The following is a 230,686-nucleotide window of genomic DNA, read 5'->3' as shown; positions in this document are numbered from 1 at the left end:
GCCGTGCTGAGCATGATCGCCATCGTCCTGGTCACCATCGCCGGCTAGCCGCTACACGATCCGCCAGCCCCGGCTGGCGCGGAACCGCATGTCCCACAGGTAAAGCCGATAACCCAAAATCCACGCATTGCGAGGAATCAGGCGGTCGGCCAACCGCAAAGCGGCCAGCAACCAGCCGAAACGTCGCTGCTGGGATTCTGACCACCCCAACCGCATCATCGAGCGGAATTCCGGGGGCAGAAAGCCCGTCGTCGCGAACAGGTTGAACGGCCCCGCCAGCGCGTGCAGTGGTCTGGGCAGGAACTTCATTGCCGCGACTCCGTGCAGGTGGTCGCGCACCGCAGGGTCAATCCGCAGGCCGTCCAGCGACCGTTTCCAGTAATCGTCGAAGGCGACCCGGTCCGTCGGCCACATCGCTTCCCGCACTTGGAGCGTGGTACCCAGCCGTTTCGCGTCCTGATATACCGCGTCCGCGGACTCCTCGTCGAGAGGGCCGTACAGGAACTCATGCTGGTCGACGAAATAGCGGTACAAGCAGGCGGCCACCCAGAGCTGCAGCGCAGGGTCGAACGCGTTGTAGGACACCGGACTCGACGACGTCGAGCGCACTTGCCGGTGCGCGGTGTCGACGGCGGCGCGGATGAGCTCACGGTCGGATTCGGTACCGATGGTCGCGACGGCCAGATAGGTGCCGGTGGTACGCGCCCGCTTGAACGGATGCTTGTAGACGTTGCCGCTGTCGACCGGGCTTTCCAGCACTCCGTAGCCGACGCCGGGCAGCGATAACTGCATGATCACATTCGCGGCGGGCAACAGCACGGCAGCGGGATTCAGCAGGTCAGCGACTCGGGTGACACGTCGCGTCATCAGCCGAGTACATCACGTGTGAGACGCTGCCGGAGTGTTTGACGCCACGCGGCTCAGCGGTGTGCTGATCGGCTACCTGGCCGACCTGGTGCTGGCCGACCCGCGGGCAGCTCACCCGGTGGCGGGATTCGGGACTGTGGCAACGACAGCCGAGCGGCTGAGCTATCGCGACAGCCGGGTCGCCGGCGCGCTGCACGTGGCCGTGTTGGTCGGCGCCGTGACTCTGGCCGGTGTCACGCTGGAGCGGGGCGCACGGCGGCGCGGCCCGGCTTGGTCGATCGCCGCGACCGCGGCCGCCACCTGGGTCGTGCTGGGCGGAACCTCGCTGGCGCGCACCGGGTCGGCGATGAGCGATCGGCTGCGTGGTGACGACCTCGAGGGTGCCCGAGACCTGTTGCCGTCGCTGTGCGGGCGGGACCCGGCGCATCTCGACGCAGCAGGATTGACCCGCGCGGCGGCCGAATCGGTCGCCGAGAACACCTCCGACGCGCAGGTGGCGCCGCTGTTGTGGGCATGCGTTGGCGGGGTGCCCGGCGCACTCGGGTACCGCGCGATCAACACGCTGGACGCGATGGTCGGTCACCGTTCGCCGCGCTACGCCCGATTCGGTTGGGCCGCAGCCCGGTTGGACGACGCGGCCAATTACCTTCCCGCGCGGCTGACCGCGGTGCTGACCGCGGTGTGTGCGCCGGTGGTCGGCGGATCACCGGCGGACGCGATCGCGGCCTGGCGGCGGGATGCTCGACGTCATCCCAGCCCGAACGCCGGCGTGGTAGAGGCCGCGTTCGCCGGGGCGCTGGGCGTGCGGTTGGGCGGACCGACCCAGTATCACCACGAATTGCAGATCCGGCCGGTGCTCGGCGACGGAGCAATCCCAACAGTGACGGATCTGCTTCGCGCGGTGCGGCTCTCGCGGGCCGTGCAGGCGGCGGCGGTCTTGCTCTGCGTCAGCGCCGGCGTCCGTACCGGTCGGTGAGCTTGTCCTCGACGGTCGCCGGCTTGTCGACGGGCGGCGCCGACTGGGCCTGCTCGGCCCGGCGGGCCTTTACCTCGGAATACACGAAGTAACCCAGCAGGATCGGGGCGACGACGCCGAAAGTGATCCACTGAATGCCGTAGGACAGAAACGGCCCGGCGTCCAGATGGGGCAGAGCGATCACGCCCAGCCCACCCGGCTGATCGTCGACCAACTGCAGATACGATCCGGTCAACGGCACACCGGTCAGCTGCGCGATGCGCTGCACGTCGATCGAATACACCTGTCGCACACCGTCACTGACGAACGACTCCTTGTCCGTCACCGGGGCCTCGGAATCACGCAGACGGGCCGTGATCCTCACCGGCCCCCGAGGCGGCGGGGGCAGCGGCGGTACCCGCGATCCCGGCAGCGGCCGCACATAGCCGCGATCGACAAGGACGGTCGGGCCGCCGTCGACGGCGAAGGGAATCAGCACCTCCATCGCCTGCTCCCCATCGGCGACGCGCAGCCGGACCACCAGTTGTTTGTCCGGTAGGTAGTGCCCGGTCGCCGTCACCCGTCGCCACTGTGCATCGCGGGCCGACGAATCCTGCTGCGGCAACAGCGTTGTGAGCGGGACCGGCGCGGTGGTCAGCGATTGCTGGATCTGGTCGTTCTCCCGCGACGTCTTGGTGTTCTTGCCCAGTTGCCACGGTGCCAGCACGGTGAAGCACAGGTAGGTGAAGGCGACCACCACCACGGCCAGTGCGATCCAGCCCGGCCGCAGCAGGAAGGCCAGGCGGCGCATCAGCCCGAGCCGTTCTGGGCCAGTCGCTCGTCGACCCACTTGTGCAGTCCCGGCAGCGATGCCTCGATGGCGGCGAAGGCGACCTCGAAGTCATGCTGGCTGCCGTAGTAGGGGTCGTCGACGTCGCGAACGAACGCGCCCGAGCGTGGGTCGAAGGATCGCAGCATCCGGATCCGGTCGGCGTCGACGCCCAACTGCTCGATGAGCGGTACGTGGTTGCGGGCCAGCGCGATCACCAGGTCGGCGTTGAGGTGGTCGACCGCGAGCATCGCCGCGCAGTGGTCGGTGGGGTAGCCGTGCTTGCGCAGCACCCGGTTGGTCCGCTCGTCGGCGCCTTTGCCGATGTGCCAGCCAGCGGTGCCCGCACTGCTCACCCGCACCGCGTCGTCCAGACCGCGCTCGCTGATCTGGTGGGCGAACATCTTCTCGGCCATCGGGGACCGGCAGATGTTGCCGGTGCATACGAACGTGATGTGCAGTCTGTCGGCCGTCGGGCTATCGAATTCAGACACCTAAAGCCTTCCGCAGATCGGCGACCGTCGCGACGTGTGACACCGTCTCGGTGTCGGCGAAATCCGCACGGCCATAGCCCCAGCCGACGACGACCGCGTCGATGCCGTGGGCCGCGGCGCCTTCGACATCGTGGCGGCGATCGCCCACCATGAGCACCCGTTCGGGCACCGGCCGCAGTTGGGACAGCGCATGTGCCAGGACATCGGCCTTGCTGGCGCGGGTGCCGTCGACACTGGCGCCGGCGACAACCTCGAAGTGCGCGTCGAGACCGAAGTGGGCCAGGATGCGTCGGGCGGTCGGCTCCGCTTTGGAGGTGGCCACCGCGAGGCGCACACCGGCCGCCCGCAGGTCGGCCAGCAGCGGCCCGATCCCGTCGAACAGGCTGTTGATGGCCCACCCCCGGGTCGTGTAGTCCGCGCGGTAGGCGGCGATGGCCGCGTCGGTGTGCTCACCCAGCCCCATCGCCGCCAGCGTGTGATGCATCGGCGGCCCGACGATCCGGCCGGCCAGATCGCCGTCCGGGACGGCGGCGCCGATCTCGGCCAGGGCGTGCCGGAAGCTGGACACGATGCCGTCCGCGGAGTCGGTGAGGGTGCCGTCGAGATCGAAGATCACCAGTTGGGGCATGGTCATAGCATCTCTATTGTCCTCGATGCCGCGACTGTGTCCGGTTCGCGGGGCCGTTACTGTCTCAGATGTGGCGAGTCGGCAATCGAACGTGCGTTATCACGGGGATCAGGCCGCCGAACCGGGCATGCTCGACTTCGCCGTCAACGTCCGTCATCCGCGGCCACCGGCCTGGTTGACCGAACTGCTCGCGGCACGCCTGACCGACCTGGCGCGCTACCCGGGCCGCGACGACGAGCGCGCAGCGATCCAGGCGGTCGCTACCCGGCACGGCCGGGCAACCGACGAGGTTTCGTTGCTGGCCGGAACCGCCGAGGGATTCGCATTGCTGCCCAACCTGCGACCGACGCTGGCGGCGCTCATCGCGCCGTCGTTCACCGAACCCGACGTCGCGCTGACAGCCGCCGGGGTGCCGGTGTATCACGAGGTGCTCGCTCCGCCGTTCGGCCTGGCCGGGGTGCGGGTGCCCGATGCCGCGGACCTCGTGGTCGTCGGCAACCCCACGAATCCGACGTCGGTGTTGCACACCCGCGAGCAGATCCTGGCGTTGCGCCGGCCCGGCCGCATTGTCGTGGTCGACGAGGCGTTCGCCGATTCGGTTCCCGGCGAACCGGAATCGCTGGCCGGCGAGTCGCTGCCCGACGTGCTGGTGCTGCGCAGCCTGACCAAGACGTGGTCGCTGGCCGGACTGCGGGTGGGCTACGCGTTGGGCGCCCCGGATGTGTTGGCGCGGCTGACCGCAACGCGTCCGCACTGGCCGCTGGGCACGCTGCAGCTTGCCGCTGTCGCCGCCTGTTGCGCGCCGGGGGCGGTGGCCGACGCCGCGGCGGATGCCCGTCGGCTGGCGGTGTTGCGTACGGCGATGTTGTCCGGTTTGTGGGCGGCGGGAGCCGAGCCGGTCGACGGCTGTGCTCCGTTCGTGCTGTTCGCCGTCGGTGATGCGGAGCTGACCCGAAAGAAATTGCACGTCAATGGAATTGCAGTACGACGATGCGACACGTTCGTCGGGTTGAACGGACACTATCTGCGTGCCGCGGTGCGGCCGGAGTGGCCGGTTCTGGTCGAGGCGATCGGGGCGCTGCGATGACGGTTCGGTTGGCGACGGTCATCGAGGCGCTCGACGAGGCGTACCCGCCCGGGCTTGCGCAGTCGTGGGATTCCGTCGGCTTGGTCTGCGGCGACCCCGACGACGAGCTCAGCTCGGTGACCATTGCGGTCGATGCGACCGCGGCGGTGGTCGCCGAGGTTCCCGACGGCGGTCTGCTGCTCGCGCATCACCCGTTGCTGCTGCGCGGGGTCGACACGGTGGCCGCCAGTACCGCCAAGGGTGCGCTGGTGCATCGCCTGATCCGTTCCGGCCGTTCGTTGTTCACCGCGCACACCAACGCCGACTCGGCGTCGCCGGGTGTGTCGGACGCGTTGGCCCACGCGCTCGGTCTGACCGTGGAGGCGGTGCTGGAACCGTCTTCCGGTCGTGATCTGGACAAGTGGGTGATCTTCGTGCCGCCGGAGAACGCCGACGCGGTGCGGGCGGCGATCTTTGCGGCCGGGGCCGGTCACATCGGCGACTACTCCCAGTGCAGTTGGAGTGTCACCGGCACCGGCCAGTTCCTGCCGGAGGCCGGGGCGGCGCCGGCGATAGGCAGCGTCGGCGCGGTGGAACGCGTGGTCGAAGACCGCATCGAGGTGATCGCGCCCGCGGGTGCGCGGCGACAGGTGCTGTCGGCGATGCGCGACGCGCACCCCTACGAGGAGCCGGCATTCGACATCATCGCGCTGGCGCCACCGCCCGGCGACGTCGGGCTGGGACGGATCGGCACGCTGCCACGGCCAGAGCCGTTGAGCGCGTTCGTGTCCCGGGTCGAGTCCGGGCTGCCGGCCACGTCGTGGGGCGTGCGTGCGGCGGGCAACCCGGAGATGGCGGTATCGCGGGTGGCGGTGTGCGGGGGAGCTGGCGACTCGTTGCTCCGCACCGTCGCCGCAGCCGGCGTCGATGCCTACGTCACGGCGGATCTGCGTCACCATCCCGCTGACGAGCACCTGCGCGCGTCCGAGGTGGCGCTGGTAGACGTAGCGCACTGGGCCAGCGAGTACCCGTGGTGCGAGCAGGCCGCCGATGTGCTCCGCGAGGTTTTCGGCGACGCGCTGCCGGTTCGGGTATGCCCCGTCCGGACCGACCCGTGGAACGTCGACAATGGTCACGGGGGTGACAAGAGATGAAAGCCGAAGTCGCACAGCAGCACTCGTTGCTCGAAGTTGCCGAACTGGACGGCGAGCTGGCCAAGCTCGCGCATCGCGCGGCCAACTTGCCCGAGCGGCAGCAGATCGCGCGGATACAGGCCGACCAAACCGCCGTGAACGACAGGTCGGGTGCCCTGCAGATTGCGTTGGAAGACTTGGACACTCAGGTCTCGAGGTTCGAGTCCGAGATCGACGCGGTGCGCCAGCGTGAGGATCGGGACCGTTCGCTGCTGCAGTCGGTCGCCGATTCCAAACAGCTGTCGGAGTTGCAACACGAGTTGGAGACCCTGGAACGTCGCCAGTCCAGCCTAGAGGATTCGCTGCTGGAGGTGATGGAACACCGCGAGCAGTTGCAGTCCCAGCGGGCCGCCGAGCAGTCCGTCATCGAGACGTTGCACGCCGAATTGGCCTCGGCGCAGCGCGCTCTGGACGCCACCCTGGGCGATATCGAACACCTGCGCCGGCTTCACACGTCGCGGCGTGACGAGCTCACCACGGCGTTGAACCCCGAACTGGTCGCGTTGTACGAGCGGCAGCGGGCCGGCGGCGGCCCCGGGGCGGGTCCGTTGCAAGGCCGTCGCTGCGGGGCATGCCGGATCGAGATCGACCGTGGCGAGATGGCCCGGATCTCTGCGGCCCCCGAAGACGAGGTGTTGCGCTGCCCGGAGTGCAACGCAATCCTGTTGCGCGTCAAGGATGTACGACCGTGAAGGTGATCATCGAGGCCGACGGAGGATCGCGCGGCAATCCGGGACCGGCAGGTTACGGGTCGGTGGTGTGGACCGCGGACCGGTCCACCGTGCTGGCCGAGAGCAAGCAGGCGATCGGGATCGCCACCAACAACGTCGCCGAATATCGCGGCCTGATCGCGGGTTTGGCGGAGGCCGCCGAGCTGGGCGCCACCGAGGTCGCGGTGTTGATGGATTCCAAGTTGGTGGTCGAGCAGATGTCGGGGCGCTGGCAGATCAAACACCCCGATCTCAGGGAGCTCAACGCCGAAGCCCGAGCACGGGCGTCACACTTCGATCGGATCAGTTACCGGTGGATCCCGCGCGCGGAGAACTCGCACGCCGACCGGTTGGCCAACGAGGCAATGGACGCCGCGGCCCAGCAGCCGGCGCCGGCCGGTCAGGTGTCGCCGCCGTCCGTCGTACCCGAGACCACCGGACCACCGGGGTGGACCGGCGCGCGCGGCACCGCCACCCGCCTGCTCTTGCTGCGGCACGGTCAGACCGAACTATCGGCGCAGCGGCGCTATTCGGGACGCGGCAACCCGGCCCTGACCGATGTGGGCCGTGGGCAGGCGGACGCGGCCGCCCGCTATCTCGCAGAGCGCGGCGGCATCGCGGCTGTGATCAGCTCACCGCTGCAGCGCTCCTACGACACCGCGACGGCCGCCGGCAAAGCACTGGGTCTGGACGTCGCCGTCGACGACAACCTGATCGAAACCGACTTCGGCGCATGGGAGGGGCTGACATTCGGCGAGGCCGCCGACCGCGATCCCGACCTGCACCGGCGTTGGTTGCGTGACACCAGCGCCGAACCCCCCGGCGGCGAGAGCTTCGACAGCGTCAACGAGCGGGTCTGCCGGGCGCGGGACCGGATCGTCGCCGAATACGACGGCAGCACCGTGCTGCTGGTGTCACACGTGACCCCGATCAAAATGCTGCTGCGGGAGGCTCTCGACGCCGGGCCGGCCATCCTGTATCGGCTGCACCTCGATCTGGCGTCATTGAGCATCGCCGAGTTCTACCCGGACGGCGCGTCGTCGGTCCGACTGGTTAACCAGACTGCGTACCTGAGTTAGAGATCAGGAGTTACCGGGTAGTGAGGCAATCGTGGAGTGGGTAGCCTCGCACGCTTTCGCGATCGGATCGGCGTTGCTCGCCGCGTTCTTTGCTGCGGTAGGCATCGTGGTGCGGCAGCGCGCGATCCAAGCGGAGGCAGGGCACCTGGAGGGCGCTGGCGCAATCGTGACGTCCTGGGTTCGCCAGCCGTCGTGGTGGGCCGGGACGCTCGGCGCGATCGGTGGGTATGTGTTTCAGGCGCTGGCCCTGGCGCACGGTTCGCTGCTGCTGGTGCAGCCCCTGCTGGTGTCCTCGTTGTTGTTTGTGCTGCCGCTCGGCGCGCGGTTCTCCCATCAGCATGTGCGCGGCCGTGATTGGGGTTGGGCGTTGCTGCTGACGGCGGCGCTCACCGTGTTCGTCCTGGTGGGCCAGCCGCGCGAAGGCCACTACCGTCCGCCGGTGCCGGCCTGGACCGTGGCGCTGATCGGATCAGCGCCGGTGGTGATCGTCTGTGTGCTCGCGGCGCGCCGAACGATCGGTCGAACGCGCGCGATGCTGTTGGCCACCGCCGTCGCCGTGCTGCTCGGGATGATCGCGGTCCTGACGAAGGTCAGCACGCACCGCCTGGCCGTGCACGGGTGGCACGGCTTGTTGACGGTGCCGGCGCCGTATCTGCTGGTGGCGCTCGCGGTCGCGGTCACCGTCTTGCAGCAGTCGGCATTTCACGCCGGCGCCTTGCAGGCGTCGGTGCCGATCATGCTCGTCGGTGAGCCCGTGGTGGCGGTGTTGTTGGGTGTGGTGGTCCTCGGCGAGCATCTGGTGGTGCGTGGTCCGGGCGCCGTGATTCTGGTGTTGGCTGTCGCAGCGATGACGGCGGCGACCATTGCGCTGGGACGCGATTCCGCCTCTGCAGCAACGCAGTCCGTCGGTGAGACGGCAGCGGTGGGGTAGCCGACGTTCAGGCGGCGTCGTGGAAGATCAGGCCGAGCGCGAACCGCTCGCCCGACCGCACGACCGACAGCCCATGCCGCACGGCCGCGGCCGACCAGCCGCGAGCCGAACGCACCGGCCGGTCGCGGGTGGTGAACACATAGCCGTGGCCCTGTGGCAATTGTGTTGCGGTGCCGCGTGACTGGGCCCGCGCCCGCTGTTCGACGAGCATGAACTCCCCGCCGGTGAACTCGGTGTCCGGGTCACTGAGGTTGATCACGACCTGCAGCGGAAACACCAAGTCGCCGTAGAGGTCTCGGTGCAGGGCGTTCCAGTCGTCTGTTGCGTACCGCAGCATCAGCGCCGTCGATCTGGTTTGGCCGGCCGCGTGGCACACGTCGAGCCACTCGTCGAGGCTGTCCGGCCACGGCGCATCTCGGCCCAGCCGCGTCCACCAGTCCCGGGCGATCGGCAACAGTCGCGGGTACAGCGCCTGTTTGAGTTGCTCGATCGGCTCGGGATAGGGCGCGCGGAAATAGCGGTACTGCCCTGAACCGTAGCGGCGCGGCCCCATGTCGACGGTGGAGCGGAACAGGTCGTCGTCGGTGAACAGCGTGCGCAGCCGGCGCGCCTCGGTGGGTGTGAGGAGCCGGGGCAGGAGTGCCCCGCCGAAGTCGTCGACGGCGGCAGCGATGGCGCCCCAGTCGGCGGCGTCGACGCGCTTTGTCCACGGTGTCGGCGGCATGGTCTGTAGACGATAGGGATGTCGTCGATGTGAGATCCATTTTTGTCGGACACCTCGGCTACTATCGAATGTATGTTCGAATCACTGGCGATGATCGACCCCGCTGCCGAGGAATCGGTGCTGGTCGAGCGAATCGCCGAGTTGGAACGGGTCAAATGCGCCGCGGCGGCGGGACAGGCCCGGGCGGCGGCAGCGCTAGATGCGGCGCGGCGCGCTGCCGAGGCGGCTGCCGGTATGCCGGCCGCGCGGCGTGGGCGCGGGATCGCCAGCGAGATCGCGCTTGCCAGGCGGGATTCACCTGCGCGCGGCAACCGGCATCTGGGCTTCGCCAAAGCCTTGGTGCACGAGATGCCGCACACGCTGGCCGCGTTGGAGGCCGGGGCATTGAGCGAGTGGCGGGCCACGCTGATCGTGCGCGAGAGCGCATGTCTTGACGTCGAGGACCGGCGGACGCTGGACGCCGAACTGTGTGCCGACTCGCGCAACCTGGACTGCATGGGCGATGCGCGGTTGGCGGCCGCGGCGAAGACGATCGCGTACCGGCTCGACCCGCACGCCGTGGTCGATCGAGCGGCCAAGGCCGAAACCGAGCGCTGTGTCAACATTCGGCCCGCACCCGACACCATGACGTACCTGACCGCGTTGTTGCCGGTGGCACAGGGAGTTTCGGTGTATGCCGCACTTCGACGGGAGGCCGACACCTGCGCGGACGGGCGCTCACGCGGTCAGGTGATGGCCGACGTGCTGGTGGAGCGGGTCACCGGCCACAGCGACGCCGATCGCGGTGAACCTGGTGCTGTCCGACGAGACTTTGCTGGGCGGCTCGAATGCGCCGGCCGACCTGTGCGGTTACGGTCCCGTTCCAGCGGCGATCGCGCGCGAATTGGTGTCGGGCGCTGTCGACGACGAACGGTCGCGGGCCACGATTCGCCGGCTGTATGCGCGTCCGGCCACCGGTGCGTTGGTCGCGATGGAGTCGAGAGCCAGGCTGTTTCCCCGCGGATTGGCGGCATTCATCCGATTGCGGGATCAGCGCTGCCGAACGCCTTACTGCGACGCGCCGATCCGTCATCTCGACCATGCTCGGCCGTGGGTCGCCGGCGGTGCGACCGATGTGGGCAACGGACTCGGACTCTGCGAACGCTGTAATTACGTCAAGGAAGTCACCGGCTGGTCGGTCAGACCTGAGGTCGATGAAAAATGTTCGCACGCAGCGGAATTCACCACGCCGACGGGAATGACGTATCGGTCGGGCGCGCCGCCGATGCCGGGATGGTCAGTGCGGCTGGAAATCAGCGAGATGGAGATCGCCGTCCAGATGGCGTGCTCAGGCTTACACGCCGCGTAGCTGGTCGCTGGCCTGCGGATTCTGCAACGAGTACGGTGTTAGCGCGGACGAGTTGGCTGGGCGGCCGCGGCTCGGGTCCACGTGGCGACGAGTCGAGGAAAGTCCGGACTTCACAGAGCAGGGTGATTGCTAACGGCAATCCGAGGTGACTCGCGGGAAAGTGCCACAGAAAACAGACCGCCACCTTCGCGGTGGTAAGGGTGAAACGGTGCGGTAAGAGCGCACCAGCATTCCGGGTGACCGGAATGGCTAGGCAAACCCCACCCGAAGCAAGGCCAAGAAGACCGCACTTCGGTGCGGTCGCGCAGGTGTTCGAGGGCGGCTCGCCTGAGCCTGCGGGTAGGCCGCTTGAGGCACCCGGTGACGGTGTGTCCAGATGGATGGTCGCCGCCGCGCTACCTGGTAGCGCGGAACAGAATCCGGCTTACACGCCAACTCGCCCGCGCCCCGATCAGCTCGACAGCTTGCGCACGGCCTTGTCGAGCTTGCGCAGCGCCGGCTCGAGTCGCGTGCGGCAGTCCAGAGCCAGGTCGGCTTCCCGTTGGAAAAGCAGTCCGTAGGTGAAGGTGTCTTCGCCTGCTGCGTGCGCGGCCTCGGCCTGCTGCGTCAGATGTTCGCGGCTGACCACGCTGTCCTGGTGATCGCCGAGCAGCGACTGTACTTCTTTGGCCCGCTTGGACACCTTCTTCGCACCGGTCGCCGCAGCTGTGTAACGAAGTCGCTTGGCACGCTTACGGATTCGATGTATCGCACCGTCGCGGTCTGCCGCATTCCGGGCCTCCTCGGCGGCCCTGCGGACCTTCTTACCCGCCGCCGCGACGGTGCCTGTCGCGGTCTTCTCCTGAGTCGACGGGTCCGCCGCGACCAATGCCTCCACGTTGTGGAGCAGACGGAAATAGCGCGGCAATCGCAAGGCGGCCAACGCATGTCGCAGTCCGGCCCGATAACGGCCTGCCGCGCCGTCGACCAGCCGTTCCCGGATGGGTCCGCGGACCAGCTCCGGCGGCAGATCGTCGAGGGCGCTGCGATACCGCTCGGCCAGGACTTCGGCGTCGCGGGCAACCCCGAGCGCATTGCCCAGCTCGCGCAGTTCGTCGATGATCGACGCGTCGCCGGCGAGGCCGAACGAATCCGGCGCGGCCTGTAACAGGCTGCGGATCTTGCGGGCGGTCACCCGCATCTGGTGCACGGCGTCGTCGGCGTCGGCCCGCACGGCCCGGTCCCACACCAGCAGCTGGTCGATCTGTTCGGCCAGCGCGCGATGCAGTTTGTCGCCGGGCCGTTTGGTGGGCGCTACGTCGAGCACCCGCGCCAGCTTGGAGCCATGCCCAGCGGGGCGGGCACCGGCCTCGAGCATGCGGTTGCAGAGCGCGTCCATCAGATCGGCGTCCGCTCCGTCGCCGACGAGTTCGAGCTCCCACTCCCGCCACCGCTGCGCATCGACAGTGCCGTCGGCGCCTTGCCCCGCGGTGACCTGGTCATCGCAGAATTCGGCCAGGGCCGAGTCGTCGGCGCCGTGCAGCAGCTGAATTTTGCGGGTGGTGCTGATCCGTGCCACCGGGTTCAGCGGGCGGTCTCGGACGATGGCCAGCACCACGTCGAGCAGCTCGGCCGGCGGATCGTGCTCAGCGCCCAACGGTGCCCGCACCTCGGTGCGGGCGTCGGGGCCGGTCGGCAGCTTCAGATGCCAGCCGGCGTCACCGCCACCGGTGCGGCGGCGCAACGTGATCCGATGCGCCGCCAGATCCCGGGCCGGGGTGTCGAAGTACACCGCGTCCAGCGATTCCGAGGCGGCGTTCTCCACCCTGACGATCCCGTCGACACCGTCGAATGACGGCGGCGGCGTGGATTCGCCGACGTCGAACTTTCGCTCGACTTCGAGATAGCGGCCAGGCATCACCTCAGCGTGCCACGCCCGAGTAACGGGATCAGAAGCAGTGCTCGTCAGCGGGGAACGCACTCGCGGCGACGTCGTGCGCGTACTGCGTTGCCGCCCGGCGCAATTCGCCGCCGACGTCACCGAAGCGCTTGACGAACTTGGCGGTCTTGCCGCCGGTGAAGCCGGCCATGTCCTGCCAGACGAGCACCTGGGCGTCGCAGTTGGGGCCCGCACCGATCCCCACGGTGGGAATCGTCAGCTTGCCGGTGATCTGGGTGGCCAACTCGGCCGGCACCATTTCCATGACGACCGCGAACGCGCCCGCCTCGGCCACCGCGATCGCGTCGTGGATGGTCTGCTCGGCGGCGTCTCCGCGGCCCTGCACCCGGAAACCGCCGAGGGTGTTGACGCTCTGCGGGGTGAAGCCGATGTGCGCCATCACCGGGATGCCCGCTGCCGTCAGCATGGCGATCTGGTCGGCGACCCGTTCGCCGCCTTCCAATTTGACCGCATGCGCGCCGGCTTCCTTCATGAACCGGATGGCGGCGTCGAGCGCCGCGGCGGGTCCAGCCTCGTAGCTGCCGAACGGCAGGTCGGCGATCACCAGAGCGTGCGGCGCGCCGCGTACGACGCCACGCACCAGCGGGATCAGCTCGTCGATCGACACCGGAACGGTGGTGTCATAGCCGTAGACGACGTTGGCGGCGGAATCGCCGACCAGCAGCACGGGGATGCCGGCGTCGTCAAAGATGCGGGCGGTCGAGTAGTCGTAGGCGGTCAGCATCGCCCACTTGTGGCCTTCGGCCTTCATCTTCTGCAGGTGGTGGACGCGAGTCTTGGTCCGCGGAGCGGCGGAAGAATGGGCACCGTAAACAGTCTGTTCAGACATCATTGTCCCTAGTGGTGGTCGGGTCGATCCTCGTGGCCCTTCGGGGTCCCCGGGTTCGTCTGACCCGACCATTGTGCCACTTGTCGGCGCGCAGGTGGATAGCAGTGGCAATGGGCTTTCTCACACCGTCGCCCATCCGGCCATTCCGGCGCCGCTCCGCAGCAGCGGACATACCATCGGCGCATGCAGCGCCTCAGCGGACTCGACGCCAGTTTCCTCTATCTGGAGACGCCATCGCAGTCGTTGCATGTGTGCTCGATTCTGGACCTCGACACGTCGACGATGCCGGGCGGTTACACCTTCGACCGGCTGCGCGACGAGCTGGCTCTGCGGATCAAGGCGATGCCGGAATTCCGGGAAAAGCTAGCTGACAGTCCGCTGAATCTCGATCATCCGGTTTGGGTGGAAGACAACAACTTCGACGTGAATCGCCACGTTCATCGCATCGGGCTGCCGCCACCGGGCGGGCGATCGGAGTTGGCCGAGATCTGCGGTCACATCGCCGGGTTGCCGCTGGATCGCACCCGGCCGCTGTGGGAGATGTGGGTCATCGAGGGAGTCGCGGGCACCGACGCCCAGCAGGGCGGTCGGCTGGCCGTGATGACCAAGGTGCATCACGCCTGCGTGGACGGTGTCACCGGGGCCAATCTGATGTCCCAGCTGTGTAGCACCGAGGCCGACGCGCCACCGCCGGATCCGGTCGACGGCGTCGGCGGCGCCAACCAGATCGAGATCGCCCTGACTGGCGCCGTGAAGTTCGCCGCCAGGCCACTGCGCCTGGCCAACGCGCTCACCGATACCGCGACATCGGTGGTCAAGACGGTGCTGCGGGCGCGTAGCGGCCAGACCATGGCGCCACCGTTCGCGGCCCCGCGCACCGCGTTCAACGCCACCATCACTTCGCATCGCAACATCTCTTACGCGCAGCTGGACCTCGAGGACATCAAGAAGGTCAAGGACTATTTCGGCGTCAAGGTCAACGACGTGGTGATGGCGCTGGTGTCCGGGGTCCTGCGGCACTTCCTGCTCGACCGGGGTGAATTGCCGGAGTCGTCGCTGGTGGCGATGGTGCCGGTGTCGGTGCACGGGAAGTCGGATCGGCCTGGGCGCAACCAGGTTTCGGGTATGTTCTCCAGTCTGCAGACCCACATCGCCGACCCGGCGGAGCGGATCAGGGCCATCGCCGACGCGAATTCGGTTGCCAAACAACATAGTTCGGCGATCAGCGCCACCCTGCTGCAGGATTGGTCACAGTTCGCCGCGCCCGCCGTCTTCGGCCTCGCGATGCGGGCGTATGCCCGCACCAGCCTCACCAAGAGCATGCCGGTGCACAATCTGGTGGTCTCCAACGTGCCGGGTCCACAGGTTCCGCTGTATTTCCTGGGCAGCGAGGTCAAGGCGATGTATCCGCTGGGCCCGGTGTTCCACGGTTCGGGGCTCAACATCACCGTGATGTCGTTGACCGGCAAACTCGACGTTGGGATCATCGCCTGCCCGGAGCTGGTGCCAGACCTGTGGGACTTGGCCGACGACTTCGCGGTCGGAATGGAAGAACTGCTGGTCGCGACACGTTAGCCGGCCAGCGCCCGGGGCCGGACGCTCACACATGGCAGCATGTGTGGTCATGGGGACCCCTCGCCGCGGCAAGATCGCGCGCACGATGCTGATCTGGACCGTGATGGCGGTAGTCGCGGCGACGGTCGCCAGTTGCACGCACGTCGTCAGGGGCCGGGCGGTGCTCGCCGGACCGAAGGTCGGACAACCGGTGGAGTGGGGACCGTGCCGCGTCTCGGGCGGCGCCACAGCGAAGCTGCCCAGCGGCGCTCAATGCGGCAAGCTGGCGGTGCCCGTGGATTACCGGCACCCCGGCGGCGACGCCACCACGCTGGGGCTCATTCGTTTCCCGGCGACCCGCGACAAGATCGGTTCGCTGGTCATCAATCCCGGTGGGCCGGGCGAGTCGGGTATCGAAGCGGCGCTGGGCGTCGTGCAGGCGATGCCGCCGCAAGTCCGTGAACGGTTCGACCTGGTCGGCTTTGATCCGCGTGGCGTGGCATTGTCCCGGCCGGCCGTCTGGTGCAACTCCGACGCCGACAACGACCGGTTACGCACTGAACCGCAAGCCGATTACAGCCCGGCCGGCGTGGCGCACATCGAACAGGAGACCAAGGAATACGTCGCTCGCTGTGTCGCCAAGATGGGCAAGAAATTTCTGGCGAACGTCGGGACCGACAACGTGGCCCGCGATCTGGACACCATCCGAGAAGCGCTGGGCGACAGCAAGCTGACGTTCCTGGGCTACTCATACGGGACCCGGATCGGCTCCGCGTATGCCGAAGCTTTCCCGAAGAATGTCCGGGCAATGATCCTCGACGGTGCGATCGACCCGAACGCCGATCCCGTCGAGTCAGATCTGCGCCAGGCCAAAGGTTTTCAGGACGCCTTCAATGACTACGCAAAAGACTGCGCCAAGTCGCCCACCTGTCCGCTGGGCACCGACCCGGCCAAAGCCGTTGACGTGTACCACAATTTGGTCGATCCGCTCGTCGACAAGAACAACCCGTTGATCGGCAAGCCGGCGCGAACCAAAGACCCACGAGGGCTGAGCTACAGCGACGCCATCATCGGGACCATTATGGCGCTGTACTCGCCGAACTTTTGGTCCCACCTGACCACCGGGTTCACCGAACTTGCCCACCATCACGGCGACACGCTGCTCGAGCTGGCCGACCTCTACATGCGTCGCGACAAGCAAGGCCACTACTCCAACTCCACCGATGCACGGGTGGCGGTCAACTGCGTGGATCAGCCGGCGGTCAAGGACCGGGCCAAGGTGGTCGACGAGGACCGTCGTTCGCGCCAGGTCGCACCGTTCATGAGCTACGGCAAGTTCACCGGCGACGCACCGCTGGCCACCTGCGCGTTCTGGCCGGTGCCACCGACGAGCAAGCCGCACAACATTTCCGCGCCCGGGCTGACGTCGACGATGGTGGTGTCCACCACCCACGACCCGGCGACGCCCTATCAGGCCGGGGTAGATCTCGCCAAAGAGTTGCACGGGGGACTGCTCACGTTCGACGGCACGCAGCACACGGTCGTCTTTCAGGGCAATAGCTGCGTTGACGATTACGCGACGGCCTACTTGATCAGCGGCACCGTGCCGTCCCAAGGGGCTCGGTGCTGACCCGAATCCTCAATTCGGGCAGTGAATAACGAGACCAAGGTGTGACCAATGGGATCACCGCCTGTGGCCGACGCATGCAACGATTGACCCCCATGTGGCGCATGAGGGGGGTGTTCTCTGCGCTGCTGTCTGTAATCCTGTCGGCGGCAGCTGTTGCGTGGACACCGGTGACGAACGCGGCGCCCGGATACGACACCGGGCCGACACCTAACGCCTCGGCGCGCTTGAACTGGGGGAGTTGCCGGCAGACGCTGCGCAGCCCCGCCGACGTTCCCAGTGCGCAGTGCGGGAGCGTCGCGGTTCCGGTCGACTACAACAATCCGGGCGGCGCGCAGGTTCAGCTCGCGGTGATTCGCATCCCCGCGACCGGACCGCGCATCGGCTCGCTGCTGGTCAACCCGGGAGGACCCGGCGCGTCGGCGGTCGACATGGTCGCCGCGATGGGACCAGGTCTGGCGGGCTCCGAAGTCAGTCGCCGGTTCGATCTGGTCGGCTTCGACCCCCGCGGCGTCGGCCATTCGACCCCGGAGTTGCGCTGCCAGAGCGACGCCGATTTCGACGCCTTCCGGCGCGAGCCGATGGTCGACTACAGCCCGGCGGGCGTGGCCCACATCGAGCAGGTCTACCGGCAGGTGGCCCAGCACTGCCTGGCTCGCAATGGTCAGGCATTCTTGGGAAATATAGGAACCGCGGACGTCGCGCGCGACATGGATCAGGTACGCCAGGCGCTGGGCGACGACCAGATCAACTATCTGGGTTTCAGCTACGGCACCGAGTTGGGCACGGCCTACGTCGAGCGCTTCGGCGACCACGTCCGGGCGATGGTGCTCGACGGCGCGATCGACCCCAGCATCGGCCCGATCGACCAGACCGTCAACCAGGAAGCCGGGTTCCAGACCGCCTTCAACGACTACGCCGCCGACTGCGCCCACTCGACGGACTGCCCGTTGGGCACCGACCCGACGCAGTTCGTCACTCGGTATCACCAACTGATCGACCCGTTGGTGGCCAAACCCGCGGCCACCTCGGACAAGCGTGGTCTCGGGTACTCCGACGCGATCACCGGTACCTTCAACGCGCTGTACACGCCGCAGTTCTGGAAGTTCCTGACCAGTGGTCTGCTCGGGCTGCGGCGCGGCACCGATCCAGGTGACCTGTTGACGCTCGCCGACGAGTACTACGGTCGCGACGCCCACGGGCATTACAACAACTCCCAGGACGCCTTCAACGCGGTGCGCTGCGTCGACGCGCCCCAACCCACCGACCCGGCGGCGTGGGCCGACGCAGACCGGCGCATCCGCCAGGTCGCGCCGTTCACGTCCTACGGGCAGTTCACCGGGCAGGCGCCCCGCGACCTGTGCGCGCTCTGGCCGGTGCCGGCGACGTCGTCGCCGCATCCGGCCGCGCCGGTCGCGCCCGGACAAGTCGTCGTCGTGTCCACCACCCACGACCCCGCCACCCCGTACCAGGCCGGTGTCGACCTGGCCCACCAACTCGGCGCGCAACTGATCACCTTCGAGGGCACCCAGCACACGGTGGTGTTCAACGGAAACGATTGCGTGGACGACGCGGTGGCCAGGTATCTGATCGACGGCGTCGAGCCGGGAAACTTAAGGTGTTAATCCGCGCCGGTAACACAAACTTAATTGTCAATGCATACTGTTCCAGGTATGGATCGACAGAAGGAATTCGTGCTCCGCACGCTGGAGGAACGGGACATCCGATTCGTCCGGCTGTGGTTCACCGATGTGCTCGGCTACCTCAAGTCGGTGGCGATCGCACCGGCGGAGCTTGAGGGCGCGTTCGAAGAAGGAATCGGCTTCGACGGGTCGTCCATCGAGGGCTTTGCCAGGGTGACCGAATCCGACACCGTCGCGCACCCCGACCCGTCGACCTTCCAGGTCCTGCCCTGGGCGACCCAGGGTGGTCACCACCACTCGGCGCGGATGTTCTGCGACATCACCATGCCCGACGGTTCGCCGTCGTGGGCGGACCCGCGGCACGTGCTGCGGCGTCAGCTAGGCAAAGCCAACGACCTGGGCTTCTCGTGCTACGTGCACCCGGAGATCGAATTCTTCTTGCTGGAGCCCGGTCCCGAGGACGGCACGGTGCCCGTCCCGGCCGACAACGCCGGCTACTTCGACCAGGCCGTGCACACCGCGTCCAACTTCCGCCGGCACGCCATCGAGGCCCTGGAATCGATGGGCATCTCGGTGGAGTTCAGCCACCACGAAGGCGCGCCCGGCCAGCAGGAGATCGATCTGCGGTTCGCCGACGCACTGTCGATGGCCGACAACGTGATGACGTTCCGCTACGTCATCAAGGAAGTTGCGCTGGAAGAGGGCATGCGAGCGACCTTCATGCCCAAGCCGTTCGGGAAGCACCCCGGGTCGGCCATGCACACCCACATGAGCCTGTTCGAAGGCGAGGTCAACGCCTTCCACAGCCCGGACGACCCGCTGCAGTTGTCCGACGTCGCCAAGTCGTTCATCGCCGGAATCCTCGAGCACGCCAGCGAGATCAGCGCGGTGACCAACCAATGGGTGAACTCCTACAAGCGGCTGGTGCTCGGCGGCGAGGCCCCCACGGCCGCGTCGTGGGGAGCGGCCAACCGGTCGGCGCTGGTGCGCATTCCGATGTACAGCCCGCACAAGACGTCGTCGCGGCGCATCGAGGTGCGCAGCCCCGATTCCGCGTGCAACCCGTACCTGGCGTTCGCGGTGCTGCTGGCCGCCGGGCTGCGCGGTGTGGAAAAGGGGTACGTGCTGGGGCCGCAGGCCGAGGACAACGTCTGGGATCTCACCCCGGTGGAGCGGCGCGCGATGGGGTACCGCGAGTTGCCGTCCAGCCTCGACGAGGCCCTGCGCGCGATGGAGGGTTCCGAACTTGTCGCGGAAGCGCTGGGAGAGCACGTCTTCGACTTCTTCCTGCGCAACAAGCGCACCGAGTGGGCGAACTACCGCCGCCACGTCACGCCCTATGAGCTGAAGACGTACCTTTCGCTGTAACTCCTGAGGGCTCGGCCAGATCTCCAGCGATCTGCGCTACCGTCGTGGACGTGAACCAACCCGTAACGCAGCGGTCGAAGGTGCCCAGCCTCGGCCGATTGGGGTTGGTCGACGACCGGGCGAACGCCAACCTGGCGAAGCTGGGTTGGAACGTCGAGTCTCGGGTCGACGTGCTGTGGTCGTTGTCGCGTGCGCCGGACGCCGACGCCGCCCTGTGCGCGATAGTCCGGCTGGCCGAAGCGCTCGGCGACGGCTGGGACGAGCTCAATGCGGCGCTCGCGAGCGACCGCGGGCTGCGCGGTCGGCTGTTCGGCGTGCTCGGGTCGTCGCTGGCGCTGGGTGATCACCTGGTCGCCAACCCGCAGGCGTGGCATCTGTTGCAGGGCAGCGTGAGGTTGCCCACCGTCGGGCAGTTGGGCACCGCCTTCGCCGAGTGTGTCGCCGAACCGCCAAGGGCCGCAGGGTCAGTCGTCTGGCGGTTGCGGACGCTGTACCGCAACCGGGTGCTGGTGTTGGCCGCTCTGGATCTGGCGTCGACGGTCGAGAACGAGCCGGTGCTGCCGTTCAGCGCCATCGGTGCGCACCTGGCTGACATCGCCGACGCCGCGTTGGCGGCGGCGCTGTCGGTCGCCGAATCGACCGTCTGCGGCGATGCCACACCACCCCGGCTGGCGGTCATCGCCATGGGCAAATGCGGTGCGCGCGAACTGAACTACGTCAGCGACGTCGACGTGATCTTCGTCGGCGAGTCTGCCGATCCGGTATCCGCCCGGGTCGCCGGCGAGATGATGCGGTTGGCCTCTGACGCCTTCTTCCAAGTGGACGCCGGGCTGCGGCCGGAGGGCCGGCACGGCGAACTGGTCCGCACCCTCGACTCGCACATCACCTACTACCAGCAGTGGGCCAAGACCTGGGAATTCCAGGCGTTGCTGAAGGCCCGACCCGCGGCCGGCGACGCCGAACTGGGCAAGCAGTACATCGCCGCCCTGATGCCGATGGTGTGGACCGCTTGCGAGCGTGACGATTTCGTCAGCGAGGTCCAGGCGATGCGACGTCGGGTGGAGCAGCTGGTGCCCGCCGACGTCCGGACCCGTGAGCTCAAACTCGGCAGCGGCGGGCTGCGCGACGTTGAATTCGCAGTGCAGCTCCTGCAACTCGTGCACGGTCGCACCGACGAGTCCTTACACGTCGCGTCGACGGTGGACGCGCTGGCCGCCCTGGGCGCAGGCGGCTACGTCGGGCGTGACGACACCGCGAATATGACCGCCTCGTACGAGTTCCTGCGCCTGCTCGAACATCGGCTGCAGTTGCAGCGGCTCAAACGCACCCACCTGTTGCCGGCATTCGACGACGACGAGGCGCTGCGCTGGCTGGCGCGCGCGGCCCACATCCGGCCCGACGGAAGTCACGACGCACTCGGGGTGCTGCGAGAAGAGCTGCGACGCCACGCCCTGCGGGTGTCGCGGCTGCACGCCAAGCTGTTCTATCAGCCGCTGCTGGAATCGCTTGCGCCAGAAGGCCTGGAGTTCTCCGAAGGGATGACGCCCGCGGCCGCCGAGCGTCAGCTGGCCGCCCTGGGTTACGAGGCGCCGCAGAGTGCGCTGACCCACCTGGCCGCGCTGATCAACCAGAGCGGCCGCCGGGGCCGGGTGCAATCGGTGCTGCTGCCGCGGCTGCTGGACTGGCTTTCCGACACCCCCGACCCGGATGCCGGCCTGCTGGCCTACCGCCGGATCAGCGAGGCGATGGTTGCGCACCGGTGGTATCTGTCCACGCTGCGGGACAAGCTGGCGGTGGCCAAACGGCTGATGCACGTGCTCGGCACGTCGGCATATGTACCGGACCTGTTGATGCGCGCACCCGAGGTCATCCAGAACTACAGCGACGGCCCGTCCGGGCCCAAGCTGCTTGATGTCGACCCCGAGACGGTGGCCGGCGCGCTGGTGGCGTCGGCGGGCCGGCAGATCGACCCGGTGCGGTCCATCGCGATCGCGCGCTCGCTGCGGCGCCGCGAGCTGGCCCGCATCGCGTCGGCCGACCTGCTCGGCATGCTGGAGGTCACCGACGTCTGCGCGGCGCTCACCTCGGTGTGGGTGGCAGTGTTGCAAGCCGCGCTGAACGCGGTGATCCAGGCGAACCTACCCGACGACGGCAAAGCGCCGGCCGCGATCGCCGTGATCGGCATGGGCAGGCTCGGCGGCCGCGAGTTGGGTTACGGGTCCGACGCCGACGTGCTGTTCGTCTGCGAACCCGCCGAGGGTGCACAGGATTCCGACGCGGTGCGCTGGGCCGGCGCGGTGGCCGAGCAGACCCGCGCGTTGCTCGGAACCGCCAGCTCCGATCCGCCGTTGGAGGTCGACGCCAACCTGCGGCCCGAGGGCCGCAGCGGTCCGCTGGTCCGCACCATCGCGTCCTACGCCGCGTACTACGACCAGTGGGCCCAGCCCTGGGAGGTCCAGGCCCTGCTGCGGGCCGATGCCGTCGCCGGCGACCCCGAGTTGGGCCGGCGGTTCCTGCTGATGATCGACAAGACGCGCTATCCCGCGGATGGGGTGTCGCCCGAGACGGTGCTCGAAATCCGGCGTATGAAAGCACGCGTCGACTCTGAGCGACTCCCGCGCGGCGCCGACCCCAAAACGCATACCAAGCTGGGCCGCGGCGGTCTGGCCGACATCGAGTGGACGGTACAGCTGCTGCAGCTGCGCTACGCCAGCGACGTCGAGGCATTGCACAACACCTCGACGCTGGAGAGCCTCGACGCCGCCGCCGAGGCCGCGCTGATCACCGCCGAGGACGCCGACTTGTTGCGTGAGGCGTGGCTGACCGCCACCAGGGCGCGCAATGCGCTGGTGCTGGTCCGCGGCAAGCCCAGCGACCAGCTGCCCGGGCCGGGACGCCAGCTCAACACCGTCGCCGTCGCGGCCGGCTGGCAGAAGAACGGCGACGGCGGCGAATTCCTGGACAACTATCTGCGAGTCACCCGGCGCGCAAAAGCGGTCGTGCACAAGATCTTTGACGAGTAGCCAAATCTTGAACTTTTCCTACGAGGTCATGAGCGATGACGACCACGCACGTTTGATGGCGCTCTACGGCCCGCTCACCGACGACATGCGCGAGCTGATCGACGCAGCGCTGCGCACCGAAGCGGACCCGGACGCGATCGCCACCGCCCGCGCGGCGGTCCAGGCCGCCACCGACGCGTTGCGCAGCAAGCAACGGGACGACTCGCAGGTGGTGCGCTATTCGGTCGGTGGGCGGCCGCTGGTGTGGAACAACGCGGTGATCGGGCTGCGCAACCCGATCGCGCCGCCGCTGACCATCCAGCACGGCGACGACGGCTGCAGTTGCTGGAGCGAGTTCACCCTGAACGCCGCCTACGAGGGCCCGCCCGGCCTGGTGCACGGGGGAGTGTGTGCGCTGGTGCTCGACCACGTCCTCGGCGAGGCCGCCAGCGAAGGGCTGACCAAGCCGCTGTTCACCGGAACCATCACCATTCGCTACGTGCGGGGCACTCCCTTGGGCCGGCTTCGCGCCGAGGCCGCCGTTGAACGCACCGAAGGCGTCAAATCCTTTGTCTCCGGCCATCTTTCCGATGGCGAAGGGATCACGGCCGAGGCGGAGGGTATTTTCATCAAGCCGGCGTGGGCGCGGGACGCCGAGTGAAGTTCTACGTCAGCAGTGCGTTTCTCGATACCCGGGAGATCATCGACGTCGCCAAGGCCGCCGACGATCTCGGCTACGACGGCATCGCGATTCCCGACCACATCGTCAACCTGGAAACGCTCAACACTCCGTACCCGTACACCAAAGACGGTGAGCGGCGCTGGCAGCCGTTCACCGAATGGCCCGATCCGTGGGTGCTGGTCGGCGCGCTCGCCCAGGTCACCACGCGGCTGCGGTTCGTCACCACGGTCTACATCCCGGCCATGCGCAATCCCTACTCGGCGGCCAAAGCCATTGGCACCGCTGCGTATCTGGCCGACGGACGAGTGGAACTCGGTGTCGGCGTGGGATGGTGCGCCGAGGAATTCGCCCTGATGGAGCAGCGCTTCGCCGGCCGGGGCAGGCGCACCGACGAGATGCTGGAGTTGATGCGTGCGCTGTGGTCGCCGGACTGGACGGAGTTCGACGGTGAGTTCTACCAGACGCCGAGGCTGGAGATGCAGCCGACGCCGCCGCGAATCCCGATCTACGTCGGCGGGCTCAGCGACATCGCGCTGCGCCGCGCGGCCCGCTACGACGGCTGGATCGGCGACCTGATCACCACCGAGCGTGCCATCGCTGCCGCGTCCAGGCTGCGCGAGCTGCGCGCCGAAAACGGTGTGGCAGAGCAGGATTTCACCATCCTGACGCCACTGACCGATGCGTTCACCATCGCCGACTACCAACGCGCCGAGGATGCCGGTATCACCGGCATCCTGACCATGCCGTGGATGTTCTACTCCGGACCCGATGCCACGCTGGCCGACAAGGTCGACGGCATGAAGCGGTTTCGCAAGGACCTCGACCTCGACGGCTGAGCGGATGCCTGCATGATGAAGGCTATGTCGGAAATCAGGCCGTATCGCATCGACGTCCCCACCGCCGTTCTCGACGACCTCGACGAACGGTTGGCGCGGACCCGATGGCCGGAAGCCGAAACCGTCGACGACTGGAGCCAGGGCATCCCGCTGGCCTACACCCGCGAATTGGCCGGCTACTGGGCCAACGGTTACGACTGGCGCGCCCGGGAAGCCGCGCTCAACCGGTTCGATCAGTTCGTCACCGAAATCGACGGTCTGGACCTCCATTTCATCCACCAGCGCTCGCCGCACGACGGCGCGCTGCCGTTGGTGATCACGCACGGCTGGCCGGGCTCGGTGGTGGAGTTTCACAAGGTGATCGAGCCGCTGGTCAACCCGCCGTCCGGCCGCGCGGAAGACGCCTTCCACGTGATCTGCCCGTCGTTGCCGGGTTACGGATTCTCCGGCCGTCCCACTCACACCGGGTGGGGCGTGGAGAAGATCGCCGACGCGTGGGAGACGCTGGTCGGCAGGCTCGGCTACGACCGGTACGGCGCGCAGGGCGGCGACTGGGGTGCGGCGGTGACCACCCAGATCGGCCGCAACAAGGGCCGGTGTGTGGGCATCCACCTGAACATGCCGATCGCCAAGCCTGCCGGTTCGGGCGACTTCACCGAGGACGATCAACAGGCCCTGGCCGCCTATGCGGAACACCGGAAGTGGGGCACCGGCTATTCCAAACAACAATCCACCCGGCCGCAGACGCTCGGTTATGGACTGGTCGACTCGCCGGTGGGGCAGATGGCGTGGGTCATCGAGAAGTTCTGGGCGTGGGCCGACTGCGACGGGCACCCCGAAAACGTGCTCAGCCGTGACGAATTGCTCGACAACGTGATGCTGTACTGGGTCACCGGAAGCGGCGCATCTTCAGCCCGGCTGTACTGGGAGAGCTTCAACAGCTTTATCAGCGACGGCCGAGTGGAGCTGCCCACGGGAGTCGCCGCGTTTCCGAAGGAAATCCTGCGCACACCACGAAGCTGGTGTGACGCCGCGTACAACATCACGCACTGGACGACGATGCCCAAGGGTGGGCATTTCGCCGCCTTCGAGCAGCCGGAGTTGTTCGTCGACGACGTCCGGGTGTTCTTCGCAACGGTGCGGTAAACCTAGTCGCCGCTGAGGAACTCGGCCGGATCGAGTAAGGGAATGGCGTTTTTGGCTTGAAGGGCGGCCCGTAGGGCGCGGACCTCGTCGTCATCGACGTCGCCCTCGGTGGCAGCCAGATATTCGTCGATAAAGCGAGTCAGAGTTGCGGAATCAAGCATGTTGTCTTGCCTCGTCACCGACTCATCTGCCCCCAGCTGCATCAGGAAGAGGTTTCGCACTCGCGATTGCTCCTTGCTGAGGGCTGGCTGAAAGTACGGAATATCAATGATTCTCGCGCCCAATCTCGCGTAGAAGCGCAGCCGCGCTTCGGGGTCACCGTGTTGCTCGTCGATACGGTAGAAACGCGGGTCTTCGACCTCGGCGACGGTCAGGAGCGCGCCAAGACATGACGTCCACGCCGGAAGGACCTCGCGAATCAGCTGTTCGCCGATTCCGTGGCCACGGAAGCCTGGGCGAGCTGCCAGGTATGAGATCAACATGACGCAGGAACCAGTAAACCAATCCCCGACGATCCCGCCGGCGATAGAACCCGTCGCGCCGAATGCAATCGCTCCACGGGTTACCGACTCAGGGTCGGCTAGTGCGTCGAGCAGCTCCGTCCGGTCCTCAAGCTCGGCGGAATCGAATGAGGGCGTGAGTATTTCGTCGTAGAAAGCTTCCAATTGTGCGCGCGCGAGTTCGGTGGAGTTGATGATTCGCAGAGCTTCAGCCACGCGGCCGTCTCCTCCGCGTGCCGAGCTGGGTCTTGCGGGCCCAATAATAAATGACGGCGCCGATGGCCACAGCCAGCAGATACAGCACAACCACGACAACAGCTTCCATCGAGTGAAATTGACCGCCCGGTTCCACCTTCGTATTCGTGCCAGGAAGTTCTGCTCCGTAATACAGCGTCAGGAAGAGCGTAGCAACGCCGGCTATGGAGAAAGTTCCGACTGCGAACAGCAAAATTTGGACGACGTCTTGGTATTTGCGATTGCGGTGATCGTGCAGACGGGCTTCACGCATGTTCATTCTGTCGATCGCTGCGCGACCTCTTTCGAGGTAGCTGTCGATGTCCTCTTTCAATTCGGGGAGTCGTGATTCCCGGTAGAGGCTCTCAAGGAAACCTCCCTCCGCGCGCAGGCTGAGGAGTTGGGACGGGACCAGATAAGTCCGAAGCTTCCGAAGATGCTTCAGGGCCTTGTGAAGGTCTGTTCTTCGCCAGTCCAGCTCCGACTCTTGGACATCGATCCGGTTGTCGTCGTCCTTCTGCATGAAATTGTCCGCGTTGTCGAGCTTTTCCTCGAGACTGCGCCTGGACTGGCGTATGAGAGAGGGCAACGAGGCCGCGAACTCAGCAACCTCTTGGTAACCGCTTTGAGCCCAACGCGGGGTTGACGGCATGTATAGAACGGTGGTGGATCCTGTTCCCATTGCGAAGTCGGATGGAAACCGGGCGTCGCCAAGGAGGTTAGGACGCTGCTGGCTTCCACCCCAGCAGATCCATTCGTCCAAGGCGGTTGTCTCACGGCCCAACAACTGTAAGAGGACCGGCCCATATGCGTTTTCGATGGCTGCTTGCGTCAACTCGCTGGTCAGTCTGCCGTGAAGTAAAGACGCAGCATGGATTGCGACGACGATGCGATAGTCGAAGTCTGGATTGAACCAGCATTTTTCCGTTGCCTCGGCCTCGGCCGCGAACGTCGCTGCGGTATCGCGATGCCGCCGAAGGCACCACACCGTCTCTCGGTTGTGAGGCCGTCCGGATTTCTCACTCTCAATGATCGAGTCGCTGATATCGTTGATTACGGCTTTGGCATAGTCAGTTATAAAATACCAAGGCGGCTCATCAGTTGTGCTCACTCGATTGGGCACTATTTCATGCTCGCCACTGTATACGGTTGAACGACGTAAGGCCTGGTTGATGTTGTTTAGTGTTATGTTATGGCCGTGCGTCCCGTGTTCTTGATCTAATTTTAAGTCGACTCGCAGGTAGTGGTTGCCCGGCTCATTGAATCGAAATTCGACGTCATAGCTGCATGCGGCCTGAGCGTCATCGCGTAGCGTCACGTTCAGCGTAGGCATTCTCATGACGACAGTGCTGTTTATTTCCGCACCACGGCCTCCATGTGTCCACATGTCGGTCAATTCCAATTTGTCAGGCCTTTCCGGCTCCAGACCGGCGAGGGTCGGAATTTCAGCGCCGCGGCCATAGTCCAAAACGATGTCCTGAACCCGGTTTCCTTCGATACCGGGGAACGTGAACGGATAGATATAGGTGATGTTCATCGAGTCCAGACGCACTGACGGGGGTGGCGCGCCGAGCCTTTCATGCCAAGCTTTCAACGCCATGCGGTAAGCCGGCAGCTCGCTGGCATACACATCGTCGCCAAGTCGCTGTTGGGTTTTCTCAAGGTCGTCGCGTGCTTTCTTGAGCGACGACATGGCTTCTCGTGTCACCTGGGCCGACCGGTGCAGATCTGCGGCTTCCGCGAGCTGGAGAGCCGCAGCGACTTTCGCGATACAGCCGTAGTAATCCCGATGTGAGCCGAGAACCTCGCTGAACAGGCCGCAGAACCTGGCATTTTTGACCTCGTCACCTTCGAGGACTTCATTGCAGAGTCCTGCGATCGCCTCCGCGCGCTTCCGCGCCGCTGCTGTGGATCCTCCATAAACCGCCGATTCGACGCCCATGGCATCGAGCAACAAGGTGCCGTGAGTCTCCACTGGCATCTCGCCCGGGTCCTGAGAGCCCTCGAGGTGCGCCGGCATCGTGAAGTGGCTGAATATCAGATGAACGATATTCTGGTCACTGTCGAGAAAATTCGCCAGGCCCTTGAATTGTGTGGTTTTGTCGGGGGCATCGGCGTCGATAATCGCCTGAGCTTTGCGACACGCGCTAACATAGCCGATGCGTGCGTCTGCGACTTTTCGGCGGACGTCGGCATGCTCGGAGGTGAATTCCCACATTTGCATGCCCCATACAAATACGAAGTAAGCGAGTAAGATCCCGCCATCGGTGGTCTGGAATCCTTTCAGCCACACTTCCTCGACCTTCAAAGCTTTATGAATAGAGTCAAGAGAATGGTCGGAGATCAGCTCTAGCCGCCACAACATTTCGCGGATCTTTTTGGTACTGCGTTCGTGCCACTCAGATTTGAGGGCGTTCCAGTCGACCCGATGAGGCTGCGTCATGGTCTTCCTCCTGTTGGGAAGCTCGTGGTAAACGGATGCGCGGTCGGACATGTGGCCCTCAGCGTGTCGTGTAGTCGAGTTGAAGCGGGGCCTCAAGCGTTTACAGGCGATTCTTGTGCCAGAGGCTACGGGACTTGCGGCTCGAGTCGAACCCGATTTTCAAAGCCGTCCCCCTACGGACGGCGAGGCCCGATACTTGGCTCGCAGACGAGATGTGAAGAAGGCACCTTCGATTCAGAGACAGGTCGTCATGGTTGACCGGAGCCCGATGAGTCACCGAACTGACGTCATCGTTGTTGGAGCGGGCTTGTCCGGGCTGTGTTCGGCCCGTGAGCTGGTGCAGCTTGGTAAAGATGTCGTGATCCTCGAGGCTCGCGACCGGGTCGGCGGCCGAATGCTTCGGAAGTCGGTGATCGACGGCGGATGGATCGATCTCGGCGGTCAGTGGATCGGTCCGACCCAGGCCAACATTTTGTCATTGGCAAAGTCGTTGGGTGTCAAGTACTTCGACAGTTACGACGCGGGACGCACGGTCATAAGCTACCGCGGTGCGTTAACGACCATTGATGGCCCTTTTCCGCCAGACGCCGCCATCCCGACGGTTACGACCGATGGGATCGATGAAGCACATCGCGTGTGGGAACGGTTTCGTTCGTTGGCGGCAACGGTGAACGTCGAGCGACCTTGGCTGACAACAGATTCCGCTGATTTCGACGCGCAGACGGTGACGAGTTGGCTCGCTACCGCTACCAATTCTGATTTCGCCCGATTCTGTGTCAGCAACTGGGTGTTGAACCAAGAGGGCGCCGACCCCGGGGCGACATCGATGCTGTTTGCGATCGCCTCGTACGCCGCTGGGCCGGACGAGGACGAACCCGAGCATTCGCTTTTCGACGGCGCCGCCGGTCAGATTCCCGAGCGGATTGCCGAAGAACTGGGCGACCGAATAGTTCTCGGCAAACCCGTTACGCGGATCACCCAGCAGGCGGATGGAGTGACCGTCGCCGCCGGCGATCAGGAATATTGTGCGGAGTTCGTGATCGTCGCCGTTCCTCCCCATTTGGCCGGGGCGATCGATTACTATCCGCCGTTGCCCGCCCCTCGTATGCAATTCACCCAACGAGCACCAATGGGTTCGGTCATCAAATACGCGGCCGTCTACCCGACAGCCTGGTGGCGCGCCAAAGGGCTCAGTGGAGCAAGCATCAGCGATGGGGATGTTCTACTCACCGCCGACAGTTCACCGCCCAGCGGCATACCGGGCATTCTCACGGGCTTTGTCGCCGGGGCCGCCGCCGTCCGGTTGACCTATCAATCCGAGAACGCGCGTAGACACCACGTTGTCTCGGAAATTGTGACGTACTTCGGTGAAGACGCAAGGCATCCAGTCGAATTCATAGAGATGAATTGGCTGGGCGAAAAGTGGACCGGGGGAGCCTACAACGCCGTGCTGGCGCCTAACACGTTGACCACCTACGGTCCGGCCATGACCGAGCCCGTCGGGCGAATTCACTGGGCCGGCACCGAGATGTCCGCGAAGTGGACGGGCTACTTTGAAGGCGCGGTGCTGGCCGGGTACACCGCTGCCCACGCAGTGTTGGGAAGTCCCTAACGCCGCAATCGACTTCGGCGCTTGGGCCACCGGCCGCGATGGTCGTCGAGCGCATAGGCGCCGCCGCCGGCGAAGACCAACAGTAAGAAGGCGAAGCAGAACATCACCGAGTCTTCGCCGTGGTTGTTGATCGGCCAGAAGCCGTGCGGGAAGTGGACGGTGAAGTAGGCGAACGCCATCTCGCCGGAGGCCAGGAACGCAGCGGGCCGGGTGAAGAGCCCGGCGGTGATCAACGCACCGGTGATCAGTTCGATCCAGCCGGCGTAGAAGTCCGGCCACTGTCCCACGGGTGCAACATGACTCGCGGCTGGCCAACCGATCACCGAGGACAGGCCATGGCTGAGGAATAACAACCCGAAAATCACCCGGAACACCGATAAGGCGATCGGCAGGTTTGAATTCAGCCGGGCCTCGAGACTCTGCGCCATGCGCCGACGATATACGCGCCTACAGCTGGATCCAGGCCGACTTGGTCTTCAGGTACATGTCGATGCCTTCCTTGCCGAACTCGTGTCCCCAGCCGGACTGCTTGTGGCCGCCGAACGGCACGTCGTGGTCAAAGACCAACTGGCAGTTGACCTGGACGCTGCCGGCGTGCAGGCGTTTGAGCATCCGGTGGGCCCGCCCGACATCCTGCGTCCAGGCGGTGGCCGCCAGGCCGTAGGTGGTGTCGTTGGCCAGCGCCACGGCTTCGTCCTCATCGTCGAACGGCAGGATCGTCACGACGGGACCGAAGATCTCCTGCTGGTAGAGCCGCATGCTCGTGTCGACGTTGGTGAGCACGGTCGGGTGGACGAAGTAGCCCTTGCGGTCCAGCCGGTAGCCGCCGGTGACGACCTCGACGCCGTCGCTCTTACCCTCGTCGATGAAGCCCATCACTCGGTTCAGCTGCTTCTGGCTGATCAGCGGGCCGCTGACGCAGCCCTCCTCACTGGGGGCGCCGTATTTGAACGTGTTGGCCATCATCGAGATGCCCTCCACCACACGGTCGTACACGCCGCGCTGCGCGAAGATTCGCGATCCGCAGACACACCCCTGACCGGAGTGCACGAAGATGCCCAGCGATGCCATCAGCAGGGCCTTGTCCATATCGGCATCGTCGAAGATCAGCACCGGCGACTTGCCGCCGAGTTCCAGGGTGACCTTTTTCAGGTTGTCGGCTGAGGCCCGCACGATCTCCTTGCCGACTTCGGTCGACCCGGTGAAGGCGACCTTCTGTACATCGGGGTGGGCGGTGATCGCCGCACCCGCGGTGTGGCCGTAGCCGGTCAGCAGGTTGGCCACACCCTCGGGCACACCGGCTTGGTGGATCAGCTGGTCGAGCAGAACGGCTGAAAGCGGTGTCTCCTCAGCGGGTTTGACGAGCACGCTGCAGCCCGCGGCCAGCGCCGGCGCGAGCTTGGCGCTGGCGTTGAAGATCGGCCCGTTCCACGGGAAGATCAGGCCCACCACGCTGTAGGGCTCTTTCAACGTGTAGGCGTGCATGTCGACGTAGGCGTCGCTGGCGATGCCGTCGGTCTTCACGTCATAGGCGACGCCGTTGATCTTCGAACACCAGCCGGCGTAGTAGCGGAAGAACTCCGAACACGTCGACATCTGCAGGGTGGCCTGCAGCAGCGGCATCCCGGTGTTCAGCGAGTCGAGTTGGGCGAACTCCTCGGCGTGCTCGTCGATCAGGTCCGCGATCTTCCACATGATCTTGGCTCGCTCGCGCCCCGGCAGCTGCGACCAGACGCCGGCCTCGAAGGACGACTTCGCCTGCGCAACCGCCTCGTCGACCGCCTCGGGCCCGCAGTCGGTGAACTCGGTGATGGTCTCTTCGGTCGCGGGGTTGATGACCGGGATGACTTCACCCGAGCCGGGTCGCTTGCGGATGTCGTCCAATACGGCCTGCAGCGTCATCTGATCCCTTCCACACCGTCGAATGCTGAGCACCTGCTTAGCACTGTCGGCGCCGCGTGGTCAAGAATGGCGGCTAGTGCCCGCCCAGGGTGCCGTTGAGATACCTGGCACGGCAGGCGCGGCGGGCCAGCTTGCCGCTGGTGGTGCGCGGGATGGCGCCGGCCGGCAGCAAAACCACGTGGGAGACGTCGAGGTGGTGTCGGTGCAGCACCGCCTTGCCGATCGATTCCAGCGCCGGTTGCGGGTCCACCCGGCTGGTGCCCGCAGCCCGTTCGGCGGCGATCACCAGCCGTTGGCCGCCGTCGTCGGCCGGCACGGTGAAAGCCGCCGCGTAACCACGACGCACGACGGGGGAGGCTTCCGCGGCGGTGGCCTCGATGTCCTGTGGATAGTGGTTGCGGCCATCGATGGTCACCAGATCGGCGATTCGGCCAGTGATGTAGAGCTCGCCGTCGAGATAGACACCGAGGTCGCCGGTCCGCAGCCAGCCGCGGTCAACGAAGGAGCCCCCGGCGTGGCTGCCTTCGCCGAGCAGTGATCGAAGTTCGGCGCCGAACGTCGCACGCGTGTCGTCGGGCTGTCTCCAATAGCCGCGACCAATGTTGTTGCCCTGCAACCAGATCTCGCCGATCTCGCCGTCCGGCAGTTCGCTCGCGGTGCTGGGGTTGACTATCACTGCCCACTCACTGCGAGCCACCTGGCCGCACGACACCTGCGCTACGGCGTCGGGGGAATCCGCCGAGACTCGTACCGCGTGACCGGCGCCCAGTTGTTCACGGTCGAAGTACACTGCCGTCGCTTCCGCGCCGGGCGCGATCGTTGCCACGAACAGCGTTCCCTCGGCGATCCCATAGGAGGGTTTGAACGCCGTGCGCGATAACCCGTAGGGCGCAAACGCTTTGGTGAATGTTTTGATCGCGTCGATGCTGACCGGTTCGGAACCGATAATCATCACGACGTTGTGCAGGTCGATGTCATCACCCTGTGCGGGCAGGCCACGCTGCGCGGCCCACTCGTACGCGAAATTCGGTGCAGCAGTGACGACGCGACCTTTCCGCGAGCCGGCGGACAAGGCCTGAATCCAGCACTGTGGCCTTCTGACGAACGCCGCCGGCGACATCAGCGTGGAATGTCCTCCGTACACCGCCGGAAAGCCGATCATCGACAAACCCATGTCGTGGTAGAGCGGTAACCAGCTGACGCCGTGCGTGTTTCGGTCCAACAGGTCGATCGACAGGATCATCTGGACCAGGTTGGTGCCGACCGCTCGGTGGGTGACTTCCACGCCGACCGGCGGCCGCGTCGAGCCCGATGTGTACTGCAAATGGCAAACATCGTCAATACCGAGCTCGGTGGTGACAAAGTCTTCGCTCGCAGCGTCGGGGATCTGATCGATGATGTCGACGTGCGGGCGACGGCGGTCGGGCAAATTGGCCAAGAAGCCCTCGACCGACTCTTTGGCGGCCGTTGTGGTGAGGACGAGCGTGGGCTCCGAATCGCGCAACGCGGTATCGAGACGTTCGGCGTGTCCGGGCAATTCGGGAGCGAACAGCGGCACCGCGATGGTGCCCGCCTTGATGGCCGCGTAGAAACCGGCAACGTAGTCGATGCCCTGCGGCGCAAGGATTGCCACCCGCTCTCCGCGACCCGCCGCTTGTTGCACATGGGCACCGATGGCGTGCAACCTGACCCCGAACCGAGTCCAGGTCACCTCGACGACATTCACATCCGCGGGTCCGCTGTAGTCAAGGTAGCGATAGGCCGTCGCGTCACCGACATTGGCAACGTTGCGGTCGATGAGGGATATCAGCGTGGCATCCGGCGGCAACGCGACGTTGCCGTCGGCGTCCAGGCAGTCTTCGATCTGCAACAGTCCAAGACCAGCCATGACCGAAAGTTTAGGCGCGTCACCTGCCCGCACGGGGCGGCGCCGACGCCGGTGCAGGCGCAGCCACGAACAACGCCGGATCGGCGACGATTACGCTCGGCGCCACATCGCCCGTGCGGGTGGCAACAAACGGCGTCCGGTAGACCGTTCCTTGAGTGCCGCACCCGTCGCTGAGGATCGTGCCGATCTGAAGGCCCTTCAGTGTGCCGTCGGGCTGCGGATCCCATGACCAAAGACGTGTCTCGTCGTCGCGGCCGGGCTTGTCGGTCTTTTCGCAATCCATCGGTGCCTGCAGCGTCGTCGTGCCCTGCCAATGACCGTCGGCAAAATGGACGACACTTGTGGTCCCGGTGCCCTCTTGTTGGTTGGATTCGGCCAGCTCGGACCCTGCGGCCACGCAGCCGGACGGCGTGCACACCGAACGGAAAGCCCACCACTCGTTAACCGCGGCGCCAAGGCCGGTCACGACGCCGTTGATCGTCTGATTCTGCAGATCGAAGTCCAGTCGGTAGGTGCCGTCGAGAACGGGTCCCGCGACGTGGGGGGCTGGCGTCGACGGGGCGATGGTGGCTGTCGCCGGGTCGGCGATGGCGACGCCGGTCGGCACGTCGCTGACGCGCGTCACCACGACCGGGGCCAGGGCCACCTGTCCTTGCACGCCGCATTCGTTGGTCAGCGCGGTGCCAGTCTTGGTGCCTCGAAGCGTGCCGTCGGGCTGTGGCTGCATTGACCAGGTCAGCATGACGGTGTTGGCGCCGGCGACGACCTGACCGTTTGGACCAAGGCAACGCGGCTGGTCAAGTTGGCGCTGCACGGGCGCGGATTGCCATTGGCCGTCGACGAAACGGTAATCGGCTGACTGGGCCGGGGTGTGGGCCACCTGCGGGTTCTTGGCGTCGAGCTGGGTCGCGGTGGCAACGCATCCGGTGGACCCGCACGACGAGTGAAAGGCCCACCAACTGGTGGTGTCGGAGGTGTGCACGGCGTAGGGCGCCCCGTTGATCGTTTGCTTCTCGTAGTCGTAGTCGAAGCGGTACGTGCCGTCGAGCATTGCGGGCGGCCGGGGTGGCGGGTTGGCCGCCGGCGCGGACGCGGTGTTGGCTGCCGGGGCGGAGGCTGTGTTCTTTGCCGGCCGCAGCAGGTAGCCGGCGACGCCGATGACGGCAACCAACGCCGCCGCTGTGCACCCTGCGAGAAGAATGCGGGATCGTGTGCGGCGCTTTCCGGCGAACGGCACCAGGGCCGCGATTTGAGTTCGGGGTTCCGTGATCGGCACGGCGACCGTGGTACGAGCCTCGGTGAGGCGCTCACGGCCCGCGTCTGTCCCGGCACTTTGGGCGAGAGCTGCGGCGAAGTCGCTGCACCGCTCGAACCGCTCGGCGGGGTCCTTCGCGAGAGCCCGCGACAACACCTCATCGAGGCCGGCCAACTCCGGACGCCGATCGCTCAGCTTTGGTGGTGGCGAGGTGAGGTGTCGGGTGATGACGGCCACCGGATTGGAATGCTCGTACGGCGGGGCGCCGGTGAGAAGGTGAAACGCAGTGGCAGCCAACGCGTACTGATCGGCGCGCCCATCGATGTCTTCCCCCATCAACTGTTCAGGCGCGGCGTAGGCAAGAGTGCCCACCGTGAAATTGGTGACTGTAAGCCCACTGACGTCAGCGAGTGGACGTGCAATACCGAAGTCGGCCAACAAGATTCGTCGTTTGCCGCCCTCGGGTTCGGTGACCAATATGTTTGCGGGCTTGACGTCGCGATGCAACAGGCCCCGGCTGTGGGCGTAATCGAGTGCGGCAGCGACAGCGGTGACGATGTCGCAAACATCCGGTATCGGCATCCCCGCCGGATAGCGGTCTTTGACCAGGTGCGCGGCGTCGGTGCCTTCGACGTAGTCCATCGCGATCCAGAGATGACCGTCGAACTCGCCGCGATCGTGAACCGCGACGATGTTCGGGTGCCAAAGCGCGCCGGCCAGGTCGGCTTCGCGCTGGAACCTCTCCCGGAAGTTGGCATCTGCCGTTATTGCCTCGGAGAGGACTTTCAGCGCATCACGGCGTGGCAACCTCGGATGCTGGGCGAGGTACACCTCGGCCATCCCGCCGGCGCCCAGCGGTCGCAGGATGATGTACCCCGCGATAGTCGTCCCAGCCGCCAGTGACATGCGCGGATGGTACCGCTGCACAGCAGCGGGGGAGGACCCTATGGGCGGTGCGCATGCGCCGCTGCCCGGTGCGAAGCGCCCGACTAATCGTCAGGGCGCTTCGCAGGCCGGCTTCGTAGGTTTATACGTCGTAGTACAGGGCGAACTCGTACGGGTGCGGCCGGATCTGCACCGGCAGAATCTCGTTCTCCCGCTTGAAGCTGATCCACGTCTCGATCAGGTCGGGCGTGAAAACGCCTCCCTCGGTGAGATATTCGTGGTCTTCTTCTAGCCGGTCGATCACCGCGGACAGCTGTGTCGGTGCCTGCGGGATGTTGGCGGCCTCTTCCGGAGGAAGTTCGTAGAGGTCCTTGTCGACCGGCGTCTGCGGCTCGATCTTGTTCCGGATACCGTCGAGGCCGGCCATCAGCATGGCTGCGAACGCCAGATACGGGTTACCCGACGAGTCGGGGCAACGGAACTCCAGGCGCTTCGCCTTCGGGTTGGAGCCGGTGATCGGGATACGCACACACGCCGAGCGGTTGCGCTGGCTGTAGACCAGATTGATCGGCGCCTCGAAGCCCGGCACCAGACGCTTGTAGGAGTTCACCGTCGGGTTGGTGAAGGCCAGCAGCGACGGGGCGTGGTGCAGCAGGCCGCCGATGTAGTGCCGCGCGGTGTCGGACAGGCCGGCATACCCGGTCTCGTCGTACATCAACGGGTTGCCGTCTTTCCACAACGACTGGTGGGTGTGCATGCCGGAGCCGTTGTCTCCGAACAGCGGCTTGGGCATGAACGTGACCGTCTTGCCCTCGGCCCACGCGGTGTTCTTGACGATGTACTTGTACAACTGCATGTCGTCGGCCGCGTGCAGCAGCGTGTTGAACTTGTAGTTGATCTCGGCCTGGCCGCCGGTGCCCACCTCGTGGTGGCCCTTCTCCAGCGAGAAGCCCGCGGTGATCAGGTTCTGCAGCATCTTGCTGCGCAGGTCGACGTAGTGGTCGACGGGAGCAACCGGGAAGTAGCCACCCTTGGGGCGCACCTTGTACCCGCGGTTGGGGCTGCCGTCGCGCTCGGTCGGTTCGCCGGTGTTCCACCACCCCGAGATCGCGTCCACCTCGTAGAACGATCCGTTGGTGCGCGAGTCGAAGCTGACCGAGTCGAAGATGTAGAACTCGGCCTCAGCGCCGAAGTAGGCGGTGTCGGCGATGCCGGTGCTCTTCAGATAGTTCTCCGCCTTGCGCGCGACGTTGCGCGGGTCCCGCGAGTACGGCTCGAGGGTGAACGGGTCGTGCACGAAGAAGTTCAGGTTCAGCGTCTTGGCTTGAGTGAACAAGTCGACGTGCGCCGTGTCGGGGTCGGGGAGCAGGAGCATGTCGGACTCGTGGATCGACTGGAAGCCGCGAATCGACGAGCCGTCGAAAGCCAACCCTTCTTCGAACACACTGTGGTCGAAAAAAGAGATCGGAATGGTGAAGTGCTGCATGATGCCGGGCAGGTCGCAGAACCGCACGTCGACGAATTCGACGTGCTCGTCCCTGGCGAGTTTGATGATGTCATCGGCCGTGTTTTCGGACACCGAAGCGCTCTCCTTTGCTGCGAGCTTCGAAACAACTGTGGTTGAGAGAAAAGCGTTCCGTTACGTGGCTGTAACGGATCGCCCGGTCAGACGCTATGGACGCGGTGCCACCTGAGTCAAACCCCGTGTTACATCGACGTTACGTGGTGTCGTGTTCCGCGGTTTTGCCTGGCCAGCACTCACCTTATTGTGGGGTGATGGCCAGTAGTGACGGACCTCAGCTTTCCGATTCAGGCCCGTATCCAGGCCAGGCCTACGGGTTGCCGGAGGATGGGCCCGGTTCGCTGGTCGGGATGGGTCGACGGCTGGCCGCGCTGGTCGTCGACTGGCTGCTCGCCTACGGCCTTGCCGCCCTCGCCATGACATTGGGGCTGATCTCCCAACAGGTGCTGTCGACGGCGATTCTGGTGATTTGGCTGGTGCTGGGCGTGCTGGCGGTCAGGCTGTTCTCCTTCACCCCTGGCCAATACGTGCTGGGCCTGCGGGTCGCCTCGATCGACCAGAGGCTGCATGTCGGGATAGGCCGCGCGGCGGCACGAGGAGTGCTGATTGCGTTGGTGATACCCGCGTTGTTCGTCGACGCCGACGGACGCGGCATTCAGGATCGGGTGACCGCCACCGCCGTCGTCAGAAGGTGACCTAGCGCCGCCGCACCGTCCGCTGCACGCCGCGCATCTTCGCCGTACCCGGCAGCGGACCCTTGGGCATCGCGGCGGTCCCCGCCCGCGAACCCAGCGCGCTCAGCCGCGACTCCAGCGAATCCATCTGTTTGACGGTGATATTCGCCGGCAGCCGGGTGAGGTGGCGCTCCAGCTTGGCCAGCGGCACCTCACCGTCGCCGTTGCCGACGATGACGTCGTAGATCGGCACGTCGCCGACCAGTCGCGCGGTGCGCTTCTTCTCTTGGGCGAGCAGCGGTTTGACCCGGCTCGCCGAGCCCTCGCCGACCAGGATCACGCCGGGCCGGCCGACCACCCGGTGCACGGCGTCGAAATGTCCGGTCGCCGCGACACCGGGGGTGACGCGCCACTTGCCGCGCAGGTTGTCCAACGCCCAGGCGGCGGCCCCGGTCTGACCGTCGGCCTTGTTGTACACCGATCGCTGCGCGCGGCGGCCGAAGATGATGAACGCCACCAGCGCGCCCAGCACGACGCCCAGCGCGGGCAGCGAGATCAGGGCGAATCCACCGGACCACACGCCGACGGCCACGCCGATGCCGACGATCAGCAGGAATGCGCCGAGCATGTAGGGCAGCAGCCGCTTGTCCTCTTGGCGCTGGACGGTGAACGCCTGCCAGAGCTGACTGCGGCGCTCCTTGGCGGCAGCCTTGCGCGCCGCTTTCGCCTCAGCTCTGGCGGCCTTGGATGGTTTCGCGTCGCGAAGTTTGGCCATCAGGTCAGGATACGGTTCGCGCCTGCACGACCTGTTGGTAGAGCCGTCCGGCCCGGTACGACGAGCGCACCAGCGGACCCGCCAGCACGCCCGCGAACCCGAGTTGCTCGGCGAACTCGGAGTGCTCGACGAACTCCTCCGGGGTGACCCAGCGGTCGACCGGGTGGTGTCGCGCCGACGGTCGCAGGTACTGGGTGATGGTGACGATCTCGCACCCGGCGTTGTGCAGATCGGCGAGCGCGGCGCGCACCTCGTCGGGTGTCTCGCCCATGCCAAGGATCAGGTTGCTCTTGGTGACCAATCCGAATTCCCTTGCGGCGGTGAGCACGTCGAGGCTGCGCCGATAAGTGAAGGCGGGGCGGATGCGCTTGAAGATGCGGGGCACCGTCTCGACGTTGTGGGCCAACACTTCCGGCCGCGACTCGAACACCTCACGCAGCTGATCCGGGTCGCCGTTGAAGTCGGGAATCAACAACTCGACGCCGGTGGACGGGTTGAGTTGCTTGATGGCGCGCACGGTTTCGGCGTACAGCCACGCGCCGCCGTCGGGCAGGTCGTCGCGGGCCACCCCGGTGACCGTGGAGTAGCGCAGGCTCATCGCCTGCACGCTCTCGGCCACCCGCCGCGGCTCGTCGCGGTCCAGCGGCGCGGGCTTACCGGTGTCGATCTGGCAGAAGTCGCAGCGACGGCTGCATACCTCGCCGCCGATCAGGAAGGTGGCCTCGCGGTCTTCCCAGCATTCATAGATGTTGGGGCAGCCCGCTTCTTCGCACACGGTGTGCAGACCCTCGCGGCGGACCAGTCGTTTCAGCTCGGTGTACTCCGGCCCCATCCGCAGCCGGGTCTTGATCCACGGGGGCTTCCGCTCGATCGGGACCTGCGCGTTACGCACTTCCAAACGCAGCAGTTTCCGACCTTCGGGTGCAACGGACACGCTGTCGATGCTACGCGGAGGGTGGGCTAGGAAGCCGTAACAGAGTTGAGGGTCACGGCCAGGCGGCCGTCCAACGCATCGCACACCGCATCGGCGACGGCTGACCGCACGTCGTCGACCGAAACCCGGCGGCAGAGCTCGGCCGAGATCGACGTCACCCCGGCGTCGCTGATGCCGCACGGAACGATGGTGCTGAACGCGTCGAGGTCGCAGTCGCAGTTCAGCGCAAACCCGTGCAGCGTGGTCGCCCGCGACACCCGCACCCCGATGGCGGCGACCTTGCGCGCCGGCCGGCCACCGTCGGCAGGCAGCCAGACTCCGGATCGGCCGTCGACGCGGCCGACGTGCAGACCCAGGTCTGTGCAGACCTTGATCAGCGATTCTTCAATCCGCCGAACGTAATTGACCACATCGAGCGGCTCGGCCAGCCCGATGATCGGATAGCCGACGAGCTGTCCGGGGCCGTGCCAGGTGATCTTGCCGCCCCGGTCGGTGTCGACGACCGGGGTGCCGTCGGCGGGCCGCTCGTGCTCCGACGTGCGACGGCCCGCGGTGTACACCGCCGGGTGCTCGAGCAACAGCAGCTTGTCGACACCGTCGACCGCCCGGGCATCGGCCAACTCCTGTTGCAGTTTCCAGGCGACGCGGTACTCGACGGTCCCCAGCTGGCGGATGTCGACAGCAGCGGTGCTCGAGCGGATCGAACTCACTCCGTCGACGCTACAACCTCAACCTGGCCGGCACCTGGTAGCGATCACGCGACGTCGCGCGTCGCGGTGGCGTACCGCAATGCCTCACCGACGGTCTTGTGGTGAAACTCGAAACCGGTCGCCTCCAGCACAGCCGGTATCGCGCGCTGCCCGGTCAACAGCGTCTCGTCGGCGAACTCGCCCAGGGCGGCGCGCACGGCGAACCCCGGCGCCATCAGTCGGGTCGGCCGGTTGACCGCGCGTCCCAGCGCCGCGGTGAACTCGGCGTTGGTGACCGGCGCCGGGCCGCTCACATTTACCGGCCCGGCGAGCTGCTTGTCGAATATCGCGCACTGCAGCGCGCGGACGGTGTCCTCGAGGCTGATCCAGGACATGTACTGACGGCCGGTTCCCAGGCGCGCACCCAGGCCGGCCGAGAACAGCGGTCGCAACCGCCGCATCGCGCCACCTGACGAGGCCAGTACCACCCCGGTGCGGGCCAGCACCACGCGCGCGCCGGCATCCCGGGCGGATACGGTGGCGGCTTCCCAGTCCTGACACAGTCGGGCGAGGAATCCTGCTCCCGCCGAGGCGGTTTCGTCGACGGCGCGGTCCTTGGTGTCGCCGTAGTAACCGACGGCGCTGGCGTTGACGAGCACCCCGACCCCGGCGTCGGCGACCGCCGCGGACAGCACTTCGGTCGGGGCGATCCGGCTGTCGCGCAGGTTCTGCTTGAACGCCCCCGACCAGCGTCGCTGCCCGACGTTGATACCGCACAGATTCACCACGGCGTCGACTCCGTGCAGCGCGCCCGCGTCCAGCTCGCCGCCGTCGGGATCCCAGTGCAGCTCACTGGCATTCGCCGGCGCGCGGCGTACGATGCGCAAGACGGTGTTGTCCGCGGTGCGCAGTGCCGTGACCAGAGCCGAGCCGATCAACCCGGACGAGCCTGCGATCGCGACGGTAGCGGTCACGATTCAAGCCCCCTAAAGGCCGAGATCGGCCTCGAACGCGCCTTCTTCGAGCCGATGTCTGATGGTGGTCAGGAAGCGCCCGGCATCCGCGCCGTCGATCAGCCGGTGGTCGTAGGTCAGCGGTAGGTAGCAGATCGACCGCACCCCGATTGATTCGCTGCCGGTGTCGTCGACGACCACCCGGGGCCGCTTGACGATCGCCCCGGTACCCAACATCGCGGCTTGCGGCGGCACCAGGATGGGTGTGTCGAACAGCGCGCCCTGGCTGCCGATGTTGGTGATGGTGAAGGTTCCACCGGACAACTCATCGGGCTTGAGGTCACCGGACCGCGCGCGGGCGGCGATGTCGGAGATCGCCCGCGCCAACCCGGCCAGCGACAGGTCGCCGGCGTTGTGGATGACAGGGGAGAGCAGGCCCTGTTCGGTGTCCACCGCGAAGCCGAGATGTTCGGCGTCGTAGTAGGTGATCTCTTTGGTGTTTTCGTTGTAGCTGGCGTTGATGTTCGGGTGGGCCTTCAGCGCGTCGATCGCGGCGCGGGCGATGAACGGCAGGAAGGTCAGGTTCACGCCCTCGCGTTCGGCGAACGAGGTCTTGGCCCTGTTCCGCAGAGCAACGATCCGGGTCATGTCGACCTCGTGGGTCTGGGTGAGCTGCGCGGTCGCCTGCAGCGACTCCCGGGTCTTATTGGCCGTGATCTGGCGGATCCGGCTGGCCTTCTGGGTGGTTCCGCGCAGATGGGCCAGCGCGGGTGCTGGGGCGGGCGCGCTCGGCTTCGCCGCCGCCGGTGCCTGCGCGGCGGGCGCGGGCGCAGCCGGTGCCTTCGCTGCTTGGGCCTTCTGCTCGGCGGCCGCCAACACGTCCTGTTTGCGGATACGGCCGCCGACGCCGGTTCCGCTCAGCGTGCTGAGGTCGATGTTGTTGTCGGCGGCCAGCTTTCGGACCAGCGGTGTCACATAGGGAGCGCCGGTCTTGTCGGCGGCCGGGGTGGACTCGGCCTGTGGCTGCGGCGCGGGCTCGGGCGCGGCCTGCGGAGTGGGTACCGGTTCGGGCCTGGCCGCCGGCCGGGGCGCGGGTTGGGGGGCCGGCTCAGGCGGGGCCGGTGGGGCAGCCGGCGGCGTGGGTGCGGGCGCCGGCTCCGGGGCCGCTGTGGTGGCGCCGGTGCCGATCCGGGCCAGCTCACCGCCGACCGACACCGTGACGTCCTCCTCGGCGGTGATGCTGATCAGCGTGCCCGCGACCGGCGAGGGAATCTCGGTGTCGACCTTGTCGGTTGAGACCTCGACCAGCGGCTCGTCAACATCGACCGCGTCGCCGACCTGCTTCAGCCAGCGGGTCACGGTGCCCTCCGTGACGGACTCGCCCAGTTCGGGCATCAGCACCGGCTTCGAATCGCCGCTGGAGCCCGCCGAACTGGCGGCCGGCGGCGGCGCCTCGGCCGTCGGTGGCGCCGCGGGTGCGGGTGCGGCTACCGGCTTCGGTTCTGGTTCCGGCGCTGCCTGTGGGGCAGGTTGCTCACTGGGTTGCTGCTCGTTGCCGCCCTGGCCGCCCTCGGCCGCGTCACCGATGACGGCCAGCTCACCGCCGACCTCGACGGTGTCGTCTTCGTGGGCGACGATCTTGGTCAGCACTCCCGCTGCGGGCGAGGGGATCTCGGTGTCGACCTTGTCGGTGGACACTTCCAGTAGGGGCTCGTCGAGCTCGACGGTGTCGCCTTCTTGCTTGAGCCAGCGAGTTACGGTTCCCTCGGTCACGCTCTCACCGAGTGCCGGCATCTGCACGGAGAAGGCCATCTCAGTCGACTCCTCGATCGGTCGGTCGGTGGGCGCGGGACGACCTCCGGCTTACCACAGCGCGGTGGAGAAGAAGTTGCACCCGGGATTACCGCAACCATCCTGTCATTGCGACCCGGCCCGCACACACCCAGGGCAAGCCGTCGACGGCGCCGTTCTGCGCACCGCGGCGAGCGGCATCCGACCATCCTCGGCTCGCCACAATCGATATCGCGTCCAATTTGTTGGACTTCGAATCCGGCGGTGCGGATATAAACGGTTACTCGGGCCGTTCGCAATAGGCATTTAACGCAATTCGGATTTCACAATGCCGAAAAACTGGATATCTTGTTCCTCGTGTATCCCGATGACAGCGGCAAGGAACTTGCCACCGTGCTCTCCTACCTGGCCGGTCGTTCTCTGAGCAGGGAAGAGATCTGGACAGCGATGGAACTCCCACGATCCACTTATTACGACCAGTTGGACAAGGGAACCCTCATCACCGCGGACAACCTGCGCGTGGCCGCCGCAAACCTCGGTATCAACCGGGCTGAGCTGCTGACCCGCTACCGGTTCATCGAACCGGAAGAGGTCACCGCGCTGGCCGAGGAAATCCGTGGCGCCGGACCGCTGCACGCGGCCGGTGGCAACGGCACCGTCAAGACGCTGCAACCGCCGACGAAGATCGCGGAATGGCGGCCCCGCCAAGACGCGCCCCCGCTGTAAGCCTCTCTCTGCGAGTACTGCTGTGGCACTTACTTTTCTCCTCTTCGTCACCCTGGCATCGGTGTCGTGGAGTCTGTGGATCCGGCGACTCACCTGGCACTGCCGCTGGGAAGTGGCCGCCACGCTCAACATCGCCCTCCAGGGTTTTGCGGTCGCGCTGATGTCGCCGTTGGCCGCCAACACGGTCGGTGTCGCCTTGCACAAACTCACCGGCGAATGGAATCTGCAGAACTACATCGGCCACGACTGCTACATCGTCGCGGCGTCGGCGATCGTCTACAACGCGGTGGGCCGGGTCGCTGACGACCACGCGCTGCAGGCATCGTTCAAGCAGTACGTGGAACGCCCCGCGACACTGTGCATTCCACTCCTGCTGGCGACGTTCACGCTCAGCCGGGGCAGCAAGACCTACACCCGGGACTTCTTCGCGCTGCCCACCGACTTCTGGTTGAGCGTCTACTGGGTGTTGTTGTGCGGAACTCTTGCGTACTTGCTCGTGTTCGGCTCTCGGGCGCTCCTGGTGCTGCGGAAGGATCCGCGCTCGAGCACCATCGCCACCTTCTATCTGGCCGCCTCGGCCAGCGGTGTGCTGGCGTGCGCTGTGCGGATCATCACCGCGCTGGTCCCGGTGTTCCAGGGTTCGCTGACCACCGCGCTGGTGTGGTTCTTCGCCTGCAGCTGTGGGGCCGGCTTCGCCCTGACTTCGGCGCACTCCTGGCAACAAAAAGTCAGGTGGTTCCAGAAGCCGTCGGTCCGCAGCTAGCCGTTGGCGGCAATGTCCTCCAGCACCGCGAACATGGTGCGAACCGGTACGCCGGTGCCGCCCTTCGGGGTGTAGCCCCACGGACCGCCGGTGTTGTACGCCGGTGCCGCGACGTCGATATGCGCCCAGTCGACGCCGTCGGCGACGAACTCGCGCAGAAACACGCCGGCCACCAGCATTCCGGCGAAGCGTTGCCCGCTGACGTTGGCCAGATCGGCGACGGTCGACTTCAAATCGTCCTTCAACTCTTCGGGTAACGGCATGGCCCAACCGTTTTCGCCCACCCGCTGCGAGATCGCCGCGACCCGGTCGCGGAACTCGTCGCTGCCCATCACGCCAGGCGTACGCGCTCCGAGCGCCACGGTCTGCGCGCCGGTCAGCGTCGAGGTCTCGATGAGGTAGTCGGGGTGGTCCTCGCACGCCCGCACGATGGCGTCGGCCAGGATCAGCCGCCCCTCGGCGTCGGTGTTGAGCACCTCCACCGTCGTCCCGCCGTATTGGGTGAGCACGTCGCCCGGTCGCTGGGCGGTCGACGACGGCATGTTCTCGGCCATCGGGACGGTCGCGGTCACATCGATCGGCAGCTCGAGCTGGGCGGCCAGCGCGACGGTCGCGATGACCGCAGCGGCACCGCCCATGTCGGACGTCATGTAGTGCATCGACGCGGCCGGCTTGATCGATATGCCGCCGGTGTCGAAGGTGATGCCCTTGCCGACCAAAGCGACTCGCTTTGCCAGTTTCGGCTTTTTGGCCAGCCGCGAGCCGCGATGGGTCAACCGCACCAGCCGCGGCAGCCGCGACGAACCCTTGCCGACGCCGATCACGCCGCCGTAGCCCTGCTTGTCCAGTGCCTTATCGTCGAGCACCTCGACGTCGAGTCCTACCGACTCACCCAAAGCCTTTGCGCGCCTGGCGAATTCGGCAGGGAACAGGTGGCTGGGCGGAGTGTTGACGAAATCTCGGGCAGTGCCGACGGCCGTCGCGACCGCGGTGGCGTGAGCGGCCTGCGCCTTGGCCGTCTTGGCGGTGGACAAAACGGTGATCGCTTGCAGACCGGCGTCTTTGGGTGCTGTCTTGTCGGTGCGGAACGCGGTGAATCGGTAGCCGCCCAGGATCAGACCCTCGACCGCCGCCTCCACGACGCCGTCGCCGGGTAGCTCGGTCAGCGTGGTGATGACGGCCTCGGCGCCACCCAGCGCGCGCGCTGCCGAACCGGCCGCCCGCCGGATCACGTCGGCCGGCCACTCGGCGCGCGGCTTGCCCAAACCGACCGTGAGAACGCTGGCGACCGGCAGGGACTTCACCACCAGTCGGTGTACTTGCTCCGCAGAACCTGTCGCGTTGAGTGCGCGCAAGCCGTCTTCGATCTCGCCGATGGCATCTTTGGTAAGCAGGGACTCAGCGGCGACGGACGCGCGCGGTTCCGCCTTCTTGTCCTCCGGGCCCGTCGACACCACCGGAACGATCAGCACCGCCGAGCCGCTGCCGCGCCGCGGCAGCGAGGAGGCGACGGAGACGGTGGGGGCCAGGTATCCCGGTTGTGTGCTCACGGGGATCAACACTAACGATCCACTGCGACTATGGCGTTGGATCCCTCGAGTCCGCTTGGGCCGAGGCTGAACGACCGAGTTCGTAGGCGGTCACCGGCGCGTCGAAACCTTTGAGCTGCAACGGTTCCTGAACGACTCCGGGCCAGTCCGGCAGTCGCTGGTAAACCTCCGCGGCCGCGAGGACCTGTCCGGGCACCGCGGCGGCGACCAGCCGGGCGGCGAGATTCACCGCGTTGCCGAAATAGTCTCCGCTGATGGCCAGGATCTCGCCGTAACCGAGGCCGGCGCGGACCTGCAGGCCGGCTTCGCGGGCACGCGGGTGGTGGACGAGGTCCAGCGCCGCCTGCGCCAGCTGTGCCGGATCCGAGTTCACCCACATCACCTCGTCGCCGATGAACTTCACCACCCGCCCGTCGTGGGCGTGCACGACGTCGCTGGTGGTCGCGCCGAACTCGGTGAGCATCGCCGACAGTTCCGCGGGCGTCAGCATTTGGGTGAGCGCGGTGAAGCCGGACAGGTCCGCAAACCCGACGCCGCACAGCAGTCCTTCCGACGGGCCCCGCACCGCGCCCTCGATGAAGGTGCGAGTCGAGACCAGATGGTGGCGGTGGATTGCATCGATCATCTGACCGACGCGCGGAACGAACTCGGCGACGTCGCGATAGGCCTGCGCGGTGGTGAGTTCGTCGCCGGTGTGGCCGAGCCACAGCATCGGCGTACTTGTACGGATCATCGACGAGACGGCTTCGGCCAGCCGGGCGACGGACGCGCCGAGCACCCGCAGGTAACCGTCCGCGGCGTCGGCACCCATGTTCGCGCGCATCGCCGCCCAGGTCGCGAGGGCGTCGACGTCGACCTGACTCAACGTGGGCGTGTCCACGTCGGCGACGGTCAGCCCGAGCATCGCCCAGGCGTACTCGATGGTCTCGACGGGGAGGCCGATCGCAGCCGCGGCGCTGCGCAGGGAGTAGGTCTGCGGACCGGACCACAGCAGGACGTCGCCCGCGAGGCCGAATAGCCGTCCGCGGCGCTCGGCCTCGGCCATCTCGTCCGCGCTGAATCCCAGGCCGGCCAGATATTCGAGGAGGCCGGACCGGGTGCGTGGATCGGCGATACCAGCTGCCTCCATGGCGTCGAAGTCCAGCGAATCGACCACCTGGCCAAGTCTGCCAGCCGTCGCGCGCATTAGGGTGAAATGTCGTGAGCGATCACCTGTTGCAAGGACCCCTGGCGGACCGGCACCGCGAGCTGGGAGCGACGTTCGCCGAGTTCGGCGGCTGGCTCATGCCGGTGTCGTATGCCGGCACCGTCGCCGAGCACACCGCGACTCGCAACACCGTCGGCCTGTTCGACGTCAGCCACCTGGGTAAGGCGCTGGTCAAGGGGCCGGGCGCGGCGGCGTTCGTCAACTCGACGCTGACCAACGACCTCGACCGCATCCAGCCGGGCAAAGCTCAATACACGTTGTGCTGCAACGACTCTGGCGGTGTGATCGACGATCTGATCGCCTACTATGTCGGACCGGACGAGGTCTTCCTGGTGCCCAACGCCGCCAACACCGCGGCGGTGGTCGCGGCTCTGCAGCAGGCCGCGCCGGCGGAGGTGAGCATCACCGACCAGCACCGGTCGTATGCGGTGCTGGCGGTGCAGGGCCCACGGTCCACCGATGTCCTCACCGGTTTGGGGCTGCCCACCGAAATGGACTACATGGGCTATGCCGACGCCACCTTCGAAGGCGTTCCGGTGCGGGTCTGCCGCAGCGGGTACACCGGCGAGCACGGCTACGAGCTGCTGCCGCCGTGGGACGAGGCCGGTGTGGTGTTCGACGCGCTGCTGGACACGGTGACCCGGGCCGACGGACAGCCGGCCGGTCTCGGGGCGCGCGACACCCTGCGCACTGAGATGGGGTATCCGCTGCACGGTCACGAACTGTCCGCCGACATTTCACCGCTGCAGGCGCGGTGCGGCTGGGCGATCGGCTGGAAGAAGGACGCCTTCTTCGGCCGCGACGCGCTGCTGGCCGAAAAGGAGGCCGGTCCACAACGGCTGCTGCGGGGTCTGCGCGCGGTGGGTCGCGGTGTGCTCCGGTCGGACCTCAGCGTGCTCGACGGGGACCGCAAGGTCGGGGTCACCACGTCGGGTACGTTCTCGCCGACCCTGAAAGTCGGTATCGCCCTCGCGCTCATCGACGTCGACGCGGTTATCGAGGATGGTCGGCATGTCACTGTCGACGTACGTGGGCGTGGCGTCGAATGCGAAGTGGTGCGCCCGCCGTTCGTCGATCCAAAAACCCGGTAGCGCCGAGTTATACAATTCTGTGATGCCCTGCGCCGGTGACGATGCAGTCGGGGTGCCTCCAGCCGCGCAGCGGCGAGGGGGACGAAGCGATGAGGAGGAGCGGCGCATATGAAAAGCGACGTCCTCGACTTCACGGTGTCGATCACCGCGAACCCGACCAGTGACGACGCACGGCACGCGATCCTCGCCGACCCCGGCTTCGGCAGGTATCACACCGACCACATGGTGTCGATCGACTACACCGAAGGCCGGGGCTGGCACGATGCACGCGTCACCGGATACGGGCTGATCGAATTGGATCCCTCGGCGATCGTGCTGCACTACGCGCAAGAGATCTTCGAAGGGCTCAAGGCGTATCGCTGGGCCGACGGGTCGATTGTCTCGTTTCGCGCGGAGGCCAACGCCGCTCGCATGCGGGCGTCGGCGCAGCGGATCGCGATTCCGGAGCTACCTGCCGAGCTGTTCCTGGAGTCGCTGCGTCAACTGATCGCGGTCGACAAGACCTGGGTGCCGCCGGCCGGTGGCGAGGAGTCGCTGTATCTGCGCCCGTTCATCTTCGCCACCGAACCGGGGCTGGGGGTCCGCCCCTCGAAGCAATACCGCTACATGGTGATCGCGTCGCCGTCGGGCGCCTATTTCAGGCACGGCATCAAACCGGTAACCGTCTGGGTCTCAACGGATTACGTGCGTGCCAGCCCCGGTGGTACCGGTGCGGCGAAGTTCGGTGGCAATTACGCCGCATCGTTGGTGGCGCAGGCCGAAGCCGCCGAACACGGCTGCGAACAAGTGGTCTGGCTGGACGCCGTGGAACGCCGCTACATCGAAGAGATGGGCGGCATGAACCTGTTCTTCGTCTTCGGCAGCGGTGGTTCGGCCCGCCTGGTGACCCCGGAGCTGTCCGGGTCATTGCTGCCGGGAATCACCCGAGACGCGTTGCTGCAGTTGGCAACTGACGCCGGATTCGCTGTCGAGGAACGCAAGATCGATATTGACGAGTGGCAGAAGAAGGCCGCCGCCGGTGAGATCACCGAGGTGTTCGCCTGCGGCACCGCCGCGGTGATCACGCCGGTCTCGCACGTCAAATACGGCGACAGCGAATTCACGGTCGGCGGCGGCGAACCCGGCGAGGTGACGATGGCACTCCGCGATACGCTCACCGGAATCCAGCGCGGAACGTTCGCCGACACCCACGGCTGGATGTCACAGCTCGGCTGAACGCCACGGTTCGGGCTCGTAAAACAGCCCGACTAGTGCGACGCTGGGGGGATGACGCCGCCGCCGCGATCGTCAGCCGAAGCCTTACAGGCCCCGTTCGGCTAGATGTGGCGATTCACGAGCAACTCCTCGAGGCCGTCGACGGCCGGCGCGGGGTAGAGGCGGCCGACCGCCTGTGCGAGGCCTGCGTGATGCTCTTCGAGATCGACGCCGCGGCGATTTCGCTCGTGTTCGACGGGGCGAGCAGCGGAACCCTGGGATCCAGCGGTGCGCCCGCGCGAGCCTACGACGAACTGCAGTTCACTCTCGGGGAGGGACCGTGCCTGGACTCCGTCACCCGGCGGATGCCGATCCTGGCTGCCGACCTCGCCGGTTCTGATGAAGCCCGGTGGCCCGCGTACGGGCCGGCCATGTTGGCCCACCACGTCAGAGGTGTCTACGCGGTGCCCGTCGTGGTGGCCGGCGAATTCGTCGGCGCCGTCGACTTTTTCGCGGCGCAGCCGGGCCCATTGTCGGGCGGGGACTTGACCGGCGCGGTCGCGGCAGCGGAGCTCGCCGCCATCCCGCTGTTAGACCTGCTGGATGCCGATCTGCAGGCCGCTGTCACCGATCCCACGAGCAATGCCTGGGCCGAACTCAACACGCTGAGTCGCGCTGAGGTCAGCCAGGCCATCGGCATGCTCGTCGCCCAGTTGGAGATGGAGCCGGCCGAGGCCCTGGTGCGGCTGCGGGCTCACGCGTACGCCACCAACCGCAGCGCGACCGACGTCGCGCATGACATCCTCGAGCGCCGACTCAAGCTCGAGGCCAATTGATACGCGTTCGGCTGACTCGAGTCCGGAAAGGATGCCAAGGTGCCTGAGAGTAACCGTGAAACCCGCGTGCTGGATGCCGTCGTCTCGCTCGTCGACAGCCTGTTGGACGACTTCGACGTCGTCGAACTGCTGACCGGGCTGACCGAGCGCTGTGCTGATCTGCTCGACATCGAGGCCGCCGGACTTCTGCTCGCCAATCCACTGCAACAGTTGCAGCTGCTGGCCGCCACGTCGGAAGAAGCCCGTGACCTCGAGCTCTTCCAGCTGCAAGCCGACGAAGGCCCGTGCGTGGACTGCTACACCACCGGCGAACCTGTGACGGTCGCCGACGCCCACGCGATGGCAGACCGGTGGCCGCGGTTCGTGGCCGCCGCGGTCGAGGGCGGCTTCTCCTCGGTGCACGCCGTCCCGCTGCGGGCCGCCGGCACCGTGTTGGGTGCGCTCGGCTTGTTCGGAATCCGGCCCGGTGAGCTCAACGAAGCCGATCTGCTCGTCGGCCAGACCCTGGCACACATCGCGTGCGTCGCGATTCTGCAGGAACTGCCGCCCACCCCCGCCACCGTCATGCCGCAGCTGCGCTCCGCGCTCACCAGTCGCGTCATCGTCGAACAGGCCAAGGGCTTCCTGCGCGCAGTGCTGGATGTGTCCGTGGAGGAGGCGTTCGGCCTGTTGCGGTCCTATGCGCGGGATCGTGGCCAGCATCTGACCGACCTCGCTCACCAGTTGATGACCGATCGGGATTCCCGGGCGATGCTGGTGGCAGAATTCGCCGAATTGCTCACGGCGCCACCGCAATAGCCGTGTCAGCGATGCCGTGCCACGGCCCGCCGCACGGCCTCCTCGACCAGGCGCTGCGCGACGGCATGCAGCTTGACGTTCTCACCTTGGCTGATCTGGGCCAGCCGTTCGAAGGCCTCGTCCGCGGTGCCCCCCGAGCGGCTGCGGATGATGCCGATCGCTTGATCGATCACCGCTCTGCTGTCCAACGCCCGCTGCAATCGGATGGTCCGTTCCTGGGCGCTGGCCAACAGCTGCGCGTTGTATACGGAAATCGCAGCGGGCCGGGCGAATTGCGACCCCAATTGCACGGCGTGGTCGCCGAACGCATCGCGGTTTTTGGCGTAGGCGTTGATCGAACCGATCACCTGGTCGCCCACGATCAAAGGCAGCGCCAGAGCGGAGTGCACACGCATCCGCGCCGCGCGGCCGCCGAAGTGCGGCCAACGGCTGTCGCTGCCCAGCGATCCGCTGACGGTCGGCCGCCGCGACTCCATGCAGGTGATGCATGGACCCTCGTTCAGCTCGTCGTATTGAGCCGTGTCGATCTCGTGGACGAGGATCGCAGTCGCCGCCCACGTCTGGACGGTCGGTTTGTCATGCCACGGGTCGACGAGTGAGACGCCCACACCGTCGGCGCCGGGGATCGCCTGGACGGCGAACTCGGCCACATCTCCGAGCAGGTCGATCACGCCTTGGGCGCCCGCCACGATCCCGGCCACTTTGCGAAGTCCCGCATAGAGCTCGGCCTCATCCGCCTCCCGCTGGGTGGCGGAGAGTTCGGCAACCTCCGACGCGGCGCGTCCGGGCTGGGGGTCGAAGTCGGCCAAAAATTCCTCCTGCAACCTCGATAAACGACCAATCTACTCGCTGTCGGCGCCGGAAAAATCAGTTGACGAGCGCCAGGCTGTGGGCGCGCCGCAGCTTGCCCGACGGGGTCTTGGGAATCATGCCCGGCTTGAGCACCACGACGTTGCGGGGCCGCACGTCGACTTCGGCGACCACCTCGTGGGCAACGCCGTGCTGCATGCGACGAACCTCCGCAGGGTCTTCCCAGTTGTTGGACTCCACGGCGACGGCGAACGTCTCCCGGCGGTGTCCGGCGTTCAGGCGCACGGCCACGGCGCAGCCGGCGCGGACGCCGGACACTCGGGCCGCGGCGCGTTCGATGTCGGTTGGGTAGATGTTGCGGCCGGCCATGATGATCACGTCCTTGACGCGGCCGCAGACGACGATGCGACCGGATTCGGTGAGGTAGCCCAGATCACCCGTGTCGTACCAGCCGTGATCATCTTGTGCCGCAACGAAACCCGCCATCGTCGTGTAGCCGAGTGTCACCGATTCGCCACGCATCTCGATGACGCCGACGCACCGGGCGGGCAGGACGTTGTCGTCTTCGTCGACGATGCGCGCCTCAAGCCCGTCCAGCAGTCGGCCGAGCGTGGCCAGCCGCCGGGTCTTGCCCTTGGTCGCCGGGACAGCCCGGTGCAGCACGGCGAGCATGTCGGCGTCCACCTCGTCGACCACCATGCCTGCGCCGCATTCGGTGAACGAAGCGGCCACGGTCGTCTCGGCCATGCCGTAAGCGGGCAGGATCGCTTCGGGACGCAGCCCGAACGGCTTGCCCGCTTCGCAGAAGTCTTCGACATCGGCGGGTTCGACTTGTTCGGCGCCTGACAGCGCCCACCGCAACGTGGACAGGTCGAACTGACCGGGCCGGGCCAGCTTGCGAAGGCGCTTGGCGAACAGGTTGTAGGCGAAATTCGGTGCCGCGGTCATGGTGGCCCGGTACTTGTCGATGAGCTTGGCCCACAGCAGGGTGTCGCGCAAGAAGTCCATCGGAGTGACCTTGACCAGCTCGACGCCGTAAAACATCGGGACGGTCAGGTAGCCGGTCATGCCCATGTCATGGAACAGTGGTAGCCAGCTCACGATCACGTCGGACTCGATATCGACGCTCGCGCCGAGGAACATCGCCTCAGCGTTGGCCACCACGTTGCGATGGGTGATCTGAACGGCTTTGGGCGCCCCGGTCGACCCGGAGGTCAATTGCAGCAGCGCGATGTCGTCGTCGCTGGTCTGGACCGGACATATCGGACTGCTGCCGAGCAACTCGTCGATCACCAGCACGCCCACGCCGAGTTCGGACAGCAGCGGAGCCGCGGCCATGAACGGATCGGAGATGACGACCGTCGTCGCGCCGATCATCTTGATGACGGCGGTGGTTTCCTCGGCCCAGCGTGCGAGGTCTGTGCGAGGGGTGGGCTGGTGCAGCATGGTGAGGCTGGCGCCACGCATCCACACACCCTGTCCGGTCGGCGCGATTTCGGCTGGGGCACCGGCCAATAACGCAACAGCGTCGTGGTGGCCGACGCCGGCCGCGGCCAACCCACCCGCGATACGACGGGCGCGGTCGTGCACCTCGCCCCAGGTATGTCGCACCGGGCAGTCGGGCTCCCCGGTGACCAAACCCTTAGGGCTGGACCGGGCAGTCTCATACATCGTTTCGGTGAATGTGCTCAAGACCAATCCTTCGGCTGCGCGTGGGGGCGTGGAATCGGGTGTGCGCGTGCGTGAGCGCAGCCAAGGTGTCGGCTTCGAACGGTAAAGCTTTCAGCGAGAATGCGGGTGCGCCAAGCCGCATTCATGCAGCCCATAGGTGCAGCGATCAAACTTTGAGCGCCTGACTCTGTCTGGGGGCAGTCCGGAAAACTCAACCCATTGACCGTCGATGTAATCGAGTGTGCAAAGACGCTTCGGTGGGGACCTCTAACAGATCGCCACCGGACGTCTCCGGGAGGCTGCGGAGTCAACCGAGTCAAACCATACCTCAGTAGGCCTATTCGGAACACGTTGTTGACGCACGAGGTCACCGCATGTCGGCGCCACTGTCGCGGCATGTTGCGAACACTGCGGCGCATTCGACAGCTACCTGAGACGGCTTCTGCTGCGGATCAACGAAATTCGCCGCTATCGACTGATGCGCCTGTCCGACTCCTCCGCGCTGGTTGTCAGCAGGCTGTCGACCGTCAAGGCGTTGCTCGGTCCCGCTGCGGTCATCATGACAGCGTGTGCCTGTTCTGGATCGGCATGCGGCGAAACGACCAGCAGTACCAAGCTATGTCGGTTCAGCCCGAGCACTTCGACGGTGTGCGCCGGTTGGATGCTATAGCCGTCGAGTCGTACCACCCTTTCGCCGATCGACAGCTTTCTCGGTGTCGCAGACCATTCGTCGAACCGATAGACCACCCGGCTGATCGGCCCGAGTCGAACTGACAGAACAGCCAACAGATCTGGCAGTTCCGCGGCGAGGTCGTCGGAATGCGGCCACCATGCCCCATCGACATATCCGCTCTGAGGTGCCTTGGGCTTCAACCTCAGGCGCGGCGTGTGTTCCGGCCCGGATTGTTTGTGACCGGGGTCCACGTGATCGTCTTTCAGCGTCATGACGACGCTCCCGTCTTGACCGCGAGATCGGCCAAAATCACTCGAATCAGCGATGACGCGGCTGTGACTAGTCGCGTGCAAGGTATCGCGGATAACTCGACCTTACTCGCCTTTTCCGGGGGCCAAGGCGGGTTCGAGCAGTCAGCGGATCGATACCAAGTGGTCGATGGAATCCGCGGGCAGGTCGCCGTCGACGACAGCGGTCACCCACAGCCAGGTGAGGTTGATTGCGCCCTTGTGGTTATCGAGAAACGCGGTATCGGCGGCGTCACGACCGGTGGCGATCCGGACCAGAGTTTGCCGCGGCGCCAGCAACGTCGCATCGACCACCCGCCATTCTCCGTCGACAAATGCCTCGGCCACCGCGTGAAAGTCCATCGGGTACAGGCCGGGGGCGTACACCGACACCACTCGGGCCGGCACGTTGACCGCACGCAGCAGCGCCACCACCAGATGCGCGAAGTCGCGGCAGACGCCTTGACCGCTGAGCAGCGTATCGACTGCCCCATCGATCGGATCACTGGATCCTGCAACGTAATTCAGCCTGGTCCCGACCCACGAGCTGACGTTCTCCAACAGCGTCGCGGAATCGCCGTAGGTGCCGAATTCGGTCTCGGCGAAGCCGTAGAACTTATCGGCCTCGGCATAGCGACTCGGCCGCAAATACATCGACAGGTCGTGGTCGGTTATCGGAGCCGGGTCGGTCTGACCCACGATGGTCGCCGCATAGTCGACTCTGAGATTTCCCACCGGTGCCTCGAGCTTATGGATGCGGTTGCCGTGCAGACCGCTGATCTCCAAAGGCTCAACAGGACGTCCGTTCAACACGAAACGCAGCGACTCGTATACCTCAGTCTGCGGATGTGGCGCAACGGCAATCTGAAACTCAAGCGTCGTGGGCATGGTGATTTCGACTTCGAGCTCAGCGCCCACTTCTCGTCTCATAGCGCGATACTGCGCCGCTTTCAGCGGATTCGCCAACCAGCGACGGTGCGGGCCCCTCCTTCGCTGTCGCTTCTATCCTCGTCGCACATGGCATAGGCTGGGCTGCGGCGATGGATTCGAGGTCGAATTGTCGTGCACAAACGCAACGCAATCAGGTGTCGGCGACGGTTATCCGTGGCGCCGATCGGTAAAGGCCCTTGGCACAACGGTTTTGCCGTCAAATGGGCGATGAGGATGGTGCGTTGATGGCCACGCGACTGTCGGGGGCCGATGCGCTGTCGCTGCACACCCAGAGTCAGAAGACACCCGCGCACACCGTTGCGGTGGTCGTCATGGAATCCGCCGACCACCTCAGTCACCAGCGGCTGCATCACGTGGTCGCGGCGTCGCTGCCGCAACTGGCGCTGTTCCGCAGCCGACTGGTGTCCAAGCCGCTGGGCATGGGTCAGCCTGTGTGGGCCGAGATCGAGAACTATGACCCGTTACCACACATTCATTCCGCCACCGTTCGCGCTCCCGGCGGCCAGCGTGAATTAGCCGACTTCGTCGCGCATCTCAGCAGCGGGGGACGGCGCCGCCGCCGACCGCTCTGGGAAGCGTGGAGCATCGACGGTCTCGAGGGAGGCCGGTGGGCATTGGCGGTCACGATGTCGCCGGCGCTGAACGACGGTGCCGCCGGCGCGGCTTCCGTATGGCCGCGGCTGCTGACGGCCAAGCCGAACGACGACCCCGCCAACAACCTCCCGATCGAGCCGAGTGTGGGCTCGCCGCCGTCGGTCGCCGAAATGGCTACCGATGCAGTGACCGAGTTCGTCGAAAATCAGCTCACCGGCATGTGGGTCATCGGTGGGAGCGTGTCGCGGTTGCTGCAGACCGTGACCAAGCGGCTGCTGGGTCCGGCCGCAACGGCCCCGGCGTCGTCGTCGATGAGTGGACCCGTTCCGCGCACAGTGCTCAACGAGCCGCTGACGCAGCGGCGTGCGGTGGCGTTCAGCGCGATCTCGCTGGCGGACGCGAGGACGGTCAGCGGTGCGTTCGGCGGAAGTATCACCAACGTCGTCTTGGCGGCGTGCACCATGTCGTTGCGAGCCTGGCTGAAACGCCACGACAGGGTGCCCGATCATCCGCTGCTGATGTGGATGCCGTTCGAGTTGCCGGCTGCAGGCCTTAAGGGGGTCGGAAAGGCGCTGAGCACCGGTCGGCTTCGCGTCCCGGTGCACCTCGACGACCCGATCCAGATCCTCACCAACCTCCACACCGCCACCGAGAGACTCAACGTCATCCGCAGCGGCGTTGCCGAAAGCTATTCTTCCACAATTGATTCCGCAGTGATCGGATCGTTGATCCCGCCGACCGTCGCGCACCTGGGCATGGGACTCTACAACCGTTCGGGCCTGCGCAATTTGCTGGGGCCGACCTGCCACGGCGCTGTTTCCCACACCGCGGTCGAGCCGGAGCCGGCATATTGTGCCGGCGCCAGGGTGATCAGCATGAATACCGTGGCGCCGCTATCCGACGGCTGCGGATTGAGCATCGGGCTGACGGCTCGCGGTGACGAGTTGGAAGTCAGCGTGTGCGCCTGCCCGGACAATGTGCCCGCAGTCGACGAAATCGCCACCGGAATCGCGATCTCCGTCGATATTCTCGCATCGGCAGCCGCGAAATCTCCTCGCGGACAGGGTCGTTCGGTTGTCACCGAGATGACGACGCACCCCGCGAATCGTCCGCGCGGCAGAGGGTGACCTGCGCGCCTAGATCCGCGCAAACGCCGCCAGCAGGACCGCGGCCGTCGTAGTGGTCAATTCGATTGCGGCGCCGAGTACGTCGCCACTGACTCCGCCGAGCCGACGAAGGCAGTGCCGGACCAGCAGCGCGGCGCACATCAGCGCCGCCAGCACCGCCACCGGGCCCTGCCAGAACTGCCGACCCGCCGCTGAGGAGGCCGCCAGTAGCACGACAACCCAGGCCGCCACCACCGGCAGTGGCTGGGTGCCCGCGACCTGCGCGCCCAACACGCTGCCCGGCGCAGCCGGTATCGAGCGTCGGCAGGCCAGTACCGCCGCAACCCGGCCCGCTGCCACCGCGACCGCGACCCCGGCCGCGCACAGCGTCGACAATGCGAGCCCCTGAAGGACGATCACCAACACCACGGCCGCCACTCCGAACGGTCCGGTCGACCCGTCGCGCATCACTTGCTGTGCCCGCTCCGGCGTTCCGTAGCAGCCCAGCCCGTCGGCCGTGTCGGCCACGCCGTCGATGTGCAGCCCGCGGGTGGCCAGTAACAGTGCGGCGACCGCGAGCATGCCGGTCAGCGGGTGACCCGCGCCGAACGCGAAGCCGCCGGCCCACGTCACCGCGGCGGCCACGCCGCCGAGTGCCGCCCCGACCAGCGGCAGCGCGGTCATCGCGCCGCGGTTGAACGGCCGGTCCGACCGGGCGGGCAGCGGGATGACAGTCTCGAAAGCGAAAGCCGTTGCCACCGAACCGATCACGATGGCATAGGACGGTCGGAGACGTTGGCCTCGGCGAAGGTCGCCATGGATGACAGCGTGGCCACCGCCGCCCGGAGCACCGGTAGCGCCACCGCCGCGCCGCTGCCCTCGCCGAGCCGCATCCGCAGGTCGACGATCGGATCCAGGCCGAGCTGAGCCAGGGCGAGCGCATGCGCGGGTTCGGTCGACAGATGGCCGGCCTGCCACCAGAGCCGGGCGCCCGGCGCGAGTTGCTCGGCGACCAATGCGCCGGCCGTCACCGTGATGCCGTCCAACAGCACCGGAGTCCGCCGCACCGCGGCCTGGGCGAGGAAGCCGGCCAGGGCCGCCAAATCGGCTCCGCCGCAACATTGCAGCGTGGCGACCGGCTCGGCCAGCACGGGTCCGGCACGGAACATCGCGTCGCGCACCGCCGCGGTCTTGCGGGCCCACCCGGCGTCGTCGATGCCGGTACCGTAACCGACCGCCGCGACCGGCTCGACGTTGGTCAGCGCCGCGACCAGAGCGGTTGCCGCGGTGGTGTTTCCGATTCCCAGGTCGCCTGCGATCAGTAGGTCCGCACCGGCATCGACTTCCTGATCGGCGATCTGTCGGCCGGCGTCGATCGCCTGGCGGGTCTGCTGCGCGGTGAGTGCATCCTCCACCGCGATATTGCCGCTGCCGCGGCGCACCTTGTGAGCGCCGATCTGATCCGACCACGGGTCGGCGTCCACGGCCAGGTCGACCACGCGCACCGTCGCACCCGCGATCTCGGCCAGCGCGTTGATCGCCGCTCCGCCCGAGGCGATGTTCGCGACCATCTGGCTGGTGACCTCGGGGGGATAGGCCGACACGCCCGAGTGGGCCACGCCGTGATCTCCGGCGAACACCACGATTCGAGCGCGTGCGAATTGGGTTGGCGGACAGTGCCCTTGGCACGACGATACCCACACCGACAAATCCTCCAAGCGGCCCAACGCGCCGCGAGGCTTGGTGAGGGTGTCTTGGCGCGCGCGAGCTGCCGCCGCGGCGGCCGTGTCGGGAGGCGCGACCGGTGCAAACATCGTCAGGTCCTGGGCAATTTGATCGGCAGGGGATGGCCGGCCACCACCAGCATCACCCGGTCGCAGAGCACCGCCAAGCGCTGGTTGAGCACGCCCAGCTCGTCGGTGAACCGTCTGGCCGACTCGGTGGCCGGGACCACGGTCAAGCCGACCTCGGGGCTGACCAACACCAGCGGTGCACCGAATTCCGCGATCGCGGTCATCAGCTCGTCGACGTCGGGCGACACCGACCCACCTTCCCATGCGTGACGACGATCCATGATGGCGGTCAACCAGCCGCCGATGTCGTCGATGAGCGTCGGCGTGTCCGGCGACCGCCGCAATTGCGTTGCGATGTCGTCGGTTTCCAACGTCGACCAATGTGGCGGCCGGCGGTCGCGATGCTCGGCGACGCGCTGCGACCACGCCGGATCGTCGACACTGAGAAGTCCGGTCGCGAGGTAGTGCACCGGCTGGTCGGCTTGCAGCGACTCGGCGATCGCAGCCTCCGCCCACCGCGACTTGCCTGACCTGATGCCGCCGAGTACCAGGGTTCGCACGGCGGATCAGGCACCCCGTGGCGATCGCAAGCGCGGCGCAGCCGGGCGCAGCGGGTCGCCACGAGAGAACTTCTTCGGACGCTGTTCAGTCGACACTGCTGCCAGGCTTGACTTGAGGTCGTGGGGTGCGCATTCGGCGCATCTGCGAGGCCCGGCTTGCCGCGTAAAAGCCAAGCTTCCAACGGCTTTCGGTGTCCTGCGGAAACTTCTCGTCGACCCGCCGGGCCACCTTGCGGCCCAGAATGAGCCCGTCGAGCATCATCAGGGCCATCAGCAGCAGCATCGCCGGCGAGATATACAGCTGGAGCTGGGGGACGGCGAACATGACGAACAGCAGCGTCAGGGCCGCCGGCATGAACAACCCCAGCACGTTGCGGCGGGAATCCACGACGTCGCGCACGTAGCGGCGGACCGGACCCTGATCGCGCGACAGTAGGTAGCGCTCGTCACCGGCCATCATGCGCTCGCGTCGCTCGGCCATCGCCGCGCGCCGCTCCGAGCTCTGCGCCTTGCGTTCCTCGCGGCTGAGCTTCGGTCCGGACAACGTCTTACGCCGGGCCCGGGCCTCGGCGGCGGTCATCGGAGCCGGCGCGACCGGCCCCTTGCGCCCGGCGTTGCGCCGCGGCGTGGGCCTGCCTTTCGGGGCGGTCGTCCGCGACACCGACGACAGCTCGGCGTCCGGGGCATCTCCGGCCTCGGCCCGGTCGACGATGACGTTGTCGTCCTTCTTACGGCCCAGCAATCTCACGTCCGCCAGGTTACTTCGGTGTCGATCCGTCCGGTACACGGTCCGGGCCGGACCTACTGTTGGGAGATCATGCGGACGCTGATCGCCCCGGACAGCTACGGCGACAGCCTGAGCGCGGTCCAGGCGGCCACGGCGATCGCGGCGGGCTGGAGCCGGGTACGGCCCGCCGACCAGCTGGTCATCGCACCGCAATCCGACGGCGGCCCGGGATTCGTCGATGTCCTGGCCGGCCGGCTGGGTGAACGCCGTCACCTGCAGGTGCGCGGGCCGCTGGACGACGAGGTGCGGGCCGAGTGGGTTTTCGACGCGCCCTCGGCGACGGCGTATCTGGAATGCGCTCAGGCGTGCGGACTAGCCCGGCTGGGCGGCCCACCGACACCCCGGACGGCGCTCGCGGCGCAGAGCAGGGGAGTCGGACGGCTCATCGCGGCGGCGGCGCAGGCGGGCGCGACCCGGATCGTCGTCGGCCTGGGCGGCAGCGCCAGCACCGACGGTGGGCGGGGATTGATCGACGAGCTCGGCGGCCTGGACGGGGCCCGCGGGCGGTTGGCCGGCGTGCAGTTGATCGCCGCCTGCGACGTGGACCACCCGCTGATCGGTCCGCGGGGCGCCGCCCGGGTCTTCGGGCCGCAGAAGGGTGCGGATCCGGCCACTGTGGCGACGCTCGAGCAGCGGCTCGTCGTCTGGGGCGACGAGCTGGATACCGCTGCCGGGTGGGCGGTCAGCGCGGAGCCGGGTGCGGGCGCCGCGGGCGGGATCGGGGCGGCGCTGCTGGCGCTCGGCGGCCGGTGCGAATCCGGCGCGGCGATCATTGCCGAGCACACCGGGCTGTCCGCAGACATCGCCGCCGCCGATCTCGTCCTCACCGGGGAGGGAAAGTTCGATGATCAGTCGCTGCACGGCAAGGTGATCGGCGCCCTGGCCGCGGCGGCGCGATCGTCGCAGGTCCCGGTCATCGTGTTGGCTGGTCAGGTCGATCTCGGCGAGGCCGTGTTGCACGCGGCCGGTGTGACCGCCGCTTTCGCGGTCGCCAATTACGCGGGCTCGGTGCGGTTGGCCCAGGTCGATGCTGCTAACCAGCTGACGGGATTGTCCGCACAGGTTGCGGCGCGACTCGGGAATAGTGGCGCGACAAGGTACCTTTGAGGGGATGGGTTCACTCGCTGAGATGAACCCGTGCGGATGCAAATACTTACAGGGAGACGCAATGACTGTTCAGGACGAGTCAGCCACCGCCACCACCCACGGCGCGACCTTGACCGACGCCGCGGCAGCCAAGGCTAAGGCGCTGCTGGAGCAGGAAGGTCGCGACGACCTGTCGCTGCGTATCGCAGTCCAGCCGGGCGGATGCGCCGGCCTGCGTTACAACCTGTTCTTCGACGATCGCGCCCTCGACGGTGACCTCACCGCCGACTTCGGTGGCGTGACGTTGACCGTCGACCGGATGAGCGCGCCGTACATCCAGGGCGCGTCGATCGACTTCGTCGACACCATCGAGAAGCAGGGCTTCACCATCGACAACCCGAACGCCACCGGCTCGTGCGCCTGCGGCGATTCGTTCAACTGACGCCGCGGCGTTAGTACGTCCCTGCCGTTCGCAGCACATACGAGCACACCAGAACCTGATTGTGCTGGCTCAGTAGCTGGGCGACGCCCTGTACTTCGCTGGTCTCGCTGCCCCCGGGGCGCTGCACGCGCATGCTGAACAACACCTGGGCCTGGTAGTCCGACCAGTAGACGATCTTGTCGATCGTGGTCACCTTTGCCTCGGCGAACTGCTTGCGGAACGCGTCGCTGCTGAGCTTGGCCAGCGCCTGGTCGGTGCGCCGGTCTCGCACCGCATCGTAGATGCCGCACAAGGTGTTGCGGCCGATGGCTTCGAAATCGCGGTGCTCGAGGGCGTCCAGGTAGCCCTGGATCGCCGTCTTCGCGATGGCGTCGGAGAACGGGCCGGACGGGGTCGTCGGACCGCCGTGCGGTCCGCGCAGGATGACCGCGGTCAGCGCCGCCGCCAGCAGCAGTGCCAGCGCCGCCCCGATGACCAAACGCCGACGCCGAGGTTTCGGGTAGGGCAGCGGCGGCGGCCAGGGGTAGGTCGCCGGGGGCGGCCCTGCGGGCCCGAACGCCGGCGGCGGAGCGGGTAGCGGCTCGCTGGGATGGGTGTCGTCGAAAGGTGGTTCGTGCGCACCCAGAGGGCGGTCCGACGAGTACGGACCGGGCATAAGTGGATCTCCTCGGATAGCAAGGCCGGTTTTACGGAGGCTAGCGGGCGTCGGGCCGCGGTGCATGACCGCCCGCAGCCACGGGTACCCTTAGCTAGCCGAACTTAGAGCTTGTGGAGGGTGGATTTTCGTGACGATCGCGGTGACCGGTTCTATTGCCACTGATAATCTGATGCGGTTTCCGGGTCGATTCTCCGAGCACCTGCTGGCCGAACACCTGCAGAAGGTGTCGCTGAGCTTTCTGGTCGATGATCTGGTGATTCACCGCGGCGGGGTGGCCGGCAACATCGCGTTCGCGATCGGGGTGCTCGGTGGTGACGTGGCGCTGGTCGGCGCCGCCGGTGACGATTTCGTCGGTGACTACGGCAAGTGGCTGCAGTCACACGGGGTCAACACCGACCACGTGTTGATCTCGAAATCGGCGCACACTGCGCGTTTTGTCTGCACCACCGATGAGGACATGGCCCAGATCGCGTCGTTCTACCCGGGCGCGATGTCGGAAGCCCGCAACATCAAGCTGGCCGATCTGGTCTCGTCGATCGGCGAGCCGGACCTGGTGATCATCGGCGCCAACGACCCCGACGCGATGGTGGTGCACACCGAGGAGTGCCGCAAGCTCGGCCTGCCGTTCGCCGCTGACCCGTCGCAGCAGCTGCCCCGGTTGTCGGGTGAGGAGATCAGCAAGCTGATCGACGGCGCGGCCTACCTGTTCACCAACGACTACGAGTGGGAGTTGCTGCTCTCCAAGACCGGCTGGTCGGAGGACGACGTGCTGGGCAAGGTCGACCTCCGGGTGACCACGCTGGGCGCCAAGGGCGTCGACATCGTGGACCGCGACGGGTCCACCATCCACGTCGGGGTGGTGCCGGAGAACAGCCAGACCGACCCGACCGGTGTCGGCGACGCGTTCCGGGCCGGCTTCCTCACCGGCCGCAGTAGTGGGCTCAGCCTGGAGCGCTCTGCGCAGCTGGGTTCACTGGTCGCGGTGCTGGTGCTGGAGTCGACCGGCACCCAGGAGTGGACCTGGGACCGCGAGGTCGCCAAGACCCGGCTGGCCGGCGCCTACGGCGACGAGGCCGCGGCCGAGATCGCTGCCGTACTGGGCTGACGCTCAGAGTTCGACGGGATACTGCGGTTCGCTGATCTGCGGCACCACGCTGTGCTCGACGAAGATCGCGTACCACAGCATGAAGATCAGCACGGTCCACAGCCTTCGACTGTGATCGGCTGTGCCGCAACGGTGTTCCTCTAACATGCGCCGGACAGCCGACGCGTCCACGAGGTGGTCGGTCGCCGACGCGTTCACCATCTCGTGCGCCCACTCCAGCAGCGGGCCGGCGCGCAACCAGTGCCGAATGGGCACCGGGAAGCCCAGTTTCGGCCGGTTGAGCACATGCGCGGGAACGATGGGCTCCAGCGCACGGCGCAGTGCGTATTTCGTGGTGGTGCGGGTGATCTTGGCGTTCACCGGCAGTCGCGATGCGACCGCGAACACCTCGGGGTCCAGGAACGGGACCCGCAGTTCCAGCGAATTGGCCATCGTCATCTTGTCGGCCTTGACCAGGATGTCGCCCCGCAGCCAGGTGAACAGGTCGATGTGTTGCATCCGGGCTACCGGGTCCCAGTCGGTCGACTCGGCGTAAATCGGTGCGGTGACGTCGGTGTGGGTCCATTCCGGGCGGAATCCGGACAGCACGTTGCGCAGCTGCGCGTCGGTGAAGCTTCGGGCATTGCCGTAGTAGCGCTGTTCGAGCGTCAGCGATCCGCGATGCAGCAGGCTTTTGCCGCGCATGCCTTCGGGCAGCGGCTTGGACAAGGTGCCCATGGAGCGGCGAAGACGTTCGGGTAGGTAGTCGAAAGGTTTGAGCGACAACGGTTCCCGATAGATCGTGTAGCCGCCGAACAGCTCGTCGGCGCCTTCGCCGGACAACACCACCTTGACGTGCTTGCGTGCCTCGCGGGCGACGAAGAACAGCGGCACCAGGGCTGGGTCGGCCACGGGTTCGTCGAGGTACCAGACGATCTCGGGCAGCGCGGCGACGAACTCTTCCGCGCCGACCACCTTGGCGATGTGCCGCGCGCCGATCGCCTCGGCGGAAGCCACCGCGACGTCGATCTCCGAGAACCCCTCACGTTCGAAGCCGGTGGTGAAGGTGATCAGCCGCGGGTTGTGGCGGATGGCCAGTGCCGCGATCGCCGTCGAGTCGATACCGCCCGACAAGAACGATCCAACCGTGACATCGGCCCGCATGTGCTTGGCCACCGAGTCCTCCAGGACGGCGGTGATCTCGTCGTAGCGGGCCTGCTCGGTTTCCCGGGTGAACGGGACCGCGTCGAATCGCGGCACGAAGTAGCGGGTGGTCTGCGGCGGCTGCCCGGGGCGGATGCGGGCGTAGCAGCCCGATTCCAGCCGCCGCACCCCGCGATGCAGCGTCTCAGGCTCGGGCACGTACTGCAGCACGGTGTAGTGCTGCACCGCGCGGTCGTCGATATCGGTGTCGAACCCGACGATGTCGGCCAGTGCCAGTAGGCATTTCTTCTCGCTGGCCACCGCGGTGCCGCCGGTACCGGTCGCCACGAACAGCGGCTTGATGCCGAAAGGATCTCGGGCACAGAACAATTCGCCTGTAACGGAGTCCCACAGCGCGAAGGCGAACATGCCGCGCAGCCGCGTCACGGCCTCGGCGCCCCAATAGTGGTAGGCGGCGACGATCGCCTCGCCGTCGCCGTCGGTGGCGAAGACGGCCCCGTGTTGCCCGGCCAGCTCGGCGCGCAACTCGAGGTAGTTGTAGATCTCGCCGTTGAACACCAGTTCGTAGCGCTCAGGGCTGTCCGGTGGGCCCCAGCGCAGCGGCTGGTGCGAGTGCGCGATGTCGATGATCGACAGCCGGTTGAAACCGAAGACGACCGCTCCAGCGGGATCGGCCCATGTGCCGGGCTCGTCGGGCCCGCGGTGGCGCATCAGGTGCGACGCGTCGGCGATCGCCGCGGCCGTGGCATGGGCATTGCGGGACGGCTCACCGCCGGCCGCGGCAGCCACGAAGGCCAGCAGTCCACACATCGCCCATGAGTATGCCGCAAAGCGAGCGGCGGGCCTGGGCACGGCTTCGCTGCGTGCGTGGTCTACGCTGCGTAGTATTCGACGTGCGAGTCAGCCGACGGTCCTCTCCACCAGGGGATGCGCGGAGTCGGCCCAGCTTGTTATTCAGGAGGCGCGACCGTGACACCTCGCGGGTCAGGCTGTTCGCAGGGCTTGTTGGGAAACTGTTCGGCGGGATCCCGCCGGCTTCGTCTGCCGGTGCTCGCCGGCATGATCGGGCTGCTGGCGATCACCCTGAGTGGCTGCAGTTGGTCAGACGCCTTCGCGTTGGGCTGGCCGAAGGGCATCACCGAGGAAGGTGCCTGGAACCGGCAGCTGTGGATCGGTGCCGTAGTCGCGTCTCTGGTGGTCGGCGTCATCGTCTGGGGCCTGATGTTCTGGTCGATGGCATTCCACCGCAAGAAGGCCACCGACACCGAGCTGCCGCGGCAGTTCGGCTACAACATGCCGTTGGAGTTGGTGCTCACCGTGACGCCGTTCCTGATCATCTCGGTGCTGTTCTACTTCACCGTGGTGGTGCAGGAGAAGATGCTGCACCTGGCGTCCGACTCGGAAGTCATCGTCGACGTGACCTCGTTCCAGTGGAACTGGAAGTTCGGTTACCAGAAGGTCGACTTCAAGGACGGCACCCTCAAGTTCGACGGAGCCGACCCGGCGCGTAAAGCGGCCATGGTCTCCAAGCCCGAAGGCAAGGACACCCACGGCGAAGAGCGGGTCGGCCCGGTCCGCGGGCTCAACACCGAAGACCGCACCTACCTCAACTTCGACAAGGTCGAGACGGTCGGCACCAGCACCGAGATTCCGGTCTTGGTACTGCCCGCCGGCAAGCGGATCGAGTTCGAGCTGGCATCGGCCGACGTGATCCACGGGTTCTGGGTGCCGGAGTTCCTGTTCAAGCGTGACGTGATGCCCGATCCGGCAGCCAATCACTCCGTGAACCGTTTCCAGGTCGCCAAGATCGACCGGACCGGGGCGTTCGTGGGTCGCTGCACCGAGATGTGCGGCACGTATCACTCGATGATGAACTTCGAGGTCCGCGTCGTGCAGCCCAACGACTTCAAGGCCTACCTGCAGCAGCGGATCGCCGGGAAGACGAACGCGCAGGCGTTGCAGGCGATCGCTCAGCCCCCGGTCGCCGTCACCACCCACCCGTTCGACACCCGCCGCGGCGAAATGGCGCCGCAGGCGAGTAAGTAGGGACTGGGTAAGGGAGAGAAGGCTAATGCACATCGAAGCCAGGCTGTTCGAATTCATCGCGGCGTTCTTCGTCTTCTGTACCGTGCTCTACGGTCTGCTGACCTGGCGGTTCGCCACCGGTGGCATCGAGTGGGCCGGCCTCACCGCGCTCGCGCTGACCAGCGGTATGGCGATGATCGTGGCAACGTTCTTCCGGTTCGTGGCTCGCCGGCTCGACACCCGGCCTGAAGACTACGAGGGCGCTGAGATCAGCGACGGCGCAGGCGAATTGGGGTTCTTCAGCCCGCACAGCTGGTGGCCGATCCTGATCGCGCTGTCGGGTTCGGTGGCCGCCGTCGGCATCGCGTTGTGGCTGCCGTGGTTGATCGCCGCCGGCGTGGTGTTCATCTTGAGTTCGGCTGCGGGCCTGGTCTTCGAGTATTACGTCGGGCCCGAGAAGCACTGACTCGCGCCGGCTTCAAGGTCACAATCCGGGCATCAGTTGATCCGCGACAGGGTCGCCGAGAATGTTATGTGAGTTCCCGTTCGGTAGTGTTTCGCCAGGCACAATGAGGAACATCGGAGCGCGCGTTCAACAACACAGCCGCGGTGCCGCGAGCGCCGGTGAAGTAGTCGAACAGGACAGACAGACATGAGCGGGCCGAATCCACCAGGACCGGAGTCCGAAGAGCGAGAACCCGGTGTCGAGCCCAGCGGATTCGAGCAGCGCGGCAGCGAATTTGCCGAGACGGCGGTAGGCGCGTCCGAGCCGGACACCTCGACGGGCCAGACCGACGTGTACTCGCGGGCCTACTCGGCCCCGGAGTCCGAACACATCAGCAGCGGGCCCTATGTGCCCGCGAACCTCGACCTGTACGACTACGACAACTACGGCGAAAGCGCTCCCGACGACGAGGAGACGGGCGCGCCGCGCTGGCCGTGGATCGTCGGCGTCGCGGCGATCGTGGCGGCAATCGCACTGGTGGTTTCGGTTTCGCTGCTGTTCGCCCGCACCGACACCAACAAGTTGGCCACGCCCAGCACCGCCCCGACATCGACACCACCGATCCAGGACGAGATCACCACCACCAAGCCGCCGCCCCCGCCGTCGAGCAGCGAGCCGCCGCCCCCGCCGACGACCAGCGAGCCGCCGCCGCCACCGACCAGCGAGGCGCCGCCGCCACCCGCCCCGGCGCCTGCACCGGCCCCCGCCCCCCCCGCCCCCGCACCCGCTCCGGCACCCGCGCCGGCGCCGGAGCCGGCACCGGCCGGCCCCAAGCAGGTCACCTATTCGGTGACCGGCACGAAGGCGCCGTTCGACCAGATCACCATCTCCTACACCGACGGATCGGGGATGCGACGCATCATGCCCAACGTCTACATCCCGTGGACGATCACGCTGACGCCGATCTCGCAGTCCGAGGTCGGCTCCATCGAGGCGACGAGCCTGCTGCGACTGAGCAAGCTCAACTGCAAGATCACCACCAGCGACGGCAAAGTGCTGGCCGACAACGAGAACAACCAGCCGCAGGCGACCTGCGGATGATCGACAGGTACTCGCGGGCGTGGGGCGCACGCGGCAGGGTCACGCCGGCAACCGCTGATCGCATCGTGCTCGGATCATGCGCCGTGATCTGGCTTGCCCTGGTGGGCATGAGCGTGGCGGCCCTGGTTGCACTGATGGACCTGGGCAGGGGTTTTCATGAGGCCAAGGGGAATCCGCACACCTCGTCAGTGCTGTACGCGATCATCATCATCTCCGCGCTGATCATCCTGGCGGCCATCCCGATGCTGCTGCGGGCCCGCCGCATCACCCGCGACGGGCCGGTCGCGCGGACGCCGGCCCGCACGACGGCGTCGCAGTCGACCAGGTCTTCCGGGCAGTTGTCCGTCCAGTCCGCGCAGGGCGCCACCGAGAAGCTGACCGCGTTGCGCCCGGCGTTGTCCGACGCGGAGGTGAACCGGTTCTGGTTGCGCGGCACCGCCGCGCTGATGAGCGCCGTGGGCGCCGCGTTACTCGCAGTGGCTACCGCGACCTATTCGATGGCGATCGGCCACGACGGCTTCTCCTGGAGCGCTTACGGCGTGGCAGGGGCGATCACGCTGGCCATGCCGCTGATTCCGTGGCGGCAGGTGCGGCAGCTACGCGGCATGATTGCCGCGTAGCGCAAGCAGCAGCGTCAGTGATGGCCGTTCGATGAGCCGTTGCCGTTGCTGCCGCCTTGGTGCTCCCGCAGAGCGGTGAGCGCGCGGTGTTCGGCGGCATGGGCGGCTTCGGAGAGCGCGGCATCCTCGGCGGGGGGATCGGCGTAGAGGAAGCTGCCGGAGCCCGGCGAGCCGCCGGAGCCCAGCTTGTTCATCTTCACCGGCACCGGGGCGCCCTGGTACTCCAGCGGAATCGGGTGGCCGTGCTCGTCGACGGGCCCGAGTGGCTGGTGCAGCTCGATGTAGGCGCCGTGCGGCAGGCGCTTGATGATGCCGGTTTCGACGCCGTGCTCGAGAACGGCACGGTCGCTGCGCTGCAGGCCGATGCACCACCGGTAGGTGACGAAGTAGATCAGCGGCGGCAGCGCGATCATGCCGATGCGGCCCATCCAGGTGGTGGCGTTCAGCGAGATGTGGAACTTGTAGGCGATGATGTCGTTGATCGACGACAGCGTCAGCACCATGTAGAACGCAATGGCCATCGCACCGATCGACGTCCGCACCGGCACGTCACGCGGCCGCTGCAGCAGGTTGTGGTGGGCGTGGTCGCCGCTGAACCGCTTCTCCAGGAACGGATAGATGATCAGCAGGACGAAGATCAGGCCCATGAGAGTCCCGACCGCGACCGTGGCGGGCACGGTGTGGTGGAAGAAGTAGAACTCCCAGGCCGGCCAGAGCCGGGCCAGGCCGTCGGGCCACATCATGTAAAAGTCCGGCTGCGAACCCGCCGAGACCTGAGATGGCTTGTAGGGCCCCAGATTCCAGATCGGGTTGATTTGCAGCAGGCCGCCCATCAGGCCGAGCACACCGGTGGTCAGCGCGAAGAAGGCGCCTGACTTCACCGCGAACACCGGCATCACGCGCACACCGACGACGTTGTTCTCGGTGCGGCCCGGGCCCGGGAACTGGGTGTGCTTCTGGAACCACACGAACGCCAGGTGCGCGCCGATCAGCGCGAGAATGATGCCCGGCAGCAGCAGGATGTGCAGCCCGTACATCCGGGGGACGATGTAGCCCGCTACAGCACAGTCGTTTCCTGCACCGCCACAAGGGAAGTCGCCGCCGAACAGCGCCCAGTGCAGCCACGTGCCGATCACCGGCATTCCCATGGTGATCGACGAGAGTGCGGCGCGCAGACCGATGCCGGACAGCAGGTCGTCGGGCAGCGAGTAGCCGAAGTATCCCTCGAACATGGCCAGGATCAGCAGCAGCGAACCGATGACCCAGTTGGCTTCGCGGGGTCGGCGGAAGGCGCCGGTGAAGAAGATGCGGGCCAGGTGCACCATGATCGACGCGGCGAACATCAGCGCGGCCCAGTGGTGGACCTGGCGCACGAACAGGCCGCCGCGCACTTCGAAGCTGATGTCGAGGGTCGAGGCGAAGGCCTTCGACATCTCCACGCCGCGCAGCGGTTGGTAGACGCCGTTGTAGGTGACGTCTTGCATGGAGGGGTCGAAGAACAGCGTCAGGTACACACCGGTGAGCAGCAGCACGACGAAGCTGTACATCGCGATCTCGCCGAGCAGGAACGACCAGTGGGTGGGGAAGACCTTGTTCAGCTGGCGGCGGGTCGCGGCCGCCACGTGGTACCGCGAGTCGACGGCATTGCCCTGACCCGCGACGATCTCACCGATGCTGGGGGGACTCAGTTTTGGACTCATGTGGTGCGCTCCCAAAATGCCGGACCGACTGGCTCGATGAAGTCGCCGTTGGCGACCAGGTACCCGTCGGCGTCAATGGTGATCGGCAGCTGCGCCAACGCGCGCGCGGCTGGGCCGAAAATCGGTGTGGCGTAACGCAACGCATCGAACTGCGACTGGTGACATGGGCACAAGATCCGGTAGGACTGTTGCTCGTAGAGCGATGAGGGACAACCCAGATGCGAGCAGACCTTGGTGTAGGCGAACAACTCGCCGAAGTTGAAGCTCTCCTGACCCTTCCGTTTTACCACTCGTTGCATGTCGGTGGGTTTGATGCGAATCAGCATCACCGGGTTGCGGACCGCGGACAGAATCAGCGTGAGCTTCTCGTGGGACTCGACTGTGGTGCCGTCGCCGTCGGACTCGCGCCAGGGGAACACGGTCTCCATGCCGCCGGCTTCGAGGTCCTCGGGGCGCATCTTGCTGAACGGCGCTCCGGTGCCTTCGCCGGTGGCGCGGGCCAGGAAGATCGTCTCGCCGTGAAAACGCGGCGTCCAGCCTGAGGTCCACAACACGGCCTTCTTGCCGTCGGCGGTCGGCACGACGGGCTTCCACGGGTTCTTGATCAGGCCGCCGGCAAAGGCGACCAGGGTGCCCAACCCGAATGCGCCGAGGCCTGCGCCCAGCGAGAGGCCAATCAGCTTGCGGCGGCGCAGCGTCGAGCCTTCGAAGGCGTCGGTCAAGTTGGCGGCGACCGTCTTGCGGTCGATCTCGTCTGATCCGGCGGCGCCGTAGTGGCGGTCCTGAATCGAAATCTCTTCTGGGATGAACTTTTTCTGGTACAGCACCGCGCCGATGGCGATGCACAGCACCGACCCGCCGAACGTCAGACCGTAGAGCGGGGTGGCCAGCGAGTAGACGAGGTTGCCAGGCGCTCCGTTCGGCTGGTACTCCCACGGCCAGAAGAGGAACACCAACAGCAGTGCGAACCCGAGCAGCCCGCCCAGCAAAAGCCAGATGGCGACCTGACGCTCGGCGCGCTTCTCGGCTTTGGTGCCTTCGACCGGCCAGCGCGGCTCTTTGAAAACGGTTTGCACGCCGTCGATCCGGCCGCCGAGCGCGACCAGCTCTTCGCGCGACATCGCGTTGAGTTCGTCCTCGCTGGGCAGTGCGGTGTGGCCCTCTTCGTTCGTCACGAGCGTGCCCCAATCCAGAGCGCCGCGCCGATCACGGCGACCATCCCGATGATCCACGCGACCATGCCCTCGGGGGCGGGCCCGAAGCCACCCAGACCGTTGCCGCCCTGGCTGCGGGTCTCGGTGGCGTTCTTCACGTAGGCGATGATGTCTTTCTTCGCGTCGAACGAGAGCTGGCGGTCGGAGAACTTCGGCATGTTCTGCGGCCCGGTCAGCATCGCGTCCAGGATCTGCTGCTCATTGGCCGGCTCGAGGTCCGGAGCGAACTTGCCCGACGACAACGCGCCGCCCTTACCGGTGAAGTTGTGGCACGACGAGCAATTCAGCCGAAATAGGTCACCACCGCGACCCAGGTCGTGGCCGCGCAGTGACGACGTCGCGATGCTGCCGTCCGGGTTGCGTGTCACGATCGGACCACCGCCGTTGGCTTGCACGTAGGCTCCCAGCGCGTCGATCTGCGACTCGTCGAAAATCGGGTCCTTACGCTGGGCCTGCGCCTCGCCGCGCACGGCGGGCATCCGTCCGCTGGACACCTGGAAGTAGACCGCGGCCTCGCCGACACCGATCAGGCTCGGCCCGCGGTCGGGCACACCCTGCAGGTTGGCGCCGTGGCAGCTCACGCACGAGGTGTCGAAAAGCTGTTTGCCCGTTCGCAATAACGCCGACGACGACTCGTCGGCGACGGCGACCTGCGGGCTGGGGGTCAAGACCGCGGCGAGCCCGCCCGCCACAGCCAGAGCCAGCACGAGCAGCAGTCCGGCCGAGAACCTGCGATGCAGGCGACGGCGAGCACGGTCACTCAGCGATCGGTTCAGCCTCAGTTTCTTCAACCGAGCACTCCTGTTCTTGCGCACGCTGGTCATCGAATGAAGTAGATCGTGGCGAAGAGCGCGATCCAGACGATGTCGACGAAGTGCCAGTAGTACGACACGACGATCGACGCGGTCGCCTGCGCCGGGGTGAACTTGCCCATGGTGGTGCGCGCCAGCAGGAAGATGAAGGCGATCAGCCCGCCGATGACGTGCAGCCCGTGGAAGCCGGTGGCCAGGTAGAAGACGCTGCCGTAGGCGCTGCTCGGGATCGTGGTCCCGTGGCTCACCAGGTGGAAGTACTCGTAGGCCTGCCCGAGCACGAAGAACAGCCCCATCCCGAAGGTGAGCGCATACCACCGGCGCAGCCCGAAAACGTCGCCGCGCTCGGCCGCGAACACGCCCATCTGGCACGTGAACGACGACGCGATCAAAACCAGCGTGACCGGCACGGCTTGATACAGATTCAGTTCGGTCGGCGGGGGCGGCCAGTTACCGGCCGCCTGCGCGCGCGCGGTGAAGTAGAACGCGAACAATCCAGCAAAGAACATCAACTCGCTCGAAAGCCACACTATGGTGCCAACACTCACCATGTTGGGGCGGTTCAGCGAATGCACTCGCGCCGTGATTGCAGTACCCGAAGTTCCGACCGCACTCGTCACATCCGCAAGTATGACGCTTTGTAGTTGTTGACCTCCACTCGGGGCTGAAATTGGCGCGCCGTCTTTGGTTCGCCGCGCCCGGCCGGGCTCGTGCGATGACCGACTGTGCGACCATCTGCGGTGTGACGGCGCCATCGTCTGGGTCCCCTCAGCGGCCCCCCGAGGCGGCGCTGACGTGGCCGCGGGTTCTCGGAGTTTTGACCGCCGGGCGGGATCTGCCCCGCGGTGCGGCCGGCTGGGCGATGGAACAGATCATGACCGGCTCGGCGACGCCCGCCCAGATCGCGGCTTTCGCCGTCGCACTCACGATGAAGGCGCCGACCGCGGACGAGGTGGCCGAGTTGGCCGACGTGATGCTTACGCACGCCCGTCCGCTGCCCACCGACCGGATCGGCACCGACACCGTCGACGTGGTCGGCACCGGCGGCGACGGGGTCAGCACCGTCAACTTGTCCACGATGGCGGCGATCGTGGTCGCGGCCAGCGGTGTCCCGGTGGTCAAACACGGCAATCGGGCATCGTCATCGCTGGCCGGCGGCGCCGACACGCTGGAAGCGCTCGGGGTGCGCATCGACCTGAGTCCGGACGACGTCGCGCGCGGCGTCGCCGAGGTCGGCATCGGGTTCTGCTTCGCGCCGCAGTTCCATCCGTCGTATCGGCACGCGTCGGCGACACGTCGCGAAATCGGTGTGCCCACAGTGTTCAATCTCCTTGGGCCACTGACCAATCCGGGACGGCCGCGGGCCGGGCTGATCGGCTGCGCGTTCGCCGACCTGGCCGAGGTGATGGCGGGGGTCTTCGCCGCGCGACAGTCCAGCGTGCTTGTGGTGCACGGCGACGACGGCCTCGACGAGCTGACCACCACGACGACCAGCACGATCTGGCGAGTGCAAGCGGGCACGGTGGACAAAATCAAATTCGATCCGGCCGGATTTGGTTTCGCACGAGCCGCTCTCGACGATTTGCGGGGCGGCGACGCGGCGGCCAACGCTTCGGAAGCCCGGTCGGTGCTGGCCGGGGCGAAAGGCCCGGTGCGGGACGCCGTCGTGCTCAACGCCGCGGGCGCGATCGTCGCGCACGCCGGGCTATCCAGCCGCGCCGAGTGGCTGCCGGCGTGGGAGGACGGGCTGCGCCGGGCTGCCGACGCCATCGACAGCGGCGCGGCCGAACAGCTGCTCGCGCGATGGGTGCGGTTCGGTCAGCAGATCTGAGTCGCGACTGGTGACGGCCTGTTCGGCGGCCACCCGCGCCGAACGCGCCGCCGCGGCCCACTGGGCCCACGGCCCCGCGGACCGCAGCGGCGTGCACCAGCCCGTCGCCTCGTCGGCACCGGTCACCCGCACGATCCGCACCCCGGGGGCCGTTAACCAGCGGGCGATCAGGGCCGTCTCCTCCACCAGCGCGCCGCCCAGCGGGGCGGGCTGCGGCAGGATCACCTGCGCCCCGGCACCGATGGCCTCGACGACGGGCATCGGCGGCACACCGCGTCGCGCGGTGCCCGCCGCGGCGAGCTGGCCGTGGCGGACGACGGCGAGCTGCCAGCCGCCGTCGCCGTCGGGCGCGGCAGCGATCAGCTCGGGCAGCGCGGCCAGCGCGCGCAGGCGCTGCCCGCGCCACAGCACCTCGACCGCGGCCACCGCGTGGTCGCGCAGCCGCGCAGCGCTCTCATAGCGCTGTCGCCCGGCCAGGTCGGCGATCCGCCGCGCCGCGTCGGTCAGCGCGGAGTTGTCCAATCCGTCGATCAGCGCCGCGGCACGAGCGGGAGCCGGGCCGTATTCGGCCGCCGTCGCATTGCGTACCCCGGGACACGGCGAGACCTCGTGCAGCGGACAGGCCGGACCATGCAGCGCCGAGCGGGCCAGCCGCTTGGTGCAGGTCCGCACACCGGTGAGGCGCGCCAGCAGGTCTGCGGTGTCGACCGCGTCGGCGCGGGCCCGGAACGGGCCGACCGCGCGGTCATGGCGAGGGGTGCGTACCACCGAGAATCGGGGAAAAGCCTCGTCGCTCAATACCACCCACCACCACCGGTGCGGGAATTTGGACCGGCGGTTGTACGGCGGGGCGTGCGCGCTCAACATGCGCAGCTCCCGGACGCCGGCTTCCAGCGCATGCGCGCACTCGATGTGCTCGACCCTGGTGGCCAGCGTGACCATCTCTTTCATCCGGGTCCGCTGATCCGAGCCGTTGAAATATTGGTTTACCCTGCGCTGCAAGTTAATTGCTGTACCGACATAGAGCACTTCGTCGGCCGGACCATGGAACAGGTAGACCCCGGGCCGGCGCGGCAGGCACTGCGCCAGCACTCGTTTGCGGCGCTGCGCCGGCGAGACGTCGGGCAGATACGCCCGCAGGTCGGCGTAGGTGTGCACACCTTGGTTGCCGACGCGTTCGATCAGCGCATGCAACACCTCGACGGTGGCCCGCGCATCGTCCAGGGCCCGGTGGGTGGGCTCGCTGGCGACCGCGAACAGGCGCGCCAGTGCCGCCAGGCGGACACTCGGCGCTTCCTCGCGGCTGAGCACCCGCCGGGCCAGTTGCACCGTGCACAGCACCTGCGGCCTCGCCCATCGGATCCCGCACTGATCGGCAGCGGCCCGCAGGAAGCCCGTATCGAACCGGGCGTTGTGGGCGACCAGCACCGCGCCGCGGGCGAATTCGAGAAACATCGGCAGTACCGAGGCGATGGTCGGCGCATCGCACACCATCGCGGTGGTGATGCCGGTCAACTGGATGATCTGCGGCGGGATGCTGCGTTGCGGGTCGACCAGCGTCGCGAACTCGCCCAGCACCACCCCGCCGCGGACTTTGACAGCGCCGATCTCGGTGATCGCGTCGGCGACTTTTCCGTCGGCGGCGGTCATGCGCCCGCCGGTGGTCTCGAGGTCGACGACGACGAAAGTGGTCTCGCGCAGCGAGATTTCGGTAGCCCCGTCGATGTCGGGGATGCTCAGCTGCTCGGCAGCGGGCGCACCCATGGCGGTGACGTTAGGCAGTGACACCGACATCGCCGGGATTGACCTCCGGCGCGTCGACCGCGGGACGGGTGGCCAAAACTTGTCGGTGCCCCCGGTTAGCGTCTCGGCAAGACCGATCAGCACACGGAGAGGACCGGCCAGATGGCGCACAGCAGCGAGCCCGAGTGGGCGGCGGCAGGCCCGCCCGAATCGACAGAACCGGTGATCATCGACTGCGATGACTGCGCCGTACGTGGTCCCGGATGCCGCGATTGCGTCGTCAGCGTGATACTCGGGGTACCGGAAACTTTGCTGGAGGACGAGCGGGTCGCGTTGGAGGTGCTCGCCGATGCGGGCCTGGCGCCCAGACTGCGGCTGGTACCTATCCACGGGCAGCGGCCTGGCGTAGCCTAACGGCGTTAGCTTGAAATCTTGCTGTTTTCTTAACAACTCAGAGTTGGACAACCACGAAGGCGTTTCGTAACCTATCTGAGACCTAAGGCAGTCAACGGCTGTCAACTCAATGGGTTTTAAGGAATCGAAGTCTTGCAATTGGTGCTAGGCGGTAGGCGCGTGTTCGACCGCGCCGCGAAGCGGTTTGCTGGCGTTGCGCTGGCAGGACTGGTCGCCCTGTCTGGAATCGCTGCCAGCAATGTGATGGCAGACCCGGCCAACGACGCGATGGCAAAGCTCAACGAGTTGTCGCGGCAGGCCGAGCAGACCACGGAAGCGATGCACAGCGCCCAGCTCGACCTCAACAACAAGCTGGCTGCGCAGCGAACCGCCGAGAAGAAGCACACCGACGACCAGGCCGCCGCCGACGAGGCGAAGTCGCGACTGGCAACCTTCCAGGTCGGTGTCGACCAATACGCCGCAGCAATGTATATGGGCGGTCGCACCGACGGCATGAACGCGATCATGACCGCCGAATCCCCGCAGCAGCTGATCGGCAAACTCGCCGTGAGTCGGGTGATCTCCACGGCGATGATCGCCCAGATGGCGACCTACCGCGCCACCCGCGAACAGGCCGCCCAAGCCGAGAAGGAATCCGCGAAATCGGCCGCCGACGCCAAGACCGCCGCCGAACAGGCCGCCGCGGTGCGCGCCAAGCTGCAGTCCAAGCAGAGCCAGTTGCAGCTCCAGATCGGCATCGTCAAGTCGCAGTACCTGGCCTTGAGCCCGCACGAGCGCACCGAGTTGGCCGCGCCGGGGCCTCCGCCGCCGCCGGCCGCGATGGCCGCCGCGACCGCTCCCGCTCCTGAGGGCCTCGCGCCGGGCATGGCACCGGGAGGTCCTGGCGGCGGACCGGGCAGCGGCCAGGGCGCGATCGCCGTCCAGGCCGCATTGACCCAGGTCGGCGCGCCATATGTGTGGGGCGGTGCGGCGCCGGGCGGATTCGACTGTTCGGGCCTGGTGATGTGGGCCTTCCAGCAGGCCGGTATCGCGCTGCCGCACTCCAGCCAGGCGATGGCGCATGGTGGGCAGCCGGTGTCGCTGTCCGACCTGCAGCCCGGTGACGTGTTGACCTTCTATTCCGACGCCTCGCACGCCGGCCTCTACATCGGCGACGGGCTGATGGTCCACTCGTCCACCTTCGGTCAGCCGGTGCGCGTGGTGCCGATGAATTCGTCCGGCCCGATCTACGACGCCCGCCGCTACTGATCTGCGCCGCTGGCTGCTGGCCTGCGCTCTGGTCGCCGAGCTGATCGTTGGCGTCCGGGCAGCCCTCGTCAACGGCAATCGGCCCGCTGCGCCGCGGGAAGTCCTGGTCGGCGACCGCACGCTGCGGATGACTGATCTCGGCGGCCCGCGGTCCCAGCGGGTGCTCGACCGCGTCGCGGCGGACATCGGAGCGGCAGTCGACGCGGTCGACGTGTTCTGGGGTACCGAATGGCCGCGCGACATCGACGTGGTGGCCACCGGCACCCAGCCACAGTTCGAGGCACAAGCCGGTGGTGGTCCGGCCGCGCAGTGGGCCGATATCGCTGCGATCGCGGTGGCCGACCATGTCGACCCCGCCCGGCGAACAGCGACCGGCCAGCGGATTGTCTTCGCGCCCGGCGCCGCGGGCATGAGCGAGCGTGCATTCCGAATTGTGTTGACGCATGAGCTTTTTCACTACGCCGCACGCGGGCAGACCGCGGTTGATGCGCCCCGGTGGCTGACCGAAGGAGTCGCTGACTACGTCGCCCGGCCACGCACTCCGCGGCCCGAGGTGGCCACGCCTCCCACGTCGTTGCCGTCCGACGCCGAGCTGGCCGACCCTGGGCCGCAGCGATCGCAGGCCTACGACCGGGCGTGGTGGTTCGCGCTGTTCGTCGCCGACACCCGCGGATCGCCGGCCCTGCGTGCGCTCTACCAGCAGGCATGCGGCGACGGGCATACCGACTTTCCCGCTGCGGTGCACGACGTGCTCGGCACCGACACCGCAGGGATACTCGCCGACTGGCAGCGCTGGCTGACTCGCTAATCTTCCTAGGTGTCTCGGGTCCTGCTGGTAACCAACGATTTTCCGCCTCGGCGCGGCGGCATCCAGTCGTATCTGGTCGAGTTGGCTTCGCGGTTGGCGGCCACCGGCGAGCACACGCTGACGGTGTACGCGCCGCAGTGGAAGGACGCCGACAAGTTCGACGCCGACGCTGCCGGGTATGAAGTGGTGCGCCATCCCGGCACCCTGATGTTGCCCGAACCGACGGTCGACAGGCGGATGCGACGGCTGATCGCCGAGCGCGGCATCGACACCGTGTGGTTCGGTGCGGCCGCACCCTTGGGTCTACTGACGCAGCGGGCCCGTCGGGCCGGTGCGAGGCGGGTGCTGGCGAGCACCCACGGCCACGAGGTGGGCTGGTCGATGCTCCCGGTGGCAAGGTCGGTGCTGCGACGGATCGGCGACGACACCGACGTCGTCACGTTCGTCAGCCGTTACACCCGAGGGCGTTTCGCGTCGGCGTTCGGGCCCAACGCCGCATTGGAGCACTTGCCGCCGGGCGTCGACACCGACCGGTTTCGCCCTGATGCGGCAAGCCGCACCGAACTGCGCGCCCGCTACGGCCTGGGCGAACGGCCCACCGTGCTGTGCCTGTCCCGGCTGGTGCCGCGCAAGGGCCAGGACATGCTGATCCGGGCGTTGCCCACGATCAGACGCCGGGTCGACGGGGCCGCGCTGGTCATCGCGGGCGGCGGGCCGTACCTGACGGCCCTGCACGAGCTCGCCGAGCGCGTCGGCGTCAGTGACCACGTTGTCTTCACCGGTGGCATCCCCGCCGCCGATCTGCCCGGGTATCACGCGATGGCCGACGTCTTCGCGATGCCATGCCGCACCCGCGGAGCCGGACTCGATGTGGAGGGGCTGGGCATCGTGTTCCTGGAAGCCTCTGCCACCGGTGTCCCGGTGATCGCCGGATCGTCGGGCGGTGCACCGGAAACCGTGCAGGACAACAAGACTGGGATGGTGGTCGACGGTCGGTCGGTGGACCAGATCGCCGACGCCGTCAGCGGTTTGCTCAGCGACCCCGACCGCGCCGCCGCTATGGGTGCTGCCGGCCGGGATTGGGTGACCGCGCAGTGGCGTTGGGACGATCTGGCCGGCCGACTGGCCGACCTGATCCGCGGCTAATCCTTGGCGTAGAGCGCGTTGATGTCGTCGGCGAACTTCTCGGCGACCACCTTGCGCTTCACCTTCATCGTCGGCGTCAGTTCGCCGGTGTCCTCGGTGAAGTCGACCGGCAGGATGCGGAATTTGCGAATCGACTCCGCGTGCGACACCGACAGATTGGCTTGCTTGACCGCGGCGTCCACCTCGGCCAGCAGATCGGGGTCGTTGACCAGATCTGCGACCAAGGAGCCGGCGGGCTTGCTGTTGCGCTGCTTCCAGCCGTCGAACGCCTCGGGGTCGATGGTGATCAGCGCCGCGATGAACGGCTTGGCATCGCCGACCACCATCGCCTGGCTGATCAGTGCGTGAGCTCGCAGCTGGTCCTCCAGAATCGCGGGCGCGACGTTCTTGCCGCCCGCGGTGACGATGAGTTCCTTCTTGCGACCGGTGATCGTCAAGAACCCCTGCTCGTCGACCGCGCCCAAATCGCCGGTCTTGAACCAGCCGTCCTCGATCGCCTCGCTGGTGGCCTGCTCGTTATGCCAATAGCCGTCGAACACCACGCCGCCGCGCAGCAGCAGTTCGCCGTCGTCAGCGATGCGGATACTGTTGCCCGGCAACAACTTTCCAACCGTGCCGATCTTCAGCGCGTCGACCTGGTTGACGGTGATCGCTGCGCTGGTCTCGGTCAGGCCGTAGCCCTCGTAGATGGTCAGGCCGACGCCGCGGTAGAAGTGGCCCAAGCGCGCACCGAGCGGTGCGCCGCCGGAGACGGATGCCCGGCAGTCGCCGCCCAGCGCCGCGCGCAGCTTGTGGTACACCAGCCGATCGAAGACAGCGTGCTTGGCTCGCAGCAGCAGGCTCGGGCCGCCCTTGTCGGACGCCTCGCTCCAGTCGACAGCGGTTTGGGCGGCGATGTCGAAGATGCGGCCCCTGCCGTCGTTGGCGGCATTCTGCGCGGCGGTGTTGTAGACCTTCTCGAACACCCGCGGCACCGACACCACGACCGTCGGTTTGAACACCGCGAACATCGGCACCAGATTCTTGATGTCGCTGGTGAATCCGACGACGACCTTGTTGTGGAACGCGCACAACGCCAGCGCACGAGCCAATACATGTGCCAGCGGCAGGAACACAAGCAACCGCTCACCTTTGTGCAGCAGCGTCGGGAGCACCGCCTTGGCGCCGCGGGTCTCGTAGACCAGGTTGGAGTGCGTCAGCTGGCAGCCTTTGGGCCGTCCGGTGGTGCCCGAGGTGTAGATCAGCGTCGCCGGATGGTCGGCGCGCAGCGCCTCGAGGCGAGCGGTCAGCTCACCTGGGTCGACCGATGCGCCCAGCTGTTCGAGCTGCTCGAGGGCCTTGGGGCCGGAACCGTCGATGTGCAGCACCCGCCGCAGCTCGGGCAGGTCACCGGTCAGCTCGACAACCATCGAGGCGTGCTGGTCGGTTTCGGTGAATGCCACCACCGCCGCCGAGTCGGTCAGCACCCAGCGCACCTGCTCCGCGGACGAGGTCTCGTAGATCGGCACGGTCACCGCGCCGACGGCAAGGATTGCGAAGTCGATGATCGCCCACTCGTAGCGGGTGGCCGAGAAGATCGCCACCCGATCGCCGGCCTGGACGCCCTCTGCGATCAAACCCAGTGCGGTAGAACGGATTTGGGCGGCCGCCGCAGCGCATGTGACATCGGTCCAGGTGCCGTCTATCAGGCGTTGGAAGATCACCGCGTCGGGGTCGTTGCGCTCGTGTTCGAACACCGCGGCGACGATGTTGTCGTGCTCACCGACCGTGAACGGAGCGGGAGCAGTAATTTCACGCACTGTTGTGACCTCGCTTTGGCAAATTCCGGACCAGGCTCAGCGTAGTCCGGCGACGATGCGGGCCGGAAAGGCCCGTTGAGGAGGCGGCGGTGCACCTCCAGGCGTGCGATATGTGAAGCTATGGACCGTGCACAGCGTTCAGATTGCCGACGAGATGTTCATCGCCGCCGATCCTGTGCTCGTCGGCGCCGCGGTCGGCGATCCGTCCAGCTGGCGGCGGTGGTGGCCCGATCTGCGACTGCAGGTGGTCGAAGACCGTGGTCCGGTGGGTGTTCGATGGACTGTTGCCGGGCCGATCACCGGCACGATGGAAATTTGGCTGGAACCGTGCCTGGACGGGGTGCTGTTGCACTACTTTCTGCACGCCGAGCCGTCCGGCGTGACGCCTACACAGTTGGCCAAAATGAACCTGGCGAAACTGACCCACCGTCGTCGCGTCGCAGGCAAGAACATGGCCTTCGAGGTGAAATCGACCCTGGAACGGTCCCGGCCGGTCGGGGTTTCTGCAGTGCTTGACCAGGCCTGAGTTCTGCCGCGGAGTAGCGTTTCTGCCGTGGGCTGACGCAAGGGCCGACACGACCCAGACAGGGAGAGGGAAGCGACCAGGTGGCGGAGAAGACGGCCCAGACGATTCACATCGAGGCGGACCCCAGCACGGTGATGGATGTGATCGCTGACATCGGTTCCTATCCCGACTGGGTGTCGGAGTACAAAGAAGCCGAGGTTTTGGAAGAGGACCCCAGCGGTAACCCGAAGGTGGCGCGACTGGTCCTGGACACCAGTGTCCTCAAAGACACCCTGGTGCTGTCCTATACGTGGCCGAAAGACCGGAAATCGGTGAAGTGGTCGCTGGTGTCCAGTTCGCTGCTGAGATCTATGGACGGCGTATATCGGCTGGCGTCCAAGGGATCTGGAACTGACGTCACGTATGAACTGACCGTCGATATCGCTATCCCGATGATCGGGTTGCTCAAGCGTAAGGCTGAGCGCAGGCTGATTGACACCGCGTTGAAGGATCTGAAGAAACGAGTCGAGGCTGAGTGAGTCCGCACAGCCCGCCCTGGCCCGAATCAGTCTGTTCGTCGGTAAGGGTGGGGTAGGGAAATCCACGCTGGCGGCCGCGACCGCCGTGCATGAAGCGTGCGCCGGTCAGCGCGTGTTGCTGGTGTCCACCGACCAGGCGCATTCGCTGGGCGATGTGCTGGGCGTGCAGATATCGCCGACCGGCGAACGAGACTGCGTACGGGTGATGGCCGACCTCGACACCGGTTTTCTCGATGCACTGGCCGTGGACACGCTGGCGTTGCTGGCCGCGCGCTGGCGCCATGTGGTCGACACGCTCGGCCGCCGATTTCCCGAATCGGAGCTGGGCGAGCTTGCGCCCGAAGAACTTTCGGCGTTACCCGGTGTGCAGGAGGTGCTCGGCCTGCATGAGGTGGGGGAGTTGGCCAGGTCCGGGCAGTGGGACCACATCGTGGTCGACTGCGCCTCGACCGCCGATGCCCTGCGGATGCTCACCCTGCCCGCGACGTTCGCGCTCTACGTCGAGCGTGCGTGGCCACGTCATCGCAGGCTGTCTACCGGCGCCGACGACGTGCGCTCTGCCGCGATTGTGGAGCTGCTGGAGCGCACCAGCGCCCACGTCGAAAAGCTCAGCGAACTGCTGACCGACGGGACGCGGGTCGGCGCGCATCTGGTGCTCACCGCCGAACGGGTGGTGGCCGCCGAGGCGATCCGCACGCTGGGCTCGCTGGCGTTGATGGGTGTGCGTATCGAAGAACTCATCGTCAACCAGATTCTGATGCAAGACGATTCGTACGAGTACTGCAACCTGCCCGCTCATCCGGCCTTCGACTGGTACTCGGAGCGGATCAGCGAACAGCGGACCGTGCTCGACGAACTCGACGCCGCGATCGGCGACGTGGCGCTGGTGCTCACGCCGCATCTGGCCGGCGAGCCGATCGGCGCGAAAGCTCTGGCTGAGCTGCTGGATAGCGCTCGGCGCCGGGACGGGACGGCGCCGCCGGGGCCGTTGCGTCCCGTCGTGGACCTGGAGTCGGGCTCTGGCCTTCAGTCCGTCTACCGGATGCGGTTAGAGTTGCCGCAAATTGATTCCGGCGCACTCAGCCTGGGCCGGGTCGGCGACGATCTGATCGTCGGTGCCGGCGGGATGCGACGCAGAGTTCGACTGGCGTCAGTCCTGCGGCGATGCACAGTGCTGGACGCGCGTCTTCGCGGTAGCGAATTGACCGTGCGCTTTCGACCTGACCCGGAGGTGTGGCCCAAGTGACACACCCCGACATCGGGCCCGAGCTACGCAAACTCGCCCAGCGGATCCTCGACCAGATCGACCCCGCAGTCCGGTTGGCGGCGTCGCGCGCGGTCGGCGAGGGCGCCGGCACCGGCAAGTGTCAACAGGTGTGGTGTCCGGTGTGCGCACTGGCCGCGGTCGTCAGCGGCGACGAACATCCGTTGCTGACCGTCATCGCCGAACACAGCGTCGCGTTGCTCTCGGTGATCCGGGCGATCGTCGAGCAGGTCGACTCACCGGCGACGCCCCCAGAACCTCCGCCGGATGGTGGTGCGCCCGAAGCGCCCGACGAGGCCGGACGGACAAGCCGCTACCAGCCCATCACCGTCACCGTCGACGAATAACGCGGCTATGAGCGCGACGCGTCAGAAGCTCGTCAGCGCAATGTGGTCCCGTACACACTTGGTCGGTAGTCTTGGCGCTGAACACTGTCGGCGCAGGCGAGTTGGGAGGCTCCATGTGGTACTGGCTTTTCAAGTACATCTTCATGGGTCCGTTGCTTGCTCTGCTCGGTCGGCCGAAAGTCGAAGGACTGGAATATGTCCCGCAGTCCGGTCCGGCGATCCTGGCCAGTAACCATCTCGCGGTGGCCGACAGTTTCTATCTGCCGCTGGTGGTGCGCAGACGGATCACGTTTCTGGCCAAGTCTGAATACTTCACCGGCAGCGGCCTGAAGGGCTGGTTCAACCGCTGGTTCTACACCGTCGCCGGCCAAGTGCCGATCGACCGGAGCGACGCCGACTCGGCGCAGGCCGCGTTGGACACCGCGGAGCGGGTCTTGGGTGACGGCAAACTGCTCGGCATGTACCCCGAGGGCACCCGCTCACCCGACGGGCGGCTGTACAAGGGCAAGACCGGCTTGGCGCGCCTGGCGTTGCACACCGGGGTGCCGGTGATCCCGGTCGCGATGATCGGCACGAACAAGGTCAACCCGCCGGGCAGCAAGATGTGGCGCTTCGGCCGGGTCACCGTGCGGTTCGGCAAGCCGATGGATTTCTCCCGGTTCGACGGCCTGGCCGGCAACCGATTCATCGAGCGCGCCGTGATCGACGAAGTGATCTATGAGTTGATGGGGCTGTCCGGTCAGGAATACGTCGACATCTACGCCGCGACGCTGAAGAACGGCGACGGCTCCGATCCGCCGGAAAAGTCAGAGACGGTGGGAAAAGACGTGCCGTCTCGGATTCCTGAGACGGCGGCCGGCTAACCGATCAACCGACTGCCGAGACCGGCGCGGGCGCCGTCGAGGGCCGCGGTGCGCTGAGGGTGTTTGCGGCGGCGGCAATTGTGGCCCCGGCCGCGGCGATGGTCGCCAACGCCCACCACAGATACGACACCCCGACGAGCTGACGCCACCACACCGCGGCGGCCTCATGGTGTTTGGGCATCAGATCGATCGGCGTCCACACCATCATGGCCACCCCGGCCGCGCTCAGCAGAGCCAGCACGACGTTGCGTCGCCGCCAGGCGATCACCGTCGTTACCACCACGGTCGGCAGCATCCACACCCAGTGGTGCGACCACGACACCGGCGACACCGCCAGGCCGAACAACGCAATGCAGATCACCGCCATGACGGGTTCTCCGGCACGCAGCACCCGCCGCGCCGCCCACACCGTCAGCGCGAGGACCAGCAGACAAGCGGCCACCCACGGCAGGAACCGCTGATGGTCGTCGAGGCCCAAGCGGGCCAGCGTGCCGGCCACGTTCTGGTTGGTGTTCAAGCTCGCCGAGCCGATCCGGTCGGTGTTGCGGACCGTGTGCGTCCAGTACTGCCAGGAGTCGTGCCAGGCCAGCGCGAACCCGGCCAGCACCGCCGCGGCCGTCGACACCAGCGAGGTCACAACTGCGCGGCGGTCGCGGCTGAGCCAGAAATACAGCAAGAACACCGCGGGAGTGAGTTTGAGGGCGATGCCCAGTCCCACCAGGAGGCCGCGTGGCCACGGCGTGCGGCGCGGCACGCAGTCGGCGATCACCAACGTCATCAGCACCACGTTGATCTGCCCGAAGGCGAAGTTCGCTTTGATCGGCTCCAGATAGATCGTTGCGCCGGCCACGATGAGTGCCGTCAGCAGCCACCGGCGCGACCAGGCCGGCCCCGGCACGACCCGTGTGGTGTTCCACACATCGAGCCGGGTCAGCACGATCATCGTCGAGACCAGCAGCAGCGCCATCGTGATCAGCGTGATCGTGACGCTCGCCGCCGGCATCCCCAACCAGGCGAACGGGCAGAAGATCACCGCTGCCAGCGGGGGATAAGTGAACGGCAGGTTCAGGCCGATCGGCGTGTGGAACTTGGCGTCGTGGTCGTAGAGCGGATGTCCGTCCAGCCAGGCCTGGCCGCCCATCCGGTAAACGTCGATGTCGATGCGGTACGGGGTGTGGCCGACCTGCTGCCACAGCGCATAGCCCAGTGCGGTCAGCGCCAGCAGGTGGAGCAGCCACCAACCGGCGTTTCGCCAGGTCACCGGCTGCGCCGTGGCTGCCCGCCCGCGCCAACTGCCCGCGTCGGGCGAACGCCATCTACTCATCTCGGTGAACAGCTTATCTGCGCGCAAGCCCCAACCGGTGTCGTGGACGGCCATCGGCGCACAGAGCGCGTAGCTTTCTGAGAGTGCTCCAGTGGTTCGAACACGACATCATTGGCCGCGGACGACTGCCGCTGCTGTGCTGTCTGGTCGCCTTCATTCTGACCTTCTTCGTGACCCGCACGTTCGTGCGCCTGATCCGTCACCGCGCCGCCACCGGCAGGCCGCCCAAGTGGTGGGAGCCTCGCAATATCCACATCGGGTCCAAACACATCCATCACGTCGTCGTCGGCGTGGTGTTGGTGATGGTCTCCGGCATCACGCTGGTGACGTTGTCGATGACCGGCAACCAGCTCGAATTCACAGCAGGCGCAATCCTTTTCGGCATCGGTGCCGCGCTGGTTCTCGACGAGTACGCGTTGATTCTGCATTTGTCGGACGTCTACTGGGAGGAAGACGGCCGGACGTCGGTCGATGCGGTTTTCGCCGCGGTGGCGGTGGGCGGATTGTTGGTCCTGGGCTTGCATCCGCTGATGTTCTTCATCAGCCTGTGGCAGGACACGACGCACTCGTTGGTGTTGCGGACCGGCGTGATCTTCGCGATGGTGTTGACGTTGCCGCTGGCGGTGCTGGTCGTGCTCAAGGGCAAGGTGTGGACTGGCCTGATCGGCATGTTCTTCGTCCCGTTGCTGTTCATCGGCGCGATTCGGCTGTCGCGCCCGCAGGCTCCTTGGGCCCGCTACCTCTACCTGCGCCGATTGGACAAGATGAGCCGCTCGTTGCAACGCGAGCGCAGACTGCGCCGCCCCGTGGTCCGGGCCAAGCTGTGGGTGCAGTACACCATCGCAGGCACCCCGCGGCTGCCCTCGCATCGCGTGGTCGACGCGCAGCTTGACCGCGAAGTGCACCCGGCGCCGCCGCCGGAGCCGGACGTGCTCGCCAGCGGCGCTGGTGTCAGGTGATCGGGGACTGACACCGTGCGCTTCTTCTACGACACCGAGTTCATCGACGACGGCTACAACATCGAGCTGATCTCGATCGGCGTGGTCGCCGAGGACGGCCGCGAATATTACGCCGTGTCAACCGAATTCAATCCGGAGCGGGCCGGGAGCTGGGTGCGGGCCAACGTGCTGCCCAAGCTGCCGCCGCCGGCGTCGCAGCTGTGGCGTTCGCGGGCGAAGATCCGCGCCGACCTGGAGACGTTCTTCGACGTCGACGGCCCCGAGCCGATCGAATTGTGGGCCTGGGTCGGCGCCTACGACCACGTGGCGCTGTGTCAGTTGTGGGGGCCGATGACCCATCTCCCGCCACCCATCCCGCGATTCACCCACGAGCTGCGCCAGCTGTGGGAAGAGCGCGGCAGCCCGAAGCTGCCGCGTCGGTCGGAGAATGTGCACGATGCGCTGGTCGACGCCCGCGACCAGCTGACGCGGTATCGGGTCATCACGAACGGCCGCTAGCCCCGTCGATGCTGCTCGCGGCGTGCAAAACGCCTGATTTGCCCGGTTACCATAGACAGGTGAACTGGACCGTCGACGTACCGATCGAGCAGCTGCCGTCGCTGCCCCCGCTGCCGGGGGATCTGCGGGCCCGGCTGGACGCAGCGCTGGCCAAGCCGGCCGCTCAGCAGCCCAACTGGACGCGCGAGCAGGTCGAGCCGATGCGCAAGGTGCTGGAAAGCGTTCCGCCGGTGACGGTGCCCTCGGAAATCGTGCGGTTGCAGGACATGCTGGCGCAGGTCGCCCGCGGCGAAGCATTCATGCTGCAGGGCGGCGACTGCGCCGAAACCTTCGTCGACAACACCGAGCCGCACATCAAGGGCAACATCCGGACCCTGTTGCAGATGGCGGTGGTATTGACCTACGGCGCCAGCGTCCCGGTGCTGAAGGTGGCCCGCATCGCCGGGCAGTACGCCAAACCGCGGTCGGCCGACCTCGACGCCCTGGGGCTGCGCTCCTACCGCGGCGACATGGTCAACGGGTTCGCCCCCGACGCCGCCGCACGCGAGCACGACCCGTCGCGGCTGGTGCGGGCCTACGCGAACGCCGGCGCAGCGATGAATCTGGTGCGGGCGCTGACCACGTCGGGGCTGGCGTCGCTGCATCTGGTGCACGACTGGAACCGGGAATTCGTCCGGACCTCGCCGGCCGGCGCGCGATACGAGGCGCTGGCCTCGGAAATCGACCGCGGCCTGAAATTCATGAGCGCGTGCGGGGTGGCGGATCGCAACCTGCAAACCGCCGAAATCTACGCCAGCCATGAGGCTTTGGTGCTCGACTACGAGCGTGCCATGCTGCGGCTGTCCGACGCGGAGGACGGCGAGCCACAACTGTACGACCTGTCGGCGCACTACCTGTGGATCGGGGACCGGACCCGCCAGCTCGACGGCGCGCACATCGCGTTCGCCGAGGTGATCGCCAACCCGATCGGCGTCAAGATCGGACCGACGACCACGCCGGACCAGGTCGTGGAGTACGTCGAGCGCCTCGACCCGCACAACAGGCCGGGCCGGCTGACGCTAGTGAGCCGGATGGGTAACAACAGGGTGCGCGATCTGCTGCCGCCGATCATCGAAAAGGTGCAGGCGACCGGTCACCAGGTGATCTGGCAGTGCGACCCCATGCACGGCAACACCCACGAATCGTCCAATGGCTACAAGACGCGGCACTTCGACCGCATCGTCGACGAAGTGCAGGGGTTCTTCGAGGTGCACCGCGCGTTGGGCACCTACCCGGGTGGTATCCACGTCGAGATCACCGGCGAGAACGTCACCGAATGTCTCGGTGGCGCCCAAGACATTTCGGACACCGACCTCGGCGGGCGCTACGAGACGGCGTGCGACCCGCGGCTGAACACTCAGCAATCGCTGGAGTTGGCGTTCTTGGTCGCGGAGATGCTGCGCGACTGAAAGGTAGCGCTGCAGGCTCCGCGTGTGATGGGGCGGAGATGCTGCGCGACTGAAAGGTAGCGCTGCAGGCTCCGCGTGTGATGGGGCGGAGATGCTGCGCGACTGAAAGGTAGCGCTGCAGGCTCCGCGTGTGATGGGGCGGAGATGCTGCGCGACTAGAGCAGTCCGCTGAGGTTGCTGCCGACCGTCCAGGCGGCGCCGGCGGCCATTCCGGTGATCGACAGCACGATCGCGATCCAGATCAGCATCATGCGTCGAGCGTGCTGGCGTTCGAGGGCGAACTCGACCATGTCGATTCCCGCGAATTGCCCTGGTGTCACTGGCTTTCCGTGGTGGGGCTCGCGCTCCAATTGGCGGGTCGGTTGGTGTTTGGGCGGTTGACGCCGGTCGGTGCTGTGGTGCTGCACGGCTGAGCGGTGCTGAGCCGAGTTGCGCGGGGCCGGGACCCGGAACCGCGGCAACGCCAACTCCTTGACGATCGCCGCCAGTTCGGCGGCCATGTCGTGGCCGTCGGCGTAGCGGTCGGCGGGGTCACGGGCGGTGGCACGCTCAACCAGTTCGTCGAATTGCGGTGGAACACCGTCGATCACGGTGCTCGGCCGCGGCACGTCCGTTTCCAGACGTTGATACGCGATCGACAGCGCGGTGTCGCCGGAGAACGGGGTCTGGCCGGTGAGCAGCTCATAGGCCACGATTCCGGTGGAATAGACATCGCTGCGAGGGCTGGCGTTTCCGTCTCGCACCTGCTCCGGCGACAGGTACGCGGCGGTGCCGAGAATGACGCTGGTGGAGGTGATTCCGGCTTCCGCGAAGGCGCGAACCAGGCCGAAGTCGACGATCTTGACCTCGCCCTCGTCGGAGATCAACACGTTCTCGGGCTTCACATCGCGGTGCACCAGGCCGGCGCGGTGCGCGGCGGCCAGTCCACCCAGCACCGGACCGAGCACCGCGGCGACCGCATGCGGTGGCATCGGGCCACGCTCGGCCAGCAGTTCACGAAGCGTGCCGCCCTCGACGAGTTCCATCACCAGGAACGGATGCCGACCGTCGAGGCCTTGGTCGTAGACCGCGACGAGCCCGGGATCCTTGAGCCGCGCCACGGCGCGGGCCTCCATCTGGAAACGCGTCAGGAATTGCTGGTCGCCGGCGTAGCGGGAATCCATCACCTTCAGCGCGACCGGCCGGTCGAGTCGCGTGTCCAGGCCGCGATACACCGTCGACGTGCCGCCGGTGGCGATCTTGGTCGCAACGCGGTAGCGGCCGTCCAACAATGCGCCCTCGGGGAGGTCGTCAGCCACGCGCCCATCGTAGGCGGCGCCGGGCACTGCACCCGGTCGTACACTGATGCGGTGAGCAGGATTCCGGCTGGCGACGACGTCCTGGACCCCGACGAACCGACCTACGATCTGCCGCACGTTGCCGATCTGCTCGGCGTACCGGTCACCAAAGTGCACCAGCATCTGCGCGAAAGCCACCTCGTCGCGGTGAAGCGCAACGGTGAGGTGGTCATACCGCAGATCTTTTTCACCAGCTCCGGCGACGTGGTGAAAAGCCTGCCGGGACTGCTGATGGTGCTGCACGACGGCGGCTACCGCGACACCGAGATCATGCGCTGGTTGTTCACCCCCGACCCGTCGCTGACCGTGACGCGGGACGGAACGCGCGACGCGATCAGCAATGCCCGCCCGGTCGACGCACTCCTCGGCCACCAGGCTCGTGAAGTGCTGCGCCGCGCGCAGGCGATGGCCTACTAGCCGCTGTGCTCCTGCACCGCAGGGCGATTCAGGGTGTACCAGGCGAAGGCTGCACAGGCTGAGGCCAACAGGACGTGCGGCCACGAGTACATGCCGTGTGCGCCATCGGGTTTGAAGATCACCATGATCCAGGTGGAGAACGCCGCGACCGCGGCCGCTCCGTGGCGGGACTGGACGAGGGGGGCCACCACCGCCAGCGGCCAGGAGTAATACCAGGGCAGCGCGGCCGGCGCGAACAGCACGACGACGAGCATGACCCACGCGGTGCCGGTGAGCGCCTGGCGGTCGTCATGGCGGTACCGCCACCATAACAGCGGCAGCGCAATCGCGATGATCGCGATCCCGATAGCGCGGGTAACCTGCAGCACCCCATAGAAATTCACCGAGAAGAATAAGCCGCCGACAGCATGGACCAGGTTCGCTGTCGCCGTCGGGATGCTCAGCCAGTTGATGATTTTCACCGATCCGGCCAGCGCGGTCAGCCAACCGAGACCGACCCCGGCCACTCCGGAGAGCACGGCGAACACCGCGACCACGATCACCACCGACGTGCCCGCGGCCACCGCAAAGGCGCGCGGTGGCCGGTATCCGCGTCGATCGCGCAGATGCCTCATCCACACCCAGACCAGGAACGGCAACGCGAGTCCGGCGGTGGCTTTCACCGCCATCCCGGCCGCGACGACGGCGATGCCGGCGATATGACGCCGGTCGAAGGTCAGCGCAATGCCGGCCGTCATCAGGCCCACCATCAGCATCTCGTTGTGCACGCCACCCATCAAATGGATGATCACCAGCGGGTTGAGCGCGCAGACCCACAGCGCCGTAGGCACATTCGCTCCGAGGTGGCGCGCGATGCGCGGGGTCGCCCAGATCAGCAGCGCCAGCCCTGGCAGCATGCACAGGCGCAGTAGCATCGTCCCGGCTATCACGTGGTTGCCGACCAGCATCGTCACCACCCGGGCGACCATGATGAACGCCGGGCCGTATGGCGCCGTCGTGATGGTCCAGATCGGGCTGACGTTGTCCAGCAGGGGATTCGGGTTGTCGATCGGACCGACCGCGTAGGGGTCCAGGCCGTCGCGCAACAGCGCGCCCTGCGCCAGATACGAGTAGGTGTCGCGGCTGAACACCGGCACCGACAGCAACAGCGGCGCCAGCCAGAAACCGGTGGTGGCCACCATCGTGTACTCGACCGCGTCGCCGGCCAGCACGCGGCGGCCCAGCCACAGCCACGCACTCAGCATCAGCGTGACGCCGATCCACAGCAGTACCGACGACAGCACCAGCCCGTGGCCGAAGCGCAACCAGGACAGGTGCAGCGATTCCAGCAGCGGGTCATGCTGCTTGGTGCTGCCCGCGCCGAGTCCGCCCGCGGTGATCAACGCCGCACCCAGGCAGCCCAGCAGCGCGGGTCGGCCCTCGGCGGTGGTGGCGAACTGCTGGAACCGTGAAAATGGTTGTGTTGCAGTCCCATTCAAGGTTGACGTTGGCATGGACATGAGCGTCAGGCGGACCGGTTCGCGGCGAGCCGGGCAAGTTCGGTCAAACCCGTCTTGGCGGCGGCGTGAATCGGCGCATCGGCCAACACGTCAAGCGCCCGCCCGGCCAGCTCGGTGATCTGGTCCTCGACGGCGGCAAGCGCGCCGACGCGCTCGATTGTCTCGCACAGTTCGCGTACCTCGGCGTCAACCAGGTCGGTGCCGATCGAGGCCCGTAACAGCTTGGCGGCAGCCGCATCTGACGCATCAGCCAACTGCAGCGCGGTGGCCAGCAGGACGGTGCGCTTCCCGGACCGCAGGTCGTCCCCGGAGGGCTTACCGGTCACAGCGGGATCGCCGAACACCCCCAACACGTCGTCACGCAGCTGAAATGCGATGCCCAAATTGTTGCCGAACTCGTGGAACGCCGCGTGCACGTCGGGCCGGTCGGCCGCGGCCGCGGCACCCAATTGCAGCGGACGAGAAACCGTGTAGGAGGCCGTCTTATAGGTGTTGACGGCCATCGCCGAGGCGACCGACTCGGCGGCGCTGGCTTCGCCGACGATGTCGAGGTACTGACCGCCCAGCACCTCGGTGCGGATGTCGGCCCACACGCGTCGTACCCGGTTGCGTGCGTCGTCGGGCAACATGACGCCGGCGACGATGTCGTCCGCCCATGCCAGTGCGAGGTCCCCGACCAGGATCGCCGCCGACATCCCGAATCGATCCGCGGGTCCGCGCCACTTGCGGTCCCGATGCATCTCGGTGAATTGAACGTGGGTGGTAGGACGGCCCCGGCGTGTCGCCGAATCGTCGATGACGTCGTCGTGCACCAGCGCCGAGGCGTGCAGCAACTCGAGCGCGGAGAACAGCATCAACGCCGGGGCGTCCGCGTCGCGATCGGACACCGCGCGCCAACCCCAATACGCGAAGGCCGGACGCAGCCGCTTGCCTCCGCTGAGAACGAACTGCTCCAGACCCGCTATCAGATCGGCGTAGTCGCTGCCGATGTAGGAGGCGGCGTCGCGGCGGTCGCGCAGGTAACTGCGCAGCTGCTCGGTGACGGCGTCGGCGAGCTCAACGGTTGCCGCTGCTTCCACGCTCAGCGCGACACCTCTTTCTGCAGTCCTGTGACGATGGCCCGCCAAGTCTATTCGGCGCGTGGCTGTGCAGCGGGTTTTGCCAGCTTCGGTTCTGCGCGGACCGCTCAGTATGCTGTCGGGTGCCTGCCGCGGCGGGACCAGTCGTCTGATGAGGAGCAGCTCGTTGACCTTCAACACCATCGCGCTTGAGCTGGTGCCGCCCAATATCGACCGCGGCGCTGCGCAGGCGGTCGAAGAGGCTCACAAAGTTGTCCAGCTCGCGGCGAAAACCGGCCTCGAAGGCCGGATCGGGCACGTGATGATGCCGGGGTTGATTGAAGAGGACGACGACCGGCCGATCGAGATGAAGCCGAAAATGGATGTGCAGGACTTCTGGTCGGCGATCAAGCCGGAACTTCCCGGCGTGCGCGGCTTGTGCAGCCAGGTCACCGCGTTCATGGACGAGCCGTCGCTGCGTCAGCGCCTCGGCGACCTGGTGGGTTCCGGTATCGATGGCGTCGTATTCGTCGGTGTGCCAAGGACTATGGCCGACGGCGAGGGTTCCGGCGTAGCGCCGACCGACGCGCTGTCGATCTATCGACAGCTGGTGGGCAACCGGGGCGTCATCCTGATTCCGACCCGCGAGGGTGAAGAGGGCCGGCTGAACTTCAAGTGCGACAAGGGCGCAACGTTCGCCCAAACACAACTGTTGTATTCCGATGCGATCGTGGGCTTCCTGACCGACTTCGCCAAGAAGACCGACCATCGACCGGAGATCCTGCTGTCGTTCGGCTTCGTGCCGACCGTCGAAGAGCGGGTCGGTTTCATCAACTGGCTCATCCAGGATCCGGGCAACGCCGCCGTCGCAGACGAGCAGGCATTCGTCTCCGCATTGGCGAATACCGAACCGGCGCAACGGCGCAAGCAGTTCCTCGACCTCTACAAGCGGGTCATCGACGGTGTCGTCGACTTGGGTTATCCGCTGAGCATCCACCTCGAGGCCACCTACGGCAATTCCGCGCCGGCCTTCGAGACGTTCGCCGAGATGCTGGCCTACTGGTCGCCGACGAACTGAGTCAGCTCGACGGTGGGTCGCTGGGCTCGGCCACCCGCGGCGAGCGATCGCGGCTGTACCAGGCCAGTAGTCCCACCACAGCGGCCACGGCGAGCGACGACAGGCCCAGCCACATCGCCGCGCCCTGGAACGATCGGATGCTCGGGTCGGTGTAGCGGGCCTGGGCGGTCAGTGTGCTGACGATGCCGGGTTTGAGTTTCCACTGCACCGTGTCCGGGTCGACACGGTCGCCGTTGGTGGAGGTGACCGAGCCGGGGAAGGCGACCGTCAACTCGACGTCGGCGTCGGGATCGGTCAGCGAGGTCAGGTCGGCGCGACCTTCCAGGATCACCAGGTCCCCGGCTCGGCGCAGCGACAGGTTCACGCCCTGCGCATCGGGGCTCATGTGCGCAAGCTCCGGCAACTCGGCGAAGGTCAGATCGGAAAACGTGGCCTGCGAACCGACGTAGCCGTCGCGGTCGTATTTCGACACCGCGACCTTCTGGCTGAACGCCAGGTTCGGATCGAGTTGCGGGCCGTTGTCTTTGTCGTTGCGGGGCTTGGCCGCCGCCACGATGTCACCGGACACCAGATCGTCGGGAGAAATCGTGATCGACGCTTTGACGCGCACGCATCCGGCGAGGACGGGTATCGCGAGCAGCAGCATGCTCATCGCGACGAGGCGGTTCCGGGACGAGAGCTGTATACCGCTGGCGCGCACCAGGTCATCGTGCCAGACCGCAACGGGGCCGGGGCAACTACAGCGGCAGCTGCCGGCCCAGGATCGCGAACGCCCGTGGGTCCCCGGTGAAGTGATAGCCGCGGATGATGTCGGTGAAGCCCAGTCGCCGGTAGAGCCGCCACGCGCGATTGGCCTCGCCGTTGGTCTCCGGCGTCGACAGCAGGACATTGGCCTCGTTGCGGTCGGCAAGCAGCCGACGGGCGAGCGCCTCGCCGAGGCCGCGGCCCTGCGCCCGGGGGAGGATATGCAGCTCGGTCAGCTCGAAATAGCTGGTCATCAGCGTCGCGATCTCCGGGCCGGACAGACCGCCGCGTTGCAAACCCGCCACCACCTGCTGCTGCCACCACTGGTCCGGCGCGCCGCAGTAGCCGTACGCCACGCCCAGCAGTGGCGCGTCGCTCAGCTCGGCCGACGACGGGTCGGTTCCACTCGGCGAGTCGACTTCCACGGCCGCCACGGCCTGCCAACCGCGCCGCCGGGTGTGCTCCAGCCACATCGCGGCGCGCTGATTCTCCGTGCCCGGCGGATAGTGCATCGCGTCGACGTAAACACCCAAGGCATCTGCCAACCTGCGCTGCATGTCCTCGGGCGGCAGGTTGATGAGGAATGTCGCCAACGTGCGGTCTCCTCGTCAGTTGTCCTTCTATGGTGCTGCATTCCCATTATCGGGCGCGGCGGCGCCGCGTCGATCGCCGACCGGCCGCTATTACAATCAGCAGGCGAAGCGGTGGTAACGCGCTGATTGACCTCGTATCATTCTTATTAGTTGCCCCCATGGCGGGCACTGACGTGCTATCGGTATTAACGTGACAGGTTTTCGGCAAGGAGGGACGAATGCCACTCTCCGATCATGAGCAGCGGATGCTCGACCAGATCGAGAGCGCTCTCTATGCCGAGGACCCCAAATTCGCGTCGAGCGTGCGCGGTGGGGGATTGCGTGCCCCGACGGCGCGACGCCGGTTGCAGGGTGCCGGCCTGTTCGTACTTGGTCTGGCGCTGCTGGTTTCCGGGGTGGCTTTTAAGGCCACCATGATTGGAACCTTCCCGGTCCTGTCCGTGCTGGGCTTCGTGGTGATGTTCGGCGGCGTCGTCTTCGCCATCACCGGTCCGCGGCTCGCCGGCCGGGGAGATCGCCCAGGGCCGTCGCCGGCCTCGCGTCAACGCCGCAGCAGGGGTTCCAGCGGATCGTTCACCAGCCGGATGGAAGACCGGTTCCGCCGCCGCTTCGAGGAATAGCCTCCGCGACAACAAAAGGGCAGCCGTCGGCTGCCTTTTTTTCTGCCCGCGTCTCCCCGTGAGACGCGCCGGGGACACCCCGCGCCAGCCGGTCGGCGGCCCCGAGCGGCGACATTGACCCACTACGCCCCACTCGGCTGATACCCGCAGCTCAGCGATCATTTCGACAGCCAGATTTCGCGCCACTAGCTGTTGCCGCAACCGTGATGGTGGCCGAGATCCTGCTGAAACGACGCCAAACGGTGACATTCGTGTCGTTAAATGGAGCGCAGTGGGGGAATGTGGGGTATGGTGGGCGAAGTCGAAAGGCGTGGAGGTGGCCAGATGTTTCTCGGCACCTACACGCCCAAGCTCGACGACAAAGGGCGGCTGACATTGCCCGCCAAGTTTCGCGACGCGCTGGCAGGAGGGCTGATGGTTACCAAGAGTCAAGACCACAGCCTTGCGGTCTACCCGCGGGCGGAATTCGAACAACTGGCCCGCCGGGCCAGTAAGGCCTCGCGAAGCAATCCGGAGGCGCGGGCGTTCCTGCGTAACCTGGCCGCCGGCACCGACGAACAGCATCCCGACGCCCAGGGCCGCATCACCCTGTCGGCCGACCACCGCCGCTACGCGCACCTGTCCAAGGACTGCGTGGTGATCGGATCGGTTGACTACCTGGAGATTTGGGATGCGCAGGCCTGGCAGGAATACCAAGAGACCCACGAAGAGAACTTCTCCGCGGCCAGCGATGAAGCACTCGGCGACATTATTTGAGGCGCGTGCCCGTGCATCGTGGCCTCTGCCCGAACCGACCCTGACGTACTTCCCCAACGCCAGGTTCGTGCTATCGGACAGGGACCTCGATGCAACGGCCCGCCCATTCTCACGTCGGGAGGGTGTTGTCATGCCTGACGTCACTGGCGATTTCGGCCACATCCCGGTACTGCTCGACCGCTGCTTCGCCCTGTTGCACCCCGCGTTGACGCGCCACCGTCCCGACGGATCAGGCGCCGTGCTGGTCGATGCGACCATTGGCGCCGGTGGGCACGCCGAACGGTTCCTCACCGAACTTCCCGGGCTGCGCGTGCTTGGCGTCGACCGCGACCCGACCGCGTTGGACATCGTGCGGGGGCGGCTCGCACGCTTCGCCGACCGGCTGACCCTGGTGCAGACCCGCTATGACGGGATCGGCACCGCTCTGGCCGAATCAGGCTATGGCACAACCGAATCCGTCGATGGCATCCTCTTCGACCTCGGCGTCTCGTCCATGCAGCTCGACCGCGTCGAGCGGGGCTTCTCCTACGCCCACGACGCGCCGCTGGACATGCGGATGGATCCCACCTCGGAGCTGACCGCGGCCGAGATCCTCAACAGCTACGACGAAGCCGAACTGACCGGCATTCTGCGTCGATTCGGCGAAGAGAAGTTGGCGCGCCGCATCGCCACCCATATCGTGCGACGCCGCGCCCGGACCCCTTTCACCTCGACCGCCGAACTGGTCGAGGTTATCTACCAAGCGGTTCCGGCGCCGGCCCGGCGCACCGGCGGGCATCCGGCCAAGCGGACGTTCCAGGCGTTGCGCATCGCGGTCAACGGCGAGCTTGATGCGTTGAGCGCTGCCCTGCCCGCGGCCCTGGGCGCGTTGAGGGTCGGCGGACGAGTCGTGGTGATGGCCTACCAGTCGCTCGAGGACCGGATCGTCAAGCGGACCTTCGCGGCGGCGACCACGTCGGGAACGCCATCGGATCTGCCCATCGAATTGCCCGGCCACGCACCGCAATTCACGTTGCTGACCCGCGGCGCCGAGCGTGCCGACGACGCGGAGATCCAGCGGAATCCGCGCAGCGCCGCGGTGCGACTGCGTGCTCTGGAGCGTGTCCGCGCCACGTCCGAGCCAGCGAGGAAGGGAGGCTGATGAAGGCCAAACGTGAAGCGAAAACAACCCGCGCCGGCGATCGGCGTCGCGAGCAGAACACAGCTTCCCGAAAGACCGGGCTGCGGGCTGCCGATGCGTCGGCGGCGCGCCGCAGGCCGCGTTCCGGGAAGGCCACCGCGCCCGCCCGCGAGCCACGGACGTCGCGATCCGCGCCGCAGACCTCGCCGGTCGCACGGCCCGTCGATCGTCCGGTCCGGCCGAAGAGTGCAAAGCAGGCCAAGGCTCGTGCCAAGGCGCGTAAGGCCAAGGCACCCAAAGTTGTTCGGCCGCCACTGCGGGAACGTCTGCTCGACCGGCTGGCGTCGATCGACCTGCGGCCGCGCACCTTGGCGGCCAAGGTCCCGTTCGTGGTGCTGGTGATCGGCTCGCTCGGCGCCGGCCTCGGTCTGACGCTGTGGCTGTCCACCGACGCCGCCGAGCGGTCGTATCAGCTCGGCAGCGCCCGGCAGCGGACCGAGCTGTTGCAGCAGCAAAAGGAAGCGCTCGAACGCGACGTGCAGGAAGCCCAGTCCGCTCCGGCGCTGGCCGAGGCTGCTCGTGGACTCGGGATGATCCCGACCCGGGACACCGCGCATCTGGTCAAAGACCCTGCCGGCAACTGGGTGGTCGTCGGCACCCCGAAGCCGGCGCAAGGGGTTCCGCCGCCACCGCTCAACACCAAACTGCCCGACGAAAAGCCGGCCCCGCCCGCGGCTCCGCCGGGAATCCCGGTCGAGGTGCCGGGACTGGTGCTGCCCGGTAACGGTGCTCCGCTGGTTCCGCTGGCACCCGGTCCCGACGTCATGGTCCGCACCCCGGACGGCGCGACCACCGTGGGCCCGCAACACCTTCCCGCGCCTGACGCCCCGCTCCCGATGCCCGGAGCCGGACCGGTGCCCGTGCAGCCTGTGCTGCCCGTGCAGCCCTTGCCGGGTGTGCAGACCGCGCCTGGACCGGCCCCGGGCGCGGCGGCCCTGCCGCCGGCCGCCGCGGTGCCGCCGCCGGCCCTTGCGCCCACGCCGGTTCCGCTCGTCGCGCCGGCGCCGGCGCCGGCGGTCGACGTGCCGGGAACGCCGCACCACGTCGCGCCGTCCGCACCGCTCAACGGGGAACAGTTCGGTCCCCTCACCGTGACCGCGCCGGGCGTCGCACGGTGAGCCGCGCCGATCGGTCAGCCAAGCGGCAGTCGCGTCCCGGCCCAGCCCGCAAGCCGAAACATGCTCAGGCCAAGGCGAATTCATCCGGCCATTCGGCCCACGAACGTCGTACCCGCCAGGCGGTCGAGATCGGCAATCGCGGTGCCTCGTTCGTTTTCCGGCACAGAGTCGGCAACGGTGTCATCTTCCTGGCATTGCTGGTCGCCGGTGCGCAATTGTTCTATCTGCAGGTGCCGCGCGCGTCCGGACTGCGTGCGGAGGCGGCGGGGCAACTCAAGGTCACCGACGTCGAAAAAGCCGTGCGCGGCAGCATCGTCGACCGCAACAACAACCAACTGGCCTTCACCATCGAGGCCCGAGCGCTGACCTTCCAGCCCAAGCGAATTCACAAACAGCTGGCCGACGCCAAACAAAAGAACGCGAAAGCCCCTGATCCGCAGCAGCGGCTGAACGACATCGCCAAGGACATCGCGCAGCGGCTGAACAACAAGCCGGACAAGGCCACCCTGCTGAAGAAGCTGCGCAGCGACGAGACGTTCGTCTATCTCGCCCGCGCCGTCGACCCGGCCATCGCGACGGCGATCACCACGAAATTCCCCGAGATCGGCGCCGAGCGCCAAGACCTGCGCCAGTATCCGGGTGGTTCGCTGGCGGCCAACGTCGTCGGCGGAATCGACTGGGACGGGCACGGTCTGCTCGGCCTGGAGGATTCGATGGACGCCGAGCTGGCCGGCACCGACGGGTCGGTCACCTACGACCGCGGTTCCGACGGCGTGGTCATCCCCGGCAGCTACCGCAACCAGCACCGGGCGGCCAACGGCTCGACGGTCCAGCTCACCATCGACGACGACATCCAGTTCTACGTGCAGCAGCAGGTGCAGCAGGCGAAGAATCTCTCCGGCGCCCGCAATGTCTCGGCGGTGGTACTCGACGCCAAGACGGGTGAAGTGCTGGCCATGAGCAACGACAACACCTTTGATCCGTCCCAGGACATCGGGCGCCAGGGCAACAAGCAACTCGGCGACCTGCCGGTGTCGTCGCCGTTCGAGCCCGGGTCGGTGAACAAGGTCGTCACCGCCTCCTCGGTGATCGAATACGGGTTGACCAATCCCGATGAGGTGCTGCAGGTTCCGGGCACCATCAACATGGGTGGGGTCACCGTGCACGATGCATGGGGCCACGGCGTTGCGCCCTACACGACCACCGGGGTGTTCGGTAAGTCGTCGAACGTCGGCACGCTGATGCTGGCGCAGCGCGTTGGACCGCAGCGCTGGTATGACATGGCGCGGAAATTCGGGCTCGGCCAGCGCACCGGGGTCGGTCTGCCCGGTGAAAGCGCCGGGCTGGTGCCGCCGATCGATCAGTGGTCGGGCAGCACGTTCTCCAACTTGCCGATCGGCCAAGGCCTTTCGATGACCCTGCTGCAGATGACCGGGATGTACCAGGCGATCGCCAATGACGGCGTGCGGATGCCGCCGCGAATCATCAAGGCCACCATCGGACCGGACGGCGCCCGCACCGAAGAGGCGCGCCCGGAGGGCGTGCGGGTGGTGTCGCCGGAGACCGCGCGAACCGTGCGCAACATGTTGCGTGCCGTCGTGCAACGCGATCCGAGAGGCGTGCAGCAGGGCACCGGTCCGGCCGCCGCCGTCGAGGGCTATCAATTGGCCGGCAAGACCGGCACCGCGCAGCAGATCAACCCGGCGTGCGGCTGCTACTACGACAACGTCTACTGGATCACCTTCGCCGGCATGGCCACCACTGACGACCCGCGCTACGTGATCGGCGTCATGATGGACAACCCGGCGACCAACGCCGACGGGACCCCCGGCCACTCGGCGGCTCCGCTGTTCCACAACATCGCGGGGTGGCTGCTGCAGCGTGGCAACGTCCCGCTATCACCCGATCCGGGTCCGCCGCTGACGCTGCAGGCCGGCTGATATCAGCTGGTGCTGTAAGCCCAGTAGTCGTACGCGCCGGGCACCGGGCACAGGTCGTTGTATGCGGCCAGCACGAAATGTCCCGCTTGGTCGCTGGTCAGCGTTGGATGGTCGCGCACCAGGCCCGCGGCCACCTGGGTGCCGGGGGCGTGCTGATTCCACAGTTGCCAGCACACGTCGTAGCCGTCTGCCAGCATCCCCGGATCCGACCCGGTGACGCCCGCCGCCCGTGCGGCGGCCAAGAAGTCCTGCGGGGTGCTGGCGCCGGCCGGGGCGGCCAAACCAATACACGCGGCGGCTCCAACTGCACCAACCAGCACTTTTCCGATCATGACGGACCCCTGTTCACTCTGCGTTCATCTTTGAGATGACTATAGTTCAGATTATGGCCATCTTGGCTTAAGGCTCTCTGTGTGCTCGTTGAGGTGTTCCTGATCGGGGTTGAACACCTGTCGCCGTTCGAGCCGCGGTCTGGGTGTCAAACCATGCGGTAACGGCTACATCTCCGGCGTGACAGGTCAGGTAGGCGTGGTTGTCGTCGTGCCCGCGCACAACGAATTCGCGGCGTTGTCCCGGAGTGTGGGCGCAATCCGGACGGCCGCGATCGCGGCTGCCATGCCCACGGCGGTCGTCGTGGTCCTCGATGCATGCGATGACGAGAGCGGCGACCTCGCCGGGCACTTCGGCCCCGACGTTCACTTCGTGGCGGTCGACGAGCGCAACGTCGGCGCCGCGCGCGCCGCTGGCTTCCGGTATGCGGCGTCAGAGCTCGACGGCGTGGGCGCGCGGACGTGGTACGCCACCACGGACGCCGACACCGCAGTGGGTCACGATTGGCTGGCGCGTCAACTCGGCAGTTCGGCAGACATGGTCCTGGGCCTCGTCCGGGTGGGGCAGTGGCGCAATCACTCCAAGGAGGCCGCCGAACTCTACGAGGCGCGCTACCGCGCCGAGGCATCGCGTCACGAGCACATCCATGGGGCCAACATGGGATTTCGGTCCGAAGCGTATTGGCGCGTTGGCGGGTTCGCCGCGCTGGCCAGTGGGGAAGACGTCGACCTGGTCGAACGTTTTCAGGCCGGCGGGTTCCGCGTGCACTGGGACGACCAGCTGTGGGTCACCACCTCGGACCGTCGGCGAGGACGGGCCCCCGGCGGCTTTGCCGATCACCTCGCGGAAGTCTCGCAAGAAGTGGCGGGCCCCGGCGACAGGGCGGACGAGGTGTCATGACCGAGGCTCTGGTGCTCGAGTGGCTCCGGGCCGGTCGACTGCAGCTGCCGTTGCCGGGTTCAGGTGAAACCGCGCAGCGCTGGCGTCGGCTCGCCCAGTTGACCGAAATCGACATCGTCGCAGGACGGTTGGCGGAGGCACACACCGACGCAGCCGCCATCCTGGACGAACTCGGCGGCCCGTTGCCGTGTGCCGGTGAGTTGTGGGGCGTCTGGGCTGCCGAAGCCCCCGACGCGGTCGTCACCGCCCACGTTGCAGGTGACGTGGTGGTTCTCGAGGGCCGCAAGGCATGGTGTTCGGGCGCCGGGCTGTGTACGCATGCGCTGGTCACTGCCCGACTGGGCGATGGGAGAGGTGGGTTGTTCGCCGTCGATCTGGCCGACGATGCGGTGCGGGCACTCGAACCGACCTGGCGTAATGCCGGCATGGCCGAAAGTGACACCAGGTCAGTGGAATTCGGCGGCGCGCCCGCGGTTGCGGTCGGCGGCCCGGGCGACTATCTGAGTCGGCCTGGCTTCTGGTTCGGCGCCATCGGTGTCGCGGCGTGCTGGCTTGGCGGTGCCCGAGCGGTCGCTGCGCCGCTCTACGAGCGCGCGGCCAGACGTTCGGCCAACGAGCACCTGCTGGCCCATCTTGGTGCAGTCGACGCCGCGATCACCGCCGCCGAGGCGGCATTGGCGGCGACCGCCGAGCACGTCGACGCAGACCCGTTGAATCAGTTGGGGCTGGCCGAACTGCGGGCCAGACGCGTCCGCGCGGTTGTCGAGAAGGCGGCTGACGAGGCGCTCATCCGAACGGATCGGGCGCTGGGACCGGGGCCGCTGTGCCTCGACGCGCGACACGCTCGCGCCGTCGCGGACCTGACCGTCTACGTCAGACAGAGCCATGCCGAGCGTGACCTCGCCGTCCTGGGATCTCTTGCGGCCGCGGAACACGCCGACGGCTGAGCCGAGCCTGGGCGTGCCGGTGTCTGCCTGCTCGGCGTCGCCGCGGTTCCTGCGCGGGTCGAACCGCGTCGGCTCGGTAGTGTCATGGCCGATCGAGCAGTCCGTTTACGCAGGAGGGGAGTGATACCGGTGCCCGCTGCGCTGCGTCCTTCCACCGGCGTGGGTGTGCTGCTTTCGACGCTCGCCGCGCAGGTGGGCGCGGTTTCGGCCAAGGGGCCGGACGTCCAGATCACCGGTGTGACGTTGCGCGCCCAGGATGTCCAGCCGGGGGACCTGTTTGCCGCGCTGCCGGGTAGCTCAACGCACGGCGCCCGGTTCTACCGTGACGCGCTAGACGGCGGGGCCGTCGCGGTGCTCACCGATGCGGCCGGCCTGACGGGGCTCGCCGACGACGCCGCCGCGGTGCCGGTGCTGGTGCACCCCCAACCCCGCAGCGTGCTGGGCGAACTCGCCGCGACCGTGTACGGACGTCCGTCCGAACACCTGACCGTCGTCGGCATCACCGGCACCTCGGGCAAGACGACGACGACCTATCTGATCGAAGCCGGTCTGCGGTCGGCCGGCCGGACCGTGGGGCTGATCGGCACCGTCGGTCTGCGCATCAACGGCGCCGACATCCCGAGCACGCTGACCACGCCTGAGGCGCCCGCACTGCAGGCTCTGCTCGCGGTAATGGCCGAGCGCGGTGTCGACACCGTGGTGATGGAGGTGTCCAGCCACGCGCTGACCCTGGGCCGCGTCGACGGGATCCGCTTTGCCGTCGCAGGATTCACCAACTTGTCCCGCGATCATCTCGACTTTCACCCGACCATGGAGGACTACTTCGACGCCAAGGCACGATTGTTCGACCCGGCATCGCCGCTGCACGCCGCGCGTTCGGTGGTCTGTGTCGACGACGACGCGGGCCGCGCGATGGCCAATCGCGCCGGATCCGCGACCACGGTCAGCACACACGGCCGGCCGGCGGATTGGCGTACCGAGGACGTCGCAGCCGAAGCCGGGGCCCAGGAATTCACCGCGGTCGACCCGGCCGGCGTCCACCACCGGCTGGGGATTGCATTACCCGGCGCCTACAACGTCGCCAATTGTCTTGTCGCGCTGGCGGTTCTGGACATCGTCGGGGTGTCGCCCGAGCAGGCGTCGGCCGGACTCAGGCACACGCACGTTCCCGGCCGGCTCGAGCAGATCGACCGCGGCCAGAGCTTTCTGGCGCTGGTCGACTACGCGCACAAGCCCGGTGCGCTGCAGGAGGTGCTGCGATCGGTACGCCGCCCGGGCGGCCGGCTTGCCGTGGTGTTCGGGGCCGGCGGTGACCGTGATGCAGGCAAGCGTGCACCGATGGGGCGGGTCGCTGCCGAACTGGCCGACCTGGTGGTCGTGACCGACGACAACCCCCGCAGCGAGGACCCGGCGGCGATCCGCCGCGAAATCCTCTCCGGCGCAGCCGAAGCCGGCACGGCCGCGGACATCGTCGAGATCGGCGACCGCCGTGAGGCCATCGACCACGCGGTGGCCTGGGCGGCGGCCGGTGACGTGGTGCTGATCGCGGGCAAGGGCCACGAAACCGGCCAGACCCGCGATGGGCAGACCCAGCCCTTCGACGACCGGATCGAACTCGCCGCCGCACTCGAGGCGTTGCCAAAATGACCGCCGGCGACGATGCAGTGCGCAGCGATGGGGAGGAGCGGCGCAGATGATCGACCTCACCGTCGCGCAGATCGCCGACATCGTCGGCGGCGAACTGGTGGACATCTCCGCCGAGGACGCGGCCGCCCTGCACGTTACCGGCACCGTCGAATTCGACTCGCGCAAAGTCACTTCCGGCGGATTGTTCCTGGCGTTGCCCGGCGCTCGCGCCGACGGGCACGAACATGCGGCCTCGGCGGTGGAAGCCGGGGCGGTCGCGGTCTTGGCCGCCCGGCCGGTCGGGGTGCCCGCGATCGTGGTCAAGCCTGACCCAAAGGTCGCCGGAAGCGGCGCGGGTGTGCTCGAGCACGACACCGACGGGTCGGGGGCGGCGGTGCTGGCGGCGCTGGCCAAGCTGGCCGCCGCGGTGGCCGCCGAGCTGGTGGCCGGCGGGCTGACCATCGTCGGGGTCACCGGCTCGTCGGGCAAGACGTCGACGAAAGACCTGCTGGCGGCCGTGCTCGCACCACTGGGCGAGGTGGTCGCGCCGCCCGGGTCGTTCAACAACGAGCTGGGGCACCCGTGGACGGTGCTGCGCGCGACCGCCAGCACCGACTATCTGATTCTGGAATTGTCCGCTCGTCATCTCGGCAACATCGCCGCGCTGGCCGCGATCGCACCGCCGACCATCGGGGTGGTGCTCAACGTCGGCACCGCGCATCTGGGTGAATTCGGCTCACGTGACGCCATTGCGAAGACAAAATCTGAACTGCCGCAAGCGGTTCCGCGCTCCGGGGTGGTCGTGCTCAATGCCGACGACCCGGCTGTGGCCGCAATGGCCGAGGTGACCGCGGCCCGGGTGGTGCGGGTCAGCAGGCAGCACCACGCCGACGTGTGGGCCGGGCCGGTGACGCTCGACGAGCTGGCCAGGCCGCAGTTCGCGCTGCACGCCGGTGACGCCGCCGTCGACGTCACGCTGGCCGTGCACGGCGACCACCAGGTCGGCAACGCGCTTTGCGCGGCCGCCGTCGCCCTGGAATGCGGCGCCACCCTGCAGCAGGTCGCGACCGCGCTGGCCGACGCGGGCCCGGTGTCCGGGCACCGGATGCGGGTGAGCACCCGCGCCGACGGCGTGACGATCATCGATGACGCCTACAACGCCAACCCCGACTCGATGCGGGCCGGGCTGCAGGCACTCGCTTGGATTTCGGCGGCAGGCGGGGCCGACCCCGCCGGAAAGCGTCGTAGCTGGGCGGTGCTGGGCGAGATGGCCGAGCTCGGTGACGACGCGATATCCGAGCATGACCGCATCGGCCGACTGGCAGTGCGATTAGATGTGTCTCGACTCATTGTCGTCGGAACGGGGAGGTCTATGAGCGCCATGCACCAGGGCGCGGTCATGGAAGGCTCGTGGGCCGTCGCCGCCGCGGACGCCGACGCCGCCCTGGCCGTGCTGCGGGCTGAGCTGCAGCCCGGCGACGTGGTGCTGGTGAAGGCCTCCAACGCCGCAGGCCTCGGGGCGCTGGCCGATTCGCTGGCCGACTCGGCCGTTGAGGGGCGGGGCCGCAGCTAATGATCGACATCCTCATCGCCGTCGGCATCTCGCTGGCGGTGTCCATCCTGTTGACCCCGATGCTGATCCGGCTGTTCAACCGGCAGGGTTTCGGCCACGAGATCCGCGAGGACGGGCCGCCGAGCCACCAGACCAAGCGCGGGACGCCCTCGATGGGCGGCGTGGCGATCCTGGCCGGCATCTGGGCCGGCTACCTCGGCACCCACCTGGCCGGTCTGGCGTTCAACGGCGAGGGCCCGTCGGCGTCCGGCCTGCTGGTGTTGTTCCTGGCCACCACGCTGGGCGCGGTCGGCTTCGTCGACGACCTGATCAAGATCCGCCGCGCCCGCAACCTCGGACTCAACAAGACCGCCAAGACCGTCGGCCAGATCACCGCCGCGGTCCTGGTGGGCATCCTCGTCTTGCAATTCCGCAACGACGTGGGCCTGACGCCGGGCACTTCCGACCTGTCCTACGTGCGCGAAATCGCGACCGTCACACTGGCTCCCGCGATTTTCGTGCTGTTCTGCGTGATCATCGTCAGTGCCTGGTCCAACGCGGTCAACTTCACCGACGGCCTCGACGGCCTGGCCGCCGGATCGATGGCCATGGTCACCGCCGCCTACGTGTTGATCACGTTCTGGCAGTACCGCAACGCGTGTGCGACGGCGCCCGGCCTGGGCTGCTACAACGTGCGCGACCCGCTGGACCTGGCGATCATCGCGGCGGCGACGGCGGGCGCGTGCATCGGGTTCCTGTGGTGGAACGCCGCGCCGGCCAAGATCTTCATGGGCGACACCGGATCGCTGGCGTTGGGCGGCATCATCGCCGGCATCTCGGTGACCAGCCGAACGGAAATCCTTGCGGTGGTGCTCGGCTCGCTGTTCGTCGCCGAGATCGTCTCGGTGGTGATCCAGATTCTGGCGTTCCGCACCACCGGCCGCCGGGTGTTCCGGATGGCGCCGTTCCACCATCATTTCGAGTTGGCCGGCTGGGCCGAAACCACGGTGATCATCCGGTTCTGGCTGCTCACCGCGATCAGCTGCGGCCTGGGTGTGGCGTTGTTCTACAGCGAGTGGCTCGCGGCGACCGGCGGCGGGTGACATGACACCTACGCTTGGGCCATTGGTGGCCGGAGCGTCGGTGCTGGTCGCGGGCGGCGGAGTCACCGGGCGCGCGGTCCTGACGGCGCTCGCCGAGATCGGCGCGACGGCGACACTGTGCGACGACGATCCGGCCACCCGTCAGCAGTTCGCCGACGCCGGCACGGCGACTGTCGATTCCGCGACCGCCGTCGACCACATCGCCGACCACGCGCTGCTGGTCGTCAGCCCAGGGTTCCCGCCGACCGCGCCGGTGCCTGTCGCCGCCGCAGCGGCAGGTGTGCCGGTCTGGGGCGACATCGAATTGGCGTGGCGACTCGACCAGGCCGGCCGCTACGGCCCGCCGCGGCGCTGGCTGACCGTCACCGGCACCAACGGCAAGACCACCACGACGTCGATGCTGCACGCGATGCTCGTCGCCGCGGGCCGCAGCAGCCGGCTGTGCGGCAACATCGGTGACCCGGTGCTAGACGTGTTGCACGAGCCCGCCGAGTTGCTGGCCGTCGAGCTGTCCAGCTTCCAGCTGTACTGGGCGCCGTCGCTGCGGCCCGAGGCCGGCGTCGTGCTCAACATCGCCGACGACCATCTGGACTGGCACGGCACCTTCGCCGACTACGCCGCCGCGAAAGCGGGCGTGCTGCGTGGCCGGGTCGCGATGGCCGGGCTCGACGACCCGCACGCGGCCGCGCTGCTGTCGGCGTCGACGGCTCCGCGGCGGGTCGGGTTCCGGCTCGGCGAGCCGACGGCCGGGGAACTCGGCGTGCACGACGGCATGCTGGTCGACCGGGCCTTCGCCGACGACCTGCCGCTGGCCGCGGTCTCGTCGATCGCGGTGCCCGGCCCGGTGGGCGTGCTGGACGCGTTGGCGGCTGCCGCCTTGGCCCGCAGCGTCGACGTGCCCGCCGACGCGATCGCGGCGGCGCTGGCGTCGTTCCGGGTCGGCCGGCATCGCGCCGAGCGGGTGGCCGTCGTCGACCAGATCACCTACGTCGACGACTCCAAGGCCACCAACCCACACGCCGCCGAGGCGTCGTTGCTCGCCTACCCGCGGGTGGTGTGGATCGCCGGGGGGCTGCTGAAGGGCGCATCGGTGGACGAGACCGTCGCCAGGGTCGCATCGCGGCTGGTCGGAGCGGTGCTGATCGGCCGCGACCGGGCGATGGTTGCCGAGGCGTTATCGCGACACGCCCCGGATGTGCCGGTCGTCCAGGTTATCGCAGGCGAGGATGTTGATATGCATGCGACTGCTGAGTCTCCTGTTGCCTATGCGACAAAAGTGGCCCCTTCGTCTGACGAGACCATCGGCGCTCGCGTGATGAACGCCGCCGTGGCCGCCGCACGCGAGCTGGCCGGTCCCGGCGACACAGTGCTCCTCGCGCCGGCCGGTGCCTCCTTCGACCAGTTCACCGGCTATGCGGACCGCGGTGATGCGTTCGCGGCCGCCGTGCGCGCGACGCCGTAAGTAGCGGCCGGGTGAAGAGCGCACTGGCCCGGCTGTTGCGCCGGGGAAGCAACGGCGACCAGTCGACCGACGACACACCGCAGGCCGCATCGGAGACCGTCGCCAAGGCGCCTGCCGAACCGCGGACCCGGTTCGGGGCCTGGCTGAACCGGCCGATGACGTCGTTCCACCTGATCATCGCGATCGCCGCGCTGCTGACCACGCTGGGCCTGATCATGGTGCTGTCGGCGTCCGGGGTTCGGTCCTACGACGACGACGGGTCGGCGTGGACCATCTTCGGCCGCCAGGTGCTCTGGACGATCGTCGGCCTCGGTGCCTGCTACCTGGCGTTGCGGCTGCCGGTGCGGTTCATGCGGCGCATGGCATTCACCGGCTTCGCGACGACGATCGTCATGCTGGTGCTGGTGTTGATCCCGGGAATCGGTAAGGAAGCCAACGGATCCCGTGGTTGGTTCGTCATCGCCGGGTTCTCGATGCAGCCATCGGAGCTGACCAAGATCGCCTTCGCGATCTGGGGCGCACACCTGCTGGCCGCTCGGCGCATGGAACGCGCCACGCTGCGGGAGATGCTGATTCCGCTGGTGCCGGCGGCGGTCATCGCGCTGGCCCTCATCGTCGCTCAGCCGGACCTCGGCCAGACGGTGTCGCTGAGCATCATCCTGCTGGGTCTGCTCTGGTACGCCGGTCTGCCGCTGCGGGTCTTCCTGAGCTCGCTGTTCGCCGCGATCGTCGCCGGAGCGATCCTGGCGGTGTCCGCCGGCTACCGCTCCGACCGGGTGCGGTCGTGGCTGGACCCCGGCCAGGACCCGCAGGACTCCGGATATCAGGCCAGGCAGGCGAAGTACGCGCTGGCCAACGGCGGTGTCTTCGGCGACGGTCTGGGGCAGGGCACCGCGAAGTGGAACTACCTGCCCAACGCGCACAACGACTTCATCTTCGCGATCATCGGCGAAGAACTCGGCCTCGTCGGCGCGCTCGGCCTGCTCGCGCTGTTCGGTCTGTTCGCCTACACCGGCATGCGGATCGCGCGCCGGTCGGCCGACCCGTTCCTGCGGCTGCTGACCGCCACCACCACGATGTGGGTGATCGGCCAGTCATTCATCAACGTCGGGTATGTGATCGGCCTGCTGCCGGTGACCGGCATTCAGCTGCCCCTTATCTCGGCGGGCGGAACATCAACGGCGACAACACTTTTGATGATCGGCATGATGGCGAACGCGGCACGGCACGAACCGGAGGCCGTCGCTGCGCTGCGGGCCGGGCGTGACGACCGGATGAACCGGATCCTGCGGCTGCCGTTGCCGGCGCCCTATACGCCGACCCGGGTGGAGGCGCTGCGTGACCGGCTGCGCAGCCAGCGCCAGCCGGCCAAGCCGAGCAAGCCGCCGCGGCCCGCTGACCGCAAGGCGGATCGTCGCAGCTCCCGGTCTGCGAGCAAGGGTCAGGCAGGGGGAAGGCATCATGGAGGCGCACAACAGCGGTACCCCGGCCGGCACGGCCGGGGCAGAGGTCGCGTACTGGAAGGTCAGCGCTACGGGTGAACGACTCGGTCAACGAGCCAATCGGGGAGTCCTCGGCTCGCTCGGTGTCGGATACTCCGGATACTCGCTCCGCTGCGCCCGCGCCTAGCGCGCGCTCGCCTCGCTCGGTGTCGGATACTCGCTCCGCTGCGCCCGCGCTTGGCGCGCGCTCGCCTCGCTCGGTGTCGGTCGTGCTCGCGGGAGGCGGCACAGCCGGCCACGTTGAGCCCGCGATGGCCGTCGCCGACGCCCTTGTCGCACTGGATCCTGACGTCCGCATCACCGCGCTGGGCACCGAGCGCGGCTTGGAGACCAGGCTGGTTCCCGAGCGTGGTTACGCACTCGAGCTGATCACCCCGGTTCCGTTGCCCCGCAAGCTGACCGGCGACCTGGCCCGCCTTCCGGCACGGGTGCTGCGCGCGGTCCGGCAAACCCGCGCCGTGCTCGACAAGGTCGACGCCGATGTGGTGATCGGATTCGGCGGCTACGTCGCGCTGCCCGCCTACCTGGCTGCCCGCGGCGCGGCCCGACGCAGGCGGCGGGTGCCGGTGCTGATCCACGAGGCCAACGCCAGTGCCGGGCTGGCCAACCGGATCGGTGCGCGCAGCGCGCAACGGGTGCTCTCGGCGGTGCCCGATTCCGGTCTGCCGCGCGCCGAAGTGGTCGGTGTCCCGGTGCGCGCGGCCATCACGTCGCTGGACCGCGCCGCCCTGCGCTCGGAGGCGCGTGCGCATTTCGGCTTCGCCGACGACGCCCGGGTGCTGCTGGTGTTCGGTGGTTCGCAGGGCGCGGCGTCGCTCAACCGTGCGGTGGCCGCGGCGGCCGGCGATCTGGCCGCTGCCGGTGTCGCGGTGCTGCACGCGCACGGCGCCAAGAACACGATCGACCTGCGTGCGCCCGAGCCGGGCGATCCGCCGTATGTGGCGGTGCCCTATCTCAACCGGATGGACCTGGCGTACGCCGCCGCGGACGTGGCGATCTGCCGCTCCGGGGCGATGACGGTCGCCGAGGTGACCGCCGTCGGTCTGCCCGCGATTTACGTGCCGTTGCCGATCGGCAACGGTGAGCAGCGGCTGAACGCGCTGCCGGTGGTCAACGCCGGTGGCGGCATGGTGGTCGCCGACGCCGACCTGACGCCGCAATTCGTGGCCGACCAGGTTGCCGCGCTGCTCAACGACGCGCCCCGGTTGGCGGCGATGACCAAGGCGGCGGCGCTGGTCGGACACCCGGAGGCGGCGCTGCAGGTGGCGCAGGCCGCGCTGGACCTGGCGAAGCAGGCCCGCCGATGAACGCGCTGCCCCCCGAACTGCAGCGGGTGCACATGGTCGGCATCGGCGGCGCCGGTATGTCGGGAATCGCCCGCATCCTGCTGGACCGCGGCGGCCAGGTGTCCGGCTCGGACGCCAAGGAGTCGCGAGGTGTGCGCGCACTGCGCGCCCGCGGCGCGCTGATCCGCATCGGGCACGACGAGTCGTCGCTGGATCTGCTGCCGGGCGGCGCGACCGCCGTCATCACCACCCACGCCGCCATCCCGAAAACCAATCCCGAGCTCGTCGAAGCCCGCCGCCGCGGGATCCCGGTGGTGCTGCGGCCTGCGGTGCTGGCGAAGTTGATGGCCGGCCGGACCACGCTGATGGTGACCGGCACGCACGGCAAGACGACCACGACGTCGATGCTGATCGTGGCCTTGCAGCACTGCGGCATGGATCCGTCGTTCGCGGTCGGCGGTGAGCTGGGCGAGGCCGGCACCAACGCCCATCACGGCAGCGGCGACTGCTTCGTCGCCGAGGCCGACGAGAGCGACGGATCGCTGCTGGAGTACACCCCGAACGTCGCCGTCGTCACCAACATCGAAGCCGACCACCTCGACTACTTCGGCAGCATCGACGCCTACACCGCGGTGTTCGACTCGTTCGCCGAACGCATCGCCCCGGGCGGCGCGCTCGTCGTCTGCACCGACGACCCGGGCGCGGCCACTCTGGCGGAACGCACTGCGGCGCTGGGGATCCGGGTGCTGCGATACGGTTCGTCGGGCGATGGGCTGAGCGGGACGTTGTTGTCCTGGGAGCAGCAGGGGACCGGGGCGGTCGCGCACATCAAGCTGGACGGCGAGATCCATCCGAGGGTGATGCGGCTGGCGGTGCCCGGCCGGCACATGGCGCTCAATGCGTTGGGCGCGTTACTGGCCGCCGTCGAAGTCGGCGCGCCGGCGGAATGCGTGCTCGACGGGTTGGCCGGATTCGACGGCGTCCGTCGGCGTTTCGAGTTGATCGGTGCGGTGGGATCGGTGCGGGTCTTCGACGACTACGCCCATCACCCGACTGAGATCAGCGCGACGCTCGATGCGGTCCGCACCCTGCTCGAGCAGACCGGCGCCGGTCGTTCGCTGGTGGTGTTCCAGCCGCACTTGTATTCACGGACACAAGCTTTCGCCGCCGAATTCGGTCACGCGCTGGACGCCGCCGACCAGGTCTTCGTGCTCGACGTCTACGGCGCTCGCGAACAGCCCATCGCCGGGGTGAGCGGAGCCAGCGTCGCCGAGCATGTCGGCGTCCCGGTCCAGTACGTGCCGAACTTCTCCTCGGTTGCCCACGCCGTCGCTGAAGCGGTCGGCCCGGGTGATGTCGTCGTCACCATGGGCGCGGGCGACGTCACCATGCTCGCGCCCGAGATCGTCACCGCGCTGCAGGTGCGCGCCAATCGCAGCGCCCCGGGCCGGCCGGGGGTGTTGTAGTGACCGAGCCGGACGGCCCTACACCGGGCGAGGTGAGCGAGGAACCCGCCGCGGAATCCGCTGCGACCGAACCGATCACCGTCGCCGACGGCGAGCAGGAGCAGCCCGCCGAAGTCGAAGGCCCGCGTCGGCGGGAGCGCCGTGAACGTGCCGAACGCCGCGAGGCGCAGGCGCGTGCGGTGGCGATCGAACAAGCCCGCCGCGAAGCCAAGCGCAAAGCGAAAGGCAAGCCCACCGCGGAGTCGAAACCCGTTGCGCGTGGCGCTGTCCGGGGTTTGAAACTGTTCCTCATATCGCTGCTGCTCGTCGTGATCACCACCGGGATCGGGTTGATCCTGTACTTCACGCCGGTAATGTCAGCACGCAGCATCATCGTCAGCGGCAACGGGGCGGTGACCCGCGACGAGGTACTCGACGCGGCTCAGGTGCGGCCGGGCACGCCGCTGCTGCAGATCAACACCGACGCCATCGCCGACCGGGTCGCCGCGATCCGCCGGGTGGCCAGCGTCCGGGTGCAACGCGAATATCCGTCGGCGCTACGGATCACTGTCGTCGAACGGATTCCCGTGGTGGTCAAGGATTTTCCCGACGGCCCGCACCTGTTCGACCGCGACGGCGTCGACTTCGCGACCGGGCCACCGCCGCCGGCGTTGCCCTATATCGATGTCGACAATCCCGGTCCGACCGATCCGGCGACCAAAGCCGCGCTCGCGGTGCTGATCGCGCTGCGTCCGGAGATCGCCGCGCAGGTGGGCCGCATCGCCGCCCCGTCGGTGGCGTCGATCAAGCTGACGCTCGTGGACGGGCGCACGGTGATCTGGGGGACCAACGACCGCACCGACGAGAAAGCGGAGAAGCTGGCGGCGCTGCTGACCCAGCCCGGCCGCACCTACGACGTCTCCAGCCCGGATCTGCCCACCGTCAAGTAAGCGGCTGGTTGAAAATCGCCGAAATTCGCCCGCGGGTCTTCGGCGCGCCTGCATCGATCGTGCGCACGGCGGCAATACCGTTCTGTTTGCGCGAACAACTTGACATAACTCTAACTCTCTACTTGAGGTTTAGGTTTGCCGAGCCGGTCCGCTTCGAGCCAGTTCCACCAGGGAGGAACACAGAATGATGACCCCGCCGCACAACTACTTGGCCGTCATCAAAGTCGTGGGCATCGGTGGCGGCGGCGTCAACGCCGTCAACCGGATGATCGAGCAGGGTCTCAAGGGCGTCGAGTTCATCGCCATCAACACCGACGCGCAGGCGCTGTTGATGAGCGACGCCGACGTCAAACTCGACGTCGGCCGCGACTCCACCCGCGGGCTGGGCGCCGGCGCCGACCCCGAGGTCGGCAAGAAAGCCGCCGAAGACGCGAAGGACGAGATCGAGGAGCTGCTCCGCGGCGCCGACATGGTGTTCGTCACCGCCGGTGAGGGCGGCGGCACCGGCACCGGCGGCGCTCCCGTCGTCGCCACGATCGCCCGCAAGCTGGGTGCGTTGACGGTCGGTGTGGTCACCCGGCCGTTCTCCTTCGAGGGCAAGCGGCGCAGCAACCAGGCCGAGAACGGCATCACGTTGCTGCGGGAGAGTTGCGACACCCTGATTGTGATTCCCAACGACCGGCTGCTGCAGATGGGCGACGCGGCGGTGTCGCTGATGGACGCGTTCCGCAGCGCCGACGAGGTGCTGCTCAACGGTGTGCAGGGCATCACCGACCTGATCACCACGCCGGGCCTGATCAACGTCGACTTCGCCGACGTCAAGGGCATCATGTCCGGCGCGGGCACCGCGCTGATGGGTATCGGCTCGGCCCGCGGCGACGGCCGCGCGCTCAAGGCGGCCGAGATCGCGATCAACTCCCCGCTGTTGGAAGCGTCCATGGAAGGCGCGCAGGGTGTGCTGATGTCCATCGCCGGCGGTAGCGACCTGGGGCTGTTCGAGATCAACGAGGCGGCCTCGCTGGTGCAGGACGCCGCCCACCAGGAGGCCAACATCATCTTCGGAACCGTCATCGACGACTCGCTGGGCGACGAGGTGCGGGTGACGGTGATCGCCGCGGGCTTCGACGCCAGCGGGCCGGGACGAAAGCCGGTCGTCGGCGCCACGACCGCCGCGGCCAACACCGGGATCGCACCCGGCAAAGCGGGCAAGATCAGCTCGAGCCTGTTCGAGCCCGTCGACGCGGTGAGCGTGCCGGTGCCGACCAACGGCGCGAGCTTCGACATCGGCGGCGGCGAGGACGACGACGTCGACGTGCCGCCGTTCATGCGGCGCTAGTCGCGCGACGATGCGGGCCGCGACGCGGCGGGATACTGAACGGGTGAGTGTTCGCATCAGGCGTGTGACGACGACCCGAGTGGGCGGTGTCTCGGTGGCCCCCTTCGACACCTTCAACCTCGGCGACCATGTCGGCGATGACCCCACCGCGGTGGCGTCCAACCGTGCGCGGCTGTCCAAGGCGATCGGGCTGGGCGCCGACCGGGTGGTGTGGATGAACCAGGTGCACGGCGACCATGTCGCGGTCGTCGACGGCCCGCGTGATACGCCGCTCGACGAGACGGACGCGCTGGTGACCAGCACCCCGCGGCTGGCCCTGGCGGTGGTGACCGCCGACTGCGTGCCGGTGCTGCTGGCCGACGCCCGCGCCGGCGTCGTCGCCGCGGTGCACGCCGGCCGGGTCGGGGCCCGCGACGGCGTCGTGGTCCGGGCCGTCGAGGCGATGGTGGCCGAGGGTGCGCACGAGGCCGACATATCGGTGCTGCTGGGACCCGCGGTCAGCGGTCGCAACTACGAGGTCCCCGCGGCGATGGCCGACGAGGTCGAGGCCGCGCTGCCGGGCAGCCGCACCACCACGTCGACCGGCACGCCCGGACTGGATCTTCGCGCCGGAATCGCTTGTCAGCTCAAGGCTTTGGGTGTCGACGCGATCGACGTCGACCCGCGTTGCACGGTCGACGACGCCAACCTGTTCAGTCATCGCCGCGGCGCTCCGACGGGGCGGCTGGCCTCGGTGGTGTGGATGGAATGAGCGCGGTGGCGGTAAACGCGTCAGCGCGACGCGAATTGGAATTGGCCGACGCTTTGGCCGCGTTACGGCAGCGGCTGGCCGCGGCGGCCGAAGAGGCCGGGCGCAAACTCGACGAAATTCAACTTCTGCCTATTACCAAATTCTTCCCGGCAACCGATGTGGCGATTTTGTCGCGATTGGGATGCTCGGCGTTCGGCGAATCGCGCGACCAGGAAGCGGCGGCCAAGGTCGACGAAGTCGCACGGTTGCTGGGCGACTCGACGGGTAGCCCGCAGTGGCACATGGTCGGCACGATTCAGCGCAACAAGGCGCGCTCGATAGCGCACTGGGCGCACACCGCCCACTCGGTCAGCAGCACCCGGGTGGTCGCCGCGCTCGACCGAGCCGTCGCCGACGCGCTGAGCGACGGCCATCGCAGCGGACCGCTGAAGATCTACGTCCAGATCAGCCTCGACGGCGACGTCTCCCGCGGCGGCGTCGACATGTCCGACCCCGTGGCCGTCGACGAGATATGCGCGCAGGTCGAGGACGCCGACGCACTGGAACTGGTTGGGTTGATGGGCATTCCGCCGCTGGACTGGGACCCCGACCGGGCTTTCGAGCGCCTGCAATCGGAGCATCACCGCGTGCGCGGGGCGCATCCCGACGCGGTGGGATTGTCGGCCGGAATGTCGAACGACCTGGAAAGCGCGGTCAAACATGGTTCGACGTGTGTGCGTGTCGGTACCGCGTTATTGGGTCAACGGCCGCTACCGTCACCGTCAATAGTCACTCCAGTCACATCTTCATCACAGACACCGGAATTTCCAAAGCCGTAGAAGGGTCAAGGGGATGAGCACACTGCACAAGGTCAAGGCCTACTTCGGCATGGCTCCGATGGAGGACTACGACGACGAGTACTACGACGACCACGCCCCGGCCCGGAGCGGCTACCCGCGCCAGCGGTTCGCCGACGACGGGTACGGCGGTCGCTACGAAGGTCGCGAGTACGACGATGCTCCCGGCGACTACGCCGCGGGCAGCTACCGCGGCGGCTTCGCCGAGGAGCCTCGCTTCCGCGGACCCGACTATGACCGCGCCGAGCTGGGACGGCCGCGCTTCGGCTCGTTGCGCGGCTCCACCCGCGGCGCGCTGGCCATGGATCCGCGCCGGATGGCGATGATGTTCGACGAGAGCAGCCCGCTGTCGAAGATCACCACGCTGCGGCCCAAGGACTACAGCGAGGCCCGCACCATCGGCGAGCGGTTCCGCGACGGCACTCCGGTGATCATGGACCTGGTCTCGATGGACAACGCCGACGCCAAGCGGCTGGTCGACTTCGCGGCCGGTCTGGCGTTCGCCCTGCGTGGCTCGTTCGACAAGGTGGCGACCAAAGTGTTCCTGCTCTCGCCCGCCGACGTCGACGTCTCACCCGAAGAGCGTCGGCGGATCGCCGAGACCGGCTTCTACGCCTACCAGTAGACACAGGGCGGTTCACCGACCGAGCCGGTAGGCTGACGTCGGCCCGCTGGCTGCAGCCAGGGCTGTCGCCAAGATCACATCTTCATCACTAAGGTCGGGCTCTCGTTGACGCTGTTCGTGAACCTCATCGGTTATGCGCTGTTCGTGTTTTGGCTGTTGCTGATCCTGCGAGTGGTTATTGAGTTCGTCCGGTCGTTCAGCCGGGATTGGCACCCCAAGGGTCTTACCGTTGTGTTCCTCGAGATCGTCATGTCGGTCACCGATCCGCCGGTGAAACTGCTACGTCGGCTGATACCGCAGCTCACGGTGGGCGCTGTCCGGTTCGATCTGTCGATCATGGTGCTGCTGCTGGTGGCCTTCATCGGGATGACCATGGCGCTGGATTACCACGCCTGATCGGTTGTCCGGCCCGGTTCCAGCTCGTGGGCGGCCGTTTGCCGGGGCCGGCAATTGGCACTTTCTTAAGGCGTGAGTTTGCCCGCTCTTAATCTGTGAAATTCGGTCTTATTTATGGTCCGATTCGGCTACCGGCGAGTCTGGTGTGACAGGATGGGCGGCAGTTGCACTATGGCTACCATAACGTTCATCCCGCACTACACTTTCCTGATCGGATTGACCGTTCAGACTCGAGGGGGCTACGAATGCCGCTGACACCAGCCGACGTCCACAATGTGGCGTTCAGCAAGCCGCCGATCGGCAAGCGTGGCTACAACGAGGACGAGGTCGACGCGTTCCTCGATCTCGTCGAGAACGAGCTGACCCGCCTGATCGAGGAAAACTCCGATCTGCGTCAGCGGGTCAACGAGCTCGACCAGGAGCTGGCCGGCGCTCGGTCCGGTGCCGGCGCCAGTGCCCAAGCCACCCAAACGATTCCGGTGTACGAGCCCGAGCCCGAGCCGGTTAAGCCGACGCCCGCGCCGGCTCCGGTCGCCGCTCCGGTGGCCGCGCCCCAGCCGCTCGGCGAAGAGCAGGCCATCAAGGCCGCCCGCGTGCTCAGCCTGGCCCAGGACACCGCGGACCGGCTGACCAGCCAGGCCCAGGCCGAATCCGACAAGTTGCTGTCCGATGCCCGCACCAACGCCGACCAGATCCTGGGCGACGCACGCCGGGAGGCGGAGACGACGGTGTCCGAGGCCCGCCAGCGCGCCGACGCGCTGCTGGCCGATGCGCAGACCCGGTCCGAAACGCAGCTGCGCCAGGCCCAGGAGAAGGCCGATGCACTGCAGGCCGACGCCGAACGCAAGCACTCCGAGATCATGGGCACGATCAACCAGCAGCGCACCGTGCTGGAAGGCCGCCTCGAACAACTGCGCACCTTCGAGCGCGAATACCGGACCCGTCTGAAGACCTACCTGGAGTCTCAGCTCGAAGAGCTTGGCCAGCGCGGCTCCGCTGCGCCGGTCGACTCCACCGCCGCGAACGACTCCGGTGGGTTCAACCAGTTCAATCGGGGTACCAACTAGGCCGGCTGCGGGTACCGGCGATCTGAGCCGGTAGCCTGCACAGTTGGCAATGTCGCCCCGTCGGCTGGAGGTTCATCGGTGCTGATTATCTCGCTCGTTCTCGCGGTGATCGGCCTTGCCGCGTTGGTGTTCGCCGTGATCACCAGCAACGAGTTGGTTGCCTGGGTCTGTATCGGTGCCAGCGTGCTGGGCGTGATCCTGCTGATCATCGACGCGTTGCAAGAACGTCAGCGACGCGAGGCGGGCGCGGCAGCCTCCGACACCGGCCCGACGGACGACGCCCACGACCTTGACGCGCAGTCCCACGACGACGACGACCCTGTCGTCGATCACCCGGCAGACGCCGACGACACATCGACGCACGAAGACGACAGCGTCAGCGACGACCACACCTCCCACTAGGTCGGCGTCGCCAACAGCTCCCGCACCTCGTCGTCGCTGATCTGATGGAAGTCGACGAAAACCTGTCCTACGGCCTCGAAGTCACTCGGCATGGTCGCGCAGACCACCTCGTCGGCTTCGCGCGCCAACTGTTCGCACACCGACGCGGCGCCGACCGGCACGGCCACCACGATCGAGCGTGGGCCGCGGGACCGCAACGCCCGCACCGCCGCAAGCATGCTCGCGCCGGTGGCGATCCCGTCGTCGACCACGATCACGGTCTTGCCGGCGGGGTCGGCGAGCGGGCGGTCGCCGCGGTAGGCGTGCTCGCGGCGGACGAGTTCGGCCGCCTCGCGGTCGACGACTGCGCTTATCTGCTCGTCGCTGATGTCCAGGCTCGTCAGCACGTTGTCGTTCATCACCACGCCGCCGCCACTGGCCAGGGCACCCATCGCCAACTCCGACCATTGCGGCACGCCCAGCTTCCGGACCAGGAACACGTCCAGCGGTGCCCGCAGGGCCATGGCGACCTCCCAGGCGACCGGTACGCCGCCGCGGGCCAGGCCGAGGACCAGCAGGCCGTCCTTGCCGCGGTACGCCGCGAGCTCGTCCGCCAGCACGCGGCCCGCATGGCGGCGGTCGCGGAAAACTCGTCGCGGTGTCCGTCGCAGAAAGCCGCCGGATCGGTCCATGTCGGCCTGCTCGCTGTTGGTGGTCGATGCTACGTCGCAGCCTACGGCCGATCCGGCTGCTCGTACCCGAAAACCCGCAACAGGTGCAGTGCCCGACGGGTAGGCGCGAAACACAGCGGGCGCCTTGATAATTCGAAACAGGGTGTCCGAGGGGGGACTTGAACCCCCACGCCCATTAGTAGGGCACTAGCACCTCAAGCTAGCGCGTCTGCCATTCCGCCACTCGGACCAGACCAATCAATTGGCAGCTAAGGCTATCGGATTGGTCTGCTCGCACCCAAACCTGCCTCGGCGAACGTGAGCGCCGCGCGGCCACGTCGGCGGCAATGGTAGGAAAGGTGACTGTGACGGTGCCCGCGGAGACTCCCATCGACGACGTCGCAGACGTTGTCAGCAGGTTGATCCGCTTCGACACCACCAACACCGGCGACCTCGAAACCACCAAGGGCGAGGCCGAATGCGCCCACTGGATCGCCGCCCAGTTGGCGGAAGTCGGCTACCAGGTCGAATACCTGGAGTCGGGAGCGCCGGGGCGGGGCAACGTGTTCGCCCGCCTGCGAGGCGCCGACAGCTCGCGCGGCGCGCTGCTGATCCACGGGCATCTCGACGTGGTGCCCGCCGAGCCGGCGGAATGGAGCGTGCACCCATTCGCCGGGGCGATCGAGGACGGCTATGTCTGGGGCCGCGGCGCGGTCGACATGAAAGACATGGTCGGCATGATGATCGTGATCGCGCGCCAGTTCAAACGGGACGGCGTCGTTCCGCCGCGCGATCTGGTCTTCGGTTTTATCGCCGACGAGGAAAGCGGCGGCAAGTACGGGGCACATTGGCTGGTGGACCACCGGCCCGATCTGTTCGACGGCGTCACCGAGGCGGTCGGCGAGGTCGGCGGGTTTTCGCTGACCGTGCCGCGCCGAGACGGCGGCGAACGCCGGCTCTACCTCATCGAGACCGCAGAAAAGGGTCTGCACTGGATGCGGTTGACGGCGCGCGGCCGGCCGGGGCACGGCTCGATGACCCACGACCACAACGCGGTCACCGCGGTTGCGCAGGCCGTCGCCCGGCTCGGTCAGCACCGCTTCCCGCTGGTGCTGACCGACAGCGTGGTGCAGTTCCTGACAGCTGTCGGCGACGAAACCGGTTACACCTTCGACACCGAGTCGCCGGATCTCGAGGGCGCCGTGGAAAAACTCGGACCGATCGCCCGCATCGTGAAGGCCACCTTGCGCGACACCGCCAACCCCACGATGCTCAAGGCGGGCTACAAGGCCAACGTCGTGCCCGCGACGGCGGAAGCGGTGATCGACTGCCGGGTGCTGCCGGGGCGGCTGGCGGCGTTCGAGGCCGAGGTCGACGAGCTGATCGGGCCGGACGTGAGCCGTGAATGGATCACCAGCCTGCCGTCCTATGAGACCACCTTCGACGGCGACCTGGTCGACGCGATGAACGACGCGCTGCTGGCCGTCGATCCCGACGCGCGGACCGTGCCGTACATGCTGTCCGGCGGTACCGACGCAAAAGCGTTCGCGCGCTTGGGTATCCGCTGCTTCGGCTTCGCTCCGCTGCGGCTGCCGCCGGACCTGGATTTCTCTGCGCTGTTCCATGGGATCGATGAGCGGGTACCCGTCGACGCGTTGAGATTCGGCACCGAGGTGCTGGCACACTTTTTGACGCACTGCTAGATGGACCACACGAGAGGGGATCGACCATGACCACAGCGCCCGACCCTTACGCCGCGCTACCTGACTTGCCGTCGTTTCATTTAGAGTCGGCATCGATCACCGACGGGCAACCGTTGGCGACGCCGCAAGTGAGCGGGATCATGGGCGCCGGCGGCGAGGACGTCAGTCCGCAGCTGTCGTGGTCGGGATTTCCCGACGGGACACGCAGTTTCGCCGTGACCGTCTACGACCCCGACGCCCCGACGGCCTCCGGCTTCTGGCATTGGGCGGTCGCCAACCTGCCCGCCTCGGTCACCGAGTTGCCCGCCGGCGCCGGTGACGGCAGCAACCTGCCGGGTGGCGCTGTGACGCTGGTCAACGATGCCGGTGCCCGTCGCTACATCGGTGCGGCCCCGCCGCCCGGACACGGGCCGCACCGCTATTACGTCGCCGTGCACGCGGTCGACGTCGACAAGCTCGATCTGGCCGAAGACGCCAGCCCAGCATTCCTGGGGTTCAACCTGTTTCAGCACGCGATCGCGCGTGCCGTGATCCACGGGGTCTACGAGCAGAAGTAGACCGGCTCAGCCGGACCCGACGGCGTCGCTCAGCGAGGCGAACCCGCCGGCGTGCAGGCGGGCGGCCAGGCCGTCGTGAATGTGCTTGGCCCACAAGCCTCCGCCGTAGATGAACCCGGTGTAGCCCTGCAGCAGCGACGCTCCCGCGGTGATCCGGTCCCAGGCATCGTCGACGGTCTCGATGCCGCCGACGCTGATCAGCGTGAGTCGGCCGCCGACGCGGCCGTAGAGCCGCCGCAGCACCTCGGCGGCGCGGTGGGCCACCGGCGGCCCGGAGATGCCGCCGCTGCCGAGTTGCTCGACGCCCGGGGTCTTCAGCCCGTCGCGTGACACCGTGGTGTTGGTGGCGACGATGCCCGCCAAGCCGAGTTCGACTGCCAGGTCGGCGATGTCGTCGATGTCGGTGTCGGCGAGGTCGGGCGCGATCTTCACCAGGACCGGTGTCGAGGTCACCTCGAGGACGGCGGACAGGATCGGTCGTAGCGATGCGACGGTCTGCAGATCGCGGAGCCCGGGCGTGTTGGGCGAGCTCACGTTGACCACCAGGTACGCCGCGTGCGGCCCGACCAGTCGGGCGCTGGCCCGGTAGTCGTCGGCGGCGTCCTCGGGCGCGGTGATCTTGGTCTTGCCGATGTTGACCCCGATCGGCACGTCGGGCCGGTGCCGGGCCAACCGGTCGGCCAGTTCAGCGGCGCCGCGATTGTTGAAGCCCATCCGGTTGAGCAGTGCACGGTCGGCGGGCAGCCGGAACAGTCGCGGCGCCGGGTTGCCGGGTTGGGCGTGCGCGGTGACGGTGCCGACTTCGGCGTAGCCGAAACCCAGTGCGCCCCAAGCATTGAGCCCGGTGCCGTCTTTGTCGAAGCCAGCGGCCAGGCCCAGCGGTCCGGGGAAGTGCTGCCCGAAGACGGTGCTGGCCAGCACCGGGTCGGTCGGCGCGAGTCGATGGCTCAGCTGATGTCGCACCGGTGCGACGGCGGTGGCGCCCCGCAACCCGGCGAACACCACCCGGTGGATGCGTTCGGCGGGCACCAGGAACAGCAACCGGCGCAGCGTCGCGTACGTTGCCGGAGTGTCGGATGCCACCGTCACTCAGCCGGCAGGTCGGCATGCACGGTGTCAAACCTCTCGGCACGAGACTTCTTGCGCCGCAACAAAACCCGTCTGCTTCCGTCGGTGTAGAGCCGCACTCTGGTCAATTCCCAGCCGCGGTACTCGGCTTCGATGGACAGGCGGGTCGAGGCGCTGAGCCGGGTGACCTCGGGCGGGAGGCGCAGCGGCACCCATTCGTATTCATCGGACAACTCGGTGTCCCAGCCCACCGGCATCCGGCCGTGCCGCGCCGTCGTCAACTCGGGCCCGTCGCCGCGTGTTCGATGACCTGCACACCGTCGCCGCTGCCGGAGACGACATACAACGTGCCAGCGGCATCGTCGAAGGCCAGCGTGTTGGGTTGCCGCACGGTTGGGTACCGTACCTTTTCCTGTGGAATTCCGGTTGACAGATCGTAACCAATGACGATATTCGCCGAAGTCTGCGACACCCAAGCCAGCCCGCGAGATCCGGCCAGGCCGTAGGGCGACTCCGGCACCGGGTACGCCTGACGCAGGATCAGCGGATCGACGCCGAACGCCAGCAGCTGACCTCCCCGGGTATCGGTCACCAGCAACCGGCCCGCGGGGTCGGCCACCATCGTGGTCGCCCCCTGGCCGGCGCGCAACGACTGCCCGATTCTGCCGTCGGCGCCGATCGTGGTCACCGAGGTCTGCCCGCGATCCAACACAGCGACGGTGTTGCCCTGTGCGGCAAGGGAATCGATGCGCGCGTGGACCTTGGCGCGGCGACCGTCGGTCGCACCGGCCTGCAGTGTGTCGAGCGTCCCGTCAGCGGTGCCCAGCACGACCGCGCCATCGGAAAGCCGTGTGATCGCGGTGAAGTCGACGTTGTCGGCGTCGTGGACGCCGACCCGGACGGCCTGCCCGGCAGTCAGGTCGACCGCGAAGTAGCCGCCGTGAGTGGACAGGTATGCGACGCCGGCATTGTCGCCGGTCAGCCCCGTCGCTGGGCCGGGCAAGTCGATCACCCGCGGCGATGTTTGCTGGGGGTGCAGCGTGAGGATTTTCGCCGGTGCTGTGGGGGTGGGCCCGGGGACGACCAGGACCAGTTGATTGGTCCGATCGTCGAAAATCGCGGTCTGCGGCCGTTCGGTCAACGGATCGACGACTCCCGCCGGCGCCTGCGCTATGGGCGGTGATTCGGCCGGTTGGGCCGACGGGATCGCGGCCGGTGTGTCGTCCAGCGCCTTACCGGTGCACCCGGCTATCAGCAGTACAAACAGCAGGCCAACGGCCAGTCCGCGAGGCGGGTGTGCACGGTGTTTGCGGTGTGGCGGCACAGGGTAACTCTCGATGAAATTAGGGGGCTGGCCGGTGCAGGAAGGGTGGCCCGATGGATTCCGATCCTAGGGAACATCGCCGCCTTTGGTGCGGCCCTGTCGGGTTTGACCGTAATTTACGGCGGGGTAAGGTCGCCCTATGAGTGTTGCCGATAACGGTCAATTCTCTGACGGAGAGTTTGCTATCGAAGATATGTGGTTGGGTGTTTTCTCAACCAAGGTGCTGGCCAGCGGCTTCGGGCAGGTCGGCGACGGTCGTAGCTTCGCTTTCTGCATCGAGGGCAAATCGCTGCTGATCGAGCTGTACCGGCCCCGTCTGCGTGGCCCGGTTCCCCAGCCGGAGGACGTCGTCGCAACCGTTCGGCGCAATGTCGCCGACGTGGACATCACCGACGAGCGCAGCCTGGGCGCCGCCGTGCGCGACGCGGTCGCTCTGGCCGAAGCCGCCAACTAAAGATCCCGCGGCGACCCGGTACGGTCGTCGTCGTGACTGCGACCCCGGCGATGTCTTGGTGGCAGGTGGTCGTATTGGCGGTCGTGCAGGGTCTGACCGAGTTCTTGCCGGTGTCGTCGTCGGGCCACCTGGCGATCGTGTCGCGGGTCTTTTTCGCCGGCGACGCCGGCGCGTCGTTCACCGCCGTGACCCAATTGGGCACCGAGGCCGCCGTTCTGGTGTATTTCGCCCGAGACATCGTCCGGATCGTCACGGCCTGGTGCCGCGGGTTACTGGTCGCCGAGCACCGCGGCACCGACTACCGGCTGGGTTGGTATGTGATCATCGGGACGATCCCGATTTGTGTTCTGGGTCTCTTTTTCAAGGATGTGATCCGCTCGGGCGTGCGTAATTTGTGGGTGATCGCGGTGGCGCTGGTGGTGTTCTCGGCGGTGATCGCATTGGCTGAGCGCATCGGCCGGCAGAGCCGCGAGGTCAACGAATTGACCTGGCGCGACGCGATCGTGGTCGGCATCGCCCAGACGCTGGCGCTGGTACCCGGGGTATCCCGGTCAGGGTCGACGATCAGCGCCGGGCTGTTCCTCGGTCTCGAGCGTGAGCTGGCCGCCCGGTTCGGTTTTCTGCTGGCGATTCCGGCGGTGTTCGCCTCCGGGTTGTTCTCGCTGCCAGACGCCTTCCGGCCGGTTTCGGAGGGTATGAGCGCGACCGGAGCGCAACTCGGTGTGGCTATCGCGATCGCCTTTGTGGTGGGCCTGGCCGCAGTGGCGTGGTTTCTGCGATTCCTGTTGCGCCACAGCATGTATTGGTTCGTCGGCTACCGGGTGGCGGCCGGTACGGCCGTGCTGGTTTTGTTGGCAACCGGAGTGGTGAGCGCGGTATGACAGTTTTGCTTCTGCGGCACGGCCGCTCGACGTCCAACACGGCGCACGTGCTGGCCGGCCGTTCCGAAGGTGTCGACCTCGACGACAAGGGCCGGCAGCAAGCCGTCGAGCTGGTCGACCGGATCGGTGAGCTGCCGATCCGGGCGGTTGTGCGCTCACCCCAGCTGCGCTGCCGGCTGACTGTCGAACCGCTCGCCGGGAAACTCGGCGTCGAGCCGATCGTCGACGACCGGTTCGCGGAAGTCGACTACGGCGAATGGACAGGCCGCAAACTCGGCGAACTGGTCAAGGAGCCGCTGTGGTCGGTGGTTCAGGCTCATCCCAGCGCCGCGGTCTTCCCCGGCGGTGAAGGGCTCGCCGAGGTGCAGACCCGGGCGGTGGCCGCGGTGCGTGAGCACGATGCTCGGCTGGCCGAGGAGCACGGCGCCGACGTGCTGTGGGTGGCCTGCACGCACGGCGATGTGATCAAGTCGGTCGTCGCCGATGCGCTCGGGCTGCATCTGGACGGCTTTCAGCGGGTTTCGGTCGACCCGGCATCGATCAGCGTGATTCGTTACACCACGTTGCGTCCGTTCGTGCTGCACGTCAACCACACCGGCGCGCCGCTGACGTCCGCGTTGACGCCCGCGCCGCCGTCCGGGGATGACACGCCCGCCGACGACGCTGTCGTCGGTGGTTCGACGGACTGAAATTTACGACTCAGCTATATCTGCCGGTATTTTGGAATTGCCATGTCTCGTGCGATCCACGTCTTCCGCTCACCCGACCGATTCGTCGCCGGGACCGTTGGGCAGCCCGGAAATCGCACCTTCTACCTGCAGGCCGTGCACGAAGCCCGAGTGGTATCGGTGGTCCTGGAAAAGCAGCAGGTGGCGGTGCTCGCCGAGCGCATCGACGCGCTGCTGATCGAGGTCAATCGCCGGTTCGGCACCCCGGTGCCACCGGAAACTTCGGAGGTGGAAGACCTCAAGCCGTTGATCACTCCGGTCGACGCGGAGTTCCGGGTCGGGACGATGGGCCTGGGCTGGGATTCCGAGGCGCAGACCGTGGTCGTCGAGTTGCTGGCCGTCAGCGACACCGAGTTCGACGCCTCGGTGGTGCTCGACGACACCGAGGAGGGTCCCGACGCCGTGCGGGTGTTCCTGACGCCGGAGTCGGCGCGCGAGTTCGCCACCCGCTCCAATCGGGTCATCTCCGCGGGCCGTCCGCCGTGTCCGCTGTGCGACGAACCGTTGGACTCCGACGGCCACATCTGTGCGCGGACCAACGGCTACCGGCGCAGCGCGCTGCTCGGGCCCGACGATGACGCAGAGGCCTGACAACCGGGAGGTCCTGCAGCGCGGTGAGCTGACGGTCCTGGGACGCATCCGCTCAGCGAGCAACGCCACCTTTCTGTGCGAGGCGACGCTGGACGACCACACCGCGCACTGTGTGTACAAGCCCGTCTCGGGCGAGCAGCCACTCTGGGACTTTCCCGACGGCACCCTGGCCGGCCGCGAGCTCTGCGCGTATCTGGTGTCCACCCAATTGGGCTGGAACATCGTGCCGTACACCATCATTCGGCACGGCCCGGCCGGTCCGGGCATGCTGCAGCTCTGGATCGACCAGCCGGGCGACGCGTCCGACTCGGAGCCGGAGCCAGGCCTGGATCTCGTCGACCTGGTGCCGGAGGGCAGGCTGCCGCCGGGCTACATCCCGGTGTTGCGGGCCTACGACTACGCCGGCGACCCGGTCTCGCTCGTGCATGCCGACGACATCCGGCTGCGCCGCATGGCGGTGTTCGACGTGTTGATCAACAACGCCGACCGCAAGGGTGGTCACGTGCTGCGCGGCGTCGACGGCGACGTGTACGGCGTCGACCACGGGTTGTGTCTGCACGTCGAGGACAAGCTGCGCACGGTGCTGTGGGGATGGGCCGGTACGTCGCTCGACAACAAAACCCTGGAGAAGGTCGGGTGTCTGGTCGACGCGGTGGCCGGACCGCTCGGTGAGGCGCTGAGCGAACACATCACCAGCGCCGAGGTCGCGGCGCTGCATCTGCGTGCCCGCGCGCTGCTGGAGAACCCGGTGATGCCCGGACCGGACCGGCACCGCCCCATTCCATGGCCGGCGTTCTAGTCATGGCGCGACGATTCGACATGGCGTTCGATTCCCCGGTCGGCGTCGGCGACATCTTGTCCGCATTCGCCGACGACGACTATTGGCAGGCACGGCTGGCAGCCTTCGAGAACGGCACCGCGACACTCAACGGCCTGACCGTCGAGCCGAGCGGCGCAGTGACCGTGGACCTAGCCGTCAAGCTGTTCGCCGACCGGCTGCCGACCGCGGTCACCAAGCTGGCCGGCGGCGAATTCGGGATGGCACGCATCGAGCGGTGGAGTTGGATCGACGACGAGCGGGCTTGCGGCGCAATCGAAGTCGCGGTGCCGCGGGCCCCGGTGACAGCACACGGCGACGTGCTGTTGACGCCGTCGCCGACCGGCTCGCAACTGCGTTTCAGCACGACCGTGGACGTGGCTGTTCCGCTGGTCGGCGGGTTCATCGAGAACTTCATCATCGGCCGCCTCGGCGACGACATCGGCGCAGTTCAGCGGTTCACCGACGCGTGGATCGCGGCGAACGGCTAGTCCTCGGCGATACTGGACCGGATGAACGCCCACGTGACCGACGCCGCGCTGGCCGCTGACCTGGCCGAAGAAGCGGGCAAGCTGCTGCTTGCCGTGCGCGACCGCGTCGGCTTCGGCCATCCGTGGCTGCTCGGCGACGAGGGCGACATCCAGGCCAACGCGCTGCTGCTCAAGCGGTTGCGCGCCGAGCGCCCGGCCGACGCGGTGCTCAGCGAAGAGGCCTACGACGACCTGACCCGCGTGCAGGCCGACCGGGTGTGGATCGTCGACCCGCTGGACGGCACCCGCGAGTTCTCCTGGCAGGGCCGCGACGACTGGGCGGTGCACGTGGCGTTGTGGCAGCGGCACGGCGGCCCCAACGGTGCGATCACCGACGCCGCCGTCGCGCTGCCGGCGATGGGGGAGTTGTACCGCAGCGACACCGTCAGCGCACCCACGACGCCGCACACCGGGCCGATCCGGATCACCGCCAGCTCGAACCGCCCGCCCGCCGTGCTGTACCACCTGGCCCGGCAGCTCGACGTCGAATTCGTCCAAATCGGTTCTGCCGGAGCCAAAGCCATGTCGGTGGTCCGCGGCGACGCCGACGCCTACGTCCACGCCGGCGGCCAGTGGGAATGGGATTCGGCCGCACCGGCCGGCGTGATTCTGGCCGCGGGCATGCATGCCTCGCGACTGGACGGTTCGGAGATGATCTACAACCGCCCCGATCCGTATCTGCCCGACTTCTTGATGTGCCGCGCCGAGCTGGCCGACCTGCTGCTGGGTGCGATCCGGCTGGCGAGCTAGCGACCAGGGAATTCCGGCCGGCCGACCGCGGTTGTCGCTCGCATGTCGTCTGCCACGCAACCGCGGATTTCACCGGGCCGTTGCACGGCCCGCACCATCGCCGGGCCTAAAGTCGTCGATATGCAGTCGTGGGCGTCGGCACCCTTACCAGCGGTGCCCGGACGGGGCCCGGAACTGCGGCTGTACGACACCTCCGACCGCCAAGTGCGCCCGGTGGCGGCCGGTCCGACGGCCACCATGTACGTCTGCGGCATCACGCCCTATGACGCCACCCATCTGGGCCACGCCGCGACCTACCTGACGTTCGACCTGATCCACCGGGTGTGGCTGGACCTCGGCCATCAGGTGCACTACGTCCAAAACGTCACCGACGTCGACGATCCGCTGTTCGAGCGGGCCAACCGAGACGGCATCGACTGGCGCGACCTCGCGGCCCGCGAGGTCGCGTTGTTCCGCGACGACATGGCCGCGCTGCGGGTGTTGCCGCCGCGCGAATACGTGGCGGCGACCGAGGCCGTCGCCGAGGTCGTCGAGCTCGTCGAGAAGATGGTGGCCTCCGGGGCGGCCTACATCGTCGATGACGCCGAGTTCCCCGATGTCTACTTCCGCGCCGACGCCACCAGCGAGTTCGGCTACGAGTCCGGCTACGACCGCGACACCATGCTGGCGCTGTTCGCCGAACGCGGCGGCGATCCGGACCGGCCGGGTAAGACCGATCGGCTCGACGCGCTGCTGTGGCGCGCCGAGCGGCCCGGCGAACCGAGCTGGCCGTCGCCGTTCGGCCCCGGCCGACCGGGATGGCACGTCGAATGCGCGGCGATCGCGCTCAGCCGTATCGGCAGCACCATCGACATCCAGGGCGGCGGCAGCGACCTGATCTTCCCGCACCACGAATTCACCGCCGCGCACGCCGAATCCGTCAGCGGCGAACGACGATTCGCCCGGCACTACGTGCACGCCGGCATGATCGGCTGGGACGGCCACAAGATGTCGAAGAGCCGCGGCAACCTGGTCCTGGTGTCGGGGCTGCGCGCTCAGGGTGTCGAACCGGCGGCCATCCGATTGGGCCTGCTGGCCGGGCATTACCGCGCCGACCGGGACTGGGGCCCGCAGGTGTTGGCCGACGCAAACACCCGGCTGCAGCGCTGGCGGGCCGCGACCACATTGCCCGCGGGTCCCGATAGCACCGACGTGATCGCCCGGGTTCGCCGCTACCTGGCCGACGATCTGGATACGCCGAAAGCGCTTGCTGCACTTGATGGTTGGACGACCGATGCATTGGAGTACGGCGGCCACGACAGCGCGGCGCCGCACGCGGTGGCGGCGGCCGTCGATGCGCTGCTCGGAGTGGAGCTGTCATCGAGGCGGTAGCAACAGGTAGGTTGCCGCCATGACGTCAGTTAAATCGCAAGTCGTATTCATCACCGGCGGCGCCCACGGCATCGGAGCCGAGGTGGCCCGCCTGCTGCACGCCAAGGGCGCCAAACTGGTCCTCACCGACCTCGACGAGGCGGCGCTGGCGGAGCGGTCCGCCGAGCTGGGCGGCGATGAGCACGTGCTGACCGCGGTCGCCGACGTGCGCGACTTGGCCGCCATGCAAGCCGCTGCCGCCAAGGCCGTCGAGAAGTTCGGCGGCATCGACACCGTCGTCGCCAACGCCGGCATCGCCAGTTACGGCACGGTGCGACAGGTCGATCCCGAAGCGGTCAAGCGGGTCTTGGACGTCAACCTGCTCGGCGTCTTTCATACCGTGCGCGCCACGCTGCCGTCGATCATCGAACGCCGCGGCTACGTCTTGGTCGTCTCCTCGCTGGCCGCCTTTACGGCGGCGCCGGGCATGGCTCCCTACGACATGTCCAAGGCCGGCAACGAGCATCTGGCTCACGCGCTGCGACTCGAGGTCGCGCACCTGGGTGTCGCCGTCGGTTCGGCACATATGTCCTGGATCGACACCGCCCTGGTCCGGGACTCCAAAGCCGACCTGCCCACCGTCCGCGAGCAGATGGCGAAATTCCGTTGGCCGTTGAACAAGACCACCTCGGTGGACAAGTGCGCCGAGGCCTTCGTCGCCGGCATCGAGGGTCGCAAGCAGCGCGTGTACTGCCCAGGCTGGGTGGGCGTGTTCCGCTGGCTGAAGCCGTTTCTATCCACCCGCCTCGGCGAATCTCTGGCGCATAGACATACTGGTGACGAGTTGGCCCGCATGGACGCCGAAGTCGCCGCGCTGGGCCGCTCCACCAGCGCCCACACCCAGCAGTTGGAGAAGGGGTGACAGACCGAAATACCGTCTGGTCTCGGCGACTGCCGGAAAGCTGCTGCGTCGACAACCCTTTCACCGCGATGGGAATTGCGTCACACCCTCGGGGTCGCCCGTATGTCGTAGCCCGCCCAGTCAGGTGACGGCGTGCCCGCATTGCGAGCAGAACCGCTCGGTGTCGCCATGCTGCGATCCGCAGTTGGAGCAGTAGCGGGAGACCCCGGTGCCGGAGTTGGGCACCTTCTCCGCGCTGAGCGTCGATGCCTCGCCGCCGGCGGGCGCGGTTGGGCGCGGCTGATCCGCGGCGTCGGGCTGTGTCGGGACGGCCTGCGGGGTTCCTGGCGGCGCCGACGGGGGACTATTCGTTGGGGCGGGTGTCCCCGCGGGCTGGTACACCGTCGGGCTCCACGCGGGTGGGGACCCCTGGCTCGGGTAGTTGGGAAGTGGTGGAGCACCGCCGGGTCCGGCGCTGGCCGGGCCGCGACGGCGGCGTAGGAGCAGTATCGCGACCGCAGCGCCCGCCAGGAGGAGGACACCAGCGCCGAGGACGTACCACAGCGTGCGCGATCCCGACGAGGTCGAGACGTCGCCGAATTGCGCGCGGGCCTTGGTCGCGTTGGCTTTGAATTCGGCGGCCTGTTGGTAGGTCGGGGAGAGGGCGAGAATCTTGTCGAAGGTCGAGATTGCCGAGGTGTAGTGGCCGGCATAGTAGTCGTCGAGGCCGCTGCGGTATTGGACATCGAGGGGTCCCAGTTCGGCCTTGATCCCGTTGCGGTTGAGCAACTCGACGAGCCCCGTTGCCGGGGCGATGAAGTTGAAGGCCTGCGTTTCCCCGGCGGGTAGGCGGCTATTGATTCCGAGGGTCCGTCCGTCGAGTCCCACTGTGGGGCCGCCGCTCATGCCAGGTGACAACGCGGCATTGGTCTCATAGACCGGCACCGTTGCGTCGGTTTTCTTGGCGCTGATGGTGCCGTCTTTGTAGTCCGGTTCCAACGAGAAGTCGGTGATCTTTTCCGTGCTGGCGGGGTAACCGACCGACACCACCTGTTGACCGACCTGCACGTCGCCGCTCCCGGCGAGTTCGCTCGAGGGCATGTCAGCGGCCTCGACCTTCAGGAGCGCGACATCGCCCTGAGACACCGGACGAGCCTCGACGACCCTGGCGGGAAGGACTTGCGCCTTTTGCCCGGGTCCGCCCCCGCGCGCAACGCGGATGGTCTGGTCAATCGGGGACCCGGCGTTCTGCCCCTCCACCTTCCAATTCGCCATCGCGACGTTCATGGCATGATCGACGTTGATCGTCGGGTCTTTCTGGGCGATTTCCTGCACAACCGACTCGACGATGTCGCGTCGGGCTCCCTCAGGGCCGAGGTCGGCACAGTGTCCGGCGGTGGCCACATAACCCGACGGGTTGACCACGAAGCCCGTGCACGAGTAGGTCAACTTGACCGGTTGGTCGATGTCGTTGAAAAACCCATTGTTGTCCCCGACGTACGCGCTGAGGTCTCCTTCGATGTAGACCACCGCCGGGCGGATCAGGTTCTCGGCCTTCTGCACCGGGGTAGTGGCCGGCGGCCGGCCTGGACCATCGTCGGCGAAACTCGGCGCGGTCCCGAGCATTGCAAGGCCCCACACCGACAACAGCACGAACACGGATCTGACCTGGGAGCCAAACATCGAAAGCCCACCTTCTTCGCGCCGAGGGACCGCCCCGGATGCGGTTGACCATAATTGTTCGGAACCACGATTTTCCCTATTTCGTGGAACTTCGGTGGCGTCCCGGTGCGAATCAAACCGCGTTCAGGTCATCACGGCGTCCTCACTCAGGGCTTGAACCCGGTTGGTCTACCCGGGGTCGGGCGGCTTGTGCCGCTGAGTGAGTCGGACTTCGAAGCAGACCGGACTAAATCGTAGCGAGCGCCGAATGGCAGCTGCGTCGGTTGCAGACTCGTTCGATCCAGTCGCCGGCAGCGATCTTGGCAGTGGCTTGATGTGCCATAGATATCTGTCGTAGAACTGGACTTTATTGTGGCTGAGAATGATTCGGCCTGGGCGTTGTTCCAACATTACGGGTTGGCGTGCCAGACCCCTGTTTCGCGCATACTGAAGTGGGTTGCGGCACTTGGTGACTCCGGCTTCTGCCCCGCGCTGCAGCGGGATCCCTGCGGGCGCGACCAGGTAGGGCGTGCGTGACCAGGCGCGGCAACCGAGCTGGCGACCGCGATGCGACCGCGCTAGCGACCGAAGCCGGGACGGCGGCGGCGCAGGTAGCGCTCGAACTCGGCGGCCAGCGCGTCGCCGTCGATCTTGCCCAGCGCCTCGCTCATGTCGACTTCGGCGTCACCGCGCTGTTCGAGTGACTGCACGTACTCGGCGATCTCGTCGTCGTCGGTGGTCATCTCGGTGACCGCCTGCTCCCACTCCTCAGCCTGCGCGGGCAGGTCGGCCAACGGCACCTCGATATCGAGCACGTCCTCGACGCGGCGCAGGAGCGCGACGGTCGCTTTCGGGTTGGGCGGCTGCGACACGTAGTGCGGGACGGCCGCCCAGAACGTGACGGCCGGTATCCCCGCGGCCACGCAGGCGTCCTGGAACACCCCGGCGATGCCGGTCGGGCCTTCGTAGCGGGTTTCCTGCAGGCCGAAGCGCTGCGCCGACTCGGGGGAGTAGGCCGCCCCGGACACCGGCACCGGGCGGGTGTGCGGGGTGTCGGCCAGCAGCGCGCCGAGAATCACCACGGTGTCGACGTTCAGTTTGTCGGCGACGGCCAGCAGCTCGGCGCAGAAGGTGCGCCACCGCATGTTGGGTTCCACGCCGTGCATCAGCACGATGTCCCGGTCGGTACCGGGGGGCCGGCAGTGTGAGATCCGCATCGACGGCCACACCAATTCCCGCGTCACGCCGTCGACTTGGCGTATCACCGGACGGTTCACCTGATAGTCGTAGTAGGCCTCGTCGTCGATTTCGACGATCGGATCGGCCTCCCAGATCGCGTCCAGGTGCTCCAACGCGTCACTGGCCGCGTCGCCGGCGTCGTTCCAGCCCTCGAACGCAGCCACGACGATCGTGTTGTGCAGTTCGGGAAACGGTGAGCTGACGTCCTGCGAGGTCACGCCAATCAGCGTACGACCTGACCCGGGCTGTGGCGCGCAGAGCGACACGTCACTTTCCATAGACCAGCTATGCTTATGCCGAGGAATGCGCCCGAACACGACACCTACGTGTCGATCTGACGCTGGACGACCTCAACAACCGGCGCCGACGCGGTCGAGACGAAATACCTTCGGCTGCAATCTGGTTAAGGTTGGCGACCGCGCCGGCCAAGCGGGTTGAGTCGAGCTGTGCGTCCAGACGTCGGGTGACGTCGTAGAATTTTCTGGTCGAGAGGCGTTGCAACGGTTTGCCGGTCCTGCCGGTATCCGCCACGCTCGGCAGAGTTAAGGACGCCTTCCGCTACGGAAGGATTGCATGTGAACGCCCCCGAGCCGACTGTCTTCGAGCCGAACATCCGCCCCGACTGCACCGACGAACTCACGGCAGCGCTGCGTCAGCGGATCATGGTGATCGACGGCGCGATGGGCACGGCGATCCAGCGGGACCGGCCGGACGAGGCCGGCTACCGAGGTGACCGGTTCACCGAGTGGCCGACCGCACTGCAGGGCAACAACGACCTGCTCACCCTGACACAACCGCAGATCATCGAGGGGATCCACCGCGAGTACCTCGAGGCGGGCGCCGACATCCTGGAGACCAACACGTTCAACGCGAACGCGGTCTCGCTTTCCGATTACGACATGGCGGAGCTGGCCTACGAGCTGAACTACGCCGGCGCCGCCCTGGCTCGTCAGGCCGCCGACGAGTTCAGCACCCCGGAGAAGCCCCGCTACGTGGCGGGCGCCATCGGGCCGACGACGCGGACCGCGTCGATCTCACCGGACGTCAACGACCCCGGAGCCCGCAACGTCTCCTACGACCAGCTGGTCGCCGCCTACCTCGAAGCTGCCAACGGCCTGGTCGACGGCGGTGCCGACCTCATCATCATCGAGACGATCTTCGACTCGCTGAACGCCAAGGCGGCGGTGTTCGCCGTCGAGACGCTGTTCGAGGAGCGCGGACGCCGCTGGCCGTTGATCATCTCGGGCACCATCACCGATGCGTCCGGGCGGACGCTGTCCGGTCAGGTCACCGAAGCATTCTGGAACTCGATCAGGCACGCGAAGCCGATCGCGGTGGGCCTCAACTGTGCCCTGGGTGCGCCGGAGATGCGGCCCTACATCGCTGAGGTATCGCGGATCGCGGACACCTTCGTCTCCTGCTACCCGAATGCCGGGCTGCCTAACGCCTTCGGCGAGTACGACGAGTCCCCGGAGCGTCAGGCCGGCTACATCGCCGACTTCGCCGAGGCGGGCCTGGTCAACCTGGTCGGTGGCTGCTGCGGAACGACGCCGGCGCACATCGCCCAGATCGCCAAGGTCGTCGAGGGCAAGCCGCAGCGCGAGCTGCCGGAGATCCCGGTGGCCACCCGGCTCTCGGGCCTGGAGCCGCTCAACATCACCGACGACTCCCTGTTCGTGAACATCGGCGAGCGCACCAACATCACCGGCTCCGCCCGGTTCCGCAACCTGATCAAGGCCGAGGATTACGACACCGCGCTGTCGGTCGCGTTGCAGCAGGTCGAGGTCGGTGCGCAGGTCATCGACATCAACATGGACGAGGGCATGATCGACGGCGTCGCCGCGATGGACCGGTTCACCAAGCTGATCGCGGCCGAACCGGACATCAGCCGCGTCCCGGTGATGATCGACTCGTCCAAGTGGGAGGTCATCGAGGCGGGCCTGAAGAACGTGCAGGGCAAGCCGATCGTCAACTCGATCTCCATGAAGGAGGGCGAGGAGAAATTCATCCGCGAGGCGCGGCTGTGCCGCAAGTACGGCGCCGCCGTCGTCGTGATGGCCTTCGACGAGCAGGGTCAGGCCGACAACCTGGAGCGCCGCAAGGAGATCTGCGGGCGCGCCTACCGGATCCTGACCGAAGAGGTCGGCTTCCCGGCCGAGGACATCATCTTCGACCCGAACTGCTTCGCGCTGGCGACCGGTATCGAGGAGCACGCGACCTACGGGATCGACTTCATCGAGGCCTGCGCCTGGATCAAGGAGAACCTTCCCGGGGTGCACATCTCCGGCGGTATCTCGAACGTGTCGTTCTCGTTCCGGGGCAACAACCCCGTCCGCGAGGCGATCCACGCGGTGTTCCTCTTCCACGCCATCAAGGCCGGCCTCGACATGGGCATCGTCAACGCCGGCGCGCTGGTGCCTTACGACTCGATCGACCCCGAACTGCGGGACCGGATCGAGGACGTCGTCCTGAACCGTCGCGAGGATGCGGCCGAACGGCTGCTGGAGATCGCTGAACGGTTCAACAAGTCGGAGACGACCGAGGACCCGAAGGCCGCCGAGTGGCGCAGCCTGCCGGTCCGCGAGCGGATTACGCACGCGCTGGTCAAGGGCATCGACGCCCATGTCGATGCCGACACCGAGGAACTGCGGGCCGAGATCGCGGACGCGGGTGGTCGCCCGATCGAGGTGATCGAGGGCCCGCTGATGGACGGCATGAACGTCGTCGGTGACCTCTTCGGCGCAGGCAAGATGTTCCTGCCCCAGGTCGTGAAGTCGGCCCGGGTGATGAAGAAGGCGGTGGCCTACCTGCTGCCCTACATCGAGGCGGAGAAAGAAGAGTCCGGGGCTACTGCCGGTAAGGACACCAACGGCACGATCATCATGGCGACCGTCAAGGGCGACGTCCACGACATCGGCAAGAACATCGTCGGGGTCGTCCTGCAGTGCAACAACTTCGAAGTGATCGACCTCGGTGTGATGGTGCCCGCCCAGAAGATCCTGGACGCGGCCAAGGAGCACGACGCCGACATCATCGGCCTCTCCGGCCTGATCACCCCGTCGCTCGACGAGATGGTCAACTTCGCCGTCGAGATGGAACGTGAGGGGTTGGAGATCCCGCTGCTGATCGGTGGCGCGACCACGTCACGCGCCCACACGGCCGTGAAGGTGTCGCCACGTCGTAGTGGTCCGGTGGTCTGGGTGAAGGACGCTTCCCGCTCGGTGCCGGTCGCCGCGGCGCTGCTCGACGACAAGCAGCGTCCGGCCCTGCTGGAGGCGACCGAGAAGGATTACGCATCGCTTCGCGAACGGCACGCTCAGAAAAACGAGCGACCGATGCTGACGCTGGAGAAGGCCCGCGCCAACCGGACGCCGATCGAGTGGGGCGGCTACACGCCGCCAGTGCCCGCGCAAGGTACGGGAGTACGAGAATTTCTTGACTACGACATCGCCGAGTTGCGCGAGTACATCGACTGGCAGCCGTTCTTCAACGCCTGGGAGATGAAGGGCAGATTCCCCGACATCCTCAACAACCCGACCACCGGCGAGACCGCCCGCAAGCTCTACGACGAAGCCCAGGAGATGCTCGACACCCTGATCAAGGAGAAGTGGCTGACCGCCAACGGGGTGATCGGATTCTTCCCCGCTAACGCAGTGGGCTCAGGCGGTGAAGACATCGAGGTGTACACCGACGACACCCGTACCGAGTTGTTGACCACCTTGCACAACCTGCGTCAGCAGGGCGAGCACCGCGACGGCATCCCGAACCGGTCGCTGGGCGACTACATCGCCCCCAAAGAAACTGGGCACCGGGACTACGTCGGCGCCTTCGCCGTCACCACGGGACTCGGCAGCCAGGACAAGATCGCGGAGTTCAAGGCAGCCAACGACGACTACAACGCGATCCTGCTGGAGTCGATCGCCGACCGGCTGGCAGAGGCGTTCGCCGAACGGATGCATCAACGGGTCCGCAAGGAGTTCTGGGGATTCCAGCCGGACGAGCAGTTGGACAACGAGGCGCTCATCGGTGAGAAGTACCGGGGAATCCGCCCTGCTCCCGGCTACCCGGCCTGCCCGGAGCACACCGAGAAGGCGACGCTCTGGAAGTTGATGGACGTCCGGGAACGGACCGGCATCGAGCTGACGGAGTCGATGGCGATGTGGCCCGGTGCCGCCGTCAGCGGCTGGTATTTCTCGCACCCGCAATCGCAGTACTTCGTGATCGGTCGGGTGGCCCAGGACCAGGTCGCCGACTACGCGAAGCGCAAGGGCTGGACCTTGAAGGAAGCCGAGCGCTGGCTCGGCCCCAACCTCGGCTACAACCCGGAAGACTGAGCCTGATCGCCATGGCCGCTGACGACGACGGCAGCGAGCTGCCGTCGGCATCTCACGAAGATCTGCCGGTCGACAGCCACGACGCTCGCGTCGCCTTCCTGACCGCAGTACGTTTCGCGTCGGTGGCCGCCATCGGTGGGTTCTTGTTCGGCTACGACATCTCGGTGACCAACCGCGCCGTCAAGGCGCTCCAGGCCGACTTTCACATCGGCAACGCGCTGCTCGGTTTCGCGGCGGCATCGGGGGTGCTGGGTGCGGCGATCGGAGCGGTGTGGGCCGGCCGGATCGGCGACCGACTGGGCCGCGTGTCGATCATGAAGCTCTCGGCGGCGTCGTTTTTCGTGTGCGGGCTCGGCGCCGGGTTGGCGAGCAGCATATGGATGTTCATCGTCTTTCACCTCATCGGTGGGCTCGGTATCGGCTTTTCGTCGGTCGCGGCCCCGGCCTACATCGCCGAAGTCTCACCACCGCGGTTCCGCGGCCGGCTCGGCTCGCTGCAGCAGCTGGCCATCGTGTGCGGCCTGTTCGGGTCGCTGGCATCGACGTGGGTGCCGTTCCACCTCGCAGGTGGTGCGAGCAAGCCGCTGTGGTTGGGCCTGGCGGCCTGGCGCTGGACCTTTCTCGGCGAGCTGATTCTGGCGCTGCTGTACTTCACGCTGCTTCTCACGATCTCCGAGTCGCCGCGTTACCTCGTTGCCAGGCAGCAGATTTCGCAGGCCCGTCAGGTTCTGGGGCGATTGCTGAGTCCCCGCGACGTGGAGCTGACGATCAGTCGTATCGCGGGCTCGTTGAAGCAGGAGAAGCAGCAGTCGTGGCGCGATCTGCGCAAACCGACCGGCGGGCTGTACGGCATCGTCTGGGTCGGGCTCGGGCTGGCCGTTTTTCAGCAGTTCGTCGGCATCAACGTGATCTTCAACTACTCCGATTTGCTCTGGGAGGCAGTGGGGTTCGGTGAGAAATCGTCGTTCACCATCGCCCTGGTGACCACCGGGGTCAACGTGTTGATCACGCTGGTGGCGATCGCGCTGATCGACCGGCTCGGCCGCAGACCGCTGCTGCTGGCCGGATCGGCGGGCATGTCGCTGATGCTGATCACGATGGCGGTCGTGTTCGCCGGCGCAGCGTTGCGCAACGGCCAGCCACAACTCGACGGGGCGTCCGGGATCGTCGCGCTGGTCGCCGCCGACCTGTTCGTGGTCGCGTTCGCGGTGTCCTGGGGACCGGTGCTGTGGGTGCTGCTGGGCGAGATGTTCCCCAATCGCATCCGCTCCGCGGCGCTCGGATTGGCCTCGGGCGTGCAGTGGATGGCCAACTGGACCATCGCGGTGACGTTTCCGGCGGTGCGGCACATCCTGGGCGGCGCGTACTGCTTCTACGCGGTGTGCGCGGTGCTGTCCTTCGTTTTCGTCTGGCGATGGGTCCGCGAAACCAACGGAGTGTCTCTGGAAGACATGCCCGACGAGGCGGCCCCGGCTGCTGCGACCTGAAACCGCCGTGACTTTGCTCAGCTGCACGTGAAACAATCGCTGGCCGTGAAGACCTTCGAGGATCTGTTTGCCGAACTCGGCGAACGTGCCCGCACCCGCCCGGCGGGCAGCGGCACCGTCGCGGCGCTGGACGCGGGCGTGCATGCGGTGGGCAAGAAGATCCTCGAAGAGGCCGGCGAAGTGTGGCTGGCCGCCGAGCACGAATCCGACGACGCCCTCGCCGAGGAGATCAGCCAGTTGCTGTACTGGGCGCAGGTGCTGATGATCGCCCGCGGGCTGACGCTCGACGACGTGTATCGGAAGTTGTGATGACAGCGCAGAACCGCAACGGCTCCACGAGACTGCGCGTCGCCGTCCCCAACAAAGGAGCGCTAAGCGAGTCGGCCGTCGAGATCCTGTCCGAGGCCGGCTATCGCCGCCGAACCGATCCCAAGGACCTGACCGTCATCGACCCGCACAACAATGTCGAGTTCTTCTTCCTGCGGCCCAAAGACATTGCGATCTATGTCGGTTCGGGCGAACTCGACTTCGGCATCACCGGACGCGACCTGGCGCGCGAGTCGCGCGCGCCGGTGCACGAACGACTTGCGCTGGGCTTCGGCTCGTCCACTTTCCGGTACGCCGCACCGGCCGGGCGTAATTGGACCATCGACGATCTTGCCGGCCGGCGCATCGCCACCGCATATCCCAACATCGTGCGAGAAGACCTGGCGGCCCGCGGTATTGAGGCGACCGTGATCCGGCTGGACGGCGCGGTGGAGATCTCGATACAGCTCGGAGTGGCCGACGCCATCGCCGACGTGGTCGGCTCGGGTCGGACCCTCAATCTGCACAACCTGGCGGCGTTCGGCGAAACACTGTGCGATTCAGAGGCAGTGCTCATCGAACAGATCGATCCGCACGCCGCCGAGCGGCCGGACGTCGCCTCGCGCGATCAGCTGGTCGCCCGGGTGCAGGGTGTGGTCTTCGGCCAGCAGTACCTGATGCTGGACTACGACTGTCCGCGTTCGGTTCTCGACAAAGCCACCGCGATCACGCCGGGATTGGAATCACCCACCATTTCTCCACTGGCCGACCCGGATTGGGCGGCGGTGCGGGCCCTGGTGCCGCGCCGCGGCGTCAACGCGATCATGGACGACTTGGCGGCGATCGGTGCCAAGGCGATCCTCGCGTCCAACGTCCGGTTCTTCCGGTTCTGATGTTTCATGGGCCGCGCTGCGGGGCTGCATTGTGTTAGCGTCCGGCTAGAGTCGCGTTCGTTTGCCGAGCCCTGAGGAGGGGTCGCCATGTCGCATATGACGCATTTCTACGTTCTGCTGCTGGCTCTGGGAATCGGTGTGGTCGCCGGTCTGCGCTCCTTCACCGCTCCGGCCGTCGTCTCCTGGGCTGCCGCGCTGCAGTGGATAAACCTCAGCCACACCTGGGCCTCGTGGGTCGGCAGTTGGATCACCGTCGGTATTTTCACCGTCCTCGCGCTAGGTGAACTGTTCCTCGACAAACAACCCAAGACGCCGCCCCGCACGGCGCCGCCGTCGTTCATCGCCCGGATCGGCTCCGGCGCGTTCTCCGGCGCCGTCATCGGCACGGCGTGGGCCGTCACCTGGAGCGCGCTCGGGGCAGGCATCATCGGTGCGGTGCTCGGCACGCTGGGCGGCTTTCAGGCGCGTAGCCGCCTGGCCGCGGCCCATGGTCGCGACCTGCCGATCGCACTGCTCGAAGACGCTGTCGCAGTGCTGGGCGGATTCGCGCTCGCCGCTGTCACAGCGGCTCTGTGACACAGCATTTCGACGCGATCGTGGTGGGCGCCGGCCAAGCCGGGCCGCCACTGGCGGGGCGACTGAGCGCGGCCAGCCAGACCGTCGCCGTGGTGGAGCGCAAACTCATCGGCGGCACCTGCGTCAACACCGGATGCATCCCGACCAAGACCCTGGTAGCCAGCGCACAGGCCGCGCACATGGCGCGGCGCGGTGCGGACTACGGGGTCGACACCGGCCCGGTCAGCGTCGACATGGCGAAAGTCAAGGCGCGCAAAGACGTCGTCATGTTGGACGACCGCAAAGGCGTCGAAGACTGGCTCGACGGCATGGACAGCTGCACCGTGTTTCGCGGCCACGCGCGCTTCGAGGATCCGCACACCCTTCGGGTCGGCGACGACGTGCTGCGCGCCGACCGCATCTTCCTCAATGTCGGTGGCCGCGCGGTGGTGCCCGACATCCCGGGCCTCAGCAACATCGACTACCTGACCAACGTCTCCATCCTCGAACTCGACACCCTGCCTGAGCATCTCGTCATCGTCGGCGGCAGCTACATCGCGCTGGAATTCGCGCAGATGTACCGGCGCTTCGGCGCGGAAGTGACTGTGGTCGAGAAAGGCCCGCGCTTGGCGTCCCGCGAGGACGACGACGTCTCCGACACCGTTCGGTCGATTCTGCAGAACGAGGGCATCGAGGTCGTCCTCGACGCCGTTGACATCCGAATAACCAAGCACCGCAATGGATTCGAGTTGACGCCGCGGGCCGGTGGGCCAGCGATAGCCGGCAGCAATCTGCTGTTGGCGGTCGGCCGCCGGCCCAACACCGACGACCTCGGCCTCGAGCGTGCCGGTGTGCACACCGACGAACGCGGATACATCACCGTCGACGACCAACTGAAAACCAGCGTCGACCACATCTGGGCGCTGGGTGACTGCAACGGCAAAGGCGCGTTCACCCACACGTCGTACAACGACTTCGAAATCGTCGCGGGCAACCTGCTCGACGACGACCCGCGCCGCGTGAGCGACCGCATCACCGCCTACGCGCTGTACATCGACCCACCACTAGGCCGCTGTGGACTGACCCTCGAGCAGGTACGCGCGTCCGGCCGCCCGGCGCTCGTCGGCAAGCGCCCCATGACAAAAGTCGGCCGCGCGGTGGAAAAGGGTGAGACGCAAGGTTTTATGAAAGTTGTCGTCGACGCCGAGACCAAGCAGATTCTCGGAGCGGCCATCTTGGGCGTCGGCGGCGACGAGGCCATCCACAGCATCCTGGATGTGATGTCGGCCAAGGCGACCTACACCACGCTGGCCCGCACGATGCACATCCACCCGACCGTCTGCGAGCTGATTCCGACGATGCTGCAGGAAATGTCGCCGCTCGAGTAACTCAGGCGGCCGGATCGGCGCTCTGCAGCACGGCGTCGGCGTCGCCTTCGTCAAGCTGGCGGGGCCAGCCCGGATACGGCGGCGGTGTGCCGCCGAACACCGGGCAGTGCTCGTGGTGTGCGCACCAGTCGCACAGCCGCGACGGCCGTGGCCGGAAATCGCCTGTCGCCCCGGCGGATTGGATCGCGTCCCAGATCGCCATCAGCGTCTTCTCGAAGCGCAGCAGTTCGGCTTCGTCGGGGGAGTAGTCCAGCAACTGACCGTCGGACAGATAAATCAGTCGCAGCCGCGTCGGCAGCACGCCTCGGGAACGCAGTAACGCGACCGCGTAGAACTTCATCTGGAACATGGCTTTGAACTCGGCCAGCGCCCGCGCCTCAGGCGGAGCCTTGCCGGTCTTGTAGTCGACCACCCGCAATTCGCCGGTGGGCGCGACGTCGATCCGGTCGATGATCCCGCGCAGCAGCGTGCCGTCGGCGAGTTCGACCTCGATGCGTTGCTCGCAGCTTTGCGGGTCGAACCGGGTCGGATCCTCCAGCCGGTAGTAGCCGGACAGCAGCTTGCGTGCCTCGCCCAGGAGTTGGTTCTGCTGCTCGGTATCGAGTTGCCTAGCCAAATCCGGTGTCTGGGCGATCACCTGCTCCCACGCCGGATCGACCAGCGCGTCGGCCGTCTGCGGGACGCGCTCGGCGGCGGGCAGACCATAGAGCTGCTCGAGTGCGGCGTGCACGACCGAGCCGCGGATTTGCGCTGTGGATGGCGGCTCTGGCAGCCGGTCGATTGCCCGGAAGCGATACAGCAGCGGGCATTGCTTGAAGTCGGCCGCCCGTGACGGAGACAGCGCCGGCCTCGATACCGGGCGCGGCTGCTCACTCATATCCGCAGACTAGAGGCCAGGTCGGACAACCCCGCGCACCGAACTCGGCGCGTCTGCTGGCAGGCTTTCAGCTGTGCCCGCAACCGGTCCGTTCGCTGTCGGAGATCGCGTTCAGCTCACCGACGCCAAGGGTCGGCACTACACGATGCTGCTCAGCCCCGGCGGCGAATTCCACACCCATCGCGGCGCGATCGCGCACGACGCGGTGATCGGGCAGGCGGAAGGCAGCGTGGTCAAGTCGGCCAACGGTGACCAGTTTCTGGTGCTGCGTCCGCTGCTGGTGGATTACGTCATGTCGATGCCACGCGGCGCGCAGGTGGTCTACCCGAAGGACGCCGCGCAGATCGTGCACGAGGGCGACATCTTCCCGGGCGCACGGGTGTTGGAGGCCGGTGCGGGCTCGGGTGCGCTGACCTGTTCGCTGCTGCGCGCGGTCGGGCCCGGCGGTCGGGTCATCTCCTACGACGTGCGCGCCGACCACGCCGAGCACGCCCACCGCAACGTGGACACCTTCTTCGGTTGCGTACCGGAGAATTGGCAGCTGGTCATCGGCGACGTCAACGATGCCGATCTGGTGGACGGTTCCATCGACCGGGTGGTGCTCGACATGCTCGCACCGTGGGACGTGCTCGACAGCGTCTCGCGGTTCATCGTGTCGGGCGGCGTCCTGATCATCTACGTGGCCACCGTGACTCAGCTGTCGAAGACCGTGGAGGCGTTGCGCGAACAGCAGTGCTGGACCGAGCCACGCGCCTGGGAGACGATGCAGCGCGGGTGGCACGCCGTCGGCCTGGCGGTGCGTCCGCAACACAACATGCGCGGCCACACCGCGTTCCTGGTGTCTGCGCGCCGGTTGGCTCCCGGTGCCGTAACCCCGACGCCGCGGCGTCGGAAGCAGAGTTAGTCGTCGCTGCGCTGGATCCTGCGGCGCACCGACAGCAACTCCAGTTCCGGGTGGGCGGCGACCAGGCGTTCGGCGGCGTCGAGCACGTCGACGGCGTGTTGGCGGTCGGCCGAGGCCATCGCCACGCCGATGCCCGCCCGCCGATACAGCTCATGCGAACTGGTCTCGGCCGCCGATACGCCGAACTTGCGCTGCAATTCGGCCACGATCGGCCGGACCACCGATCGCTTCTGCTTGAGCGAGTGGACATCTCCGAACAAGACGTCGAACTCAAGCCAGCCGATCCACATCGCGGGTCAGCGGCCGGGCGTCGGCGGGGTAACGGTCGAGTCGCTTCGGAACGCCAGCAGCACCTCCGCGGTCCGCGCCGATAGCTGCCAGCCGCCTTGGTACGGCTTGAACTCCATCGGGAAGGCGAAGTGGGGGCCGTGCGCATTCGGCGTCCCGACGTCGACGTTGGCGACGACGTCGGCCGGATCGCGGTCGGACCACCCGATGTCACGGACGTCGAACTTCAATGGCGTGTAACCGCCGTTGACCAGAGCGTTGGCGAATTCGTCGAATACAACGCCGTTTTCGGGCGTGGCGCCCTCGACCAGATTGAGCTTCTGCAGACCGGGCACCGCGGGATCGGCGAGCCGATACAGCACCCCGGCCAAGGCGTCGGGGGGCGGCAGCGGAGTGGACGACGGCGCGGGCGCCGCCGGGTTCAGCGACGCAGACGCAGACGGTGGGGTGGTCTGCGGCGACGGGGCGTCCTGCTCGTCATTGGAACACCCCGAAAGTCCGAGTGCCGCCGCGAACGCGACGGCACTCAGGACCGAAAAGAAGCGTCGGCTCATCCAGACGCGTCAGTGCGAACGCACTGCCGAGATCAACGTCATCGCCGAGTCATGCGAGAGCTTCCAGCCGCCCTGGTTGACGAACGTGAGGTTCTCGTAGGTCGGCGCGAGGTGCGGGCCCGTCGCGGTGAGAGTCGCCGCCGCGGCACCCGGACCGGCCGGCGTGATGCTGGTGAAGTTGAACGTCAGCGGCAGGCTGCCCTTGGCGGCGGCCTTCTGCAGTTCGTGGTCGGCAATTGAGGCAGGAACCGGGATGCCGCCCTCGACGAGGTAACCCTTGCTGGCGAACGGCACGCTCGGGTCCTGCAGCGTGTTCAGAATGGTGGACAGCTGGTCCGCGGTCGGCACGTCCACGCCCGCTGTCACCGGATCCAGCGGCAGCGGCGCACCGAACGCCGCGGGCTGAACTCGAGGCGACGCACCGGTTACGGATGCAATAGAGGTCACACCCGCGGCAGCGGCACCGATCGCGGCGACTGCCGCCATGCCTGTGGCTAGGGATTTCAGGGTCACGAGGGTCCTCTCGGTAAAGCCAACTCAACATGATCGTAACGACTGATGCCCGTGTGCCCCATTTCGAGTTCCCGCATGAATCGGAAATCGCCGGTAGCGTTGGGGTATCAGCCGCACCACCGCCGGAGGAGCGGGAAAGGAGCGCACCATGGGTGAGTTTGAGCGTGAAGCGTTCGGAAACCCGCGCGAACCAGACCTCTCCAACGAGGATGCCGCCGAGTTGGAGGAGCTCCGACGCGAGGCCGCGGTTCTGCGTGAACAACTGGAAAACGCCGTCGGGTCTTCGGGTACCACGCGCAGTCCGCGCGATGTTCACCAGCTCGAGGCGCGGATCGACTCGTTGGCGTCGCGCAACTCCAAGTTGATGGAGACCCTCAAGGAAGCCCGTCAGCAGCTGCTGGCGCTGCGCGAAGAGGTCGACCGGCTCGGGCAGCCGCCCAGCGGTTACGGCGTGCTGCTGGGCACCCACGAGGACGACACCGTCGACGTGTTCACGTCCGGGCGCAAGATGCGGCTGACGTGCTCGCCCAACATCGACGTGCAGTCGTTGCGGAAAGGGCAGACGGTTCGCCTCAACGAGGCTTTAACTGTCGTCGAGGCCGGCACGTATGAATCGGTCGGCGAAATTTCAACTCTGCGCGAGATCCTCACGGACGGACACCGCGCGTTGGTGGTCGGCCACGCCGACGAGGAACGCATCGTCTGGCTCGCTGAGCCGTTGGTCGCCGAGGATCTGCCCGAGGGCCACCCCGATGCTCTCAACGACGACACCCGGCCACGCCGGTTGCGGCCAGGCGACTCGCTGCTGGTGGACACCAAGGCCGGTTACGCCTTCGAGCGCATCCCCAAGGCCGAGGTCGAAGATCTGGTCCTGGAAGAGGTGCCAGACGTCACCTATCACGACATCGGTGGGCTGAGCCGCCAGATCGAGCAGATCCGCGACGCGGTCGAGCTGCCATTCCTGCACAAGGAGCTCTACCGCGAATACGCACTGCGGCCGCCCAAAGGTGTGCTGCTCTACGGGCCGCCCGGGTGCGGTAAGACGCTGATCGCCAAGGCCGTCGCCAACTCGCTGGCCAAGAAGATGGCCGAGGTCCGCGGCGACGACGCTCGCGAGGCCAAGTCCTACTTCCTCAACATCAAGGGCCCCGAGCTGCTGAACAAGTTCGTCGGCGAGACGGAACGCCACATCCGGCTGATCTTCCAGCGGGCGCGGGAAAAGGCGTCCGAAGGCACACCGGTGATCGTGTTCTTCGACGAGATGGACTCGATCTTCCGCACTCGCGGCACCGGCGTCTCCTCGGACGTGGAGACGACGGTCGTCCCGCAGTTGCTCAGTGAGATCGACGGTGTGGAGGGGCTGGAGAACGTTATCGTGATCGGCGCCTCCAACCGCGAGGACATGATCGACCCCGCGATCCTGCGGCCCGGCCGCCTCGACGTGAAGATCAAGATCGAGCGCCCGGACGCCGAGTCGGCGCAGGACATCTTCTCGAAGTACCTTGTCGAGACGCTGCCGGTGCACGCCGACGACATCACCGAGTTCGACGGTGACCGCGGGGCGTGCATCAAGGCGATGATCGAGAAGGTCGTCGACCGGATGTACGCCGAGATCGACGACAACCGGTTCCTGGAAGTCACCTACGCCAACGGCGACAAAGAAGTCATGTACTTCAAGGACTTCAACTCCGGCGCCATGATCCAGAACGTCGTCGACCGCGCGAAGAAGAACGCCATCAAGTCGGTGCTGGAGACCGGTCAACCCGGTCTGCGGATCCAGCATCTGCTCGATTCGATCGTCGACGAGTTCGCCGAGAACGAGGACCTGCCCAACACCACCAACCCCGATGACTGGGCGCGGATCTCGGGCAAGAAGGGCGAGCGGATCGTCTACATCCGCACGCTGGTCACCGGCAAGAGCTCGAGCGCTTCCCGGGCGATCGACACCGAGTCCAACCTCGGCCAGTACCTGTAGCGACTGCCGGCGCCGAAAGATCCGGCTCAGCCGGTAAACAGCGAGTAGCTGTTCCGCAGGTCGTCTTGCAGCACCTGTGCGGCGTGCGTCGTGGTGTCGATGCGCAACGGGCTGGTCAGTTTTCGTGCCTGGTAGGTCCAGCCCGTCGGGAGGTCGAGGCGTTCGCCGAGACCAGGCAGGTCGACGCGGGAGAGATTGGGATCGACGATCTGGCTCCAGGTCTGCATCACCCAGCGCCGCATCGCGGGGTCGTGCAATTCGTAGATCTCTTCGCCGGCGTCGAAGGTGAACACGGTGTGCCGGTGGACCTGGTTCGCGGTATAGGGAGCTGGGTCCATCGCCGACAGCAACACGGTGGCCTGCAGCAGCATGTCGATTCCGCCGAAATTCTTGATCATTCGCGGGCCCTGGGACGACTTCTCGATCGAGTTCATCAGCCAGTACCGCGGGCCGTTGAGTAATGCTGTGGCAGCACCGTTTTCGGCCGCGATGGCCTTCGGGTCGAGCTCCGACCACAGTTCGGCGGGCAGGTCGTTGAGCGGGTAACTGTTGTAGACGGTGGCTTGCGGTCCAGCCTCTCCCGGCGTTACCAGAAGAATTTCGCCGTAGCGCTTTCCGGACAAGTTTTCGGTGGGCTCGGTCGCAGCGTGGGCAGGCATCAGGGTGAAGGTAATCACTTCGGTCACCAGCGTCAATGGTTGCTGGCCCGGTTCATCTTCCTGCAACGCAACTGGCTGGTTCCCCCAGCGCGGGGCGCATCGTCAGCGCGCTGGGTTGATTGCCCGCTTCCTCCTCGCCCCGCTGTGCGGGGCGCATCGTCAGCGCGCCTAAGCTCGGGGGATGCAACGGATCATCGGTACGGAGGTCGAATACGGCATTTCGTCGCCATCAGACCCGACCGCCAACCCGATCCTGACGTCCACGCAGGCGGTGCTGGCCTATGCGGCCGCCGCCGGGATCCAGCGCGCCAAGCGCACCCGGTGGGACTACGAGGTGGAGTCGCCGCTGCGGGATGCCCGGGGTTTCGATCTGAGCCGCTCGGCCGGACCGCCACCCGTGGTGGACGCCGACGAGGTCGGCGCGGCCAACATGATCCTGACCAACGGCGCACGGCTCTACGTCGACCACGCCCACCCGGAGTACTCCGCGCCGGAGTGCACCGACCCGCTGGACGCGGTGATCTGGGACAAGGCCGGCGAGCGGGTGATGGAGGCCGCCGCCCGGCACGTCGCCAGCGTGCCCGGCGCCGCCAAGCTGCAGCTGTACAAGAACAACGTCGACGGCAAGGGCGCGTCCTACGGGTCGCACGAGAACTATCTGATGAGCCGGCAGACTCCGTTCTCGGCGGTCATCGCCGGGCTGACGCCGTTCCTGGTGTCGCGTCAGGTGGTCACCGGCTCGGGCCGGGTCGGGATCGGGCCGTCCGGTGACGAGCCGGGCTTTCAGCTCTCCCAGCGGTCGGACTACATCGAGGTCGAGGTCGGGCTGGAGACCACGCTGAAGCGCGGGATTATCAACACCCGCGACGAGCCGCACGCCGACGCCGACCGGTACCGGCGATTGCACGTCATCATCGGCGACGCCAACCTGTCCGAGACGTCGACGTATCTCAAACTCGGCACCACCGCGTTGGCGCTGGACCTCATCGAGGACGGCCCGGCGCACGGCATCGACCTCAGCGACCTGGCGTTGGCCCGACCCGTGCACGCCGTGCACGCGATCAGCCGCGACCCGTCGCTGCGGGCCACCGTCGCCCTGGCCGACGGCCGTGAGCTGACCGCGCTTGCGCTGCAACGGATTTACCTGGACCGGGTGGCAAAGTTGGTGGACGGGCGCGACCATGACCAGCGCGCGGTCGACGTCGTCGAGACTTGGGCGCACGTCCTCGATTTGCTCGAGCGCGATCCGATGGAGTGCGCCGAGTTGCTGGACTGGCCCGCGAAGCTGCGTCTGTTGGAGGGGTTCCGGCACCGGGAGAATCTGAGTTGGTCGGCGCCGCGGCTGCACCTGGTCGATCTGCAGTACTCCGATGTCCGGCTGGACAAGGGACTGTACAACCGGCTGGTGGCTCGCGGCTCGATGAAGCGTCTGGTCACCGAGCAGCAGGTGATCGACGCCGTCGACAATCCGCCGACCGACACCCGGGCCTACTTCCGCGGGGAATGCCTACGCCGCTTCGGCGCGGATATCGCCGCGGCGAGCTGGGACTCGGTGATTTTCGATCTGGGCGGTGATTCGCTGGTCCGAATCCCGACGCTGGAGCCGCTACGTGGCAGCAAAGCGCACGTCGGAGCGCTATTGGATTCGGTGAACAGCGCGGTCGAGCTGGTGGAGCAACTGACCACCTGAGAAGCCGGACATGGGGTTCAAGCCAGGGCATTACCGCCATCGACCGGTAGGGTGGAGACACCGACGGGCGTGTTTCACGACCGATGATGACGCAGGAGGCAGCGATGGCCCAAGAGCAGACCAAGCGCGGTGGTGGCGGCGGCGATGACGACGACCTCACTGCCAGCACGGCCGCGGGCCAGGAGCGTCGCGAGAAGCTGACCGAGGAGACCGACGACCTGCTCGACGAGATCGACGATGTTCTGGAAGAGAACGCCGAAGACTTCGTTCGCGCATACGTCCAAAAGGGCGGCCAGTGACCTGGCCCTACCGCGATCGCTCGGCCACTAACTCAGCACTTCCCGGAACCGCTTCTGGCGGTCTTTCCTCTTTCACCGACTATCTGCGCCGCGAGGCGCCAGAGCTGTTGCCCACGGGCATCGGCAGCGCCGAACCGGTCGGGCATCAGCTGCCGCACGGCACCACCATCGTCGCGCTGAAATACCCGGGCGGTGTGCTCCTCGCGGGCGATCGACGCTCGACCCAGGGCAACATGATCGCCGGGCGTGACGTGCAGAAGGTGTACATCACCGACGACTACACCGCGACCGGGATCGCAGGCACCGCGGCCATCGCGGTGGAATTCGCCCGGCTGTACGCCGTCGAGCTCGAGCACTACGAGAAGCTGGAAGGCGTGCCGCTCACCTTCGCGGGCAAGGTGAACCGGCTGGCGATCATGGTCCGCGGCAACCTGGCCGCGGCGATGCAGGGCCTGGTGGCGCTGCCGCTGCTCGCAGGATTCGACATCCACGACCCCGATCCTGACAAGGCGGGCCGCATCGTCTCTTTCGACGCCGCCGGTGGCTGGAACCTGGAAGAAGAGGGCTACCAGTCGGTGGGCTCGGGGTCGATCTTCGCCAAGTCGTCGATCAAGAAGCTGTATTCACAAGTGACGGACGCAGATTCAGCGCTTCGAGTCGCTGTCGAAGCGCTGTACGACGCGGCCGACGACGACTCCGCCACCGGCGGACCCGACCTGGTCCGCGGAATCTACCCGACCGCGGTCACCATCGGACCAGACGGCGCAGTCAACGTTGGCGAGCAGCGCATCGCCGAGTTGGCTCGGGAAGTCATCCAAACGCGCTCACGCACAGATACTTTCGGGCCGGACGCGGACCGCGCGGGAAGTGATTCATGAGTTTTCCGTACTTCATCTCGCCCGAGCAGGCGATGCGCGAGCGCAGCGAGCTCGCACGCAAAGGGATTGCACGAGGCCGCAGCGTGGTGGCGCTGGCCTACTCCGGCGGTGTGCTGTTCGTCGCCGAAAACCCTTCGCGTTCACTGCAAAAGATCAGCGAGCTGTATGACCGGGTCGGCTTCGCCGCTGCCGGGAAGTTCAACGAGTTCGACAACCTGCGCCGGGGCGGAATTCAATTCGCCGACACCCGCGGTTATGCCTACGACCGCCGCGACGTGACCGGTCGGCAGCTGGCCAATGTGTACGCGCAGACGCTGGGCACCATTTTCACCGAACAGGCCAAGCCCTACGAGGTCGAACTGTGCGTGGCCGAAGTCGCCCACTACGGTGAGACCAAAGCGCCTGAGCTGTACCGGATCACCTATGACGGATCGATCGCCGACGAGCCGCACTTCGTGGTGATGGGCGGGACGACCGAGCCGATCGCCACCGCGCTCAAGGACTCCTACGCCGAGAACGCCGACCTCGCCGATGCGGTGCACATCGCCGTCAACGCCTTGAAGGCGGCAAGCGGCAACGCCGGTGACGACGCGTTGGGGGTCGCCTCGCTGGAAGTGGCCATCCTCGACGCCAGCCGGCCGCGGCGAGCGTTCCGGCGGATCACCGGTGCGGCGCTGGAACGGTTGCTGCCCCAACGCGAAATCGCCGCGTCGTCCGACGACTCGGCGGAGGAATCGTCGGAATAGGGCCTGTTCGGTGCTGATCGGCCTGCTGCTCGCACTGGGCTGCTCGGTGTGTTACGGCACGGCGACGGTGCTTCAGGCCGCGGCGACCCGCTCGGTGGATGCCGGCAGCGACTCCGGCGTCGATGCGGTGCTGCTGCTGCGGGCGCTGCGGCAGTGGCGCTACCTGGTCGGTATCGGGCTGGACGGCCTCGGCTTTCTGCTGCAGGTAGCCGCGTTGCGGTTGGTGCCGATCTACGTCGTCGCCGCGGCCATCGCCGCGTCACTTGCGGTCACCGCGATCGTGGCGGCGTGGGTGCTGTCGACGCGGTTGTCGGCCATCGAGTGGGCAGCCGTGGCTGTGGTGTGCGCAAGTCTCGCGATGCTCGGCGTGGCAGCGGGTCCGGAGGGTTCCGGGCACGGCCCGCCCGGGCTCGGTTGGGCGCTGCTGGTGATCGTCGCCGTGGTTTTCGTCGCCGGGGCGGCGGCGGGCCGGCTGAGCGACCGGGTACGCGCTCTCGTGCTCGGATTAGGGGCCGGCGCTGGCTTCGGCGTCGTCGAAATCGCCGTGCGGCTGATCGATTCGCTCGACCTGACAAGGGTCGCGTTCTACACCAATCCCGCCGTCTACGCGGTGGTCGCCGGCGGGCTGGCCGGATTTCTGCTGCTCACCTCCGCGTTGAGTCGCGGATCGGTGACCACGGCCGTCGCCGGGATGGTGGTCGGCGAGACGGTGGGCCCGGCCCTTGTCGGGGTGGCGTGGCTGGGTGACCAGACCCGGCCCGGCCTGAGTTGGATGGTGGTGACCGGGTTCGCCATCGCGGTCGCGGCGACGTTGGCGCTGAGCCGATTCGGCGAAGCGCCCAGCACCGCCGGATCCTGATCCGCGTCAGGTCGTGGACGCACCACGCCGCCGACCTCTCCGCGGGGGTTCCACACCTCTTGCGCCGTCAACCAGTACGCTCGAATTGTGCAGCGACGAATCATGGGCATCGAGACCGAATTCGGTGTGACCTGCACATTCCACGGTCACCGCCGTTTGTCGCCAGACGAAGTGGCCCGTTACCTGTTCCGCCGGGTGGTTTCGTGGGGCCGTAGCTCCAATGTTTTCCTGCGCAACGGTGCACGGCTCTATCTCGATGTCGGCAGCCATCCCGAGTACGCCACCGCCGAGTGCGACAGCCTGGTGCAGCTGGTCACCCACGACCGCGCGGGCGAGCGGGTCCTGGAGGACCTGCTGGTCGACGCCGAACAGCGGCTCGCCGACGAGGGCATCGGCGGCGACATCTACCTGTTCAAGAACAACACCGACTCGGCGGGCAACTCCTACGGCTGTCACGAGAATTATCTGATCGTGCGGGCGGGGGAGTTCTCCCGGATCTCCGACGTCCTGCTGCCGTTCCTCGTCACCCGCCAGCTGATCTGCGGCGCGGGCAAGGTGCTGCAAACCCCGAAGGCCGCGACGTTCTGCCTCTCGCAGCGCGCCGAGCACATCTGGGAAGGCGTCTCCAGCGCGACCACGCGATCACGCCCGATCATCAACACCCGCGACGAGCCGCACGCCGACGCGGAGAAATACCGACGCCTACACGTCATCGTCGGCGACTCCAACATGTGTGAGACCACCACCATGCTCAAGGTCGGCACCGCATCGCTGGTGCTGGAGATGATCGAAGCCGGCGTGGCATTCCGCGACTTCTCGCTGGACAACCCGATCCGGGCCATCCGCGAGGTCAGCCACGATGTCACCGGTCGGCGCCCGGTGAGGTTAGCCGGCGGTCGCCAGGCCAGCGCACTGGACATCCAGCGCGAGTACTACGCGCGCGCCGTCGAGCACCTGCAGACCCGCGAGCCCAACGCGCAGATCGAGCAGGTCGTCGACCTGTGGGGCCGCCAACTCGACGCGGTGGAAAGCCAGGACTTCGCCAAGGTCGACACCGAAATCGACTGGGTGATCAAGCGCAAGCTGTTCCAGCGCTACCAGGACCGCTACGACATGGAGCTGTCCGATCCCAAGATCGCCCAGCTGGACCTGGCGTACCACGACATCAAGCGTGGCCGCGGCGTCTTCGACCTGCTACAGCGCAAAGGCCTGGCCACGCGCATCACCACCGACGAGGAAATCGACGCCGCGGTCGATCAGCCGCCGCAGACCACCCGGGCGCGGCTGCGCGGCGAGTTCATCAGCGCCGCCCAGGCCGCCGGCCGTGACTTCACCGTCGACTGGGTGCACCTCAAACTCAATGATCAGGCCCAGCGCACTGTGCTGTGCAAGGACCCGTTCCGTTCGGTCGACGAGCGGGTCAAGAGGCTGATCGCCAGCATGTAGAACGCCGAGCCCGCCGAGGGGTCGTCCGCGTGAGCAGACAACCGTGTTCCCCGGCGTGCCGGCCATGGGTCAGTTCGTGCTGCTCGCCTGTGCCAGTTGATTTTCGATGGCCGTGGTGGCGCCCACCCGGCCCTTGTTGTTCTGCTCATAGCGCAGCAGGGCGGTAAGGGCGGCCGAGTCGGTGACCTTCTGCACCTTGGCTTCGACTTCGTCGATCGTGAGGCTGTCGTAGTTCTTGACGGGCAGTTCGGCCTCGGTGAGGCCACCGGCCGCGGCGCGGGTGCTGTGCAGGGTGGTCGCAGTGGTGCGGGCCCCTTTGCTGCTCGCAATCTGCTCGGCTTTGCCCAGTCCGGCATCGCGGCCCGCGGTGACGGATTTGAGGGTGGCGTCTGCGAGGGTGTCGACGCGCGTATGGGTGCGGGCAAGAGCCTCGGCGGCGTCGTCGATCCGTGCCGCGGCCCAGCGCGCCGGGTAGTAGGCGACCCTCGTGAGTCGACTCACCGCCATCTGCACGGGGGTGGGCCGCACCGCAGTCGGCTCCCCGGCAGCCTCGTCGGCGAGTACCGAGTTGATCCACTTGACCGTTTCTTGATGCGCCTGCTGCAAACGCTCGGCAAGCTGTCGGGTGGCGGCGTGATCGGCCGCGTCGGCGAGTTCACCGAGATAGATTGCGCGGTCGAGTAATTGGTGCTCGAGGGCCAGGTCGCTGAAAAGCGCGCCGGCAAGTGGTTGAACTTGTTCGGCGACGGTCTTGACCAAAGCGGTGGCACGGCCCAGTGCGGGTGTGATCACGTCGGGAACGCCGCCGAGGTCACGCAGTGCCGCTGCGATCAGCTTTGATCGCTCGTGTGCGTTGTCCGCGTTCGTCATGAGTTCTGCGCGCACATCGTCGTCGCGTGCCTGCGCCACCCGAGTCGTCGCGATCTGCGCTTCGGTGTTGGTCAGGTTATGCAGTATGCGAAGTTGCGCTATGAGCTTCGCGGTTGTTCCGTGGGTCATCGTATTCTCCTGACGATATCGTCATCGTGTAATGAATTAGGTTGTGCTTGAGGTCTTTTGAGGCTTATCGATTCTTGAGACCGGAGGTGGCCCGCCACCGTTGTCGGCGACGGGCCCACGCCGAGAACGGTTACTTGAACACGTCCTTGACGTTCTCGCCGGCTTTCTTCAAGCTGGACTTCGCTTGGTCTTTCTTGCCTTCGCCTTCAGTGTCCTTGTCACCAGTCACTTTTCCGACCTGCTCTTTGGCCTTGCCGGCGACATCTTCAGCGGCGTTCTTGGCCTTGTCGGCGATACCCATAAGTTCGTCCCTTCGTGTGACGGTCGACCGCAGAATGCGGACAACCTTGCCGCGAACCCTCGTTGGGCTCGTAGCGGACCCGCTTCCGGTTCATCCCGGTTGCGGGAGATCGTGGCGATTCCGACATGGTTGGTCACATATCGGCGGCCCGGATAGGAGTGAAAGAGCTTGGCGCCGAACGACTTCGGCGCAACCCAGGTGGCGATTTCCGTCGGGATCGCATCGTCGAATGCGACGAGCCGCCTCGGAATATCGTGGAGTCAGATGAGAAGTCCTGCGTGGGCCTGTGGCCCGGAGCTCGTGACTGGACCCCTGCGGACTGGCTGCTTAACAACCAACATCGACGTTACGCGCCGGCAGGCCGTTTGGCGAATGACAACCGAGCGCACCGCGAGCCGTGCCTGAGGGAATCTTGCGCGACCGCCCGCCTAAGCTGCACGGGTGGCGGTTTCCAAAGTCGAGCGATTGATGAACCTCGTCATCGCCCTGTTGTCCACCCGCGGCTACATCACCGCAGAGAAAATCCGGTCCAGCGTGGCGGGGTATGCCGACAGTGCCAGCGATGAAGCGTTCTCGCGCATGTTCGAGCGTGACAAGAACGAGTTGCGCGATCTCGGCATCCCGTTGGAAACCGGCCGGGTGTCGTCATTCGACCCGGTCGAGGGCTACCGGATCAACCGCGACGCGTACGCACTGCCCGCCGTCGAGCTCAACGGCGATGAGGCGGCCGCCGTCGCCGTCGCCACCCAGCTGTGGGAGTCACCCGAGCTGATCAACGCCACCCAGGGCGCGCTGCTCAAGCTGAGGGCGGCGGGAGTCGACGTCTACCCCGATGCGCCGGTCGCCATCGCGTCACCGGCCGGGAGCATGGGGCTGCGCGGGTCCGAAGACGTTCTGAACGCCCTGTTGTCGGCGATCAGCGCCGGCCGCGCCGTGGAGTTTCCGCACCGGCCGTCACGCACCGAGCCATACACCGTGCGCACCGTCGAACCATGGGGCGTCATCACCGAGAAGGGGCGCTGGTATCTGGTCGGGCACGACCGCGACCGCGGCGCCACCCGCACGTTCCGGTTGTCCCGCATCGGCGACGAAGTGAAGCCCATCGGCCCGACCGGCGCGGTGACCCGGCCCGACGGCGTCGATCTGCGCGACATCGTGGCCGCGGCGGTCGCCGACGCGCCGTCCGGCGTGCGGGCCCAGATCTGGGTGGCCGAAGGACGGGCCACCGCGTTGCGGCGCGCCGGCACGGCATTGGGGGCCCGCCGGCTCAACGGCCGCGACGGCGACGTCATCGAACTCGACATCGGCACCACCGGCCGCTTGGCGGGCGATGTCGCCGGTTACGGCGCCGACGCGGTGGTGCTGGAGCCGTCGTCGTTGCGCGACGAGGTGCTGGAGCGCCTGCGGGCGCACGCTGGGGAGCGGCGCAGATGACTCCTGTGTCGACGCGACTGGTGCGGCTGCTGAACATGGTGCCGTACTTCCAGGCCAATCCTCGGGTCACCCGCACCCAGGCCGCCGCCGCGCTGGGCGTTTCGGTCAAGCAACTCGGCGACGACCTCGACCAGCTGTGGCTGTGCGGTCTGCCCGGCTACGGGCCTGGTGACCTGATCGACTTCGAATTCAGCGGCGACACCATCGAGGTGACGTTCTCGGCCGGCATGGACACCCCACTGCAGCTCACCTCGCCCGAAGCCACCGGTCTGCTGGTGGCGCTGCGGGCGCTGGCCGACATCCCGGGGGTGGTCGATCCGGAGGCGGCGCGCAGCGCGATCGCCAAAATCGAAGCGGCCGCCGGGGCGGCCGGACACGACAACGACGTGGTCGCCGTCGACGAGCCGGCGCCGGTCGAGAGCAACGCCGCGGCCGAGGTTCGCGCCGCGGTCCGGGACAACCGTGCGGTGAGCATCGACTACTACGCCGCCTCGCACGACACGTTGTCCACCCGGATCGTCGACCCGATACGGATCGTGCTGGTCGGCGACCAGAGCTATCTGGAGGCCTGGTCGCGGGAGGCAGAAGGCGTGCGGCTGTTCCGGTTCGATCGCATCGTCGACGCCGCCGTGCTCGACGAGCCTTCGGCCCCACCGGAACCCGCGACCCAGGCGCCGCCGGACACCTCGCTGTTCGACGCCGACCCGTCGCTGCCGTCGGCAACGCTGGCGCTGGCGCCCGAGGCGTCATGGATGTTCGAGTACTACCCGATGCGGGTGCTGCGCGAACTGCCCGACGGCCATTGCGAGGCCGCGATCACCTACGGCTCTGAAGAATGGATGGCCCGCCAGGTGCTGGGAATGGGCTCGGCGGTGCGGGTGCTGGCGCCCGAGTCGCTCGCCAACCGGGTCCGTGAGGCTGCGACGGCAGCGCTGGAGACTTATCAGGCCGCGGCGCGGTCCGGCTCCTGAGACGTCGGCTGCGGTAGCATCGTGGAGACATCTGGAGGTACATACTCGTGAACGCTCTTACTCCGGGTCACCTGGCGATCATCGCGGTCCTGGTGATCGTCCTGTTCGGCGCCAAGCGGCTGCCCGACGCGGCTCGTTCCCTGGGCAAGTCGCTGCGGATCTTCAAGTCCGAGGTCCGTGAACTGCAAAGCGACGGCAAGCCGGAATCGTCAGCACCCCAGACCGCGCCCGCCCAGCCGGTGCATTCCGAGCGGGTCGAGCCGCCGGCGGCTGACGGACGGTCGGCTTAGCTCCCCGCCGCCGTCGCGGCGCACGAGCGCCTATTCACTGTGCGCACCAACGGTTTCTTCAGGCGGCTGGATCCGCGTCAGCGTCGCAGCCGCGTCAACCCCGATGCGACCATGTCGCTGGTCGACCATCTCACCGAGTTGCGTTCCCGTCTGCTGATCTCGCTGGCGGGCATCGCGCTGACCACGGTGTTGGGATTCGTCTGGTACTCGCATCCGCTATTCGGGATGGAAAGCCTCGGCGAGTGGCTCCGACACCCCTACTGCGCGCTGCCGCCGTCGGCGCGAGCGGATATCGCCAACGGGCAGTGCCGGTTGCTGGCCACCGCGCCGTTCGACCAGTTCATGCTGCGGCTGAAAGTTGCTCTCACGGCCGGGGCGGTGCTGGCATGCCCGTTGTGGTTCTACCAACTCTGGGCGTTCATCACCCCCGGGCTCTACAAGAAGGAGCGACGGTTCGCCGTCGCGTTCGTGATCCCGGCGGCGCTGCTGTTCGTCACCGGGGCAGTACTGGCCTACCTGGTGCTGGCCAAGGCGCTGCAGTTCCTGCTGACCGTCGGCAGCGATGTGCAGGTGACCGCGCTGTCCGGCGACCGCTATTTCGGGTTCCTGATCAACCTGCTGCTGGTGTTTGGCGCCAGCTTCGAATTCCCGTTGCTGATCGTGATGCTCAACTTCGTCGGCGTGCTGAGCTACCAACGGCTGCGGTCCTGGCGGCGCGGCCTGATCTTCGGAATGTTCGTCTTCGCAGCTATTTTCACGCCCGGATCCGACCCGTTCTCGATGACGGCGCTGGGGTTGGCGCTGACGTTGCTGCTCGAACTGGCCATCCAGATCGCCCGCCTACACGACAGACGCAAAGCCAAGCGCGAGGCGCTGACCGCCATCGCCGACGACGAAGCCTCGGTCATCGACCCGCCGTCGGCTGTCGGCGTGCCGTCGAGCATCGCCGGACCCCATGACGACATCACCTAAAGCCGCGACGATGCAGAGCGACGGGATGGCGAGCAGCGGCGCTGGTGATCAGTTGGACCGGTTCGCCGCGGAACTGGCCTTCGAGCTCGACGGCTTTCAGCGGCGCGCCTGCGCGGCACTCGAAAGCGGGCACGGCGTCCTGGTGTGCGCGCCGACCGGGGCGGGCAAGACCGTCGTCGGCGAATTCGCCGTGCACCTGGCGCTGGCGTCCGGCGGCAAATGCTTCTACACCACACCGCTGAAGGCGCTGAGCAACCAGAAGCACAACGATTTCGTCGCGCGCTATGGCAAAGAGCAGATCGGGCTGCTCACCGGCGATCAGTCGGTCAATGGCCACGCCCCCGTCGTGGTGATGACCACCGAAGTGCTGCGCAACATGCTCTACGCGGATTCGCCTACGCTGCAAGGTCTTTCGTATGTCGTGATGGATGAGGTGCACTTCCTCGCCGACCGGATGCGCGGCGCGGTGTGGGAAGAGGTCATCCTCCATCTGCCCGACGACGTGCGGTTGGTCAGCCTGTCGGCGACGGTGAGCAACGCCGAGGAGTTCGGCGGCTGGATCCAGACCGTACGCGGCGACACGACGGTGGTCGTCGACGAGCACCGACCCGTCCCGCTGTGGCAGCACATGCTGGTCGGCAAACGTATTTTCGACCTGTTCGACTATGCCGCGCACGGACCCGGTGAACGCAAACACGCCGTCGTCGACCCTAATCTGTTGCGCCACATCGCCAATCGCCGCGAGGCCGACCGGCTCAGCGACTGGCAGCCGCGCCGTAAAGGCCCGGGCCGCCCCGGCCGGACGGGGTTCTACCGACCACCGTCGCGGCCTGACGTGGTCCGGATGCTCGACGCCGACGGCCTGCTGCCGGCGATCACTTTCGTGTTCTCCCGGGTGGGCTGTGAGGCCGCGGTCGCCCAGTGTCTGCGCTCGCCGCTGCGGCTGACCACCGACGAAGACCGGGCCAAGATCGCCGAGGTGATCGATCACCGCTGCGGCGATCTCGAGGATTCCGATCTGGCCGTGCTCGGCTACTACGAATGGCGCGAAGCGCTGCTGCGCGGTATCGCCGCCCACCACGCGGGCATGTTGCCGGTGTTCCGGCACACCGTCGAGGAGTTGTTCACCGGCGGGCTGATCAGGGCGGTGTTCGCCACCGAGACGCTGGCGCTGGGTATCAACATGCCGGCACGCACGGTGGTGCTGGAACGGCTGGTGAAGTTCAATGGCGAGCAGCATCTGCCGCTGACACCGGGGGAGTACACCCAGCTCACCGGGCGGGCCGGCCGGCGCGGCATCGACATCGAGGGTCACGCGGTGGTGCTGTGGAATCCCGGCGAGGAGATCAGCGAGCCGGCCGAAGTCGCCGGGCTGGCCTCCACCCGCACCTTCCCGCTGCGCAGCTCGTTCGCCCCGTCGTACAACATGACGATCAACCTGGTGAATCGCGTCGGTCCGGAGCAGGCGCACCGGCTGCTGGAACAGTCCTTCGCGCAGTATCAGGCCGACCGGTCGGTCGTGAGCCTGGTCCGCGGCGTGGAGCGCGGACAGCAGATGCTCGACGAGGTCGCGGCCGAACTCGGCGGGCACGACGCGCCCGTTCTCGAGTACGCCCGGCTGCGCGAGCAGATCAGCCAGCGGGAGCGGGCCCAGGCGCGGGCATCGCGCCTGCAGCGCCGCGAGGCGGTCAACGACGCGCTGACCGCGCTGCGCCGCGGCGACATCATCACGATCACCCACGGCCGACGGGGCGGCCTGGCCGTCGTGCTGGAAGCCGCCCGCGACAGCGCCGACCCACGACCACTGGTCCTGACCGAAAACCGTTGGGCCGGAAGGATTTCATCGGCGGATTACTCCGGCGCGACGCCGCCGGTGGGGTCGATGACGTTGCCCAAGCGGATCGAGCACCGCCAGCCCCGGGTGCGCCGCGATCTGGCGTCGGCGCTGCGATCGGCGGCCGCGGGATTGTCGGTCCCGGGCGACCGCCGGGGCAAGCGCGGCGAGGGCCCCGACGTCGACCCCGAACTGGTGGCGCTGCGGGAGAAGATGCGCCGTCATCCGGTGCACCGCGAATCCGATCGCGAAGCCCGGGTGCGGACCGCCGAACGCTATCTACGCATCGAACGCGACAACGCCGCTCTGCAGAAAAAGGTCGCCGCCGCCACCAACTCACTGGCCCGCACCTTCGACCGCATCGTGGGGCTGCTCACTGAACGCGGCTTCATCGAGCAGACCGACGGCGATCCCACGGTGACCGACGACGGCCGGTTGCTGGCCCGGATCTACAGCGAGAGCGACCTTCTGGTTGCCGAATGTCTGCGCACCGACGCCTGGACGGGTCTGCGGGAAGCCGAACTGGCCGCGGTGCTGTCCGCGGTGCTCTACGAGACGCGCGGCGGAGACGGTCCCGGGGCGCCACGCAACGAGCAGATACCCACCCCCAAACTGCGTCAGGCGCTGCACACGACGCGACGGCTGTCGGCGGCCTTGCGCGCCGACGAGCACCGGCATCGCATCACGCTGAGCCGCGAGCCCGACGACGGATTCGTCGCGGCCATCTACCGCTGGGCCAGCAGCGGCGACCTGGTCACCGCGTTAGCCGCCGCAGACGCCGAGGGCTCCGGTTCGCCGCTGTCGCCGGGAGATTTCGTGCGCTGGTGCCGACAGGTGCTTGACCTGCTTGACCAGGTCCGCAATGCTGCCCCGCAGCCGGAATTACGGGCCACCGCCAAGCGCGCGATCGACGCAATTCGGCGCGGCGTCGTCGCAGTTGACGCCGGGTAGGCTGAGCCGAAGCTACGGTGGCAAGCGAGCACTGCGAGCAGGACTGAGAGGACTGACACACGATGAGCGGACCGCAGGGAACCGACCCCACGCAGCCGTGGCAGCCGCCCCAGGGTGAAAGTCAGCAATCCGGCGAGGAGCAGGCCCAGCACGTCTCACCCTGGCAGCAGCAACCGTCCGGCGAGCAGGGCTGGCAGCCCTCAGCCGAACAGCAGACGTGGCAGGCGCCCGCGTACACGCCCACCGAATACGGGCAGTACCAGCAGCCGCCCGCGCAGTACTACCCGCCGTCCCAGCCGTTCCCGCCGGGCTACCCGCAGCCGGAGCAGTACGGCGGTCAAACCCCGCAGTACGGCCAGTACGGCCAGCCGGGCCAATACGCGCAACCCGGTCAGTACGGCCAACCCGGTCAGTACGGCCAACCTGGCCAGTACGGCCAGCCGGGTCAATACGGTCAACCCGGCCAGTACGGCCAGTACCCCGGCCCGTACGGCCAGCCGCCGGCCGGCCCGAACAAGTCACGGACGGTGGTCGGCACCATCGCCGGAATCTTCGCCGCCATCGTCGTCGCCGTCGTGCTGGTGCTGGGCTTCTGGGCACCCGGATTCTTCGTGACCACGAAGCTGGACGTGGGCAAAGCCGAGGCCGGTGTCCAACAGATCCTGAGCGACAACACCAACGGCTACGGGGCCAAGAACGTCAAAGACGTCAAGTGCAACAACGGTCAGAACCCGACCGTCAAGAAAGGCCAGAGCTTCGACTGCGACGTCAGCGTCGACGGCACCAAGCGTTCGGTGACCGTGACGTTCCAGGACAACAAAGGCACCTACGAGGTCGGCCGACCCAAGTAGGTCAGAGCGCGTCCAGCGCTTTCTGCAGCCGTGCGATCGGTGACCCGACACCCAGTTCGGCGGCGAGTTCTGCGGTGCGCCGCGGGTCGGCCGCCACCAACGGCAACGCGTCGGTGTCGGTCGAGAACGTGACGGGCGCATCGGTGGCGACCCGGACCACCGGGCCTGCCGCCTCGATGTAGTCGGCGGCCCCGCGCAGCTTGGCCCGAACCCCTTTCGCCAGAGACGATTTGGGGTCGTCGACGGCGTCCAGGATCGCGGCCAGCGAGCCGTGCTGGGCCAGCAGCGTCGCGGCGGTCTTCTCCCCGATACCGGGCACCCCGGGCAGCCCGTCGGAAGGATCGCCGCGCAGCAACGCCAACTCGGCGTAGCCGGCGCCGGCCCGGTGGGCGGGCACGCCGTACTTGTCGGAGACCTCGACCGGACCCAGCAACGTGGCGTTGCTCAGGCCGCGGCCGAGGTAGAGCACCCGCACCGGAACCGGGTCGTCCCGGACGACCTGCAGCAGGTCGCGGTCGCCGCTGACGACGATCACCGGGTCGCGGCGTTCCTGATCGGCCAGCGTGCCGATCACGTCGTCGGCTTCGAATCCCTCGGCACCGCCGCTGCAGAAGCCGAATGCGTCGAGGATCTCCGCGATCATCTCGACCTGCGGCGACAGATCATCGGGTACTTCCTCGACGTCGGCCTGCCCGGCCGGGTTTTCCTCCTCGACCCGATGCGCCTTGTACGACGGGATGGCCTCGACCCGGAACTTCGGCCGCCAATCCAGATCCAGGCAGACCACCAACCGGCCGGGCCGGTGTTTGGTGATCAGCGTGGCCACCGAGTCCAGGAAGCCGCGGACCGCGTTGACCGGACGGCCGTCGGGTGCGGTGATCGACGACGGGACGCCGAAATAGGAGCGAAACCACATGCTGGCGCCGTCGAGCAGCAGCAGCGGCGCGGGCATGCCCGCCATCCTGCCAGTAGCCTGAAAGCCATGTCTTCTCAGCGCTTCGATGCCGGGGTGTACGGCCGTCGGATAGCGGCGGCGCGGTCGGCCACCGCGCAGGCGGGCCTGGCCGGTCTGGTCATCACGCCCGGGTACGACCTGCGCTATCTGCTCGGCTCACGGGCCCAGACCTTCGAGCGGCTGACGGCTCTGGTGCTGCCGGTTTCCGGCGAGCCGACTGTGGTGGTACCGCGGCTTGAGTTGGCGGCGCTGCGACAGTCCGCGGTCACCGATCTTGGCCTGGCGGTGCGGGATTGGGTCGACGGCGATAACCCCTACCAGCTGGTCGCGGCGGCGATGGGTGGCGCTCCGGCGGCGACCGCGGTCACCGATTCGATGCCGGCACTGCATCTGCTGCCGTTGGCCGACGTGCTCGGCGTGGTGCCGGTGCTGGCCACCGACGTGCTGCGCGAACTGCGGATGGTCAAGGACGCCGCCGAAGTCGACGTGCTGCGCAAGGCAGGCGCGGCCATCGACCGGGTGCACGCGCGGGTGCCGGAGTTTCTGGTGCCCGGTCGGACCGAGGCCGATGTTGCCGCCGACATCGCCGAAGCCATTGTCGCCGAAGGGCATTCGGAGGTGGCGTTCGTCATCGTCGGCTCCGGGCCGCACGGCGCGGACCCGCATCACGAGTTCTCCGATCGCGAAATCCAGATCGGCGACATCGTCGTCGTCGACATCGGCGGAGCCTACGCGCCCGGCTACAACTCCGACTCGACGCGCACGTACAGCATCGGCGATCCGAGTCCCGAAGTGGCGCAACAGTATTCGGTACTGCAGCGGGCGCAACGCGCTGCGGTCGAAGCGGTGCGTCCCGGTGTCACCGCCGAACAGGTCGACGCTGCGGCCCGCGAGGTGCTGGCCGACGCAGGGCTTGCCGAATATTTCGTGCACCGCACCGGCCACGGCATCGGATTGTCGGTGCACGAAGAGCCCTACATCGTGGCCGGCAACGACCTGCCGCTGCTGGCGGGCATGGCGTTCTCAGTCGAGCCCGGGATTTACTTCCCCGGGCAGTGGGGGGCCCGCATCGAGGACATCGTCGTGGTGTCCGACGACGGCGCCCAGCCGGTCAACAACGGGCCGCACGAACTGATCGTGGTCGCGGTTTAAGTATTAAGCTCAGGCGATGACCGATCACGACCGCGCCGCCGCCCGCCGAGAAATCACCAACGCCTTCATGAATGCGCTGGAACGACGACACGAAGTGCTAGACCTGATCGTGGAAGCCGACGACCGGCCGTCGGCGGTCGACGGCATCGTCGAGCTGCTCGGCACCTCGCGGCTTGGCGCCGAAGCGGTGATCGGCATGTCGTTCGACCAGCTGACCAAGGACTCGCGCAAGATCATCGCCGCCGAGCTCGAGGACCTGAACAACATCTTGAGTTTCACGTTCAAGGACCGGCCGGCCAGCTCGGGCGACTCGATGGCCCTGCGCGCGTTCTCTGGCAAGTCCGACCACGACATCTTCGCCGCGCGCACCGAGGACATCGGCGCCAAGGGCGACGGATCGGGTGCTCCCGCCGCCGACCTCGAGGACGAAATCCGTTCGGCGCAGGAACGATTCGACGCCGAAGAAGCCGCCTGGTTCGTCGCGGTCGACGGTGACGAGAAGGTCGGGATGGTGTTCGGTGAGCTCGACGGCCACGAGGTGCACGTTCGGATCTGGATCCACCCCGACTACCGGCATCGCGGCTACGGCACTGCCGCGCTGGCCAAGTCGCGACCCGAGCTGGCGGCATATTTCCCCGCGGTACCGCTGGTGATCCGGGCGCCGGGCGCCACGCTCGTCTAGCGGTCAGTCACACGCCGGCCGGTTAACTTTCGCGCTCGGCTGCCAGGAATGCAGCGAGCGCAGCAGACCACTTCGTTTGTGAAGGTGTCCCGCCATGCGCCGCAAAATGTCGTCGAGCGCTATCACCGCATCTTCGATGAACGGGCCCTTGTTGAGCATGACGCACTCGGCGCGCTCGCTCATCGCGGCGTCACTGATTTCTGCACGGGACGGTTTGCCGGTCTTGGCCAGTTGCTCGAGAACTTGGGTCGCCCAAATCGTCGGGAGGTGTGCGGACTCACACAGCCACAGGATCTCTTCCTGCAATTCGGCCAACCGGTCATAGCCGCACTCCACGGCGAGATCCCCGCGGGCGATCATGACCCCTGCGCGGGGGTGCCGCATCACGGTGAGCAGCAGCTGAGGCAGGTGTTCGAAGCCCTCGCCGGTTTCGATTTTCAACACGACGCCGAGGTGTGAGGCATCGAGCCGTTCCATCTCCTCCAGGAGCTGCTCGACATCGGAGGGCTCGCGTACGAACGAAAGCTCAACTAGGTCCGCCAGTTCTGCCACCACCCGTAGGTCGGCAATGTCTTTCTTGGTGAGCGCCGGAATCGGAAGGCGGGTGTCGGGGACGTTGATTCCCCGGTCGGCATGCAACCGAGATCCGTTGTCGGCTGCGTGGTCAATGTGGATGGTCAGTACGTCGGGACTGGCCCTGGTGATGTGTCCACCTATAAGCCCGTCGTCGAACAGGACTATCTCGCCCACCTGAGCATGGTCGAAGATTTCTGGCAACGTGCATCCGATCCGAGCCTGGTGGCCATTCCGACTGCCGCTATCTACCGGTGCCGCCGAACAGTCTCTGGTTAACGCGAGCAGATCGCCGCGGTGCAGTCGCAAGCTCTGCTGCACCGTGGGAAGCAGGCCGACCGCGGCAGGATCGTCGGCTCCTGCGACATGAAACACCGTCCCGGTAGCCACATAAGCCGCTTTGGGCACCTCCGCCAACAACCCACCGGCGGAGACGGCGTCCCCCTCGTCGAGAAGGATCAGGCGGCGGGCAGAGCCACGGGTGTCGTGGAACCGGAGTTCTTCTCCGCCTCTGCGGCGGTGCAGCCAATTTTCCGGTACCGGAATCACCACCATGCGTCCTGGCGGCGGCACCGGATTTTCCGCCGGCGTCAGCCAGGCGTGTGCCGGAGCTGAGACGCGGCCCAAAAGGTCTTTGGTAGGCCGGAGCTTGACGACGCGCGGGCCCGGCTCGAGTGGACCGGTGCGCAGCTTCGGACCGGCCAAGTCCATGGCTATCAGGCAGGTTCGGCCGTGCGCAGCAGCGGCTTGGCGCACATTGCGGGCCATGTTTCGCCAGGCCGCGGCATCATCGTGAGCGCAGTTGATGCGGGCTACATTCATCCCGCGTTGCACCAGGGTGGCAACCAGCTTGGCGTCCGTAGCCGCCTCGCTCGGCAGGGTGACCATGATCCTCGTCGAACGACCCGGAGGCGGCGGCCCCAACAATTCCTGGGTGCGCATGCTGAGCAGCCGGCAGCCTTCGTCGATGCCCACGGTCGTCAATTGCGGGCGCTGCCAGCGCGTGCCGAGCATCGCACCGATGGCTGCCTGCACGAGCAGCAGGGCTGCGGCGACATGCGCCTCGGCCCGGCCCAGCGACGACAGTCCGAAGCCTGCCAGTCGTTCTTGCAAGTCACGCAGGTCGCACTGGCGGATGGCCCAGTAACGCACCAGGTTGAGCGCGCTGCTGCGATTCGCCGGAGCGACCGCAGCGAGCCAAGGGGACCAAAGCGATTCAGCCTCAGCGAGTTTCGCCAGCAGTTGCTCCACATCTTTTTGCAAGCGGATCAATTCTGACTCGGCGTCCGGGTCCGCTCGTGGCGGCCCGGTCAGATCGGTGTCAGACAGTCCGGGTTGAGCGGCCACGGTTTCTCCTCATGTCATCGATGCCTTGGCGTCGAGGCTATGAGGGCGGGAGCCGTCACGGGAGGGTCACAAGTCCTTTTCCGGACGTCCGGTGCATGGGTGAGATCGGTTGTCCGGCAACAGAGACGGCTGGTCAGTCGGCTTTGCGGGCCAGCAGGTCCGAGGACCCCAGCACCCGCTCGACCTGCACCTCGATGACCACGCGGCGCGGATTTGCCCGCGGCGTGCGGTAGCGCTGCGCGTAACGCAGTTCCGCGTCACGCACGGCATCGATCTCACCGTTCACGCTGGCGCTGCCCTCCAGCGACAGCCAGCGCGCCCCATCGACTTGACTGAGCACGGCGACGCCGCCCCGATCGGCGTTGACCGCCTTCTGCGAGCCGCCGGTGGTGATCACCCGCGCGATGTGGGTCTTGGGGTCGAAGGTGAAACCCACCGCGACCACGTGCGGCGAATTGTCGGCGCGCAGCGTGGTCAGCATCGCGAGGTGACGTTCGGTGAGAAACGCCAACGCGTCGTTGGTCAGTCGGGCAGAGGAGTTCGCCATCACCGCTCACGTTAGCGCAGGTCATAATCGCAGCCGTGAATGACACGGGCGCACCCACGGTGCTGATTCTGGGTGGCCGCAGCGAAATCGGGGTCGAGCTTGCGGTGCGGCTCGCTCCCGGTGCGTCCGTGGTGCTGGCCGCGCGGGGTGCGGATCGCCTCGGCGAGCAGGCTGCGGCGGTCCGGGCGGCCGGCGCGACGGCGGTGTTCACCCGCGAGTTCGACGCCGATGATTTGGAGTCCCACGGGCCGCTGATCGCCTCGATCATCGCCGAGAACGGCGCGATCGACACCGCGGTGCTTGCTTTCGGAGTGCTCGGCGACCAGGGCCGGGCCGAGGTCGATGCGGCGCACGCGGTGGCCGTCGTCCACACCGACTATGTCGCTCAGGTCAGCATGCTGACCCATCTGGCCGCGGCGATGCGGCAGGCCGGTCGGGGAGCGCTGGTGGTGTTCTCGTCGGTGGCCGGCGTGCGGGTGCGCCGGGCCAATTACGTCTACGGCTCCGCGAAAGCCGGCCTGGACGGCTTCGCCAGCGGGCTGGCCGACGCGCTGCACGGGACCGGCGTGCGGCTGTTGATCGTGCGGCCCGGTTTCGTCATCGGGCGGATGACGGACGGCATGTCGCCGGCCCCGCTGTCCAGCACGCCGGCTCAGGTCGCCGCCGCGACCGCGCGTGCCCTGGCCAAGAACCGCCGCAGCGTGTGGATCCCGTGGACGCTGCGGCCGGTGTTTTTCGGCATGCGACTGCTGCCGCAGTTCGTCTGGCGCAGGATGCCGCGGTGAGCGCAGGCCCTGCCGCGCTATCGTCCGTCGATAAGTCGAGGCCATCAGCGTAATCTTCAGGCCAGCGAAAGGGCCGGGTGATTGCGATGACGCACAAGCGGTCGGTGAGGGTCGCGATAATCGGCGCCGGAATGTCGGGCATCTGCATGGCAGTCAAGCTGCAAGACGCCGGCATCGACTCCTTCACGATTTTCGAGAAGGCCGACGACGTCGGCGGCACCTGGCGCGACAACACCTATCCCGGCCTCACCTGCGATATCCCGTCGCGCTACTACTCGTACTCCTTCCGGCCCAACCCAAATTGGACGCATCTGCTGCCGCCGGGCCCAGAGATCCGGGCGTATTTTCAACAGGTGGCGCACGAACGCGGGATTCGTCCTCACATCCGGTTCGGCGCTGATGTCAGCCGAGCCGAATACCACGACGGTACGTGGCGCCTCACCACCGCAGCGGGGGAAGAGACCTTCGACGTGCTCATCACCGCCACCGGGGTGCTGCGGGTACCGCGGTATCCGGACATCACCGGCCGGGAGACGTTTGCCGGTGCGGCGTTTCACTCGTCACGGTGGGATCACTCGGTCACGTTGCCGGACAAACGGATTGGTGTGATCGGGTCCGGCTCGACCGGCGTCCAGATCGTCGCGGAACTGGGCGGCAATGTGCGGCAATTGAAGCTCTTTCAGCGCACCGCGCAATGGATCTGTCCGATGCCCAATTTGCGTTACTCGTTGCTGACCCGGACGGCGCTCCGTCGCTGGCCCAAGCTGAATGGGCTGCCGTACCGCTTCTGGGGCTGGTACGTGCGGTATTTCTTTGGTAAGGCGCCGATCCGTCCGGGCTTGCAGCGTGCCGTCGTCACATTCCTGAGCCGATGGAACCTGCGGCTGTCGGTACGTGACAAGCAGTTACGGGCCAAGCTCACCCCGAAAGACCTGCCGATGTGCAAAAGGCTGATTTTCGCGGGCCATTTCTACCGGTCGGTCCAGCAGCCGGGCGTCGAGGTGATCACCGACGCGATCGACCACATCGAGCCCCGCGGCGTCGTCACCGCAGACGGCACGCTGCACGAACTGGACGTACTGGTTTACGCCACCGGCTTCGACGCTCGCGCCTATGTGCGCCCGCTGGAAGTGATAGGGGAGACCGGACTCACCTTGGACGAAGCGTGGGCCGACGGACCCGTGGCGTACCGGTCGGTCGCGGTGCCGGGCTTCCCCAACCTGTTCATGCTGATGGGCCCGCACTCGCCGATCGGCAACCAATCGCTGATCCCGGTCGCCGAGGACCAGGCCGACTATGCGACGTGGTGGATCAACCAGCTTCGCGACGGTGTCGTCCACGCTGCGGCGCCAACTGAAGCGGCCACTAAGGAATACAACGAGAGCATGAAAGCGGCGATGCCGCAGACGATCTGGGTTACCGGCTGCAGCAGCTGGTATCTAGGCAAGGATGGGCTGCCCGAGCTCTTCCCGTGGACACCGGAGACCCACCACGAGTTGCTACGTCAACCGGAGCTCGCACATTTTGACGTGCGCACCGCCTGAGAATACCTGCCGTGCAGGCGATCACGACGTTCCGGTGCGCCGGGCGTAGTTCTTGCGCTGGTCGACCTCGACGTCGCTGGTGAAAACACGGTCCGTGCCCAGTGCGCGCCCCATCGCCTCACGCATACGCTGCGGCATCAAACGCTGCCCCGCTACGACCCTGCCGATCGAAGGTGGAACCGGCACGCGCGGTTTCGGTTTGGCGATCACGGCGGCGACGGCCCGGGCGACATCGTTCGGCTCGGCATTCCGCAATCCCTTCGCGTGCCCGACGCCGTCGATCATCTCGGTATTGGTCAGCGTCGGCATGATCGCCGAGAAGTGCACACCGCTGCCACGGTTTTCCATCCGAACGGTGTCGGTGTATCCGAGCACGGCATGCTTTGTGGCGCAATAGGTTGCGATACCTTCCGTCGGTACTACGCTGGCCAGAGACGCGATGTTGATGACGTGACCGTGACCGCGCGGCAGCATGCGTTGTGACGCGAGCTTGGTTCCCAGGATCACGCCGTAGATGTTGACGTCGAGCAGTCGACGGGTGATCGCGTCGGCCTCATCGACCGCACTGCCGACTGCGATGACCCCGGCGTTGTTGATCAGCACGTCGAGCGGCCCCAGCCTTTCCTCGACAGCGTCGAGGAAATCGGTGAAGGATCGTCGATCCGTCACGTCGAGTCGGCGGCCGACCTGCAGGCCCAACTGACTGCTCGACTCCTTGACGGCCACCCGGTCGATGTCACCGATCGCGACCTTGGCGCCCAACCCCTGCAGAACCGTTGCCGTTGCCAGACCGATCCCACGCGCGCCACCGGTGATGGCGACCACCTTGTCTGCGACAGCGGAAGGTTTCATCGCTTGAGGCTCCTTCTTGTTCGGGGTGAAGCCTAGGGCCTGAAGGCCTCTAGACTGACGGGGTGGCCCCGACCTTTGCAGACGTCGCCAAGGCGCAGTATGTCCTACTCACGACCTTCACCAAGGATGGTCGGCCCAAGCCCACCCCGATCTGGGCAGCCAACGACGGCGACCGACTGCTGATGATCACCCAGGCAAAGTCGTGGAAGGTCAAGCGGATTCGCAACACGCCCCGCGTCACCCTGGCGATCTGTGACATGCAAGGACATCCGAAAAGCGAGGCCATCGAAGCGACCGCGACCATCCTGGACTCATCGCAGACCGGTCATGTCTACAACGCCATCGGTCGTGAATACGGCATCGTCGGCAAAGTTTTCAACGTGTTCAGCAAGCTGCGCGGCGGCATGAAGAACAACGTCGGCCTGGAAGTGCGCGCCGCTGCCTAGGTGGGCAATCGGACTACGCGCGGCCGCGTAGGTGCTCACCGAAAAACGAGAACACCCGCGCCCAGGCATCGTCGGTGGCGGCCTGGTTGTAGCCGAAACCGGCGATGCGCAGCAGTGGCTGGGCCGGCAGCTTGTTCGCGAAGCTGTGCCCGACCTCCGGATACACCTTGATGTCGTTGGTAATGCCTTTGCCGTCGAGCACCCGCTGCAGCTTCTCGGGCGCTCCTCTGCCGGTCAGGTCCCGGGCGCCGAAGCTGGCGACGATTGGGCAGGCCCCGTCCAGCGTCTCGCTGAGCTGACGGGGCAGCGGCACGCCGTAGAACGGCGCTGAGGCGTCAAAACCCTTGGGCGACATGACCAATGCGAACTGGCCGCCCATGCAGAAGCCCGCGATGCCGACGCGCCCGGTGCATTGCGGCAATCCTTTGAGGTGATCGCGGGCAGCCAGCACGTCGTCGAGGGCGCGTCCGCGTTTGGTCAACAGATCGCGCATGACCTTCGTGATACAGCGCGCCCGACCGCCCCGTGCGTACAAGTTCGGGGTCAGCGCGACGTAACCGCCCGCGGCCACCTGGCGGTTGATCGACTCTTTGTCTGGTCCGTAACCGAAAGCGTCGTGAATCACCACGACGCCCGGCCATGGTTCCGGCCCGTCGGGGGTGTCGAGCAGGGCGTCGATCGGGCCGGCGGGGGTGTCGATCTCGATTGTCGTCACGTCAGCCATCTAACCGCGCCACCGCGGTCCGCGGAACTCCGGCGGCGGTCCGCGACGTTGCCATCTCATGGTGTCGCGGCTGTTTCTGGTCTACGTCGTGGTCGAGTTGCTCGTGGTGGTCGGCCTGGCGTCGACGATCGGGCTCGGCTGGACTCTGCTCGCTGTGCTCATCGCGTTCGCCGCGGGGCTGACGTTGGCGGGCTCGCAGCTGCGGCTGCAGCTTGGTCGGCTGCGTTCCGGGTTCGGCGCTGACCCGTCACGGCTGGCCACCGACAGCGCGCTGGTCGGGCTGGGATCGCTGCTGGTCGTGATGCCCGGTCTGGTGACCACCGCCGCGGGCCTGCTGTTGCTGTTGCCGCCGGGCCGCGCCGCTGCCCGTCCGCTGCTGACGGCCCTGGCCGGCCGCCGCTTCCAGCTCATCACCATCGCTGCCGACGGCCGTGCCCGTCGACCCGACGCCGACTACATCGACGGCGAGGTCATCGATGTCACCGAGGTCGAACCGCCGGCGTTACCTGTGCGACCCGAATAGCTCCCGCGTGTCCGCTTCCCGCACAACCCTGTTGATCAACGGCCGGGTGCACAGCCCTACCCATCCCGACGCCACCGCCATGGCGGTCCGCGACGGTGTGGTGGCGTGGCTCGGCAGCGACGACGACGGCCGAAACCAGTTGGCCGAGGCCGATGTCGTCGATCTCGACGGCGGTTTCGTCGCGCCCGGTTTCGTCGACAGCCACATCCACCTCACCGCGACGGGCCTGACGCTCGTCGGTCTCGACCTGCGACCCGCGACCTCCCGCCGGCACTGCCTGCAGCTGCTCGCCGACTATGCGGCAGCCCATCCCGGCCAGCCGATCTGGGGCCACGGCTGGGACGACTCGTCGTGGCCGGAACCCATACCGCCGACCACGGCGGACCTGGACGCGGTGCTCGGTGATCGGCCGGCTTACCTGGCCCGGGTCGACGTGCACTCGGCGCTGGCCTCGAGCGGGTTGCGCCGTCGCGTCGCCGGGCTGCCGGCGGCGGCCGGATACGACACCCCGCTGGTCGGCGACGCCCATCATCGGGTCCGCGCTGCCGCGCGCGACCTGCTGACCGACGGCCAGCGCGCGGAGGCCCGGCTGGCCGCGCTGGACGCGCTGGCCGCCAACGGCATCGTCGCCGTGCATGAGTGCGCCGGCCCCGACATCGGCGGGCCGGACGACTGGCGGGAACTGCGCGGCGCCGGCTCGCGGCCACACGGCGTGGAGGTGACCGGGTATTGGGGTGAGGCGGTCACCAGCCCGTCGCAGGCGCGCGCGCTGCTCGGCGACACCGGGGCGGCCGGGCTGGCCGGTGACCTGTTCGTCGACGGCGCCCTGGGGTCGCGCACGGCCTGGCTGCATGAGCCCTACCACGACGCCCCGGAGCGCACCGGGGCCTGCTACCTGGAGCCCGACGCCGTCACCGCGCACCTGCGCGCCTGCACCGAAGCCGGCGTGACGGCGGGTTTCCACGTGATCGGCGATGCCGCGGTCTCGACTGTCGTCGACTCGCTGGAATGCGTGGTCGAGCACCTGGGTGTGGCCGCGGTAGCGCGCTGCGGGCACCGCCTGGAACACCTGGAGATGGTGACCGCCGAGCAGGCGGCCAAGCTCGGCGCCTGGGGTGTGATGGCCAGCATGCAACCCAATTTCGACGCGCTCTGGGGCGGCGACGACGGCATGTACGCCCAGCGTCTGGGTATCGACCGAGCCGGGCGTCTCAACCCGTTTGCGCTGCTAGCATCCCAAGGCGTGGCTCTCGCGTTCGGATCCGACGCACCGGTGACCGGACTCCACCCGTGGGCGACGATCCGCGCCGCTGTCCACCACCACACCCCGCACAGCTCGATCTCGCCGCGAGCGGCGTTCACTGCTGCGACTCGCGGCGGCTGGCGGGCCGGCGGTGCCGGCGACGAGCTGATCGGCAGCCTGGTCCCGGGCGCACCGGCGTCCTACGCCGTCTGGGACGTGGGCGCCCTCGCCGAACCCGACCAGTTGCCGCGGCTCGACCCAGGCGACCCGTTGCCACGCTGCCGGCAGACCGTGCACAGGGGCGTCGTCCTTCATGGCTAGAGGCATCGGCCGGTTCGACCCCCGGAAACGGCCCGCGGAGAACACCGACATCATTCCCGCGATCACCGACGATCCGGTCACCGGCGAGATCCCGTTTAACGCCGTCACGGACGCCGTCGCCGGCGAGATCCCGCTACCGGACGTCGAGCCGGACGACCACGACGACGACGTGGCCGACTCTGAAGTCGAGCCGGCAGACGCCGATGCCGGCGAGCCGGCCGGGGACCGCCGTGACCGGCTGGCGGAGTTGCGCGGCCACACCGCCCGCGCGGTGACGGTGTCGTGGCAGCGCCTGGTTCACCTGTCCGTGTTGGTGGCGATTTGGTTTGCCGGTCAATTGCGGATCCGGGTGCCGCAGCTGGGCCGGTGGCTGCGGCCACGGTTGACCCGGCTGGTCGCCGCGATCGCCGCCGGTCTGCTGCTGTGCTCCAGTTATCCGCGATTCAACTGGTGGTGGGCCGCCGTCATCGCTTTCGCCGTGCTGGCCTGGGTGCTGACCCGCCCGGCCACCACGCCGGCAGGCGGATTCGGTTACGGCTTGCTGTTCGGCCTGGCGTTCTATCTGCCGCTCATCAGCTGGATCAGCATCCTTGTCGGCGCCGTCCCGTTGGCGGCGCTGGTGCTGCTCTGCGCCGTGTTCCCGGGAATCTTCGGCCTCGCCGCCGTCGTGGTCCGGCGGTTGCCCGGATGGCCGATCTGGTTCGCGGTGCTGTGGGCGGCCCAGGAGTGGCTCAAGTCCACCATTCCGTTCGGGGGATTCCCGTGGGGCGTGGTGGCCGCCGGCCAGACGGAGGGCCCGTTTCTGCCGCTGGTCCGGCTGGGCAGCGTCCCGCTGCTATCGCTGGCGATCGTGCTGACCGGCTGCAGCGTCGCCGCGCTGGTGATGGAGGCGCTCTCGTGGTGGCGGACGTCGCGTCACCGGCTGGCCGACACCCCGCCCGCGGTGATGCTGCCCGCGCTCTGCATCTGCCTGGTCCTCTTCCTCGCCGCGGCGGTCTGGCCGCAGGTCCGCCGCTCCGGCACCGGATCCGGGAACGAACCCACCGTCACCGCCGCGGTCGTCCAGGGCAACGTGCCCCGGCTCGGTCTGGAGTTCAACGCCCAACGGTTGGCGGTGCTCGGCAACGACGTCCGGGAGACCCGCCAGCTTGCCGACGACGTGCGCGCCGGCCGGGCGCCCCAACCCGACTTCGTCATCTGGCCCGAGGACGCATCCGAGATCGATCCGCTGCTCAATCCCGATGCGGCGCAAGAGATCTCGGTCGCGGTCGAGGCGATCAAAGCGCCCATCCTGGTCGGCACCGTGCTCGACGTGCCCGGCCGTTCGCGGGAGGATCCCGCTCAGACCAACACGGTGATCGTGTGGAATCCGAAGTCCGGCGCGGGCGATCGCCACGACAAGCGGATCGTGCAGCCGTTCGGCGAGTATCTGCCCTGGCGGGGCTTCTTCAAACAGCTCTCCGGGCTCGCCGACTGGGCCGGCTACATCATCCCGGTCAAAGGAACCGGGGTGGTGCACGCCGCGGGCACCCCGATCGGCGTCGCGACCTGCTGGGAAGTGATCTTCGATCGCGAGCTGCGCGACTCCGTCCGCAACGGCGCCCAGCTGCTCGCAGTGCCGGCCAACAACGCCAACTTCAACCAGACGATGAGCGAGCAACAACTGGCGTTCTCCAAACTTCGCGCCGTCGAGCTGGACCGCTACGCCGTGGTGGCCAGCAACGTCGGTATCTCCGCGCTGGTCACGCCCGACGGTCGTGAGCAGGTGCGGACCAACTTCTTCACACCGGCTTACCTGGACAACCAGGTCCGGCTGAAGACCACACTGACCCCGGCCGCCCGCTGGGGCCCGATCCTGCAGGGCCTGCTGCTCGTGGCCGCTGTGGCGATCCTGTTCGCGGCGATACTGCACAATGGATGGTTCAACGATCTCCACCGACGGCTGTCGGAGCTGGCCAACAGAGGCGGCCCCGCACCGGAGAGATCCGATGACGACCCGCCCGGCGACGACGTAGTGGCCGACGGCGACGACGGCCAACACTCCGCTCCGCACGGGGCAGAAAAAGGAGACCTATGACCACCGGCGATGCGGTGCCCCGGCTCGCGGGCGATCGCCCCACCCTGCGCACCCTGGTGATCATCCCGACTTTCAACGAGCGGGAGAACCTGCCGCTGATCCTGCAGCGACTTCAGCGCGCGTGCCCGGCCGTGCACGTCCTCGTCGTCGACGACAACAGCCCTGACGGCACCGGCCAGCTGGCCGACGACTTCGCCGCGGCAGATCCCGACCGGATCCACGTCATGCACCGCACGGTCAAGGATGGTCTGGGTGCGGCGTACCTCGCCGGCTTCGCCTGGGGGTTGAGCCGGGGTTATACGACGGTCGTCGAGATGGACGCCGACGGTAGCCACGCTCCTGAGCAGCTGCACCTGCTGCTCGAGGCGGTCGACGCCGGCGCCGACCTGGCCATCGGCTCGCGCTACGTCGAAGGCGGAAACGTACAGAACTGGCCGTGGCGGCGCTGGGCGCTGTCCTGGACGGCCAACACCTATGCGCGGCTGGCGTTGGGCATCGGCATCCACGACATCACCGCCGGCTACCGCGCCTACCGTCGCGAGGTCCTGCAGAAGATCGACCTCGATCACGTCGACTCCAAGGGCTACTGCTTCCAGATCGACCTGACCTGGCGCACCATCACCAACGGGTTCGTCGTCACCGAGGTGCCGATCACGTTCACCGAACGCGAACTCGGCGTGTCCAAGATGAGCGGTTCCAACATCCGCGAAGCGTTGGTCAAGGTCGCGCAGTGGGGAATCGACGGACGACTGCACCGCAACCGCCCGGCACCGGTCGCCCGGTAGGGATCAGCTGCCGCGGCGGCGGGTCTTGATCAGCTCGAGCCGCTCCTTGAGCAGCTCATCGAGCTCTTCGACCGAGCGGCGCTCCAGCAGCATGTCCCAGTGCGTCCGAGGCGGCTTGACCTTCTTTGGCTCGGGCAGGTCACCCTCGATCAGGGTGCCTTCCATGCCGTTGCGGCACAGCCAGGTGCCGGGGATCTCGGCGTCGTCGGCGAACGGGACGTCGAATTCCTCGCCGTTCTCGGTGCGGTAACGCGCGATTTGACGCGGCGCCAAGTCGTGGTTGCGGTCGGTCTCGTAACTTACGGCTCCAAGGCGACTGCCTCGCAGGACACGATCAGCCATTGGTACCCACTCCTCTTAAAGTCTTCTTATTCAGCTTGCCCACTGACCAACGTCAGGGCGATCAGCAGAGTTCCCCGGATTTGTCCGGGGCCCATGCGACCCGACGGTCAATGATACCGGGGTTTGGCGCAGACCCCGACTAAAGTCGGCCCCGTGACTCGACGCGTCCGCCCGCAGCCGTGCCGCTGGTGTGGCCGTGACGTCGCCGACAGCGGCATGGGACGCCGCCGCCAGTACTGCCGGCAGTCGTGCCGGCAGCGCGCCTACGAGCAGCGGGCCTCGATCAACGGGGTCAAGGGCGTCGCGGTGCCCGCCGACGCGGTGGTGTTGTCGGCTGATGAGGCCGCCGACCTGTCCGATCGCGTCTATCAAGTGCGATGTGCAGCAGAAGACGTCGCCATCGCACTCGAGGAAGGGGCCGGCCCGCCGGAATTGCGCGAACTCTGCGCGGCCCTGATGCGCGCCGCGCAGGCCGCCGACGGGTGGCGCCGACCGGCCTGAGACGCGCTTCGCCTCGGCTGGCTCTTGACCGGTAGAGTCTCGCCATGGATCGCTGGACAACGCCAGATTTGGCTGTGGTGCCAGGCCATGAATCGGGCGGGCAAGTCGGCGCACGGCGCTACTTCTCCGCGATGGAAATCAGGAGTAGCGAGCGTATTGGGAACGTGGGCGAAGTTGGCGGCGTCGGTCAACGATGTTCTCGAGTCGGCGAGCAGTCACGCAGTCGCGGCGAATGACTTTGCTCCCGGTGCTGCATTCCGGATTCAGCGACGACCGACGCTAGGCGAGGGGTAACCACATGGCTGACCAACTGCAGCATGCAACCGAGGCGTTGCGTAAAGCCCTCGTCCAGGTCGAGCGCCTCAAGACCAAGAACCGCGCTTTGCTGGAACGCTCCGGTGAGCCGATCGCGATCGTCGGTATGTCCTGCCGATTCCCCGGCGGCGTCGAATCGCCGGACGGCCTGTGGGACATGGTCGCGGAGCAGCGCGACGTGATGTCGGAATTTCCGACCGATCGCGGCTGGGACCTGGCCGGGTTGTTCGACGACGACCCTGATGCCCCGCACAAGTGCTACACGCGCTCCGGCGGGTTCGTGGACGGCGTGGCGGATTTCGACGCGGGATTCTTCGGCGTGTCACCAACCGAGGCGCTGGCCACCGACCCACAGCACCGGATGCTGCTGGAGCTGTCGTGGGAGGCGTTGGAGCGGGCCGGGATTGACCCGACGACGCTGCGGGGCAGCGCGACCGGGGTCTTCGCAGGGATCATCGTGCAGGGCTACGGCATGCTCGCCGAGGAGATCGAGGGCTACCGGCTGACCGGCATGACGTCCAGTGTCGCCACCGGCCGGGTGGCATATGTGCTCGGGTTGGAAGGCCCGGCGGTGTCGGTGGACACCGCGTGCTCGTCGTCACTGGTGGCCCTGCACATGGCGGTGCAGTCGTTGCGGTCGGGGGAGTGCGACCTCGCGCTGGCCGGTGGCGCGACCGTCAACGCCACCCCGACGGTGTTCGTCGAATTCAGCCGGCACCGTGGCCTGTCCCCGGACGGCCGGTGCAAACCCTTCTCCGGTGCGGCCGACGGCGTCGGCTGGTCCGAAGGCGGCGGAATGCTTGTGGTGGAACGGCTTTCGGACGCCCAGCGGCTGGGCCACCAGGTGCTCGCGGTGGTGCGCGGCACGGCGGTCAACCAGGACGGCGCCTCGAACGGGCTGACCGCGCCCAACGGCCCGTCCCAGCAGCGCGTGGTGCGCTCGGCGCTGGCCAATGCCGGACTGAGCGCCGCCGACGTGGACGTCGTGGAGGGCCACGGCACCGGCACCACGCTCGGCGATCCGATTGAGGCTCAGGCGTTGTTGGCCACCTACGGTCAGGACCGGCAGCAGCCGCTCTGGCTCGGTTCGATCAAGTCGAACATGGGTCACACCCAAGCCGCCGCCGGGGTTGCCGGCGTGATCAAGATGGTGCAGGCGATGCACCACGACCTGCTGCCCGCCTCGTTGCACGTGGATGTGCCCAGCCCCCATGTGGATTGGTCGGCAGGGTCGGTGTCGTTGTTGACCGAGGCGCAGGAGTGGCCGGCCGGCGGCCGGGCACGTCGGGCGGCGGTGTCGTCGTTCGGGATCAGCGGCACCAACGCACACGTGATCATCGAGGAGTCGGCCCCGGTCGAGCGGGCCGAGCGCACGACCCCGGGAACCTCGGTGGTGCCGTGGGTGCTATCGGCCAAGAGCGCGGCGGCGCTGCAAGGTCAGGCGGCCCGGTTGGCCGAATTCGTCGATGCGCGAGAGCAATTGGATATCGCCGATGTGGGCTGGTCGCTGGCGGGGCGATCGACGTTCGAGCATCGTGCCGTGTTGCTCGGTGGCGACCGCGCGCAGTTGACCGCGGGTCTCGCGGAGCTGATCAACGCGACGCCGGGTGCCTCGGTGATCACCGGTCACGCCACCCCGGCCGGCAAGACCGTCTTCGTGTTCCCGGGCCAGGGCTCGCAGTGGCTCGGCATGGGTGTCGAATTACTGGACACAGCGCCGGTTTTCGCCGAGCAGATGAGCGCCTGCGCGGAGGCGTTCGCGGAGTTCGTCGATTGGTCGCTGATCGATGTGCTGCGCGGGGCACCCCGCGCGCCGGGCCTGGACCGGGTCGACGTGGTCCAGCCCGCGCTGTTCGCGGTGATGGTGTCGCTCGCCGAGCTGTGGCGCTCGGTTGGTGTGCGACCGGACGCCGTCATCGGGCATTCCCAAGGCGAGATCGCCGCCGCCTACGTGGCCGGTGCGTTGTCGCTGCGCGACGCCGCGCGGGTGGTGACGCTGCGCAGCCAGATGCTGCTGGCGCTGTCCGGTCACGGCGGTATGGCGTCGCTGGCGTGCGGACCCGATCACGCGCGAGAGCTGTTGGCGCCGTACGGCGATCGGGTCAGCATCGCCGCGATCAACGGGCGGTCGGCGGTCGTGCTCTCCGGCGACGTGGCTGCGCTCGACGAGATCGTCGCGCACTGCACCGGGCGCGAGATGCGCGCACGCCGCATCGATGTCGACTATGCGTCGCATTCGGCTGCCGTCGAGGCGATCCGCGACCAACTCGCCGCTGCGCTGTCCGGCATCGAGCCGACGTCGACCCGCACCGTCTTCATCTCCACGGTCACCGGCGGGATCCTGGACACCGCCGGCCTGGATGCCGACTACTGGTTCCGCAACATCCGCCAGACCGTCGAGTTCGCTTCTGCCGTGTGCACCGCGACAGAACGCGGCTACCGGACATTCATCGAAGCCAGCCCGCATCCGGCGCTGATCGCCGGCATCGAGGACACCGTCGGGGACGGTGCGGTCGTCGTTCCGACGCTTGGCCGCGAGGACGGCGGACTGCATCGGTTCTTCGCTTCGGCCGCACAGGCTTTCGTGTCCGGCGTCAAGGTGGACTGGCGGGCTGCGCTGCCGGGCGCCGGCTTCGTCGAACTGCCGACCTATGCCTTTGACCGACGGCGCTTCTGGCTGTCCGGCGACGGCGCCGCGGTCGACGCCGCCGGCCTGGGACTGGGAGCCAGCGAGCACGCGTTGTTGGGTGCGGTGGTGGAGTTGCCCGACTCCGGCGGGGTGGTGCTGACGGGCCGGCTGTCGGCGGCCACACAGGGTTGGCTGGCCGATCACGCCGTCGACGGGTTGATCGTCTTCCCGGGCGCGGGTTTCGTCGAGTTGGCGATTCGGGCAGGCGACGAGGTCGGCTGCTCGGTGGTGGACGAATTGACCTTGCAGGCGCCGCTGCTGCTGCCGGCCTCCGGATCGGTCTCGGTGGAAGTGATCGTGAGCGCGGCCGGCGAATCCGGTCAGCGCAGTATGTCGGTGTTCTCCAGGGCGACAGCAGATTCCGCGTGGACGTGCCACGCGACCGGCGCGTTGTCGTCCGGGACGGTGGAGCCGGTCGCGGATCTGTCGGTGTGGCCCCCCGAGGGCGCGAGCGCTGTCGACCTGTCCGACGGCTACCAGCGACTGGCGGCGCGCGGCTACCAGTACGGCCCGGCGTTCCAGGGGCTGACGGCGCTCTGGCGTCGCGGCGACGAGTTCTTCGCCGAAGTGACTCTGCCCCAAGCAGCCGGCGGCGTCACCGGATTTGGCGTGCACCCGGTACTGCTGGACGCGGCGCTGCACGCCGCGGCGATCACGCACCTCGGCGCTAGTGGCGCCGAAATAACACTGCCGTTCTCGTGGCAGGGCGTGTCGCTGCACGCCGCCGGCGCGTCGTCGGTGCGCGCACGGGTTGCGCCGTCGGGCCCGTCGGCGGTCTCGGTGGAACTGGCCGACGGGCTGGGTTTGCCGGTGCTGTCGGTGGCATCGATGATCGCTCGTCCGGTCTCCCAGCAGCAGTTGATGGCGGCGGTGTCCGGTGCAAGCGGGGATCGGCTTTTCGAGCTGGATTGGTCACCCACCTCGGCAGCGTCCCACGCCGAGCCGCCGGCCTACGAGCTCTTCGATTCCGTTGCGGCCGGCCAGGACCCGGTCACCGCGACTTACGAACGCGTGCACGCCGCGCTGGCCGCGCTGCAGTCCTGGTTGGCCGAACACGCATCGGGCGTGCTGGTGGTGGCGACCCGAGGTGCGGTCGGGTTGACGGGGGAGGACGTCACCGATCTGGCCGGCGCCGCGGTCTGGGGTTTGGTGCGCTCGGCGCAGACCGAGCATCCGGGCCGGATCGTCTTGGTGGATTCCGATGCGCCGCTGAACGATTCGGCGGTCATAAACGCGTTGTCGGTCGGCGAGCCGCAGGTCGTGATGCGCGGCGAGACGATCTACACCGCGCGGGTGCACGGCAGCCGGGCAGTCGACGCGATCCTGGTACCGCCGGTCGACGGGCCGTGGCGGTTGGGGCTGTCCGCCGCGGGCACCTTCGAGAACCTGCAACTCGAACCGGTGCCGAACGCCGACGCGCCGCTGGAACCCGGTCAGGTTCGGGTGGACATGCGGGCCATCTCCACCAACTTCCGCGACATCATGATCAGTCTGGGCATGTTCACCCACGACGCGCTGATCGGCGGCGAAGGTGCCGGCGTCGTCGTCGAGGTCGGGCCTGGCGTCACCGAATTCGCCGTCGGGGACGACGTGTACGGGTTCTTCCCGGACGGCAGTGGCACCCTGGTCGCCGGGGACACCCGGCTGTTGCTTCCGATGCCCTCGGACTGGTCCTACGCCGAGGCCGCCGCGATCTCCGCGGTGTTCACCACCGCCTACTACGCGTTCGTGCACCTGGCCGACGTCAAGCCGGGCCAGCGGTTGCTGTTGCACGCCGGCACCGGTGGCGTGGGTATGGCCGCCGCGCAGCTGGCCCGGCACTTCGGACTGGAAGTCTTTGCCACCGCCAGCCGCGGCAAGTGGGACACGTTGCGGGCCATGGGTTTCGACGACGACCACATCGGCGACTCCCGCACGCTGGAGTTCGAAGACAAATTCCGGGCCGTCGTCGGCGACCGCGGCTTCGACGTGGTGTTGGACTCGCTGGCCGGTGAATTCGTCGACGCCTCACTGCGTCTGGTCGCTCCCGGTGGGGTGTTCCTCGAGATGGGCAAGACCGACATCCGTGACCCCGGTGTGATCGCTCAGGAATACCCCGGTGTGCGCTACCGCGCCTTCGATCTGTTCGAGCCCGGCCGCAACCGCATGCACCAGTACATGCTGGAACTCGCCGAGCTTTTCGACGCCGGGGTGCTGCGCCCGCTGCCGGTCACCACCTTCGACGTTCGACGGGCGCAAGTCGCGCTGCGGTATCTGAGCCAGGCGCGTCACACCGGCAAGGTCGTGTTGACGATGCCGGACGCCTGGACATCGGGCACCGTGTTGATCACCGGCGGCACCGGGATGGCGGGTTCTGCACTGGCCCGCCACGTCGTCACCCAGCACGGCGCGCGAAACCTGTTGCTGCTGAGCCGCCGTGGACCGGATGCACCCGGAGCAGCTGATCTGGTGGCCGAGTTGTCCGACGCCGGGGCGCAGGTGCAGATCGTGGCGTGCGACGCGGCCGACCGGCCGGCGCTGGCCAAGGTGATTTCCGATATCCCCGTGCAGCATCCGCTCAGCGCGGTCATTCACGCTGCGGGCGTGTTGGACGACGCGGTGCTGACGTCGTTGACGCCGGAACGGGTGGACGCGGTACTGCGGGCCAAGGTCGACGCGGCGTGGAATCTGCATGAGCTGACCGGCGATCTACCGCTTTCGGCGTTCGTGATGTTCTCGTCGATGGCGGGTCTGGTGGGTTCGTCGGGCCAGGCGAACTACGCCGCGGCCAACACCTTCCTGGACGGGCTGGCCATGCATCGGCGGGCGCACAAGCTGCCGGCGATCTCGCTGGGCTGGGGCCTGTGGGATCAAGCCAGCGATATGACCGGCGGCCTCGACGACGCGGGCCGGGCCCGATTGGCGCGCACCGGCGTCAAAGCGCTGTCGTCTGCCGACGCGCTGCAACTATTCGACACCGCGATGGTGGTCGACGAGCCGATCCTGCTGCCCGCCCACATCGACACCGCCGCGCTGCGGGCCAACGCTGCCGTGGTACCGCCGATGTTCATCGACCTGATCACCGCGCCGACCCGGCGCCGAGTCGACGATTCGCTGGCTGCGAGCAAGTCCAAATCAGCTCTGGCACAACGTATCCATGGGCTTCCCGAAGCCGAGCAGCATGCCGTATTGCTGGATCTGGTCCGTTCGCACATCGCCACCGTGCTGGGCACTACCACTGCCGAAGCCATCGACCCGGACAAGGCGTTCCAGGAACTGGGCTTCGACTCGCTGACCGCCGTCGAGATGCGCAACCGGCTCAAGGCCGCCACCGGGCTGGCGCTGTCGCCGACGCTGATCTTCGACTACCCGACGCCGAGTCGGCTGGCGTCCTACTTCCGCACCGAACTGTCCGGTGTGCCACAGGCAGTCAAGAGGGTGCCCGCGGTGCGGGTCAGCGGGGACGATCCGATCGCGATCGTCGGCATGTCCTGCCGGTACCCGGGCGGGGTGAACTCGCCGGAAGACCTGTGGGACATGGTCATTCAGGGCCGTGACGTGATCAGCGAATTCCCCGCCGACCGCGGCTGGGACCTGGCCAATCTGTACAACCCCGACCCCGACGTCGCGGAGACCTGCTACACCCGCGTCGGCGGATTCGTCGAAGACGTCGGCGACTTCGACCCGGCATTCTTCGGCATCGGCCCGTCCGAGGCGCTGGCGATGGACCCCCAACAGCGGATGTTCCTCGAGTTGACGTGGGAAGCGTTGGAGCGGGCCGGGATTGACCCGACGACGCTGCGGGGCAGCGCCACCGGTGTTTTCGCCGGCCTGATGACGCAGGGCTACGGCATGTTCTCGGCCAAGCCGGTGGAAGGCTTCCGGCTGACCGGTCAGCTGTCCAGCGTCGCGTCGGGCCGGGTGTCCTACGTGCTCGGGCTCGAAGGCCCTGCGGTGTCGGTGGATACCGCCTGCTCGACGTCGCTGGTGACGTTGCACATGGCAGCGCAGTCGTTGCGGTCGGGGGAGTCCGATCTGGCGCTGGCCGGTGGTGTCACGATCAACGCCACGCCGGACATCTTCGTGGAATTCAGTCGCTGGCGCGGACTCTCGACCGATGGACGCTGCAAGGCCTTCGCCGGCGCCGCCGACGGCACCGGGTTCTCCGAGGGCGGCGGCATGCTGGTGTTGGAGCGGCTCTCCGACGCTCAGCGCAACGGTCACCCCGTGCTGGCCGTGGTGAGCGGTTCGGCGATCAACCAGGACGGTGCGTCCAACGGTCTGACCGCCCCCAACGGCCCGTCGCAGCAGCGGGTGGTGCGGTCGGCACTCGCCAGCGCCGGGCTCAGCGGAGCAGACGTCGACGTGGTCGAGGGCCACGGCACCGGCACCACGCTCGGCGATCCGATCGAAGCCCAAGCGATCCTGGCGACCTACGGGCAGGATCGACCGACCCCGCTGTGGCTGGGGTCGATCAAATCGAACATGGGCCACACCCAGGCCGCGGCCGGCGTTGCGGGCGTGATGAAGATGATCCTGGCGATGCGCCACGAGGTGTTGCCCGCGACGCTGCACGTCGATCAGCCCAGTCCGCACGTGGATTGGTCGATGGGGTCGGTGCAACTGCTCACCGAACCGCAGCCATGGAAGGCCGACGGCCGGGTCCGTCGGGCGGGCGTGTCGTCGTTCGGGATCAGCGGCACGAACGCGCACGTGATCATTGAGGCACCCCCCGCCCTGGAGAGCGCCGAGCCGAGCGTGCACACGCCGGTCGCGCCGCCGCCGGTCGTCCCGTGGGTGCTGTCGGCGAAGTCGGCGACCGCGCTGGCGGCTCAAGCGTCGCGCTTGACCGAATTCGTCAGCGCCCGTGACGAATTGGCCGCCGAAGACGTGGGCTGGTCGCTGGCCGGACGGACCGCCTTCGAGCACCGGGCGGTGCTGCTCGGCGCCGACCGTGACCAATTGCTCGCCGGTCTCAGCGATGTGGCCGGTGGCGACCTAGGCGCCGTCACCGGGCAGGTCAAAGCGGGCAAGACCGTGTTCGTGTTCCCCGGCCAGGGCTCCCAATGGCTCGGCATGGGTATGGGGCTGCACGCCGCCTATCCGGTCTTCGCCGAAGCCTTCAACGCCGCGGTCGCCGAGTTGGATCGTCACCTGCTGCGGCCGTTACGCGAAGTGATCTGGGGCCACGACGAAAACCTTTTGAACACCACCGAATTCGCTCAGCCGGCGTTGTTCGCCGTCGAGGTCGGGCTCTACCGGCTGCTGGAATCGTGGGGCGTGCGGCCCGATTTCGTGATGGGACATTCGGTCGGCGAGTTGACCGCGGCGCACGTCGCCGGCGCGCTGTCGCTGGAGAACGCCGCGCTGCTGGTCGTCGCGCGCGGTCGCTTTATGCAGGCTCTGCCTTCCGGTGGCGCCATGGTCGCCATGCAGGCCACCGAGGACGAAGTGCGCCCGCTGCTGACCGACAACGTCGGCATCGCGGCGGTGAACGGGCCGTCATCGGTGGTGGTGTCCGGTGCCGAAGCGCGGGTCGCCGCGATCGCCGACCAGCTGCGTGGACAGGGCCGGCGGGTGCACCGGCTCGCGGTGTCGCACGCGTTCCATTCCCCGCTGATGGAGCCGATGATCGGCGAATTCAAAGCTGCTGCACGCGAACTCACGGTCAACCCGGTCAACATTCCGGTCATCTCGAACGTGACCGGCGAACTGGCGGGCGACGACTTCGCGTCGGCGGACTATTGGACGCAGCACATTCGGGCGGCAGTTCGGTTCGCCGACAGCGTCCACTACGCGAATGCGGCCGGCGCCAGCCGGTTCCTGGAAGTGGGGCCCGGTGGCGGGCTGACCTCGTCCATCGAGGAATCACTGGCCGACGCGGACATCGCGTCGGTGCCGCTGCTGCGCAAGGACCGTCCCGAACCGAACAGCCTGACGGCCGGAGTGGCCCAGGCGTTCGTGGCCGGTGTCGGCGTCGACTGGCGGGCGATGCTGCCCGGCGCCGGCTTTATCGAGCTGCCGACGTATGCCTTTGAGCGACGCCGGTTCTGGCTGTCCGCCGACGGCGGCGCGCTGGATGCCGAGGGCCTCGGCCTGGAAGCCAGTGAGCACGCGCTGCTGGGCGCGGTGGTGGAGTTGCCGGCCTCGGGTGGAGTGGTGTTGACCGGCCGGCTGTCCGCGGGGACCCAGGGCTGGCTCAACGATCACGCGGTCGGCGGCGTGGTGGTGTTCCCGGGCGCGGGCTTCGTGGAACTGGCCATCCGCGCCGCAGACGAGGTCGGCTGCACGGTGGTCGACGAGCTGATGCTGGCCGCGCCGCTGGTGATTCCGGCGACCGGCTCGGTGTCGGTGCAAGTGGTCGTCGGCGGCGCCGACGAATCGGGCAGCCGTGCGGTGTCGGTGTTCTCCCGCCGCGACGCCCACTCGGGCTGGACGCTGCACGCCGAAGGCGTCGTCCGCCCGGGTGCCGCCGACCCCGGCACCGGCCTGTCCGCCTGGCCGCCGGCGGGTGCGACACCGGTGGACATCGACGGGCTGTACGACCGACTGGCTGCGCGCGGCTACGGCTACGGCCCGGCGTTCCAGGGTTTGACCGCGATGTGGCGCCGCGGCGAGGAGGTGTTCGCCGAGGTGTCGCTGCCGGGCGACGCCGGGGTGTCACCAGCCGGATTCGGTGTGCACCCCGCGGTGCTGGACGCCGCGCTGCACGCGGTGATCGTGGCGACCGAGGCCGACAAGGACGCCGGAGGCGGTGTGCTGGTGCCGTTCTCATGGCAGGGCGTGTCACTGCATGCGGCGGGCGCGTCGTCGGTGCGGGCGCGGATCGCGCCGTCCGGACCCTCGTCGGTCTCGGTGGAGTTGGCCGATGCGCTGGGTCTGCCGGTGCTGTCCGTGGCGTCGATGGTGGCGCGTCCGGTGACACAGCAGCAGCTGATGGCCGCCGTCTCGGGGTCGGGACCCGACCGGATCTTCGAGGTGGTCTGGTCGCCCGCGACAGCCGCGTCGCACGGCGAGATGCCGGCCTACGACGTGTTCGAATCGCAACCGGCAGAAGGCGATCCGTTGGCGGAGACGTACCGCCGCACCCACGACGCCCTGGCGGCGCTGCAGTCCTGGCTCGCCGAGCACGACTCCGGAATCCTGGTGGTGTCGACCCGCGGTGCGGTCGCCTTGCCGGGGGAGGACGTCACCGATCTGGCCGGCGCCGCGGTCTGGGGCCTGGTGCGTTCGGCACAGACCGAGCATCCCGGCCGGATCGTGCTGGCGGATTCCGATGCGCCGCTGAGTGATTCGACGGTCAGCTCGGTCCTGGCTGCCGGTGAGCCGCAGGTGCTGGTGCGCGGCGACACCGTGTACATCGGCCGGGTGCATGGCAGCCGCGCCGTCGACTCCCTACTGGCGCTGCCGAGCGATCAGCCGTGGCGGCTGGGCATGTCCAGCAAGGGCACCTTCGAGAACCTGATCGTCGAACCGATCCCGGACGCCGACGCGCCGCTGGAGCACGGACAGGTTCGCATCGCGGTGCGCACCATGGCGGCCAATTTCCGCGACGTGATGATCGCGCTGGGTCTCTACCCTGACGAAGACGCCGCCATGGGTGTGGAGGCGTCCGGCATCGTGGTCGAAACCGCCTCCGACGACGGTCGATTCGCCGTCGGTGACCGGGTCACCGGGCTGTTCCCGGAAGGCACCGGCAGCCTGGCGGTCACCGACGCGCGCCTGCTGATGGAGATCCCGGCCGGATGGTCGTACCAGGAAGCCGCGACGGCGCCGGTGGTGTTCGCGACGGCGTACTACGCGCTGACGGCGTTGGCGGATCTCAAACCCGGCCAGCGGGTGCTGGTGCATGCCGGTGCCGGCGGCGTGGGGATGGCCGCGATCCAGTTGGCGCGACACTTCGGCGCCGAGGTGTTCGCCACCGCCAGCCGCGGCAAGTGGGACACATTGCGGTCCATGGGCGTTGACGACGACCACATCGGCGACTCCCGCACCCTGGATTTCGAGGAGAAGTTCCGGGCGGCGAACGGTGGTCGCGGCGTGGACGTGGTGCTGGACTCGCTGGCCGGCGAATTCGTCGACGCTTCACTGCGTCTGGTCGCTCCCGGCGGGGTGCTCCTGGAGATGGGTAAGACCGACATCCGGGAACCGGACGCGATCGCCCGCGAGTACCCGGGTGTGCGCTACCGCGCCTTCGACCTTTTCGAGGCGGGCGCCGACCACATCGAGGGGATGCTCACCGATTTGGCGCGGTTGTTTGACGATGGCACGTTGCGTGCGTTGCCGGTGACGGCGTTCGACGTGCGCCGGGCCGGTGCGGCGCTGCGCTATCTGAGCCAGGCTCGTCACACCGGCAAGGTCGTGTTGACGATGCCCGACACCTGGGCATCGGGCACCGTCGTCATCACCGGAGGCACCGGGATGGCCGGTTCGGCGCTGGCCCGCCACGTGGTGGCCAATCATGGCGTCCGCAATCTGGTGTTGATCGGTCGGCGTGGTGCCGACGCGCCGGGTGCCGCGGAACTCTCGGCCGAACTGCGGGCTTGCGGGGCGGCGGTGTCGGTGGTGGCCTGTGATGCCGCCGACCGCCCGGCACTGGCCAAGGTGTTGGCCGACATCCCGGCGCAATACCCGCTGTCGGCGGTCATTCACACCGCCGGCGTGCTCGACGACGCGGTGGTGACGTCGTTGACGCCCGAGCGGGTCGATGCGGTGTTGCGGGCCAAGGTCGATGCGGCGTGGAATCTCCATGAGCTGACCCGTGATACGCCGCTTTCGGCGTTCGTGATGTTCTCGTCGATGGCGGGTCTGGTGGGTTCGTCGGGTCAGGCGAACTACGCCGCCGCCAACAGCTTTCTGGACGGCCTCGCGGTGCATCGACGGACCCAGGGTCTGCCGGCGATCTCGCTGGGCTGGGGATTGTGGGACCAGGCCAGCAGCATGACCGGCGCGCTGGAAGCGGTCGACTTCGCCCGCTTCGCCCGCGACGGCATCGTGGCGATGTCGTCGAACGAGGCACTGCAACTGCTCGACACCGCAATGGTGATCGACCAGCCGTTCCTGCTGCCGGCGCGGATCGACACGATCGCGCTGCGCGCCAAGTTCGACGGTGGAACCCTGCCGCCGATGTTCGTCGACCTGATCAACGCCCCCGCGCGGCGTCAGGTCGACGATTCGCTGGCCGCCGCGCAGTCGAAGTTCGCACTGTTGCAACGCCTCGACGGTCTCGCCGAGGACGAGCAGCAGGCGGTGCTGCTGGATCTGGTGCGCTCCCACATCGCGACGGTGCTGGGCAACAGCACCCCGGAGTCCATCGACCCGGACAAGGCGTTCCAGGAGTTGGGCTTCGACTCGTTGACCGCCGTCGAAATGCGCAACCGCCTCAAAGCCGCGACCGGCTTGCCGCTGTCCCCGACGCTGATCTTCGACTACCCGAACGCCGCCGCGTTGGCCGGATACTTCCGCCAGGAGCTCGTCGGTGCATCGGCCGAGGCGACGCCGCAGGCCGCGCCCGGCGAAGCGGAGATACAACGGGTGCTGGCATCGATTCCGGTCAAACGCCTTCGGCAGGCCGGCGTGCTGGACCTGCTGCTCAGCCTGGCGAACGAGGCCGCCGGCGACGGCGAGCAGGTCAGGGAAAAAGACATCGCCGCAATGGATCTCGACGATCTGGTCAACGCCGCGTTCCTCGACGACGACGACTAACCGATGAGGATCGTGGTCACCGGCGCCAGCGGAGTCATCGGCCGCGGCGTGGTCCTTCGACTGCTCAGCCAGGGTCACGACGTCGTCGGGCTGTCCCGTCACCGCCTGGAAAGCTGGCCGAGCGCAGCGAGCTTCGTGCAAGGCGATGTCCGCGATGCCGCGGTGGTACGCCAAGTCGTCTCCGGCGCCCACGTCGTGGTGCACTGCGCGTGGGCGGTCGACCCGGCCGCTGATGACCCGGACAGTCGCGAGATCAATGTCGGCGGGACAGCCAATGTCCTGGACGCGATGGCCCGTCACGGCACCCGCCGCATCGTTTTGGCGTCCTCGGCTCATGTCTACGGAATCGAGCGCGGCGAACCACTGGCCGAAGACAGTCATCTGCAACCCGTTTCGGCTCACGGCCTGGACAAGGCCCGCGTCGAGGAGATGGTTGCCGTCTGCGGTGTGCAATGGGTGGCGATCCGCTCGGCCGCAGTGCTCGGCCGGGGTGTGGACAACTGGGTGCGACGGGTGTTGTCGTCGCCGCTGCTGCCCGTCGATCCGGCGGCGCGCGGGATACAGGTGGTGCACAGTGACGACGCGCACCGCGTCTTCGCCCGCGCAGCCGTCGACCCGGGCATCGACAGCGGACCGGTGAACCTGGCCGCGCCGGGCGAGATCACGCTCCACGAGATCGCCGACGCGTTGGGACGGCCGACCGTGCGGTCGCGCAAGCTGGCCACGCTGATCTCGTCGCCGGAGTTGAACCTGCTACTGAGTGCGCCCGCTATGAACACCGCACTGCTGCACCACAAATGGAACTTCTCACCGGCCTGGACGGCACCGGAGTGTGCCCAGGACAGCGCACTCGCGGTGCGGGGGCGGATCAGCATCGGCACCTGGTCGGCCTCGCTGCCGTGGCGACTCACCCACGTCCAGGACATCCCGGCCGTCGACACGCCCGCCGCCGACGGCGTTGCCCCGGTGCCGGCCGGTCCGCAGAACGGGACCGGCGAATTCGACACCCCGATCGACCCGCGCTTTCCGACGTTCCTGGCCACCAACCTGTCCGAGGCGCTGCCCGGCCCGTTTTCGCCGTCGTCGGCGTCGGTCACCGTCAAAGGACTTCGCGCGGGCGGAGCTATCATCGCCAGGCGGCTCCGGCCCGGCGGGCTGATCCAGCGCGAGATGGCCACTCGTACCGTCGGAGTGTTCGCCCACCGGTTGTACGGGGCTATCACCACCGCGCATTTCATGGCCGAGGTGGTGCCATTCGTCAAGCCTGAGACGGTGATTCGGCAGAGCGGCTATTTCGGGGAGAGCGTGGCGGCGGTGCCGATTCACGGTGAGCAGCAGCCGCCGCGCGCGCCCGGCGGGCCGCTGCGGACGATTCGCAACCTCGGCGTGTTCGCCGCCAACCTGGTCGGCCTGACCACCGGCGCCGCCCAGGACACGCGTGACTTCGTCGACGACATCGAGCGCCTGGAAGCGCAAGTGCCGCAGGATCTTTCACAGCTCACCGACGAGCGTCTACAAAGCATGATCTTGCTGGCCCGCGACCATGTGATCGACGGGTGGGTGCTGGCGATGGGCTCGTTCATGTCTTTCGCGGCACTCAGCGTGATCCTGCGTGGGCTGAACGGCCGCGACATCGTGCTGCCGGTGGGTCAGGAGCTGGCCAGCGCGCAACCGCTGAGCGCGGTCTATCGGCTGGCCCGCGCCGCGCAACGCGACCCGAATGTGGTCCGCATTCTGGCCGCTCGCGGCGACCACCTCGACGAGCTCGCCGCCCATGCCCCGGAATTCCATGCGGCCGTCCTCGCCGAGCTGACCGTGATCGGCCATCGCGGTCCCGCGGAGGTGGAGATGCGGTCGTCGAGCTACGCCGACGACCCCGAGCTGCTGATCCGCATGGTGGCCAAATCGCTTGACACTCCGATCCGCCCGGAGACATCGCCACCGTCGATCCCGCTGCGCGCGCGGCCGGTGGCGCTGCTTGCCGCCCGCCAACTCCGCGACCGCGAAGTCCGGCGCGACCGGATGGTCCGTGCGATCTGGTTGCTGCGCAACCTCCTTCGTGAGCTTGGCCGCAGGCTGGCGAACTCCGGGGTGCTCGGGGACGCCGACGACGTGTTCTATCTGCTGGTCGACGAACTCGACGCACTGCCCGCCGACCCGGCCGCGCTGGTCGCGCGCCGGCGTGCCGAACAGATCCGGCTGGCCGGCGTCGTCCCGCCCCCGGTTTTCAGCGGCGATTGGCGCGCAGTCCCAGTCGCGGCGACGGCGCTGAACCCCGGGCAGTCGATGTCCGGGGTCGGCGTGTGCGGCGGACGAGTCCGCGGGCGGGTGCGGATCGTCCGGCCGGACACCATCGACGACCTGCAGGCCGGGGAGATCCTGGTAGCAGAGGTCACCGATGTCGGCTACACCGCCGCGTTCTCCTACGCGGGGGCGGTGGTGACCGAACTGGGTGGGCCGATGTCGCACGCCGCGGTGGTGGCCCGCGAATTCGGCGTCCCGTGCGTGGTCGACGTGCACGACGCGACCAGACGGCTGCCGCCCGGGGCGCTGGTCGAGGTCGACGGCACCGGCGGGACGATCCGGGTCCTCGAACTTGACCTGCCGAGCGACACGACTTTCGATACCGTCGAGTGATGCACGAACACACGGTCCGCGTGACCACGGCCGCCGGCACCGTCGAAGGCTTCACCCGCGACGGCGTGCACCGCTGGCGGTCCATTCCCTACGCCCAGGCACCGGTCGGTTCCCTGCGGTTCCGCGCGCCGCGACCGGCCCAGCCGTGGCCCGGAGTGCGGTATTGCCACGGCTTCACCAAATGCGCACCCCAGGAGCGTCGTTACACGGTCATGGGCGTCGGCAAGTACCAGCCGATGGGCGAGGACTGTCTCACCCTCAACGTCGTCAGCCCGCAGATGCCGGAATCCGATTCGCTGCCTGTCATGGTCTTCGTGCATGGCGGCGGATACATCATGGGCAGCTCGGCGACGCCGATCTACGACGGGGTGGCCCTGGCCCGCCGCGGGTGTGTCTATGTCTCGGTGAACTACCGGCTGGGCGCGCTGGGCTGCCTGGATCTGTCGTCGCTGTCGACCGACGACGTCCACATCGACAGCAACCTATTCCTGCGCGATCTGGTGCTGGCCCTGCGCTGGGTCAAGGAGAACATTGCCGCGTTCGGCGGTGACCCGGACAGCGTGACAGTGTTCGGCGAGAGCGCAGGCGCGCATGCCGTGGCCGCGCTGCTCGCCGCTCCGGACGCCGAAGGCCTTTTCGCCCAGGCGATTTCAGAGAGCCCGGCCAGCGGGATGACCCGCTCGAGTGAGGTCGCCGCGGAGTTCGCCATGCGATACATCGCAGCGCTGGGTGCGCGCCGACAAGACGCCACCCACGCGCTGATGAAAGCGTCTCCCGCGGAGTTGCTGGCCGCGCAGAACCGCCTGATAGAAGACGGCGTACGAGACATGCTGGGCGCCTTCCCCATCGGCCCCGTCTTCGGCGACGACTATCTGCCACTGGATCCCGTCGTGGCGATGCGGGAGGGCAAAGCCCACCGGGTTCCGCTGATCGTGGGTACCAACGCCGAGGAGGGTAAGTTGTTCACCCGCTTCCTGCAGTTGCTGCCGACCACCGAGCCGATGATCGAAGCGCTGCTCGCCGAAGTGGATCCGGCTGCGCGGGAACGCATTACCCGTGCCTACCCGGACTATCCGGACCGGTCCGCCTGCATCAGGCTCGGCGGGGATTTCGCGTTCAGCTCCGCGGCGTGGGAGATCGCCGAAGCCCACGGTCGCCACGCACCCGCACACCTGTACCGCTACGACTACGCACCCCGCGTGCTGCGCTGGTCCGGGCTGGGCGCGACGCACGCCACCGAACTGCTCGCGGTCTTCGGTGTCTACCGCACCAAATTCGGGGCGCTGCTGACCGCTCCCGCTGACCGGCGATCCGCGCTGCGGGTGACCAACGAAGTGCAAAGGCGCTGGCGGTCATTCAGCCACACCGGTAACCCCGGCGACGACTGGCCGGCCTACACCGATACCGACCGCGCGGTCATGGTCTTCGACAGCAAATCACGCCTCGAATTCGATCCGCACCCCGAGCGGCGGCGGGCGTGGGAGGGGTTTTCCCTGGCGCGATGACGGCCGATGTGGTTTCGTGAGCAGCCATGACATCGCACCTCGACAACGTCGTCGAACGGCCGGCCGACCTCACCGCCCAGTGGCTGACGGCAGCCGTCGGCGCGGGAACCATCTCCGCATTCTCCGTCGAGCGCATCGGCACGGGTCAGATGAGCGAGTGCTACCGCATTGCGCTGACCTACGCCGACGGGGAGCCTGGCGACGGCCGACCGGACTCGGTGGTGCTCAAGGTCGCGGCCACCGATCCGATGAGCCGCCAGACCGGTATGACGCTGGGTCTCTACGAGCGCGAGGTGTGCTTCTACCGCGATATCGCGCCGAGGCTGCACGGACCGGTCGCGCCGTGCTACCACGCCGCGTTCGACGCGTCATCCGGAATCTTCGATGTGTTGCTCGGTGACGCCAACCCAGCCGTCGTCGGCGACGAAATACGCGGCGCGACAACGGAACAGGCTCAACTGGCCGTCACCGAGCTGGCCCGTCTGCAGGGCCCGCTGCTCGGTGACAGCACGCTGGCCGAGGCGCCGTGGCTGAACCGTGACACTCCGGTCAATCAGGCGCTGATCGCCGCGCTCTACGCCGGCTTCGTCGACCGCTACGGCGACCGGATCGCCCCGCAGTACCGCATGGTGTGCGAACAACTGGTCGGCGCGTTCGATGGATACCTCGCCGATGAGGCGACCGGCGGCCGGATCCATGGACTCGTGCACGGCGACTACCGGTTGGACAACATGCTGTTCGGCGCCGACGGGGCCGACCGCCCGCTGACGGTGGTCGATTGGCAGACGGTCACCTGGGGCCCGGCGATGACCGATCTGGCCTACTTCGTCGGCTGCGCGTTGCCGGTCGCGGACCGCCGCGAACACTATGACGCGCTGCTCGGTGACTACCACCGCGCTCTGGGGCCCAGCGCACCGGTCAGCCTCGCCGAGGTCCGCGAGGGCGTGCGCCGACAGAGCTTCTTCGGCGTGATGATGGCCATCGTGTCGTCGATGCTGGTGGAACGCACCGACCGTGGCGACGACATGTTCATGACGATGCTGCAGCGGCACTGCGAGCACGTGCTTGACACCGACGCGCTGGCGATCCTGCCCGCGCCGATCGCCGTCGCGCCGCTGTGCCCGTCGCCTGACGACGAGGCGGCTCACACCGCCACCGACGAGCCGCTCTGGAATGAAAGCTGGTATGCCGACTTCGCCGATGCCGCACAGGGATTCGGTGGCTGGGTGCGACTCGGCCTGATCCCCAACCAGCAGACCGCCTGGTTGCACGCGCTGCTGTGCGGGCCGAACCTCCCCACGGTCGCAGTTGTCGACTTCGAGGTTCCGTTGCCCGCTGATCCGTGGGTCGTGCACACGGCGACAACCGATTTCGCGCACAACGCCGCCGACCCGCTGCGCAGCTACCGGATCACCTTGCGCGGCACCGGTCAGTCGTACGCCGACCCGGCCGCGTTGCTGCGAGCGGAACACGGCACCCCGGCCGAGGTGACGCTGGACCTGGTATGGACTACCGACGGCACGCCCTACCAGTACCGCATCGCGACCCGCTACGAAATACCGTGCACCGTATCGGGTTCCGTGACGATCGACGGTCGGCGCTACACCGTCGACTCGGTGCCCGGCCAACGAGATCACTCGTGGGGAGTCCGCGATTGGTGGAGCATGGACTGGATGTGGAGCGTGCTGCACCTCGACGACGGCAGCCACGTGCACGCCGTCGACATCCGGATACCGGGCGTCCCGCCGGTAGCTGTCGGCTACGTCCAGGATGACGCCGGAACGGTCACCGAGGTGCAAACCATCAGTCGCGAGCAGACTTTCGACGATGACGGGTTGCCGCGAAACGCCAAGCTCGTGGTCGATCCCGGCGGTATCACCGCGACCGTCGACGTGCGCGGGCAAGCGCCGCTGCGGCTGGTGGCCCCGGACGGACGGATCAGCGAGTTCCCACGGGTGTGGGCCGTCGTCAGCACCGCGGATGGACGAACCGGTGTCGGCTGGCTGGAGTGGAACCGCAACCAACCGGGCCGGTAATGCCGAGCACACCGGTCGTCGTGATGGGTGTCTCCGGGTCGGGTAAGTCGACGGTAGGCGCGGCGCTGGCAGATCGCCTGGGGGTGCCGTTCGCCGACGCCGACACGTTTCACCCGCACACCAGCATCGAGAAGATGGCGGCGGGCACTCCGCTCACCGACGCCGATCGCTCACCGTGGCTGGACGCGGTGGGGCAGTGGCTGGCGCGCCACGATCACGGCGGTGTGATGAGCTGCTCGGCGCTGGCCCGTCGATATCGTGACCAGCTGCGATCACATTGTCCGACAATCGAATTCCTGCATCTGACCGGATCGCCGGAGTTGATCGCACGCAGGCAGGCCGGCAGGCCGGGGCATTTCATGCCGTCGTCGCTGGTCCGATCTCAGTTCGACGCGCTGGAACCGCTGGGCGCCGACGAGCGCGGAATGGCAATGGATGTCGGGCAGAGCGTAGCGACCATCGTGGGGACGTTCGCCCGATCGCTCAACGCTTGATCACCTGGGTGCCGCCGGCCAACTCGTCATGCTTGCCCTGCTTGCACGGGCTGGCGTTGATCGTGACGGCGATGACGACGTAGGCGATGAACGCCAGCAGGGGACCGACGTAGGGCACCACCGCGAGCAACGTGAACGAATTACGGATGGCCGATTGCGACGCGGTGGGCCGCGGCAGTCCGCCTGGGCCCAGAACGCTCAAGCCGAGCAGTCGCTTACCCAGACTCGCACCCTGGGTCACCTCGAAGAGCACGAAATAGCCGAACATCAGGACACCGGAGAACAGGCCGGTGACCAACCCCCAGTAGTCGGGAAAGAAGAACAGCGTCAGCACGAACACCACGATGTTCACCAGGATGCCGTCGATGAGCCGGGCGAAGAACCGCGTCGACAGACTGCCGGGGTGGACATACGGTCGCTGCGGTGAGCCGGCCGGTGGAGGGCTGTACCGAGGCGTGTTGGGGTCGAAGTCAGCGGATGTCATGACGTGGCTCCTCGCGGCGGTGGATGTCAATCTACCGCGCCGGATGCCCAGTGTCGTGGTCTTGCTCAGTGCCAGCGGCGGGCTTTGACTTGTCCGCGGTGAGCCAGTTCGCCGCCGTGTTCACGAGCGGTGTCGGCGAGTTCGCTGCCGCGTTCATAGGCCCGTTCACCCAGTTCAGCGCCCCGCTCTCGGGCGATGTCGGCCCATTCGCTGCCGCGCTCGCGAGCGATATCCGCCCATTCGCTGCCACGTTCCAGGGCTTTCTCGCCGATCTCGCTGCCGCGCTCACGCGCGATCTCGGCGAATTCGGCTCCGCGTTCGCGCACCGTGTCGGCCAGTTCGGCGCCACGCTTGCGGGCGCGCTTGCGCGCTTTCTTGACGACGGGTTTGCTTCGCTTGACCGCAGTTTCGGCCAGATCCTCGCCGCGTTTGCGGGCCGCCTCGACCACGGGTGCGCTCCGCTCGGCGGCCGCGCTGGCAAGCTCGCGACTGCGCTCGGCTCCGGCGTGCAGGCCGTGGGCGATTCGCTCGGCCAACTCCGAGTCGAACACCGAGTCGTCGGACCCGGCCAGCGGTAGCGCCGAGGTCACCGCCTCCGAGAGCCGGCCGGCCGCCTGCCTGCCACGCCATCCCAGTGACGGCTTGCCCGCGGTGTCGGCCGCGGCGATGAGCAGCCCACCCAGCAGGCTCAGGTCGGTCAGCAGATCGCGTCGCTTCTGCTTTTTGCGCTCCGGGTCGCTCTCGGTCCAAAACAGATGTCCGCCAAGGCTGCCCGGTATCACCGTGAACGCGAGTGCGGCCGAGGCGATCCGCGGCAGCTTCCCGGTCGCGAGCAACACACCGCCGCCGACCTGGACGGCCGCGTTGATCCGCGCGGCCGTTTCGGGATTCGACGGAATCTTGTCCCCGTAAGCGTCCGGCAGGTTGTTGCGCAGCGCTGCGACCGTCGGCTCCGTCGCTTCGAGGGTCACCGACGGGTTGCGAAGTGTCTCGATACCTTGGCCGATGAAGACTGCGGACAGCAAGGGACGCGCGACTCTGCGAATCAACATGGCAGGTATGTTCCCATGTTCACCCCGGCGCAAACCGCCCCCGCGACGCGGGTTAAGAGTCCGTTGGAACGGGTTCGCGGCGTACCAAGAGCGGAAACAGCACCCAGAGGGCCAGCTGGCCAACGACGGCGCACGACCCGGCAATCACACCTGCCGACGGGCCGGCCACCGCGCCGAAGATGATGACCGTCACCCCGGTGAGCGACAACCCCATCAGCAGCAGACCGCAGTACGCGAAGCGGTGCGCCGCGGACACCATGTACACCGTTCGGTGGCGGCGAAACAACAGGCGATGCATCGCGACCGGCGCTTCCAGCAGCACGGTGGCGGCGACCGAGCATCCGACCGTTGCCAGGTAGACGATCTGCATCCTGGTGCTCAAATTGTCGAAGCGCGGCTGGAAAGGCAGCGTCAGCAGGAACCCGGTGAGCAGTTGGACGCCGGTTTGAACGACCCGCAACTCCTGCAGCAAGCTGAGCCAGTTGCGGTCCAGCCGCTGGGTCGGCGTCTCACCTCGCTGTGCGGTGTCCCAGGCCTGGTCCCGCTCGGGATGGTTGACCGCGTCCATGGCCGTTGATCATGCCAGCCCGGTCGGCGCCGTCAGGGCGAGTTCGAGCGGCCGGCCAACAGCAGCCGCGCCGACGTCTCCAGCCGGTCGGCGATCTGGACGTAGGAGGCATAACCCATGCCGGCGCGCACCAGGGCTCCGGCGTAGAGCAGCTCGAGCGACTCCACCACGTCCGGACTGTGATCGGAGCCCACCGCGGTGACAAGCCGCTGGTGGATTTCGCGGCCGATACGCACCCGCAGATGCTCGACCTCAGGGTCTTTGCCCAGCAACGCGTTGGTCACCGCGCCGGCCAGCTCGGGCTCGTCGGCAACCAGCAGGGCGATCTGACGCAGCACCGCGATCACCCGAACGGTCGAATCCGGCGAATCGGTCGGCGGCACCGGGCTGGATGCCAGCCGTCGCCAGAAGACTTCTGCGACAAGGTGTTCCTTGGACGAGAAGTAGGTGTAGGCCGTCGCAGCGCCGACCCCCGCTTCGGCTGCGACCATACGAATCGTCAACCCGGAGAAACCTTCTCGGCCGAGTACGCCGATCGCCGCCTGGCCCAGCCGGTCAACGGTATCGGCCTGCTTGGCGGTGAGTCGTCGTCTGGTCGATTCCCGAGCAACCGGGTTGGACACGTGTCCGGACACTACTACACCACTGCAGGTGCGGCAACAGATCGCGGACTCGGGTGCGTTACCGTCTCGGTGATGACGTTCTCTACCGATCGCGCGGACCTCACCGGCCGGCTGTTCGCATTGGCTGACCGGGTCACCGGGTTCATGCCCGCCGACGAAGGCCGCGCGCTGCACGACGCGGCGCTGCACTACCTCGACCACGGCGTCGCCGTCGAGATCGGTACATACTGCGGCAAGTCCACGGTGTTGCTGGGTGCGGCGGCGCACACCCGCGACAGTGTCCTCTATACCGTCGACCACCACCACGGCTCCGAAGAACATCAACCCGGGTGGGAGTATCACGACACGTCAATGGTCGACGACGTCTCCGGACTCTTCGACACCTTGCCGACGCTGCGGCACACTCTCGACGAGGCCGGTCTGGATGACAACGTCGTCGCGGTGGTGGGCAAGTCGACGGTGGTGGCCCGCGGGTGGCGTGCGCCGCTGCAGTTGTTGTTCATCGACGGCGGCCACAGCGAAGAGGCCGCCCACCGTGACTTCGACGGCTGGGCGAAATGGGTGAGCGCCGGGGGAGCGCTGATCATTCACGACGTCTTCCCCGATCCGCGCGACGGCGGACAGGCGCCCTATCAAATCTATTGTCGCGCAGTGGAAAGCGGCGCGTTCGTGGAGAGGTCCGTGCTCGGTTCGATGCGGGTGCTGGAGCGGGTCGCCGGCGACGCCGGTGTCGCGGTCTAGCGATCGACCACGCACTCGCAGTCGTAGTCGCCTTGTAGTCCGACCGGCAGGTCGGTGCCGCGGAAGATGCCGCTGCCCGCAGTGGTGCGCGACAGCGCGTCGGCGGCCAGGATCACCGCCGCGCCGGTCCAGGTGGTTCGCTCGACGGGCCAACGCTTTCCGTCGCTGAACACCAGACCGGTCCAGTAGGAGCCGTCCTTTTCGCGCAGATGCTGCATGGCCGCGAACTGCTGCAGAGCCGCCTTCCGGTTGCCCATCGCATCGAGGGCGAGCACCAGCTCGCAGGTCTCGGCGCCGGTCACCCACGGCCGGTCGTCGACACACCTGATGCCGAGGCCGTCGACCACGAAATCGCCCCACCGGTCCGCGATTCGGGCCGCCGCCGCGTGGCCGCGAAGCGCGCCACCCAGGATCGGGTAGTACCAGTCCATCGAGTGACGTGGCTTCTCGGTGAACGCCGATGGATGCGCGGTGATCGCATGGCCCAGCCGGCCGACGGCCATTTCCCACTCCGGCTGCGGCTCGTCGACCATGTTCGCCAGCGCCAGTGCACAGCGGATGCTGTGGAAGATGCTCGCGCAACCGGTCAGCAGCGCCTCCTCCAGAGGCCCGGAAGAGCTACGCGCCCAGCAGATTTCACCGCCTTCGAGCTGTAGGTCCACGACGAAGTCGATGGCGGCGCGTACCGTCGGCCACATCGCTGTGCCGAAGCCGCGATCGCCGGTGACCAGCACGTGGTGCCAGACTCCGACCGCCACATAGGCGCAGAAGTTGCTGTCGCTGTTGGCGTCTTCGACGACGCCGGCCCGCAACTGGATCGGCCAGGAGCCGTCAGCACGCTGTTGATGGCGACACCAGTCGAAGGCGCGTCGCGCCGGCTCCACCAGGCCCGCCGCGGTCAGCGCCATCGCGCATTCCACGTGATCCCACGGATCGGTGTGCCCACCTTGCGACCACGGGACCTCACCCGAGCGCTCTTGCAGCGCGGCAATCGATTCCGCCGTGCGGCGGCACTGTTCGGGGGAGAGGACGCCCGGCACGCCCGGTGGTTCAGACCAGTTCAACGGCGGACACCGGTTTCTCGAAATACAGCGCGACGCTCTTGCCGATCAACGGATTCAGCGTCGATTCTGCGACTCGGGTCAGCAACGGTCGCCGCATCATGTCCCACACCAGCATCTTGTGGTACGCGACAACGGCGGGGTGGTCGGACTTCTCCACGCCGACAAGGCATTTCAGCCACCAGAACGGGGCGTGCAGTGCGTGCGAGTGATGCGTGTGGGTGAAGGTCATACCGCGGCCGGTGATCTTGCCGCGCAGCCGGTCCGCCCGGTAGATGCGGATGTGACCGCCCTCGTTGCTGTGGTAGTCGTCGGACAGCAACCAGCACAACTGTTCAGGTAACCAGCGGGGCACCGTGACGGCCAGCGTGCCGCCGACCTTGAGCACGCGAATCAGCTCGGCGATCACCTCGTCGTCGGCCGGGACGTGTTCGAGGATCTCGGATGCTATGACGCAGTCGAACGTCTGGTCGGGGTAGGGCAACGCGCGTGCGTCCCCGACGACGGATTCGGCGCGCGCCGAGGCCGGTGCTTCGCCGGCATCGGCCATGGCGCGCAACAGCGTGGCCACGTCGTCGAGCTCGGCGGCGTTCTGGTCGAATGCCACGACGTCGGCACCGCGGCGGTAGGCCTCGAAGCTATGCCGCCCCGCACCGCACCCGACGTCGATGACCTTGGCGCCGTCACCGATTCCGAGGCGGTCGAAATCCACCGTCAGCACGGATCGCCCACAACCTGACTCGCATCGTGGACCGGGGTGCTGCGCGCGATGGCGCGCTCGTAGACGCGCACGGTCTGCGCGGCCACCGATTCCCAGCTGAACACCTCGACGGCGCGACGGCGACCGGCCGCGCCGAGTCGGTGCAGCTGGTCGGGGGAGGCCAGCAGCTCGCCGACGACCCGGATCAACTCGCCCGCGTCCCCGGGGCGCACCAATCTGGCGCATTCGCCGTCGGGACCCAGCACCTCGGGCAGCGCGCCGGCCCGGCTGGCCACGATCGGCGTACCGCTGGCCATCGCTTCGACCGCCGGAAGCGAGAATCCTTCGTACAACGAAGGGATGCAAGCGATTTCCGCGGATGCGAACAGGCGTGCCAGCTCGGCGTCGGCGAGTCCGCTGGAGGTGTGGACGATGTCGGAGATGCCGAGCTCGGCGATCAGCTTTTCGGTCGGGCCGTTGGGTTCCAGCTTGGCGACCAGCTGCAGCTCCAGGTCGTGTTCGGTCCGCAGCTTGGCCACCGCATGCAGCAGGTGCCCGACGCCTTTGAGTGGCCGGTCGGCGCTCGCGATCGCGATGATGCGACCGGGAACGCGGGGCTGCGCCGACGGCTTGAACAACGCGGTGTCGACACCCAGCGGTACGACGTGCAGTTGGTCCGGGTCCACTCCGAAGTCGGTGGTGACGTCGGCGGCCGACGACGAGGAGACCGTCAGCAACTCCGGAATGCTGCGGGCCACCCGCTCCTGCATCTTCAGGAAGCCGTACCAGCGGCGCACCGACGGTTTGCGCCACCATTTCGCGGCGGCGAGGTCCACGATGCGGTCGCGGGTGATCGGGTGGTGCACGGTCGCCACCACCGGCATGCCGGTCTGCGCGATCGTCAGCAGGCCGACGCCCAGACTCTGGTTGTCGTGCACGATGTCGAAGTCCCCGAGCCGGTCGGCCAGCAGGCGCGCAGCACGCAGGCTGAAGGTCCGCGGCTCGGGGAAGCCCGCGGTCCACACCGCGGCCAGTTCCAGCAGGTCGATGCGGTCCCGAATCTCGCGGGGATGCGGGATGCGGAAGGGGTCGGGTTCGCGATACATGTCGAGGCTGGGCACCTCGGTCAGCACTACCCGCGGGTCGAGTTCGTCGGGGTAGGGCTGACCGGAGAAGACCTCGACCTGGTGTCCCAGTTCGATCAGTCCGCGGCTCAGGTGGCGGACGTAAACGCCCTGGCCGCCGCAGTGCGTCTTGCTGCGATACGACAGCAACGCAATCCGCATACTCACGCCCGATCCGGTGCAGAGGTGAAGTCAGACATCACGGCGAAAGGTTCTGGCGGGGCGTCAGCGGACTTTCTGGACACGTGTCTGGACTATAGTTTGACTAGCTACCTGATGCAACGCACAGGTAGCGGCGCTACTTGGCCGATCCTACCCACCGCTAACGAGCGCGCTGACTCCCGACTCCGGGCCGGGCGGCGATACCGTGGTGTCATGCGCGCGCTGATCGTCGTCGACGTTCAGAAGGACTTCTGCGAGGGCGGCTCGCTGGCCGTGGCCGGCGGAGCGCACTTGGCGGGTGCCATCAGCGACTATCTGGCCGCCGGCGCGGACTATCGCCATGTGGTGGCGACCCAGGATTTCCACGTCGATCCGGGTGACCATTTCTCCGACCACCCGGATTACGTCTCGTCGTGGCCGCCGCACTGCCGCGCGGGCAGTGCCGGCGCGGAGTTTCATCCCGACCTCGATGTCGGGCGACTCGAGGCGGTGTTCCGCAAGGGTGCTTACGACGCCGGTTACAGCGGATTCAGCGGCGTCGACGACGCCGGGACCCCGCTGGCCGACTGGCTGCGAGACCGCGAGGTGAACGAGGTCGACGTCGTGGGCATCGCCACCGACCACTGCGTACGCCGGACCGCCGAAGACGCGGCGAAGGAGGGTCTGGCCACGCGGGTGCTGCTGGATCTGACGGCAGGCGTGGGGGAGCAGTCCACGGCCGCGGCGCTCGAAGCCTTGCGCGCGGTGGGCGTCACGATCGCGGCCAGCGCGTGACGGGCCCCATGGACCAGGCATTGCTGGCGGTGGTGGAGCGGTCGCCGCAGGCTGCCGCGGCCCACGACCGGGCGGGTTGGGTGGGCCTGTTCACCGCGGACGGGCGGGTCGAGGATCCGGTGGGCTCGCGACCCCACACCGGCGCGGCGGAGATCGGCCGCTTCTACGACACGTTCATCGGCCCGCGCGAGATCTCGTTCCACCGCGATCTCGATATCGTCCGCGGCTCGTCGGTGATCCGCGACCTCGACCTCGAGGTGGTGATGGGTTCCGCGGTCACCATGACCATTCCGGCAATCCTGCGTTACGACCTGCGGGAGGTCGACGGTGAATGGAGAATCGCACTGCTGCAAGCTTATTGGGAGTTGCCCGCGATGCTGTGGGAGTTCCTGCGCAACGGCGCAGCCGCGGTGCCGGCGACCGTCCAGCTGTCGCGAGGGCTGCTCCGCAACCAGCGGCTGCGCGGCGCCGTCGGATTCGCCGCCGGATTCCGCCGGGTGGGCTCCCGCCACAAGACACTGGTTGAGACATTCGTCAATGCAGTCGGGAGAGGTGATCGGTTCGCCGCGCTGCAGACGTTGTCATCCGGTGCGGCAATCACTCTCGGTGACGGCGACACCGCGGAGATCGTCGAGCTCGCAGAGCGGTGCGCCGGCGCGGTCACGACGAAGGTGATCGCTGCCGGCCAGACCGTCGTGGCTTCGGTCAGCGCGGGTCCGCGGCGTGGTGTCCTGTTCGCGGATATCACCCGGCGTGGCACCGGAATCCAGCGGATCCGGTACTTCCCGCAGTGACGACCACCCATTTCGACCGGCGGACGCTGCTGCGCGGCGCAGGCGCGCTCGGCGCTGCCTCATTGGCGCTGACGCCCACCGGGTGCAGCTCTCATGACGACGACGCGCTGACGTTCTTCTTCGCGGCCAACCCCGACGAGGCGGATGCTCGATTGCGGGTCGTCGACGCATTCCAGCGCAGGCACCCCGACATCAAGGTTCGGACGGTGCTGTCGGGCGGGGATGCGTTACAGCACGTGTCGATCTACTGCGCCGGCGGGAAATGCCCGGACGTGATGATGGCGTGGGACTTCACCTATTCGGGACTCGCCGAGCGTGGGGTCCTGTTGGATCTCAACACCATGCTGGCCCGCGACCCATCGTTCGCCGGGAAGCTTGCGCCGGACAGCATCTCATCACTCTACGAGACGTTCTCGTTCGACGGGGGCCAGTATGCCTTTCCCGAGCAGTGGTCCGGGGTGTTCATGTTCTACAACAAGAAGCTGTTCGCCGAGGCCGGTGTGCGACCGCCGCCCGGACGCTGGGATGAACCGTGGAGTTTCGGCGAATTCCTCGACGCAGCGAAAGCTCTCACCCGACGCGACAGTTCCGGGCGTGTCAGCCAGTGGGGCTTCGTCGACAGCTGGGCACCGTACTACTCGTCGATGTTGTTCGGCATGAACAACGGTGTGCCGTGGTCGAATCCGCGGATGAACCCGACACACCTGAACTTCGACAACGAGGCGTTCATCGAGGGCATCCAGTTCTACGCTGATCTGGCCGGCAAGCACTCAGTGGCGCCCAACGCCTCAGAGTCGCAGTCGATGTCCACCATGGGTCTGTTCACGTCGGGCCGAGCGGCCATGGTGCTCGGTGGACATTGGCGATACCAGACCGTCGTTCGGGCGAAAGGCTTGGATTTCGACGTCGCGGTGCTGCCGACCGGCCCGAAAGGGCATGTCGCGCAGTCCAACATCGGTACCACCGGCTTGGCCATCGCGGCGAGTAGCCGCCACAAGGAACAGGCCTGGCAGTTCGTGAAATTCGCCGCCGGCCCGATCGGCCAGACCGTGATCGGCGACTCCGGACTGTTCGTGCCTGTCCTGCGATCGGCGATCGAGTCGGCCGGCTTCGCCAAGGCCCATGACAGGATCAGCAATCTCGCCGTCCTGACCGGCGGTCCCGCTCATGCCGAGGGCTTACCGATCACGCCGGAGTGGCCGAAGATCGCTGCGCTGCTGGACCGTAACCTCGGCCCGGTTCTGCGCGGCGCACGCCCGGCCACCTCGTTGTCGGACGGGCTGTCACAGGCGATCGAACAGGTGCTTCGGGCCGCATGACCGCGATCGACACCACCCTCGCCACGCCCTCGACCCGGCGGCACCGGTCGTCGAAACGACGCTCCCGAGCCGGCCGGCTGTTCGTTGCCCCGAACCTGATCGCGGTCGCGGTTTTCATGCTGTTCCCGCTCGCGTTCTCGCTGTACATGAGCTTTCACAACTGGGACGTCTTCAGACCGGCCAAATTCGTCGGCTTGTCGAACTACGGCAGCCTGTTCACCGGCGATCCGCTGTTCAGCATCGCGTTGCGCAACACCGTCGTGTACACCGTTGGGACCGTGGTTCCGACCGTCCTGATCAGCCTTGCCGTCGCAGGAGTGCTGAATCGGAAACTCAAGGGCATCGCCATCTTTCGGACCATCATCTTTCTTCCGCTGGCGGTGTCGTCGGCGGTGATGGCCGTCGTGTGGCAGTTCGTCTTCAACACTCAGAACGGTCTGCTCAACATCATGCTCGGCTGGGTCGGTATCGGTCCCATCCCGTGGCTGGTCGACCCGAAGTGGGCCATGACGTCACTGTGCATTGCCAGTATCTGGCGCAGCGTGCCGTTCGCGACGGTGATCCTGCTGGCCGCCATGCAGGGTGTGCCCGACACTCTTTACGAGGCGGCACGACTCGACGGGGCAGGGGAGTTGCGCCAGTTCGTATCGATCACGGTGCCGTTGATCCGCAGCGCGGTGTCTTTCGTCGTCGTCATCTCCATCATCCACGCCTTCCAGGCGTTCGATCTCGTCTACGTCCTCACCGGACGCAATGGCGGCCCCGAGACATCGACGTATGTCCTGGGCATCATGCTCTTCCAACACGCGTTCGCCTTCCTGGAGTTCGGTTACGCTTCGGCGTTGGCCTGGGTGATGTTCGCGATCCTGTTGGTGTTGACCGTGATCCAGTTGCAGCTCGGGCGCAGGCGGGCTGCTCAGGAGGAACGATCGTGGGCTTAGCCGAACGGGCGATCAAGCCCGGCATCCTTCGCGGCGCGATGTGGTATGCGGCGCTGACCGCAATCGCCTGGTGCGCGCTGTTCCCGATCCTGTGGGCGGTCTCGGGTTCGCTGAAGAGCGAAGGCGAGGTGACGCTGCCGATACTCTTTCCGGCCCATCCACAGTGGTCCAATTACCGCGAAGTGTTTGCGCTGATGCCTTTTTGGCGGATGTTCTTCAACTCAGTGCTGTACGCGGGATGCGTCTGTGTCGGCCAGGTGTTCTTCTGCTCGCTGGCCGGGTATGCGTTCGCCCGACTGCGGTTTCGTGGCCGCGACACGTTGTTCGTGCTGTATCTCGGCACGTTGATGGTGCCGCTGACGGTGACGGTGATTCCGCAGTTCATCATCATGCGGGTCGCGGGGCTGACCGATACGCCGTGGGCGATGATCGTGCCCGGGTTGTTCGGCAGCGCGTTCGGCACCTATCTCATGCGCCAGTTCTTCCGCACGATGCCGGTCGAGCTCGAAGAGGCAGCGATTCTCGACGGCTGCTCGCCGTGGCAGATCTATTGGCGGGTACTGCTTCCGCATGCCAAGCCGGCGGTCATGGTGCTGGCGGTGCTGACCTGGGTGAATGTGTGGAACGACTTTTTATGGCCGCTGTTGATGATTCAGCGCAACAGCATCGCCACCCTGACGCTCGGGTTGGTCCGGATGCAGGGCGAATACGTTGCCCGCTGGCCGATCCTGATGGCCGCCTCCATCCTCATCCTGCTGCCACTGCTTGTTATCTACACCGTTGCCCAACGCGCGTTCATCCGCGGCATCGCCGTCACCGGACTGGGCGGATAACGCATGGCATCGGTGACTTTCGAGCAGGCGACACGGTGCTATCCGGGTGCCGATCGGCCCGCGGTCGACCACCTCGACCTCGACATCGCCGATGGCGAATTCGTCGTGCTGGTCGGGCCGTCGGGATGCGGGAAGACGACATCGCTGCGGATGATCGCCGGGCTGGAAACGGTCGACTCTGGAAGCATCCGGATCGGCGCTCGCGACGTCACCGACGACGATCCCAAAGATCGTGACGTCGCGATGGTCTTCCAGAACTATGCGCTGTACCCACACATGTCGGTCGCGCAGAACTTGGGCTTCTCCTTGAAGATCGCCAAAATGTCGAAAGCCGATATCCGAGAACGAATATTGGACGCGGCACGGTTGCTGGATCTGGAGCCCTACCTCGATCGCAAACCGAAGGACCTGTCCGGAGGGCAACGCCAACGGGTGGCCATGGGTCGGGCGATCGTTCGGCGGCCGCAGGTGTTCTTGATGGACGAGCCGCTGTCGAACCTGGACGCCAAGCTGCGGGTGCAGACCCGCAACCAGATCGCCGGATTGCAGCGGCGGTTGGGCACCACCACCGTGTATGTCACCCACGATCAAGTCGAGGCGATGACCATGGGCGATCGCGTCGCGGTCCTGCGCGACGGCGTCCTGCAGCAGTGCGCGCCGCCTCGAGAGTTGTACCGATATCCCGCCAACGCGTTCGTCGCGGAGTTCATCGGTTCACCGGCGATGAACCTCTTCACGCTGCCCGTCGTCGACAACACCGTCCGGATGGGCGATTGGCCGATCCCAGTGCCCCGCGAAATCGCGCACTGTGCAGGCGAACTCGTGGTCGGTATCCGGCCGGAGCATCTCGAGATCGGTGCCGACGGTGTCGAGATACAGATCGACGTCGTCGAGGAGCTCGGCGCGGACGCTTACCTGTACGGGCGAATAGTCCTGGCCGACAACGCATTCAGCCAGCCCATCGTGGCACGCGTTGGCGGGCAGGACCCGCCAGCGCGGGGTAGCCGGGTGCGGCTGCGGCCTCAGCCGGAACACCTGCATTTCTTTGGTACCGATGGGGCTCGGAGGTAGCACGGCAATGACACGACAGAAAATCACGTTCAACCACGTCGGGCTGTGCGTTTCGGAGACGGCGCGGTCTCGGCGATTCTACGAGGGCCTGCTCGGTTTCACTTTCTGGTGGGAGCTCGAACCGCCCGACGAAGCGACCGGTCAATTGCTCGGGCTGGACCGCCCGATCGGATTGCACGCGACATATCTGATCCGCGACGGGCTCGTGCTCGAGCTGCTGGCGTATTCGCATCGCATGCTGCGGGCCGGGTCGGATCGAGTGATGGATCAGGTTGGGCTCACTCACCTGTCGCTGTCGGTGTCCGATCTCGGCGAGGTGCTGGCCGCGGTGGAGGCGTTCGGGGGATCGGTCGTCGAGAGCTCTGTCTCCGAGCAATCGGCCATGATCCGCGACCCGGACGGGCAACTGATCGAATTGCTTTCGGATTCTTGGCTTCAGGTCGTGCCGCCGCGACCACCCAGCTGAAACGTGCCGTTCGACAACGGTTCACCAAAGGTCCGGAGAATTACGCGGTGCCCGGCACCGATGCAGTCGACCGCGATCCCGAACCGCATATCGTCCTGGGCTTGGTCGGGGATCCGGGTGCGGCTGTTTCGCTTGCTCGCGAGCTGGCGGAGAACGGGCTCGAAGCCGAACTCAATCAACGGTTGCCCGGAGCCCGGTGGTGTATCGAGGTCGTCGAGGGCCGCCTGGTGCAACCGCCGAGCACCGACGATGAGATCGTGAACGCGGCGCGGCAGCTGCTGCTGAAGAAGGAATGGGATGTCGTGGTCTGCCTGACCGACCTTCCGCTGCATGTCGACCAACGTCCCGTTGTGGCCCATGCGAATCCGGTGCGCAACGTGGCGATCGTGTCGGTGCCTGCGTTGGGTGCGGTGGGCGCGCGTAACCGGATCAAAGAAGTGATCGGACGTCTGCTGGTGCGGCTCATCGGATCGCCAGAGGAACGCGGCGCCGATGCTCAGCGCACCGGCCGGCCGTCACGCCGGGTGACCGTGCAGCGGGTGCGCGAGCTTGGCAGCGACCCGGCCGATGAAGCGTTCTTCTACACCGCTCGAGTGCTAACCGGCAACTTGACCTTGATCTTCGGCATGGTCGCGGCCAATCAACCGTGGCGGTTGTCGTTGCGATTGTCGCGTGCGCTGACCGGTGCGGTCGCCGCCGGGGTGATCGGGTTGGTGACCGCCGACATTTGGCGGCTCTCCGACGCCTACGGGTGGGACCGGCTCGCTGGCACGTCGCTGGTGTCCATCGGCGCGACCGCCGCGACGCTTGTCATCGGAGGTGAACTCTGGGAGCCGATCGTCAGCCGTGCCGTGCGCAAGCAAGTCGTACTGTTCAATATCGCGACGGTGGTGACTGTGATGATCGGCGTCACCGTGCTGTACGTTGCGCTCTATGTGTTGGCGCTGATAGCCGCGTACTGGTTCGTGGTTCCCCAAGTCTGGAAGGACCAGGTCGGCCACCCGGCATCGGTCCGCGACTACTTCGAATTAGCATGGCTCACTTGCTCGTTGGCGATGATCGGGGGCGCGTTGGGCGCGGCACTGGAACCCGACGAGGCGGTGCGTGCGGCTGCTTACGTTCAGCACCCCGACGGCGAGGACGAACTCAGCGAAGCAAGCTGACTCAGGGCGCGGCGATACACAGCACTTCGTCGAGGCTGGCCGTCCCTAGCCCCGCGGCTTGATCAAAGCGGGCAGTGTCGAACATTGCCGGGCCGCGGGCCACCGAATTGGTCATGACGTACCGGCCGGCTCCAAATGCCCGGCGCGCCATGTCTTCCGGCGCGCTGACGCCGGTCAGCGTCGCCGCGTCGGCCAAGTTGACGGCCACCTGGAACACGCTCGGTTCGGCGTCGAGTACACCCGCGAGGCGGCCGATCAAGTTCTCGGGAGCGAAAAATCGCCAGCTCTGACCCAGATGCAGCCACAGCCGCCCCTGAATGTGTCCGCGGATCTGCTCGAGCTGAGTGCCCGGCGCGTCCCCGGAGCCAGGCTCTAGGAATTCCAGAAATTCGTAGAGCGCCTGTAGCATCTCGCGGTCGGTGGCGGACAGCCCGACGTCGATCGCGAGGAAGCGCCCGACGTACTCCACATCGGCGCAGCAATTGAGAAACGAGTTCAGTGTCTGCTGGGCGTCAACCAGGTCCGGTCCCACGATCAGGCTGACGGTTACGTCCGCGTCGGTTTGCGCGCCGATGAGGTTGCGCACCAGAGCATCTGGGTATTGCGATACGGCCTCCAGCATGGCCGGAACCGCTTGGTCACGGCTTTCGGCGATTCGTTGTCGCTCGCCGTCGGGGATGTCTGGCCGCGCCAGCAGCGCCCGCCACAGCATGAACGCGTCGAGGTGTTCGTCGTTACAGAACGCGGACTTCGCCTGCGCATCCGCTGCGCGCCACACATAGATGTCGGGGTACGGCAACACCATGTCGTCATCGGGACGCGGAATTTCGGCGGCGTGCGCGGCGAACAGGTAGCTCAGCCGGTAGTGCTTCTCGTTGAAGTGGTGGCGGGCGATGCAGTACAGGGGTTCTGCCCGGGTGGGTCGGAACTCCCACGCCAGCAGATACGCGTCCTGAACCTCGTGCCACGGAACGCCGAGCTCCTCCATCGACTGCGCGACCCGGAACATCGCCAAAAAGGTTTCCTCGCCCGCGCCCGCACTGAGCTCGATCATGCGTGCAAACCACTTGCGCGCGTTGACGAAATCGCGCGAGTCGAAATAAACCTGAGCCAGCATGGATACCGACCGCAGATCCTCGGGATCGCGCTCCACTGCGGGTAGCAGCTCATCGATGAACCGCTGAAAGGGGTCGACGTCTTTGGGTACGTCGGGTGGCTTCACAACACTGTCCACGGCCGCCTGCACCTGGGCTTCTGTCACGTCGAGGCCCAGTTCGTCGACGAGTCGGCGGACCACCGTCAGGGGCGATGCGCGGAGCTCTTCGAAATCGACTGTGACTTTTGGCGAATTGGCCAACGAAAGGTCTCGGGCCGCGATCAGACGTCTCGTCGTGGCCTCCCGCTCCTGTTGATCCTGAAACCATTCGAGTCGGCTCAGCGTCGCCGCAACTTTGGCGAAGGGGCGATCCACCACGACCGGCACGATCGGGCCCCACGCGCCAGGCAGGAGATCGACTGCGACGCACAGCAGGGGGTGCTTCACACCCGGCCGTGATCCCGCGGCCCGGGCAGCGCGGCGGTGATCGTCGGCCCAGCTTCGAAGCTTTTCCTGAAACAGGGATGGCTCCATTTGCAGCTGCGCGGTGGGCAGACTGATGGCCCTGCGGATCAATTGGCTGATATCCGCGTCTTCCCAAATCTCATGCAATTCGCGGTAACTCGCGTCGAAGCCGCGCCCCATGAACACGCCCAGCTGTCGCAGCACGCTGGCCACCGCAGAGGTGCCGCCGCCGAGCGGGCCCAACACCACGATCATCGGTTCGTCACCGGCCATGGCGCCTCCCTCGGCTCACGACGCGTTCAGCGCGGCGGCAGCACGGATGAGCGCGGTGAACGCTTTGTCGTCGAGCTTGTCGCCCTCGTGAAAGTCGATGGCGCGCCGGGTGTTGCCATCGAGGCTGGCATTGAAGAGCGCTGACGGGTCGTCCAGCGCCGCGCCTTTGGCGAAGGTCACCTTCACCGCGTTCTTGTATGTCTCGCCGGTGCAGATCATGCCGGCGTGATACCAGACCGGGACGCCTCGCCACTTCCACTCTTCGACGACATCGGGAACGGCCGCTTTGATCAGCTTCCGGATGTGGGCAAGAGTCTCACCTCTCCAATCGCCCAGCTCCTTGATCCTGGCGTCGATCAGTTGCGCGGGAGATTCGGCGCTAGCGCCGTCCTTCGGGGCATTCGCCTTCGCCATGCTCGAGTAACCCTGCTTCTTTCGTCAAAGTCGGCCGTCACCTTGAGTATCCCTGCCGGGCGAGCCCGAAATCCATCCGGGCTGCTCGACCGCGGAATGTCCTAGGACCCTGCACATCAGGGACCAAAGCCTCACGACTGATGACCTGACGCCGCCTAGCGTGTGCGTCAGCGAAGGGAGAGTCGAAATGTCCTCACAGAAAACGGAATACGGCGTCATGGTGGGTGTCGACGGATCGCCCGCATCAGACGCCGCGGTCTGGTGGGGTGCCCGTGAAGCGATGATGCGTAACATCCCGCTCAGCTTGGTGCACGTGGCCAACCCGGGTGCTTCAACGTGGGCACAGGCCCCACTGCTCGACGAATTCGCCAAGTGGCAGGAATCCGAGGGACGCGGCATGCTCGCGAACGCCTCGAAAATCGCCCACGACGCCGCAACCGGGGCCGAAAATCCGATTGCGATCAACACCGAACTGCTCTTTTCGGCCACCGTTCCCACACTTGTCGAACTGTCCCACAAAGCCGACCTCGTGGTCGTCGGCACCGATGGGCGCGGAGCTTTGACCCGCGGTCTGCTCGGCTCGGTCAGCTCCGAACTGTTGCGGCAGGCCCACTGCCCGGTCGCGGTCGTCCGCGACGAAGAGCCCCGGACGCAGGATCGTGCGCAGGCACCGGTTCTCGTGGGGATAGACCACTCCCCGTCCTCGGAACTTGCTCTGAAGATCGGGTTCGACGAAGCCTCGCGTCGGCATGTCGGCCTGGTAGCCCTGCACGCGTGGAGCGATCGAGAGCTGGTCGAACTGCCCGGCATCGACTGGCCAGCGGTCAAGGCCGAAGAAGAACGCCTCCTCAGCGAGGCGTTGGCGGGCTGGCAGGAACGCTACCCCGACGTCACGGTGACCAAACGTCTGCTGTGTGATCGTCCTGCGCATGCGCTTGTCGATACGTCCGGCGCGGCACAGCTCGTCGTAGTCGGCAGCCACGGACGAAACATGGTCTCCCGCATGATGTTGGGGTCCGTCAGCCACGCCGTCGTTCAGTCGGTGCACAGGCCCGTGATCGTGGCGCGGCCTTGAGGCCCGAATGCTCAGTCGCCGGATCCTACTGACTGCGAGCAACTATCACCGGGGTGCGGGATGCATGCGCGACCGCGGTGCCGACCGATCCGAGTGCCATGCCGGCGAACCCGCCCCGGCCGTGGCTGCCGACGACCACAAGCTGCGCACTCGCGGCGAGGTTGACCAGGTGAGTGGCCGGCCGGTCGTCCACCACGGTCTGCTGAACGCTCACCCCCGGATAGCGTTCCTGGTAGGCGGCCAGGCGTTCGGTCAGCATCTCGCCGACAGCGGACAGCCCGGTCGAGTATGTGGTGCTCAGAATGTGAGACATGTCGGTGTCGCTGGCGGCGTGCAGCACAAGCAAATCCACGCCGCGCATCGCTGCTTCGTCGAAGGCGATTTCGGTTGCGAGTTCGGACGCCGCTGATGCATCGGTGCCCAGGAGCACCGGTGCCGTGGTGGCCTCCGCGTAGAGCGAAGCGTCTTGGTGGATCACCGCGACCGGGCAGTGGGCGTGATGGATGAGGGCGGTGCTGACCGATCCCAACAACACCCGGCGCAGGGCGCCCAACCCGCGAGCCCCGACGACCACCATGTCCGCGTTTTTCGACATGTCAACCATTGCCGAAGCAGGCTGAGAGAACAACAGCTTGCGGTTCAGATCACTTGGGGCGCCGTCCTTCACGAAGTCGTTGATGTTCGTCACCGCGTCGTCGAGAATGGCCTCCGCGTCGGCTTCGCAGAGTTCGCGGAGATTCGACGGGGGCCATCCGGGGATCGGCAGGGCGATCGCTTGTACGAGCGTGAGGCGCTCCTTGCGCATCGCCGCCTCATGCGCAGCCCACCGGACCGCCACATCGGAGTTGCCTGACCCGTCGACGCCGACAACGACGCCGAGATGCTGTTCCGAGCCGGTCATTTGGCTGTCCTTTCGACTACCACCCAGGCTGATTCGCCGTCGACGCTACGAGCCAGACCCGTGACAGCGCAGAGGCGTAGGTCCCTGGCGAAGTGGCCATATTGCCTCTAGGGTCCAATGTCCAGCCACAAGGGGCACTACGCCTCCTGCCTTCAGCGGATCGCGTCGATACCGTCATCGGTGTCCTACGCCCGCTCAGGAGCGCCTATGAACAACGCATTGCCACCAAGACCCGTCGTCGTCGCCGTGGACGGCTCGGACGCAGCGATCGGTGCGGCCGAATGGGCAGCCAAGGAAGCCGTCCACCACGCCGTTGCGCTCCGGCTCGTACACGTCATCCACGAATCGGCCGACCTCGACGGACCCGAGCGCCAATATTCGGAAAGCGCTTTGCACGCCGCCTGTTCGGCGGTAAAAGCAACCGGGCTTCCCGTCGAGGTCGACACCGAGGTGCTACACGGCGACGTCGGGGCGGCACTGATCGGGGAGTCGGAAAGCGCGACCCTCGTCTGCGTCGGGTCCGCGGGCATCGGCCGGGTTGCTGCTGCGGTCCTGGGATCGACCGCCGCGACGCTCGCTGAGCGAGCACGCTGCCCGGTGGCGATCATCCGGCGCAGTCACGGCCGGCCGCTGCCGGAGGCCGGCTTCATTGTCGTAATCCTCGACGGTGATCCGGGTGATGAGAATGCGATGCGGTGGGGTATGGAAGAAGCCCGGGTGCGGCGTGCACCCGTCCTCGCGCTGGGCGTCTGGTCCTGGCCGCATTTCGACATCGACAACGAACGCGTCTATCGCCGATTGAACCACTGGCTGCATCGATATCCGGACGTCAAGGTCGAAGTCGCGACGACCCGGCTGAGCGCGCAGCGGTATCTCCAGACCTTCATCGGGGCGATTCAGCTGGTCGTGATCGGCCACGGAGGCGCCGACCGGGTGCTGCAGTTGGTGGGCCCGCACAAGGTGCCGATCCGCGCCCACGCCGATTGTTCAGTTCTCGTTGCCCACGGCGCCGAACAAACCGACGATAATGAACGGGGGTGTCCGCCAGCACCGGAAAGAAGTGTTCTGTGAATCGACCGCAATCCGTTGGACATACAGCGCTCGACCCGGTCACGATGAGTGAAGACCAGCTGCGTCTGATCGACAGCTACTGGCGCGCGGCCAATTACCTGTCGGTCGGTCAGATCTACCTGCTGGACAACCCGCTGCTGGCCGAACCGCTCGAAGCTGAGCACGTCAAGCCCAGACTGTTGGGGCACTGGGGTACAACGCCCGGACTCAACCTGATCTACGCGCACCTGAACCGCGTCATCCGCGACCGGGACGCCGATGTCATCTACGTCACCGGACCAGGCCACGGTGGACCGGGACTGGTGGCCAACGCATATCTGGAGGGCACCTACAGTGAGGTGTATCCCGGCATCGGGCAGGACGCTGAGGGTTTGCGAAAGCTGTTCCGGCAGTTCTCTTTTCCCGGGGGCATCCCGAGCCACGTTGCCGCCCAGACTCCCGGGTCGATCCACGAGGGCGGCGAGCTCGGCTACTCCCTGGTCCATGCTTTCGGTGCGGCATTCGACAATCCCAACCTGGTCGTCGCGTGTGTGATCGGTGACGGTGAGGCCGAAACCGGGCCGCTCGCCGCGAGCTGGCATTCCAACAAGTTCCTCAACCCGGCGATCGACGGGGCAGTATTGCCGATTCTGCACCTGAACGGATACAAGATCGCCAATCCGACTGTGCTGGAACGCATACCGTCACCCGAGTTGGAAGCCCTGTTGCGCGGGTACGGCTACCGCCCGATCACGGTTTCCGGAGACGAGCCGAAGATCGTTCATCAGCAGCTCGCGGCGGCGTTCGACGACGCGTTCGACGCGATCTCAGCGATTCAGAAGGCGGCGCGAAACGGGGGAGTCGCCGACCGTCCCGTGTGGCCGATGATCGTGCTCCGCACGCCCAAAGGCTGGACCGGTCCCAAAGTGGTGGACGGCAAGCCGGTGGAAGGTACCTGGCGAGCGCATCAGGTGCCGCTGGCCGAAACGCGCGACAACCCCGAACATCGCGCGCAGCTGGAAAGCTGGCTGCACAGCTACCGCCCGGCGGAACTCTTCGACGAGCACGGGGCGCTGCGTCCTGAACTCAGAGCCTTACCACCGACCGGGGCGCGGCGGATGAGCGCCAATCCGCACGCCAACGGTGGGCAACTGCTCCGCGAATTGGACCTGCCCGACTTCGCCGACTACGCGGTGCCAGTGGATCAACCGGCCGCCACAATGCACGAAGCGACCCGCGTTCTGGGGGCTTTCCTTCGCGACGTCATCGTGCGTAATCCCGACCGCTTCCGATTGATGGGCCCGGACGAGACCGCATCGAACCGGCTCGGGGCGGTCTTCGAATCGACCGACAAGGTCTGGCTGTCGAGGACCACGCCCGACGACGAGAACCTCGCACCCGATGGCCGGGTGATGGAAGTGCTCTCCGAGCACCTCTGCCAGGGCTGGCTCGAGGGATATCTCCTGACCGGTCGGCACGGCCTCTTCAACTGCTACGAAGCGTTCGTCCACATCGTCGATTCGATGTTCAACCAGCATGCCAAATGGTTGTCCACCAGCCGCGAACTGTCCTGGCGGCAGCCGATCGCATCGCTGAATTACCTTCTGAGCTCCCATGTTTGGCGCCAGGACCACAACGGCGCATCTCATCAGGACCCGGGATTCATCGATCTGGTCGCCAACAAGCGTCCCGAGATCGTGCGGGTCTACCTGCCGCCGGACGCCAACAGTTTGCTGTCGGTGACAGACCACTGCCTGCGAAGCCGTAATTATGTCAACGTCATCGTGGCCGGCAAGCAGCCCGCGCTGTCGTATCTGCCGATGGACGACGCGATTCTGCACTGCACCCGCGGTCTGGGCATCTGGCAGTGGGCCAGCACTGCGACCGCCGAACCCGACGTGGTGATGGCCTGTGCGGGAGACATTCCCACGCTGGAGACGTTGGCTGCCGCCGACATTCTGCGACGAGAACTGCCCGAGCTTCGGGTGCGACTGGTCAACGTGGTCGACCTAATGCGGCTGCTGCCGGACTCCGAGCATCCGCACGGGCTCACCGATCATGAATTCGACGCGTTGTTCACCACCGATAAACCGGTCATCTTCGCCTACCACGGCTACCCGTGGCTGATTCATCGGCTGACGTATCGCCGCGACGTGCACCACTACATCCATGTGCGGGGATTCAAGGAGCGAGGCACCACCACGACGCCGTTCGACATGGTGATGCTCAACGATCTGGATCGCTTCCATCTGGTGATGGACGTCATCGATCGGGTTGACGGGTTGGCCGAGCGCGCAGCGATGTTGCGCCAACGGATGGTGGACTCGCGCCTGGCCGCTCGCCGGTACACCCGTGAGCACGGCGAGGACGACCCGGCGATCTCCGACTGGACATGGTCGTCAACGTGACCTCACGTTGTCTGACAGTCTGATACGCCGGTGGCTGTTCTTGTAGCCTTCGGTTCGTTCATCACCACGTTGCTCGGCGGTTACGCCGCCCTGCGCATCAGGTCCTATCGCTATCTGGTGCTCGGCTTGGCCGCCGGGCTGATGCTCGGAGCGGTGAGCTTCGATTTGCTGCCCGAAGCGTTGAACGACGATCCCTGGCGCCTGTTCGGCATACCTACCCCGTTGGTGGCTTTCGTGTTCGGCTTCTTGGTGCTGCACGTGATCGAACACGCGGTGGGCATCCATCGCGGCCAGGCATCACGCGAGAGCGAGGTGAACGAAGCGCCCGCCGTCGGACTGCTGGCGGCATCGGGACTGGTCGGGCACAGCGTCATGGACGGCTTTTCCATCGGCGCCGGGTTTCAGGCGGGTGCTGCCGTCGGCGTGGTGGTAGCAGTGGCGGTGATCGGCCACGATTTTGCCGACGGCTTCAACACCTACACCGTGACCTGGCTCTACGGCAACAGCCGTCGCCGCGCGCTGATGCTGCTGGTCGCTGACGCCGTGGCGCCGGTTGCCGGTGCGGCTCTCACGTTGCTCGTGACGATTCCGCATCGGCTACTCGATTGCTATCTAGGGTTCTTCGCCGGCTTCCTCATGTATCTGGCGAGCGCCGATATCCTGCCCCGGGCTCAGGCCGGACGTCATGGTGCTGCGACGTTGGCATGCACGATCGCCGGGGTGATGTTCATGTTGTTGATCGTGGGACTCGCGACCTGAACGATCTACACGACGACGAACCACACGGCGGCGTAGTGACTCACCGCCGCGGCTGCGGTGAAGGCGTGAAAAAACTCGTGATAGCCGAAGGTGCGCGGCCATGGGTTCGGCCAACGAATGGCGAAAAAGACGGCGCCGACGTTGTAGAGGGCCCCGCCGGCGATGAGCAGGCCGACGACGATCGGACCTCCGCCATCGAGCAGGGTGCTGGCGAACCAGATCCCCACATAGCCGAGCAAGAGGTAGAGCGGCACGCCGACCCATCGCGGGGAGGACGGCCACCACACCTTCAGTGCCACGCCGGCTGCTGCCCCCGCCCAGACGATCGCCAGCATCTCGGTGCCGGTGCGTGGCGGCATCGCCAGCAGTGCGAACGGGGTGTAGCTACCGGCGATGAAGATGAAGATCGCTGAGTGGTCCAGCCGCTGCATCCACTTCAAGGCCACCGGATTGTGCCAGTGCTTGCGGTGATAGATGGCGCTGACGCTGAACATCGCGACAATGGTGACGGTGTAGATGAGGGTCGCAAGTACGGCTTTCTGTGTTGATGTGATTCCCGCAACCGACACCAGTGCCAGCCCGCCCACGGTGGCGATGGCCGCCGAGCAGAGGTGGATCCAGCCGCGTGCGCGCGGTCTCCCGATCAGGTCGGCGACGGTGTCGGCGAGACCTTGGGGCAGGTCGTCGACGACGGGGGTCACCAGATCTCCCGCTGGAGAAGCTGCTTTCGGGTCCGCCCGGCGAGGCGTCATCGACCCTTCTCGACCGACCATCCCGGGGTCGGCAGGCCGCTTCGAGCTTGAACCACCATGTCACGATACCTATGACCGTGTATTGCGAGGATCATGACGGCGCCGCCCGCTTGGCGCTTGCTGGTGCGGTGTGTCTGCGCTGGCGGTTTTCGGCGACTATCGTCTAGGCGATGCCTGTCCCTGCATCCGCACCTACGGCACATGTCGAAGGCGTCGAACGGTTTTTGGCGAGCTACCGTTCGATTCCCCCGACGGCGGGTGTTCGACTGGCCAAGGCCTCCTCCAATTTGTTCCGCGAACGCGCTAGATTCAGCACTCCTGGACTAGACGTTTCAGGGCTGACGAACGTCATATCGGTTGACCCGGAGGCACGCACCGCCGACGTTGCCGGCATGTGCACCTACGAAAATCTGGTGGCAGCGACGCTCCCGTATGGTCTGTCGCCGCTGGTGGTCCCGCAATTGAAGACCATCACGCTGGGCGGGGCAGTAGCCGGGTTGGGTATCGAGTCGGCCTCCTTCCGCAACGGCCTGCCTCACGAGTCGGTGCTGGAGTTGGATATCCTCACCGGCACAGGAGAATTGCTCACCGCCTCCGCCCAGCAGCACGCCGACCTCTTCCGCGCATACCCGAATTCTTATGGCACACTGGGATATTCGACACGGTTGCGCATCGAACTAGAATCCGTCAAACCGTTCGTCTCGTTGCGGCATGTGCGGTTCCACTCGCTCAGCCACCTGATGGCGGCGATGAACCGCATCATCGACACCGCCGAATTCGACGGTGTCTCTGTCGACTATCTCGACGGCGTGGTGTTCAGCGCCACCGAGAGCTACTTGTCTCTCGGTGTACGCACCGCGGCGCCCGGCCCGACCAGTGACTACACCGGACAACGCATCTACTACCGCTCCATCCAGCACGACACCGACACCACAGAAGACCGGTTGACAACGCACGACTATTTCTGGCGGTGGGACACCGATTGGTTCTGGTGCTCCGGTGCTTTCGGTGCACAGAATCCCCGTCTGCGACGCTGGTGGCCGCGACGCTACCGCCGCAGCAGCGTGTACTGGAAGCTGGTCGCACTCGACCGGCGGTTCGGCATCGCCGACCGCATCGAAAAGCGCAATGGCCGTCCTCCTCGGGAACGGGTGGTCCAAGATGTCGAGCTTCCGCTAGAACGCACGACGGAGTTCTTGGAATGGTTTCTCAAGGCGGTGCCGATCGCTCCGATCTGGTTGTGTCCGTTGCGGTTACGCGATCATGACGGTTGGTCGCTGTATCCGCTCCGGCCGGGACGCAGCTACGTCAATGTCGGCTTCTGGTCGTCGGTTCCGGCGGGCGTGGCCGATGGCGCGACGAATCGATTGATCGAGGAGAAGGTCGGCTCGCTGGACGGGCACAAATCGCTTTACTCCGACTCCTACTACAGCAGAGAAGAGTTCGACGAACTCTACGGCGGCGAAACGTACAAGACCGCGAAGAAAATCTACGATCCGGATTCCCGCTTTCTCGACCTATACGCAAAGGCGGTGCAACGACGATGACGACCACCAAGGAGCCGGCGTCGACCGCGACCGGCAAGTTGAGCCTCGCTGACGTCTTGGCGGTCCTCACCCGCGGCGCGACGGAATCGTTACGGTTCACTGCCTACGACGGCAGTAGCGCCGGAGCCGAAGACGCCCAACTGGGAATGGACCTGCTGACTCCTCGCGGTACGACCTATTTGGCCACCGCGCCAGGTGAACTCGGTCTGGCCCGCGCGTACGTTGCCGGTGACATCGAGGCGCGCGGTGTTCACCCCGGCGATCCCTACGACGTGCTCAAGTTGCTGGCCGAAAAGGTCGCGTTCACCAGGCCTTCGCCGCGACTGATGGCCGGCATCATCCGCGCGGTCGGCATCGAGCATCTCCTGCCGGCAGCGCCACCGCCGCAGGAAATGCTTCCGCGCTGGCGCCGAGTCGCCGAGGGCATGCGGCACAGCAGGACTCGTGATGCCGGGGCCATCCGATACCACTACGACGTCTCCAACTCCTTCTACGAGTGGGTCTTGGGACCGTCGATGACCTATACGTGCGCGGTCTATCCGGAGTCCGACGCAACGCTGGAGGCGGCCCAGGACAACAAGTACCGGCTGATTTTCGAGAAGCTGAGGTTGCAGCCGGGGGACCGGCTACTCGACGTCGGCTGTGGATGGGGTGGCATGGTGCGCTACGCCGCCCACCGCGGCGTCCATGCCATCGGCGCGACATTGTCCGCACAGCAGGCTGCTTGGGCTCAAACAGCGATCCAGGCCGAAGGTCTCGGCGAACTTGCCGAGGTGCGTCACTGCGACTATCGCGACGTCGACGAAACCGGTTTCGACGCAGTCTCTTCGATCGGTCTGACCGAACATATCGGCGTGAAGAATTATCCGTCATATTTCGGGTTCCTCAAGTCCAAGTTGCGCACCGACGGTTTGCTGCTCAACCACTGCATCACCCGCAACAACAACAAGGCGAACTTCCGCGCGAGCAGCTTCACCGATCGCTACGTCTTTCCGGACGGCGAGCTGACAGGGTCGGGCCGCATTCTTTCCCACATCCAAGACGTGGGATTCGAGGTGCTCCACGCGGAAAATTTTCGTCACCACTACGCGATGACGTTGCGTGACTGGTCCCGCAACCTCGTCGCGCACTGGGACGAGGCTGTCGCCGAGGTTGGCATCGCCACCGCGAAGGTGTGGGGCTTGTACATGGCGGCGTCCCGGGTGGCGTTCGAACAGAACAATATTCAACTGCACCACGTGCTCGCGTCCAACCTCGCCAAACATGGTAACGACGGCCTGCCACTGCGCCCATGGTGGCAGGCCTAACCCGGGCTGCACCTTTGACTGAGCCCCGACACGGCGGAAAAGCCTGTCGCACAGCTTATCTGACGACCGGGAAGTCGCCGATGAAATGTCACTGTGACGATTGAAGGTGTCTCGGGCAAGCGGTGAACTGCAGGGGAGTCGACGCGATGAGTTTTTCCCTCAGGTGCAGTCTGAAATGCATGGGCAAACTCATCTATGGCTTCAACGTCTCGGTGGACGGGTACATCGCCGACGCGCAAGGCAACATCGATTGGTCTGATCCGAGCGAAGAACTGCACCAGTACTGGAACGACTTCGAGCGGGAGACCGCCGTGTCGATCTACGGTCGGCGGCTCTACGAACTGATGTCCGCGTACTGGCCGACCGCCGACAAGACCCCGGACGCCACCCCTGTGATCGTCGACTTCGCGCACATCTGGCGCGACATGCCGAAGGTCGTGTTTTCGCGCACCCTGGAGTCGGTCGACTGGAACTCCCGCCTGGAACGCGGCGACCCGGTGGAGGTGGTGACGAAGCTGAAAGCCGACATCGACGGCAGGCTCGAGGTGGCCGGCGCGACGCTGGCCGCACCCATCGTGCGGGCCGGACTGGTGGACGAGTACCGAATCGTGCTCACGCCCACCGCAGTGGGCGGCGGCACGCCGTTCTTCCCGACACTGCCGTCATGGATCTCGCTGCGACTGTTGGAGAACCGCACCTTTCCGGGCGGAACGGTCCTGCTGCGCTACGAGGCGAAACGGGACTGATCGGACGTGGAGTCATCCGGTCGTCGCGCGTGGAATTTCGTCACAGTGACGTAATCCCAACGCGCGGAGCTTCAATGCGGACGCTCTCGGTAGGGGCAAATTGTGGCGGGCGTGGTCGATCTGGAACCCGGCCCGGCGCTGACGTCTCAACGCCTCAAGAAAAATCTGCTCGCGTGTGCACGCAGGGGGGTTGTCGGGGGCCGGTGATCATCGGACAGCCGCCCAGTCGGCCGCGGTCGATTAACTCGCCGCACGTCAGCGTTTTGCCGATAAGCGACATTATGTCAAGTAAGGTATCCCCGTTTTCGGTTGTGGCTCAATGGGTTTCAGTTAGCTCGCAAGGCCGAGGAATGCCATCAATGCTCGTTCGGTCATGACGAGTTGTTCGGCGTTGAGTCGGCCGACGCGAGCGTGGATGTTTGATCTCCGAACGGTTGTGAGCTTGTCGACCATCACGTCGCTGTCGTGGTCCAGTCCTGACAAGCGGCCTGCGCCGATGCGTATGCGTATCAGCGGAGCGTCCAACAGTGTGCTCGTCATCGGAGCGACCGTCACCGAACTCGTTGCAGCGAAAAGGTCATCCTGGATAATCACCGCCGGACGAGGCTTCGTTGCATAGACGCCGCCCGCCACGGTCCAAATCTCCCCCCGATTCACTCCTCGTCCCAAGGCGTCGAGATCGCGTCGACGAAGTCTTGGTCGTCGCCGATTTCGTCCGCGTGCGCGACTACCAAAGCCTGGCGACGTGCTTCGGCGGCGAAAGCCTCGGTCCGCACGTCGGGAACCCAGACCTGGAGTGGTCGCAGCCCTCGTTCTCGCATCCGGCGACGGTACTCGCCGACTCTTTCCCTCACGGCCATGCTGACATGTTACATGTAACGCCGGTCCTGGATCAGCGGAGAGCAAACCTGTCACGCGGGCCGACAGCCTGCGGCCTCGTAGACTGCTTCGAGGTTTCCGTGTCTCTGGGACACGCGAGCCGGCTAGCCCGCGTAGGTCTCGAGCCCCGGCGCCGGAGTCATCTCCAGATCCCGATGGTCTGGCGATGGTATCGGTGTGCCCCAAGCTCGTCGACAAGGAAATCGGCGACATCAGCGGGAGCAATGGTCTTGAATCCCCCGGGGAACTTGCCGGGTTCGCGGTGGTAGCGGCCCGTGTACGGGCCGTCCTTGATGTAAGGGCATGCTGCCAGCGTGTAGTCGAGGTCGGTGGCAGTGAGGATGTCGTAGGCGCCTTGGTGGTCGGCGGCGGCTTTGATCGCGCGCCGGACCATGGCCTGGGTGATGCGGCCCAGGAATGTAGCGGGCATCTGGGCGGTACCGGTGATGCCGAGGTAGCGCCTAGGACCGACCGAGACCATGGCCGATGTCACGTTGCGCACGGTCTCGGTGACCACGGTGGACGGTCGCAAAGGGTCGGCACCGACGGCCATTACGACTGCGGTGGCACCCGGGATGGCGGTCAGGACGGATCGGATGGCGGCCGGGTCGAGGGTGTCGCCCTGGACGACGCTCAGCTGGTCGTGCGAAACGAGGACTCTTGCGGGGTTTCGTGCCACCGCAGTGACACGGTGGCCTGCTTCCAAGGCGAATTTCACCACCGCTGCGCCGACGCGGCCGGTCGCTCCAAGGACGACAGCGTGTTCCACGGGCATGTTCCTCACGTGAGATGTTCTTCTCAAGAACCAGTATGGCCTCAGCCCACGATCCGCACGCCAATGCTTCGGCGTCGTCCCCAGTCGCGGCGTCGGCTTTGCTTGATCCCGATTCAGTTGTCGCCGCATCTGTTCGGGGCCAATCATTCCCCGACCAGATGAAGTGGTGATCGCGCACACTAGGACACGGAATGAGCCCGGTCGCCGAATTCGACTTCATCATCGTGGGAGCAGGCAGCGCCGGCTGCCTGCTTGCCAATCGGCTCAGCGCCAACCCCGATCGCCGTGTGCTCCTGATAGAGGCCGGCGGCAGTGATGACTGGTTTTGGATCAAGGTGCCGGTGGGCTATCTGTACACGATCGCCAATCCCCGCACCGATTGGTGCTTTACGACCGAGGCCGACCCCGGCTTGGCCGGGCGCAGCATTCACTATGCGCGGGGCCGTGTGATCGGAGGCTGCTCGTCGATCAACGCGATGATCCACATGCGCGGACAGGCGAGCGACTACGACCTGTGGGCGCAGGCCACCGGTGACGAGAGATGGCTTTGGGGTGGTTCGGACAGTCCAGGCGAGACGCTGGCGATCTATAAACATTTGGAAGACTACTTCGGCGGCGCCGACGACTGGCATGGCGTCGGTGGTGAGATCCGCGTCGAGCGGCCTCGTGTGCGCTGGAAGATCTTGGACGCCTGGCAGGCCGCCGCTGCCCAAGTGGGTATTGCTCCGATCGATGAGTTCAACCGGGGCGACAACGCCGGCAGTGCGTACTTTCATGTCAACCAACGACGTGGCCGTCGCTGGTCGATGGCTGATGCGTTCTTGCATCCCATCGCCCACCGACCCAATCTCTCTATCTACACACAGACGCAGGCCTTGCGGCTTCTGATGGACGACCATGTCCGCGAGGATCAGCGTCGCGGTGCCTGGACCACGGCGCAGCAACGCGTCACCGGGCTGCGGTTGATCACAGGTGGCCAGACCGTCGACGTCCGAGCCCGCCGGGAGGTGATCTTGAGCGCCGGAGCTATTGGCTCGCCGCATCTGATGCAAGTCTCGGGTCTGGGCCCGGCCGGCCTGCTTGCTCAGCATCACGTGCCGGTGGCCGTCGATCTGCCAGGAGTGGGCGAAAACCTCCAGGACCACCTGCAGCTTCGAACGGTCTACCGGGTCCGGGGCGCCCCGACCGTCAACACGCTGTACCGCAACTGGATCACCCGTGCGGGCATGGGACTTCAGTACCTGCTGTTGCGGTCGGGGCCCATGACCATGCCGCCGTCCACCCTGGGGGCTTTCGCCAAGAGCGACCCCTCGCTAGGAAGTTCCGATTTGGAGTGGCATGTGCAGCCCTTGTCTTTGCCGAAGTTCGGCGAACCCCTGCACCCGTTCGGAGCGATCACTCCCTCGGTCTGCAATTTGCGGCCCACCTCGCGTGGCCACGTGCGCATGGCCAGCGCAGATCCACTGACCAACCCCAAGATTTTCTGCAATTACCTGTCGACTGACGCGGATCGTCGAATCGCCGTGAAGGGCCTCCGGATGACCCGGCAGATCATGGCGGCGCCAGCGCTGGCCCGCTACGGCCCGCAAGAGTTGCTTCCCGGCCCGCAACTGGTGAGCGACGAAGAGCTACAGAAGGCGGCCGGTGAACTCGGTACGACGATTTTTCACCCGGTAGGTACCTGCGCGATGGGATCCTTTGACGCCCACGGTCGGCCACGGTCGGCCGCCACGGTGCTCGACACCGACTGCCGCGTGCATCGCGTCGCCGGCCTTCGAGTGGTCGACGCGTCGGCCATGCCCACCATCATCTCCGGCAACACCAACGCGCCGGTCATGCTCATCGCAGAGCGCGTAGCGCGGGCGATTCTGGGATGAATCGGTCGACACCGAGACATCAATCTGCTTGCGCGGTCGATACGTCCGTTGTGTCACTCCCCCGTGCGCCTAGGCCGTCAGCCGGCCGGAGAAATAGTGGCCGTTGTCCAAATCGGCGAGCAGGTTGGGCTGAGCGGGTTCCCAGCCCAGGGTCCGGCGCGTGATGAGGTTGGTCGCGGGGACGTCCATCGTGACGAGGTTCGTGAGGGACCCGAAGTATCCCGGCAACATCAGGACGTCCTCGGGAACGCTCACGACGGGCAGGCCCAGGCGGCTGCCAATGGACTCGGCGATGTCGCGGAACGGGATGCCCCCGTCCTGAATCGCGTGCCAATACTTGCCAGCCGGCCCCTTTTCCAGCGCCAGGCGGAACAACGATGCGACATCGCGGATGTGCACGGCGTTCCACAGGTTCGCGCCG

At 67.0% G+C, this 230,686-nt stretch carries 207 protein-coding genes, 1 tRNA gene, 1 other RNA gene and 4 pseudogenes (2 of these 213 running past the window's edge); 134 read left to right on the top strand and 79 right to left on the bottom strand.

Annotation, left to right across the window (positions count from 1 at the left end; translation table 11 throughout):
• On the top strand, positions 1-48 hold the 3' portion of the coding sequence (locus G6N27_RS06345; protein ID WP_163775573.1) for a hypothetical protein. It extends 96 nt beyond the left edge of the window; only the last 48 of its 144 coding nucleotides appear in the window; its start codon lies beyond the left edge, outside the window; the stop codon is at positions 46-48.
• A gap of 3 nt (positions 49-51) precedes the next feature.
• Here G6N27_RS06345 and G6N27_RS06340 read toward each other — a convergent pair whose 3' ends face one another.
• Positions 52-867: an oxygenase MpaB family protein gene (locus G6N27_RS06340; protein ID WP_197746525.1), complete on the bottom strand. Its 816-nt coding sequence runs from the start codon at positions 865-867 to the stop codon at positions 52-54.
• 34 nt (positions 868-901) lie between these two features.
• Here G6N27_RS06340 and G6N27_RS06335 point away from each other — a divergent pair, with 34 nt between their 5' ends.
• The gene (locus tag G6N27_RS06335) at positions 902-1,843 is read left to right on the top strand and encodes a cobalamin biosynthesis protein (protein WP_163775572.1); all 942 of its coding nucleotides are present in this window, start codon (positions 902-904) and stop codon (positions 1,841-1,843) included.
• Here the strand turns inward: G6N27_RS06335 and G6N27_RS06330 are convergent.
• Genes G6N27_RS06330 through G6N27_RS06320 form a run of 3 tightly spaced genes read right to left on the bottom strand, consistent with a single transcriptional unit; the run spans position 1,815 to position 3,779 of the window.
• Positions 1,815-2,633 carry an SURF1 family cytochrome oxidase biogenesis protein gene (locus tag G6N27_RS06330; protein ID WP_163775571.1) on the bottom strand — a complete coding sequence of 273 codons (819 nt, stop codon included), beginning with the start codon at positions 2,631-2,633 and terminating at the stop codon, positions 1,815-1,817. The genes G6N27_RS06335 and G6N27_RS06330 overlap by 29 nt on opposite strands.
• Complete coding sequence (locus G6N27_RS06325; protein WP_264072456.1) at positions 2,633-3,145, bottom strand: low molecular weight protein-tyrosine-phosphatase; 513 nt, start codon at positions 3,143-3,145, stop codon at positions 2,633-2,635. Before G6N27_RS06325 ends, G6N27_RS06330 begins: the two co-directional genes overlap by 1 nt.
• Complete coding sequence (locus G6N27_RS06320; protein WP_163775570.1) at positions 3,138-3,779, bottom strand: HAD hydrolase-like protein; 642 nt, start codon at positions 3,777-3,779, stop codon at positions 3,138-3,140. Before G6N27_RS06320 ends, G6N27_RS06325 begins: the two co-directional genes overlap by 8 nt.
• A 19-nt stretch (positions 3,780-3,798) precedes the next feature.
• On the opposite strand from G6N27_RS06320, the gene cobC reads away from it, so the two are divergent.
• The 5 genes from cobC to G6N27_RS06295 are packed head-to-tail and all read left to right on the top strand — an operon-like array spanning position 3,799 to position 8,752.
• Entirely contained in the window at positions 3,799-4,860 is a 1,062-nt protein-coding gene (gene cobC / locus G6N27_RS06315; RefSeq protein WP_163775569.1) for an Rv2231c family pyridoxal phosphate-dependent protein CobC, read from the top strand.
• On the top strand, positions 4,857-5,993 hold the full coding sequence (locus tag G6N27_RS06310) for a Nif3-like dinuclear metal center hexameric protein (RefSeq protein ID WP_163775568.1): 1,137 nt from the start codon (positions 4,857-4,859) through the stop codon (positions 5,991-5,993). Before cobC ends, G6N27_RS06310 begins: the two co-directional genes overlap by 4 nt.
• A complete protein-coding gene (locus G6N27_RS06305; protein ID WP_163775567.1) occupies positions 5,990-6,724 on the top strand; it encodes a zinc ribbon domain-containing protein in 735 nt (244 codons plus the stop codon). Before G6N27_RS06310 ends, G6N27_RS06305 begins: the two co-directional genes overlap by 4 nt.
• The gene (locus tag G6N27_RS06300; protein ID WP_163775566.1) at positions 6,721-7,821 is read left to right on the top strand and encodes a bifunctional RNase H/acid phosphatase; all 1,101 of its coding nucleotides are present in this window, start codon (positions 6,721-6,723) and stop codon (positions 7,819-7,821) included. Before G6N27_RS06305 ends, G6N27_RS06300 begins: the two co-directional genes overlap by 4 nt.
• A gap of 31 nt (positions 7,822-7,852) precedes the next feature.
• On the top strand, positions 7,853-8,752 hold the full coding sequence (locus G6N27_RS06295) for a DMT family transporter (protein ID WP_163775565.1): 900 nt from the start codon (positions 7,853-7,855) through the stop codon (positions 8,750-8,752).
• A gap of 7 nt (positions 8,753-8,759) precedes the next feature.
• Here the strand turns inward: G6N27_RS06295 and G6N27_RS06290 are convergent, their stop codons facing one another.
• On the bottom strand, positions 8,760-9,476 hold the full coding sequence (locus G6N27_RS06290) for a 2OG-Fe(II) oxygenase (RefSeq protein WP_163775564.1): 717 nt from the start codon (positions 9,474-9,476) through the stop codon (positions 8,760-8,762).
• 72 nt (positions 9,477-9,548) lie between these two features.
• On the opposite strand from G6N27_RS06290, the pseudogene G6N27_RS06285 reads away from it, so the two are divergent.
• Positions 9,549-10,824: pseudogene (locus G6N27_RS06285) on the top strand (DUF222 domain-containing protein).
• Positions 10,825-10,872: 48 nt separating this feature from the next.
• An RNA gene (gene rnpB, locus G6N27_RS06280) (RNase P RNA component class A) lies at positions 10,873-11,267 on the top strand.
• An 8-nt stretch (positions 11,268-11,275) separates the two neighbouring features.
• Here rnpB and G6N27_RS06275 read toward each other — a convergent pair.
• Together G6N27_RS06275 and panB are read right to left on the bottom strand one after the other, a co-directional pair.
• On the bottom strand, positions 11,276-12,721 hold the full coding sequence (locus tag G6N27_RS06275; RefSeq protein ID WP_163775563.1) for a CYTH and CHAD domain-containing protein: 1,446 nt from the start codon (positions 12,719-12,721) through the stop codon (positions 11,276-11,278).
• A 31-nt stretch (positions 12,722-12,752) separates the two neighbouring features.
• Entirely contained in the window at positions 12,753-13,592 is an 840-nt protein-coding gene (gene panB / locus G6N27_RS06270) for a 3-methyl-2-oxobutanoate hydroxymethyltransferase (RefSeq protein WP_163775562.1), read from the bottom strand.
• Between the two features lie 183 nt (positions 13,593-13,775).
• On the opposite strand from panB, the gene G6N27_RS06265 reads away from it, so the two are divergent.
• The 8 genes from G6N27_RS06265 to G6N27_RS06230 all read left to right on the top strand — a co-directional run bounded on the left by G6N27_RS06265 (position 13,776) and on the right by G6N27_RS06230 (position 25,450).
• Positions 13,776-15,167 (top strand): WS/DGAT/MGAT family O-acyltransferase, encoded by a 1,392-nt coding sequence (locus G6N27_RS06265; RefSeq protein ID WP_163775561.1) that lies wholly within the window; start codon positions 13,776-13,778, stop codon positions 15,165-15,167.
• Positions 15,168-15,216: 49 nt separating this feature from the next.
• The gene (locus tag G6N27_RS06260) at positions 15,217-16,776 is read left to right on the top strand and encodes an alpha/beta hydrolase (RefSeq protein ID WP_163775560.1); all 1,560 of its coding nucleotides are present in this window, start codon (positions 15,217-15,219) and stop codon (positions 16,774-16,776) included.
• 83 nt (positions 16,777-16,859) lie between these two features.
• Entirely contained in the window at positions 16,860-18,398 is a 1,539-nt protein-coding gene (locus G6N27_RS06255) for an alpha/beta hydrolase (protein WP_232065001.1), read from the top strand.
• 48 nt (positions 18,399-18,446) lie between these two features.
• Positions 18,447-19,784 (top strand): glutamine synthetase family protein, encoded by a 1,338-nt coding sequence (locus tag G6N27_RS06250; protein WP_163775558.1) that lies wholly within the window; start codon positions 18,447-18,449, stop codon positions 19,782-19,784.
• A 50-nt stretch (positions 19,785-19,834) separates the two neighbouring features.
• Entirely contained in the window at positions 19,835-22,807 is a 2,973-nt protein-coding gene (locus G6N27_RS06245; protein WP_372512929.1) for a bifunctional [glutamine synthetase] adenylyltransferase/[glutamine synthetase]-adenylyl-L-tyrosine phosphorylase, read from the top strand.
• 28 nt (positions 22,808-22,835) lie between these two features.
• Complete coding sequence (locus G6N27_RS06240; protein ID WP_163775556.1) at positions 22,836-23,447, top strand: PaaI family thioesterase; 612 nt, start codon at positions 22,836-22,838, stop codon at positions 23,445-23,447.
• Entirely contained in the window at positions 23,444-24,304 is an 861-nt protein-coding gene (locus G6N27_RS06235) for a TIGR03619 family F420-dependent LLM class oxidoreductase (RefSeq protein WP_163781432.1), read from the top strand. The genes G6N27_RS06240 and G6N27_RS06235 overlap by 4 nt, the downstream gene beginning before the upstream one ends.
• A 33-nt stretch (positions 24,305-24,337) precedes the next feature.
• Positions 24,338-25,450 carry an epoxide hydrolase family protein gene (locus tag G6N27_RS06230; RefSeq protein WP_163781430.1) on the top strand — a complete coding sequence of 371 codons (1,113 nt, stop codon included), beginning with the start codon at positions 24,338-24,340 and terminating at the stop codon, positions 25,448-25,450.
• 2 nt (positions 25,451-25,452) lie between these two features.
• On the opposite strand, the gene G6N27_RS06225 is transcribed toward G6N27_RS06230, so the two are convergent.
• Positions 25,453-26,166: a GNAT family N-acetyltransferase gene (locus tag G6N27_RS06225; protein WP_163775555.1), complete on the bottom strand. Its 714-nt coding sequence runs from the start codon at positions 26,164-26,166 to the stop codon at positions 25,453-25,455.
• Complete coding sequence (locus tag G6N27_RS06220; RefSeq protein ID WP_163775554.1) at positions 26,159-28,627, bottom strand: hypothetical protein; 2,469 nt, start codon at positions 28,625-28,627, stop codon at positions 26,159-26,161. The genes G6N27_RS06225 and G6N27_RS06220 overlap by 8 nt, the downstream gene beginning before the upstream one ends.
• A 49-nt stretch (positions 28,628-28,676) precedes the next feature.
• On the opposite strand from G6N27_RS06220, the gene G6N27_RS06215 reads away from it, so the two are divergent.
• Entirely contained in the window at positions 28,677-30,239 is a 1,563-nt protein-coding gene (locus G6N27_RS06215; RefSeq protein WP_308207493.1) for a flavin monoamine oxidase family protein, read from the top strand.
• On the opposite strand, the gene G6N27_RS06210 is transcribed toward G6N27_RS06215, so the two are convergent.
• The 5 genes from G6N27_RS06210 to glnA form a co-directional block, all read right to left on the bottom strand.
• A complete protein-coding gene (locus G6N27_RS06210; RefSeq protein WP_163775552.1) occupies positions 30,236-30,667 on the bottom strand; it encodes a DoxX family protein in 432 nt (143 codons plus the stop codon). The two genes, G6N27_RS06215 and G6N27_RS06210, sit on opposite strands and share 4 nt — an antisense overlap.
• 19 nt (positions 30,668-30,686) lie before the next feature.
• Positions 30,687-32,141 carry an aldehyde dehydrogenase family protein gene (locus G6N27_RS06205; RefSeq protein ID WP_163775551.1) on the bottom strand — a complete coding sequence of 485 codons (1,455 nt, stop codon included), beginning with the start codon at positions 32,139-32,141 and terminating at the stop codon, positions 30,687-30,689.
• 73 nt (positions 32,142-32,214) lie between these two features.
• Positions 32,215-34,029, bottom strand: coding sequence for a fatty acyl-AMP ligase (locus G6N27_RS06200; RefSeq protein ID WP_163775550.1), 1,815 nt, complete (start codon positions 34,027-34,029; stop codon positions 32,215-32,217).
• A gap of 19 nt (positions 34,030-34,048) precedes the next feature.
• Complete coding sequence (locus tag G6N27_RS06195; protein ID WP_163775549.1) at positions 34,049-36,190, bottom strand: serine/threonine-protein kinase; 2,142 nt, start codon at positions 36,188-36,190, stop codon at positions 34,049-34,051.
• 121 nt (positions 36,191-36,311) lie between these two features.
• The gene (gene glnA, locus G6N27_RS06190) at positions 36,312-37,748 is read right to left on the bottom strand and encodes a type I glutamate--ammonia ligase (RefSeq protein ID WP_163775548.1); all 1,437 of its coding nucleotides are present in this window, start codon (positions 37,746-37,748) and stop codon (positions 36,312-36,314) included.
• Between the two features lie 197 nt (positions 37,749-37,945).
• Here glnA and G6N27_RS06185 point away from each other — a divergent pair, with 197 nt between their 5' ends.
• A complete protein-coding gene (locus tag G6N27_RS06185; RefSeq protein ID WP_163775547.1) occupies positions 37,946-38,386 on the top strand; it encodes an RDD family protein in 441 nt (146 codons plus the stop codon).
• 1 nt (position 38,387) lies between these two features.
• Here the strand turns inward: G6N27_RS06185 and G6N27_RS06180 are convergent, their stop codons facing one another.
• From G6N27_RS06180 to sucB, 5 genes are read right to left on the bottom strand one after another with little or no spacing between them, the layout of a single operon-like run.
• Positions 38,388-39,140, bottom strand: coding sequence for a DUF4191 domain-containing protein (locus tag G6N27_RS06180; protein WP_163775546.1), 753 nt, complete (start codon positions 39,138-39,140; stop codon positions 38,388-38,390).
• Positions 39,141-39,144: 4 nt separating this feature from the next.
• Positions 39,145-40,074, bottom strand: coding sequence for a lipoyl synthase (gene lipA, locus G6N27_RS06175; protein ID WP_163775545.1), 930 nt, complete (start codon positions 40,072-40,074; stop codon positions 39,145-39,147).
• Between the two features lie 26 nt (positions 40,075-40,100).
• Positions 40,101-40,784 (bottom strand): lipoyl(octanoyl) transferase LipB, encoded by a 684-nt coding sequence (gene lipB, locus G6N27_RS06170; protein WP_163775544.1) that lies wholly within the window; start codon positions 40,782-40,784, stop codon positions 40,101-40,103.
• Between the two features lie 44 nt (positions 40,785-40,828).
• Positions 40,829-41,740: a TIGR01777 family oxidoreductase gene (locus tag G6N27_RS06165; protein ID WP_163781428.1), complete on the bottom strand. Its 912-nt coding sequence runs from the start codon at positions 41,738-41,740 to the stop codon at positions 40,829-40,831.
• A gap of 9 nt (positions 41,741-41,749) precedes the next feature.
• The gene (sucB, locus tag G6N27_RS06160) at positions 41,750-43,528 is read right to left on the bottom strand and encodes a 2-oxoglutarate dehydrogenase, E2 component, dihydrolipoamide succinyltransferase (protein WP_163775543.1); all 1,779 of its coding nucleotides are present in this window, start codon (positions 43,526-43,528) and stop codon (positions 41,750-41,752) included.
• 336 nt (positions 43,529-43,864) lie between these two features.
• Here sucB and G6N27_RS06155 point away from each other — a divergent pair, with 336 nt between their 5' ends.
• Positions 43,865-44,233: a hypothetical protein gene (locus G6N27_RS06155; RefSeq protein WP_163775542.1), complete on the top strand. Its 369-nt coding sequence runs from the start codon at positions 43,865-43,867 to the stop codon at positions 44,231-44,233.
• 22 nt (positions 44,234-44,255) lie between these two features.
• A complete protein-coding gene (locus G6N27_RS06150; protein WP_163775541.1) occupies positions 44,256-44,996 on the top strand; it encodes a hypothetical protein in 741 nt (246 codons plus the stop codon).
• Here G6N27_RS06150 and G6N27_RS06145 read toward each other — a convergent pair.
• Together G6N27_RS06145 and G6N27_RS06140 are read right to left on the bottom strand one after the other, a co-directional pair.
• Positions 44,993-46,546: a leucyl aminopeptidase gene (locus G6N27_RS06145; protein ID WP_163775540.1), complete on the bottom strand. Its 1,554-nt coding sequence runs from the start codon at positions 46,544-46,546 to the stop codon at positions 44,993-44,995. The genes G6N27_RS06150 and G6N27_RS06145 overlap by 4 nt on opposite strands.
• Before the next feature lie 28 nt (positions 46,547-46,574).
• On the bottom strand, positions 46,575-47,732 hold the full coding sequence (locus G6N27_RS06140; RefSeq protein WP_163775539.1) for an adenylate/guanylate cyclase domain-containing protein: 1,158 nt from the start codon (positions 47,730-47,732) through the stop codon (positions 46,575-46,577).
• 14 nt (positions 47,733-47,746) lie between these two features.
• On the opposite strand from G6N27_RS06140, the gene gcvT reads away from it, so the two are divergent.
• The 5 genes and pseudogenes from gcvT to G6N27_RS06120 all read left to right on the top strand — a co-directional run bounded on the left by gcvT (position 47,747) and on the right by G6N27_RS06120 (position 51,672).
• Entirely contained in the window at positions 47,747-48,844 is a 1,098-nt protein-coding gene (gene gcvT / locus G6N27_RS06135; RefSeq protein WP_163775538.1) for a glycine cleavage system aminomethyltransferase GcvT, read from the top strand.
• A 31-nt stretch (positions 48,845-48,875) separates the two neighbouring features.
• A pseudogene (locus G6N27_RS25650) lies at positions 48,876-48,956 on the top strand (hypothetical protein); the annotation flags it as partial.
• On the top strand, positions 48,953-50,059 hold the full coding sequence (locus G6N27_RS06130) for a branched-chain amino acid aminotransferase (RefSeq protein WP_163775537.1): 1,107 nt from the start codon (positions 48,953-48,955) through the stop codon (positions 50,057-50,059). The pseudogene G6N27_RS25650 and the gene G6N27_RS06130, both read left to right, overlap by 4 nt.
• Positions 50,060-50,166: 107 nt before the next feature.
• Positions 50,167-50,874 (top strand): GAF and ANTAR domain-containing protein, encoded by a 708-nt coding sequence (locus G6N27_RS06125; RefSeq protein ID WP_163775536.1) that lies wholly within the window; start codon positions 50,167-50,169, stop codon positions 50,872-50,874.
• 39 nt (positions 50,875-50,913) lie between these two features.
• Positions 50,914-51,672, top strand: coding sequence for a GAF and ANTAR domain-containing protein (locus G6N27_RS06120; protein ID WP_163775535.1), 759 nt, complete (start codon positions 50,914-50,916; stop codon positions 51,670-51,672).
• A 5-nt stretch (positions 51,673-51,677) separates the two neighbouring features.
• On the opposite strand, the gene G6N27_RS06115 is transcribed toward G6N27_RS06120, so the two are convergent.
• The 4 genes from G6N27_RS06115 to G6N27_RS06100 form a co-directional block, all read right to left on the bottom strand.
• A complete protein-coding gene (locus G6N27_RS06115; RefSeq protein ID WP_163775534.1) occupies positions 51,678-52,481 on the bottom strand; it encodes a GAF and ANTAR domain-containing protein in 804 nt (267 codons plus the stop codon).
• Between the two features lie 58 nt (positions 52,482-52,539).
• Entirely contained in the window at positions 52,540-54,174 is a 1,635-nt protein-coding gene (locus G6N27_RS06110; RefSeq protein WP_163775533.1) for a fatty acyl-AMP ligase, read from the bottom strand.
• A 447-nt stretch (positions 54,175-54,621) separates the two neighbouring features.
• Positions 54,622-55,098 carry a DUF5994 family protein gene (locus G6N27_RS06105; protein ID WP_163775532.1) on the bottom strand — a complete coding sequence of 159 codons (477 nt, stop codon included), beginning with the start codon at positions 55,096-55,098 and terminating at the stop codon, positions 54,622-54,624.
• A 141-nt stretch (positions 55,099-55,239) separates the two neighbouring features.
• Positions 55,240-56,043 carry a transglutaminase-like domain-containing protein gene (locus G6N27_RS06100; RefSeq protein WP_163775531.1) on the bottom strand — a complete coding sequence of 268 codons (804 nt, stop codon included), beginning with the start codon at positions 56,041-56,043 and terminating at the stop codon, positions 55,240-55,242.
• A gap of 245 nt (positions 56,044-56,288) precedes the next feature.
• On the opposite strand from G6N27_RS06100, the gene G6N27_RS06095 reads away from it, so the two are divergent.
• On the top strand, positions 56,289-57,785 hold the full coding sequence (locus G6N27_RS06095) for a wax ester/triacylglycerol synthase domain-containing protein (protein ID WP_163775530.1): 1,497 nt from the start codon (positions 56,289-56,291) through the stop codon (positions 57,783-57,785).
• A 9-nt stretch (positions 57,786-57,794) separates the two neighbouring features.
• On the opposite strand, the gene G6N27_RS06090 is transcribed toward G6N27_RS06095, so the two are convergent.
• From G6N27_RS06090 to G6N27_RS06075, 4 genes are all read right to left on the bottom strand, one after another.
• Positions 57,795-58,535 (bottom strand): adenosylcobinamide-GDP ribazoletransferase, encoded by a 741-nt coding sequence (locus tag G6N27_RS06090; protein ID WP_163775529.1) that lies wholly within the window; start codon positions 58,533-58,535, stop codon positions 57,795-57,797.
• Positions 58,532-59,584 (bottom strand): nicotinate-nucleotide--dimethylbenzimidazole phosphoribosyltransferase, encoded by a 1,053-nt coding sequence (gene cobT, locus G6N27_RS06085; RefSeq protein ID WP_163781426.1) that lies wholly within the window; start codon positions 59,582-59,584, stop codon positions 58,532-58,534. Before cobT ends, G6N27_RS06090 begins: the two co-directional genes overlap by 4 nt.
• Positions 59,581-60,117, bottom strand: a complete 537-nt coding sequence (locus G6N27_RS06080) for a bifunctional adenosylcobinamide kinase/adenosylcobinamide-phosphate guanylyltransferase (protein WP_163775528.1) — start codon at positions 60,115-60,117, stop codon at positions 59,581-59,583. The genes cobT and G6N27_RS06080 overlap by 4 nt, the downstream gene beginning before the upstream one ends.
• A gap of 85 nt (positions 60,118-60,202) precedes the next feature.
• Complete coding sequence (locus G6N27_RS06075) at positions 60,203-60,829, bottom strand: DUF3043 domain-containing protein (RefSeq protein WP_372512969.1); 627 nt, start codon at positions 60,827-60,829, stop codon at positions 60,203-60,205.
• Between the two features lie 105 nt (positions 60,830-60,934).
• On the opposite strand from G6N27_RS06075, the gene G6N27_RS06070 reads away from it, so the two are divergent.
• Positions 60,935-62,011 (top strand): glycerate kinase family protein, encoded by a 1,077-nt coding sequence (locus tag G6N27_RS06070; RefSeq protein ID WP_163781425.1) that lies wholly within the window; start codon positions 60,935-60,937, stop codon positions 62,009-62,011.
• Positions 62,012-62,072: 61 nt separating this feature from the next.
• Positions 62,073-62,432, top strand: a complete 360-nt coding sequence (locus G6N27_RS06065) for an iron-sulfur cluster assembly accessory protein (RefSeq protein ID WP_163775526.1) — start codon at positions 62,073-62,075, stop codon at positions 62,430-62,432.
• Between the two features lie 10 nt (positions 62,433-62,442).
• Here the strand turns inward: G6N27_RS06065 and G6N27_RS06060 are convergent, their stop codons facing one another.
• The gene (locus G6N27_RS06060; RefSeq protein ID WP_163775525.1) at positions 62,443-63,087 is read right to left on the bottom strand and encodes an Rv0361 family membrane protein; all 645 of its coding nucleotides are present in this window, start codon (positions 63,085-63,087) and stop codon (positions 62,443-62,445) included.
• A gap of 130 nt (positions 63,088-63,217) precedes the next feature.
• On the opposite strand from G6N27_RS06060, the gene G6N27_RS06055 reads away from it, so the two are divergent.
• A complete protein-coding gene (locus G6N27_RS06055; protein WP_163775524.1) occupies positions 63,218-64,195 on the top strand; it encodes a carbohydrate kinase family protein in 978 nt (325 codons plus the stop codon).
• A 3-nt stretch (positions 64,196-64,198) separates the two neighbouring features.
• On the opposite strand, the gene asnB is transcribed toward G6N27_RS06055, so the two are convergent.
• Positions 64,199-66,148 (bottom strand): asparagine synthase (glutamine-hydrolyzing), encoded by a 1,950-nt coding sequence (gene asnB, locus G6N27_RS06050; RefSeq protein WP_163775523.1) that lies wholly within the window; start codon positions 66,146-66,148, stop codon positions 64,199-64,201.
• Positions 66,149-66,307: 159 nt separating this feature from the next.
• On the opposite strand from asnB, the gene ctaC reads away from it, so the two are divergent.
• The 4 genes from ctaC to G6N27_RS06030 all read left to right on the top strand — a co-directional run bounded on the left by ctaC (position 66,308) and on the right by G6N27_RS06030 (position 69,529).
• The gene (gene ctaC, locus G6N27_RS06045; RefSeq protein ID WP_372512967.1) at positions 66,308-67,384 is read left to right on the top strand and encodes an aa3-type cytochrome oxidase subunit II; all 1,077 of its coding nucleotides are present in this window, start codon (positions 66,308-66,310) and stop codon (positions 67,382-67,384) included.
• A 25-nt stretch (positions 67,385-67,409) separates the two neighbouring features.
• A complete protein-coding gene (locus tag G6N27_RS06040) occupies positions 67,410-67,829 on the top strand; it encodes a cytochrome c oxidase subunit 4 (protein WP_163775521.1) in 420 nt (139 codons plus the stop codon).
• A gap of 186 nt (positions 67,830-68,015) precedes the next feature.
• Positions 68,016-68,909 carry an MmpS family transport accessory protein gene (locus G6N27_RS06035; RefSeq protein WP_163775520.1) on the top strand — a complete coding sequence of 298 codons (894 nt, stop codon included), beginning with the start codon at positions 68,016-68,018 and terminating at the stop codon, positions 68,907-68,909.
• Positions 68,906-69,529, top strand: coding sequence for a DUF2561 family protein (locus tag G6N27_RS06030; RefSeq protein ID WP_163775519.1), 624 nt, complete (start codon positions 68,906-68,908; stop codon positions 69,527-69,529). The genes G6N27_RS06035 and G6N27_RS06030 overlap by 4 nt, the downstream gene beginning before the upstream one ends.
• A gap of 14 nt (positions 69,530-69,543) precedes the next feature.
• Here G6N27_RS06030 and qcrB read toward each other — a convergent pair whose 3' ends face one another.
• The 4 genes from qcrB to ctaE are packed head-to-tail and all read right to left on the bottom strand — an operon-like array spanning position 69,544 to position 73,875.
• Positions 69,544-71,229: a cytochrome bc1 complex cytochrome b subunit gene (gene qcrB / locus G6N27_RS06025; RefSeq protein ID WP_163775518.1), complete on the bottom strand. Its 1,686-nt coding sequence runs from the start codon at positions 71,227-71,229 to the stop codon at positions 69,544-69,546.
• Positions 71,226-72,350: a cytochrome bc1 complex Rieske iron-sulfur subunit gene (qcrA, locus tag G6N27_RS06020; protein ID WP_163781423.1), complete on the bottom strand. Its 1,125-nt coding sequence runs from the start codon at positions 72,348-72,350 to the stop codon at positions 71,226-71,228. Before qcrA ends, qcrB begins: the two co-directional genes overlap by 4 nt.
• 50 nt (positions 72,351-72,400) lie before the next feature.
• The gene (qcrC, locus tag G6N27_RS06015) at positions 72,401-73,267 is read right to left on the bottom strand and encodes a cytochrome bc1 complex diheme cytochrome c subunit (protein WP_163775517.1); all 867 of its coding nucleotides are present in this window, start codon (positions 73,265-73,267) and stop codon (positions 72,401-72,403) included.
• Positions 73,264-73,875 (bottom strand): aa3-type cytochrome oxidase subunit III, encoded by a 612-nt coding sequence (gene ctaE / locus G6N27_RS06010; protein WP_163775516.1) that lies wholly within the window; start codon positions 73,873-73,875, stop codon positions 73,264-73,266. Before ctaE ends, qcrC begins: the two co-directional genes overlap by 4 nt.
• Before the next feature lie 122 nt (positions 73,876-73,997).
• Here ctaE and trpD point away from each other — a divergent pair, with 122 nt between their 5' ends.
• On the top strand, positions 73,998-75,086 hold the full coding sequence (gene trpD / locus G6N27_RS25215; protein ID WP_163775515.1) for an anthranilate phosphoribosyltransferase: 1,089 nt from the start codon (positions 73,998-74,000) through the stop codon (positions 75,084-75,086).
• Here trpD and G6N27_RS06000 read toward each other — a convergent pair.
• A pseudogene (locus tag G6N27_RS06000) lies at positions 75,024-76,850 on the bottom strand (DEDD exonuclease domain-containing protein); the annotation flags it as partial. The gene trpD and the pseudogene G6N27_RS06000 overlap by 63 nt on opposite strands.
• 141 nt (positions 76,851-76,991) lie before the next feature.
• Here G6N27_RS06000 and G6N27_RS05995 point away from each other — a divergent pair.
• The 4 genes from G6N27_RS05995 to G6N27_RS05980 all read left to right on the top strand — a co-directional run bounded on the left by G6N27_RS05995 (position 76,992) and on the right by G6N27_RS05980 (position 80,445).
• Positions 76,992-77,243 (top strand): hypothetical protein, encoded by a 252-nt coding sequence (locus G6N27_RS05995; protein ID WP_163775513.1) that lies wholly within the window; start codon positions 76,992-76,994, stop codon positions 77,241-77,243.
• A 138-nt stretch (positions 77,244-77,381) separates the two neighbouring features.
• Positions 77,382-78,491: a peptidoglycan hydrolase RipC gene (gene ripC / locus G6N27_RS05990; RefSeq protein WP_372512959.1), complete on the top strand. Its 1,110-nt coding sequence runs from the start codon at positions 77,382-77,384 to the stop codon at positions 78,489-78,491.
• A gap of 13 nt (positions 78,492-78,504) precedes the next feature.
• Positions 78,505-79,299, top strand: a complete 795-nt coding sequence (locus tag G6N27_RS05985) for a hypothetical protein (protein WP_163781421.1) — start codon at positions 78,505-78,507, stop codon at positions 79,297-79,299.
• 9 nt (positions 79,300-79,308) lie between these two features.
• Positions 79,309-80,445 carry a glycosyltransferase family 4 protein gene (locus G6N27_RS05980; protein ID WP_163775512.1) on the top strand — a complete coding sequence of 379 codons (1,137 nt, stop codon included), beginning with the start codon at positions 79,309-79,311 and terminating at the stop codon, positions 80,443-80,445.
• On the opposite strand, the gene G6N27_RS05975 is transcribed toward G6N27_RS05980, so the two are convergent.
• Positions 80,442-82,244 (bottom strand): AMP-dependent synthetase/ligase, encoded by a 1,803-nt coding sequence (locus G6N27_RS05975; RefSeq protein ID WP_163775511.1) that lies wholly within the window; start codon positions 82,242-82,244, stop codon positions 80,442-80,444. The two genes, G6N27_RS05980 and G6N27_RS05975, sit on opposite strands and share 4 nt — an antisense overlap.
• 127 nt (positions 82,245-82,371) lie before the next feature.
• On the opposite strand from G6N27_RS05975, the gene G6N27_RS05970 reads away from it, so the two are divergent.
• The 5 genes from G6N27_RS05970 (at position 82,372) to G6N27_RS05950 (ending at position 85,762) form a co-directional block, all read left to right on the top strand.
• Positions 82,372-82,770, top strand: a complete 399-nt coding sequence (locus G6N27_RS05970) for a polyketide cyclase / dehydrase and lipid transport (protein ID WP_163775510.1) — start codon at positions 82,372-82,374, stop codon at positions 82,768-82,770.
• Between the two features lie 80 nt (positions 82,771-82,850).
• A complete protein-coding gene (locus tag G6N27_RS05965; protein ID WP_163775509.1) occupies positions 82,851-83,288 on the top strand; it encodes an SRPBCC family protein in 438 nt (145 codons plus the stop codon).
• On the top strand, positions 83,281-84,534 hold the full coding sequence (locus G6N27_RS05960; RefSeq protein ID WP_170308190.1) for an ArsA family ATPase: 1,254 nt from the start codon (positions 83,281-83,283) through the stop codon (positions 84,532-84,534). Before G6N27_RS05965 ends, G6N27_RS05960 begins: the two co-directional genes overlap by 8 nt.
• Positions 84,522-84,899, top strand: coding sequence for a hypothetical protein (locus G6N27_RS05955; RefSeq protein ID WP_163775508.1), 378 nt, complete (start codon positions 84,522-84,524; stop codon positions 84,897-84,899). Before G6N27_RS05960 ends, G6N27_RS05955 begins: the two co-directional genes overlap by 13 nt.
• Before the next feature lie 113 nt (positions 84,900-85,012).
• The gene (locus G6N27_RS05950; protein ID WP_163775507.1) at positions 85,013-85,762 is read left to right on the top strand and encodes a lysophospholipid acyltransferase family protein; all 750 of its coding nucleotides are present in this window, start codon (positions 85,013-85,015) and stop codon (positions 85,760-85,762) included.
• Between the two features lie 4 nt (positions 85,763-85,766).
• Here G6N27_RS05950 and G6N27_RS05945 read toward each other — a convergent pair whose 3' ends face one another.
• Positions 85,767-87,086 carry a glycosyltransferase 87 family protein gene (locus G6N27_RS05945; RefSeq protein ID WP_163781415.1) on the bottom strand — a complete coding sequence of 440 codons (1,320 nt, stop codon included), beginning with the start codon at positions 87,084-87,086 and terminating at the stop codon, positions 85,767-85,769.
• 77 nt (positions 87,087-87,163) lie between these two features.
• On the opposite strand from G6N27_RS05945, the gene G6N27_RS05940 reads away from it, so the two are divergent.
• The 3 genes from G6N27_RS05940 to G6N27_RS05930 are packed head-to-tail and all read left to right on the top strand — an operon-like array spanning position 87,164 to position 89,991.
• Entirely contained in the window at positions 87,164-88,045 is an 882-nt protein-coding gene (locus G6N27_RS05940; RefSeq protein WP_170308189.1) for a hypothetical protein, read from the top strand.
• A 15-nt stretch (positions 88,046-88,060) separates the two neighbouring features.
• The gene (locus tag G6N27_RS05935; protein ID WP_163775505.1) at positions 88,061-88,543 is read left to right on the top strand and encodes a polyadenylate-specific 3'-exoribonuclease AS; all 483 of its coding nucleotides are present in this window, start codon (positions 88,061-88,063) and stop codon (positions 88,541-88,543) included.
• A 59-nt stretch (positions 88,544-88,602) separates the two neighbouring features.
• Positions 88,603-89,991 carry a class II 3-deoxy-7-phosphoheptulonate synthase gene (locus G6N27_RS05930; RefSeq protein ID WP_163775504.1) on the top strand — a complete coding sequence of 463 codons (1,389 nt, stop codon included), beginning with the start codon at positions 88,603-88,605 and terminating at the stop codon, positions 89,989-89,991.
• 155 nt (positions 89,992-90,146) lie between these two features.
• Here G6N27_RS05930 and G6N27_RS05925 read toward each other — a convergent pair whose 3' ends face one another.
• Positions 90,147-91,289: a protein kinase domain-containing protein gene (locus G6N27_RS05925; RefSeq protein ID WP_232064885.1), complete on the bottom strand. Its 1,143-nt coding sequence runs from the start codon at positions 91,287-91,289 to the stop codon at positions 90,147-90,149.
• Between the two features lie 51 nt (positions 91,290-91,340).
• On the opposite strand from G6N27_RS05925, the gene G6N27_RS05920 reads away from it, so the two are divergent.
• A complete protein-coding gene (locus G6N27_RS05920; RefSeq protein ID WP_163775503.1) occupies positions 91,341-91,745 on the top strand; it encodes an Rv2175c family DNA-binding protein in 405 nt (134 codons plus the stop codon).
• Here G6N27_RS05920 and G6N27_RS05915 read toward each other — a convergent pair.
• A complete protein-coding gene (locus G6N27_RS05915) occupies positions 91,742-93,244 on the bottom strand; it encodes an alpha-(1->6)-mannopyranosyltransferase A (protein ID WP_163775502.1) in 1,503 nt (500 codons plus the stop codon). The genes G6N27_RS05920 and G6N27_RS05915 overlap by 4 nt on opposite strands.
• Before the next feature lie 5 nt (positions 93,245-93,249).
• On the bottom strand, positions 93,250-94,329 hold the full coding sequence (idsA2, locus tag G6N27_RS05910) for a bifunctional (2E,6E)-farnesyl/geranyl diphosphate synthase (RefSeq protein WP_276044511.1): 1,080 nt from the start codon (positions 94,327-94,329) through the stop codon (positions 93,250-93,252).
• Positions 94,330-94,489: 160 nt separating this feature from the next.
• Between idsA2 and G6N27_RS05905 the strand changes: the two genes are divergently transcribed.
• Positions 94,490-95,380, top strand: a complete 891-nt coding sequence (locus G6N27_RS05905) for a mycobacterial-type methylenetetrahydrofolate reductase (protein ID WP_163775500.1) — start codon at positions 94,490-94,492, stop codon at positions 95,378-95,380.
• Between the two features lies 1 nt (position 95,381).
• On the opposite strand, the gene G6N27_RS05900 is transcribed toward G6N27_RS05905, so the two are convergent.
• Both G6N27_RS05900 and G6N27_RS05895 read right to left on the bottom strand, forming a co-directional pair.
• A complete protein-coding gene (locus G6N27_RS05900; RefSeq protein WP_408632612.1) occupies positions 95,382-96,065 on the bottom strand; it encodes an LppM family (lipo)protein in 684 nt (227 codons plus the stop codon).
• A gap of 52 nt (positions 96,066-96,117) precedes the next feature.
• Entirely contained in the window at positions 96,118-96,717 is a 600-nt protein-coding gene (locus tag G6N27_RS05895; RefSeq protein ID WP_163775499.1) for a GNAT family N-acetyltransferase, read from the bottom strand.
• 218 nt (positions 96,718-96,935) lie between these two features.
• Between G6N27_RS05895 and G6N27_RS05890 the strand changes: the two genes are divergently transcribed.
• From G6N27_RS05890 to G6N27_RS05870, 5 genes are all read left to right on the top strand, one after another.
• Positions 96,936-97,337 carry a DUF3040 domain-containing protein gene (locus G6N27_RS05890; protein ID WP_163775498.1) on the top strand — a complete coding sequence of 134 codons (402 nt, stop codon included), beginning with the start codon at positions 96,936-96,938 and terminating at the stop codon, positions 97,335-97,337.
• A gap of 324 nt (positions 97,338-97,661) precedes the next feature.
• Positions 97,662-98,093 carry a division/cell wall cluster transcriptional repressor MraZ gene (mraZ, locus tag G6N27_RS05885; protein WP_163775497.1) on the top strand — a complete coding sequence of 144 codons (432 nt, stop codon included), beginning with the start codon at positions 97,662-97,664 and terminating at the stop codon, positions 98,091-98,093.
• Positions 98,068-99,234, top strand: a complete 1,167-nt coding sequence (rsmH, locus tag G6N27_RS05880) for a 16S rRNA (cytosine(1402)-N(4))-methyltransferase RsmH (RefSeq protein WP_372512958.1) — start codon at positions 98,068-98,070, stop codon at positions 99,232-99,234. The genes mraZ and rsmH overlap by 26 nt, the downstream gene beginning before the upstream one ends.
• The gene (locus tag G6N27_RS05875; RefSeq protein ID WP_163775496.1) at positions 99,234-100,391 is read left to right on the top strand and encodes a hypothetical protein; all 1,158 of its coding nucleotides are present in this window, start codon (positions 99,234-99,236) and stop codon (positions 100,389-100,391) included. Before rsmH ends, G6N27_RS05875 begins: the two co-directional genes overlap by 1 nt.
• On the top strand, positions 100,388-102,331 hold the full coding sequence (locus tag G6N27_RS05870; protein WP_163775495.1) for a peptidoglycan D,D-transpeptidase FtsI family protein: 1,944 nt from the start codon (positions 100,388-100,390) through the stop codon (positions 102,329-102,331). Before G6N27_RS05875 ends, G6N27_RS05870 begins: the two co-directional genes overlap by 4 nt.
• Before the next feature lie 2 nt (positions 102,332-102,333).
• Here G6N27_RS05870 and G6N27_RS05865 read toward each other — a convergent pair whose 3' ends face one another.
• Positions 102,334-102,663, bottom strand: a complete 330-nt coding sequence (locus G6N27_RS05865; RefSeq protein WP_163775494.1) for a DUF732 domain-containing protein — start codon at positions 102,661-102,663, stop codon at positions 102,334-102,336.
• Positions 102,664-102,841: 178 nt separating this feature from the next.
• Between G6N27_RS05865 and G6N27_RS05860 the strand changes: the two genes are divergently transcribed.
• The 17 genes from G6N27_RS05860 to G6N27_RS05780 all read left to right on the top strand — a co-directional run bounded on the left by G6N27_RS05860 (position 102,842) and on the right by G6N27_RS05780 (position 120,847).
• A complete protein-coding gene (locus G6N27_RS05860) occupies positions 102,842-103,561 on the top strand; it encodes a glycosyltransferase (RefSeq protein WP_163775493.1) in 720 nt (239 codons plus the stop codon).
• The gene (locus tag G6N27_RS05855; protein ID WP_163775492.1) at positions 103,558-104,508 is read left to right on the top strand and encodes an acyl-CoA dehydrogenase family protein; all 951 of its coding nucleotides are present in this window, start codon (positions 103,558-103,560) and stop codon (positions 104,506-104,508) included. The genes G6N27_RS05860 and G6N27_RS05855 overlap by 4 nt, the downstream gene beginning before the upstream one ends.
• An 84-nt stretch (positions 104,509-104,592) precedes the next feature.
• On the top strand, positions 104,593-106,155 hold the full coding sequence (locus G6N27_RS05850; RefSeq protein ID WP_163775491.1) for a UDP-N-acetylmuramoyl-L-alanyl-D-glutamate--2,6-diaminopimelate ligase: 1,563 nt from the start codon (positions 104,593-104,595) through the stop codon (positions 106,153-106,155).
• 46 nt (positions 106,156-106,201) lie between these two features.
• Positions 106,202-107,707 carry a UDP-N-acetylmuramoyl-tripeptide--D-alanyl-D-alanine ligase gene (locus tag G6N27_RS05845; protein WP_163775490.1) on the top strand — a complete coding sequence of 502 codons (1,506 nt, stop codon included), beginning with the start codon at positions 106,202-106,204 and terminating at the stop codon, positions 107,705-107,707.
• Positions 107,707-108,789, top strand: coding sequence for a phospho-N-acetylmuramoyl-pentapeptide-transferase (mraY, locus tag G6N27_RS05840; protein ID WP_163775489.1), 1,083 nt, complete (start codon positions 107,707-107,709; stop codon positions 108,787-108,789). Before G6N27_RS05845 ends, mraY begins: the two co-directional genes overlap by 1 nt.
• 1 nt (position 108,790) lies before the next feature.
• The gene (gene murD, locus G6N27_RS05835; RefSeq protein WP_163775488.1) at positions 108,791-110,251 is read left to right on the top strand and encodes a UDP-N-acetylmuramoyl-L-alanine--D-glutamate ligase; all 1,461 of its coding nucleotides are present in this window, start codon (positions 108,791-108,793) and stop codon (positions 110,249-110,251) included.
• Positions 110,252-110,262: 11 nt separating this feature from the next.
• Positions 110,263-111,792, top strand: coding sequence for a putative lipid II flippase FtsW (ftsW, locus tag G6N27_RS05830; protein ID WP_163775487.1), 1,530 nt, complete (start codon positions 110,263-110,265; stop codon positions 111,790-111,792).
• Positions 111,789-113,060, top strand: coding sequence for an undecaprenyldiphospho-muramoylpentapeptide beta-N-acetylglucosaminyltransferase (gene murG / locus G6N27_RS05825; protein WP_372512996.1), 1,272 nt, complete (start codon positions 111,789-111,791; stop codon positions 113,058-113,060). The genes ftsW and murG overlap by 4 nt, the downstream gene beginning before the upstream one ends.
• Entirely contained in the window at positions 113,057-114,505 is a 1,449-nt protein-coding gene (murC, locus tag G6N27_RS05820) for a UDP-N-acetylmuramate--L-alanine ligase (RefSeq protein WP_163775485.1), read from the top strand. Before murG ends, murC begins: the two co-directional genes overlap by 4 nt.
• Positions 114,505-115,434: a cell division protein FtsQ/DivIB gene (locus tag G6N27_RS05815; protein WP_163775484.1), complete on the top strand. Its 930-nt coding sequence runs from the start codon at positions 114,505-114,507 to the stop codon at positions 115,432-115,434. The genes murC and G6N27_RS05815 overlap by 1 nt, the downstream gene beginning before the upstream one ends.
• Positions 115,435-115,621: 187 nt before the next feature.
• Entirely contained in the window at positions 115,622-116,770 is a 1,149-nt protein-coding gene (gene ftsZ / locus G6N27_RS05810; protein ID WP_163781407.1) for a cell division protein FtsZ, read from the top strand.
• 43 nt (positions 116,771-116,813) lie between these two features.
• Positions 116,814-117,521, top strand: coding sequence for a peptidoglycan editing factor PgeF (pgeF, locus tag G6N27_RS05805; protein ID WP_179963353.1), 708 nt, complete (start codon positions 116,814-116,816; stop codon positions 117,519-117,521).
• Entirely contained in the window at positions 117,518-118,339 is an 822-nt protein-coding gene (locus tag G6N27_RS05800; protein WP_163775482.1) for a YggS family pyridoxal phosphate-dependent enzyme, read from the top strand. Before pgeF ends, G6N27_RS05800 begins: the two co-directional genes overlap by 4 nt.
• Positions 118,340-118,352: 13 nt before the next feature.
• Positions 118,353-118,982, top strand: coding sequence for a cell division protein SepF (locus G6N27_RS05795; RefSeq protein WP_163775481.1), 630 nt, complete (start codon positions 118,353-118,355; stop codon positions 118,980-118,982).
• 105 nt (positions 118,983-119,087) lie between these two features.
• Positions 119,088-119,378 (top strand): YggT family protein, encoded by a 291-nt coding sequence (locus tag G6N27_RS05790; RefSeq protein ID WP_163775480.1) that lies wholly within the window; start codon positions 119,088-119,090, stop codon positions 119,376-119,378.
• Positions 119,379-119,623: 245 nt separating this feature from the next.
• Positions 119,624-120,445, top strand: a complete 822-nt coding sequence (gene wag31 / locus G6N27_RS05785) for a DivIVA-like cell division protein Wag31 (RefSeq protein WP_163775479.1) — start codon at positions 119,624-119,626, stop codon at positions 120,443-120,445.
• A 78-nt stretch (positions 120,446-120,523) separates the two neighbouring features.
• Complete coding sequence (locus G6N27_RS05780; protein WP_163774178.1) at positions 120,524-120,847, top strand: hypothetical protein; 324 nt, start codon at positions 120,524-120,526, stop codon at positions 120,845-120,847.
• On the opposite strand, the pseudogene G6N27_RS05775 reads toward G6N27_RS05780, so the two are convergent.
• Positions 120,844-121,509, bottom strand: a pseudogene (locus G6N27_RS05775) (phosphoribosyltransferase); the annotation flags it as partial. The gene G6N27_RS05780 and the pseudogene G6N27_RS05775 overlap by 4 nt on opposite strands.
• A gap of 152 nt (positions 121,510-121,661) precedes the next feature.
• Positions 121,662-121,747: transfer RNA gene (locus G6N27_RS05770), tRNA-Leu, on the bottom strand.
• A 97-nt stretch (positions 121,748-121,844) separates the two neighbouring features.
• Here G6N27_RS05770 and G6N27_RS05765 point away from each other — a divergent pair.
• Positions 121,845-123,200 (top strand): M20/M25/M40 family metallo-hydrolase, encoded by a 1,356-nt coding sequence (locus G6N27_RS05765; RefSeq protein ID WP_163775477.1) that lies wholly within the window; start codon positions 121,845-121,847, stop codon positions 123,198-123,200.
• Positions 123,201-123,226: 26 nt separating this feature from the next.
• Positions 123,227-123,757, top strand: coding sequence for a YbhB/YbcL family Raf kinase inhibitor-like protein (locus G6N27_RS05760; RefSeq protein WP_163775476.1), 531 nt, complete (start codon positions 123,227-123,229; stop codon positions 123,755-123,757).
• Positions 123,758-123,763: 6 nt separating this feature from the next.
• Here the strand turns inward: G6N27_RS05760 and G6N27_RS05755 are convergent, their stop codons facing one another.
• From G6N27_RS05755 to G6N27_RS05745, 3 genes are read right to left on the bottom strand one after another with little or no spacing between them, the layout of a single operon-like run.
• Complete coding sequence (locus G6N27_RS05755) at positions 123,764-124,840, bottom strand: quinone-dependent dihydroorotate dehydrogenase (protein ID WP_372512995.1); 1,077 nt, start codon at positions 124,838-124,840, stop codon at positions 123,764-123,766.
• A gap of 2 nt (positions 124,841-124,842) precedes the next feature.
• Positions 124,843-125,106, bottom strand: a complete 264-nt coding sequence (locus tag G6N27_RS05750; protein WP_163775475.1) for a DUF5703 family protein — start codon at positions 125,104-125,106, stop codon at positions 124,843-124,845.
• Positions 125,103-126,149 carry a YncE family protein gene (locus G6N27_RS05745; protein WP_372512994.1) on the bottom strand — a complete coding sequence of 349 codons (1,047 nt, stop codon included), beginning with the start codon at positions 126,147-126,149 and terminating at the stop codon, positions 125,103-125,105. The genes G6N27_RS05750 and G6N27_RS05745 overlap by 4 nt, the downstream gene beginning before the upstream one ends.
• Positions 126,150-126,288: 139 nt before the next feature.
• On the opposite strand from G6N27_RS05745, the gene G6N27_RS05740 reads away from it, so the two are divergent.
• The 9 genes from G6N27_RS05740 to G6N27_RS05700 all read left to right on the top strand — a co-directional run bounded on the left by G6N27_RS05740 (position 126,289) and on the right by G6N27_RS05700 (position 133,172).
• Entirely contained in the window at positions 126,289-126,603 is a 315-nt protein-coding gene (locus tag G6N27_RS05740; protein ID WP_163775474.1) for a hypothetical protein, read from the top strand.
• Between the two features lie 50 nt (positions 126,604-126,653).
• Positions 126,654-127,484, top strand: coding sequence for an undecaprenyl-diphosphate phosphatase (locus tag G6N27_RS05735; protein WP_163781400.1), 831 nt, complete (start codon positions 126,654-126,656; stop codon positions 127,482-127,484).
• Positions 127,481-128,173 (top strand): histidine phosphatase family protein, encoded by a 693-nt coding sequence (locus tag G6N27_RS05730; RefSeq protein ID WP_163775473.1) that lies wholly within the window; start codon positions 127,481-127,483, stop codon positions 128,171-128,173. Before G6N27_RS05735 ends, G6N27_RS05730 begins: the two co-directional genes overlap by 4 nt.
• Positions 128,174-128,215: 42 nt before the next feature.
• Positions 128,216-128,803 (top strand): DUF3090 domain-containing protein, encoded by a 588-nt coding sequence (locus G6N27_RS05725; protein ID WP_163775472.1) that lies wholly within the window; start codon positions 128,216-128,218, stop codon positions 128,801-128,803.
• The gene (locus G6N27_RS05720) at positions 128,787-129,602 is read left to right on the top strand and encodes an SCO1664 family protein (protein ID WP_163775471.1); all 816 of its coding nucleotides are present in this window, start codon (positions 128,787-128,789) and stop codon (positions 129,600-129,602) included. The genes G6N27_RS05725 and G6N27_RS05720 overlap by 17 nt, the downstream gene beginning before the upstream one ends.
• Positions 129,603-129,622: 20 nt before the next feature.
• On the top strand, positions 129,623-130,111 hold the full coding sequence (locus G6N27_RS05715) for a DUF2505 domain-containing protein (RefSeq protein ID WP_163775470.1): 489 nt from the start codon (positions 129,623-129,625) through the stop codon (positions 130,109-130,111).
• 21 nt (positions 130,112-130,132) lie between these two features.
• A complete protein-coding gene (locus G6N27_RS05710) occupies positions 130,133-130,900 on the top strand; it encodes a 3'(2'),5'-bisphosphate nucleotidase CysQ (RefSeq protein WP_163775469.1) in 768 nt (255 codons plus the stop codon).
• Between the two features lie 120 nt (positions 130,901-131,020).
• Positions 131,021-132,271 (top strand): cysteine--1-D-myo-inosityl 2-amino-2-deoxy-alpha-D-glucopyranoside ligase, encoded by a 1,251-nt coding sequence (gene mshC, locus G6N27_RS05705; protein WP_163775468.1) that lies wholly within the window; start codon positions 131,021-131,023, stop codon positions 132,269-132,271.
• Positions 132,272-132,290: 19 nt separating this feature from the next.
• The gene (locus G6N27_RS05700) at positions 132,291-133,172 is read left to right on the top strand and encodes an SDR family oxidoreductase (RefSeq protein WP_163775467.1); all 882 of its coding nucleotides are present in this window, start codon (positions 132,291-132,293) and stop codon (positions 133,170-133,172) included.
• 120 nt (positions 133,173-133,292) lie between these two features.
• On the opposite strand, the gene G6N27_RS05695 is transcribed toward G6N27_RS05700, so the two are convergent.
• Positions 133,293-134,834: a trypsin-like peptidase domain-containing protein gene (locus G6N27_RS05695; RefSeq protein ID WP_163781398.1), complete on the bottom strand. Its 1,542-nt coding sequence runs from the start codon at positions 134,832-134,834 to the stop codon at positions 133,293-133,295.
• Between the two features lie 557 nt (positions 134,835-135,391).
• Positions 135,392-136,270, bottom strand: coding sequence for a PAC2 family protein (locus tag G6N27_RS05690; RefSeq protein ID WP_163775466.1), 879 nt, complete (start codon positions 136,268-136,270; stop codon positions 135,392-135,394).
• A 351-nt stretch (positions 136,271-136,621) separates the two neighbouring features.
• On the opposite strand from G6N27_RS05690, the gene metH reads away from it, so the two are divergent.
• The 6 genes from metH (at position 136,622) to G6N27_RS05660 (ending at position 145,015) form a co-directional block, all read left to right on the top strand.
• Positions 136,622-140,386, top strand: coding sequence for a methionine synthase (metH, locus tag G6N27_RS05685; protein ID WP_163775465.1), 3,765 nt, complete (start codon positions 136,622-136,624; stop codon positions 140,384-140,386).
• Positions 140,387-140,397: 11 nt separating this feature from the next.
• Positions 140,398-141,873, top strand: coding sequence for a sugar porter family MFS transporter (locus G6N27_RS05680; RefSeq protein ID WP_163775464.1), 1,476 nt, complete (start codon positions 140,398-140,400; stop codon positions 141,871-141,873).
• 27 nt (positions 141,874-141,900) lie between these two features.
• Positions 141,901-142,182, top strand: coding sequence for a phosphoribosyl-ATP diphosphatase (locus G6N27_RS05675; RefSeq protein ID WP_163775463.1), 282 nt, complete (start codon positions 141,901-141,903; stop codon positions 142,180-142,182).
• Entirely contained in the window at positions 142,182-143,072 is an 891-nt protein-coding gene (hisG, locus tag G6N27_RS05670) for an ATP phosphoribosyltransferase (RefSeq protein WP_163775462.1), read from the top strand. Before G6N27_RS05675 ends, hisG begins: the two co-directional genes overlap by 1 nt.
• Before the next feature lie 96 nt (positions 143,073-143,168).
• Positions 143,169-143,648, top strand: coding sequence for a DUF4126 family protein (locus G6N27_RS05665; protein WP_163781396.1), 480 nt, complete (start codon positions 143,169-143,171; stop codon positions 143,646-143,648).
• Complete coding sequence (locus G6N27_RS05660; RefSeq protein WP_163775461.1) at positions 143,645-145,015, top strand: FAD-containing oxidoreductase; 1,371 nt, start codon at positions 143,645-143,647, stop codon at positions 145,013-145,015. The genes G6N27_RS05665 and G6N27_RS05660 overlap by 4 nt, the downstream gene beginning before the upstream one ends.
• 1 nt (position 145,016) lies before the next feature.
• Here the strand turns inward: G6N27_RS05660 and G6N27_RS05655 are convergent, their stop codons facing one another.
• Positions 145,017-145,892, bottom strand: a complete 876-nt coding sequence (locus G6N27_RS05655; protein ID WP_163775460.1) for a RecB family exonuclease — start codon at positions 145,890-145,892, stop codon at positions 145,017-145,019.
• Between the two features lie 73 nt (positions 145,893-145,965).
• Here G6N27_RS05655 and G6N27_RS05650 point away from each other — a divergent pair, with 73 nt between their 5' ends.
• On the top strand, positions 145,966-146,796 hold the full coding sequence (locus G6N27_RS05650) for a tRNA (adenine-N1)-methyltransferase (RefSeq protein ID WP_163775459.1): 831 nt from the start codon (positions 145,966-145,968) through the stop codon (positions 146,794-146,796).
• On the opposite strand, the gene G6N27_RS05645 is transcribed toward G6N27_RS05650, so the two are convergent.
• Genes G6N27_RS05645 through G6N27_RS05635 form a run of 3 tightly spaced genes read right to left on the bottom strand, consistent with a single transcriptional unit; the run spans position 146,793 to position 148,124 of the window.
• Positions 146,793-147,086: a DUF503 domain-containing protein gene (locus G6N27_RS05645; protein WP_163775458.1), complete on the bottom strand. Its 294-nt coding sequence runs from the start codon at positions 147,084-147,086 to the stop codon at positions 146,793-146,795. The genes G6N27_RS05650 and G6N27_RS05645 overlap by 4 nt on opposite strands.
• A gap of 6 nt (positions 147,087-147,092) precedes the next feature.
• Positions 147,093-147,638: a DUF3597 domain-containing protein gene (locus G6N27_RS05640; protein ID WP_163775457.1), complete on the bottom strand. Its 546-nt coding sequence runs from the start codon at positions 147,636-147,638 to the stop codon at positions 147,093-147,095.
• A gap of 9 nt (positions 147,639-147,647) precedes the next feature.
• A complete protein-coding gene (locus G6N27_RS05635; RefSeq protein WP_163781394.1) occupies positions 147,648-148,124 on the bottom strand; it encodes a hypothetical protein in 477 nt (158 codons plus the stop codon).
• Positions 148,125-148,299: 175 nt separating this feature from the next.
• Between G6N27_RS05635 and arc the strand changes: the two genes are divergently transcribed.
• On the top strand, positions 148,300-150,126 hold the full coding sequence (gene arc, locus G6N27_RS05630) for a proteasome ATPase (RefSeq protein ID WP_163775456.1): 1,827 nt from the start codon (positions 148,300-148,302) through the stop codon (positions 150,124-150,126).
• A 26-nt stretch (positions 150,127-150,152) separates the two neighbouring features.
• Here arc and G6N27_RS05625 read toward each other — a convergent pair whose 3' ends face one another.
• Complete coding sequence (locus tag G6N27_RS05625) at positions 150,153-150,785, bottom strand: hypothetical protein (RefSeq protein ID WP_163781392.1); 633 nt, start codon at positions 150,783-150,785, stop codon at positions 150,153-150,155.
• A 181-nt stretch (positions 150,786-150,966) separates the two neighbouring features.
• Here G6N27_RS05625 and dop point away from each other — a divergent pair, with 181 nt between their 5' ends.
• The 6 genes from dop (at position 150,967) to pafA (ending at position 156,703) form a co-directional block, all read left to right on the top strand.
• Positions 150,967-152,475, top strand: a complete 1,509-nt coding sequence (gene dop, locus G6N27_RS05620; protein ID WP_163775455.1) for a pup deamidase/depupylase — start codon at positions 150,967-150,969, stop codon at positions 152,473-152,475.
• Between the two features lie 104 nt (positions 152,476-152,579).
• A complete protein-coding gene (locus G6N27_RS05615) occupies positions 152,580-152,774 on the top strand; it encodes a ubiquitin-like protein Pup (protein ID WP_062540654.1) in 195 nt (64 codons plus the stop codon).
• Entirely contained in the window at positions 152,771-153,652 is an 882-nt protein-coding gene (gene prcB, locus G6N27_RS05610; RefSeq protein WP_163775454.1) for a proteasome subunit beta, read from the top strand. The genes G6N27_RS05615 and prcB overlap by 4 nt, the downstream gene beginning before the upstream one ends.
• A complete protein-coding gene (gene prcA, locus G6N27_RS05605) occupies positions 153,649-154,398 on the top strand; it encodes a proteasome subunit alpha (RefSeq protein WP_163775453.1) in 750 nt (249 codons plus the stop codon). The genes prcB and prcA overlap by 4 nt, the downstream gene beginning before the upstream one ends.
• 10 nt (positions 154,399-154,408) lie before the next feature.
• Complete coding sequence (locus G6N27_RS05600) at positions 154,409-155,257, top strand: DMT family transporter (RefSeq protein WP_163775452.1); 849 nt, start codon at positions 154,409-154,411, stop codon at positions 155,255-155,257.
• Between the two features lie 87 nt (positions 155,258-155,344).
• Positions 155,345-156,703, top strand: coding sequence for a Pup--protein ligase (gene pafA / locus G6N27_RS05595; RefSeq protein ID WP_179963352.1), 1,359 nt, complete (start codon positions 155,345-155,347; stop codon positions 156,701-156,703).
• 69 nt (positions 156,704-156,772) lie between these two features.
• Here pafA and G6N27_RS05590 read toward each other — a convergent pair whose 3' ends face one another.
• On the bottom strand, positions 156,773-157,702 hold the full coding sequence (locus G6N27_RS05590) for a ferritin-like domain-containing protein (protein ID WP_163775451.1): 930 nt from the start codon (positions 157,700-157,702) through the stop codon (positions 156,773-156,775).
• Positions 157,703-157,832: 130 nt separating this feature from the next.
• Positions 157,833-158,003, bottom strand: a complete 171-nt coding sequence (locus tag G6N27_RS05585) for a CsbD family protein (protein ID WP_163775450.1) — start codon at positions 158,001-158,003, stop codon at positions 157,833-157,835.
• A gap of 441 nt (positions 158,004-158,444) precedes the next feature.
• On the opposite strand from G6N27_RS05585, the gene G6N27_RS05580 reads away from it, so the two are divergent.
• From G6N27_RS05580 to G6N27_RS05555, 6 genes are all read left to right on the top strand, one after another.
• Positions 158,445-159,437: a helix-turn-helix transcriptional regulator gene (locus G6N27_RS05580; protein WP_163775449.1), complete on the top strand. Its 993-nt coding sequence runs from the start codon at positions 158,445-158,447 to the stop codon at positions 159,435-159,437.
• Positions 159,434-160,408 carry a helix-turn-helix transcriptional regulator gene (locus tag G6N27_RS05575; protein ID WP_163775448.1) on the top strand — a complete coding sequence of 325 codons (975 nt, stop codon included), beginning with the start codon at positions 159,434-159,436 and terminating at the stop codon, positions 160,406-160,408. The genes G6N27_RS05580 and G6N27_RS05575 overlap by 4 nt, the downstream gene beginning before the upstream one ends.
• 47 nt (positions 160,409-160,455) lie before the next feature.
• Positions 160,456-160,698, top strand: a complete 243-nt coding sequence (gene tatA, locus G6N27_RS05570; protein WP_163775447.1) for a Sec-independent protein translocase subunit TatA — start codon at positions 160,456-160,458, stop codon at positions 160,696-160,698.
• A gap of 111 nt (positions 160,699-160,809) precedes the next feature.
• Entirely contained in the window at positions 160,810-161,670 is an 861-nt protein-coding gene (tatC, locus tag G6N27_RS05565; protein WP_163781387.1) for a twin-arginine translocase subunit TatC, read from the top strand.
• Between the two features lie 25 nt (positions 161,671-161,695).
• Positions 161,696-164,455: a DEAD/DEAH box helicase gene (locus G6N27_RS05560; protein ID WP_163781384.1), complete on the top strand. Its 2,760-nt coding sequence runs from the start codon at positions 161,696-161,698 to the stop codon at positions 164,453-164,455.
• A gap of 62 nt (positions 164,456-164,517) precedes the next feature.
• A complete protein-coding gene (locus G6N27_RS05555) occupies positions 164,518-165,306 on the top strand; it encodes a DUF4333 domain-containing protein (RefSeq protein WP_163775446.1) in 789 nt (262 codons plus the stop codon).
• A 1-nt stretch (position 165,307) separates the two neighbouring features.
• Here G6N27_RS05555 and G6N27_RS05550 read toward each other — a convergent pair whose 3' ends face one another.
• A complete protein-coding gene (locus G6N27_RS05550) occupies positions 165,308-166,258 on the bottom strand; it encodes a 5'-3' exonuclease (RefSeq protein WP_163775445.1) in 951 nt (316 codons plus the stop codon).
• Positions 166,259-166,288: 30 nt separating this feature from the next.
• On the opposite strand from G6N27_RS05550, the gene G6N27_RS05545 reads away from it, so the two are divergent.
• A complete protein-coding gene (locus G6N27_RS05545; protein WP_163775444.1) occupies positions 166,289-167,413 on the top strand; it encodes a M24 family metallopeptidase in 1,125 nt (374 codons plus the stop codon).
• Positions 167,414-167,429: 16 nt separating this feature from the next.
• Positions 167,430-168,095, top strand: coding sequence for a GNAT family N-acetyltransferase (locus G6N27_RS05540; RefSeq protein ID WP_163775443.1), 666 nt, complete (start codon positions 167,430-167,432; stop codon positions 168,093-168,095).
• Positions 168,096-168,098: 3 nt separating this feature from the next.
• Here G6N27_RS05540 and G6N27_RS05535 read toward each other — a convergent pair whose 3' ends face one another.
• Both G6N27_RS05535 and G6N27_RS05530 read right to left on the bottom strand, forming a co-directional pair.
• Positions 168,099-170,015: a pyruvate kinase gene (locus G6N27_RS05535; protein WP_308207563.1), complete on the bottom strand. Its 1,917-nt coding sequence runs from the start codon at positions 170,013-170,015 to the stop codon at positions 168,099-168,101.
• Between the two features lie 133 nt (positions 170,016-170,148).
• Entirely contained in the window at positions 170,149-170,562 is a 414-nt protein-coding gene (locus tag G6N27_RS05530; RefSeq protein WP_163775442.1) for a F420-dependent biliverdin reductase, read from the bottom strand.
• A 35-nt stretch (positions 170,563-170,597) separates the two neighbouring features.
• Here G6N27_RS05530 and G6N27_RS05525 point away from each other — a divergent pair, with 35 nt between their 5' ends.
• Positions 170,598-171,347: an SDR family NAD(P)-dependent oxidoreductase gene (locus G6N27_RS05525; protein ID WP_163775441.1), complete on the top strand. Its 750-nt coding sequence runs from the start codon at positions 170,598-170,600 to the stop codon at positions 171,345-171,347.
• Positions 171,348-171,433: 86 nt separating this feature from the next.
• Positions 171,434-172,891 (top strand): flavin-containing monooxygenase, encoded by a 1,458-nt coding sequence (locus G6N27_RS05520; protein WP_163775440.1) that lies wholly within the window; start codon positions 171,434-171,436, stop codon positions 172,889-172,891.
• Between the two features lie 21 nt (positions 172,892-172,912).
• On the opposite strand, the gene G6N27_RS05515 is transcribed toward G6N27_RS05520, so the two are convergent.
• Entirely contained in the window at positions 172,913-173,743 is an 831-nt protein-coding gene (locus G6N27_RS05515) for an SDR family oxidoreductase (RefSeq protein WP_163775439.1), read from the bottom strand.
• Between the two features lie 62 nt (positions 173,744-173,805).
• Between G6N27_RS05515 and G6N27_RS05510 the strand changes: the two genes are divergently transcribed.
• Entirely contained in the window at positions 173,806-174,189 is a 384-nt protein-coding gene (locus tag G6N27_RS05510) for a PPOX class F420-dependent oxidoreductase (RefSeq protein ID WP_163775438.1), read from the top strand.
• A 13-nt stretch (positions 174,190-174,202) separates the two neighbouring features.
• Here the strand turns inward: G6N27_RS05510 and G6N27_RS05505 are convergent, their stop codons facing one another.
• Entirely contained in the window at positions 174,203-174,904 is a 702-nt protein-coding gene (locus G6N27_RS05505) for a dienelactone hydrolase family protein (protein ID WP_163775437.1), read from the bottom strand.
• A gap of 67 nt (positions 174,905-174,971) precedes the next feature.
• Here G6N27_RS05505 and G6N27_RS05500 point away from each other — a divergent pair, with 67 nt between their 5' ends.
• The 4 genes from G6N27_RS05500 (at position 174,972) to G6N27_RS25205 (ending at position 179,862) form a co-directional block, all read left to right on the top strand.
• Positions 174,972-175,436, top strand: coding sequence for an FxsA family protein (locus G6N27_RS05500; protein WP_163775436.1), 465 nt, complete (start codon positions 174,972-174,974; stop codon positions 175,434-175,436).
• A 79-nt stretch (positions 175,437-175,515) separates the two neighbouring features.
• Entirely contained in the window at positions 175,516-177,000 is a 1,485-nt protein-coding gene (locus tag G6N27_RS05495; protein ID WP_232064988.1) for an amidohydrolase, read from the top strand.
• Positions 176,993-179,077, top strand: a complete 2,085-nt coding sequence (gene lnt, locus G6N27_RS05490; RefSeq protein ID WP_163775434.1) for an apolipoprotein N-acyltransferase — start codon at positions 176,993-176,995, stop codon at positions 179,075-179,077. Before G6N27_RS05495 ends, lnt begins: the two co-directional genes overlap by 8 nt.
• Complete coding sequence (locus G6N27_RS25205; RefSeq protein ID WP_163775433.1) at positions 179,074-179,862, top strand: polyprenol monophosphomannose synthase; 789 nt, start codon at positions 179,074-179,076, stop codon at positions 179,860-179,862. The genes lnt and G6N27_RS25205 overlap by 4 nt, the downstream gene beginning before the upstream one ends.
• 3 nt (positions 179,863-179,865) lie before the next feature.
• Here G6N27_RS25205 and rbpA read toward each other — a convergent pair whose 3' ends face one another.
• Complete coding sequence (gene rbpA / locus G6N27_RS05480; RefSeq protein ID WP_163775432.1) at positions 179,866-180,204, bottom strand: RNA polymerase-binding protein RbpA; 339 nt, start codon at positions 180,202-180,204, stop codon at positions 179,866-179,868.
• 153 nt (positions 180,205-180,357) lie between these two features.
• Here rbpA and G6N27_RS05475 point away from each other — a divergent pair, with 153 nt between their 5' ends.
• The 6 genes from G6N27_RS05475 to G6N27_RS05450 all read left to right on the top strand — a co-directional run bounded on the left by G6N27_RS05475 (position 180,358) and on the right by G6N27_RS05450 (position 200,065).
• On the top strand, positions 180,358-180,705 hold the full coding sequence (locus tag G6N27_RS05475; RefSeq protein WP_163775431.1) for a hypothetical protein: 348 nt from the start codon (positions 180,358-180,360) through the stop codon (positions 180,703-180,705).
• Between the two features lie 298 nt (positions 180,706-181,003).
• The gene (locus G6N27_RS05470; RefSeq protein WP_163775430.1) at positions 181,004-193,393 is read left to right on the top strand and encodes a type I polyketide synthase; all 12,390 of its coding nucleotides are present in this window, start codon (positions 181,004-181,006) and stop codon (positions 193,391-193,393) included.
• A 3-nt stretch (positions 193,394-193,396) separates the two neighbouring features.
• Entirely contained in the window at positions 193,397-196,030 is a 2,634-nt protein-coding gene (locus G6N27_RS05465) for an NAD-dependent epimerase/dehydratase family protein (protein WP_163775429.1), read from the top strand.
• A complete protein-coding gene (locus tag G6N27_RS05460) occupies positions 196,030-197,535 on the top strand; it encodes a carboxylesterase/lipase family protein (RefSeq protein WP_163775428.1) in 1,506 nt (501 codons plus the stop codon). Before G6N27_RS05465 ends, G6N27_RS05460 begins: the two co-directional genes overlap by 1 nt.
• Positions 197,536-197,561: 26 nt before the next feature.
• Positions 197,562-199,571 (top strand): DUF7064 domain-containing protein, encoded by a 2,010-nt coding sequence (locus G6N27_RS05455; protein ID WP_163775427.1) that lies wholly within the window; start codon positions 197,562-197,564, stop codon positions 199,569-199,571.
• Entirely contained in the window at positions 199,571-200,065 is a 495-nt protein-coding gene (locus G6N27_RS05450; RefSeq protein ID WP_163775426.1) for a gluconokinase, read from the top strand. Before G6N27_RS05455 ends, G6N27_RS05450 begins: the two co-directional genes overlap by 1 nt.
• Here the strand turns inward: G6N27_RS05450 and G6N27_RS05445 are convergent.
• The 4 genes from G6N27_RS05445 to G6N27_RS05430 all read right to left on the bottom strand — a co-directional run bounded on the left by G6N27_RS05445 (position 200,055) and on the right by G6N27_RS05430 (position 202,792).
• Positions 200,055-200,549, bottom strand: a complete 495-nt coding sequence (locus G6N27_RS05445; protein WP_163775425.1) for an RDD family protein — start codon at positions 200,547-200,549, stop codon at positions 200,055-200,057. The two genes, G6N27_RS05450 and G6N27_RS05445, sit on opposite strands and share 11 nt — an antisense overlap.
• Positions 200,550-200,614: 65 nt before the next feature.
• Positions 200,615-201,601: a DoxX family membrane protein gene (locus G6N27_RS05440; protein ID WP_163775424.1), complete on the bottom strand. Its 987-nt coding sequence runs from the start codon at positions 201,599-201,601 to the stop codon at positions 200,615-200,617.
• Between the two features lie 52 nt (positions 201,602-201,653).
• On the bottom strand, positions 201,654-202,169 hold the full coding sequence (locus G6N27_RS05435) for a DUF6328 family protein (RefSeq protein ID WP_163775423.1): 516 nt from the start codon (positions 202,167-202,169) through the stop codon (positions 201,654-201,656).
• A 32-nt stretch (positions 202,170-202,201) separates the two neighbouring features.
• A complete protein-coding gene (locus G6N27_RS05430; RefSeq protein WP_163775422.1) occupies positions 202,202-202,792 on the bottom strand; it encodes a TetR/AcrR family transcriptional regulator in 591 nt (196 codons plus the stop codon).
• 72 nt (positions 202,793-202,864) lie between these two features.
• Between G6N27_RS05430 and G6N27_RS05425 the strand changes: the two genes are divergently transcribed.
• Positions 202,865-203,533, top strand: coding sequence for a class I SAM-dependent methyltransferase (locus tag G6N27_RS05425; protein WP_163775421.1), 669 nt, complete (start codon positions 202,865-202,867; stop codon positions 203,531-203,533).
• On the opposite strand, the gene G6N27_RS05420 is transcribed toward G6N27_RS05425, so the two are convergent.
• From G6N27_RS05420 to G6N27_RS05410, 3 genes are read right to left on the bottom strand one after another with little or no spacing between them, the layout of a single operon-like run.
• Positions 203,530-204,597 carry a prenyltransferase gene (locus G6N27_RS05420; RefSeq protein ID WP_163775420.1) on the bottom strand — a complete coding sequence of 356 codons (1,068 nt, stop codon included), beginning with the start codon at positions 204,595-204,597 and terminating at the stop codon, positions 203,530-203,532. The genes G6N27_RS05425 and G6N27_RS05420 overlap by 4 nt on opposite strands.
• On the bottom strand, positions 204,584-205,315 hold the full coding sequence (locus G6N27_RS05415; protein ID WP_163775419.1) for a class I SAM-dependent methyltransferase: 732 nt from the start codon (positions 205,313-205,315) through the stop codon (positions 204,584-204,586). Before G6N27_RS05415 ends, G6N27_RS05420 begins: the two co-directional genes overlap by 14 nt.
• A complete protein-coding gene (locus G6N27_RS05410) occupies positions 205,309-206,580 on the bottom strand; it encodes a glycosyltransferase family 4 protein (protein ID WP_163781379.1) in 1,272 nt (423 codons plus the stop codon). Before G6N27_RS05410 ends, G6N27_RS05415 begins: the two co-directional genes overlap by 7 nt.
• Before the next feature lie 213 nt (positions 206,581-206,793).
• Here G6N27_RS05410 and pncA point away from each other — a divergent pair, with 213 nt between their 5' ends.
• Genes pncA through G6N27_RS05370 form a run of 8 tightly spaced genes read left to right on the top strand, consistent with a single transcriptional unit; the run spans position 206,794 to position 213,941 of the window.
• A complete protein-coding gene (gene pncA / locus G6N27_RS05405) occupies positions 206,794-207,354 on the top strand; it encodes a pyrazinamidase PncA (RefSeq protein WP_163775418.1) in 561 nt (186 codons plus the stop codon).
• Complete coding sequence (locus G6N27_RS05400; RefSeq protein ID WP_372512993.1) at positions 207,351-208,148, top strand: ketosteroid isomerase family protein; 798 nt, start codon at positions 207,351-207,353, stop codon at positions 208,146-208,148. The genes pncA and G6N27_RS05400 overlap by 4 nt, the downstream gene beginning before the upstream one ends.
• On the top strand, positions 208,145-209,467 hold the full coding sequence (locus G6N27_RS05395) for an ABC transporter substrate-binding protein (protein ID WP_163775417.1): 1,323 nt from the start codon (positions 208,145-208,147) through the stop codon (positions 209,465-209,467). Before G6N27_RS05400 ends, G6N27_RS05395 begins: the two co-directional genes overlap by 4 nt.
• Complete coding sequence (locus tag G6N27_RS05390) at positions 209,464-210,408, top strand: carbohydrate ABC transporter permease (RefSeq protein ID WP_163775416.1); 945 nt, start codon at positions 209,464-209,466, stop codon at positions 210,406-210,408. The genes G6N27_RS05395 and G6N27_RS05390 overlap by 4 nt, the downstream gene beginning before the upstream one ends.
• A 38-nt stretch (positions 210,409-210,446) precedes the next feature.
• A complete protein-coding gene (locus G6N27_RS05385) occupies positions 210,447-211,241 on the top strand; it encodes a carbohydrate ABC transporter permease (RefSeq protein ID WP_276044766.1) in 795 nt (264 codons plus the stop codon).
• A 3-nt stretch (positions 211,242-211,244) separates the two neighbouring features.
• Positions 211,245-212,312, top strand: a complete 1,068-nt coding sequence (locus G6N27_RS05380; protein ID WP_163775414.1) for an ABC transporter ATP-binding protein — start codon at positions 211,245-211,247, stop codon at positions 212,310-212,312.
• A gap of 7 nt (positions 212,313-212,319) precedes the next feature.
• Positions 212,320-212,778, top strand: coding sequence for a VOC family protein (locus G6N27_RS05375; protein WP_163775413.1), 459 nt, complete (start codon positions 212,320-212,322; stop codon positions 212,776-212,778).
• The gene (locus G6N27_RS05370) at positions 212,742-213,941 is read left to right on the top strand and encodes a hypothetical protein (protein ID WP_232064871.1); all 1,200 of its coding nucleotides are present in this window, start codon (positions 212,742-212,744) and stop codon (positions 213,939-213,941) included. The genes G6N27_RS05375 and G6N27_RS05370 overlap by 37 nt, the downstream gene beginning before the upstream one ends.
• 1 nt (position 213,942) lies before the next feature.
• Here the strand turns inward: G6N27_RS05370 and G6N27_RS05365 are convergent, their stop codons facing one another.
• Positions 213,943-215,775, bottom strand: coding sequence for a hypothetical protein (locus G6N27_RS05365; RefSeq protein ID WP_163775412.1), 1,833 nt, complete (start codon positions 215,773-215,775; stop codon positions 213,943-213,945).
• Positions 215,776-215,790: 15 nt separating this feature from the next.
• Positions 215,791-216,189 carry a DUF1801 domain-containing protein gene (locus G6N27_RS05360; protein WP_163775411.1) on the bottom strand — a complete coding sequence of 133 codons (399 nt, stop codon included), beginning with the start codon at positions 216,187-216,189 and terminating at the stop codon, positions 215,791-215,793.
• Positions 216,190-216,376: 187 nt separating this feature from the next.
• On the opposite strand from G6N27_RS05360, the gene G6N27_RS05355 reads away from it, so the two are divergent.
• Entirely contained in the window at positions 216,377-217,264 is an 888-nt protein-coding gene (locus tag G6N27_RS05355; protein WP_163775410.1) for a universal stress protein, read from the top strand.
• A 25-nt stretch (positions 217,265-217,289) separates the two neighbouring features.
• On the opposite strand, the gene G6N27_RS05350 is transcribed toward G6N27_RS05355, so the two are convergent.
• The gene (locus G6N27_RS05350) at positions 217,290-218,165 is read right to left on the bottom strand and encodes a universal stress protein (RefSeq protein WP_163775409.1); all 876 of its coding nucleotides are present in this window, start codon (positions 218,163-218,165) and stop codon (positions 217,290-217,292) included.
• A gap of 207 nt (positions 218,166-218,372) precedes the next feature.
• Between G6N27_RS05350 and G6N27_RS05345 the strand changes: the two genes are divergently transcribed.
• From G6N27_RS05345 to G6N27_RS05335, 3 genes are read left to right on the top strand one after another with little or no spacing between them, the layout of a single operon-like run.
• Positions 218,373-219,236, top strand: a complete 864-nt coding sequence (locus G6N27_RS05345; RefSeq protein ID WP_163775408.1) for a universal stress protein — start codon at positions 218,373-218,375, stop codon at positions 219,234-219,236.
• 44 nt (positions 219,237-219,280) lie between these two features.
• Positions 219,281-221,623 (top strand): phosphoketolase family protein, encoded by a 2,343-nt coding sequence (locus tag G6N27_RS05340; protein ID WP_163775407.1) that lies wholly within the window; start codon positions 219,281-219,283, stop codon positions 221,621-221,623.
• 30 nt (positions 221,624-221,653) lie between these two features.
• Entirely contained in the window at positions 221,654-222,382 is a 729-nt protein-coding gene (locus G6N27_RS05335) for a ZIP family metal transporter (protein ID WP_163775406.1), read from the top strand.
• A 5-nt stretch (positions 222,383-222,387) separates the two neighbouring features.
• Here the strand turns inward: G6N27_RS05335 and trhA are convergent, their stop codons facing one another.
• Complete coding sequence (gene trhA / locus G6N27_RS05330) at positions 222,388-223,134, bottom strand: PAQR family membrane homeostasis protein TrhA (protein ID WP_163775405.1); 747 nt, start codon at positions 223,132-223,134, stop codon at positions 222,388-222,390.
• 170 nt (positions 223,135-223,304) lie between these two features.
• On the opposite strand from trhA, the gene G6N27_RS05325 reads away from it, so the two are divergent.
• From G6N27_RS05325 to G6N27_RS05315, 3 genes are all read left to right on the top strand, one after another.
• Positions 223,305-224,681, top strand: a complete 1,377-nt coding sequence (locus G6N27_RS05325) for an FAD-binding oxidoreductase (RefSeq protein WP_163775404.1) — start codon at positions 223,305-223,307, stop codon at positions 224,679-224,681.
• Positions 224,678-225,988 carry a class I SAM-dependent methyltransferase gene (locus tag G6N27_RS05320; RefSeq protein WP_163775403.1) on the top strand — a complete coding sequence of 437 codons (1,311 nt, stop codon included), beginning with the start codon at positions 224,678-224,680 and terminating at the stop codon, positions 225,986-225,988. The genes G6N27_RS05325 and G6N27_RS05320 overlap by 4 nt, the downstream gene beginning before the upstream one ends.
• A 179-nt stretch (positions 225,989-226,167) precedes the next feature.
• Entirely contained in the window at positions 226,168-226,734 is a 567-nt protein-coding gene (locus tag G6N27_RS05315; RefSeq protein ID WP_163775402.1) for a dihydrofolate reductase family protein, read from the top strand.
• Between the two features lie 330 nt (positions 226,735-227,064).
• Here G6N27_RS05315 and G6N27_RS05310 read toward each other — a convergent pair whose 3' ends face one another.
• The 3 genes from G6N27_RS05310 to G6N27_RS05300 form a co-directional block, all read right to left on the bottom strand.
• On the bottom strand, positions 227,065-227,391 hold the full coding sequence (locus tag G6N27_RS05310; protein ID WP_163775401.1) for a type II toxin-antitoxin system PemK/MazF family toxin: 327 nt from the start codon (positions 227,389-227,391) through the stop codon (positions 227,065-227,067).
• Positions 227,388-227,594: an antitoxin MazE-like protein gene (locus G6N27_RS05305; protein WP_163775400.1), complete on the bottom strand. Its 207-nt coding sequence runs from the start codon at positions 227,592-227,594 to the stop codon at positions 227,388-227,390. The genes G6N27_RS05310 and G6N27_RS05305 overlap by 4 nt, the downstream gene beginning before the upstream one ends.
• 158 nt (positions 227,595-227,752) lie before the next feature.
• A complete protein-coding gene (locus G6N27_RS05300) occupies positions 227,753-228,382 on the bottom strand; it encodes an NAD(P)-dependent oxidoreductase (RefSeq protein WP_163775399.1) in 630 nt (209 codons plus the stop codon).
• A 197-nt stretch (positions 228,383-228,579) separates the two neighbouring features.
• Here G6N27_RS05300 and G6N27_RS05295 point away from each other — a divergent pair, with 197 nt between their 5' ends.
• A complete protein-coding gene (locus G6N27_RS05295; protein WP_163775398.1) occupies positions 228,580-230,265 on the top strand; it encodes a GMC family oxidoreductase in 1,686 nt (561 codons plus the stop codon).
• A 69-nt stretch (positions 230,266-230,334) separates the two neighbouring features.
• Here G6N27_RS05295 and G6N27_RS05290 read toward each other — a convergent pair whose 3' ends face one another.
• On the bottom strand, positions 230,335-230,686 hold the end of the coding sequence (locus G6N27_RS05290) for an SDR family oxidoreductase (RefSeq protein ID WP_163775397.1). 593 nt of this gene lie beyond the right edge of the window; the window shows 352 of its 945 coding nt (coding positions 594-945); its start codon lies beyond the right edge, outside the window; the stop codon is at positions 230,335-230,337.

The sequence above is a fragment of the Mycobacterium cookii genome (assembly GCF_010727945.1).
GTDB lineage: Bacteria > Actinomycetota > Actinomycetes > Mycobacteriales > Mycobacteriaceae > Mycobacterium > Mycobacterium cookii.
The sequence above is the reverse complement of the archived record's forward strand: the minus strand, read 5'-3'. Positions and strand labels throughout refer to the sequence as shown.

Bases quoted from the DNA above. Each gene is read 5' to 3' on its own strand.
- G6N27_RS06340 (WP_197746525.1), bottom strand. From the start codon at position 867: ATGACGCGACGTGTCACCCGAGTCGCTGACCTGCTGAATCCCGCTGCC.
- G6N27_RS06330 (WP_163775571.1), bottom strand. From the start codon at position 2,633: ATGCGCCGCCTGGCCTTCCTGCTGCGGCCGGGCTGGATCGCACTGGCC.
- G6N27_RS06320 (WP_163775570.1), bottom strand. From the start codon at position 3,779: ATGACCATGCCCCAACTGGTGATCTTCGATCTCGACGGCACCCTCACC.
- cobC (WP_163775569.1), top strand. From the start codon at position 3,799: ATGCCGCGACTGTGTCCGGTTCGCGGGGCCGTTACTGTCTCAGATGTG.
- G6N27_RS06310 (WP_163775568.1), top strand. From the start codon at position 4,857: ATGACGGTTCGGTTGGCGACGGTCATCGAGGCGCTCGACGAGGCGTAC.
- G6N27_RS06305 (WP_163775567.1), top strand. From the start codon at position 5,990: ATGAAAGCCGAAGTCGCACAGCAGCACTCGTTGCTCGAAGTTGCCGAA.
- G6N27_RS06290 (WP_163775564.1), bottom strand. From the start codon at position 9,476: ATGCCGCCGACACCGTGGACAAAGCGCGTCGACGCCGCCGACTGGGGC.
- G6N27_RS06275 (WP_163775563.1), bottom strand. From the start codon at position 12,721: ATGCCTGGCCGCTATCTCGAAGTCGAGCGAAAGTTCGACGTCGGCGAA.
- panB (WP_163775562.1), bottom strand. From the start codon at position 13,592: ATGTCTGAACAGACTGTTTACGGTGCCCATTCTTCCGCCGCTCCGCGG.
- G6N27_RS06265 (WP_163775561.1), top strand. From the start codon at position 13,776: ATGCAGCGCCTCAGCGGACTCGACGCCAGTTTCCTCTATCTGGAGACG.
- G6N27_RS06260 (WP_163775560.1), top strand. From the start codon at position 15,217: ATGGGGACCCCTCGCCGCGGCAAGATCGCGCGCACGATGCTGATCTGG.
- G6N27_RS06250 (WP_163775558.1), top strand. From the start codon at position 18,447: ATGGATCGACAGAAGGAATTCGTGCTCCGCACGCTGGAGGAACGGGAC.
- G6N27_RS06240 (WP_163775556.1), top strand. From the start codon at position 22,836: ATGAGCGATGACGACCACGCACGTTTGATGGCGCTCTACGGCCCGCTC.
- G6N27_RS06220 (WP_163775554.1), bottom strand. From the start codon at position 28,627: ATGACGCAGCCTCATCGGGTCGACTGGAACGCCCTCAAATCTGAGTGG.
- G6N27_RS06215 (WP_308207493.1), top strand. From the start codon at position 28,677: ATGTGGCCCTCAGCGTGTCGTGTAGTCGAGTTGAAGCGGGGCCTCAAG.
- G6N27_RS06210 (WP_163775552.1), bottom strand. From the start codon at position 30,667: ATGGCGCAGAGTCTCGAGGCCCGGCTGAATTCAAACCTGCCGATCGCC.
- G6N27_RS06205 (WP_163775551.1), bottom strand. From the start codon at position 32,141: ATGACGCTGCAGGCCGTATTGGACGACATCCGCAAGCGACCCGGCTCG.
- G6N27_RS06200 (WP_163775550.1), bottom strand. From the start codon at position 34,029: ATGGCTGGTCTTGGACTGTTGCAGATCGAAGACTGCCTGGACGCCGAC.
- G6N27_RS06195 (WP_163775549.1), bottom strand. From the start codon at position 36,190: ATGTCACTGGCGGCTGGGACGACTATCGCGGGGTACATCATCCTGCGA.
- G6N27_RS06185 (WP_163775547.1), top strand. From the start codon at position 37,946: ATGGCCAGTAGTGACGGACCTCAGCTTTCCGATTCAGGCCCGTATCCA.
- G6N27_RS06180 (WP_163775546.1), bottom strand. From the start codon at position 39,140: ATGGCCAAACTTCGCGACGCGAAACCATCCAAGGCCGCCAGAGCTGAG.
- sucB (WP_163775543.1), bottom strand. From the start codon at position 43,528: ATGGCCTTCTCCGTGCAGATGCCGGCACTCGGTGAGAGCGTGACCGAG.
- G6N27_RS06140 (WP_163775539.1), bottom strand. From the start codon at position 47,732: ATGCGCGCGACGGCTGGCAGACTTGGCCAGGTGGTCGATTCGCTGGAC.
- G6N27_RS06130 (WP_163775537.1), top strand. From the start codon at position 48,953: ATGAAAAGCGACGTCCTCGACTTCACGGTGTCGATCACCGCGAACCCG.
- G6N27_RS06105 (WP_163775532.1), bottom strand. From the start codon at position 55,098: ATGACGCTGAAAGACGATCACGTGGACCCCGGTCACAAACAATCCGGG.
- G6N27_RS06100 (WP_163775531.1), bottom strand. From the start codon at position 56,043: ATGAGACGAGAAGTGGGCGCTGAGCTCGAAGTCGAAATCACCATGCCC.
- G6N27_RS06095 (WP_163775530.1), top strand. From the start codon at position 56,289: ATGGCCACGCGACTGTCGGGGGCCGATGCGCTGTCGCTGCACACCCAG.
- G6N27_RS06070 (WP_163781425.1), top strand. From the start codon at position 60,935: ATGCGGACGCTGATCGCCCCGGACAGCTACGGCGACAGCCTGAGCGCG.
- G6N27_RS06065 (WP_163775526.1), top strand. From the start codon at position 62,073: ATGACTGTTCAGGACGAGTCAGCCACCGCCACCACCCACGGCGCGACC.
- G6N27_RS06060 (WP_163775525.1), bottom strand. From the start codon at position 63,087: ATGCCCGGTCCGTACTCGTCGGACCGCCCTCTGGGTGCGCACGAACCA.
- asnB (WP_163775523.1), bottom strand. From the start codon at position 66,148: ATGTGTGGACTGCTGGCCTTCGTGGCTGCCGCGGCCGGCGGTGAGCCG.
- G6N27_RS06040 (WP_163775521.1), top strand. From the start codon at position 67,410: ATGCACATCGAAGCCAGGCTGTTCGAATTCATCGCGGCGTTCTTCGTC.
- G6N27_RS06035 (WP_163775520.1), top strand. From the start codon at position 68,016: ATGAGCGGGCCGAATCCACCAGGACCGGAGTCCGAAGAGCGAGAACCC.
- G6N27_RS06030 (WP_163775519.1), top strand. From the start codon at position 68,906: ATGATCGACAGGTACTCGCGGGCGTGGGGCGCACGCGGCAGGGTCACG.
- qcrB (WP_163775518.1), bottom strand. From the start codon at position 71,229: ATGAGTCCAAAACTGAGTCCCCCCAGCATCGGTGAGATCGTCGCGGGT.
- qcrA (WP_163781423.1), bottom strand. From the start codon at position 72,350: ATGTCGCGCGAAGAGCTGGTCGCGCTCGGCGGCCGGATCGACGGCGTG.
- qcrC (WP_163775517.1), bottom strand. From the start codon at position 73,267: ATGACCAGCGTGCGCAAGAACAGGAGTGCTCGGTTGAAGAAACTGAGG.
- G6N27_RS05995 (WP_163775513.1), top strand. From the start codon at position 76,992: ATGGCGCACAGCAGCGAGCCCGAGTGGGCGGCGGCAGGCCCGCCCGAA.
- G6N27_RS05950 (WP_163775507.1), top strand. From the start codon at position 85,013: ATGTGGTACTGGCTTTTCAAGTACATCTTCATGGGTCCGTTGCTTGCT.
- G6N27_RS05945 (WP_163781415.1), bottom strand. From the start codon at position 87,086: ATGAGTAGATGGCGTTCGCCCGACGCGGGCAGTTGGCGCGGGCGGGCA.
- G6N27_RS05915 (WP_163775502.1), bottom strand. From the start codon at position 93,244: ATGTCCATGCCAACGTCAACCTTGAATGGGACTGCAACACAACCATTT.
- G6N27_RS05890 (WP_163775498.1), top strand. From the start codon at position 96,936: ATGCCACTCTCCGATCATGAGCAGCGGATGCTCGACCAGATCGAGAGC.
- mraZ (WP_163775497.1), top strand. From the start codon at position 97,662: ATGTTTCTCGGCACCTACACGCCCAAGCTCGACGACAAAGGGCGGCTG.
- rsmH (WP_372512958.1), top strand. From the start codon at position 98,068: ATGAAGCACTCGGCGACATTATTTGAGGCGCGTGCCCGTGCATCGTGG.
- G6N27_RS05875 (WP_163775496.1), top strand. From the start codon at position 99,234: ATGAAGGCCAAACGTGAAGCGAAAACAACCCGCGCCGGCGATCGGCGT.
- G6N27_RS05865 (WP_163775494.1), bottom strand. From the start codon at position 102,663: ATGATCGGAAAAGTGCTGGTTGGTGCAGTTGGAGCCGCCGCGTGTATT.
- G6N27_RS05855 (WP_163775492.1), top strand. From the start codon at position 103,558: ATGACCGAGGCTCTGGTGCTCGAGTGGCTCCGGGCCGGTCGACTGCAG.
- G6N27_RS05850 (WP_163775491.1), top strand. From the start codon at position 104,593: ATGGCCGATCGAGCAGTCCGTTTACGCAGGAGGGGAGTGATACCGGTG.
- G6N27_RS05845 (WP_163775490.1), top strand. From the start codon at position 106,202: ATGATCGACCTCACCGTCGCGCAGATCGCCGACATCGTCGGCGGCGAA.
- mraY (WP_163775489.1), top strand. From the start codon at position 107,707: ATGATCGACATCCTCATCGCCGTCGGCATCTCGCTGGCGGTGTCCATC.
- murD (WP_163775488.1), top strand. From the start codon at position 108,791: ATGACACCTACGCTTGGGCCATTGGTGGCCGGAGCGTCGGTGCTGGTC.
- murC (WP_163775485.1), top strand. From the start codon at position 113,057: ATGAACGCGCTGCCCCCCGAACTGCAGCGGGTGCACATGGTCGGCATC.
- ftsZ (WP_163781407.1), top strand. From the start codon at position 115,622: ATGACCCCGCCGCACAACTACTTGGCCGTCATCAAAGTCGTGGGCATC.
- G6N27_RS05800 (WP_163775482.1), top strand. From the start codon at position 117,518: ATGAGCGCGGTGGCGGTAAACGCGTCAGCGCGACGCGAATTGGAATTG.
- G6N27_RS05795 (WP_163775481.1), top strand. From the start codon at position 118,353: ATGAGCACACTGCACAAGGTCAAGGCCTACTTCGGCATGGCTCCGATG.
- wag31 (WP_163775479.1), top strand. From the start codon at position 119,624: ATGCCGCTGACACCAGCCGACGTCCACAATGTGGCGTTCAGCAAGCCG.
- G6N27_RS05765 (WP_163775477.1), top strand. From the start codon at position 121,845: ATGGTAGGAAAGGTGACTGTGACGGTGCCCGCGGAGACTCCCATCGAC.
- G6N27_RS05760 (WP_163775476.1), top strand. From the start codon at position 123,227: ATGACCACAGCGCCCGACCCTTACGCCGCGCTACCTGACTTGCCGTCG.
- G6N27_RS05740 (WP_163775474.1), top strand. From the start codon at position 126,289: ATGAGTGTTGCCGATAACGGTCAATTCTCTGACGGAGAGTTTGCTATC.
- G6N27_RS05735 (WP_163781400.1), top strand. From the start codon at position 126,654: ATGTCTTGGTGGCAGGTGGTCGTATTGGCGGTCGTGCAGGGTCTGACC.
- G6N27_RS05730 (WP_163775473.1), top strand. From the start codon at position 127,481: ATGACAGTTTTGCTTCTGCGGCACGGCCGCTCGACGTCCAACACGGCG.
- G6N27_RS05725 (WP_163775472.1), top strand. From the start codon at position 128,216: ATGTCTCGTGCGATCCACGTCTTCCGCTCACCCGACCGATTCGTCGCC.
- G6N27_RS05720 (WP_163775471.1), top strand. From the start codon at position 128,787: ATGACGCAGAGGCCTGACAACCGGGAGGTCCTGCAGCGCGGTGAGCTG.
- G6N27_RS05715 (WP_163775470.1), top strand. From the start codon at position 129,623: ATGGCGTTCGATTCCCCGGTCGGCGTCGGCGACATCTTGTCCGCATTC.
- G6N27_RS05710 (WP_163775469.1), top strand. From the start codon at position 130,133: ATGAACGCCCACGTGACCGACGCCGCGCTGGCCGCTGACCTGGCCGAA.
- mshC (WP_163775468.1), top strand. From the start codon at position 131,021: ATGCAGTCGTGGGCGTCGGCACCCTTACCAGCGGTGCCCGGACGGGGC.
- G6N27_RS05700 (WP_163775467.1), top strand. From the start codon at position 132,291: ATGACGTCAGTTAAATCGCAAGTCGTATTCATCACCGGCGGCGCCCAC.
- G6N27_RS05695 (WP_163781398.1), bottom strand. From the start codon at position 134,834: ATGTTTGGCTCCCAGGTCAGATCCGTGTTCGTGCTGTTGTCGGTGTGG.
- G6N27_RS05680 (WP_163775464.1), top strand. From the start codon at position 140,398: ATGGCCGCTGACGACGACGGCAGCGAGCTGCCGTCGGCATCTCACGAA.
- hisG (WP_163775462.1), top strand. From the start codon at position 142,182: ATGACAGCGCAGAACCGCAACGGCTCCACGAGACTGCGCGTCGCCGTC.
- G6N27_RS05665 (WP_163781396.1), top strand. From the start codon at position 143,169: ATGACGCATTTCTACGTTCTGCTGCTGGCTCTGGGAATCGGTGTGGTC.
- G6N27_RS05655 (WP_163775460.1), bottom strand. From the start codon at position 145,892: ATGAGTGAGCAGCCGCGCCCGGTATCGAGGCCGGCGCTGTCTCCGTCA.
- G6N27_RS05645 (WP_163775458.1), bottom strand. From the start codon at position 147,086: ATGTGGATCGGCTGGCTTGAGTTCGACGTCTTGTTCGGAGATGTCCAC.
- G6N27_RS05640 (WP_163775457.1), bottom strand. From the start codon at position 147,638: ATGAGCCGACGCTTCTTTTCGGTCCTGAGTGCCGTCGCGTTCGCGGCG.
- G6N27_RS05635 (WP_163781394.1), bottom strand. From the start codon at position 148,124: ATGGCGGCAGTCGCCGCGATCGGTGCCGCTGCCGCGGGTGTGACCTCT.
- arc (WP_163775456.1), top strand. From the start codon at position 148,300: ATGGGTGAGTTTGAGCGTGAAGCGTTCGGAAACCCGCGCGAACCAGAC.
- G6N27_RS05625 (WP_163781392.1), bottom strand. From the start codon at position 150,785: ATGCCTGCCCACGCTGCGACCGAGCCCACCGAAAACTTGTCCGGAAAG.
- dop (WP_163775455.1), top strand. From the start codon at position 150,967: ATGCAACGGATCATCGGTACGGAGGTCGAATACGGCATTTCGTCGCCA.
- G6N27_RS05615 (WP_062540654.1), top strand. From the start codon at position 152,580: ATGGCCCAAGAGCAGACCAAGCGCGGTGGTGGCGGCGGCGATGACGAC.
- prcA (WP_163775453.1), top strand. From the start codon at position 153,649: ATGAGTTTTCCGTACTTCATCTCGCCCGAGCAGGCGATGCGCGAGCGC.
- G6N27_RS05590 (WP_163775451.1), bottom strand. From the start codon at position 157,702: ATGACCCACGGAACAACCGCGAAGCTCATAGCGCAACTTCGCATACTG.
- G6N27_RS05585 (WP_163775450.1), bottom strand. From the start codon at position 158,003: ATGGGTATCGCCGACAAGGCCAAGAACGCCGCTGAAGATGTCGCCGGC.
- G6N27_RS05575 (WP_163775448.1), top strand. From the start codon at position 159,434: ATGACTCCTGTGTCGACGCGACTGGTGCGGCTGCTGAACATGGTGCCG.
- tatC (WP_163781387.1), top strand. From the start codon at position 160,810: ATGTCGCTGGTCGACCATCTCACCGAGTTGCGTTCCCGTCTGCTGATC.
- G6N27_RS05560 (WP_163781384.1), top strand. From the start codon at position 161,696: ATGGCGAGCAGCGGCGCTGGTGATCAGTTGGACCGGTTCGCCGCGGAA.
- G6N27_RS05555 (WP_163775446.1), top strand. From the start codon at position 164,518: ATGAGCGGACCGCAGGGAACCGACCCCACGCAGCCGTGGCAGCCGCCC.
- G6N27_RS05550 (WP_163775445.1), bottom strand. From the start codon at position 166,258: ATGCCCGCGCCGCTGCTGCTGCTCGACGGCGCCAGCATGTGGTTTCGC.
- G6N27_RS05545 (WP_163775444.1), top strand. From the start codon at position 166,289: ATGTCTTCTCAGCGCTTCGATGCCGGGGTGTACGGCCGTCGGATAGCG.
- G6N27_RS05540 (WP_163775443.1), top strand. From the start codon at position 167,430: ATGACCGATCACGACCGCGCCGCCGCCCGCCGAGAAATCACCAACGCC.
- G6N27_RS05530 (WP_163775442.1), bottom strand. From the start codon at position 170,562: ATGGCGAACTCCTCTGCCCGACTGACCAACGACGCGTTGGCGTTTCTC.
- G6N27_RS05520 (WP_163775440.1), top strand. From the start codon at position 171,434: ATGACGCACAAGCGGTCGGTGAGGGTCGCGATAATCGGCGCCGGAATG.
- G6N27_RS05515 (WP_163775439.1), bottom strand. From the start codon at position 173,743: ATGAAACCTTCCGCTGTCGCAGACAAGGTGGTCGCCATCACCGGTGGC.
- G6N27_RS05500 (WP_163775436.1), top strand. From the start codon at position 174,972: ATGGTGTCGCGGCTGTTTCTGGTCTACGTCGTGGTCGAGTTGCTCGTG.
- G6N27_RS05495 (WP_232064988.1), top strand. From the start codon at position 175,516: ATGGCGGTCCGCGACGGTGTGGTGGCGTGGCTCGGCAGCGACGACGAC.
- lnt (WP_163775434.1), top strand. From the start codon at position 176,993: ATGGCTAGAGGCATCGGCCGGTTCGACCCCCGGAAACGGCCCGCGGAG.
- G6N27_RS25205 (WP_163775433.1), top strand. From the start codon at position 179,074: ATGACCACCGGCGATGCGGTGCCCCGGCTCGCGGGCGATCGCCCCACC.
- rbpA (WP_163775432.1), bottom strand. From the start codon at position 180,204: ATGGCTGATCGTGTCCTGCGAGGCAGTCGCCTTGGAGCCGTAAGTTAC.
- G6N27_RS05470 (WP_163775430.1), top strand. From the start codon at position 181,004: ATGGCTGACCAACTGCAGCATGCAACCGAGGCGTTGCGTAAAGCCCTC.
- G6N27_RS05465 (WP_163775429.1), top strand. From the start codon at position 193,397: ATGAGGATCGTGGTCACCGGCGCCAGCGGAGTCATCGGCCGCGGCGTG.
- G6N27_RS05460 (WP_163775428.1), top strand. From the start codon at position 196,030: ATGCACGAACACACGGTCCGCGTGACCACGGCCGCCGGCACCGTCGAA.
- G6N27_RS05455 (WP_163775427.1), top strand. From the start codon at position 197,562: ATGACATCGCACCTCGACAACGTCGTCGAACGGCCGGCCGACCTCACC.
- G6N27_RS05450 (WP_163775426.1), top strand. From the start codon at position 199,571: ATGCCGAGCACACCGGTCGTCGTGATGGGTGTCTCCGGGTCGGGTAAG.
- G6N27_RS05445 (WP_163775425.1), bottom strand. From the start codon at position 200,549: ATGACATCCGCTGACTTCGACCCCAACACGCCTCGGTACAGCCCTCCA.
- G6N27_RS05440 (WP_163775424.1), bottom strand. From the start codon at position 201,601: ATGTTGATTCGCAGAGTCGCGCGTCCCTTGCTGTCCGCAGTCTTCATC.
- G6N27_RS05435 (WP_163775423.1), bottom strand. From the start codon at position 202,169: ATGGACGCGGTCAACCATCCCGAGCGGGACCAGGCCTGGGACACCGCA.
- G6N27_RS05425 (WP_163775421.1), top strand. From the start codon at position 202,865: ATGACGTTCTCTACCGATCGCGCGGACCTCACCGGCCGGCTGTTCGCA.
- G6N27_RS05410 (WP_163781379.1), bottom strand. From the start codon at position 206,580: ATGCGGATTGCGTTGCTGTCGTATCGCAGCAAGACGCACTGCGGCGGC.
- pncA (WP_163775418.1), top strand. From the start codon at position 206,794: ATGCGCGCGCTGATCGTCGTCGACGTTCAGAAGGACTTCTGCGAGGGC.
- G6N27_RS05390 (WP_163775416.1), top strand. From the start codon at position 209,464: ATGACCGCGATCGACACCACCCTCGCCACGCCCTCGACCCGGCGGCAC.
- G6N27_RS05385 (WP_276044766.1), top strand. From the start codon at position 210,447: ATGTGGTATGCGGCGCTGACCGCAATCGCCTGGTGCGCGCTGTTCCCG.
- G6N27_RS05380 (WP_163775414.1), top strand. From the start codon at position 211,245: ATGGCATCGGTGACTTTCGAGCAGGCGACACGGTGCTATCCGGGTGCC.
- G6N27_RS05375 (WP_163775413.1), top strand. From the start codon at position 212,320: ATGACACGACAGAAAATCACGTTCAACCACGTCGGGCTGTGCGTTTCG.
- G6N27_RS05365 (WP_163775412.1), bottom strand. From the start codon at position 215,775: ATGGCCGGTGACGAACCGATGATCGTGGTGTTGGGCCCGCTCGGCGGC.
- G6N27_RS05360 (WP_163775411.1), bottom strand. From the start codon at position 216,189: ATGGCGAAGGCGAATGCCCCGAAGGACGGCGCTAGCGCCGAATCTCCC.
- G6N27_RS05355 (WP_163775410.1), top strand. From the start codon at position 216,377: ATGTCCTCACAGAAAACGGAATACGGCGTCATGGTGGGTGTCGACGGA.
- G6N27_RS05350 (WP_163775409.1), bottom strand. From the start codon at position 218,165: ATGACCGGCTCGGAACAGCATCTCGGCGTCGTTGTCGGCGTCGACGGG.
- G6N27_RS05345 (WP_163775408.1), top strand. From the start codon at position 218,373: ATGAACAACGCATTGCCACCAAGACCCGTCGTCGTCGCCGTGGACGGC.
- G6N27_RS05340 (WP_163775407.1), top strand. From the start codon at position 219,281: ATGAGTGAAGACCAGCTGCGTCTGATCGACAGCTACTGGCGCGCGGCC.
- trhA (WP_163775405.1), bottom strand. From the start codon at position 223,134: ATGACGCCTCGCCGGGCGGACCCGAAAGCAGCTTCTCCAGCGGGAGAT.
- G6N27_RS05325 (WP_163775404.1), top strand. From the start codon at position 223,305: ATGCCTGTCCCTGCATCCGCACCTACGGCACATGTCGAAGGCGTCGAA.
- G6N27_RS05320 (WP_163775403.1), top strand. From the start codon at position 224,678: ATGACGACCACCAAGGAGCCGGCGTCGACCGCGACCGGCAAGTTGAGC.
- G6N27_RS05315 (WP_163775402.1), top strand. From the start codon at position 226,168: ATGGGCAAACTCATCTATGGCTTCAACGTCTCGGTGGACGGGTACATC.
- G6N27_RS05305 (WP_163775400.1), bottom strand. From the start codon at position 227,594: ATGGCCGTGAGGGAAAGAGTCGGCGAGTACCGTCGCCGGATGCGAGAA.
- G6N27_RS05295 (WP_163775398.1), top strand. From the start codon at position 228,580: ATGAGCCCGGTCGCCGAATTCGACTTCATCATCGTGGGAGCAGGCAGC.